General features: G+C 71.1%; 209 protein-coding genes, 6 tRNA genes, 1 other RNA gene and 3 pseudogenes (2 of these 219 cut by a window edge). 86 read left to right on the top strand and 133 right to left on the bottom strand.

Annotation, left to right across the window (positions count from 1 at the left end):
- Positions 1-624, top strand: the 3' portion of a protein-coding gene (locus tag KSO98_RS11280; protein WP_225285669.1) for a sulfate adenylyltransferase subunit 1. The gene continues 657 nt to the left of window position 1, outside the view; the window shows 624 of its 1,281 coding nt (coding positions 658-1,281); its start codon lies off the left edge, out of view; its stop codon occupies positions 622-624.
- A gap of 268 nt (positions 625-892) precedes the next feature.
- On the opposite strand, the gene KSO98_RS11275 is transcribed toward KSO98_RS11280, so the two are convergent.
- Entirely contained in the window at positions 893-1,033 is a 141-nt protein-coding gene (locus KSO98_RS11275) for a hypothetical protein (protein ID WP_225285666.1), read from the bottom strand.
- A gap of 93 nt (positions 1,034-1,126) precedes the next feature.
- Here KSO98_RS11275 and ppnP point away from each other — a divergent pair, with 93 nt between their 5' ends.
- Positions 1,127-1,417 (top strand): pyrimidine/purine nucleoside phosphorylase, encoded by a 291-nt coding sequence (gene ppnP / locus KSO98_RS11270; protein WP_225285664.1) that lies wholly within the window; start codon positions 1,127-1,129, stop codon positions 1,415-1,417.
- A gap of 8 nt (positions 1,418-1,425) precedes the next feature.
- Here ppnP and KSO98_RS11265 read toward each other — a convergent pair whose 3' ends face one another.
- Entirely contained in the window at positions 1,426-2,787 is a 1,362-nt protein-coding gene (locus KSO98_RS11265; protein WP_225285662.1) for a sugar nucleotide-binding protein, read from the bottom strand.
- Between the two features lie 11 nt (positions 2,788-2,798).
- Positions 2,799-3,797: a dTDP-glucose 4,6-dehydratase gene (gene rfbB / locus KSO98_RS11260; RefSeq protein ID WP_225285660.1), complete on the bottom strand. Its 999-nt coding sequence runs from the start codon at positions 3,795-3,797 to the stop codon at positions 2,799-2,801.
- Positions 3,798-3,842: 45 nt separating this feature from the next.
- Here rfbB and rfbA point away from each other — a divergent pair, with 45 nt between their 5' ends.
- Positions 3,843-4,724: a glucose-1-phosphate thymidylyltransferase RfbA gene (gene rfbA, locus KSO98_RS11255; RefSeq protein ID WP_225285659.1), complete on the top strand. Its 882-nt coding sequence runs from the start codon at positions 3,843-3,845 to the stop codon at positions 4,722-4,724.
- A gap of 54 nt (positions 4,725-4,778) precedes the next feature.
- Here rfbA and KSO98_RS11250 read toward each other — a convergent pair whose 3' ends face one another.
- The 3 genes from KSO98_RS11250 to KSO98_RS11240 are packed head-to-tail and all read right to left on the bottom strand — an operon-like array spanning position 4,779 to position 6,442.
- Entirely contained in the window at positions 4,779-5,075 is a 297-nt protein-coding gene (locus KSO98_RS11250; RefSeq protein WP_225285658.1) for a DUF1416 domain-containing protein, read from the bottom strand.
- Complete coding sequence (locus KSO98_RS11245; protein ID WP_225285657.1) at positions 5,075-5,929, bottom strand: sulfurtransferase; 855 nt, start codon at positions 5,927-5,929, stop codon at positions 5,075-5,077. Before KSO98_RS11245 ends, KSO98_RS11250 begins: the two co-directional genes overlap by 1 nt.
- A gap of 39 nt (positions 5,930-5,968) precedes the next feature.
- The gene (locus KSO98_RS11240; RefSeq protein ID WP_225285656.1) at positions 5,969-6,442 is read right to left on the bottom strand and encodes a DUF4395 domain-containing protein; all 474 of its coding nucleotides are present in this window, start codon (positions 6,440-6,442) and stop codon (positions 5,969-5,971) included.
- A gap of 264 nt (positions 6,443-6,706) precedes the next feature.
- Here KSO98_RS11240 and gmd point away from each other — a divergent pair, with 264 nt between their 5' ends.
- Together gmd and KSO98_RS11230 are read left to right on the top strand one after the other, a co-directional pair.
- The gene (gene gmd / locus KSO98_RS11235) at positions 6,707-7,684 is read left to right on the top strand and encodes a GDP-mannose 4,6-dehydratase (RefSeq protein ID WP_225285655.1); all 978 of its coding nucleotides are present in this window, start codon (positions 6,707-6,709) and stop codon (positions 7,682-7,684) included.
- A gap of 4 nt (positions 7,685-7,688) precedes the next feature.
- Complete coding sequence (locus KSO98_RS11230) at positions 7,689-8,618, top strand: GDP-mannose 4,6-dehydratase (RefSeq protein WP_225285654.1); 930 nt, start codon at positions 7,689-7,691, stop codon at positions 8,616-8,618.
- Positions 8,619-8,640: 22 nt separating this feature from the next.
- Here the strand turns inward: KSO98_RS11230 and KSO98_RS11225 are convergent, their stop codons facing one another.
- The 4 genes from KSO98_RS11225 to KSO98_RS11210 all read right to left on the bottom strand — a co-directional run bounded on the left by KSO98_RS11225 (position 8,641) and on the right by KSO98_RS11210 (position 11,686).
- The gene (locus tag KSO98_RS11225) at positions 8,641-9,123 is read right to left on the bottom strand and encodes a thioredoxin family protein (protein ID WP_225285653.1); all 483 of its coding nucleotides are present in this window, start codon (positions 9,121-9,123) and stop codon (positions 8,641-8,643) included.
- 164 nt (positions 9,124-9,287) lie between these two features.
- The gene (locus KSO98_RS11220; protein ID WP_225285652.1) at positions 9,288-10,232 is read right to left on the bottom strand and encodes a hypothetical protein; all 945 of its coding nucleotides are present in this window, start codon (positions 10,230-10,232) and stop codon (positions 9,288-9,290) included.
- A 169-nt stretch (positions 10,233-10,401) separates the two neighbouring features.
- The gene (locus KSO98_RS11215) at positions 10,402-11,283 is read right to left on the bottom strand and encodes a hypothetical protein (protein ID WP_225285651.1); all 882 of its coding nucleotides are present in this window, start codon (positions 11,281-11,283) and stop codon (positions 10,402-10,404) included.
- Between the two features lie 130 nt (positions 11,284-11,413).
- Complete coding sequence (locus KSO98_RS11210) at positions 11,414-11,686, bottom strand: ubiquitin family protein (RefSeq protein WP_225285650.1); 273 nt, start codon at positions 11,684-11,686, stop codon at positions 11,414-11,416.
- Between the two features lie 47 nt (positions 11,687-11,733).
- Here KSO98_RS11210 and KSO98_RS11205 point away from each other — a divergent pair, with 47 nt between their 5' ends.
- From KSO98_RS11205 to KSO98_RS11195, 3 genes are all read left to right on the top strand, one after another.
- The gene (locus KSO98_RS11205) at positions 11,734-12,468 is read left to right on the top strand and encodes a winged helix-turn-helix transcriptional regulator (protein WP_225285648.1); all 735 of its coding nucleotides are present in this window, start codon (positions 11,734-11,736) and stop codon (positions 12,466-12,468) included.
- A 25-nt stretch (positions 12,469-12,493) separates the two neighbouring features.
- Positions 12,494-13,315 (top strand): mycothiol synthase, encoded by an 822-nt coding sequence (gene mshD / locus KSO98_RS11200; RefSeq protein ID WP_225285647.1) that lies wholly within the window; start codon positions 12,494-12,496, stop codon positions 13,313-13,315.
- A gap of 357 nt (positions 13,316-13,672) precedes the next feature.
- On the top strand, positions 13,673-14,404 hold the full coding sequence (locus tag KSO98_RS11195) for a hypothetical protein (protein WP_225285646.1): 732 nt from the start codon (positions 13,673-13,675) through the stop codon (positions 14,402-14,404).
- On the opposite strand, the gene ygfZ is transcribed toward KSO98_RS11195, so the two are convergent.
- Genes ygfZ through KSO98_RS11180 form a run of 3 tightly spaced genes read right to left on the bottom strand, consistent with a single transcriptional unit; the run spans position 14,295 to position 16,175 of the window.
- Entirely contained in the window at positions 14,295-15,239 is a 945-nt protein-coding gene (ygfZ, locus tag KSO98_RS11190; protein ID WP_225285645.1) for a CAF17-like 4Fe-4S cluster assembly/insertion protein YgfZ, read from the bottom strand. The genes KSO98_RS11195 and ygfZ overlap by 110 nt on opposite strands.
- Complete coding sequence (locus tag KSO98_RS11185; RefSeq protein ID WP_225285644.1) at positions 15,229-15,654, bottom strand: Fur family transcriptional regulator; 426 nt, start codon at positions 15,652-15,654, stop codon at positions 15,229-15,231. The genes ygfZ and KSO98_RS11185 overlap by 11 nt, the downstream gene beginning before the upstream one ends.
- 5 nt (positions 15,655-15,659) lie before the next feature.
- Entirely contained in the window at positions 15,660-16,175 is a 516-nt protein-coding gene (locus KSO98_RS11180; protein ID WP_225285643.1) for a heme-binding beta-barrel domain-containing protein, read from the bottom strand.
- Between the two features lie 37 nt (positions 16,176-16,212).
- Between KSO98_RS11180 and KSO98_RS11175 the strand changes: the two genes are divergently transcribed.
- Together KSO98_RS11175 and KSO98_RS11170 are read left to right on the top strand one after the other, a co-directional pair.
- Positions 16,213-16,575, top strand: coding sequence for a DsrE family protein (locus KSO98_RS11175; RefSeq protein ID WP_225285642.1), 363 nt, complete (start codon positions 16,213-16,215; stop codon positions 16,573-16,575).
- A gap of 76 nt (positions 16,576-16,651) precedes the next feature.
- Positions 16,652-19,564 (top strand): hypothetical protein, encoded by a 2,913-nt coding sequence (locus KSO98_RS11170; RefSeq protein WP_225285641.1) that lies wholly within the window; start codon positions 16,652-16,654, stop codon positions 19,562-19,564.
- Position 19,565: 1 nt separating this feature from the next.
- Here KSO98_RS11170 and KSO98_RS11165 read toward each other — a convergent pair whose 3' ends face one another.
- Positions 19,566-20,585 (bottom strand): alpha/beta hydrolase, encoded by a 1,020-nt coding sequence (locus tag KSO98_RS11165; RefSeq protein ID WP_225285640.1) that lies wholly within the window; start codon positions 20,583-20,585, stop codon positions 19,566-19,568.
- 40 nt (positions 20,586-20,625) lie between these two features.
- Between KSO98_RS11165 and KSO98_RS11160 the strand changes: the two genes are divergently transcribed.
- From KSO98_RS11160 to KSO98_RS11150, 3 genes are all read left to right on the top strand, one after another.
- Positions 20,626-22,797, top strand: a complete 2,172-nt coding sequence (locus KSO98_RS11160) for an RNA degradosome polyphosphate kinase (RefSeq protein WP_225285639.1) — start codon at positions 20,626-20,628, stop codon at positions 22,795-22,797.
- 134 nt (positions 22,798-22,931) lie between these two features.
- Complete coding sequence (locus KSO98_RS11155; protein WP_225285638.1) at positions 22,932-23,549, top strand: DUF47 domain-containing protein; 618 nt, start codon at positions 22,932-22,934, stop codon at positions 23,547-23,549.
- The gene (locus KSO98_RS11150) at positions 23,546-24,562 is read left to right on the top strand and encodes an inorganic phosphate transporter (RefSeq protein WP_225285637.1); all 1,017 of its coding nucleotides are present in this window, start codon (positions 23,546-23,548) and stop codon (positions 24,560-24,562) included. Before KSO98_RS11155 ends, KSO98_RS11150 begins: the two co-directional genes overlap by 4 nt.
- A gap of 82 nt (positions 24,563-24,644) precedes the next feature.
- Here the strand turns inward: KSO98_RS11150 and pstB are convergent, their stop codons facing one another.
- The 5 genes from pstB to KSO98_RS11125 all read right to left on the bottom strand — a co-directional run bounded on the left by pstB (position 24,645) and on the right by KSO98_RS11125 (position 29,643).
- Positions 24,645-25,424 carry a phosphate ABC transporter ATP-binding protein PstB gene (pstB, locus tag KSO98_RS11145; RefSeq protein WP_225285636.1) on the bottom strand — a complete coding sequence of 260 codons (780 nt, stop codon included), beginning with the start codon at positions 25,422-25,424 and terminating at the stop codon, positions 24,645-24,647.
- 17 nt (positions 25,425-25,441) lie between these two features.
- Positions 25,442-26,521 carry a phosphate ABC transporter permease PstA gene (gene pstA / locus KSO98_RS11140; protein WP_225285635.1) on the bottom strand — a complete coding sequence of 360 codons (1,080 nt, stop codon included), beginning with the start codon at positions 26,519-26,521 and terminating at the stop codon, positions 25,442-25,444.
- A complete protein-coding gene (pstC, locus tag KSO98_RS11135) occupies positions 26,518-27,477 on the bottom strand; it encodes a phosphate ABC transporter permease subunit PstC (RefSeq protein ID WP_225285634.1) in 960 nt (319 codons plus the stop codon). Before pstC ends, pstA begins: the two co-directional genes overlap by 4 nt.
- On the bottom strand, positions 27,474-28,586 hold the full coding sequence (locus KSO98_RS11130) for a phosphate ABC transporter substrate-binding protein PstS (protein ID WP_225285633.1): 1,113 nt from the start codon (positions 28,584-28,586) through the stop codon (positions 27,474-27,476). The genes pstC and KSO98_RS11130 overlap by 4 nt, the downstream gene beginning before the upstream one ends.
- Positions 28,587-28,752: 166 nt before the next feature.
- Positions 28,753-29,643, bottom strand: a complete 891-nt coding sequence (locus tag KSO98_RS11125) for an NUDIX hydrolase (protein ID WP_225285632.1) — start codon at positions 29,641-29,643, stop codon at positions 28,753-28,755.
- A gap of 151 nt (positions 29,644-29,794) precedes the next feature.
- Between KSO98_RS11125 and KSO98_RS11120 the strand changes: the two genes are divergently transcribed.
- Positions 29,795-30,814, top strand: coding sequence for a hypothetical protein (locus tag KSO98_RS11120; RefSeq protein WP_225285631.1), 1,020 nt, complete (start codon positions 29,795-29,797; stop codon positions 30,812-30,814).
- A 9-nt stretch (positions 30,815-30,823) separates the two neighbouring features.
- Here KSO98_RS11120 and KSO98_RS11115 read toward each other — a convergent pair whose 3' ends face one another.
- Together KSO98_RS11115 and KSO98_RS11110 are read right to left on the bottom strand one after the other, a co-directional pair.
- Positions 30,824-31,009 carry a hypothetical protein gene (locus KSO98_RS11115; protein ID WP_225285630.1) on the bottom strand — a complete coding sequence of 62 codons (186 nt, stop codon included), beginning with the start codon at positions 31,007-31,009 and terminating at the stop codon, positions 30,824-30,826.
- A gap of 184 nt (positions 31,010-31,193) precedes the next feature.
- Positions 31,194-31,397 (bottom strand): cold-shock protein, encoded by a 204-nt coding sequence (locus tag KSO98_RS11110; RefSeq protein ID WP_225285629.1) that lies wholly within the window; start codon positions 31,395-31,397, stop codon positions 31,194-31,196.
- 433 nt (positions 31,398-31,830) lie between these two features.
- Here KSO98_RS11110 and KSO98_RS18910 point away from each other — a divergent pair, with 433 nt between their 5' ends.
- Complete coding sequence (locus tag KSO98_RS18910) at positions 31,831-32,862, top strand: phosphatase PAP2 family protein (RefSeq protein ID WP_225285628.1); 1,032 nt, start codon at positions 31,831-31,833, stop codon at positions 32,860-32,862.
- Positions 32,859-34,616 (top strand): DUF8823 domain-containing protein, encoded by a 1,758-nt coding sequence (locus KSO98_RS11100; protein WP_225285627.1) that lies wholly within the window; start codon positions 32,859-32,861, stop codon positions 34,614-34,616. The genes KSO98_RS18910 and KSO98_RS11100 overlap by 4 nt, the downstream gene beginning before the upstream one ends.
- Before the next feature lie 95 nt (positions 34,617-34,711).
- Here KSO98_RS11100 and pntB read toward each other — a convergent pair whose 3' ends face one another.
- From pntB to KSO98_RS11085, 3 genes are all read right to left on the bottom strand, one after another.
- Complete coding sequence (gene pntB, locus KSO98_RS11095; protein ID WP_225285626.1) at positions 34,712-36,166, bottom strand: Re/Si-specific NAD(P)(+) transhydrogenase subunit beta; 1,455 nt, start codon at positions 36,164-36,166, stop codon at positions 34,712-34,714.
- Between the two features lie 2 nt (positions 36,167-36,168).
- Positions 36,169-37,713, bottom strand: a complete 1,545-nt coding sequence (locus KSO98_RS11090) for a Re/Si-specific NAD(P)(+) transhydrogenase subunit alpha (RefSeq protein WP_225285625.1) — start codon at positions 37,711-37,713, stop codon at positions 36,169-36,171.
- A gap of 479 nt (positions 37,714-38,192) precedes the next feature.
- Positions 38,193-39,053: a hypothetical protein gene (locus KSO98_RS11085; RefSeq protein ID WP_225285624.1), complete on the bottom strand. Its 861-nt coding sequence runs from the start codon at positions 39,051-39,053 to the stop codon at positions 38,193-38,195.
- Between the two features lie 152 nt (positions 39,054-39,205).
- Here KSO98_RS11085 and KSO98_RS11080 point away from each other — a divergent pair, with 152 nt between their 5' ends.
- The gene (locus KSO98_RS11080) at positions 39,206-41,011 is read left to right on the top strand and encodes a multicopper oxidase domain-containing protein (RefSeq protein ID WP_225285622.1); all 1,806 of its coding nucleotides are present in this window, start codon (positions 39,206-39,208) and stop codon (positions 41,009-41,011) included.
- Positions 41,012-41,101: 90 nt separating this feature from the next.
- On the opposite strand, the gene KSO98_RS11075 is transcribed toward KSO98_RS11080, so the two are convergent.
- The gene (locus KSO98_RS11075) at positions 41,102-41,842 is read right to left on the bottom strand and encodes an MBL fold metallo-hydrolase (RefSeq protein ID WP_225285621.1); all 741 of its coding nucleotides are present in this window, start codon (positions 41,840-41,842) and stop codon (positions 41,102-41,104) included.
- A 70-nt stretch (positions 41,843-41,912) separates the two neighbouring features.
- On the opposite strand from KSO98_RS11075, the gene KSO98_RS11070 reads away from it, so the two are divergent.
- The 3 genes from KSO98_RS11070 (at position 41,913) to KSO98_RS11060 (ending at position 43,939) form a co-directional block, all read left to right on the top strand.
- Positions 41,913-42,875 carry a GlxA family transcriptional regulator gene (locus KSO98_RS11070; RefSeq protein WP_225285620.1) on the top strand — a complete coding sequence of 321 codons (963 nt, stop codon included), beginning with the start codon at positions 41,913-41,915 and terminating at the stop codon, positions 42,873-42,875.
- Between the two features lie 191 nt (positions 42,876-43,066).
- Positions 43,067-43,140: transfer RNA gene (locus KSO98_RS11065), tRNA-Lys, on the top strand.
- A gap of 49 nt (positions 43,141-43,189) precedes the next feature.
- Positions 43,190-43,939, top strand: coding sequence for a hypothetical protein (locus KSO98_RS11060; protein ID WP_225285619.1), 750 nt, complete (start codon positions 43,190-43,192; stop codon positions 43,937-43,939).
- Between the two features lie 66 nt (positions 43,940-44,005).
- On the opposite strand, the gene KSO98_RS11055 is transcribed toward KSO98_RS11060, so the two are convergent.
- The gene (locus KSO98_RS11055) at positions 44,006-45,460 is read right to left on the bottom strand and encodes an NAD(P)/FAD-dependent oxidoreductase (RefSeq protein ID WP_225285618.1); all 1,455 of its coding nucleotides are present in this window, start codon (positions 45,458-45,460) and stop codon (positions 44,006-44,008) included.
- A gap of 304 nt (positions 45,461-45,764) precedes the next feature.
- Here KSO98_RS11055 and KSO98_RS11050 point away from each other — a divergent pair, with 304 nt between their 5' ends.
- From KSO98_RS11050 to crcB, 3 genes are read left to right on the top strand one after another with little or no spacing between them, the layout of a single operon-like run.
- Positions 45,765-46,631 (top strand): ATP-binding protein, encoded by an 867-nt coding sequence (locus tag KSO98_RS11050; protein WP_225285617.1) that lies wholly within the window; start codon positions 45,765-45,767, stop codon positions 46,629-46,631.
- A 52-nt stretch (positions 46,632-46,683) separates the two neighbouring features.
- Positions 46,684-47,160: a FluC/FEX family fluoride channel gene (locus KSO98_RS11045; protein ID WP_225285616.1), complete on the top strand. Its 477-nt coding sequence runs from the start codon at positions 46,684-46,686 to the stop codon at positions 47,158-47,160.
- Positions 47,157-47,522 (top strand): fluoride efflux transporter CrcB, encoded by a 366-nt coding sequence (gene crcB / locus KSO98_RS11040; RefSeq protein WP_225285615.1) that lies wholly within the window; start codon positions 47,157-47,159, stop codon positions 47,520-47,522. The genes KSO98_RS11045 and crcB overlap by 4 nt, the downstream gene beginning before the upstream one ends.
- A 58-nt stretch (positions 47,523-47,580) precedes the next feature.
- Here crcB and KSO98_RS11035 read toward each other — a convergent pair whose 3' ends face one another.
- From KSO98_RS11035 to KSO98_RS10965, 15 genes are all read right to left on the bottom strand, one after another.
- The gene (locus KSO98_RS11035) at positions 47,581-47,925 is read right to left on the bottom strand and encodes a metallopeptidase family protein (RefSeq protein WP_225285614.1); all 345 of its coding nucleotides are present in this window, start codon (positions 47,923-47,925) and stop codon (positions 47,581-47,583) included.
- A gap of 140 nt (positions 47,926-48,065) precedes the next feature.
- Positions 48,066-48,139, bottom strand: a tRNA-Asp gene (locus KSO98_RS11030).
- Between the two features lie 107 nt (positions 48,140-48,246).
- Positions 48,247-48,627, bottom strand: a complete 381-nt coding sequence (locus tag KSO98_RS11025) for a TOBE domain-containing protein (protein ID WP_225285612.1) — start codon at positions 48,625-48,627, stop codon at positions 48,247-48,249.
- Between the two features lie 9 nt (positions 48,628-48,636).
- Positions 48,637-49,566, bottom strand: coding sequence for an ABC transporter ATP-binding protein (locus KSO98_RS11020; RefSeq protein ID WP_225285611.1), 930 nt, complete (start codon positions 49,564-49,566; stop codon positions 48,637-48,639).
- A complete protein-coding gene (locus KSO98_RS11015; protein WP_225285610.1) occupies positions 49,563-50,279 on the bottom strand; it encodes an ABC transporter permease in 717 nt (238 codons plus the stop codon). The genes KSO98_RS11020 and KSO98_RS11015 overlap by 4 nt, the downstream gene beginning before the upstream one ends.
- Before the next feature lie 2 nt (positions 50,280-50,281).
- Complete coding sequence (locus KSO98_RS11010; protein ID WP_225285609.1) at positions 50,282-51,610, bottom strand: substrate-binding domain-containing protein; 1,329 nt, start codon at positions 51,608-51,610, stop codon at positions 50,282-50,284.
- A 43-nt stretch (positions 51,611-51,653) separates the two neighbouring features.
- Positions 51,654-53,504, bottom strand: a complete 1,851-nt coding sequence (locus tag KSO98_RS11005; protein WP_225285608.1) for an EAL domain-containing protein — start codon at positions 53,502-53,504, stop codon at positions 51,654-51,656.
- 110 nt (positions 53,505-53,614) lie between these two features.
- Positions 53,615-53,687: transfer RNA gene (locus KSO98_RS11000), tRNA-Glu, on the bottom strand.
- Between the two features lie 54 nt (positions 53,688-53,741).
- Positions 53,742-54,275: a hypothetical protein gene (locus KSO98_RS10995; protein WP_225285607.1), complete on the bottom strand. Its 534-nt coding sequence runs from the start codon at positions 54,273-54,275 to the stop codon at positions 53,742-53,744.
- Positions 54,268-55,038, bottom strand: coding sequence for a DUF1932 domain-containing protein (locus KSO98_RS10990; protein ID WP_225285606.1), 771 nt, complete (start codon positions 55,036-55,038; stop codon positions 54,268-54,270). The genes KSO98_RS10995 and KSO98_RS10990 overlap by 8 nt, the downstream gene beginning before the upstream one ends.
- Before the next feature lie 42 nt (positions 55,039-55,080).
- The gene (locus tag KSO98_RS10985; RefSeq protein ID WP_225285605.1) at positions 55,081-55,839 is read right to left on the bottom strand and encodes an alpha/beta hydrolase family protein; all 759 of its coding nucleotides are present in this window, start codon (positions 55,837-55,839) and stop codon (positions 55,081-55,083) included.
- A 74-nt stretch (positions 55,840-55,913) separates the two neighbouring features.
- Positions 55,914-55,990: transfer RNA gene (locus tag KSO98_RS10980), tRNA-Phe, on the bottom strand.
- Between the two features lie 51 nt (positions 55,991-56,041).
- Positions 56,042-56,701 (bottom strand): class I SAM-dependent methyltransferase, encoded by a 660-nt coding sequence (locus tag KSO98_RS10975; RefSeq protein WP_225285604.1) that lies wholly within the window; start codon positions 56,699-56,701, stop codon positions 56,042-56,044.
- A 4-nt stretch (positions 56,702-56,705) separates the two neighbouring features.
- Positions 56,706-57,587 carry a GNAT family N-acetyltransferase gene (locus tag KSO98_RS10970; RefSeq protein WP_225285602.1) on the bottom strand — a complete coding sequence of 294 codons (882 nt, stop codon included), beginning with the start codon at positions 57,585-57,587 and terminating at the stop codon, positions 56,706-56,708.
- Positions 57,588-57,607: 20 nt separating this feature from the next.
- Positions 57,608-59,752, bottom strand: coding sequence for a hypothetical protein (locus tag KSO98_RS10965; RefSeq protein WP_225285601.1), 2,145 nt, complete (start codon positions 59,750-59,752; stop codon positions 57,608-57,610).
- A 243-nt stretch (positions 59,753-59,995) separates the two neighbouring features.
- On the opposite strand from KSO98_RS10965, the gene KSO98_RS10960 reads away from it, so the two are divergent.
- Positions 59,996-60,787 (top strand): lysophospholipid acyltransferase family protein, encoded by a 792-nt coding sequence (locus KSO98_RS10960; protein WP_225285600.1) that lies wholly within the window; start codon positions 59,996-59,998, stop codon positions 60,785-60,787.
- Positions 60,788-60,802: 15 nt separating this feature from the next.
- On the opposite strand, the gene KSO98_RS10955 is transcribed toward KSO98_RS10960, so the two are convergent.
- Both KSO98_RS10955 and KSO98_RS10950 read right to left on the bottom strand, forming a co-directional pair.
- Positions 60,803-61,042 (bottom strand): hypothetical protein, encoded by a 240-nt coding sequence (locus KSO98_RS10955; RefSeq protein ID WP_225285599.1) that lies wholly within the window; start codon positions 61,040-61,042, stop codon positions 60,803-60,805.
- 74 nt (positions 61,043-61,116) lie between these two features.
- On the bottom strand, positions 61,117-62,214 hold the full coding sequence (locus KSO98_RS10950; RefSeq protein WP_225285598.1) for a S53 family peptidase: 1,098 nt from the start codon (positions 62,212-62,214) through the stop codon (positions 61,117-61,119).
- Between KSO98_RS10950 and KSO98_RS10945 the strand changes: the two genes are divergently transcribed.
- Positions 62,155-63,519: a hypothetical protein gene (locus KSO98_RS10945; RefSeq protein WP_225285597.1), complete on the top strand. Its 1,365-nt coding sequence runs from the start codon at positions 62,155-62,157 to the stop codon at positions 63,517-63,519. The two genes, KSO98_RS10950 and KSO98_RS10945, sit on opposite strands and share 60 nt — an antisense overlap.
- Before the next feature lie 14 nt (positions 63,520-63,533).
- Here KSO98_RS10945 and KSO98_RS10940 read toward each other — a convergent pair whose 3' ends face one another.
- From KSO98_RS10940 to purF, 3 genes are all read right to left on the bottom strand, one after another.
- Positions 63,534-63,713: a DUF3073 domain-containing protein gene (locus KSO98_RS10940; protein ID WP_225285596.1), complete on the bottom strand. Its 180-nt coding sequence runs from the start codon at positions 63,711-63,713 to the stop codon at positions 63,534-63,536.
- Between the two features lie 177 nt (positions 63,714-63,890).
- Positions 63,891-64,952: a phosphoribosylformylglycinamidine cyclo-ligase gene (gene purM / locus KSO98_RS10935; protein WP_225285595.1), complete on the bottom strand. Its 1,062-nt coding sequence runs from the start codon at positions 64,950-64,952 to the stop codon at positions 63,891-63,893.
- A gap of 14 nt (positions 64,953-64,966) precedes the next feature.
- On the bottom strand, positions 64,967-66,457 hold the full coding sequence (purF, locus tag KSO98_RS10930; RefSeq protein ID WP_225285678.1) for an amidophosphoribosyltransferase: 1,491 nt from the start codon (positions 66,455-66,457) through the stop codon (positions 64,967-64,969).
- A gap of 220 nt (positions 66,458-66,677) precedes the next feature.
- Between purF and KSO98_RS10925 the strand changes: the two genes are divergently transcribed.
- From KSO98_RS10925 to KSO98_RS10915, 3 genes are all read left to right on the top strand, one after another.
- Positions 66,678-66,815 carry a hypothetical protein gene (locus KSO98_RS10925; protein ID WP_225285594.1) on the top strand — a complete coding sequence of 46 codons (138 nt, stop codon included), beginning with the start codon at positions 66,678-66,680 and terminating at the stop codon, positions 66,813-66,815.
- Positions 66,812-68,581 carry a sensor histidine kinase gene (locus KSO98_RS10920; protein ID WP_225285593.1) on the top strand — a complete coding sequence of 590 codons (1,770 nt, stop codon included), beginning with the start codon at positions 66,812-66,814 and terminating at the stop codon, positions 68,579-68,581. Before KSO98_RS10925 ends, KSO98_RS10920 begins: the two co-directional genes overlap by 4 nt.
- Before the next feature lie 94 nt (positions 68,582-68,675).
- A complete protein-coding gene (locus KSO98_RS10915; protein WP_225285591.1) occupies positions 68,676-70,016 on the top strand; it encodes a dipeptidase in 1,341 nt (446 codons plus the stop codon).
- 19 nt (positions 70,017-70,035) lie between these two features.
- On the opposite strand, the gene KSO98_RS10910 is transcribed toward KSO98_RS10915, so the two are convergent.
- From KSO98_RS10910 to KSO98_RS10895, 4 genes are all read right to left on the bottom strand, one after another.
- Positions 70,036-70,395, bottom strand: a complete 360-nt coding sequence (locus tag KSO98_RS10910) for a sterol carrier family protein (protein ID WP_225285590.1) — start codon at positions 70,393-70,395, stop codon at positions 70,036-70,038.
- On the bottom strand, positions 70,380-72,191 hold the full coding sequence (locus KSO98_RS10905; RefSeq protein WP_225285589.1) for a glycosyltransferase 61 family protein: 1,812 nt from the start codon (positions 72,189-72,191) through the stop codon (positions 70,380-70,382). Before KSO98_RS10905 ends, KSO98_RS10910 begins: the two co-directional genes overlap by 16 nt.
- 109 nt (positions 72,192-72,300) lie before the next feature.
- On the bottom strand, positions 72,301-74,568 hold the full coding sequence (gene purL, locus KSO98_RS10900; RefSeq protein WP_225285588.1) for a phosphoribosylformylglycinamidine synthase subunit PurL: 2,268 nt from the start codon (positions 74,566-74,568) through the stop codon (positions 72,301-72,303).
- A gap of 75 nt (positions 74,569-74,643) precedes the next feature.
- On the bottom strand, positions 74,644-75,186 hold the full coding sequence (locus tag KSO98_RS10895) for a TetR/AcrR family transcriptional regulator (RefSeq protein WP_225285587.1): 543 nt from the start codon (positions 75,184-75,186) through the stop codon (positions 74,644-74,646).
- Positions 75,187-75,353: 167 nt separating this feature from the next.
- Here KSO98_RS10895 and KSO98_RS10890 point away from each other — a divergent pair.
- A pseudogene (locus tag KSO98_RS10890) lies at positions 75,354-76,580 on the top strand (MFS transporter); the annotation flags it as partial.
- Positions 76,581-76,878: 298 nt separating this feature from the next.
- Positions 76,879-78,306 carry a glycoside hydrolase domain-containing protein gene (locus KSO98_RS10885; RefSeq protein WP_225285586.1) on the top strand — a complete coding sequence of 476 codons (1,428 nt, stop codon included), beginning with the start codon at positions 76,879-76,881 and terminating at the stop codon, positions 78,304-78,306.
- Between the two features lie 63 nt (positions 78,307-78,369).
- Here KSO98_RS10885 and purQ read toward each other — a convergent pair whose 3' ends face one another.
- Entirely contained in the window at positions 78,370-79,038 is a 669-nt protein-coding gene (gene purQ / locus KSO98_RS10880; protein WP_225285585.1) for a phosphoribosylformylglycinamidine synthase subunit PurQ, read from the bottom strand.
- Positions 79,035-79,277 (bottom strand): phosphoribosylformylglycinamidine synthase subunit PurS, encoded by a 243-nt coding sequence (gene purS, locus KSO98_RS10875; protein WP_225285584.1) that lies wholly within the window; start codon positions 79,275-79,277, stop codon positions 79,035-79,037. The genes purQ and purS overlap by 4 nt, the downstream gene beginning before the upstream one ends.
- A gap of 30 nt (positions 79,278-79,307) precedes the next feature.
- On the opposite strand from purS, the gene KSO98_RS10870 reads away from it, so the two are divergent.
- Positions 79,308-79,820, top strand: coding sequence for a YflT domain-containing protein (locus KSO98_RS10870; protein WP_225285583.1), 513 nt, complete (start codon positions 79,308-79,310; stop codon positions 79,818-79,820).
- Between the two features lie 83 nt (positions 79,821-79,903).
- Here KSO98_RS10870 and KSO98_RS10865 read toward each other — a convergent pair whose 3' ends face one another.
- The 5 genes from KSO98_RS10865 to KSO98_RS10845 all read right to left on the bottom strand — a co-directional run bounded on the left by KSO98_RS10865 (position 79,904) and on the right by KSO98_RS10845 (position 86,109).
- On the bottom strand, positions 79,904-81,481 hold the full coding sequence (locus tag KSO98_RS10865) for a long-chain-fatty-acid--CoA ligase (protein ID WP_225285581.1): 1,578 nt from the start codon (positions 81,479-81,481) through the stop codon (positions 79,904-79,906).
- Between the two features lie 34 nt (positions 81,482-81,515).
- Complete coding sequence (locus KSO98_RS10860) at positions 81,516-82,238, bottom strand: TetR/AcrR family transcriptional regulator (RefSeq protein WP_225285579.1); 723 nt, start codon at positions 82,236-82,238, stop codon at positions 81,516-81,518.
- Between the two features lie 11 nt (positions 82,239-82,249).
- A complete protein-coding gene (locus KSO98_RS10855) occupies positions 82,250-83,959 on the bottom strand; it encodes an aldehyde dehydrogenase family protein (protein ID WP_225285578.1) in 1,710 nt (569 codons plus the stop codon).
- Positions 83,960-83,991: 32 nt separating this feature from the next.
- Entirely contained in the window at positions 83,992-85,092 is a 1,101-nt protein-coding gene (locus KSO98_RS10850) for an oxygenase MpaB family protein (RefSeq protein WP_225285577.1), read from the bottom strand.
- A 108-nt stretch (positions 85,093-85,200) separates the two neighbouring features.
- A complete protein-coding gene (locus KSO98_RS10845; protein ID WP_225285576.1) occupies positions 85,201-86,109 on the bottom strand; it encodes a phosphoribosylaminoimidazolesuccinocarboxamide synthase in 909 nt (302 codons plus the stop codon).
- Between the two features lie 86 nt (positions 86,110-86,195).
- Between KSO98_RS10845 and KSO98_RS10840 the strand changes: the two genes are divergently transcribed.
- Positions 86,196-87,167, top strand: coding sequence for a sulfotransferase family protein (locus KSO98_RS10840; protein ID WP_225285575.1), 972 nt, complete (start codon positions 86,196-86,198; stop codon positions 87,165-87,167).
- Between the two features lie 265 nt (positions 87,168-87,432).
- On the opposite strand, the gene KSO98_RS10835 is transcribed toward KSO98_RS10840, so the two are convergent.
- Entirely contained in the window at positions 87,433-88,329 is an 897-nt protein-coding gene (locus tag KSO98_RS10835) for a hypothetical protein (protein ID WP_225285574.1), read from the bottom strand.
- Positions 88,330-88,546: 217 nt separating this feature from the next.
- Between KSO98_RS10835 and KSO98_RS10830 the strand changes: the two genes are divergently transcribed.
- Together KSO98_RS10830 and KSO98_RS10825 are read left to right on the top strand one after the other, a co-directional pair.
- Positions 88,547-89,893 carry a S8 family serine peptidase gene (locus KSO98_RS10830; protein ID WP_225285573.1) on the top strand — a complete coding sequence of 449 codons (1,347 nt, stop codon included), beginning with the start codon at positions 88,547-88,549 and terminating at the stop codon, positions 89,891-89,893.
- Between the two features lie 156 nt (positions 89,894-90,049).
- Positions 90,050-92,680: a putative bifunctional diguanylate cyclase/phosphodiesterase gene (locus KSO98_RS10825; protein ID WP_225285572.1), complete on the top strand. Its 2,631-nt coding sequence runs from the start codon at positions 90,050-90,052 to the stop codon at positions 92,678-92,680.
- A gap of 61 nt (positions 92,681-92,741) precedes the next feature.
- Here KSO98_RS10825 and purB read toward each other — a convergent pair whose 3' ends face one another.
- A complete protein-coding gene (gene purB / locus KSO98_RS10820) occupies positions 92,742-94,160 on the bottom strand; it encodes an adenylosuccinate lyase (protein ID WP_443680792.1) in 1,419 nt (472 codons plus the stop codon).
- An 80-nt stretch (positions 94,161-94,240) separates the two neighbouring features.
- On the opposite strand from purB, the gene KSO98_RS10815 reads away from it, so the two are divergent.
- Positions 94,241-95,278 carry an SDR family oxidoreductase gene (locus tag KSO98_RS10815; RefSeq protein ID WP_225285570.1) on the top strand — a complete coding sequence of 346 codons (1,038 nt, stop codon included), beginning with the start codon at positions 94,241-94,243 and terminating at the stop codon, positions 95,276-95,278.
- Here KSO98_RS10815 and purD read toward each other — a convergent pair.
- From purD to KSO98_RS10795, 4 genes are all read right to left on the bottom strand, one after another.
- Positions 95,250-96,536: a phosphoribosylamine--glycine ligase gene (gene purD / locus KSO98_RS10810; protein WP_225285566.1), complete on the bottom strand. Its 1,287-nt coding sequence runs from the start codon at positions 96,534-96,536 to the stop codon at positions 95,250-95,252. The genes KSO98_RS10815 and purD overlap by 29 nt on opposite strands.
- A gap of 11 nt (positions 96,537-96,547) precedes the next feature.
- On the bottom strand, positions 96,548-98,518 hold the full coding sequence (locus KSO98_RS10805) for a PAS domain S-box protein (protein WP_225285564.1): 1,971 nt from the start codon (positions 98,516-98,518) through the stop codon (positions 96,548-96,550).
- Between the two features lie 98 nt (positions 98,519-98,616).
- Positions 98,617-99,915: an adenylosuccinate synthase gene (locus KSO98_RS10800; RefSeq protein WP_225285563.1), complete on the bottom strand. Its 1,299-nt coding sequence runs from the start codon at positions 99,913-99,915 to the stop codon at positions 98,617-98,619.
- Between the two features lie 274 nt (positions 99,916-100,189).
- Entirely contained in the window at positions 100,190-100,606 is a 417-nt protein-coding gene (locus KSO98_RS10795) for a VOC family protein (protein ID WP_225285560.1), read from the bottom strand.
- 62 nt (positions 100,607-100,668) lie between these two features.
- Between KSO98_RS10795 and KSO98_RS10790 the strand changes: the two genes are divergently transcribed.
- On the top strand, positions 100,669-101,715 hold the full coding sequence (locus KSO98_RS10790; RefSeq protein ID WP_225285558.1) for a helix-turn-helix transcriptional regulator: 1,047 nt from the start codon (positions 100,669-100,671) through the stop codon (positions 101,713-101,715).
- Here the strand turns inward: KSO98_RS10790 and KSO98_RS10785 are convergent.
- The gene (locus KSO98_RS10785) at positions 101,673-101,897 is read right to left on the bottom strand and encodes a helix-turn-helix domain-containing protein (RefSeq protein WP_225285557.1); all 225 of its coding nucleotides are present in this window, start codon (positions 101,895-101,897) and stop codon (positions 101,673-101,675) included. The two genes, KSO98_RS10790 and KSO98_RS10785, sit on opposite strands and share 43 nt — an antisense overlap.
- A gap of 296 nt (positions 101,898-102,193) precedes the next feature.
- Between KSO98_RS10785 and KSO98_RS10780 the strand changes: the two genes are divergently transcribed.
- Genes KSO98_RS10780 through KSO98_RS10770 form a run of 3 tightly spaced genes read left to right on the top strand, consistent with a single transcriptional unit; the run spans position 102,194 to position 104,663 of the window.
- Complete coding sequence (locus KSO98_RS10780) at positions 102,194-103,324, top strand: ABC transporter permease (RefSeq protein ID WP_225285555.1); 1,131 nt, start codon at positions 102,194-102,196, stop codon at positions 103,322-103,324.
- Entirely contained in the window at positions 103,321-104,004 is a 684-nt protein-coding gene (locus KSO98_RS10775; protein ID WP_225285553.1) for an ABC transporter ATP-binding protein, read from the top strand. The genes KSO98_RS10780 and KSO98_RS10775 overlap by 4 nt, the downstream gene beginning before the upstream one ends.
- Positions 104,005-104,042: 38 nt before the next feature.
- Positions 104,043-104,663: a TetR/AcrR family transcriptional regulator gene (locus KSO98_RS10770; RefSeq protein ID WP_225285551.1), complete on the top strand. Its 621-nt coding sequence runs from the start codon at positions 104,043-104,045 to the stop codon at positions 104,661-104,663.
- Positions 104,664-104,696: 33 nt separating this feature from the next.
- On the opposite strand, the gene KSO98_RS10765 is transcribed toward KSO98_RS10770, so the two are convergent.
- Positions 104,697-105,452 carry an SDR family oxidoreductase gene (locus KSO98_RS10765; RefSeq protein WP_225285549.1) on the bottom strand — a complete coding sequence of 252 codons (756 nt, stop codon included), beginning with the start codon at positions 105,450-105,452 and terminating at the stop codon, positions 104,697-104,699.
- A gap of 103 nt (positions 105,453-105,555) precedes the next feature.
- Between KSO98_RS10765 and KSO98_RS10760 the strand changes: the two genes are divergently transcribed.
- The gene (locus KSO98_RS10760) at positions 105,556-106,416 is read left to right on the top strand and encodes a helix-turn-helix transcriptional regulator (RefSeq protein WP_225285547.1); all 861 of its coding nucleotides are present in this window, start codon (positions 105,556-105,558) and stop codon (positions 106,414-106,416) included.
- 34 nt (positions 106,417-106,450) lie between these two features.
- Here the strand turns inward: KSO98_RS10760 and KSO98_RS10755 are convergent, their stop codons facing one another.
- From KSO98_RS10755 to KSO98_RS10745, 3 genes are read right to left on the bottom strand one after another with little or no spacing between them, the layout of a single operon-like run.
- The gene (locus KSO98_RS10755; protein WP_225285546.1) at positions 106,451-107,449 is read right to left on the bottom strand and encodes a helix-turn-helix domain-containing protein; all 999 of its coding nucleotides are present in this window, start codon (positions 107,447-107,449) and stop codon (positions 106,451-106,453) included.
- A 28-nt stretch (positions 107,450-107,477) separates the two neighbouring features.
- Positions 107,478-108,983, bottom strand: a complete 1,506-nt coding sequence (gene lysS, locus KSO98_RS10750) for a lysine--tRNA ligase (protein ID WP_308012757.1) — start codon at positions 108,981-108,983, stop codon at positions 107,478-107,480.
- Positions 108,984-108,993: 10 nt separating this feature from the next.
- Complete coding sequence (locus tag KSO98_RS10745) at positions 108,994-109,422, bottom strand: DUF3151 domain-containing protein (RefSeq protein ID WP_225285545.1); 429 nt, start codon at positions 109,420-109,422, stop codon at positions 108,994-108,996.
- A 37-nt stretch (positions 109,423-109,459) separates the two neighbouring features.
- On the opposite strand from KSO98_RS10745, the gene KSO98_RS10740 reads away from it, so the two are divergent.
- Entirely contained in the window at positions 109,460-110,974 is a 1,515-nt protein-coding gene (locus tag KSO98_RS10740; protein WP_225285544.1) for a DHA2 family efflux MFS transporter permease subunit, read from the top strand.
- A 90-nt stretch (positions 110,975-111,064) separates the two neighbouring features.
- Here KSO98_RS10740 and KSO98_RS10735 read toward each other — a convergent pair whose 3' ends face one another.
- From KSO98_RS10735 to fbaA, 7 genes are all read right to left on the bottom strand, one after another.
- Positions 111,065-112,456 carry a GH1 family beta-glucosidase gene (locus KSO98_RS10735; RefSeq protein ID WP_225285542.1) on the bottom strand — a complete coding sequence of 464 codons (1,392 nt, stop codon included), beginning with the start codon at positions 112,454-112,456 and terminating at the stop codon, positions 111,065-111,067.
- Positions 112,453-114,720, bottom strand: a complete 2,268-nt coding sequence (gene yicI, locus KSO98_RS10730; RefSeq protein WP_225285541.1) for an alpha-xylosidase — start codon at positions 114,718-114,720, stop codon at positions 112,453-112,455. Before yicI ends, KSO98_RS10735 begins: the two co-directional genes overlap by 4 nt.
- Before the next feature lie 28 nt (positions 114,721-114,748).
- Positions 114,749-115,648 (bottom strand): carbohydrate ABC transporter permease, encoded by a 900-nt coding sequence (locus tag KSO98_RS10725; RefSeq protein ID WP_225285539.1) that lies wholly within the window; start codon positions 115,646-115,648, stop codon positions 114,749-114,751.
- Entirely contained in the window at positions 115,645-116,550 is a 906-nt protein-coding gene (locus KSO98_RS10720; protein ID WP_225285537.1) for a carbohydrate ABC transporter permease, read from the bottom strand. Before KSO98_RS10720 ends, KSO98_RS10725 begins: the two co-directional genes overlap by 4 nt.
- 4 nt (positions 116,551-116,554) lie before the next feature.
- Positions 116,555-117,883, bottom strand: a complete 1,329-nt coding sequence (locus KSO98_RS10715) for an ABC transporter substrate-binding protein (protein WP_225285535.1) — start codon at positions 117,881-117,883, stop codon at positions 116,555-116,557.
- 152 nt (positions 117,884-118,035) lie between these two features.
- Positions 118,036-119,193: an ROK family transcriptional regulator gene (locus KSO98_RS10710; protein ID WP_225285534.1), complete on the bottom strand. Its 1,158-nt coding sequence runs from the start codon at positions 119,191-119,193 to the stop codon at positions 118,036-118,038.
- A gap of 101 nt (positions 119,194-119,294) precedes the next feature.
- A complete protein-coding gene (gene fbaA / locus KSO98_RS10705) occupies positions 119,295-120,326 on the bottom strand; it encodes a class II fructose-bisphosphate aldolase (RefSeq protein ID WP_225285532.1) in 1,032 nt (343 codons plus the stop codon).
- 165 nt (positions 120,327-120,491) lie between these two features.
- Here fbaA and KSO98_RS10700 point away from each other — a divergent pair, with 165 nt between their 5' ends.
- A complete protein-coding gene (locus KSO98_RS10700) occupies positions 120,492-121,406 on the top strand; it encodes a diacylglycerol/lipid kinase family protein (RefSeq protein ID WP_225285530.1) in 915 nt (304 codons plus the stop codon).
- 137 nt (positions 121,407-121,543) lie between these two features.
- Here the strand turns inward: KSO98_RS10700 and KSO98_RS10695 are convergent, their stop codons facing one another.
- On the bottom strand, positions 121,544-122,191 hold the full coding sequence (locus KSO98_RS10695) for a TrmH family RNA methyltransferase (RefSeq protein WP_225285676.1): 648 nt from the start codon (positions 122,189-122,191) through the stop codon (positions 121,544-121,546).
- Between the two features lie 136 nt (positions 122,192-122,327).
- On the opposite strand from KSO98_RS10695, the gene KSO98_RS10690 reads away from it, so the two are divergent.
- Positions 122,328-123,035: a DedA family protein gene (locus tag KSO98_RS10690; RefSeq protein WP_225285529.1), complete on the top strand. Its 708-nt coding sequence runs from the start codon at positions 122,328-122,330 to the stop codon at positions 123,033-123,035.
- Between the two features lie 79 nt (positions 123,036-123,114).
- Here KSO98_RS10690 and pyrE read toward each other — a convergent pair whose 3' ends face one another.
- Positions 123,115-123,648 (bottom strand): orotate phosphoribosyltransferase, encoded by a 534-nt coding sequence (gene pyrE, locus KSO98_RS10685; protein ID WP_225285527.1) that lies wholly within the window; start codon positions 123,646-123,648, stop codon positions 123,115-123,117.
- Here pyrE and KSO98_RS10680 point away from each other — a divergent pair.
- Positions 123,595-124,854: a pyridoxal phosphate-dependent aminotransferase gene (locus KSO98_RS10680; protein ID WP_372457778.1), complete on the top strand. Its 1,260-nt coding sequence runs from the start codon at positions 123,595-123,597 to the stop codon at positions 124,852-124,854. The genes pyrE and KSO98_RS10680 overlap by 54 nt on opposite strands.
- On the opposite strand, the gene KSO98_RS10675 is transcribed toward KSO98_RS10680, so the two are convergent.
- The 4 genes from KSO98_RS10675 to KSO98_RS10660 are packed head-to-tail and all read right to left on the bottom strand — an operon-like array spanning position 124,844 to position 128,047.
- Complete coding sequence (locus KSO98_RS10675; protein ID WP_225285679.1) at positions 124,844-125,476, bottom strand: hypothetical protein; 633 nt, start codon at positions 125,474-125,476, stop codon at positions 124,844-124,846. The genes KSO98_RS10680 and KSO98_RS10675 overlap by 11 nt on opposite strands.
- On the bottom strand, positions 125,476-126,507 hold the full coding sequence (locus KSO98_RS10670; protein ID WP_225285525.1) for a hypothetical protein: 1,032 nt from the start codon (positions 126,505-126,507) through the stop codon (positions 125,476-125,478). The genes KSO98_RS10675 and KSO98_RS10670 overlap by 1 nt, the downstream gene beginning before the upstream one ends.
- A 1-nt stretch (position 126,508) precedes the next feature.
- Positions 126,509-127,342 (bottom strand): aldo/keto reductase, encoded by an 834-nt coding sequence (locus tag KSO98_RS10665; RefSeq protein WP_225285523.1) that lies wholly within the window; start codon positions 127,340-127,342, stop codon positions 126,509-126,511.
- A gap of 33 nt (positions 127,343-127,375) precedes the next feature.
- Entirely contained in the window at positions 127,376-128,047 is a 672-nt protein-coding gene (locus tag KSO98_RS10660) for a hypothetical protein (RefSeq protein ID WP_225285522.1), read from the bottom strand.
- A 225-nt stretch (positions 128,048-128,272) separates the two neighbouring features.
- Between KSO98_RS10660 and clpB the strand changes: the two genes are divergently transcribed.
- Positions 128,273-130,879, top strand: a complete 2,607-nt coding sequence (gene clpB, locus KSO98_RS10655) for an ATP-dependent chaperone ClpB (protein ID WP_225285521.1) — start codon at positions 128,273-128,275, stop codon at positions 130,877-130,879.
- 128 nt (positions 130,880-131,007) lie between these two features.
- On the opposite strand, the gene KSO98_RS10650 is transcribed toward clpB, so the two are convergent.
- The 5 genes from KSO98_RS10650 to lepB all read right to left on the bottom strand — a co-directional run bounded on the left by KSO98_RS10650 (position 131,008) and on the right by lepB (position 136,387).
- Positions 131,008-131,910, bottom strand: a complete 903-nt coding sequence (locus tag KSO98_RS10650) for an Abi-alpha family protein (RefSeq protein WP_225285519.1) — start codon at positions 131,908-131,910, stop codon at positions 131,008-131,010.
- The gene (locus tag KSO98_RS10645; protein WP_225285517.1) at positions 131,907-133,262 is read right to left on the bottom strand and encodes a DUF445 domain-containing protein; all 1,356 of its coding nucleotides are present in this window, start codon (positions 133,260-133,262) and stop codon (positions 131,907-131,909) included. The genes KSO98_RS10650 and KSO98_RS10645 overlap by 4 nt, the downstream gene beginning before the upstream one ends.
- 204 nt (positions 133,263-133,466) lie before the next feature.
- Positions 133,467-134,402, bottom strand: a complete 936-nt coding sequence (locus KSO98_RS10640) for an Abi-alpha family protein (protein ID WP_225285516.1) — start codon at positions 134,400-134,402, stop codon at positions 133,467-133,469.
- Positions 134,402-135,682 (bottom strand): DUF445 domain-containing protein, encoded by a 1,281-nt coding sequence (locus KSO98_RS10635; RefSeq protein ID WP_225285515.1) that lies wholly within the window; start codon positions 135,680-135,682, stop codon positions 134,402-134,404. The genes KSO98_RS10640 and KSO98_RS10635 overlap by 1 nt, the downstream gene beginning before the upstream one ends.
- Before the next feature lie 105 nt (positions 135,683-135,787).
- Positions 135,788-136,387, bottom strand: coding sequence for a signal peptidase I (gene lepB / locus KSO98_RS10630; protein WP_225285513.1), 600 nt, complete (start codon positions 136,385-136,387; stop codon positions 135,788-135,790).
- A 224-nt stretch (positions 136,388-136,611) separates the two neighbouring features.
- On the opposite strand from lepB, the gene KSO98_RS10625 reads away from it, so the two are divergent.
- The 9 genes from KSO98_RS10625 (at position 136,612) to KSO98_RS10585 (ending at position 143,284) form a co-directional block, all read left to right on the top strand.
- Positions 136,612-137,262 (top strand): DUF6230 family protein, encoded by a 651-nt coding sequence (locus KSO98_RS10625; protein ID WP_225285512.1) that lies wholly within the window; start codon positions 136,612-136,614, stop codon positions 137,260-137,262.
- An 84-nt stretch (positions 137,263-137,346) separates the two neighbouring features.
- Complete coding sequence (locus tag KSO98_RS10620; protein ID WP_225285510.1) at positions 137,347-137,889, top strand: DUF6114 domain-containing protein; 543 nt, start codon at positions 137,347-137,349, stop codon at positions 137,887-137,889.
- 62 nt (positions 137,890-137,951) lie between these two features.
- Positions 137,952-138,995, top strand: coding sequence for a DUF6230 family protein (locus KSO98_RS10615; protein ID WP_225285509.1), 1,044 nt, complete (start codon positions 137,952-137,954; stop codon positions 138,993-138,995).
- Complete coding sequence (locus KSO98_RS10610) at positions 138,992-139,792, top strand: DUF6230 family protein (RefSeq protein ID WP_225285507.1); 801 nt, start codon at positions 138,992-138,994, stop codon at positions 139,790-139,792. The genes KSO98_RS10615 and KSO98_RS10610 overlap by 4 nt, the downstream gene beginning before the upstream one ends.
- A gap of 14 nt (positions 139,793-139,806) precedes the next feature.
- Positions 139,807-140,289, top strand: coding sequence for a DUF6114 domain-containing protein (locus KSO98_RS10605; RefSeq protein WP_225285505.1), 483 nt, complete (start codon positions 139,807-139,809; stop codon positions 140,287-140,289).
- A 112-nt stretch (positions 140,290-140,401) separates the two neighbouring features.
- Positions 140,402-141,142 carry a DUF6230 family protein gene (locus KSO98_RS18905; protein ID WP_225285503.1) on the top strand — a complete coding sequence of 247 codons (741 nt, stop codon included), beginning with the start codon at positions 140,402-140,404 and terminating at the stop codon, positions 141,140-141,142.
- Positions 141,142-141,552 (top strand): DUF6114 domain-containing protein, encoded by a 411-nt coding sequence (locus tag KSO98_RS10595; protein WP_225285498.1) that lies wholly within the window; start codon positions 141,142-141,144, stop codon positions 141,550-141,552. Before KSO98_RS18905 ends, KSO98_RS10595 begins: the two co-directional genes overlap by 1 nt.
- The gene (locus KSO98_RS10590; protein ID WP_225285496.1) at positions 141,549-142,535 is read left to right on the top strand and encodes a hypothetical protein; all 987 of its coding nucleotides are present in this window, start codon (positions 141,549-141,551) and stop codon (positions 142,533-142,535) included. The genes KSO98_RS10595 and KSO98_RS10590 overlap by 4 nt, the downstream gene beginning before the upstream one ends.
- A 68-nt stretch (positions 142,536-142,603) precedes the next feature.
- Positions 142,604-143,284, top strand: a complete 681-nt coding sequence (locus tag KSO98_RS10585; RefSeq protein ID WP_225285495.1) for a DUF6230 family protein — start codon at positions 142,604-142,606, stop codon at positions 143,282-143,284.
- 39 nt (positions 143,285-143,323) lie between these two features.
- Here the strand turns inward: KSO98_RS10585 and KSO98_RS10580 are convergent, their stop codons facing one another.
- The 6 genes from KSO98_RS10580 to dnaK all read right to left on the bottom strand — a co-directional run bounded on the left by KSO98_RS10580 (position 143,324) and on the right by dnaK (position 148,973).
- Positions 143,324-144,373, bottom strand: coding sequence for a hypothetical protein (locus tag KSO98_RS10580; protein WP_225285494.1), 1,050 nt, complete (start codon positions 144,371-144,373; stop codon positions 143,324-143,326).
- Positions 144,373-144,639: a hypothetical protein gene (locus tag KSO98_RS10575; RefSeq protein ID WP_225285493.1), complete on the bottom strand. Its 267-nt coding sequence runs from the start codon at positions 144,637-144,639 to the stop codon at positions 144,373-144,375. The genes KSO98_RS10580 and KSO98_RS10575 overlap by 1 nt, the downstream gene beginning before the upstream one ends.
- Positions 144,640-144,850: 211 nt before the next feature.
- A complete protein-coding gene (locus tag KSO98_RS10570; RefSeq protein WP_225285492.1) occupies positions 144,851-145,297 on the bottom strand; it encodes a heat shock protein transcriptional repressor HspR in 447 nt (148 codons plus the stop codon).
- 2 nt (positions 145,298-145,299) lie between these two features.
- Positions 145,300-146,514, bottom strand: coding sequence for a DnaJ C-terminal domain-containing protein (locus tag KSO98_RS10565; RefSeq protein WP_225285489.1), 1,215 nt, complete (start codon positions 146,512-146,514; stop codon positions 145,300-145,302).
- A 33-nt stretch (positions 146,515-146,547) separates the two neighbouring features.
- Positions 146,548-147,120, bottom strand: coding sequence for a nucleotide exchange factor GrpE (gene grpE / locus KSO98_RS10560; RefSeq protein WP_225285488.1), 573 nt, complete (start codon positions 147,118-147,120; stop codon positions 146,548-146,550).
- Positions 147,117-148,973, bottom strand: a complete 1,857-nt coding sequence (gene dnaK / locus KSO98_RS10555) for a molecular chaperone DnaK (RefSeq protein WP_225285487.1) — start codon at positions 148,971-148,973, stop codon at positions 147,117-147,119. The genes grpE and dnaK overlap by 4 nt, the downstream gene beginning before the upstream one ends.
- A 171-nt stretch (positions 148,974-149,144) precedes the next feature.
- Here dnaK and KSO98_RS10550 point away from each other — a divergent pair, with 171 nt between their 5' ends.
- Positions 149,145-149,990, top strand: coding sequence for an aldo/keto reductase (locus KSO98_RS10550; protein WP_225285486.1), 846 nt, complete (start codon positions 149,145-149,147; stop codon positions 149,988-149,990).
- A 3-nt stretch (positions 149,991-149,993) separates the two neighbouring features.
- Here KSO98_RS10550 and KSO98_RS10545 read toward each other — a convergent pair whose 3' ends face one another.
- From KSO98_RS10545 to KSO98_RS10530, 4 genes are all read right to left on the bottom strand, one after another.
- A complete protein-coding gene (locus tag KSO98_RS10545) occupies positions 149,994-150,569 on the bottom strand; it encodes a hypothetical protein (RefSeq protein WP_225285484.1) in 576 nt (191 codons plus the stop codon).
- An 85-nt stretch (positions 150,570-150,654) separates the two neighbouring features.
- The gene (locus KSO98_RS10540; protein ID WP_225285483.1) at positions 150,655-151,614 is read right to left on the bottom strand and encodes a ferredoxin family protein; all 960 of its coding nucleotides are present in this window, start codon (positions 151,612-151,614) and stop codon (positions 150,655-150,657) included.
- Entirely contained in the window at positions 151,569-152,465 is an 897-nt protein-coding gene (locus tag KSO98_RS10535; RefSeq protein WP_225285482.1) for a JmjC domain-containing protein, read from the bottom strand. The genes KSO98_RS10540 and KSO98_RS10535 overlap by 46 nt, the downstream gene beginning before the upstream one ends.
- A 236-nt stretch (positions 152,466-152,701) precedes the next feature.
- Positions 152,702-152,965, bottom strand: a complete 264-nt coding sequence (locus KSO98_RS10530; protein ID WP_225285480.1) for a hypothetical protein — start codon at positions 152,963-152,965, stop codon at positions 152,702-152,704.
- A 73-nt stretch (positions 152,966-153,038) separates the two neighbouring features.
- Between KSO98_RS10530 and KSO98_RS10525 the strand changes: the two genes are divergently transcribed.
- The 8 genes from KSO98_RS10525 to KSO98_RS10490 all read left to right on the top strand — a co-directional run bounded on the left by KSO98_RS10525 (position 153,039) and on the right by KSO98_RS10490 (position 162,107).
- Positions 153,039-153,641 (top strand): nitroreductase family protein, encoded by a 603-nt coding sequence (locus tag KSO98_RS10525; RefSeq protein ID WP_225285479.1) that lies wholly within the window; start codon positions 153,039-153,041, stop codon positions 153,639-153,641.
- Positions 153,628-154,959, top strand: a complete 1,332-nt coding sequence (locus KSO98_RS10520) for a M20/M25/M40 family metallo-hydrolase (protein WP_225285478.1) — start codon at positions 153,628-153,630, stop codon at positions 154,957-154,959. The genes KSO98_RS10525 and KSO98_RS10520 overlap by 14 nt, the downstream gene beginning before the upstream one ends.
- A gap of 17 nt (positions 154,960-154,976) precedes the next feature.
- Positions 154,977-156,401, top strand: coding sequence for an MFS transporter (locus tag KSO98_RS10515; protein ID WP_225285476.1), 1,425 nt, complete (start codon positions 154,977-154,979; stop codon positions 156,399-156,401).
- Between the two features lie 110 nt (positions 156,402-156,511).
- Positions 156,512-157,033 carry a DnaJ family domain-containing protein gene (locus KSO98_RS10510; protein WP_225285475.1) on the top strand — a complete coding sequence of 174 codons (522 nt, stop codon included), beginning with the start codon at positions 156,512-156,514 and terminating at the stop codon, positions 157,031-157,033.
- Positions 157,034-157,146: 113 nt separating this feature from the next.
- Positions 157,147-158,232, top strand: coding sequence for an HpcH/HpaI aldolase/citrate lyase family protein (locus tag KSO98_RS10505; RefSeq protein ID WP_225285474.1), 1,086 nt, complete (start codon positions 157,147-157,149; stop codon positions 158,230-158,232).
- On the top strand, positions 158,232-159,095 hold the full coding sequence (locus tag KSO98_RS10500; protein ID WP_225285472.1) for an HpcH/HpaI aldolase/citrate lyase family protein: 864 nt from the start codon (positions 158,232-158,234) through the stop codon (positions 159,093-159,095). Before KSO98_RS10505 ends, KSO98_RS10500 begins: the two co-directional genes overlap by 1 nt.
- 95 nt (positions 159,096-159,190) lie before the next feature.
- Positions 159,191-160,819 (top strand): hypothetical protein, encoded by a 1,629-nt coding sequence (locus KSO98_RS10495; protein ID WP_225285470.1) that lies wholly within the window; start codon positions 159,191-159,193, stop codon positions 160,817-160,819.
- A gap of 70 nt (positions 160,820-160,889) precedes the next feature.
- Complete coding sequence (locus tag KSO98_RS10490) at positions 160,890-162,107, top strand: MFS transporter (protein WP_225285469.1); 1,218 nt, start codon at positions 160,890-160,892, stop codon at positions 162,105-162,107.
- Positions 162,108-162,195: 88 nt separating this feature from the next.
- Here the strand turns inward: KSO98_RS10490 and KSO98_RS10485 are convergent, their stop codons facing one another.
- From KSO98_RS10485 to KSO98_RS10470, 4 genes are read right to left on the bottom strand one after another with little or no spacing between them, the layout of a single operon-like run.
- Complete coding sequence (locus KSO98_RS10485; RefSeq protein WP_225285467.1) at positions 162,196-163,542, bottom strand: NAD-dependent succinate-semialdehyde dehydrogenase; 1,347 nt, start codon at positions 163,540-163,542, stop codon at positions 162,196-162,198.
- Entirely contained in the window at positions 163,539-164,519 is a 981-nt protein-coding gene (gene speB / locus KSO98_RS10480) for an agmatinase (RefSeq protein WP_225285466.1), read from the bottom strand. The genes KSO98_RS10485 and speB overlap by 4 nt, the downstream gene beginning before the upstream one ends.
- An 8-nt stretch (positions 164,520-164,527) precedes the next feature.
- The gene (locus KSO98_RS10475) at positions 164,528-166,075 is read right to left on the bottom strand and encodes a purine-cytosine permease family protein (RefSeq protein WP_225285465.1); all 1,548 of its coding nucleotides are present in this window, start codon (positions 166,073-166,075) and stop codon (positions 164,528-164,530) included.
- A gap of 9 nt (positions 166,076-166,084) precedes the next feature.
- A complete protein-coding gene (locus KSO98_RS10470; RefSeq protein WP_225285464.1) occupies positions 166,085-166,483 on the bottom strand; it encodes a YybH family protein in 399 nt (132 codons plus the stop codon).
- Positions 166,484-166,700: 217 nt separating this feature from the next.
- Between KSO98_RS10470 and KSO98_RS18900 the strand changes: the two genes are divergently transcribed.
- Positions 166,701-167,603 (top strand): Lrp/AsnC family transcriptional regulator, encoded by a 903-nt coding sequence (locus KSO98_RS18900; RefSeq protein ID WP_225285462.1) that lies wholly within the window; start codon positions 166,701-166,703, stop codon positions 167,601-167,603.
- A gap of 148 nt (positions 167,604-167,751) precedes the next feature.
- Positions 167,752-171,711: a (Fe-S)-binding protein gene (locus tag KSO98_RS10460; RefSeq protein ID WP_225285461.1), complete on the top strand. Its 3,960-nt coding sequence runs from the start codon at positions 167,752-167,754 to the stop codon at positions 171,709-171,711.
- A 344-nt stretch (positions 171,712-172,055) separates the two neighbouring features.
- On the opposite strand, the gene KSO98_RS10455 is transcribed toward KSO98_RS10460, so the two are convergent.
- On the bottom strand, positions 172,056-172,592 hold the full coding sequence (locus KSO98_RS10455; RefSeq protein WP_225285459.1) for an XRE family transcriptional regulator: 537 nt from the start codon (positions 172,590-172,592) through the stop codon (positions 172,056-172,058).
- Positions 172,593-172,619: 27 nt separating this feature from the next.
- Here KSO98_RS10455 and KSO98_RS10450 point away from each other — a divergent pair, with 27 nt between their 5' ends.
- Positions 172,620-173,771: a benzoate/H(+) symporter BenE family transporter gene (locus KSO98_RS10450; protein ID WP_263642628.1), complete on the top strand. Its 1,152-nt coding sequence runs from the start codon at positions 172,620-172,622 to the stop codon at positions 173,769-173,771.
- 25 nt (positions 173,772-173,796) lie between these two features.
- Here the strand turns inward: KSO98_RS10450 and ffs are convergent.
- Both ffs and KSO98_RS10440 read right to left on the bottom strand, forming a co-directional pair.
- An RNA gene (gene ffs / locus KSO98_RS10445) (signal recognition particle sRNA small type) lies at positions 173,797-173,886 on the bottom strand.
- A gap of 45 nt (positions 173,887-173,931) precedes the next feature.
- Positions 173,932-174,276, bottom strand: coding sequence for a hypothetical protein (locus tag KSO98_RS10440; protein ID WP_225284412.1), 345 nt, complete (start codon positions 174,274-174,276; stop codon positions 173,932-173,934).
- Between the two features lie 73 nt (positions 174,277-174,349).
- Between KSO98_RS10440 and KSO98_RS10435 the strand changes: the two genes are divergently transcribed.
- Positions 174,350-174,437 (top strand) — tRNA-Ser (locus tag KSO98_RS10435).
- Positions 174,438-174,485: 48 nt separating this feature from the next.
- Here the strand turns inward: KSO98_RS10435 and KSO98_RS10430 are convergent.
- Positions 174,486-175,463 (bottom strand): glutathione S-transferase family protein, encoded by a 978-nt coding sequence (locus KSO98_RS10430; protein WP_225285457.1) that lies wholly within the window; start codon positions 175,461-175,463, stop codon positions 174,486-174,488.
- Positions 175,464-175,561: 98 nt separating this feature from the next.
- On the opposite strand from KSO98_RS10430, the gene KSO98_RS10425 reads away from it, so the two are divergent.
- Genes KSO98_RS10425 through KSO98_RS10410 form a run of 4 tightly spaced genes read left to right on the top strand, consistent with a single transcriptional unit; the run spans position 175,562 to position 179,047 of the window.
- Positions 175,562-177,274, top strand: a complete 1,713-nt coding sequence (locus KSO98_RS10425) for a putative bifunctional diguanylate cyclase/phosphodiesterase (RefSeq protein WP_225285456.1) — start codon at positions 175,562-175,564, stop codon at positions 177,272-177,274.
- Between the two features lie 29 nt (positions 177,275-177,303).
- Positions 177,304-177,690, top strand: coding sequence for a phage holin family protein (locus KSO98_RS10420; RefSeq protein WP_225285455.1), 387 nt, complete (start codon positions 177,304-177,306; stop codon positions 177,688-177,690).
- A complete protein-coding gene (locus KSO98_RS10415) occupies positions 177,690-178,193 on the top strand; it encodes a low molecular weight protein-tyrosine-phosphatase (RefSeq protein WP_225285454.1) in 504 nt (167 codons plus the stop codon). Before KSO98_RS10420 ends, KSO98_RS10415 begins: the two co-directional genes overlap by 1 nt.
- Positions 178,190-179,047 (top strand): fructosamine kinase family protein, encoded by an 858-nt coding sequence (locus KSO98_RS10410; RefSeq protein ID WP_225285453.1) that lies wholly within the window; start codon positions 178,190-178,192, stop codon positions 179,045-179,047. Before KSO98_RS10415 ends, KSO98_RS10410 begins: the two co-directional genes overlap by 4 nt.
- A 13-nt stretch (positions 179,048-179,060) precedes the next feature.
- Here KSO98_RS10410 and KSO98_RS10405 read toward each other — a convergent pair whose 3' ends face one another.
- Positions 179,061-180,611, bottom strand: a complete 1,551-nt coding sequence (locus tag KSO98_RS10405) for an EAL domain-containing protein (protein ID WP_225285451.1) — start codon at positions 180,609-180,611, stop codon at positions 179,061-179,063.
- Positions 180,612-180,727: 116 nt separating this feature from the next.
- Here KSO98_RS10405 and cls point away from each other — a divergent pair, with 116 nt between their 5' ends.
- Positions 180,728-182,185 carry a cardiolipin synthase gene (gene cls, locus KSO98_RS10400; protein WP_225285450.1) on the top strand — a complete coding sequence of 486 codons (1,458 nt, stop codon included), beginning with the start codon at positions 180,728-180,730 and terminating at the stop codon, positions 182,183-182,185.
- A gap of 65 nt (positions 182,186-182,250) precedes the next feature.
- Here the strand turns inward: cls and KSO98_RS10395 are convergent.
- The 13 genes from KSO98_RS10395 to KSO98_RS10335 form a co-directional block, all read right to left on the bottom strand.
- Positions 182,251-182,338 (bottom strand) — tRNA-Ser (locus KSO98_RS10395).
- Between the two features lie 43 nt (positions 182,339-182,381).
- Entirely contained in the window at positions 182,382-183,008 is a 627-nt protein-coding gene (locus tag KSO98_RS10390; RefSeq protein ID WP_225285449.1) for a LutC/YkgG family protein, read from the bottom strand.
- The gene (locus tag KSO98_RS10385; RefSeq protein WP_225285447.1) at positions 183,005-184,468 is read right to left on the bottom strand and encodes a lactate utilization protein B; all 1,464 of its coding nucleotides are present in this window, start codon (positions 184,466-184,468) and stop codon (positions 183,005-183,007) included. Before KSO98_RS10385 ends, KSO98_RS10390 begins: the two co-directional genes overlap by 4 nt.
- Positions 184,465-185,220, bottom strand: coding sequence for a (Fe-S)-binding protein (locus KSO98_RS10380; RefSeq protein ID WP_225285445.1), 756 nt, complete (start codon positions 185,218-185,220; stop codon positions 184,465-184,467). The genes KSO98_RS10385 and KSO98_RS10380 overlap by 4 nt, the downstream gene beginning before the upstream one ends.
- Positions 185,221-185,248: 28 nt before the next feature.
- Positions 185,249-188,344 (bottom strand): glycosyl hydrolase, encoded by a 3,096-nt coding sequence (locus tag KSO98_RS10375; RefSeq protein WP_225285443.1) that lies wholly within the window; start codon positions 188,342-188,344, stop codon positions 185,249-185,251.
- A gap of 41 nt (positions 188,345-188,385) precedes the next feature.
- On the bottom strand, positions 188,386-189,864 hold the full coding sequence (locus KSO98_RS10370; protein WP_225285441.1) for a rhamnulokinase: 1,479 nt from the start codon (positions 189,862-189,864) through the stop codon (positions 188,386-188,388).
- Complete coding sequence (locus tag KSO98_RS10365) at positions 189,861-191,897, bottom strand: bifunctional aldolase/short-chain dehydrogenase (protein ID WP_225285439.1); 2,037 nt, start codon at positions 191,895-191,897, stop codon at positions 189,861-189,863. Before KSO98_RS10365 ends, KSO98_RS10370 begins: the two co-directional genes overlap by 4 nt.
- 5 nt (positions 191,898-191,902) lie before the next feature.
- Positions 191,903-193,075 (bottom strand): L-rhamnose isomerase, encoded by a 1,173-nt coding sequence (gene rhaI, locus KSO98_RS10360; RefSeq protein WP_225285438.1) that lies wholly within the window; start codon positions 193,073-193,075, stop codon positions 191,903-191,905.
- A gap of 1 nt (position 193,076) precedes the next feature.
- A complete protein-coding gene (locus tag KSO98_RS10355; RefSeq protein WP_225285437.1) occupies positions 193,077-193,445 on the bottom strand; it encodes an L-rhamnose mutarotase in 369 nt (122 codons plus the stop codon).
- A 118-nt stretch (positions 193,446-193,563) separates the two neighbouring features.
- Positions 193,564-194,616 (bottom strand): rhamnose ABC transporter substrate-binding protein, encoded by a 1,053-nt coding sequence (gene rhaS / locus KSO98_RS10350; protein WP_225285436.1) that lies wholly within the window; start codon positions 194,614-194,616, stop codon positions 193,564-193,566.
- 4 nt (positions 194,617-194,620) lie between these two features.
- Positions 194,621-195,706, bottom strand: coding sequence for an ABC transporter permease (locus KSO98_RS10345; RefSeq protein ID WP_225285435.1), 1,086 nt, complete (start codon positions 195,704-195,706; stop codon positions 194,621-194,623).
- Positions 195,703-196,734, bottom strand: coding sequence for an ABC transporter permease (locus KSO98_RS10340; protein ID WP_225285433.1), 1,032 nt, complete (start codon positions 196,732-196,734; stop codon positions 195,703-195,705). The genes KSO98_RS10345 and KSO98_RS10340 overlap by 4 nt, the downstream gene beginning before the upstream one ends.
- Positions 196,731-198,281, bottom strand: coding sequence for a sugar ABC transporter ATP-binding protein (locus KSO98_RS10335; RefSeq protein WP_225285432.1), 1,551 nt, complete (start codon positions 198,279-198,281; stop codon positions 196,731-196,733). Before KSO98_RS10335 ends, KSO98_RS10340 begins: the two co-directional genes overlap by 4 nt.
- A 179-nt stretch (positions 198,282-198,460) precedes the next feature.
- Here KSO98_RS10335 and KSO98_RS10330 point away from each other — a divergent pair, with 179 nt between their 5' ends.
- A complete protein-coding gene (locus KSO98_RS10330; RefSeq protein ID WP_225285431.1) occupies positions 198,461-199,507 on the top strand; it encodes a LacI family DNA-binding transcriptional regulator in 1,047 nt (348 codons plus the stop codon).
- A 9-nt stretch (positions 199,508-199,516) separates the two neighbouring features.
- Here the strand turns inward: KSO98_RS10330 and KSO98_RS10325 are convergent, their stop codons facing one another.
- Together KSO98_RS10325 and KSO98_RS10320 are read right to left on the bottom strand one after the other, a co-directional pair.
- Positions 199,517-199,990: a nucleoside deaminase gene (locus KSO98_RS10325; RefSeq protein WP_225285675.1), complete on the bottom strand. Its 474-nt coding sequence runs from the start codon at positions 199,988-199,990 to the stop codon at positions 199,517-199,519.
- Positions 199,991-200,016: 26 nt separating this feature from the next.
- The gene (locus KSO98_RS10320) at positions 200,017-200,502 is read right to left on the bottom strand and encodes a tRNA adenosine deaminase-associated protein (RefSeq protein WP_225285429.1); all 486 of its coding nucleotides are present in this window, start codon (positions 200,500-200,502) and stop codon (positions 200,017-200,019) included.
- A gap of 94 nt (positions 200,503-200,596) precedes the next feature.
- On the opposite strand from KSO98_RS10320, the gene upp reads away from it, so the two are divergent.
- Complete coding sequence (gene upp / locus KSO98_RS10315) at positions 200,597-201,244, top strand: uracil phosphoribosyltransferase (protein ID WP_372457777.1); 648 nt, start codon at positions 200,597-200,599, stop codon at positions 201,242-201,244.
- A gap of 131 nt (positions 201,245-201,375) precedes the next feature.
- Here upp and KSO98_RS10310 read toward each other — a convergent pair whose 3' ends face one another.
- The 5 genes from KSO98_RS10310 to KSO98_RS10290 form a co-directional block, all read right to left on the bottom strand.
- On the bottom strand, positions 201,376-202,392 hold the full coding sequence (locus KSO98_RS10310) for a type IV toxin-antitoxin system AbiEi family antitoxin domain-containing protein (protein WP_225285427.1): 1,017 nt from the start codon (positions 202,390-202,392) through the stop codon (positions 201,376-201,378).
- A 176-nt stretch (positions 202,393-202,568) separates the two neighbouring features.
- Positions 202,569-203,141, bottom strand: a complete 573-nt coding sequence (gene thpR / locus KSO98_RS10305) for an RNA 2',3'-cyclic phosphodiesterase (protein ID WP_225285424.1) — start codon at positions 203,139-203,141, stop codon at positions 202,569-202,571.
- Positions 203,141-203,860, bottom strand: coding sequence for a VIT1/CCC1 transporter family protein (locus tag KSO98_RS10300; RefSeq protein WP_225285419.1), 720 nt, complete (start codon positions 203,858-203,860; stop codon positions 203,141-203,143). The genes thpR and KSO98_RS10300 overlap by 1 nt, the downstream gene beginning before the upstream one ends.
- Before the next feature lie 64 nt (positions 203,861-203,924).
- The gene (locus tag KSO98_RS10295; RefSeq protein WP_225285418.1) at positions 203,925-205,064 is read right to left on the bottom strand and encodes an acyl-CoA dehydrogenase family protein; all 1,140 of its coding nucleotides are present in this window, start codon (positions 205,062-205,064) and stop codon (positions 203,925-203,927) included.
- Between the two features lie 57 nt (positions 205,065-205,121).
- Entirely contained in the window at positions 205,122-205,577 is a 456-nt protein-coding gene (locus tag KSO98_RS10290) for a universal stress protein (protein ID WP_225285416.1), read from the bottom strand.
- A 128-nt stretch (positions 205,578-205,705) separates the two neighbouring features.
- Between KSO98_RS10290 and KSO98_RS19055 the strand changes: the two are divergent.
- The 4 genes and pseudogenes from KSO98_RS19055 to galK form a co-directional block, all read left to right on the top strand.
- Positions 205,706-205,861, top strand: a pseudogene (locus KSO98_RS19055) (lecithin retinol acyltransferase family protein); the annotation flags it as partial.
- Positions 205,862-205,896: 35 nt separating this feature from the next.
- A pseudogene (locus KSO98_RS19050) lies at positions 205,897-206,163 on the top strand (lecithin retinol acyltransferase family protein); the annotation flags it as partial.
- Between the two features lie 49 nt (positions 206,164-206,212).
- Complete coding sequence (galT, locus tag KSO98_RS10280; RefSeq protein ID WP_225285415.1) at positions 206,213-207,313, top strand: galactose-1-phosphate uridylyltransferase; 1,101 nt, start codon at positions 206,213-206,215, stop codon at positions 207,311-207,313.
- Positions 207,310-208,476, top strand: a complete 1,167-nt coding sequence (gene galK, locus KSO98_RS10275) for a galactokinase (RefSeq protein WP_225285414.1) — start codon at positions 207,310-207,312, stop codon at positions 208,474-208,476. Before galT ends, galK begins: the two co-directional genes overlap by 4 nt.
- Positions 208,477-208,653: 177 nt before the next feature.
- Here the strand turns inward: galK and KSO98_RS10270 are convergent, their stop codons facing one another.
- From KSO98_RS10270 to KSO98_RS10250, 5 genes are all read right to left on the bottom strand, one after another.
- A complete protein-coding gene (locus tag KSO98_RS10270; RefSeq protein ID WP_225285412.1) occupies positions 208,654-210,795 on the bottom strand; it encodes a sensor histidine kinase in 2,142 nt (713 codons plus the stop codon).
- A gap of 2 nt (positions 210,796-210,797) precedes the next feature.
- The gene (locus KSO98_RS18895) at positions 210,798-211,445 is read right to left on the bottom strand and encodes a response regulator transcription factor (RefSeq protein WP_225285410.1); all 648 of its coding nucleotides are present in this window, start codon (positions 211,443-211,445) and stop codon (positions 210,798-210,800) included.
- 71 nt (positions 211,446-211,516) lie between these two features.
- A complete protein-coding gene (gene dmpG / locus KSO98_RS10260) occupies positions 211,517-212,530 on the bottom strand; it encodes a 4-hydroxy-2-oxovalerate aldolase (RefSeq protein ID WP_225285409.1) in 1,014 nt (337 codons plus the stop codon).
- Complete coding sequence (locus KSO98_RS10255) at positions 212,530-213,513, bottom strand: acetaldehyde dehydrogenase (acetylating) (protein ID WP_225285407.1); 984 nt, start codon at positions 213,511-213,513, stop codon at positions 212,530-212,532. Before KSO98_RS10255 ends, dmpG begins: the two co-directional genes overlap by 1 nt.
- Before the next feature lie 13 nt (positions 213,514-213,526).
- The gene (locus tag KSO98_RS10250) at positions 213,527-214,321 is read right to left on the bottom strand and encodes a 2-keto-4-pentenoate hydratase (protein ID WP_225285406.1); all 795 of its coding nucleotides are present in this window, start codon (positions 214,319-214,321) and stop codon (positions 213,527-213,529) included.
- 539 nt (positions 214,322-214,860) lie between these two features.
- On the opposite strand from KSO98_RS10250, the gene KSO98_RS10245 reads away from it, so the two are divergent.
- The 6 genes from KSO98_RS10245 to KSO98_RS10220 all read left to right on the top strand — a co-directional run bounded on the left by KSO98_RS10245 (position 214,861) and on the right by KSO98_RS10220 (position 221,100).
- On the top strand, positions 214,861-215,733 hold the full coding sequence (locus KSO98_RS10245; RefSeq protein ID WP_225285402.1) for a VOC family protein: 873 nt from the start codon (positions 214,861-214,863) through the stop codon (positions 215,731-215,733).
- Between the two features lie 25 nt (positions 215,734-215,758).
- Positions 215,759-216,655: an acyl-CoA thioesterase domain-containing protein gene (locus KSO98_RS18890; RefSeq protein WP_225285401.1), complete on the top strand. Its 897-nt coding sequence runs from the start codon at positions 215,759-215,761 to the stop codon at positions 216,653-216,655.
- A gap of 124 nt (positions 216,656-216,779) precedes the next feature.
- Positions 216,780-217,973, top strand: coding sequence for a CaiB/BaiF CoA transferase family protein (locus tag KSO98_RS10235; RefSeq protein ID WP_225285400.1), 1,194 nt, complete (start codon positions 216,780-216,782; stop codon positions 217,971-217,973).
- 8 nt (positions 217,974-217,981) lie between these two features.
- The gene (locus KSO98_RS10230; RefSeq protein WP_225285399.1) at positions 217,982-218,842 is read left to right on the top strand and encodes an HpcH/HpaI aldolase/citrate lyase family protein; all 861 of its coding nucleotides are present in this window, start codon (positions 217,982-217,984) and stop codon (positions 218,840-218,842) included.
- On the top strand, positions 218,839-219,660 hold the full coding sequence (locus KSO98_RS10225; RefSeq protein ID WP_225285398.1) for a cyclase family protein: 822 nt from the start codon (positions 218,839-218,841) through the stop codon (positions 219,658-219,660). Before KSO98_RS10230 ends, KSO98_RS10225 begins: the two co-directional genes overlap by 4 nt.
- 30 nt (positions 219,661-219,690) lie before the next feature.
- Positions 219,691-221,100, top strand: a complete 1,410-nt coding sequence (locus KSO98_RS10220) for an MmgE/PrpD family protein (RefSeq protein WP_225285397.1) — start codon at positions 219,691-219,693, stop codon at positions 221,098-221,100.
- A gap of 74 nt (positions 221,101-221,174) precedes the next feature.
- Here the strand turns inward: KSO98_RS10220 and KSO98_RS10215 are convergent, their stop codons facing one another.
- From KSO98_RS10215 to KSO98_RS10205, 3 genes are read right to left on the bottom strand one after another with little or no spacing between them, the layout of a single operon-like run.
- The gene (locus KSO98_RS10215; protein WP_225285396.1) at positions 221,175-222,359 is read right to left on the bottom strand and encodes an FAD-dependent monooxygenase; all 1,185 of its coding nucleotides are present in this window, start codon (positions 222,357-222,359) and stop codon (positions 221,175-221,177) included.
- A gap of 11 nt (positions 222,360-222,370) precedes the next feature.
- A complete protein-coding gene (locus tag KSO98_RS10210) occupies positions 222,371-223,375 on the bottom strand; it encodes a cupin domain-containing protein (RefSeq protein WP_225285394.1) in 1,005 nt (334 codons plus the stop codon).
- Positions 223,372-224,322, bottom strand: coding sequence for a fumarylacetoacetate hydrolase family protein (locus tag KSO98_RS10205; RefSeq protein WP_225285392.1), 951 nt, complete (start codon positions 224,320-224,322; stop codon positions 223,372-223,374). The genes KSO98_RS10210 and KSO98_RS10205 overlap by 4 nt, the downstream gene beginning before the upstream one ends.
- 172 nt (positions 224,323-224,494) lie before the next feature.
- Here KSO98_RS10205 and KSO98_RS10200 point away from each other — a divergent pair, with 172 nt between their 5' ends.
- Positions 224,495-226,081, top strand: coding sequence for a thiamine pyrophosphate-dependent enzyme (locus tag KSO98_RS10200; RefSeq protein ID WP_225285390.1), 1,587 nt, complete (start codon positions 224,495-224,497; stop codon positions 226,079-226,081).
- Between the two features lies 1 nt (position 226,082).
- Positions 226,083-226,374, top strand: the beginning of a protein-coding gene (locus KSO98_RS10195) for an MmgE/PrpD family protein (protein ID WP_225285388.1). It continues 1,130 nt past the right edge of the window; only the first 292 of its 1,422 coding nucleotides appear in the window; it begins with the start codon at positions 226,083-226,085; the stop codon falls past the right edge of the window.

Here is a 226,374-nt window from a genome sequence, read left to right as displayed (position 1 = left end):
GTCCACGTCGCCTCCGACCGGGACCTGGTCGACGCCCGCTTCCCGGTCCAGTACGTCATCCGGCCCCAGAACGACGCCTACCACGACTACCGCGGCTACGCGGGCCAGATCGCGGGCGGCGTCTTCAAGAAGGGCGACGAGGTCATCGTCCTGCCCTCCGGCATGACCTCGAAGATCTCGAGCATCGACGTGTTCGACAAGGAGATCGACGAGGCGTTCCCGCCGATGTCGGTCACCATCCGGCTCGAGGACGACGTGGACGTCTCGCGCGGCGACATGATCGCCCGCGTGAAGAACGCGCCGACTCCGACCCAGGACATCGACGCGATGGTCTGCTGGATGACCAACGCCCCGCTGCAGCCGCGGCAGAAGCTGGCGATCAAGCACACCACCCGTACGGGGCGTGCGCTGGTCAAGGACATCCAGTACCGCCTGGACGTCAACACGCTGCACCGCGACAACGACACCAAGGAGCTCGGTCTCAACGAGATCGGCCGCGTCCAGCTGCGCACCACGGTGCCGCTGCTCGCCGACCCGTACTCGAAGAACCGCACCACCGGGTCGTTCATCCTGATCGACGAGGCGACCGGTGTCACCGTCGGCGCGGGCATGATCAACGGCTGAGCACGGCGCACGCACCACGCATGGAACCGCCCCGCCTCCCTCAGGGAGGCGGGGCGGTTCTTTCCGGTGCGCCGACCCGCACGTTGCCCGACCCGTCCGAAGGTTCCGGAGGGTGGTCGGGAGACACCATCCCGGCGGTCAGCGGAGCAGACGGATCCAGACGACAGACACGAGGATGACGAAGAGAGCCAGGAGGATCCCGATCGCAAGGAGCGCGCTGCGGCGACCTTGGTCGTCGTCTCGCGGCAGACGCGACCGCACGGTGTCCTCAGGCATCGTCCTCGACCAGCCAGAGGCGCAGCACTGCGGCGATGGCCGCATCGACCTCCGCGTCAGCGAGCACACCGCCCGCCTGTGCCTCCGCAGGAAGCAGCCCCGTGACGTCGACCGGCTCGCTGCTGGTGCCCATGCGGCGAGTGAATCGCGACGTCGCGTGCGCGATGGTCCAGCGGGGCAGGGATACCGAATGTCCGGTAGGCGCTCGTCGCTGTTTAATTCAGCGGTGACCTACGACAACGTCTCCCTCGCCACCACCGCCAACGTCTACTTCGACGGCAAGTGCGTGAGCCACTCGTTCACCCTGGCCGACGGCACGAAGAAGAGCGCGGGCGTGATCTTCCCGGGCACCTACACGTTCACGACCGGTGCGCCCGAGGTCATGGAGATCCAGGCCGGCTCGTGCACCGTCGCCGGCCAGACCTACGCCGCGGGCGCGCAGTTCTCCGTCGCGGGCGACAGCAGCTTCGACATCGAGGTCACCGAGCTCCTCGACTACGTCTGCCACTACGGCTGAGCCGTCGATCAGCGCAGCGGCTGAGCCAGGTACCTGCGCAGCATCTCCCGCTGGTCCTCCGGCTCGAAGCCGGTGGCGCGGAGCTTGGCGAGGGCCAGCGCGGAGTTGCGGGGCCGGGGGCTGATCGGCTTGCCGGCCGCGATCGCGTCGGCGAAGTAGGCCTCGGTCGTCACCGGCGTCACGTCGTCGCGCGAGCGGCCGGAGAGCTCGAAGACCTCGGCGGCGATCTCCTGCCACGACAGCGGCTCGCCGGCGTTCGTGACGTTGTAGGTCCCGTACGGCGCCTGTGACGCCACCAGGTGCTTGATCGCGGCGGCCAGCGTCGAGGTGAACGTCAGCCGGCCGACCTGGTCGGCGACGACGGACGGAGCGACGCCGCGCTCGGCGAGTGCCGCCATCGTGCGGACGAAGTTGGTGCCCTCGCCGATCACCCACGACGTACGGACGACGTAGTGCCGCGGCGCCGTGGCGACCGCGAGGTCGCCGGCGGCCTTGGACTGGCCGTAGACGCCCAGGGGCGCGAACGGCTCGTCCTCAGCGTGCTCGACGGCGGTCCCGTCGAAGACGTAGTCCGAGGAGACGTGCACCAGCGTCAGCCGGTGATCGGTCGCGATCCGCGCCAGGGCCGCCGGCAGGGCGGCGTTGGCCTGCCAGGCCCCGAGCCGGCCCTCGGGGGTCTCAGCAGCGTCCACGGCCGTCCAGGCGGCCGCGTTGAGCACCAGGTCGTAGTCGCGCCACGACACCGAGTCCAGGTCGAGGCGTCCGACCGCCTCGGCGCCCGGGAAGGCAGCGACGAGCGCCCGGCCGAGCTGGCCGTGGGCGCCGATGATCAGCGTCCTGCGCGGCGCCATCGGCGTCACGTCGGCCAGCAGGGGGTTGGCGCGGTCCTTCTCCGAGATCTCCACCTCGTCAGAGGACAGGTCGAGCGGCCATGGGATCGCCGCGGTCGGATCCGACAGCGACACCGCGGGATAGGCGATGCCGGGGCGCCAGTGGTCGTTCACCAGGTACGAGTAGACGGTGTCGTCCTCGAGTGCCTGGTAGGAGTTGCCGACGCCACGCGGCACGAAGACCGCCTTGTCCGGGCCGATCTCCGTCCAGTACGTCGCCCCGAAGGACGGGCCCTCGCGCAGATCCACCCAGGCGGCGAAGACGCGCCCGGTGGCCACCGAGACCAGCTTGTCCCAGGGCTCGGCGTGGATCCCTCGGGTGGCGCCGCGCGAGGCGTTGTAGGACATGTTGTTCTGCACCGGCCCGAAGTCCGGCAGGCCCTGGGCGATGTGCTTCTCGCGTTGCCAGTTCTCCTTGAACCAGCCGCGCGCGTCACCGTGCAGCGGGATGTCGAGGACGACCAGGCCGGGAATCGGCACCTCGGCCACCGTCACTGGCCCTTCGCGAGGTAGGCGGCCTCGACGGCGTCCTTCTTCGGGCGCCACCACGCCTCGTTGGCGCGGTACCAGTCGATGGTCGCGGCCATCCCGGCCTCGAAGTCCTGGAACGACGGCGCCCAGCCGAGCTCGGTGCGCAGCTTGGTGGAGTCGATCGCGTAGCGCAGGTCGTGGCCCGCGCGATCGTTGACGTGGTCGAAGTCGTTCTCGTCGTGACCCATCAGGCGCAGGATGAGCCGGACGGTCTCGAGGTTGTTCCTCTCGCCGTCGGCGCCGATCAGGTACGTCTCGCCGATCGCCCCGCGCTCGAGGATGCGCAGTACCGCCGAGGAGTGGTCCTCGGCGTGGATCCAGTCGCGGACGTTGAGGCCGGCACCGTAGAGGCGCGGACGCACACCGTCGATCAGGTTGGTGATCTGGCGCGGGATGAACTTCTCGATGTGCTGCCAGGGCCCGTAGTTGTTGGAGCAGTTCGAGATCGTCGCCCGCACCCCGAAGGAGCGCACCCAGGCGCGGACCAGGAGGTCGGAGCCGGCCTTGGTCGAGGAGTACGGCGAGGAGGGGTTGTACGCGGTCGCCTCGGTGAACCGCGCCGGGTCGTCCAGCTCGAGGTCGCCGTAGACCTCGTCGGTGGAGATGTGGTGGTAGCGCACGTCGTGGCGCCGGACCGCCTCGAGCAGCGTGAACGTGCCGACCAGGTTGGTCTGCACGAACGGCGACGGGTCCTGCAGCGAGTTGTCGTTGTGCGACTCGGCGGCGAAGTGGACGACGGCGTCGGCCGCCGCGACCAGCGGGTCGACGACCGCGGCGTCGGCGATGTCCCCGACCACCAGGCTCACCCGCTCCGCGGGCAGCGCCGCCAGGGCCTCGCGCGAGGCGGCGTACGTCATCTTGTCCAGCACCGTGATCCGGGCGTCGGTGCGCGCGACGAGATGGTGCACGAAGTTGGAGCCGATGAAGCCGGCGCCACCGGTGACAAGGATGCGGTCCACGCGGAAACCCTATCGATGCACCCGACGTGAGTAGGGTTTCGCGCTGTGAAGGGCATCATCCTCGCCGGTGGCACCGGCTCGCGTCTGCACCCCATCACGCTCGCGGTGAGCAAGCAGCTGATGCCGGTGTACGACAAGCCGATGATCTACTACCCGCTCTCCACGCTGATGCTGGCCGGGATCCGGGACATCCTGGTGATCACGACGCCGCACGACGCCCCCGCCTTCGAGCGTCTGCTCGGCGACGGCAGCCAGCTCGGGGTCAACCTCACCTTCGAGCAGCAGCCCTCGCCCGACGGCCTGGCGCAGGCGTTCACCATCGCCGCCGACTGCGGCTTCCTCGAGGACGACGGCGACGAGCGGGTCGGTCTCGTCCTCGGCGACAACCTCTTCTACGGATACGGCCTGGGCAACCAGCTGCGCCGCTTCGAGCAGCTCGAGGGCGCCGCCATCTTCGGCTACCGGGTGAGCGACCCGAGCTCGTACGGCGTGGTCGAGTTCGACGCCGCCCACAAGGCGATCTCGCTGGAGGAGAAGCCCAGCAGCCCCAAGAGCCCGTACGCGGTGCCGGGCCTGTACTTCTACGACGGGTCCGTGGTCGGCCACGCCCGCACGCTGACGCCGAGCGCGCGCGGCGAGCTGGAGATCACCGATCTCAACCGGATCTACCTCGAGGCCGGCCGCCTGCAGGTCGAGGTCCTCCCCCGGGGCTCGGCCTGGCTCGACACCGGCACCGTGGACGACCTCAACGCGGCCGCCGACTACATCCGGGCGATCGAGACGCGCCAGGGCACCAAGATCGGCGCGCCCGAGGAGGTCGCGTGGCGGATGGGCTGGCTCAGTGACGCCGACCTCGAGCGGCTCGCCCAGCCGCTGCTCAAGAGCGGGTACGGCAGCTACCTGCTCGGCCTGCTCGACGAGCAATGACACAACACAGCGGCCCACCCCGACTGAAGTCGGAGCGGGCCGCTGGCGGGTGGATCAGATGTTGATCGTCAGCTCGGCGACGGAGCCGATCTGGGCGACGACCTCGCGGTCGACCGGGTCGGCCTTCGGGGCCAGGGTGCGCAGGGTCCACGATCCCTCGCCGGCGAAGAACCGGAAGTGACCGGACGCGGAGGTCGGGACCTCGGCGGTGAACTCACCGGACGTGTCGAGCAGGCGGACGTACGCCGAGCCGACCGGCTCGCCGTCGCGCAGGACCTGGCCCTGGATGACGGCCTCCTTCGCGACGTTGACGCCGTCGAGGCTCAGCCCGCCCTGGGTCGCGCCGCACATCAGGCGTCAACCGTTCCGGGCTCGTCGCCGAGGACGACCGGGACGCCGACCAGGCTGCCGTACTCGGTCCAGGAGCCGTCGTAGTTCTTGACGTTCTCCTGGCCCAGGAGCTCGTGCAGGACGAACCAGGTGAGCGAGGAGCGCTCACCGATGCGGCACAGCGCGATGGTGTCCTTGGTCGTGTCGAAGCCGACCTCGTCGTAGAGCGCCTTGAGCTCGGCGTCGGACTTGAAGGTGCCGTCGTCGTTGGCGTTCTTGCTCCACGGGACGTTGACCGAGGTGGGGATGTGACCCGCGCGCTGGGCCTGCTCCTGCGGGAGGTGGGCCGGGGCGAGGAGGCGGCCGGCGAACTCGTCGGGGCTGCGGACGTCGACGAGGTTCTGAGTGCCGATCGCGGCGAGGACGTCGTCGCGGAAGGCACGCAGGGACGTGTCCTGCTCCTGGGCCACGTACGTGGTCGCCGGGCGGGTCGGGAGCTCGCTGGTCAGCTCGCGGGAGTCGAGCTCCCACTTCTTGCGGCCGCCGTCGAGGAGCTTGACGTCCTGGTGGCCGTAGAGCTTGAAGTACCAGTAGGCGTACGCGGCGAACCAGTTGTTGTTGCCGCCGTAGAGGACGACGGTGTCGTCGTTGGCGACACCGCGGCTGCTCAGGAGCGCCTCGAACTGGGCCTTGTTGAGGAAGTCACGACGGACCTGGTCCTGCAGGTCGGTCGTCCAGTCGAGCTTGATCGCGCCCTTGATGTGGCTCTTGTCGTAGGCGGACGTGTCCTCGTCGACCTCGATCAGCACGACCTTGGCGTTGTCGAGGTTCTCCTCCACCCACTGGGCGGAGACGAGCGAGTTCTCGCGGGTCATCTGGTTCTGCCTTTCGGATTATTTGAAACTTGTGTGGTGTCAGGTGGTCTGGGGGGTGACGCGCTTCATCAGCAGGTACATCTCGCAGCCGAGACAGAACCGGAAGATCGCGTTGAGCAGGGCGGCCACGAGGGCGAAGCCGATCGCGATCTGGCCCAGGAGGGTCAGACCGGTCGCGTACCCGATGAGGGCGACGGCGGTGAAGGCGAGGCCGACGGCCTGGGCGAACCGCGGCGGAGCCGGGTCCTCGAGCTCGCTCGGAGCCGCCAGCAGCGGACGCACGAAGCGCTTGAAGAGCGCCGCGTGCACCGTGTGCTGCACGCCGCGGGCGGCGCCGATCGCGAAGAGGACGGCCTGCACGGCGGTCAGCACGCCGGCCACGAACGGCGGCAGCAGCAGGACCGCGATGAGCACGACCGCCGTGATCGCGGCGGTGAACTGCGGGCCGCGCGGGTCGATGCCCTGACGGTGCTGGGCGTCGGTGGCGCTGGCGGGTGCCGTGGTGGCAGACATGAGTGCTCCGGGAACGAGATGCGGGATGACGGTCGACATGGGACGGCCGGCATCGCGCTCACCTGGAGCGGGCAGACGGCGGCCGTCAGCGCATGGACATTCGACACAGCGACGAGCGCACGCGGCAGTGGTCCACTGCGCGGCGCTTGGTCAGCATGGTCGAGATCATGACGGCAACGGTAGGGGGCTTTACGTCGGGAGCGAAACTCGCGTCTCGCATAGTGGGATCGCTGTCCACGCCTTGGGATGTCCTAGGATGCGCGGATGACCAAGCGCGCGCTCATCACCGGCATCACCGGGCAGGACGGCTCCTATCTGGCCGAGCTCCTGCTCGAGAAGGGGTACGAGGTGCATGGCCTGGTCCGGCGCAGCTCCAGCTTCAACCGGGGACGCATCGACCCGATCTATCTGGACCCGGCGAACCAGGGCCGGCTGACGCTGCACTACGGCGACATGACCGACTCGACGTCGCTGATCAACGTGGTGCGCGAGTCCCGGCCCGACGAGGTCTACAACCTCGCGGCCCAGTCGCATGTGGCGGTCAGCTTCGAGATGCCGGAGTACACCGCCTCGGCCGACGCCATGGGCGCGATCCGGTTGCTCGAGGCGCTGCGGCAGAACGCCCCCGAGGCGCGCTTCTATCAGGCGTCGACCTCCGAGATGTTCGGCCTGACCCCGCCGCCGCAGCACGAGGACACGCACTTCCACCCCCGCTCCCCGTACGGCGCCGCGAAGCTGCACGCGCACTGGGCGACGATCAACTACCGGGAGGCGTACGACCTCTACGCCGTCTCGGGGATCCTGTTCAACCACGAGTCCCCGCGGCGCGGGGAGTCGTTCGTGACCCGCAAGATCACCCGCGCGGTCGCCGCGATCACCGCTGGCCGCGCCACGTCGGTGACGCTGGGCAACCTGGACGCCGTCCGGGACTGGGGCTACGCCAAGGAGTACGTCGAGGGCATGTGGCGGATGCTGCAGCAGGACGTCCCCGGCGACTACGTGCTGGCGACCGGCGTCGGGACGACGGTGCGCGACTTCGCCGAGATGGCCTTCTCCCACGTCGGGCTCGACTGGCGCGAGCACGTCGAGACCGACGCCCGCTTCGAGCGGCCCAGCGAGGTCCCCGAGCTGCTCGGCGACGCCAGCCGCGCTGCCGCGGAGCTGGGCTGGAAGGCGACGACCACGGTGCGCCAGCTGGCCGGACTGATGGTCGATACCGACATCGCGCTGCTCCAGGGCTGATCCCGTGACGCTGGCGCTGGTCACCGGCGCGACCGGCCAGGACGGCCTGTACCTGTGCCGCCAGCTGGCGCAGGCGGGCGTGCGGGTGCTCGCCGGGCGGCTGGAGACGTCCTCCCGGGACGGGTACCTCGCGCATCCGCTCATCACCCCGGTGCAGCTGGACATCACCGACACCGCGGGGTTCGCGGCGCTGCTGCGCGCCCACCGCATCGACGAGGTCTACAACCTGGCCGCCCTGTCATCGGTGGCGCACTCGTGGGACGACCCGCAGGGGACGGCCTCGGTGAACGCCGACGCCGTCGGCGGCATGCTGGCCGCCGTCCGGCACGTGCGACCCGCCACGCGCTTCTTCCAGGCCTCCTCCGTGCAGGCCGGGACGTCGAGCCCGTACGCCTCCTCGAAGCTCGCTGCCGAGGGGCTGGTGGACGACGCCCGCGCGGCCGGGTTGTTCGCGGTCTGCGGGCGGCTGGCGAACCATGAGTCGCCGCTGCGCCCGGCGCACTTCGTCTCGCGGCGGATCGCCCGCGCCGCCGCGGGCGGCGAGCTGCTCGACCTGGGTGCCCTGGACGCCGAGCGCGACTGGGGCCACGCCCGTGATCACGTCGCCGCGATGCCGCTGCTGCTGCGCCTGGCCGAGCCGCTGGATGCCGACATCTGCACCGGCGCGACCCGCCCGCTGCGCGATCTCGTGCACGCGGCCTATCGGGCGGCCGGGCTGTCCGTGGCCGACCACGTCGTGGAGAGCGGCGGGACGCCGCGCCCGGAGGACCCGGCCTCGGTCGGCGGCGACCCCGCCGTGCTGACGCGGGCGACCGGCTGGACGCCCCGTACGTCCATCGACGAGCTGATGGCCGAGATGGTCGCCGTCGAGCGCGCCCGGCTGGCGTCGGGCCACGAGGACGTCGAGATCGTCGGCTTCGCGGGATCTCGCTGAGGCTCGGCCTCGACCGGCGGGCTCAGGGCAGGGCGCTGAGGACCTGCTGCTTGCGCGGAGCTCCGGCGGCGCGTGCGATCTCGTGGCCGGTGCCGTCGAGGATCAGCGTGGTGGGCGTGCGAAGGACCCCGAGTCGCCGGACGACCTCGAGGTGGTGCTCCGCGTCGATCTCGACGTGCACGACTCCCGGGACGACCCCGGCGACGTCGCCGAGGATCCGCTTCGTGGCGCGGCACGGGGCGCAGAACGCGCTGGAGAACTGCACCAGGGTGGCGCGCTCCCCCGGCTGAACCTTGGCGACGGCCTCACCCAGCGCGGTCCAAGTCGTCTCCTCCGGAGCCTCCTGGATGGCCTCGAGGCTCGCCTCTCGTCCCTCGTCCACCGGATCCGAGGAGGCTCCCTTGACCTCATGGGTCCCGCGGAAGCGGCCGTCGGTCAGGGCGCGATAGCCGCCGAAGGCCACGGCCACCACGACGGCAGCGAGCACGATCCAGAGTCCGACCACGGTGTTCTCCAACTCGGACGGGAACGTAAAGATTCCCGCCCCGGCCGGTCAGCGCTGGGGCCGGGGGGGGGAGAGCCGTACGACCCGCCCCGCCCGGGGATGGGGGGGAGAAGGGCGGCAGGCGCCCCGCCCCCGCGGCGGGGGGGGGGGGGACGCTCGAGGGATCAGCCGCCGAGGCCCGCGAGGGCGCCGAGCAGGCCGCCCAGGACGGGGACCGAGGACGCGCCCGGGAGAGCGGGGGCACCGCTCGGCATCGGGATCGCCGAGGTCAGCGTGGCGAGACCCAGGGCGCCGAGAACCGGGTCGAGGGTGTTCTCGATGCCGGTCAGCACGCCGGGCAGGGTCGGGACGCCGGCTGCGGTGAGGCCCGCGACGATCGGGTCGACGATGTCATCGACGATGGTCTGGACGGTGACGCCGGTCGGGTTCTTCCCCGCCGCCGCGAGCTCGGCCTGGATCTGCGCCGCGGCGTCGGTGAGGATCTTCTGGAACGCCGCCGGGTCCATCCCCGCGGGAACCGGGATCGTGGACAGCGCGGTCTGCAGCTGGGTGAGCACGTCGATCAGCTGCTGCGGCGCCCCGGCCGCCTTGAAGGCGGCCGCGAGCTGGGCGAGAAGGTCCGCCAGGGGGTTCGTGGTCGTCGAGGTGGTGGTCGTCGAGGTGGCGGTGGCGCTGGCCGTGCTGGTCGGCTTGGCGGTCGCCGACGCGCTGCTGGTGGAGGTCGGCTTCGCCGTCGCGGAACCCGTCGGGACCGGCTTGGCGGTGCCCTGTGGAGTGGTCACGCCCTTCTGGCAGGCGAGGAGCGCCGCGTAGTAGTGGTTGCGGCTCATCTTCGCGAAGCGCAGGTCGACCTTCTTGACGTGCACGGTGTCGCGCTTGGCCCGGACGATCCGCGGCGACGCGCGGTGCGCGACGGCCTTGGCGACGCCCTTGCGGGCGCGCTTGACCTTCTTCTTGGCCTTCGCGACGTGCGCGACGGAGTGGTGGTAAGCGGTGAGCTGCGAGGTGCAGTTGGGCGCCGCCTGGGCGTCGTTGGAGAAGGCAAGGGGGACGAACGCGCCGACAAGAAGGGCGGCGCTCGCAGCAATGGCAGTGGCGGGACGCTTCATGCACAGGTCAACGACTGTGGGGGACGCGCGGCACGGAGGTCTAGACCGGATGTTCCGATCGGCGTCTCCGCAGGTCGTACGGCGTGAATGCACCGCGGGCCGCCCCTCCGAGGAGGGACGGCCCGCGGGTCGTTCAGAGAGCTAGCTGATCAGCGATGTGGCCGCTGGATCACAGGCCGGGGATCGGCAGCGGGAGGCTGCCGGCGCCGGGGAGCGAGCCCAGACCACCGAGGCCGGGGAGGCCCAGGCCGATGAGGATGTTGTCGAGCGTGGTCTGCAGCGAGTGCAGGGCAGCGGTCAGCGGGTCAGCAGCGTCGAACTGCGAGAAGCCGGCGATGAGCGGGTTGAAGATCGCGTCGATCAGGCCGTTGGCCGTGGTCGGCGGGTTGCTCAGGGAGGCCTGCATGGCGGTGACGGCAGCGGTCAGCGCGGCCTGGAAGGCAGCCGGGTCGAACGACGAGGGCAGCTGGCTCAGCAGCGACTGCAGCTTCGACGGGTCGATCGAGGACGAGCCCGAGGAGATGGCAGACGAGATCTGCTTGATGGCGTCGGCCAGCTGAGCCGCACCCGGAGCACCCGACGCGCTGAGCTGCGAGGCGATCGAGTTGAGGGCGTTGGTCAGAGCGGCGGGCGACAGGCCCGAGCCGGTGAGCGTGGTCAGCAGGTCGGTCAGCGGGTTGGCGGTGCCCTGCGGGGTGCCCGTGGTCGGGTTGGTGCAGGTGCGCAGCGCGTTGGCAGCCGCAGCCCGGCGAGCCTTGTCCGCGCGGACGTGGCGCTTGTCCTTCTTGACGACGCGCTTCTTGTGCTTGATGACCGCGACGGACTTGCGGGCCTTCTTGGCCTTGCGGAGCTTCTTCTTGTCCTTCTTCAGCTTGCGCTGGTCCTTGTGAAGCTGGCCGTTGGCGGCGTTGTAGTTCGCCTTCGCCGTGGTGCAGGAGACCGCAGCCTCGGCCGAGCCGGTGGCGACGAAGGGCGCGAGCACGCCGATCGAGAGGGCGGTGCTGAGACCGAGGGCGGCGAAGCGCATCCGCGTGGGAGCAGTGGTGGTCATGGCGGGGACCTTTCGTTGGAGTGGACTCCGGCCGGGGCCGGTTCGTGCGTCTGGTTCCCCAACGAGCCTGTGACTACGACGACACGCCTGGCTACATAAAAAATTGTCGGTCTAGACCACGCAAGGCCGATCAGCCGCCGGCGAACGGCGGCAGGAACTGAACCGTCTCCCCCGGGCTGACCTGCACGTTTGCCGCATCCTCCGATGCCGTCGGACGGTCCTGGACGAGTGTTGAACACACGGCGAGGACGTCGGCCAGCCGCGTACCGGGGTGCTCGTTCACGGCGCGGATCGTGATCTCCCGAAGGGTGGTCGGGCCGTCGACGGCGAAGACGTCCTCCCCCGTACCCGCGGCCGCCTTGGCGCCCGCCCAGTACCGAACTGTGATCGTTCCTGCCGTCATCTCTGAGCCTTTCGCTACGATGTCGCTCTGGCTCCACCTGGAGGAACATGAGCACGCTGCTACTTCTGACCGGCTCCCTGCAGCCCTCGATCGAGGTGCTGCCTGGCCTCGCGCTGCTCGGCCACCAGACGAAGGTCCTGCCTGCCGAGGTTAGCGCTCTCCTCGATGCGCCCGACGCGGATCTCCTGCTCGTCGACGGCCGTCAGGATCTCGCGCACGCCCGCGACCTGTGCCGGCTGCTGCGCGCGACCGGCATGGAGATGCCGATCCTGCTCGTCGTCACCGAGGGCGGCCTCGCCGTCGTCGCCCACGACTGGGGCATGGACGACGTCGTGCTGCACACCTGCGGGCCCGCGGAGCTCGAGGCCCGGATCCGGCTGGCGCTGGGCCGTTTCGGCGCCGCGTCGGCGGCCGCCGACCCCGACGCGCACCTCATCCGCTCCGGGGAGGTCGTCGTCGACGACGCCTCGTACACCGCGAAGGTGGGCGGGCGCATGCTCGATCTGACCTTCAAGGAGTTCGAGCTGCTGAAGTTCCTGGCCCAGCACCCCGGCCGGGTCTTCTCCCGCCAGCAGCTGCTCCAGGAGGTCTGGGGCTACGACTACTTCGGCGGCACCCGTACGGTCGACGTCCACATCCGCCGCCTGCGCGCGAAGCTCGGCCCGGAGAACGAGACCCTCATCGGCACGGTCCGCAACGTCGGCTACCGCTTCGTCGTCCCGGCCGCCCGGACGCAGGAGCAGGTCGAGGACGTCGCCCGGCTGAGCCCTGCCGAGTCCTGATCCGCCGGTCCCCGGAGTCGCGCGCGTGATCGACGTACTGGCCATGGCCCGGCTCGCGGAGGCCGCCGACGGCGTCGCCTCGCTCGATGAGGCGACCCGACTGGCCGTGCGCAACCGCCCGGACACCGTGCAGGTGTGGGGCGATGTGCGGGGCTTCGGGCTGCTCATCGGCGAGGAGCTCTCGCTGCTGGCGATGCCGCACGAGCGCGGGACCGGTCTGGGGCGGCGGCTGCTGCTGCAGGCTCCGGCGGAGGCGCGCCTGGCCTGGTCGCACGGCGACCACCCGGCTGCCCGGGCTCTCGCTGCGTCCCATGGCTGGGGGCGGGCGCGTGAGCTGTGGGTGATGCGGCGGCCGACGTCCGCGCCGCTGCCCGCACGGATCGCGGCGCCGGAGGGGGTCGACGTGCGCGGCTTCAGGCCGGGCGACGAGGGGGAGGTGCTGCGGGTCAACGCGGCCGCCTTCGCGCATCACCCGGAGCAAGGCTCGCTGAGCCTGGAGGGCCTGCAGGAGCGGATGGCCGAGCCGTGGTTCTCCGCCGACGGGCTGATCACGGCATGGGATGCCGACACCGGGCGCCTGCTCGCCTTCCACTGGACCAAGCAGCACGACGCAGCGCACGGCGAGGTCTATGTCGTCGGCGTCGACCCGGCCGCGCAGGGCCGCGGACTCGGCAAGCTGGTCACCCTGGCCGGCCTCGAGCACCTTGGGGCGCTCGGAGTCGATGAGGTCGTGCTCTACGTGGAGGGCGACAACACCCCGGCGCGATCGCTGTACGAGGGGCTCGGCTTCACCCACTCGCCCAGCGACACGCACGTGCAGTACGAGCGCAGCGCACCGGCTCACTGACGCCCAGGACCGGTCGCCGCCAAGGCTGCGGATACGGGGGCGGCGCGTCGTATATAGATGAGCACATCGCGGGCACCGCCGATGGTGCTCGTCTTTATAGGGGCCTATAAAGACGAGCACGTTCTCGCGGGCGGCTTCGACTGTGCTCATCCGTATAGGTGCCTATAAAGACGAGCACAGTCGTGAGAAGGCGCGCGGCAGCACGTGGATCGTGCTCATCCGTATACCCGTCGCCGAGTCGCCTTTACGGGAGAGAACCGGCCCGATCGTCTTCACAGTCGACGCCGAGGCAGCGATCTCCACAAGGCACATGACGCTCACACCGCTGACGCAGAAGGCGACGTAGCGTCCCGTCGCATGAGTCCCTCGCCCGACCCGACCACCCGGGAGTCGCTCGAGTTCCTCCGCGCCGTCTGCCGTCTCCCTCAGCGCCAGGGCGAGGCGGTGCTCGCCGCCGGTCTCGCCGGGCCACCCCGCGCGGACGGCCGGCGGCGTCTCTTCGACGCACGCCGTCTCCTCGAACTCGCCGACGCCACCGAGCTCGGCGACGACGAGGTCTGGGCCGCCTGCCCACGCGGGGTCTTCATCGGCCGCATCGCGAGACATCGCAGCTTCCACATCGACGCGCCACTTCCCGAACAGGTCGCAGCGGTCTGCGGGCCCTGGTACGTTCCGCTGCTCGCCCATCTCTGGATCGCCGCGCAGGGCAGCCCACCGCGCCCGTTCCCGTTCATCGCCACGGTCGGCAATTTCGTGGTGTTCGGCGGCGAGATCACCGGGCAGCACTACCTCGAGGGTCTCCCCCGTACGACCAACATGCACGGGCATCGCACGATCTGGCACCTCACCGAGCCGGGCCCGTGGTACGACGCCCTCGAAGGTCGCCGCCTCACCCTCGGCCCGGGCTACCCCTGGAAGATCTGGGGAGCGCCCGTCTCGGCGCCGTTCGACCGCACCGGTCTCGTCGACGAGGAGGTGCTCAACGCAGTGGCCGCACGTGCAGCCCGACGTCGGGGTCGACCACGACCTCCTGCGCCGCCGGCATCCCGTCGACCGACAGCTGAGCATCCACCGGCACAGAGCGCTTGACGAGACCGAGCGCGATCGGGCCCAGCTCGAAGTGGCGGGCCGAGGTGCCGACGAAGCCGACCTCCTTGCCCGCCTCGGTGAGCAGCGGCGTGCCGGCAGCCGGCAGGCGGTTCTCCGAGCCGTCGAGATGGAGCAGCACGAGCCGACGCGGCGGACGGCCCAGGGTGTGGACGCGCGCGACCGTCTCCTGGCCGCGGTAGCACCCCTTGTCCAGGTGCGTCCCCACCAGGCCGACCTCGTTGGGGATCGTCCGGTGATCGGTGTCGACGAAGAAGCGCGGCTCGCCGCGCTCGATGCGCAGCGCCTCGTACGCCCACAGGCCGCAGGCCGGACCGGCCGCGTCCACGTACGCGCGCAACGACGTGCGTGGGATGAACGACGTCGTGCCCCCGGACGTCGATCCGGCCGACACCGGCCGCCACACGACGGCCAGGTCGGGCTCGGCGCTGATCGTCACGTCGGACCAGAACTTCATCCGCTCCAGGAACGTCACCAGCGCCTCGCCGTGTCCCGGCTCGGTCCACGCGGTGAACGCCTCGCCGTCGTCGACGCCGGAGAAGAAGTGCTCGATGTGGCCCTGCGGCGACAGGATCAGCGCGTCGGTCCACACCCCGGCTGGCAGCGACTCGAGGTGCTGCGAGGTCAGGGAGTGCAGCCAGGTCAGCCGGTCGGGGCCGGCGATCCGGACGACCTCGCGGTGCGACAGGTCGACGAACCCCTCGCCCGAGGCGAGCGTGCGCTGCTCGACGTTGAACGACCCGTAGTGCGCCGCCACACCGGCATCGGCGCCGGACGCCGCCACAGCACCCGGCAGGGACAGAAGCTCACTCACCATCAGAAGACTCACACTCCACGCACGACCCGAACACCACCAGGTGCCCCAGGTCCGCCTCGAAACCCATCTCGGTCCGCAGCCGCTCCTCGAAGGAGGCGGCCACCTCAGGGTCAACAGAGACGACACGCTGACACTTCCTGCACACGATGTGGAAATGCTCGTGGTCGGTCGTCGAGTGATACGTCGCGACCCGATCCGACAGATGCGCGTGCCGCACGAGGCCGAGCTCCTCGAGCACCTCGAGGTTGCGGTAGACGGTCGAGAGGTTGATCGCCGACGCGGACTCGCGTACGACCGCGAGCACCTCCTCAGGGGTCGCGTGACCCAGCCGCTCCACGGCAGCGAGGACGAGCTCGCGCTGCGGGGTCAGCCGATAGCCGCTCCCCCGCAGACGCTCGCGCCAGTCCTCGCCCACCCGGCTCAGCCCTCAACGCGGTTGAGCTGCGCCCAGAGGTGGGGCTGGAGCTCCTGGCCCATCGCCTTCATGTCGTAGGCGTAGAGCAGCTGGCCCTCCACGTTGCCGTACAGGCGATGACCGGCGGTCATGTCCTTGGCGGTCTCGGTGTGGCCGACGCCTCGGGTGGCGAACTCGACCCGGCCGTCGGCGGCCTCGCCGAACCAGACCTCCGCGTACCCGATGTTGTGCGCCAGCGTCATCTCGAGCTTGGCCTTGCCCGGCTCGATCAGCTTCGAGCGGATGAAGCCGGTCTCCATCGCCGCAGGGCGGATCCGCTCCTTGGTCTCCGGGTCGATCACCCAGCTGTGCGCGGAGTAGGCGAAGAACGGGCGGCCGTCCTGCTGGAAGACCAGCTCCTGCTCGTACTCGAACGCGTCGATGGTCGGGTAGTCACCGTGGCCGTTGCCGTGCCAGGTGCCGAGCAGCCAGGCGATCGGGGCGCAGTCGGGATGCAGGTTCTCAGGCAGATGGAAAGGCACGGGCCGCAGTCTAAGCGCGCGCGCATAGGGTGGCCCCATGCGAAGGAAGCTCGTCGTGAAGGTCACCGCCGGGACCGAGGACGCCGAGCGGTGCAACCAGGCGTTCACCGTGGCGGCCGCGGCCGTCGCTGCCGGGGCCGAGGTGAGCCTGTGGCTGACCGGCGAGGCCGCCTGGTTCGGGGTGCCCGGGCGCGCTCAGCAGTTCAGCCTCCCGTTGGCCACGCCGCTGGTCGATCTGCTCGGGCTCGTGCTCGCCGACGGCGCCGTCACGGTGTGCAGCCAGTGCGCCGCCCGCCGCGGTATCACCGAGGCTGACGTCATCCCGGGCATCGTCATCAAGGGTGCGGCGGTCTTCGCCGAGGAGATCCTCACAGAAGGCGTACAGGCGATCGTCTACTGACCGGACGTCGCGAGGCGTGACCAACGGCCGCAGAGTGCGTATGACGTCCGGCGAACGCCGATAGGCTGGTGCGCAAATGGACAACGCGAACTCCTCCGACCGCAAGTGGTTCCGCCGTGCCGGCGGCGACGGCGCACCCGGTACGGCCCCCGGCGCCATCGAGACCGCTGAGCAGCTCGCCGAGCGCGCGGCCGAGTACGCCGCCGCGGCCGAGCGTCACGCCCGCCTGCGCAAGTCGGCCGAGGAGGCCGCCGCCGAGCAGGCCGCCGAGCGGATCGTCGCGGAGGAGGCCGGCGCCGAGCACGCGCGCGCCCGTGCGGAGGCCGACCGGATCGCGGCGGACCACGCGTCGATGGCGAGCGCGGCCCACCAGGCGCGCGTGGCCGCCGAGGAGGCCGCCGTCGAGGCGGAGAGGTCGCGCCGCGCGGCCGAGGAGGCCGGCGAGGCCAACGCCAAGGCGCGCGTCCGGGCCGAGCAGGCCGCGGCCGAGCAGGCCAAGCTCGCCGAGGAGGCACTGCGCCGCCACCGCGACGCGGTGCAGCAGGCCGCCGACATCGCCGACGCCCGGTCCCGGGCCGAGGAGAGCGCCCGGCTGCGCGCCTCGGAGGCCGCGGCCGCGCACGAGGCCCGTCAGATCGCCGAGCAGGCTGCCGCCGAGCATGCCCGGCTCGCCGCCGAGGCCCACGAGGCCCGTACGAGCGCGGAGCAGGCCGCCGAGGCGAAGGCGGCCGAGGCGACCGCTGCGCACGGCGCCCGCGAGTTCTCCGAGCGGGTCTCGGCCTCGATGGCCGACCAGGCACGCCAGGCGCACACCGCACGCCAGGAGGCCGAGCAGGCCGCCACCATCGCCGCCGCTGCTCGACAGGCCGCCGATGCCAAGGCCGCCGAGCACGCCGAGGCCCGCGCCGAGGCCGAGCGCGCGGCCGGCGTCGCTGCGCTGCGCGTCACCGAGACCCATGAGGCCCGCCGACGCGCCGAGGAGGCGGCCCAGGCCAAGGCCGACGAGGCCACGCAGGCCCACGCCGACCGGGTCGCCGCCGAGCAGGCCGCCGTCGAGGCCCACGACGCGCGGGCCGCCGCCGAGCACGCCGCCGCCGAGCACGCCCGGATCGCGGCCGAGGCCCACGACCGGCAGACCGCCGCCGAGGCGACCGCCATCGCCACCCACGAGGCGCGCCAGGCGGCCGACGAGGCTGCCGCCGAGCACGCCCGCAGCGCCGCCGAGGCCCACCAGACCGCCGCCGAGCACGCCCGGCTCGCCGCGGAGGCCCACGACGCCCGTACGGCCGCCGAGCACGCCGCGCAGGCCAAGGCCGACGAGGTCGAGGCCGCGCACGCGGCCCGGCTCACCGTCGAGGAGGAGGGCCGCGCCGCGATCGAGGCGGCCCAGGCCGAGCGGGTCGCGTCGGAGGAGCAGGGTCGCGTCGCCGTCGAGGCCGCGCACGCCGAGCGCGCTGCCGCGGAGGCCGCCGCCGTCGAGGCCCACGAGCACCGCCGGGCCGCCGAGGAGGCGGCCGAGGAGCACGCACGCGCCGCGGCCACGGCCCACGACCTGCGCGCCGCCGCGGAGCACGAGGCGGAGAAGGCGCACACCGCGCGTCGGGCCGCCGATCTGACCGCCCACGAGCACGCCGAGCGCGCCGACGCCGCCCACCTGGCCCGTACGGAGGCAGAGACCGCGGCCGCCGAGGCCGCTCGACTGGCCGCTGATGCGCACACCGCCCGACTGGCCGCAGAGCAGGCCGCCGAGGAGGCACAGGCCCGTCGCACCGAGGCCGAGAACGTCACCCACCAGCAGGCCCTCGTCGCCGGCCAGGCCGCTGCGGCCGAGCTGGCGGCGATCACGCGTGCGGAGTCTGCCGCAGCGGAGGCCCAGGCCGCGCACGACCGCGCCGCCGAGCGGGCCGCCGAGGCGGAGGCCGCCCATGCCAGGGCCGCCGAGCACGCCGGCCTCGCGACCGGAGCCCACGAGGCCCGTACGGCCGCCGAGAGGGCCGCCGAGGCCGCCGCCATCGCCCGTCGCGAGGCCGAGGACGCTGCCGGCGCCGCCCACGCGCACGCCCAGACGTCGGCCAGCGAGCGGGCCGCCGCCGAGGCCCGCACCACCGAGCTGCTCGCCGCGCTGGCAACCGCCGCCGAGGAGTCCCGGGCGCGGGTCGAGGAGGCCAACGCCGCTCGGATCGCCGCCGAGGAGACCGCGGCCGAGTCGGCCCGGCTGCGTGCCGAGGCCGAGTCGAAGGTCGACCAGCTGGTCATCGACCGCCAGGCCATCGAGTCCTCGATCCGCCACCACACCGAGCTGGTCGAGGCCGCCCTGCAGGAGCGACTCGTCGCCGAGCGTCGCGCCGCGGAGCTCGGCCGCGAGCTGGCCGACCTGCGCGACAAGGTCGTGACGACGATCAAGGAGAAGGGGTCCAAGCGGAGCTTGGCCGCGCTCGAGTTGGCGATCGCCGCCGCACCCGCTGTCGGCACCCCGGCGCCCGCGGCCGCCGCGCAGGAGGTCTCCGCGCCCGACCAGCGCGCACAGACCAAGAGCGCGTGGGCACTGGCGGCGGAGCTCGCCCAGACGGGCCAGATCCCCAAGCTCACCCCCGACGTGCTCCGCGCGATGGACGCCGCGGGCGGGAGGCTCCCGGCCGGTGCCGACCCGTCGGCGACCGCCGGCGGGCGTGCCGAGATCCCGGCCGCGACCGACGCCGACCAGGACATCCGCAGCTTCACCCCGGAGTCGAAGCTCGGCCTGCTCACCGCCGGCGAGGTCACGGTCAGCGACCAGGGCGTCCTCGACGTGCGCAAGGGCAGCCGGACGTACCGGTTCGACCTCTACGACACCGCCACCACGGTCACGATGCACGCCAAGCCGAGCAGCCGCCGCTGGAAGGTCGACCTCGAGGCCGGCGGCCAGGCGGTCTCGATCGACGCCAAGATGGTCGACGCCGAGGCGTTCACCCGCGAGCTGACGCGCTGGCGCCCCGAGATCGGCGTCTGAACTACAGACCGGCCTTGAGCGCGTCGGCGATCACGTCGACGGCCGCCTTGGACGTACGGCCGGCGCCGATCACGTTGAAGAACCCGTGGATCTGGTCGGGGAAGCGGCGCAGCTCCACCTTCACGCCGGCGTCCTCGAGCTTGCGGGCGTACGCCTCGCCCTCGTCGCGCAGCGGGTCGAACCCCGCGGTCACGACGTAGGCGGGCGCGACCCCGGCGGGGACCTCCGCGTAGAGCGGTGAGAGCCGCGGGTCGCGCTTGTCGGTGCCCGTGCGGATGTACGAGCTCTCCGCGACGTCCAGGAAGCTCTGGGTCAGGTAGAAGCCCTCGTTGAACATCGTGCGCGACTCCGTGCGCGCGTCCATGTCGACGACGGGGTAGATCAGGAGCTGGAAGGCGCACTTCTCGCGGGCGACCAGCGCGACGCCCGCGGCCAGGTTGCCGCCGGCGGAGTCACCCGCGACGCCGATCCGCGACGTGTCCGCGCCGATCTCCTCGGCGTGCTCGTGCACCCAGTCGAAGGCCGCGACCGCGTCGTCGTAGGCCGCCGGGAACGGCTCCTCGGGCGCGAGCCGGTAGTCGACCGACAGCACCCGTACGCCGGCCCGGTCGGCCACGTAGCGGCACGACGCCTCGTGCGACCGCAGATCGCCGTACACGAACCCGCCGCCGTGGAAGAAGACCAGCAGCGGGCCGATCGCGGCTGCGCCGTTGGGGATGTAGAGCCGGGCCGGGCGACCCGCGACCGTCAGGGAGCGCGCGGAGCCGCGCTTCTGCTGGCCGCCCCCGATGAGCGCCTGGCGCAGCAGCGCCGCGCGGCCCTCGTCGAGCGGTAGGGTCGAGGGGTCGCCGAGGCGCGCGAGCTCATTGAGCCGCAGCATCAGCTGGGTCTCGGTGGCGAGCGTCTGGCCGTCGCGCACGATCGGCCGGCCGGCGAGGCGGCGCTGCCACGAGGGCCGCAGGTTCATCAGCTTCTCGAAGGCGAGCTTCTCGACGCGGAAGCGCAGCGAATCACGGTTCACGGCCCAGAACTTACCCCGTGGTAGGTGCCACACTTGCGCCATGACCATCGAGAGCGCCGACCGGAGCCCCGACACGACCACGCTCGAGGCCATCGCGGACAAGGAGTACGACCTCGACCCGGTCTACGTGCCCGATCACGAGGCGCTCGCCGAGGTCGAGAAGTACGACGACCGGTTCCTCGACCGGGAGGTGTCCTGGCTGAAGTTCAACCAGCGTGTGCTCGAGCTGGCCGAGGACGAGAGCCTGCCGCTGCTGGAGCGGGTCCGCTTCCTGGCGATCTTCACCTCCAACCTGGACGAGTTCTTCATGGTCCGCGTCGCCGGCCTCAAGCGACGGATCGCCGCCGGGCTCGCCGTACGGGCGGCCTCCGGGCTGATGCCGCGTGAGCAGCTCGAGCTGATCTGGCGCACCACCCGCGACCTCTCCGAGCGCCACGCCCGCATCTTCGGCAAGATCCTGATGCCGCAGCTGGCCGCCGAGGGCATCCACCTGGTGCACTGGGACGAGCTGTCCGACGCCGAGGTCAAGCAGTGCAAGAAGATGTTCAAGGAGCGCGTCTTCCCGGTCCTGACTCCCCTGGCGGTCGACCCGGCGCACCCGTTCCCCTACATCTCCGGCCTCAGCCTCAACCTCGCGGTCATGCTCCGCGACCCCCACACCGGCAAGGAGCACTTCGCCCGGGTCAAGGTGCCGCAGATCTTCTCCCGTTTCATCCCGCTGGGCGACAACCGCTTCGTACCGCTCGAGGACGTGATGCGCGAGCGGCTCTCCAAGCTCTTCCCGGGGATGACCATCCTCGAGGTGCACGCCTTCCGCGTGACCCGCAACGAGGACCTGGAGGTCGAGGAGGACGACGCCGAGAACCTTCTCGCCGCCCTGGAGAAGGAGCTGCTGCGCCGCCGCTTCGGCCCGCCGGTCCGGCTCGAGGTCGAGTCCTCGATCTCCACTTCGGTGCTGGAGCTGCTGGTCTCCGAGCTCGGGATCAGCGACCAGGAGGTCTTCCGCCTCCCCGGCCCGTTGGACCTGCGCGGCCTGCACGGCATCGCCGACATCAACCGCGAGGACCTCAAGTACGACGCGTTCGTGCCCTCCACGCACCGCCAGCTCGCGCCGGTCGAGTCCGCGGCACCGGTCGACGTGTTCAAGGCCGCGCGCCGCGGCGACGTCCTGCTGCACCACCCGTACGACAGCTTCTCGACCTCCGTGCAGCGCTTCATCGAGCAGGCCGCCGCCGACCCGCGGGTGCTCGCGATCAAGCAGACCCTCTACCGGACCTCGGGCGACTCCCCGATCATCGATGCGCTGATCGACGCGGCCGAGGCCGGCAAGCAGGTCCTGGTGCTCGTCGAGATCAAGGCCCGCTTCGACGAGCAGGCCAACATCCGCTGGGCGCGCAAGCTCGAGCAGGCCGGCTGCCACGTCGTGTACGGCCTGATCGGCCTCAAGACCCACTGCAAGCTCGCCATGGTGGTGCGCGACGAGGGCGACTACGGCGGCGGCATCCGGCGCTACACCCACATCGGCACGGGCAACTACAACCCGAAGACCTCCCGCATCTACGAGGACCTCGGCCTGATCACGACCAACGAGGCGATCGGCGAGGACGTCGCCCACCTGTTCAACAACCTCTCGGGCTGGGGCACGGCGCCGGAGTACGAGCGGGTGCTGGTCGCGCCGGCGACCGTGCGATCGGGGCTGATCGAGCAGATCCATGCCGAGATCGCGCACCACCGCGCCGGGCGACCGGCCCGTATCCGGCTGAAGGCCAACTCGCTGGTCGACGAGGCCGTCATCGACGCGCTCTACCTGGCCTCGCAGGCCGGTGTGCCGGTGCAGCTGCTCGTCCGCGGGATCTGCTCGCTGCGCCCCGGCGTGCCGGGGCTGTCGGAGACGATCGAGGCCCGCTCGGTGCTCGGCCGGTTCCTGGAGCACTCCCGGGTGTTCTGGTTCGACAACGGCGGCGAGGCGCGGGCCTGGATCGGGTCGGCCGACATGATGCACCGCAACCTCGACCGCCGCGTCGAGGTGCTGGTGGAGATGCCGACGCCGGAGCTCGTCGGCGAGATCGGCTGGATCCTCGACCTGGCGTTCGACCCGACCACCAAGGCATGGAGCCTCGGCGCGGACGGCGAGTGGACGCGCAACGACGGCACGGTGGACCTGCAGGCGGCCCTGATCGCGCGCCAGCGCGCGCGGCGCAAGAAGGGCTGACGAGCGAGCCGCGTGCGGAGCCTGTCCGGTCGACCCGGCCGGTGTCGGAGCGGCTGGTGCCTCGCCGTTCGCGCTGTCGCTCGCTCTCTCCCCTACCATGTTCACCGTTCGTTCACCCCACGCCAGGAGTTGCCGTGCGTTTGCGCATCCGTCCGGTCGAGACCGCGTTCTACGACCTCTTCACGGAATCGGCCCAGCACCTCGTGACCGGGGCCGCACTGCTCGCCGAGATGCTCGCCGACGAGGCTGACCACAGCGCCGTCGCCGCTCGCATGCGCGAGGCCGAGCACGCCGCCGACGAGACCACCCACGCCATCGTGCGCCTGGTGAACTCGACGTTCGTCACCCCGTTCGACCGCGAGGACATCTACGCGCTGGGCTCGGGCCTCGACGACGTGATGGACTCGATGGACGAGGTCGTCGACCAGATCCTCGTGTACGAGGTCAAGGTGCTGCCGCCCGAGCTCAGCGACCAGGTCCAGGTCCTCCAGCGCTGTGCCGAGCTGACCGCCGCCGCGATGCCGAAGCTGCAGACGCTGCGCGATCTCGAGGAGTACTGGATCGAGATCAACCGTCTCGAGAACCAGGGCGACAAGAACCACCGCCGCATCCTCGCCAAGCTCTTCTCCGGAGAGTTCAAGGCGATGGAGGTCCTCAAGCTGAAGGACATCGTCGAGTCCCTCGAAGAGGCGATCGACGGCTTCGAGCGGGTCGCCAACATCGTCGAGCAGATCGCCGTCAAGGAATCGTGACTCTCGGGATCCTGATCGCGGTCATCGTGATCGCGCTCGCCTTCGACTACACCAACGGCTTCCACGACGCCGCCAACGCGATCGCGACCTCGGTCTCGACGCGGGCGCTGACGCCGAAGGTCGCCCTCACCCTCGCCGCGGTGATGAACTTCGTCGGCGCGCTGCTCGGCCAGGAGGTCGCGCACACGGTCGCCGACACGCTCTCGCTCGATGCGGCCGACGCCAAGCATGCGCTGGTGATCGTGCTCTCCGCACTGGTCGGAGCCATCACCTGGAACCTCATCACCTGGTGGTTCGGCCTGCCCTCGTCCTCCTCGCACGCCCTGATCGGCGCGCTGGTCGGCGCGGCCCTCGCCGCCGGCGGCTCGTACGCCTCGGTGCACTGGCAGACGATCGTGGACAAGGTCCTGCTGCCGATGGTGATCTCGCCGGTGGTCGGCTTCGCGGCCGCCTTCTTGGTGATGCTGTCGATCATGTGGATCTTCCGCCGCCGCAACCAGCACAAGGTCTACCGCGGCTTCCGGGCGATGCAGACCGTCTCGGCTGCGGCGCTCGCGCTCGGCCACGGCCTGCAGGACGCGCAGAAGACGATGGGCGTCATCTTCCTGGCGCTCACCGTCGCCTACCCCGCCACCTACCGCGGCGACCACCTGCCGCTGTGGGTCGTCATCGCCGCGGCCTCGGCGATCTCGCTGGGCACCTACTCCGGCGGCTGGCGCGTCATGCGCACCCTGGGCCGCAAGATCATCCAGCTCGACCCGGCCCGCGGCTTCTCCGCGGAGATCGTCGGCGCCTCGGTCCTGTACGGCACCGCGTACCTCTTCCACGCGCCCATCTCGACCACCCACACGATCACCTCGGCGATCATGGGCGCGGGCGCCACGCAGCGCTTCAACGCGGTCCGCTGGGGCGTCGCCGGCAACATCGTCGCCGGCTGGGTGCTGACCTTCCCGGCCGCCGGCCTCGCCGCCGCGCTGGTCTACGAGCTGCTCCGCCTCCCCTTCGGCCTCTGAGGCCCGCACCACCCCGTACGAACGCGACAGCGCCCCGCACGATCTCTCGTGCGGGGCGCTGTCGTTCGTACGGGGTGCCGGCTCAGCCGAAGCGACCGGAGATGTACGCCTCCGTGTCCGGGCTGTCCGGGTTGGTGAACATCTGCTTGGTCGGGTTGAACTCGACCAGGTGGCCGGGCTTGCCGGCGGCCTTGAGGTTGAAGAAGCCCGTGTCGTCGGAGACACGCGCGGCCTGCTGCATGTTGTGGGTGACGATCACGATCGTGTAGCTCGACTTGAGGTCGTGGATCAGGTCCTCGACAGCGGCCGTCGAGATCGGGTCCAGGGCCGAGCAGGGCTCGTCCATCAGCAGCACCTCGGGCTCGACGGCGATCGCGCGGGCGATGCACAGGCGCTGCTGCTGGCCGCCGGACAGGCCCATGCCGGGCTTGCCGAGGCGGTCCTTGACCTCGTTCCAGAGGTTCGCGCCGCGCAGCGACTTCTCCACGACGTCGTCGGCCTCCGACTTCGGCATCCGCTTGTTGTTGAGGCGGTTGCCGGCGAGGACGTTCTCGTAGATCGACATCGTCGGGAACGGGTTCGGCCGCTGGAAGACCATCCCGATCCGGCGACGCACCTCCACCGGGTCGACGATGGGGTCGTAGAGCGACATCCCGTCGACCATCACCTTGCCCTCGACACGGGCGCCGGGGATCACCTCGTGCATCCGGTTGAGGGAGCGCAGGAAGGTCGACTTGCCGCAGCCCGAGGGGCCGATGAACGCGGTGACGGACTTCGCCTTGATCGTCATGCTGACGCCCTCGACGGCCTTGAAGTCGCCGTAGAAGATGTCCAGGTCCTGGACGTCGATGCTCTTTGCCATGGTGTTGCGTACTCCCGTCAGCGCCCGGTCTTGGGGGCGAAGATCTTCCCGATGATGCGGGCGATGAGGTTGAGGATCATGACGATCACGATGAGGACCAGCGCCGCGGCCCACGCCCGGGCGTAGCCCGGCGGGTCGGCGGCATGGGCGCCGAGCGGCACAGCACCCGGTGTCTTGTACTGGTTGAAGATGTAGACCGGCAGGGTCGTCATCCGCCCCGAGAAGAGGTTGCCGTTCATCGAGTCGTTGTAGCCGGCCGTCACCAGCAGCGGTGCGGTCTCGCCGATGACGCGCGAGATGGCCAGCACGACGCCGGTGACGATGCCGCCGATGGCGGTCGGCATGACGACCTTGAGGATGGTGCGCCACTTCGGCACGCCCAGCGCGAACGACGCCTCGCGCAGGTCGCTCGGGACCAGACGCAGCATCTCCTCGGCGGAGCGGACCACGGTCGGGGTCATCAGCAGCGCCAGCGCGATGGCGCCTCCGATGCCGGCTCGGAACGCGGGGCCGAAGAACAGCACCAGCAGGGAGAGCGCGAACAGACCCGCCACGATCGAGGGGATGCCGGTCATGACGTCCACCAAGAAGGTGATCACCTTCGCCAGGCGGCTGCCTCGTCCGTACTCGATCAGGTAGATCGCGGTCATCAGGCCGATCGGGACCGCGATGACCGTCGCCGCGAGGGTGACGATCACGGTGCCCTGGATGGCGTGCAGGATGCCGCCCTCCATCGAGCCGAAGACGCCGCGCATCGAGGTCGTCAGGAAGTGCACGGTGACGTGCGGGGCGCCCTTCTGCACGACGTTCCACAGCAGCCACAGCAGCGGCACGCAGACCACCGCGAACGCGCCCCAGACCAGGTTGGTCATCAACCGGTCGGTCGCGGCGCGACGGCCCTCGAGGACACGCGACCAGGCGGGCAGCGCCACGACGTACAGCAGACCCGAGAGGAGCACGATCGCGACCGGTCCCCAGCCGAGGATCAGGCCGAGCAGGGCGCCGACGGCGAGGGCGGCGACGGCCACCACGAGGGGTGCCCAACGCGGCAGGCGCGGGTGCGCGAGCGTGGAGGGGGCCACAGCGACGGCGTTCATCGAGCGAGCTTCCTCTCACCACGGCCGATCGCCCAGCGGGCGATGAAGTTCACCACGAAGGTGAACGCGAACAGCACCAGACCGGCAGCGATCAGCACGTGCTGCTTGTCGGCCGAGGCCTCGGCGTAGTTGTTGGCGATGTTGGCCGCGATCGTCTGCGGGCTGGTGTCGCCGATGATGTTGAGCATGTACTTGGGCGAGGACGAGTAGACCATCGTCACGGCCATCGTCTCGCCGAGGGCGCGGCCCAGGCCGAGCATGATGCCGGCGATGACGCCGGACTTGGCGTACGGGAGGACGGCCAGCCGGATGACCTCCCAGCGGGTGGCTCCCAGGCCGATGGCGGCCTCCTCGTTGAGCCGTGGCGTCTGGGCGAAGACCTCGCGGCTGATGGCGGTGATGATCGGCAGGATCATCACGCCCAGGACGAGCGCCGCGGTGAGCGCGGTCTGCCCGTTGGGCGAGGCGGGGCCCTTGAAGAGCGGGATCCAGTTGAGGTAGTCGCCGAGCCAGTTGATCACCGGCTTGAGCGCCTGCGACAGGGCCCGGCCGCCCCAGAGGCCGAAGACGACCGACGGGACGGCGGCGAGCAGGTCGATCACGTACGCGACCGGGGTCGCGAGCCTACGCGGGGCGTAGTGGCTGATGAACAGCGCCACCGCGAGCGCGAACGGCACCGCGACGATCAGCGCCAGCAGCGAGATGAAGATCGTGCCGAAGAGCAGCGGACCGACGTACTGCCAGAAGGTCTCGAACCCCTGGCCGTACTCCTTCGGGTCCACGCTGAGGCCCGGGATGCCCTGGATCAGCAGGAAGACGAACACGCCGGCGAGGGCGAGCAGGATCAGCAGACCGGCGCCACGGGCGCTCGCTGCGAAGACCCTGTCGCCCAGCGCCAGGCGCCCCCGCCGCGCCGAGACGGCGGGCGGGGGCGTGAGGGACGAACCTGTGCTCACTTGGCGGCGATCTTGTCCAGGATCGCGGTGGCCTTGTCCGAGGTGTCGCTGCTCAGCGGGGCCGAGCCGGCGGCCGAGGCACCGGCCTGCTGACCCTCCTGCGACACGATGTAGGTCAGGTAGCCCTTGACCATCGCAGCGGTGGAGGCGTCGGCGTAGGTCGGGCAGGCCAGCAGGTACGAGACCAGGACGAGCGGGTAGGCGCCGTCGGCCGTGTCGGTCCGGTTGACGTCGTAGATGAGCTGGCTGTCGGTGGCCGACGCGTCCAGGTCGGAGTTCGCGACGACGGCGGCGGCGCCCTCGGCGGACGGCGCGTTGTAGGACGAGCCGACCTTGATCGAGACGACACCCAGGCCACCGGCCTGCGAGGCGTCGGCGTAGCCGATCGTGCCCTCGCCGCCCTTGATGGAGGTGATGACACCGGAGGTGCCGTTGCCCGACAGACCGTCGGTGGACGGCCAGGTCTGGGCCGGCTCGTCCTTCCAGGCGCCCTCGCCGGCCTTCGACAGGTACTCGGTGAAGTTCTGCGTGGTGCCCGAGTCGTCGGAGCGGTGGACGGTGTGGATGGCCTCGTCCGGCAGCGTGACGCCGTCGTTCTGCGAGGCGATCTGCGGGTCGTTCCACTTCTTGACGGTGCCGTTGAAGATGTCGGCGATCGTCTTGGCGTCGAGCTTGAGCGAGTCGACGCCCTTGAGGTTGAAGACGACGGCGATCGGGGAGATGTAGCTCGGGACCTCGATCGGGTCGCCGCCACAGGTCTTCTGAGCAGCGGTGTACTCGTCCGACGGGTTGGCGATGAAGGCGTCGGAGCCGGCGAAGGAGTACGCGCCCGACTCGAAGCTGGTGCGACCCGTGCCGGAGCCGACCGGGTCGTAGGTGATGGAGACGCCGGAGTTGTCGCCCTGGAAGGCGGCCATCCAGGCCTGCTGGGCGGTGCCCTGGGCGCTGGAGCCGCCGCCGGCGAGCTTGCCGCTCAGCGCGCTCCCGCCGTCGGCAGGAGCGTTGTCGCCGGCGGTGTTGGTGTTGCTGTCACCGCAGGCCGCGAGGGAGGCGGCGAGGGCGAGGGCGGCAGCACCGGGAACGATGGCGCGGCGAAGGGTGGTCTTCACGAGAGTTTCTCCTGTGGTCTACGCAGGTTGACTCGATGAACGTAGGCAGGCCAAGTGACCTGTTTCGGGGCCCTTGGTGAACGGGCCGTGAACGTGACCTGCCGTCTCGGGGACAAGATCGCGTGGAGGAGGCGGATAGTGAGTGAACTAGCACCGGGCGCTCTTGTCAGAGCGATAGGTGGCGCTCTATAGCGACGACCTTCCCCTTGCGGATGTGGGCGACCGCCATCTCGCCCTTCTCCAGCGCCATCTTGCGGATCCCGAGCGCGGCGAAGATCCCGGGCAGCACCGGTCGGTGGCTGCACACCACCAGGGGCCCACGGCCCGGCAGGTCGTGGGCGAGCCCGAGCATCAGGGCGGCGGTCCTCTCGCTCGAGGAGCCCTCCTCGCTGAGCAGCACGGTCGGCTCGATGGTCACGTCCGCGGCCGCCGCGTAGGGCTCGACCGTCTGGCGACAGCGGGTGCTGGTCGAGGTGACGATCCGCTCGACGCCGTACGCGTCCAGGACGGCGGCGAGCCGCTTGGCCTGGCGCTTGCCCTCGGCGAGGAGCGGACGCGCCTCGTCGTCGCCGTGCCAGGTCGCCCGGGCACGCGACTCGGCGTGGCGCAGGATGACCAGCGGATACGTCCTCTTGCGGGTCGCGAGCGCCTCGCGCATCGTGGCGCGGTCGTGCGGATAGGTGAGGATCCGGGTCGCCTCGGCGATCGGCACCCAGGCGACCTGGTCGATCTCCCCGGGGCGCCGATAGCCGCTGACGTCGTCGTCGACGCCGTCGCGCACGCGCGCGGTCCAGTAGTGCACCCGCTTCCAGCCGCGGCCGACCCGGTAGCGCTGGGCTCCGAGCGGTCGCCCGAGCCGCACCCGCAGGCCGGTCTCCTCCTGGATCTCCCGCACCGCGGCGACGGTGGGGTGCTCGCCACGCTCGAGCTTCCCCTTGGGGAAGGACCAGTCGTCGTACTTGGGGCGATGCACCAGCAGCACCTCGCGTGGACCGTCGTCGACGCGGCGGAGGACAACGGCACCAGCGGCCTGGACGTCCCGGGTCGGTGCTGCCATGTGGGTAGGGTATTCGGCTCGGGCGGTCGCCGTCGCGAGCGGTGTCCGGTGGGTGTCCCGAGCGCGGCGGCGCGGGGAGCCGGGTCGGGCCGGATGCCCTAGGTTTCACACTGTGCGGGGCGAACGGGCAGTGGAACGGACACGAGTGCGGTTGATCGCCTCAGCGGTCGCGTTGGCGGTGATCGTCGCGGTCGGCGTGATCGTCGGCGCGCGCGCCTGGCACGGGGCGCACCGCAGCTCGCTGGAGCGCGCGTTGGACCTCGCCCCCAAGGACGCGGCCCGGTACTCGTGGACCGACTGGGCGGCGCTGCGGACGGCCCTCGGGGTGAGCGGCACGGGCACGGAGGCCGATGACGCGCTGCTCGACAAGGGGTACGACGCCGACCTCACCCCCGCCTCCTCGATCACGTCCTCGGTGGACACCCTGCGCGAGGCGTTCGGCTTCTCCCCCGCGACGATGTCCTCGGAGCTGCTGACCCAGTCGACGACCGGCGCCGCGCTCTTCATCACGCTCGACGACTCGGTGTCGTTCGACGCGATCCGGGCGCACCTGAGCGACGCCGGCTTCGCTCCGCCGTCCTCCGATCAGGGCGTGTGGGACGGCGGTGACGTCGCGGGCGTGGGTCCGGTGCCGATCCTCGGCTTCGCCGCCCTCGACGCCTCGGCACATCTCGTCGTCACCAGCGACTCGGCGGGCTTCCTCCGCGACGCGATGGCCCACCGCGGGGACGGCGATGTGCCGGCGCCGATCGCGCAGGTCGCCGCTCAGGTCGGGTCGCCGATCGCGGCCGAGCTGTACGACGGCGACTACACCTGCAGCCATCTGGCGATGGCCAACGCGGATGCGACCGACCAGGCGCAGGGCGAGCAGCTCATCGCCGATGCCGGCAAGGTCAACCCGGTGCTGGCCTTCGCGATGGCCCGGACCGCTCACGCCGTGCGGGTGGCCATGGCGTTCGCGGACCACGACCAGGCGAAGGTGAACGCCGCCACGCGGGCGAGACTGGCGAGCGGCGACGCTCCCGGGCAGGGCGGCACCTTCCCCGATCGGTTCGCTCTCGGCGAGGTCGCCGCGCGCGGAGCGGTGGTGACGATGGACCTCAAGCCCGTGGCGGACTCACCGGTGCTCTCGGACCTGTCGACGGGGCCGCTGCTCTTCGCGACCTGCTAGCCGGGGCGTCTAGTTGCCCGTGCGGGCGGCCGGCGGCACCGGCGGGGGCGGCCCGTCGACACCGAGGATGGTGTCGATCTCGTCCGGGCTGAGGTGCTCCTCGGACTCGCTCGCCGCGATGATGAGATTGGTGGTCAGCTCGACCTCCCCGAGGAGCTCGGCGTCCTCGAGCGAGATATCGAACTGATCGTGCACCTGGTCCTCCTCATCGCCGCCCGACAGCGTCCTTGCCCCCTGCTGTCGCGCGCACCCATACCCCGTCCAGGATAGGCCCAAACCACAAGGAGACCGGCGGGGAACACGGCGCGGTGCGAAATGGCAGCGAAGCCCCGGCCACTGGCCGGGGCTTCGCACGGTTCTGATCAGTCAGCGACTGGAATCAGAGGGGGCGGACGTTCTCCGCCTGCGGGCCCTTCGGGCCCTGGGTGACGTCGAACTCGACCTGCTGGTTCTCGTCGAGCGACTTGTAGCCGTTGGACTGGATGGCCGAGTAGTGCACGAAGACGTCGTCGCCGCCGTCCTGCTGGGCGATGAAGCCGAAGCCCTTCTCGGCGTTGAACCACTTGACGGTGCCCTGAGCCATTGCTCTGTTCTCCTACTGATCGGGGCGAGAGGCTGCCGATTTCGACGGCCCCACAACACGTGCGGTGACACGTCGCTCCGACCTGTGGGCACCTGGAATGACCCCTTGCCACAGAACAGAAACGCCGTTGGCTCACAAACTCCGCGGGCGTCAGACCACTTGGAACTTGCACCTGTTGCAGACAGGACATTACCAATCTGGCGCAGATTGAAAACCCCTGACTTCGGGAATTCTCGGCCGATCGCGGCCGCCTGCGGGTGACACCCGAGAACGACCACGGCCCGCGCAATGGGCGCAACAAACGCGGCGGCATCGGCTACCCGCCAGTACCGGTGGGGGCCGCCCGTGCGCGGCTCCGGTGTCGGCCGGGCCGCCTCTCCTGACCCGCATATCCCCAGGCAACAGCCAGACTGCGGCCCGTACGATTCCCTGCGTGGGTGCCACCAGCGTCGAGTCTCCTCCGCCGATCACCGACGCCGGCAGCGGTCCGCGCCTGGCGCCGGCGCTCGCGCTGATGGTGGGCACCGTCGTCGTCTTCGGACTGATCGCCGTCGCCCGCTCCCACCAGGTCGACGTCCCGTTCCGGGACCCGCACGGCAAGATGTTCGCCCGCAAGCTGCTCGGCGCCGTGTGGATCTTCGTCGTCCTGTCGATCGCCGACGTCGCCATCCGGTGGTGGCGCGCGGGCCGCGGCGCCGCCGCGATGCGCGCGGTCGTACGGACGCGATGGGCCCCCTCGCGTCTGGCCCTCGTCGGTGCGGGTCTGCTCGCCTACCACCTCGTCTACATCTGCTACCGCAACCTCAAGTCGTGGCTGGTCTTCCGCCCGATCCACGACGACCGGATGCTGCAGCTGGACCGCGACCTCTTCTTCGGCCACAGCCCGGCGACCGTGCTGCACCACCTGCTCGGCACCGATCACGCGGCGCACCCGCTGTCGTTCTTCTACGCGATCTTCACCTACGTGTGCACCGCCGCCCTGGTCGGCTGCCTGGCCTTCCTCGACGACATCCGCAAGGCGTACGTCATGGTGATCGCCGGCATGTGGACCTGGATCCTCGGCACGGCGTCCTACTACCTGATCCCGACGATGGGCCCGGTCTTCTCGGTGCCGCAGGAGTTCGCGATGCTCCCGCACACGGCGGTCACCGACATGGTCGCGGGCAACATCGCCGACCGTGCGCAGATGCTCGCCGACCCGCAGGCGCCCGGCTCGTTCGTGGGCGTGGCCGCCTTCGCCAGCCTGCATGTCGGCTTCACCACCACGGTCGTGCTGATGATGGCGTACCTGCGCAAGCGACTGCTGACCTGGCTCGCCGGGCTCTACCTGGTCCCCGTCGTGATCGCGACGGTCTACTTCGGCTGGCACTTCCTGCCCGACCTGGCCGGCGGCGCGCTCCTGGCGGCGATGTCGGTGCTGATCGCGCACGTGTGCGTCTACCGCAGCCTGCGACGGCCCGCGTGATCCAGCGGCTCCTGCACGACGTCCGCCACCGGACGGTCCTCATCACGCTCGTCGTCTCCACCGCGACCCTGCTGGTCTGGCGCTACGCGCTGGCCACGACCGGCGGCGACATCGCCGCCCAGGACGCGTGGTCGGAGTTCGTCCGGCTGCACCCGGGCAGCGCTTACAACTTCAGTTGGTACGGCGGCATGCACCCGGTCTCCTACAGCGTCGTCTCGCCGGCGATCATGGCGCGGCTCGGGGTCCGGACCACGCTGGTGGTCTCGAGCATCGGGCTCGCCACCCTCACCTCGCTGCTCCTCGTGCAGCTGCCGGCGCTCAAGCGGCCGCTGTGGCCGTCGCTGGCCGCGGTGGTCGCGGTGGGCGGCAACGCGATCTCGGGTCGGGTGACCTTCGCGCTCGGCATGATGTTCGCGCTCGCTGCACTCGGCGCGGTCGTCGCCTGGCCCTCCTCGTGGCGCCTGGCCGATCACCGCCGCAGGATCGCGCAGGGCGTCGTCGCGATCCTGATGGCGACCCTCGCCACCTTCGGCAGCCCGGTCGCCGGCTTCTACCTGGGCCTGGTCGCCGCCGCGCTGTGGCTGTGCCGGCGGCGGGCGGCGGCGTACGTGCTCGGCATCCCGCCGGTGCTGGTGGTGATCAACAGCGCGATCTGGTTCCCGTTCGGCGGCGTCCAACCGATGCACTGGTCGTCGGCGATCCTGCCGATCATCCTCGCTGTCGGCGTGTGGCTGGTCTCGCCCGCGGCGTGGCGGGTGGCGCGGCTGACCGCCCTGATCTACATCGTCGCGGTGCTGTTCGCCTGGCTGGTGCCGACGCCGATCGGCACCAACGTCGTACGGCTCGCGCTGATCTTCGCACCGGTGCCGCTGTTGGCGGCACTGGACTCCGGGCCCGACCAGAACCCGAGGCGTCGAGGCCTCCTGGCACGGCTGCCGCGTCGGTTGCTCATCGTGCTCGCGCTCATCACCAGTTTCACCTGGCAGGCGACCGTTGCGGCGGTCGACTACGTGCACGAGCGACCCAACGCCGCGTGGCGCTACGACATCAACGCGCTGCTGCACCAGCTCGCGATCCGCGACACCCATCTCGGCCGGGTGGAGGTGGTCCCGTCGCGCTCGCACCGGGAGTCCTCCGCGCTGGCGCCGTACGTCAACCTCGCGCGCGGCTGGAACCGGCAGGCGGACCTCCAGCGCAACCCCCTCTTCTACGACGCCTCCACGCCCCTGACCCCCGCGGCCTATCGCGCTTGGCTGGACCGCTGGGCGGTGCGGTACGTCGTCCTGCCGCCCGGCGACATCGACGGCGCCGGGCGCGCCGAGGCCGGTCTGGTCCGCGACGGGCTGCCGTTCCTCAAGGAGGTCTGGGCCAACGCCGACTGGCAGCTCTTCGCCGTCAAGCAGCCGACACCGCTGGTCGAGGCCCCGGGCACGATCGCGTCCTTCACCGCCACCCAGGTCGTGGTCACGGTACCGAGCAAGGCGACCGTGCTGCTGCGGGTGCCGTCCTCGCCGTGGCTGGCGATCGTCGACGCGCAGGGTGTCGCACTGCCGGCGCCGACCAGCACCGAGGAGGGACAGCTCCCGGTCAACGTGAACGGCTGCCTCAGCAACAGGCAGGAGCCGTCCGTGAGCGGCCAGCCGACCGACACCTGGACCGTGCTGCACGCGCCGGCCGCCGGCACCTACCGGATCGGGGCGCCGTACACGATCCCGCGTGGCACGCCCTGTCCCGAGGAGCTGGCCAACCCGTAGCGGAGCGCCACGCGGACCTCACGCAGGACCGGGGTGTGCGGTGCGGCCGCGCAGCGCGTCGAAGGTGTACGCGATGATCGTGCGCGTCATCGGCCTCACCTGTTCAAGGCTGCCACGATCTCCTCGACCTTGTCCTTGGCGTCGCCGAACAGCATCTGGGTGTTGTCGCGGAAGAACAGCGGGTTCTGCACGCCGGCGTAGCCCGCGGCCATCGAGCGCTTGAACACGATCACGTCCTTGGCCTCCCAGACCGTGAGCACCGGCATGCCGGCGATCGGGCTGGACGGGTCCTCCGAGGCGGCCGGGTTGACGGTGTCGTTGGCACCGATCACCAGGACCACGTCGGTGGAGGCGAGGTCGTCGTTGATCTCGTCCATCTCCAGGACGATGTCGTACGGCACCTTGGCCTCGGCGAGCAGGACGTTCATGTGGCCGGGCAGGCGCCCGGCGACCGGGTGGACGCCGAAGCGCACCTCGACGCCCTTGGCGCGCAGCTGCTTGGTGAGCTCGGCGACGGCGTGCTGGGCCTGGGCGGTGGCCATGCCGTAGCCGGGCGTGATCACCACGCTGTTGGCGCCGGCGAGGAGCTCGGCGGCGCTGTCGGCCTTGATCTCGTGAATCTCGCCCTGCTCCTCCTCGCCCTTCGCGGCGGGGGCCTCGATGCCGAAGCCACCGGCGATCACCGAGATGAACGAGCGGTTCATCGCCTGGCACATGATGTAGGACAGGTACGCACCGCTCGAGCCGACGAGCGCGCCGGTGACGATCAGCAGGTCGTTGTTGAGCAGGAACCCCGAGGCGGCCGCGGCCCAGCCGGAGTAGCTGTTGAGCATCGAGACCACGACCGGCATGTCGCCGCCGCCGATGCTCATCACCAGGTGCCAGCCGAGGAACAGCGCGACCGCGGTCAGCAGGGCGAGCACAACGGTGCCGCTGACACCGGTCTCGTGCCGGTCGAGCACGATGTAGACACCGGTCAGGGCGGCGAACACGATCAGCGAGCCGATGTTGATCGCGTTCTTGCCGAGCAGCATCAGCGGGGCGGACTTGATCTTCGCGCTCAGCTTGAGGTTCGCGACGATCGAGCCGGTGAACGTGACGGCACCGATGAAGATGCCGATCGCGATCTCAGCGTTGTGGATGTTCCACAGCGACTGGGGGTAGCCCTCGCCGAGGTGGACGACGACGGTCTCCCGGTGGCCGGCCCAGCCGATCAGGACGGCAGCCAGACCGACGAAGCTGTGCAGCATCGCGATCAGCTCGGGCATGCCGGTCATCTCGACGACACGGGCACGCTGCAGGCCGATCAGAGCGCCGACGACGACCCCGCACAGCATCAGGACGATCGCGAGACCGCCACCAGATCCGACGCCGCCGGTGGCGTCGTTGATGACCACGGCACCCGTCGCGAGCAGAGCCAGGGCCATGCCGATGATGCCGTAGGTCAGACCGTTCTTCGCCGACTCATGCTTGGACAAGCCGGCCAGGGCGAGGATGAAGAGGAGGGCGGCGATGATGTAGGCCGCGGTCGCGATCGCGTTGACGGTCATGATCAGTTGCCCTTCGAGAACATCGCCAGCATGCGGCGGGTGACGGCGAAGCCGCCGAAGACGTTGATGGAGGCGAGCAGTACGGCGATCGCAGCCAGGATCTGCATCGTGCGGTCGCCGGTGACGGTCACGAGCTGCAGCAGCGCGCCGACCACGACCACGCCCGAGATGGCATTGGTGACCGACATCAGCGGGGTGTGCAGGGCGTGCGCGACCTTGCCGATCACGTAGTAGCCGATCACGATCGAGAGCATCAGCACGGTGAAGTGCTGGGGCAGCGGCTGCGGCGCCCAGGCGACGATCGCGCCGAACACCAGCATCGCCACCAGGCTCCAGCCGAGCCGGGCCTGCGCCGACATCGGCTCCTTGACCGGCTTCGGCTCCGGCTTCGCCACCGGTGCCGCCGGTGCCGCCGAGACCTGCACGGGCGGCGGCGGCCAGATGACCTGGCGCTCATGGGTGACCGTGAGGCCACGCTGCACGACATCCTCGAAGTCGAGGACGAGGCGGCCGTCCTTGCCCGGCGTGAGCAGCTTGGCGAGGTTGACCAGGTTGGTGCCGTAGAGCTGGCTGGCCTGCGCGGGCAGGCGACCGGCCAGGTCGGTGTAGCCGATGATGGTGACGCCGTGGTCGGTGGTGACGACCTCGCCGGCGACCGAGCCCTCGACGTTCCCGCCCATGGCCGCGGCCATGTCGACGATCACCGAGCCGGGCTTCATCGAGGCCACGTCGGCGGCGGTGAGCAGGCGCGGGGCGGCGCGGCCCGGGATGAGCGCGGTGGTCACGACGATGTCGACGTCAGCGGCCTGGTCGGAGTAGAGCTGCGCGGCCGCGGCGTCGTACGCCTCGCTGGTGGCCTTGGCGTAGCCGTCCGAGGAGACCTGTTGCTCCTCCTGCGGCACGACCACCGGGAGGTACTCGCCACCGAGGGACTTCACCTGGTCGGCCACCTCGGGGCGCGGGTCGGTGGCACGCACGATCGCGCCGAGCGAGGAGGCGGCGCCGATGGCGGCCAGGCCAGCGACGCCGGCCCCCGCGATGAGGACCTTGGCCGGCGGTACCTTGCCCGCGGCGGTGACCTGGCCGGTGAAGAACCGGCCGAAGTGGTGGGCGGCCTCGATCACGGCGCGGTAGCCCGCGATGTTGGCCATCGAGCTGAGGACATCGAGGGACTGCGCGCGGCTGATGCGCGGGACCGCGTCCATCGCCAGCGCGGTCACGCCGCGCGCAGCGAGCGCCTCGAGCAGCTCCGGGCTCTGGGCCGGAGCCATCAGCCCGGTCACGTACGCACCGCTCCTGAGGCGCGCGACCTCGGCGACCGTCGGGCCGTTGACACGGAAGACCACGTCGGCGCCCCACGCGTCCTCGGCCGTGCCGATCCGCGCGCCGGCCTCGACGTACGCCTCGTCGGCGAAGCTCGACAAGGCACCGGCACCCGCCTCGACCACGACGTCGTACCCGAGCTTGAGCAGCTGGGCGACGGTGGTCGGCGTCGCCGCGACCCTCGTCTCGCCGGGACGGGTCTCGCGGGTCACTCCGATCAACATCGAGGCTCCTTCGTGGTTCTCGCGCTCCAGGGCTCTCGTGGATCGAGGTGCTCCCGGGCTTCGTGCTGGGGATCATGCCGGAATCAGGATGCCGAAGGTGTGACCGCCGTCATATGGATCGATCCACTCCTTGCGAAGTGACGCGGGTCATAGCGGGGGCGCGCTGCTCCGCGGCCAGTCAACCGCGAGGGGCCCCGGCCTGGAAGGGCCTGCGCGTCCTGGGACCGGCGGTCCTCCTCGTCTGGGGTCGACTAAGACATCGCGGGCTCGTGAAGGCAGGAGCGGTGATGCTTCCGGTCCGTGAGGCGGGGCAGAGCCCTGCACAATCGCCGAGGTGCGCGAGCTGGCCGCCGATTTCACCCCGCGACGGAACGAGGCGGCGGCCCGGGGCGCACCCGTGGCGAGGGACCGGCGTACCCGAGTCCGGACGCGAGTGAGCGCGGCGGGGCACTACCCCGCCGCGCTCAGCCGCGTCCGAGCTACTTCACGGTGACGATCTTGACCATCCCCATGAGCGCGTGCGGCATGCCCATCTTCTTGTCGGGCATGAAGCACAGGACCGCGTATGCGCCCGGCGCGAGGTGGAACCGCTGGGCCGTCCACTCGCCGGGGCTGACGATCGAGCCGCTGAACCCCTGACGCGTCATGTCGGCGAAGCTCGGCGGCGGCGAGTTCGGCCCCGAGCTCTGCAGGAAGCTCAGCACCTGGTCCCGCGTGGTCCCCGGCTGCACGGCCTCGAAGTCGACGAAGTGCGCGTAGTCCTTGGACCTGTTCTTGAAGACCAGCGTCCCCTTGTGCGGCAGGGTCGACCGGCCGCCCCAACGGGCGCCCGTGACCGCGACGACCTGGGCCTTGCTCGTCGGCGCGGCCGGGCGCACGGCCGGGCCCGTGACATGGACCTTCACGACGTTGGGTGACTTCACCCCGTCCGGCGGCGTACCGAAGACGTAGTAGGTGCCGGCCTTCGGCAGCTCCAGGGTGCCAGACGTAGGGCCGCTGGCGCTCGGGCCGCCGACGAAGTTGATGTCGGCGTACATCTTGCGGATCTTCTTGACGTTGCCCGCGAAGGCACCGGCGACCAGACCCTCGGCACGCTTCAGCGTCAGCCCGTGCTTGAGCGTCACCACCTGAACACCCCAGCCCGGGGCGCCACCGGTCAACGCGAACCGCACCGTGCCGGTGTGCAGCGTCGTGTCGCTGAGCCTCACCTTGCCATGCGAGTTGATGTGGATCTTGAGGATGCTGGAAGCGTCGGCGTGGACCGGTACGGAGACGACGGCGCCGGCGACGGCGGCGACCACCGCGAGACTGAGGGCGCGCGCACGGAGGAATTGATGCATGGTGCGGCCTTTCTAGGCGGGAAGTTCTCTCGACAGTGGCGCGCAGCCGCGCAGCCGCATGCGGACGTGTTCGCCATTCCCGTAAATCGGGTATGACGCGCACGGCCATGTCGCGGAGGGTTGGTGGGGTGGCGAGAACGGGCTCCAGGGTCATGCGCGCAGCCGTCACGCTGGTCATGGCCGTCGGCCTCAGCGTCGTGGTCGGCGGGCCGGTGCCTGCCTCGGCCGACCTCGGGGACACTCCCGTCAACGCCACCATCGTGATCCCGCGCGACGCGATGGATCACGGCTACGCGACCCGGCGAGTGACCGTGTCCCAGGATGGCGTGCTGAGCGCGGTGAACCTCGACAGCATCGACCACACGGTCACCTCCGACGCCACCGACGCGGGCGGTACGCCCCTGTTCTCGGTCCGCGTTCCTCCCGGCTCGACGCTGAGCGTGCCGGTCGCCGGCCTCGCTGCAGGCACCTACTGGTTCCACTGCACCTTCCACCCCAGCATGCGGGGGCAGCTGATCGTCACCGGCTCCCGCGGCGGCACAACGGGCACTCTGCCTTCCTTCGACCAGGCCCTGGTCGTCCCGCGTCAGGTCGCCGGGCGACACGTCCGGCTGGTGCAGCGGCGGGCGGGCGTCCGCGTGATGCCGGCGGGCCCGCTGACCCGGATGTGGACGTACGGCGGCACCTACCCGGGCCCCACGATCCGCCGTCCCACGGGCCACGAGACGGACGTCACCGTCGTCAACCGGCTCCCCCGCTCCGCAGGATCGACCTCGATGCACCTCCACGGCGACCACCACGCGTCGCAGTACGACGGGCAGCCCACCCACTCCCTCGTGCGCCACGGCCGGACCCGCACCTACCGCTACCCGCTCACCGACGACGGCCGGGCCGAGCCGGGCTCCTTCTTCTGGTACCACGACCACCGGATGGACCGCACCTCGCGCAACAACTGGAACGGGCTCCAGGGGATGATGATCGTCGATGACCCGGCCGAGAAGCGGCTGCGGCTGCCGCACGGGCGTCGGGACGTCCCGCTCATGATCAGTGAGCGTTCGCTCGACGCCCAGAACCAGCTCATCCATCCCGCGATGCCGACCATGGTCATGGACCACGGCGCGATGAGCTGGACCGGCCCGCACGCGCCGCCGAACGACGGCATCCCCGGCGAGCGGATCCTGGTCAACGGCCGCTACGCACCACACCTGGACGTCAGCGCGACGCGTTACCGGCTCCGGTTGCTCAACTCGTCGGGGTTCTCGATGTACGACCTCGCGCTCTCCAACGGGCGCCCGCTCGTCCAGATCGGCACCGGCGACGGGCTGCTGCGCCATCCCGTCGTGCGCCCGGACATCCTGCTCGGGCCCTCGCAGCGGGCGCAGGTCATCGTCGACTTCCATGGCCTGGAGGGACAGAACGTCGTCCTCACCTCCATCCCGCGCGCCGACGCGACGAGCGGGACCGGCTCACGGCCCGGAGCCGTGATGGAGTTCCGGGTCCGGCACGCCGCTCCCGACCGGTCCCGCATCCCGACGCAGCTGCCGTCGCCCGCGCTGGCCCCGGCTCCGCGCCACGTCACCCACACCTGGCATCTCGGCCTCGCGCACGGCCCTCACGGCAGGTCGTACTGGTCGATCGACGGCAAGGCGTTCGACCCGCACCGGGCCGATGTGACGGTCCCCCTGGGCAGCGTCCGACGGTGGCGCATTGTCAACGACACCCGGCTGACCCACTTCGTGCACCTGCACGAGGAGCAATGGCGCACGCTACTGCGCGACGGCCGGCGCCCTCCGCCCTGGGAGCGCGGCCTCGAGGACACCTGGCGGCTCGACCCGGGCGAGTCGATCGAGGTGGCGGCACGCTTCAGCGACTACACCGGCCTGTTCATGCTCCATTGCCACATGCTCGACCACGAGGACCACGGCATGATGGCCCAGTTCGACGTCGTACGACGCTGACGGCCGCTGCGGACCGACGTGTCGTGCTGGGCGAGTTCACGTGACCCTCAGGTGGACGCGGGAGAGGTTCCGCCTGAGTGCGGCCGAGCGTCAGAGTGCCGTCGCCACGCCTGGTTCGAGCAGCAGGAGCCGGGCGCCAAGACCTGCATACTCGAACGCCCGCGCCAACGACTCCCTGGTCTCGCTGAAGTGATCCCAACCATCTGCGTGCGCGGGGACGATGACTGCATCGCCGAGCAGGCCGGCTGCCTGGACCGCCGTGCGTCGGTTCAGGGTGATGTCGGTGTCGCCGAAGGCGCCGACATTGCCGGCCCCGGTGAAGAGCACGGCGACGTCGATCGGGAACCGGCTGGCGATCTCGCCGACGATGTCGACCGATGCGTTGTCTCCGGACACGTAGACCGTGGGTTCGCCGGCGGCCTGGAGGACGAATCCCGTGACGACACCGGTCAACGGTTCGCAGCCCTCCGGACCGTGCAAGGCGGGCACGGCCGTCACGGTCACGTCGCCGATGCGGGTCGACGCCCACGGCTCGAGCCCCGTCACGCTCGGAATTCGGTGCGCCGCTCCCGGTTCGGAGAGCACGACGGGCACCTGGGCCAAGAGCGCCCGGCCCGAATGATCCAGATTGTCGGCGTGCTCGTCGTGCGAGAGCAGGACCACGTCGACCCGCCCGACCTCGTCGACAGTGAGGGCGGGGCCGGTGAGCTTGTGCAGGGTCACGCGCCCTTCGTAGTCCCCGGGCGGGTCGAAGGTCGGGTCGGTCAGGAAGGTCGAGCCGGCGTAGCGGATACGGACGGTAGGGCCGCCGACGAGGAGAAGTTCAGTCATGGCAAAAGCGTGCCGTGCGTACGACCCGCCGACCATTGGCCCGAGTGCCACCGTTCCGTAAGATCGGGCCATGCAGCCCAGGCGCTCGGTCGCGGTCCTCGCCTATGACGGCGTGAGCCCGTTCCACCTCTCGGTGCCGCAGATGGTCTTCGGACTCGCCGGCGTGAGCGGCGTGAAGCCCCGCTATGACGTCGTCGTGTGCACTGAGGACCCCGGCGAGCTGACACTTGCCGGCGGGCTCACGCTCCGCGTGCCGATGGGGCTAGAAGCGCTGGCCACAGCGGACGTCATCGTGGCACCGAGCTGGGACCCGGAGGTCGAGCCGTCAACGGCGTTGCTCGGCTCCCTGCGGGCCGCACACGAGCGCGGCGCCCAGCTGATCGGCCTGTGCCTGGGCAGTTGGCTGGTCGCGGCGACCGGTTTGGTCGACGGGCGCACGGTTTCCACGCACTGGGCTTCCGCCGTCGAGCTCGCTGAGCGCTTCCCCGCCGTCCACGTCGCCGCCGATGTGCTGTGGAGCGACCTCGGCGACATCGTGACGTCTGCGGGTGTCGCAGCCGCGCTCGACTGCTGCTTGCACGTCGTCCGCCAGCACCACGGCAGCACATATGCCGCCTTCGTCGCCCGGGCGATGGTGATGGCTCCGCACCGCGTCGGTTCGCAGGCGCAGTACATTCCGGCGCCCGTCACCGACGCGGGCGAGGACACCCTCGCCGTAGCGATGGGCTGGGCGCACGACCGGCTTGACGAGCCGATCGACCTCACCGCCTGGGCCCGTGCGGGCGCGATGTCGCGACGGACCTTCACCCGGCGCTTCAGCGAGCGTATCGGCTTGAGCCCGATGCGCTGGCTGCTCCTGCAGCGGGTCGATCGGGCACGCCGCCTGCTGGAGTCGACGAACCTGCCCATCGACCATGTCGCCGCCCGCAGCGGCTTCGGGTCTCCGGAGGCGCTGCGTTACCACTTCCGTCGCCAGCTCGGCGTCACGCCGACCGAGCACCGGGCCCAGTTCGGCGAGCTCGAGCCGGCCTGATTCTGACCGCTCCGTCTTCGAGGGTGGTGTGAGCCGATCGGGGTCTCGCCGCCGGCCACCCACATCTACTCTCAGTCGCCTCAAGGCCCAGGTCCAGGCTCCTCAGCGTCTTCCGCGCGGACCGTTAGCGACGGCGGCAAACCACACCGGGTGGATTTCCCATGGTTTGCTCGACGTGATTGTCTACCCCCGCCCCGTTAGCTCAGTTGGTTAGAGCAGCGGACTTTTAATCCGCGGGTCGTCGGTTCGAGCCCGACACGGGGTACTTCCGACAACTTCCCTCGTGCCGTTCGTCGCGCATCTACGCTCTGGTCATGAGCGAGACCGACGGCACCGGGCGGGGGGCCGACCTCTTCGAGCAGTGGCTGGCCCACCACGAGGGCCGTCCGGAGGACGTCGAGCCGGAGCCCCAGCAGATGCCCGGATCCGAGGCATCCGCGCACGTCGAGCCGCAGCTGCCCGATCACAACGTCGCCGCAGCGAGCGTCCTGGCCGCGCTCCGGGCCGAGCCGGATCCGGAGCCCGCGGCGGTCGAGGACCCCGCGCCGGTGGCTGCCGAGCCCGCGTCGGCCGATGAGGTGCGGGCAGAGCAGACCCGAGCGCCGTGGCCCTCGAACCCACCGCTGGACCCGGTGCCCTCACTCGCCCAGACGATCTTCTTCAAGCCCCGCGGCGGGACCCAGCGCATCCTCGGCCTGCTGCTGCTCGGCTTCCTCGCGCTGACCGCCGGCGCGGCCTGGTGGGCGTACCAGGACCGCAGCTACACCAGCTACGCGATCGCCGGCATCGTCGCCGTGGTCACCGGCGTCATCTGGGCGACCCGGACCAGTGCCACCCCGGCTCGGCTCACGCTGCACGGCAGCGAGCTGGAGATCGTGCGCAACGGCAGTAAGGCACTCTTCGACCTCGCCCACGTCCAGGTCGAGATGCACGGCACGCCCGGCGGTCGTGGCTGGAAGGTGCTGATCCTGCGGCGCTCGATGAGCCCGTACGTCATCGACTCCTCCATGGTCGACCCACGCGAGTTCACCTACGTGGTGCGGTACTTCCACCCCGAGATCTAGCCCGGAGATCTAGCCCCGAGATGACGAACGCCCCGGCGCGCGGCCGGGGCGTCCGTTGGGAGGGTGTCAGTGAGCGGTGACGCCACGCTCGCCCGCGTCGGTGAGACGGGCCTCCTTGGCGGCCTGCTCCTCGAGCTCGTTGCGGCGCGCCTCGAGCAGACGCTCGGTCTCGCCCGGGTCGGAGACCAGACCGGTCGCTCCGCCGTCGATCTGCTCCAGCGCCTGGCGGGCGAAGATCTGCTGCAGCGTGGTGGTGCGCTCGCTGCGGTCGCGGCCGAGGAACGAGATCGCCCAACGCAGCACCGCGGTGACGCGGTTCTTGAAGCCGGTCAGGTACGCGAGGTGGACGACGAGCCACATCAGCCACGCGATCAGGCCGGTGAACCGGAGCTTGCCGACCGTCGTGACGGCCTTGCCACGGCTGATGGTCGCCATCGAGCCCTTGTCGAAGTACTTGAACTCCTGGGGGCGGGGCTTGCCGGCGAGGTCGGCCTTGATCGACTTCGCGGCGAACTTGCCGCCCTGCATCGCGACCTGCGCGACACCCGGGAGGTTCTTGAGGCTGATCATGTCGCCGAGGACGAAGACCTCGGGGTGGCCCGGGAGCGTCAGGTCGTCGTTGACGGCGATCCGGCCGGCGCGGTCGAGCTCGGCGCCGGTCTGCTCCGCCAGGGTCTTGCCGAGCGGCGAGGCCTGCACGCCGGCGGCCCAGATCTTGGCGACCGAGTCGATGCGGCGGGTGCTGCCGTCCTTGAACTTGACCTCGAGGCCGCGCTCGTCGACGGCGGTCACCATGCCGCCGAGGACGACCTCGACGCCGGCCTTCTCGAGGGCCTTCTTGCTGTACTCGCCGAGCTTCTCGCCGAACGGCGGCAGCACCTGCGGAGCCGCGTCGACCAGGACCACGCGCGCCTGACGGCTGCTGATGTGGCGGAAGTCCTGCTTCAGCGTACGGCGGGCGAGCTCGGCGATCTGGCCGGCCATCTCGACGCCGGTCGGGCCGGCGCCGACGACCACGAAGGTGAGCAGGTCGTCGACATTCTCGCCACGGGCGGCGCCGAGCTCGGCGAGCTCGAAGGAGCCGAAGATCCGACCGCGCAGCTCGAGGGCGTCGTCGATCGACTTCATGCCCGGGGCGAACTCGGCGAACTGGTCGTTGCCGAAGTACGACTGGCCCGCGCCGGCGGCGACGATCAGCGAGTCGTACGGGGTGACCGACACACGGCCCAGCAGCTCGCTGGTGACCGTCTTGTTGGTCAGGTCGATGCCGGTGACCTCACCGAGGAGGACGGTGGCGTTCTTCTGCTTGTGCAGCACGTCGCGGGTGGCCGGCGCGATCTCGCCCTGGGAGAGGATGCCGGTCGCGACCTGGTACAGCAGCGGCTGGAACAGGTGGTGGGTCGTCTTGGCGATCATCGTCACCTCGACGTCGGCGTGACGCAGGGCCTTGGTGCCGAAGAGCCCTCCGAAGCCCGATCCGATGACGACGACCTTGTGCTTACCTGCCTGGCTGGCGGCCATGCCAATCCCTCTCTCAGTGATCCCTTGGATCGTTCAACATCCATTCTCGCGCGTTGATGCCCGCGTTGCCCACTCGGGGTACCCATCTCGATGGTCACACTTACGACCGGAATAAATCATCTGTTTGGCGTGCCTTTCACACGGGTAAGAGATCGCAGGACAGACTGATCGCCGTCTGGCCACCATCCCGTCCCCGCCTCGTCCTCTCTCGGCCGTCACGCAGGAGATCGCAAGCGTGCCCCTCACTCGTCCCGCTCTGACACTGGCCCGCGGCCCCCGCGGTGTTCAGGACGCGCGGCGTTGGGTGATCCAGACGTGCCAGGACATCGGCCGCACCGATCTGATCGAGTGCGCCGAGCTGGGGGTCTCCGAGCTGGTCACCAACGCGGTGCTGCACGGCGCCGACCCGATCCAGGTCCGCGTCCGCGGCACCCGGGAGCATCCGCGCGTCGAAGTCCGAGACGCCTCCGTCGAGGGGCCGATCCTGCCCGGACCCCTGGGCCTCGACCCCGACGACGACCTCCTGCTGACCTTCGGTCGTGGCCTGTCCATCGTGGCCCGCAGCTCGGACGCGTGGGGCGCGGAGATCGAGTCGGACGGCAAGGTCGTCTGGTTCGCTCCGGCGAGCCAGATCTCCGAGGACGAGGGCGTCGAGGGCGTCATCCACGGTCCGGACGCACCGCCGGAGGACGAGCTCGAGGACCCGGTGGACGTACGGATCCTGGGGGTGCCGCTGCGGCACTACGTCGGCTTCCAGACCCACTTCCGCGAGCTGCGCCGCGAGGTCCGGCTGCTGGCGGTGGCGCACGAGGCCGACTACCCGCTCGCCAAGACCCTCTCGGACCTCTTCAGCGTCCTCGAGCGCCAGCTCCGTGATGGCATCGGCCTGAGCGACATGGAGGGCGCGCTCGCCCAGAACGCCGACGTCGCGGACCTGTCCGTGCGGATGCCGCGCGAGGCGGCCACAACGCTGCGCCGCTTCGTCGACCTGCTCGACGTCGCCGACGAGTTCTGCCGTCAGGAGAGGCTGCTGTCGCTGGCACGCTCGGACGATCAGCGCGAGTTCCAGCGCTGGTTCCTCGGGGAGTACGTCCGGCAGGCCGCCGGCGCCGCGCCGACCGCGTGGGTCGAGCCGCAGACGGAGCCGTCGGCGCTGCGCGTCGTGCGGTGAGGCACGGGAGCCACCCTCGCAGCGCGTCGATGTGTCGATAGGGTCTGGCCTCGTGGAGACCGACTCCGATGTCGAGCTTGCCGTACGCCCGGCGCCGCACCCGTGGCTGGTGCTGCGCGAGCACGCGCATCTCGTACCGATGATCTCGCTGGGCGGCGCGCTCGGCGCGCTGGGCCGCTGGGGGCTGGCGCAGGCGATGCCGCACCCCGCCGGCGCGTGGGCGTGGGCGACGCTGTGGACCAACCTCGGCGGGGCCTTCCTGCTCGGGCTGCTGATGTCGTGCGTGCTGACCGTCTGGGCGCACACCCGCTACGTGCGCCCCCTGCTGGGCGTCGGCGTGCTGGGCGGCTTCACCACCTTCTCCACCGCCGAGCTCGACACCCGCGGGCTGGTCGCCGCGGGCCATCCCGGCGAGGCGCTGGCGTACGTCGCGACGAGCGTCGCGCTCGGCCTGGTCGCGATCATGCTGGGCCTCGGCCTGGGCAGCGCCCTCCTGCGGCGCGGCCGGCCGCGCAGGGTGACCCCGTGACGGCCCTGCTGGTCCTGCTCGGCGGCGCGATCGGCGCCCCCACGCGCTACCTCGTCGACGTCGTCGTGCAGTCGCGGCACGACTCGGTGCTGCCGTGGGGCACCATCTCGGTCAACGTGGCCGGCTCGCTCCTGCTGGGCCTGGTCGCCGGGCTGACCTACGTCTCGGACGCGCCGACCTGGGCGCTCACCCTGGTCGGCACCGGCTTCTGCGGCGCGCTGACGACGTTCTCCACGTTCTCGTACGAGACGGTACGGCTGGCCGAGGCCGGGCGCTGGCGCGCGGCGACCGGCAACGTGGTGATCTCGCTGGTCCTCGGCCTGGTCGCGGTCGCCATCGGCTGGGAGCTCGGCACCCTCTGACGGCCCCGGACGTCATCCGCCACGCTCCGCAGGCGGGCTCGGCGCGTCGGACGTCCTGCTAGGCCCAGCCGAGCTCGTGCAGGCGGGCGTCGTCGATGCCGAAGTGGTGCCCGATCTCGTGGATCACCGTCACCCGGATCTCCTTGACCAGCTCCGCCTCGTCCTCGCAGAGCTCCATCAGCGGGCGGCGGAAGACGAAGACCTGGTCGGGCAGATGGCCGGCCGCGTCGAGGCCGAGCGTGCTGCCGTCGTAGAGCCCCAGGAGGTCGTCCGGCTCCCCCGGCGGCGGCTCCTCCTCGACCAGCACCACGAGGTTGTGCACCATCGCGGCCAGCTCGGCAGGGATCAGGTCGAGCGCGTCGTCGACGAGCTCCTCGAACCGCTCGCGACTGACCTCGACCACGTCAGCAACGTAGCCGAGCACCACGAACCCGCCTGGAGGGCTCCCTGCGGTGCCGGTCTTCGCGCTGCGCGCGTGAACGCGTGGAAATGCGAAACGAGGTGCGTGCCGGATCATCCGGCACACACCTCGCTCGAGTTGAGCGACCCCGACGGGACTTGAACCCGCGGCCTCCGCCGTGACAGGGCGGCGCGCTAACCAACTGCGCTACGGGGCCTTGGCGCTCCTCACCGCGAGGCCTTCGCGGCGGGAACGAGTAGAAACTTATACGAGGGCTGGCGACGATGCCTAATCGGGGGCATGTGCATCGCGAAGGAGCCGGGTTCAGCGATCACGCTCGACGATCACGTTGGTCGACTTGACCACCGCCGAGGCGGTGACCCCCGGCTCGAGGCCGAGCTCATCGGCCGCCTCGCGGCTCATCAGCGACACGATCCGGTAGTCGCCGCAGGCGAGCTCGACCTGGGCCATCACGCCGTCGCGGATGACCGAGGTGACCACGCCGGTGAGCCGGTTGCGGGCACTGGACGTCCGCTCCTTGCCCCGATGGGCGGCGAGCAGCTCCGGCAGGCGATCGGCGTCGAGGACGCGCTGGTTGCCGCGCCGCTCGAACGCGATCCGGCCCTCCGTCTCCCAGCGGCGCAGGGTGTCGGGGCTGACGCCGAGGGCCTGGGCGACCTCGCCGATGCGTAGGTACTGCGACATGTCCGGAGGCTACCGTCCCGCGCCCGGAGCCACCGGGAAGCGGACCCCGCCGACGAGCGCCACCCGTACGGCCTCCCCCGGCGCGAGGTCGGCGTCCGGGTGCAGCGCGAAGAGCGTGCCGCGGGGCGTCGCGACCTCGACGCGGGCCCCGTCCTCGAGACGGACCACGCTGCGTACGGCCCCCTCCAGCTCGCCGCCCGGATCGAGGCGCACGTGCGCGGGGCGGGTCAGGACGACGTCGTCGCCGATCCGGACCTCGCCGTCGTAGCCGAGGAAGCGGGCGATCTCGGCGCTCGGAGGCGCCTTCATCAGCGCGTCGGGGGCACCGTCGGCGACGATCCGCCCCGCCATCATCACCAGCACCCGGTCGGCGAGCGCCCACGCGTCGGCGCGGTCGTGCAGCACGACGAGCACCGCGCTGGCGGCCTCGCGCAAGGTGGTGGCGGTGTCGGCGACCAGCTCGCGCGAGGTCTCCGCATCGAGGCCGGCGAACGGCTCGTCGAGCAGCAGCAGGTCCGCACCCACGGCGACACCGCGGGCGAGGTGGACCCGGCGGCGTTCGCCTCCCGAGAGGGCGGCGGCGGGACGGCGGGCGAGATGGTCGGCCCGCAGGGCGAGCAGCGCAGCCTCCGTACGGCCCCTGCGCTGCCGGCGAGGCACGCCGAACCACGCCTGGGCGAGGTCGACGTTGGCCCGCACCGAGCGCGAGGCCAGACCCGGGGTCTGCAGCACCGTGGCGACACGGCCCGCGACCCGGACCCGGCCGGAGGCGGCGGGCAGCATGCCACCGACCGTCTCGAGCAGCGTGCTCTTACCGGCGCCGTTGGGCCCGAGGACGGCGACCACCTCACCGGGCGCGACCGCCAGACTGAGCCGGTCGAGGACGGGCCGCCCGTCGCGGCGCACCTCCAGGTCGACGACCTCCAGCACCGCCCTCACGACGACCGCCCGACCCGGCGCTGGCCGCCGGCGAACTGGAGCACCGTCAGCAGCGCGGTCACGATCAGGACGAGCCCGATCAGGAGGATGCCGATCGCGATGCCGTCGGCGTACCGCCCCGCGCCGACCCGCTCGAGCGCGGCGGTGGCGAGGGTCTGGGTGGAGTACTCGGCGTTGCCGCCGACGATCGCGATCGCACCGACCTCGGAGAGCCCGGAGCCGACGGCGGCGATGATCGCGGCCATCACCCCGACACGGGCCTCGCGCAGCGCGAGCAGCGCGATCCGGTGGCGCCGCGCCCCGAACGCGCGTGCCTGCGCGATCAGGCCCGGAGCGATGTCGCTGACCGCTGAGATCGTGAGCGCGATGATGATCGGCACGGCCAGTGCGGTCTGGGCGATGTAGACGCCGCGGAGCGTGAAGAGCAGGTGGAAGCGGCCGAGCGGCGCCTGCGGGAACATCAGCACGGCCAGCACGATGCCGACGATCACGGGCGGAAGCCCGAGCCCGGCGTTGGCGAGCGTGACCAGCACGCCACGGCCGCGGAACCGGCCCAGCCCGATGCCGAGACCGATGGGGATGCCGACGAGGATCGCGATCCCGGTCGACAGCGCACACACCCGCAGCGTCACGTCGACCAGACCCCACAGATACGGGTCGCGGGTGGCGATCAGGTGCCAGGCCTGCTGGAGCCCCTGCCAGAGGAACGTCATGCTCAACCCTCGGCGCGGGCGCTTGGCGAGGTCGGCGCGCCTGCACACAGCGCGAGGACGGCGGGCTGGAGCAGGTCCCCGAACGCCGGGTGGAGCGTGGCGTCCTCGACCTGGGTGATCGGGCCGGTCGTCAGCGCACAGTCCGATCCGGCGGGCCGCGCGTGGGCGATCGAGAAGCGGCCCTGCGCGTCGGTGAGCGCGCTCGCGACGGGCTTGCCGGCCACCTCGAGGGTGACCTTCTGGCCGGAGAGCGACGGCGTACCGGGCACGACGTTGGCCAGCGTGCCGGCGATGGCGTTCCTCACCGTCGCGTCGAGCCTGATCACCGGGGCGGCATCGGGGCGGAACGGAGCGTCGCCGGTCTCGGCGAGGTAGCTCCCGACGGCCTTCTGGCCGGAGGGGGACGTGATCCAGTCGAGGAACGCGGTCGCCGCGGCACTGTTGACCTTCGATCCGTCCGGGACAGCGTCGGGGTTGATCGCGTACGCGTGGAAGGAGTTGACCAACAGCCCCGAGTCGCCCTCGACGACCGGGCGCACGGTGCTGAGCGCACCGGTCGAGGCGAGGTAGTCGTAGGTGCCACGGTCGGTGAAGACGTAGCAGTCCGGAGCGCCCGAGGCGGGGCTGCAGACGTCGGCGTACTGGACGTTGGCGCCCTGCTTGGCCCCGGTCACCGTGTACCAGGACGGATAGGCCGGCGAGCTGGTGTCGCAGTCGCCGCTCGCGGTCGACGGCATCGCGCCGCCGCCGTTCTCGGTGGAGACCGCGCAGGTGGCGACGCCCGTGGTCGTGGCCCAGATCTTGTGGGAGGTGACGTCGGTGCCGGCGCCGGTCTCGCGCGCGATGAAGTGCGCCTTGCCCGCCGCACCCGCCGCTGCGATCTTCGCGAAGGCCGCGGCCGGATCGGCGGTCGCCGCTCCGCCGCTCATCACCCCGGCGGGGTCGTTCTTCGGCCCGAGGAGGACGAAGTCGCCCCAGAAGATGGCCCGCCCGTACGGCGCCGTGGAGAACCCGTCCGCCACGAACTGGTTCTCCAGGCTCGCCGCGTGCACGATCAGCGCGCTGAACTGCCCGGTCTTGGCGAACGCCATCGCCTGCGCGGTGGCGTTGCCCTGATAGGTCACCGTGTACTGCGGGTAGGCCTTCTCGAAGCCGGGCTTGAGCACGGCTGCGAAGAGGTTCGAGTCGGCGATGTCGCTGGTGCCGACGATCGCGAGCGTGCGGTCGCTCCCGCCGACTCCGAGACCCTGGCCATCAGGCGACCCTCCGCAGCCGGCGCTCAGCGCGGCGACGAGTAGCAGGGGAAGGACGAGGAGACGAGGAGGGCGCACCCTCGATGTATATCAGCGTCGATACCTAGATAGAACCTAGGTATCACAGGTCGAAGCCTCGATTGAGCAGCTCCGCCATCCCGTCGGCCGGAGCGGGCAGGCACATGTAGAAGCCCTGGCCGAAGTCGATGCCGAGGTCACGGACGATCCGCAGCGTCTCCGCGTCCTCGATCCCCTCGGCGGTGGTCTTCAGCTGGTAGGCGCCGGCGACGGCCACGATCGCGCTCACGACCGTCCTGGCAGCGGGCTCGGTGCTCAGCCGCTGGATGAACTTCTTGTCGATCTTGAGGCCGCCGACGGGCAGCTCGTCCAGCAGCGCGAGCGAGGAGTGACCGGTGCCGAAGTCGTCGATGAGGACCCGGTAGCCGGCGTCCTGGAGCAGCTGCAGCCCCTGCCGGCCGACCTCGAGGTTCTCCATCAGGGCGGTCTCGGTGACCTCGAAGATGACCGGCCAGGTGCCGAGCCCGGCGTCCTCGATCCGCTCGATCAGCCGCTCCGCGAAGCCCGGCATGCTCAGCTGGACGCCGGAGAGGTTCACCGAGACCCGGGTGTGTGGTGCGCTCAGGCTCCACTCGCGCGCCTGGTCGATCGCGAGGCCGAGGAGCTGCTCGCCGAGCGGCACGATGAGACCGGTCGCCTCCGCGAGCGGGATGAACTCGGCAGGTGAGATCCGGCGGCCACCCGGCATCTGCCATCGGGCCAGTGCCTCCGCGCGGGTGAAGGCGCCCGTCGCGAGCTCGACGAACGGCTGGTACACGAGGCCGACCTCGTGCTTGTCGATCGCGCGTCGCAGCGCCGCCAGCCGCGCGAGCCGGTCCGCGGACGCGTTGCGCAACTCGCGGTCGTAGTGGCGCACCCGTCCCCGTCCGTCGGCACGACCCGCCTCCGCGGCGAGCAGTGCGCTGCGCACCAGGTCGTACGCGTCGTCCTCGCGGGTGCCGACGGCGACGCCGATCGACGGGAAGAGCGCGAACTCACCGCCGTCGACCGAGAAGGGCTCGCTGAGACCGGCCAGGAGGTTGGCGGCGAGCCGATCACGTACGGGCCCGGTCTCGGCGTCGAGCGCGACCACGACCTTCGCGTTGTCCAGGAGCCCGACGAGGGCGTGCGCCCCGGTCTCCAGGTGGACCCGGTCGGCGACGAGACGGATCAGCGCGCTGCCCACGCCGCTGTCGAGCTCGGCATCGAGCAGGTCGAGGCCGCCGAGGTGGATGACCAGGACCGCACAGGGCTTCGCCCGCCGGGTCATCCGAGCGTTGAGGAGCTGGAGGAAGCGCGCCCGGCCGTGCATGTCGGTGGGGATCGTCGCACCGGAGCGGGCTGCCAGCGCGAGCACCAGCGTGACCAGCCGGCCCGCGTGATGCACCGCCACGATCTCGTCCCGCCTGGGGTGGTGGACCTCGCTCCAGTGGAGGGTCAGCGTGCCCGCGACACTGCCATCGGGCTGCACCAGCGGATGGGCCAGGCTCGCCCGGATGTCGCCCTCCTCCATGCTCGACTTGGAGACCGCAGACAGGGACGGCTCCGTCCGCTTGTCGGCGACGGCCAGGTCGACACCACGGCGGGCGGCCTCGGCCGACAGACCCCGGCCGTGGAGCATGATCAGCTCGTCGGTCCGGGCGATGTAGTCAGGGTCGAAGCCGGGCGCGGCGGCGTGCCGGAGACGGCCCGTGACCTCATCGACCACGACCACGCAGGCCCGGGTGCCGGGGACGATCTCCTGGACGCGCTCGCAGATCGTGACGAGGACATCGCCCACGGGCTCACTGTGCAGCAGCCGGTCGATCACCTCGCGCTGGAAGGCGAGCTCGGCGGCAGGATCCCCGAGCGCCGGCACCTCGTCGGTCTCCACGTCGGGGGCGCGCCGGGCCAGGGGAAGGGAGGCTCCCGTCATCTTGGCCCGCACGTCCGGATATCGGACACCCTGAGGCGAATCTGAGCCCACCCGGCGCCCGAAGGTAAAAACGTCCCGATCCGCGAGGCGGATCGGGACGTTCGCTGTCGTACCCCGTACCGGATTCGAACCGGCGCTACCGCCGTGAAAGGGCGGGGTCCTGGGCCGCTAGACGAACGGGGCGTGAAGCGTCGCTCAGCATAAGGGGTGGGCGCGGGGCGTCCCCAACCCACAGGCTCAGAGGCCGATGTGGATCTGGGTGCCGCTGTCGTCCACGCGGTCGGTGATGCCGCCGAGGGCGCCGGTGACGACTGCGAGGGCCAGGACGCCGCCGATAGCGGGGCGTACGAACGACGCGTCGGCCCCGAGGCTGCGCTGCTCGGCGAAGTAGGGGCTGCGACAGAAGCTCGCGAGAGCCAGCACCGGGATCGTCGAGACGACCAGCTCGAACCAGTCGCCGAGCCGAGGCTCGGCGAGCAGGCTGATGAGCTCAAGCAGCAGCCCCAGGACGAGGATCACCCAGACGAAACCGGTTCGCAGCGGACGCGCTCGAAGCACCCCGGCCGCGAACCAGGCGACGACGGCCGCAGAGAGCACCATCGAGAGGAACGCCCAGGGCGCATCGGCGCCGGTGAGGCCCCGGCGCATCAGCCCGAACAGCTGGGTGCCGAGGAACGCCCATCCGACACCCCACGCGGACGCGGGGAGCTCATCGGTCGGTTCGGCGGGCGTCGTCGGACCCGTCGGGTCGGTCACGGGCATCTCACTCATCGCGGGCCTGCTCCAGGTCGCGCAGCCAGTCACGGCTGGCGGTGCTGACCCGGGAGGGGACGCCGAGCTCGTCGAGCAGCGCGATCGCGGACTCCATCTCCAGGGCGCGGCGGGCGGCATGCGTCCGGCTGCCGTTGAGCAGGACGTCGACCAGTCCGGCGTCGGCCTCCGCGAGCTCGGCACCGATGTCGCCACGGATGGCGTCCTCGATGCCGGCGGCCCGGGCGGCGGCGACGCTCTCGGTGACGGCGGCTGCGAGGCCCTTGAAGAAGACGCTGCGGACCAGCTTGCGCGTGGCCGCCTCGCCGGGCTCGTCGCCGACCACCTCGACCTTCGCGCCGAGCTGGCTCATCAGGTCCGCGAAGAGTGCGGCCCCCGGCCCGGAGACCGCGATCGGCACGTAGAGCCCCTTGCCCGGCACCGTCGACATCAGCACTCCGTCCACGAAGTCGACCCCGACGGGCAGCAGCTCGGCGATCTCGCGCTTGCGGTCGGGGGACGCCGAGTTGAGATCGGCGTAGATGGTGCCCGGTCTGCAGGCCGGTGCGGCCGCACGGGCCACCTCGAGCGCCACCCCGGTGGTGTTGATGCTCAGCACGATGTCGGCACCGGCTACCGTCTCGGCCTCGCCCGCGCAGGTCACCACGCCCGTCGGCGCCGGAGCGACCGGGTCGAAGGCCCGTACGTCCACCCCGGCCGCCACCAGGTCGGCCGCGAACAACGTCCCGGCCTCCCCGAGACCCAGCACCGCGATCGTGGTCATGCGGGCCACGCTCCCCCAGGCCCCGCCACGCGTCAAGGACGACTAGTCGAGGTAGGGATCGGCCCAGGCGCTGACGATCCGCGCGGCCCGCTGCGCCTGGCCCGGCACCATCAGGAGGTGGTCGGAGCCCTCGAGCGAGACGAAGCTGCGCGGGTGCTGGGCGAGCCGGAAGATCCGGCTGGCGTTCTCGATCGGCACGGTGTCGTCGGTCGGCGAGTGCATCACCAGCAGCGGTCGGCCCAGCGTCGGTATCACGTCGTTGAGGTCCGCGGCCCGGACGTCCTCGACGAACGCGCGCTTCAGCGTCAGTGCCTTCGTGCCGCCGACCAGCCACTGCGCCTCGCCGTCAGCGAGGACGCGGTCGACGACGGCGTCGTACTGGTGCTCGGTGCGGCTCGGGTCGGACGGGGCGCCGATGGTCGCGACCGCGGCGACGCTCGCGACCTGCTTCGCCGCCGCGAGGACCGCGCAGCCGCCGAAGGAGTGACCCACCAGCAGCCGCGCGGGCGTGCCGCGCTCGGTCATGAACGCCAGCGCTCGTACGGTGTCGGCGACCTTCACCGTGAACGAGCCGTCGCCCCAGTCGCCCTCGGAATCGCCGAGGCCGAGGTTGTCGAAGCGGAGCATCCCGATGCCCTCGCTGGCGAGCTGGCGGCAGATCCGCGCGGCTGCTGGACAGTCCTTGCCCAAGGTGAAGCCGTGCGAGAAGACGCCCCAGCCGCGCACCTCGCCCTGCGGGAGGTCGATCAGTCCGGACAGCATTGGTCCGGTGGAGCTGGAGAAACTGACGCGCTCGGCCACGGCGGGAATCGTTCCACACCGTGCGGCCGCGGCGACGCAGAAGGCCCCCGAGTGGACTCGGGGGCCTTCTGTGGTGGTGGCCAGAGGCGGGGTCGAACCGCCGACCTATCGATTTTCAGTCGATCGCTCGTACCAACTGAGCTATCTGGCCAAGCCGTGACCGGACATTACCCGATCTGCTCCGGTCCCACCGAATCGCCCTCTACCCCCGCCGTGCGGAGGCGTACGCGAACGCGCCCTCGATGCGGATCTCAGCGTCGAAGCCGCACTCCGCGAGCCACAGCCCCACCTCGTCCGCGGTGGCGGAGCGTCCGACGAGGCCGCCGGCCCGCCCGGCGATCAGGATGGGGCGGTACCGCAGGCCGGCATCCGAGCGCAGCCAGCTCAGCTCGATCCGGTCGCGGGTGACGCGGGCGATCTCGCGGATCGCGGCCCGCGGATCGGGGAAGCAGTGCAGGCCGGTGAGACTGAGGGTGAGGTCGACCGACCGGTCCTCCATCGGCAGGTCGGCGACGTCGGCCTCCACCGGCTCCACCTCGACACCGAGACCCGCGGCCGTACGTCGGGTGCGCGCCAGCATCGCGATCGAGATGTCGGCGGCGACGTAGCGGATCCGGCGCGCGCCGACCAGCCCGCGCAGCGCGACCCCACCCCCGCAGGGCACGTCGAGGACGGTGGACCCGGCGGGCAGGTCGCCGATCGAGGCGATGGCGTCGTACATCCGGTCGAAGTCGGTGCCGAAGCCGACCACCCCGGCCGTACGCGCGATCGGTCGGTGCGCCATCCCGAAGGAGTAGACGCTTGCCCACGGATGATCGAGCCGCCAGGTGTCGCTCACATCGCGGCCGCGCCACTTCACCATGGGCTCAGCGTAGGGCCGCGTCCTCCGCGGCGATGTCCTTGCGCAGGTGGATCTCCTCGACGGTGTCCTGGGTGACACCGAAAAGCTGCTGGGCGCGCCGGTCGAAGCCGTAGACCCGCAGCCGGACACCGCGGGCACCGAGTGGGGCCACATAGGTGTTCAGTGCGCTCAGGAACGACCGGCCGAGACCCCGGCCGCGGTGCTCCGCATCGATCTGCAGGGCATGGGCGTGGATCTCCCTGCCGCCGTCGACCGGGGCGAGGGTCGCCCACAGGCCACCGCCGGGTGCCCCGTCGATGAGGGCGGTGAGCACCAGCTGGTCCGCGGGGAGCGGATCCTCGAGCAGGGGCACGAGCCGAGTCTTTAGCTCCTCGAGGCTCGGGCTGCCGGGCTCGACGACCCCGGCCCGGGTCATGCCGCTGAGCATCAGCTCGCGGAGCTCCCCGACGAACCGCTGTCGCTCGGCGAGGTCCATCGGACGCACCGTCACCCTGCCGTCGTCGTGGAGCTCGGCCCAGCCGTTCGGACCGAACGGACGCTCCGCCCCGAGCATGGTCGCCAGGAATCCGGCGTGGCCGAACGCCGCCGCGAGGGCCGGGGCGACGGCGGTCGTGATCTCGGTCGCGGCCCGTCGGCGGGCATAGTCCTCGAGACCGCGGGCGATCGCCGTCCAGCGGTCGACGGCGTCGTACGGCACGGTGGTCTGCAGGAGGAGGACGGCGCAGCGCCGGCCGGAGGGCTCGGCGGAGTACGCCAGTACCGCCCCGCCGACCTCGACGCCGTCCACCGTGACGGTCACGGCCTCCCGCTCGGCCCCCGCGTCGGGCAGTGGCGTGCCCGCCGATGCGCGGGCGGCACGCCACTGCTCGAGCTGGGACGCGGCCATCGGCCGGACCGTCACCTGACTCACGACACGGTGACCGTGTTCGAGGTCGGGTGAGCGCCCGACAGGACCGTCACCTTGTACGTGGTGCGGTGGGCGCGGTTGCGGTCGCGGACCTTCAGGACCAGGACACCGTTCTCGTCGATGCGCCCCACCGCCGCCTTGCGCCAGTGGCCGTGGACCAGACGACGCAGGATGACCTTGCGGCCGGCGAGGTCCGGCGACACGACGATGCGCAGCCGGTCGGTCCGGTCCTGGCGACCCGAGCCGGTGAGCTGGACGGTGTTCTGCGGGTCGGGGGTCGCGGGGGGCTGGGGGTCGCCGCCCGTGACCGGGGGCTGGGGGTCCCCACCCGTGACCGGCGGCTGGGGGTCGCCACCCGTGACCGGGGGCTGCGGGTCGGTCGGCGGCACCCAGGGTGCCGCGACGAACCGCGCCGTGGCACTCGCGGTCGCGTCGGCGTTGCCGGCGAACGTGCTGTCCTCGGAGTCGGGCGTCATCGCTGTCGTGGCGGTCAGGGTGCCGGTCTCGGCGGCGCTGCCAGCTGCAGCGGCGGAGGGGTCCTGCACGGTGACGGTGAAGGTGCCGTCCTCGCCGGTCGTGGAATGCGCGGTCAGTGTGTGGCCGGCACCGATGCCGGCGTCGCTGGTGCCGTCGGGCGCGTACGAGAGGTCGATCGCGCGCCCCGACAGCGGCTCCTCGCCGATGGCGAGCGTGCCGGTGTAGGTGATGGTTCCACCCGAAGCGGCCGTTCCCGAGGCCGGCGAGAGCGCGAGCGTCGCGTCACCGGCCAGGAAAGTGGCGTCGGTGTTGTCCGTCTCGGTGCTGCCCACCTCGCCGTAGGCGAGCGTGTACGAGCCCGGCGTCGACAGCGCGGCGCTGATCACGATCCTGCCGTCCGCGTCGGTGATGCCGATCGTGGGCGCGGGCGGCGTGGCGCCGGAGCGGTAGATCGCGTAGGGGACGGTCAGTCCTGCACCCACGGCCGCGCCCTCCTGGTCGTACACCTGGAGCGCGAGATCGCCGTCGGTGTACTCGTCGCGGTCGAAGACGGTGCCGTCGGCGAGATACGGCTCCACCGACGTCATGCTGGCGAACGTCGGGGACTCGACGGAGACGGTCCGGTCACCGTCCTCCGGGAAGTACGCGGCATCGTTGTTGGCGTTCGCGTAGTAGCTCGCGCTCGAGTCCGCTGTCTGGGTCAGCGGGACCGTGCCGGCGTCGTCGGTATAGCCGACGAGCGAGTCGTCGGCGGAGCGGCGGACCTGGACGCCGGGGATCGGCAGGCCGCTCGCGTCGACGACCGTCGCGTGTCCGGTGATACCCGCCCCGGCCACGCCGTCGAAGTCGACCGAGATGCCGGTGATCGCCTGCGCCGCTGAGGCCAGCGCCAGCGGCTGGACGTCGTCAGTGCCGCGGAACGCCTTCACCGGCACGACCGCGCCGGGTGCGACGTCGAAGCCGTCGAGGTCCAGGACACCGCTGAAGCTCCCGCCGTACACCGAGGGCATGGGCGGGAAGCCGGGCATGCCGAACGGGCCGCCGGCCTTCAGGGTCACCTGGCTGACAGCGGCGTTGGTCTGGCCGTGGAAGTCACCGTCGGCCGCATCCCACCAGGAGAGGGCGACGTCGCCGCTGGTGGCCGAGGTGGTGCCGGTGACGGTGGCGTACGTCGCGGTCTCTCCCGCGGAGGCGTACGGCTGCGTGAAGTACGGAAGACCGCTGTACTGGTTGGCGAGCTCGACGGCATCGGTCACGTTGTCGATCTGCACGTTCAGGCGCCGGTCCACGACGGTCGTGGTGCCATCGGTGGCGCTGACCTGAAGGTCGTAGACGCCGAGCGGCGCTCCCGACCAATCGGCACTCACGTAGCCATCGGTGGAGGTGCCCAACGGGATGCCGATGGTGGCCCACGCGCTGTCGTCGGCACCGGCCGGGCGGTAGCTGAAGGTCACGGCGGCGTTCGCACTGGCGTGCGCGGTGAGGGTGAACGGGAGGGACGTCGACGTGGTCACCACGTCCTGCCTCGTCGACGCCTTGCCGTTGAGCTGGCTGAGCAGGCTGACGGTCAAGGGGGCGTCGGCGTGAGCCGGGGTGGCGAGACCGGTGACGGCCAGCGCGGCGACGGCGCTGGCGGCCAGGCCGCGCGCGAAGAAGGGACGTGACATGTGGGGCTGCTCCCAGAGTGGATCGGACGGCGGAGCCCCGCACCCGGAGGGGGCCGGCCGAGCGTATTGAGCGCTGGGAAGCGGCACGGGCCGTTTCGGCCGCAGCGATGTGTCCGATCCTGCCGATGACCGGAATCGGACACGGCTACCCGCTGAGCGCGTCCTGGAATTATTCGCCGCGAACAAAACTCACGAGTCACTTACGCTGCGTTTCACTGGCTTTCGCGCCCGGTTGCGGCCACGATGGCGAGCACCATGGTCGACATCGTCTATCCCGCCGTCATCGCCGCCGCACGCGCCTGGTTCAAGCTCGGCGACGTCCAGATCACCATGACCGGTCAGGAGCACATCCCGACCGAGGGCGGTGCCCTGCTCGCGGTCAACCACCTGTCGTTCGTCGACTACATCATGGCCGGCTATCCGGCCGCGGAGCGTGGCCGCCTGACGCGCTTCATGGCCAAGCGGGAGGTCTTCGACCACCCGGTCGGCGGCCCGGTGATGCGCTCGTTCCACCACATCAGCGTGGACCGCGCGTCCGGTGCCGAGGGCATGATGGTCGCCGCACGCAAGCTCAAGGAGGGCGAGGTCGTCGGGATCTTCCCCGAGGCGACGCTCTCGCGCAGCTTCGTGGTCAAGGAGCTCAAGACCGGCGCGGTCCGGATCGCCGCCGACGCCGGCGTCCCGCTGATCCCGGTCGTCCTCTTCGGCACGCAGCGGATCCTCACCAAGGGCCGCAAGCTCGACCTGAGCCGCCACACCCCGGTCGCGATCGAGGTCGGCGAGCCGATGCCCCTGACCGGTGACCCGGTGGCCGACACCGCGGAGCTGAAGCGCCGGATGGACGAGATGCTCGATCGGCTGATCACGAACTACCCGGACAAGGAGCCGGGCGCCTGGTGGCTGCCCAAGGCGTACGGCGGCGGCGCGCCCTCCCTCGAGGAGGCCGACGCGATGTACGTCGAGGAACGTCGACTGCGCGCGGAGAAGAAGGCGAGCAAGCGAGCCGCTGCCGCCAAGAAGGGCAAGAAGAAGTAGCCCGCCGCGGCCGGGTCAGTCCCGGCCGGCGAGGTGCTTCACGGAGCCGAGCTGGTAGAGCCGCTCCGCGTACTGCTGCGCCGTGTCACGCAGCTCCTCCATCGGCACCACCAGCATGTCGTGATCGCCGTCGTGCATCACGGCCACGGCGCCGTGCAGCCAGGCGTCCCACGCAGCCGCGTGGTGGATCGCCACGCGCTCGTCGGTCCAGGCCACGACCTCGGCGTGAGGGTGCGGGTTCTGGATGAGTGTCATACCTCACACATCGGCAGCGCCGTCTCCGCGCGGAGAGAAATTCCGCACGGAGACGGCGCCGGCCTTGGAGCCGGTCAGAAGGCGCCGGCGCCGTTCGGCGTGCCGAGCCCGGTCGGGCCGTCCCAGCGGGCCGTACCGGTGCACCAGACCGCCGGCGAGCAGCTGCCGTTGGAGCCGGTGGTCACGTCGTTGAGCGAGCCCGAGTTCGCCCACGGCAGCGCCGCCGGGTAGGACGGCAGGGTCTTGGTCCCCAGCGCGTACGTCGCCGCGATGATCGGCGACGCCTCCGACGTGCCCCCGACCTGGGCCCACGTCGACTGGGTCGTGTTGGTCGGGTAGTAGACCGCCATCCCACCCGCGCTCGGGTCTGCGGCGGCCGCGACGTCCGCCATCGCGCGCTTGGCGCAGCCGGTCACCGAGGTCTGCCACGACGGCTTCGCGTTGTACGTGGAGCAGCCTGATCCGGCACCGCTCCAGACCGACTCGGCCCAGCCACGGGTCGTGCCCGAGGTGGCCTTGAGGGTGGTGCCACCGACGGCGACCGTGTACGTCGACGAGGCCGGGAACGAACCACCCAGGTAGCCGTTGTCACCCGTCGAGGCGGTCACCGCGATGCCCGGGTGGTTGTAGTAGCTGCCGTAGCTGGAGTCTGCCGCGTCCGCGCTGGAGCCGTAGGAGTTGGAGATCGCCACTACGCCCGCCTGCTTGGCGGCCGTGTTCACCGCGGTGCCGAGGTCGGCGAAGGAGGTGCTGTTGGCCTGCACGACCCAGCCCGAGGCCGTGGTGCACGCCGGGAGACCGAAGTACGACCGGTACGTCGCCAGGTCGCGGGCGAGGTTGCCGTACCCGTACGCGTCCACGATCGCCACGGTCTTGCCGCCCGAGCTCAGCCCGGTCAGCTTGTAGGCCGACTGCAGCTGGGCGGGGGTCAGCGCGCTCGACGAGGGCGTCGTCGAGGCCGGGACGGCACCGTTGGCGTCGACGAGGACCTTGGCGTGACACGCGGCCTCGTCGCTCCGGAACCGCTTTGGGAAGAGCCGTTCGGCGGAAAGTCGGACGTCCAGGTTTCGTTGCGGTACGGCACGTCGCTCGGGATGCGAGAGGATCTCCCGGTGGTCCTGCCCCGCTTCGAGAACGCCGCCCGGATCCGTCCGGTCGCCCTGATCCAGCACGTCCAGGTCCGCGCCGGCGGCGCACGCTCGGCGACGCCGTGCCCGCGCTCGGCGCCCTACGCGAGCGCCGTCGCGACCGGCGTCGGTGACCGGCTCGTCCTGTCCTGGCGCTCCGGCGTCGACGTGCTGGGGGCGGAGTACGCGGACGGCCGCGTGCGGCTGCACGTCACCGCCGGCGGCCGGACCACCACCCACGCCAGCCGCCGCCGACGTCGGCTCCCCCGGCCGGCCGATGCCATCGCGCTGACGCTGACCGGGACCCACCTCACCGTGCTGGCCCGCAGCGTCGACCAGCCGTGGGAGGCGCGCGGACGCGTCGATCTCAGCGAGCTGATCGACACCCGGGACGAGACCTGGCTCGCCGAGCTGTCCGTCGCCCACGAGGGCACCGTCGAGGCGCTCGAGGCCGGCTCGTTCGGCCAGCTCGGACTACGCGACCTGCGGCTCACCACCCACGCCGACGGGACGCCGTACCGGTCCGACGACGGGCGCGCCGTCCTGACGGCGACGAGCGCCGGGCCGGGCTTCTTCGACACCGCGCACACGTCGGTGTGGGCGCTCGACACCGAGGCCCTCGCGCTCGAGCATCTCAGCGACCTCTACTTCCGCCGCGCGCAGCAGGCGGGGGTCTTCGGCGACCACGCCACGCACCTCGTACGGGACGGCGACGGGTGGCTGGTCGCGACGAGCACGTGGGGCGCCTTCGAGGTCACGCCGAGCGATGCTGACCGCGAGCGAGCCGGCGTCAGCGTGACGATCGCCCGTACGGACGCGGACCTGCTCCGCGGGGAGCACGTGCTCGACACCGAGCCGCTCATCCTGCCGACGAGCGGCTTCGCGTCGGTGGGCGTGTGGGACCCACACCTGATCCGGTCCGGGGACGGGTGGCTGGTGGGGTACGTCAGCGCGCGCCGGTTCTTCCGGTTCCACCCGGTCGTCGCGAGCGGGCCGGCCCTGGATCGGCTCGAGGTCCGCGGGGTCGACCCGCAGCGGCGCTCCACCGAGGGCACCACCCTGGCCCGCCTCGGCGGGGACTGGGTGGTGCTCGCCAGCGACGGGCGCGACGGACTCCGGGGTCAGCGCGAGCGCTACCCGGTCTTCGATCTGTCGATGCGGGAGATCGGCGCTCTTGATGCGCCGTACCCGACCAACATCCCGTGGCCCACGCTGGTGCCCGTCACCACCGACCCCGACAGCGAGCTGCTGATGGTCGGCTTCGACGGGAGTCCGTGGGGTGGCAGCCTGCTCGGCTACGGCACCCACGGCGACGTGGTGATCGCGAGGAGCGTCAGCCCCGGCCGGTGACCGGGGCTGAGGCGTCAATCGCGCGAGGGGTAGTCAGACCATTGGTCGGACTCGTCGGTGGCATCGATGTCATCCGACTCGCCTTCGCCACCGTGCAGCTCACGAGCAAGAGCACCGAAGTCGGTGTCGTGAGTGCGGTACTTCAGGTCGCGAGCGACCTTGGTCTGCTTGGCTTTCGCTCGGCCGCGCCCCATAGGGTCCAGCCCCCTCGCACACTTGGCCGGGATCGCTCCCGGACTGCCTCAAAACTTGTCGTGGGCCCAACGCTACCTGTTCGGTGGGCGTGAACGCACACCGGCGGATCGAAAAGATGTTCGCGCCCCGCGAACATTCCTCCGGAAGTCGCGAACGTCACCCTCTCGAGGGCTGGATCACCAGCCCGGGTGCTGGCCGATCAGCTCGACGCGGCCACCGTTGTCGGCGCCGGCGGCGACGACCTCGCCCGCCACCCACGCCTCGATACCGCTCTCGGCCAGGATGGCCAGCGCGGCGTCCACGGCGTCGGGAGCGGTCAGCGCGACCATGCCCACGCCCATGTTCAGGGTGGCCTCGATGTCGGGCTGCGAGACGTCGCCGGTCCTCTTCACCAGGCTGAAGATGGCGCCCGGGGTCCAGGTCGAGCGGTCGACGGTGACAGCCACGGAGGCCGGCAGCACTCGCTCGAGGTTGTTGGCCAGGCCGCCGCCGGTGACGTGCGACATCGCGTGCGTCGCGGTCTCACGGGCCAGGCGCAGGCAGGGCTTGGTGTAGAGCCGCGTCGGCACGAGGAGCTCCTCGCCGAGCGTCTTGCCGAGCTCGTCGATGTGCTGGCCGAGCGGGATCTGCGCGGTGTTCAGCAGCACGTGGCGCACCAGGGAGTAGCCGTTGGAGTGCAGACCCGAGGACGCCATCGCGATCACGACGTCACCGACCTCGACCTTGTCGGGGCCGAGCATGCCGTCCTTCTCGACGACGCCGGTGGTCGCGCCCGCGACGTCGTACTCGCCGGCCTCGAGCAGGCCCGGGTGCTCGGCGATCTCGCCGCCGACCAGCGCGACGCCCGCCTCGGCGCACGCGTTGGCGATGCCGGTGACGATCGCGGTGATGACCTCCGGGACGACCTTGCCGGTGGCGATGTAATCGGTCATGAAGAGCGGCTCGGCGCCGCAGACGACGAGGTCGTCGACGACCATGCCGACCAGGTCGAAGCCGATGGTGTCGTGGACGTCCATCGCCTGGGCGATGGCGACCTTGGTGCCGACGCCGTCGGTGGAGGTGGCCAGGACCGGGTGCTCGTAGTCCTTCAGCGCGCTGGCGTCGAAGAGGCCCGCGAAGCCGCCGAGGCCACCGATCACCTCAGGGCGCTTGGTCTTGGCGACCGCACCCTTGAACATCTCGATGGCGGCGTCCGCGGCGTGGATGTCGACGCCGGCCTGGGCGTACGCGTTCGTCATGAGAAGTCCTTCGATCAGGGATTGTTGAGGACCGGCAGGGCCTTGCCCGCGGTCGGCGACTGGAGGGAGACCTCGAGCAGGTGCTTGCCCAGGAGGCTCTCGTCCGGAAGGGCCACCGGGTACTCGCCGGTGAAGCAGGCGGTGCACAGCTTCTCGGTGGACTGCTCGGTCGAGGCGATCATGCCCTCGAGCGAGATGTAGCCCAGCGAGTCGGCGCCGATCGAGGCGGCGATCTCGTTGACGTCGAGGCCGTTGGCGATCAGCTCGGCGCGGGTGGCGAAGTCGATGCCGTAGAAGCAGGGCCACTTCACCGGGGGCGAGGAGATCCGCACGTGCACCTCGGTGGCGCCGGCCTCGCGCAGCATCCGGATCTGCGCCTTCTGGGTGTTGCCGCGCACGATCGAGTCGTCGATCACCACGACGCGCTTGCCCTTGATCACGTGCTCGAGAGCGTTGAGCTTGAGCCGGATGCCGAGCTGGCGCAGCGTCTGGGACGGCTGGATGAAGGTGCGGCCGACGTACGAGTTCTTGACGAAGCCCTGGCCGTACGGGACGCCCGACTGCTCGGCGAAGCCGGTCGCGGCCGGGATGCCGGACTCCGGCACGCCGATGACGACGTCGGCGTCGACGGGGAACTCGCGGGCGAGCTGACGACCCATCTCGACGCGGGCCTCGTGCACGTTGCGGCCACCGATGTTGGCGTCGGGACGGGCGAGGTAGACGTACTCGAAGACACAGCCCTTGCGCTCGGGCTCGGCGAAGCGGTGCGAGCGCAGGCCGTTCTCGTCGATGACGATCATCTCGCCGGGCTCGACCTCGCGGACGACGCTGGCCCCGACGGTGGCGAGGGCGGCGTCCTCGGAGGCGACCACCCATCCGCTCGCGAGCCGGCCCAGGACGAGCGGGCGGATGCCCTGCGGGTCGCGCGCGGCGTAGAGGGTGTTCTCGTTCATCCACACCAGGCAGAACGCGCCCTTGACCAGAGGCAGCAGCTCCAGCGCACGCTCCTCGACGGTGGTGTCCGGGTGGTGCGCGAGCAGCTCGGAGAGCAGCGAGGTGTCGTTGGTCGACACCGGGTCCGCGGCGCGCACCGGATCGCTGGTGCGCTCGGGAAGGTCCGCGACCATGTCCCGCAGCTCGTGGGTGTTGATCAGGTTGCCGTTGTGGCCGAGCGCGATCGAGCCGTCCGCGGTCGGGCGGAAGGTCGGCTGAGCGTTCTCCCAGGTGGAGGCACCCGTCGTGGAGTAGCGGGCGTGGCCGATGGCGAGGTGGCCCTGGAGCGAGTCGAGCGTCGACTCATCGAAGACCTGGGAGACCAGGCCCATGTCCTTGTAGACCAGGATCTGGCGGCCGTTGGAGACAGCGATGCCTGCCGACTCCTGTCCGCGGTGCTGCAGGGCGTAGAGACCGAAGTACGTCAGCTTGGCGACGTCCTCGCCCGGCGCCCACACGCCGAAGACACCACACTGGTCCTGGGGACCCTGGTCCTGGGGGTCGAGGGCCATCGTGAGACGGCCGTCGCCGGCTCGTCGTCCGGTGTCCACAACTCCGTCAAGGCTCACAAACGGCACGGTGCCAGTCTACGGTCCGCGAAGTCGTACGCCGATTCCCCGAGGTCTCGAGACGGAGCCGCCGACGAGGTCGTAGGCTGCCCCCGTCCGCCTCTTTACCTGGGGCGCTCTCGGGACGCCCTTCCGTAACCCCCTTTGAACCTGAGGCGACCCGATGCCGGCCCCGACCGCCACGAACTCGACCTGGCCGGTCGAGTTCACTCGCGACCAGGTGATGCGGCGCCCGGAGCCCGGTCGCGGCAGCACCCCCCGCGTCCTCCTGCCCGCCGCCGAGCCGCGGTCGTACGCATGAGCGGGTTCCTCGCCGGCCAGCAGCGCCCGGCAAGCGTCACCACCTGGGCCGATCCCGTCATCGCGCCCTCGCTGTGCATGGCCGCGGAGAGCCTCTGCGTCTTCGGCGGGTTCCTGGTCGTGTCCATCGCCGTCGTGCGCGACGACATGGTGCACAACGTCGCGGTCTCCGGTGCGGGCGGGCTGATCGACCCGACCGGGGCGCCGGCCCCGCTGCCGGCCTTCTTGGACGTCTCCTTCCCCGTCAGGCTGGCGGAGCGGCTGCTCGCGAGCGCCGAGCGATGGGGAGCGCTGCACTTCCTCGACCAGGCACGCGGGATCTACCGCAACGAGTGGACGGTCGATCACGACTACCGCGACGCGGAGTGGGACGTCCACAGCGCGCTCGCGGTGCCCGTACGCGACTCGAGCGGCAGCCTCCGGGGCCTCATCCGACTGGACGGTCCGGTCGACGGCCGGGTGCCCGACGAGGATGCTCAGACCCGCCTGAACGAGTACGCCGCACAGGCGGCGCGGGTCCTGCTGACGGCGCTCGAGCGGGAGGACTACGCCGACAAGCTGCGGCTCGCCGAGACCGCCCGCCAGGCGCTGGCCCGCGCGAGCGGCACGGACTCCCCCCGCGAGACCCTCGGCGCGGTCGCCGACGGTCTCGTGGGCGGTCTCGGCCTGCTCGGGCTGCGGGCGACGCTCTTCGACGGCGACGTGCCGAAGGTCTTCGCCTCCTCGGGCACGGTGGTCGACAGCGAGCACCCACGACTGCAGGCGATCCGGGTGCGGGTGGCCAGGTACGCCTGGGAGCACCACACCGTCGCGATCACCACCGCCACCGAGCAGATCGACTTCCCGCTGGTCGCCGGTGACGACGAGTTCCTCCGGGCGCTCTTCGCGGAGTTGGACGCGAGCTCGATCCTCGTCACGCCCCTCGGCTCGGGCACCGAGGTCCTCGGTGCACTCACCCTGTACCGGCGCGCGGACATGCCGGACTGGAGCCCCGCCGAGCGGGCCATCGCCCAGGAGATCGGCCGCGACCTCGGGCGGGTGCTCGGCATCAGCCGCGCCCTCGAGCTCGAGCGGGAGGCCGCCGAGCGCCTGCGGGAGCTCGACGCGTACAAGAGCCAGCTGATCGCGACGGTGGCCCACGAGCTGAAGAACCCGATCGCGGCGATCCGGGTGAACCTCGAGGACGAGATGCTGCGCTCCCCCGAGGCCGCCGCCAACCCGGCCCTGGTCGCGATCGACCGAGGGGCGGCCCGCGCCACCGCCCTCATCGACGAGCTGCTCCAGCTCGCCGCCGCCTCCGACCCGTCCAACTTCCCGCTGGACGAGATCGACCTGGTCGAGCTGGTCCGCGAGGCCGTCGCCCAGGTGCCGTCCTCGGAGCGGGTGCGGCTGGAGGCGCCGAGCGACGGGCTGGTCCTGACCGGCAACCGGCCAGGCCTGCAGACCGTCGTCACGAACCTGGTCACCAATGCGCTCAAGTACAGCGACGAGGACGGGGTCGTCTCGGTGGCCGTACACGCCCGCGCGGACGACGTCGAGCTCACCGTCACCGACCACGGCCTCGGCATCGCGCCCGAGGAGCAGGAGCTGATCTTCCAGGAGTTCTTCCGCTCCTCGAACCCGCAGGCCCGTCGCCGTCCCGGAACGGGGCTCGGCCTGGCGATCGCCGACCGGGTCGTGCAGCGCCATCACGGCCGGATCAGCGTGGAGTCCGAGCTCGGCGAGGGGAGCACCTTCCACGTGGCGCTGCCTCGCACGGCCGGCTGACCCCGGACGTGGTACCTCCGTTGCGGCGGACCGGCACGGAGCGCATGACGTCCTGCCGCGTGGCGTCCGTGGCGCAGGCCGTAATCTGGCCGTCATGAGCGACCTCAAGGCGACCGTCCGCGACCTCATGCCCGCCCTTCTCGAGGACCTCGAGGGGCTGGTCCGGATCCAGTCGGTGAGCGCCGACCCCGCCCGGCACGGCGAGGTCGAGCGCAGCGCGGAGCGCACCCGCGACCTCTTCGCCGCCGAGGGCTTCGCCGCCGAGATCGTGCGCGCGCACGACGGCGCCCCGCCGGCCGTCGTCGGCGAGCTCACGGGCCCCGAGGGCGCGCCGACCGTGCTGCTCTACGCCCACCACGACGTCCAGCCCGAGAACGACCCGGCCGACTGGGACTCCGCACCGTTCGAGCCCACCGTCCGCAACGGCCGCCTGTACGGCCGCGGTGCCGCCGACGACAAGGCCGGCATCGCGATGCACCTCGGCGCGGTCCGCGCGCTCAAGGCCGCGACCGGCTCGGTCCCGGTCACGCTGCGCCTCTTCATCGAGGGCGAGGAGGAGGTCGCCTCCGCGACCCTGCCCGAGCTCCTCGAGAAGCACCAGGACCGGCTCAAGGCCGACGTGATCATCATCGGCGACTCCGGCAACTGGGACATCGGCGTACCCGCCCTGACCACCTCGCTCCGAGGCCTGATCCGCGTCGACGTCGAGGTCCGCACGCTCACCCACGCCGTCCACTCCGGCATGTGGGGCGGCCTGGTCCCCGACGCCCTGATGGCGCTCACCCGCCTGCTCAACACCCTGTGGACCGAGGACGGCTCCTGCGCCGTCGAGGGTCTGGTCAGCGGCCCGGCCGCCGACGTCGACTACCCCGAGGACCGGCTCCGCGCCGAGTCCGGCGCCGCACCCGGCACCCAGTGGATCGGCACCGGCTCGGCCGTCGAGCGGCTCTGGACCAAGCCGGCGGTCACCGTCACCGGCATCGACGCCCCGAAGGTCGAGGGCGCATCCAACACGCTCACCCCGGTCGCCCGCGCCAAGGTCACCATCCGGCTCGCACCGGGCGACAGCGGCGAGAACGCGGTCCGGCGGCTCCAGGAGCACCTGGAGAAGCACGTCCCGTGGGGCGCCCAGCTCAGCACCAGCGTCGTCGACACCGGGGAGCCGACGGTCCTCGAGGCCACCGGCCCGGCGTACGACGCCGCCCGCGCCGCCTTCACCGAGGCCTGGGACGGTGTCGCGCCGATCGACATGGGCGTCGGCGGGTCGATCCCGTTCATCGCGGAGTTCAAGGACGCGTTCCCGGCGGCCAGCGTTCTGGTCACCGGCGTCGAGGACCCGGACACCCGCGCGCACGGGCCCAACGAGGGCCTGCACCTGGCGGAGTTCGAGCGGGTCGTCCTCGGCGAGACGCTGCTGCTCCGCAACCTGGCCTAGCGGTTCGGCCCGGAACCGGTCAGCCGAGCGGGAGGTACTGCGCGAGGTCCGTGCGCTCGCCACTGGCGCGCACGGTCCCCGCGGCGAGCGCCTCGTCCCAGGTCAGCGTGCCGGTGGCGACCGAGATCCACGTGGCCGCGTCGGTCTCGATCACGGCCGGCGGCGTGCCGCGCGTGTGGCGTACGCCCTCGATGCACTGCACGGCCGCGAACGGCGGCACCCGGATCTCGACCGACTTCCCCGGCGCCTTGGCCTCCATCAGCGCGAGGTAGTGCTTGGTGAGGAGCTTGAGATCGGCCTTCGCAACCGTGCCGGCCTCGACGCGCGCACGCGCCGCGGCCACCTCCTCGCGGGCGGCAGGTCTCAGTCGTGCAGCCACGCCACGCACTCGTCGAGCAGAGCCAGGTCGACCTCGAAGTCCGAGGACATCGTGGCGGGGCCCTCGCCGACGGCGCGACCCTGCAGACCGCGGTAGCGCGCGCCGTCCTTGTGGCAGGTGATGTCGTAGAAGTAGTCGTGCGGCATCGACTCGGTCGCCAGGGTCAGCACCTGGACGCCGGCCGGGCTGAAGGCCAGGTTGGTGAAGGCCGCGCCCATGTTGCCGATGACGTGCGTCGCTCCCTTGAACACCGCGATCTGCTCGCGCAGCGACAGGGTCTCCGGGCGCACGAGCTGGTAGCCGAGCGGCGCGAGCCGCTCCATGACGGCGTCCTCGTTGACCAGGCGCCGCCGGTCACCGCCGTTGCGCGAGAGGTAGATCCGCTGCTGCGCACCGGCCTCGACCTTCTCCGCGAGCGCCTCCAGGAAGCGGATCGCGAACGGGGTCTTGGTCACCGGGTGGCGGGTGATGGTGCCCGGCACGACGAGCTGGTCGAAGCGGTGGGCCTCGCCCTGCGAGAGGAACTCGACCTGGTCCTCGCCGATGCCCGCGAGCTCCAGGGAGTCGAGCACCACCCGGCGCATCGGGCTGTCGTCCTCGCGCTGGTTGACGACGAAGGCGCACTCGGCGAGGTCGAACTGGCCGGCGAGCAGCCCGACCTTCGGCAGCGCGTCGACCATCCAGTGGCCGTAGTTGGCGTCCCAGGTCTGCTTGAGCAGCACCCGCGTCCGGCCATCGGCGCGCGGGGGCAGCTCGACCGGCACCCTCTTCCGCTCGAGGACCCACTCGCCGTCGTCGGTGCGGAACAGCCCGGAGGTGCGGCGGATGTTGCGGGCGCAGTTCATCGTCTCGTCGAGGAGCACCCGGTCGGCGGTCGCGGTCGGCGCGGCACCGTAGACCGTGACGTTCTCCAGCAGACCGCTCCACGCCGGCTCGACGACGACCGGCGAGTCCGCGACCAGCTCGTCCAGCAGACCGCTGATGCGAGGGGAGGCCCCCACGACCTCGGCCGGGATCCGGTCGTAGGCGCTGCCGACGTCGGTCGACCAGATCCGACCGGGCTGCTCGCGCACGCTGCCGACGGTGAACCGCGGCTGGGGGTAGCGCTTCTTGTGGACGATCACCGAGTGCCGCAGGAAGACCATCGAGTCGATCGTCTCGCGGCAGTACGCCTCGAAGTCGTCGATGGCCGGGTCGGCGAAGTCACTGCCGGTCAGACCGCTGGCGAGCTCGGCGGCGAAGTCGTACGCCTTGGCGCCGCCGTCGCGACCGTAGACCGGGATGTAGCGACCGAAGCTGGTGTGGATGTCCTCGATGATGAAGGTGCCGCCAGGGGCCAGGTGCGGCCAGAACGCACGGAACGACTGGATCTGGTGGTGCCACTGGTGCGAGCCGTCGTCGATGACGACCAGCGGGCGCTTGCGCGCCAGCGACCGGAGCAGCTCCGGGTCGCCCTGGTCGCCGATCCGGATCCGGATCCGGTCGTTGCGGAAGCGGCGGCAGGACCGGTTGATGTCGACGCCGATGATGCGGGCGCGGGAGAAGAACTCCTCCCACATCTTGAGCGAGGCGCCCTGGTGGACGCCGATCTCGATGAGGAGGAAGTCGCGGTCACGCAGGTGCGACAGGTTGCGCTCGTAGACCCCGAGGTAGTCGTGCATCGTGGAGGCCTTGTCGGTGCCGGTCGAGAGCCCGATCTCGTTGAGCGAGCGACGCGGCGCGGCCGGAGCTGCCGGCTCCTGGGACGAGCGACCGAACAATCCGCGGATCCGGTCTCCGACAACACGGGCACTCATCACGGTGGCTTGGCTCCTTGGATGGGGTCGGGCAACCGCGCCAGAATAGACGCACGCCCGACCCGGCGAGCCGGATCGGGCGTGTTGTCTTGATGAACGATCGGAGCGATCAGGCCATGGCGGCCGGGATGGGCGCCTTCCAGGCGGCGGTCAGCTCCGCGAGCGGGATCGAGATCTCGCCGGCCTCGGTGGACAGCGTGTACGCGTCGCCGCCGGTGGCGCCGAGCTCGTTCAGCGCGATGCCGTACTCGTCGGCGGCGGCGACCAGCGCGGCCTCGTTCTCGCCGGTGACCGTCACGATCACCCGAGCGACCGACTCGGAGAAGAGTCCGACGAACGCGTCGCCCTCGATCTTCACCTCGACGCCGATGCCGGAGACCATGGCGGGCTCGGCGAGGGCGTGCATGAGGCCGCCGTCGGAGAGGTCGTGGGCCGAGGAGATGACGCCGACCAGATCCTTGAGCAGCTTGGCCAGGCTGGCCTCGGCGGCGAGGTCGACCTTCGGCGGCAGACCGCCGAGGTGGCCGTGCACGACGTGCGCCCACTCGGAGCCGGAGAGCTCCTCGCGGGTCTCGCCGAGCAGGAAGATCTTCTCGCCGGCGGCCTGGAACTTCGACGGGGTGCGCTTGGTGACGTCCTCGATGAGGCCGAGCACGGCGACGACCGGGGTCGGGTGGATCGGGGTCTCGCCGGTCTGGTTGTAGAGCGAGACGTTGCCGCCGGTGACCGGGATGCCGAGCTCGAGGCAGGCGTCCTTGAGACCGCGGCAGGCCTCCGCGAACTGCCACATCACGTCCGGGTCCTCCGGCGAGCCGAAGTTGAGGCAGTCGGAGATGGCCAGCGGGGTCGCGCCACCGGTGGCGACGTTGCGGTAGGACTCAGCCAGCGCGAGCTGCGCGCCGGCGTACGGGTCCAGCTTGGCGTAGCGGCCGTTGGCGTCGGTGGAGAGCGAGACGCCGACGTTGCTCGACTCGTCGACGCGGATCATGCCCGAGTCGGACGGCTGCGAGAGCACGGTGTTGCCGCGGACGTAGCGGTCGTACTGGTCGGTGATCCAGGACTTGTCACACAGGTTGTCCGAGGCGACGAGCTGGAGGATCTGGGCGCGGAGCTCCTCGGCGCTCGCGGGGCGCGCGAGCGCCTCGGCGCCGTCGGCCTGCAGCGCGTCCTGCCACGACGGGCGCGCGTACGGGCGCTCGTAGACCGGGCCGTCGTGGGCGACGGTGCGCGGGTCGACGTCGACGATGGTCTCGCCGTTCCACTCGATGACCAGGCGGCCGTTGCCGGTGACGGTGCCGATGGTGGCGGCCTCGACGTCCCACTTCTTGCAGATCGCGTAGAAGGTGGCCTCGTCCTCGGGGGCGATGACAGCCATCATCCGCTCCTGCGACTCGCTCATGAGGATCTCCTCGGGAGCGAGCGTGGAGTCGCGCAGCGGCACCTTGGTCAGCTCGACGTGCATGCCGCCGTCACCGGCCGCGGCCAGCTCGGAGGTCGCGCACGAGATGCCGGCCGCGCCGAAGTCCTGGATGCCGCGGACGATGCCGGAGGCGAACAGCTCGAGCGTGCACTCGATGAGCAGCTTCTCCATGAACGGGTCGCCGACCTGGACCGAGGGGCGCTTGGCCGGGCCGTCCTCGTCGAACTCGACCGAGGCGAGGATGGAGGCGCCGCCGATGCCGTCGCCTCCGGTACGGGCGCCGTACATGATGACGAGGTTGCCGGCGCCGGACGCCTTCGCGAGGTGGAGGTCCTCGTGCTTGAGGACGCCGACCGCGAGCGCGTTGACGAGCGGGTTGCCCAGGTACGAGGCGTCGAAGACGGCCTCGCCGCCGATGTTCGGCAGGCCGAGGCAGTTGCCGTAGTGGCCGACCCCGGAGACGATGCCCGGCAGCACGCGGCGGGTGTCGGGCTCGGTGAGCGGGCCGAAGCGCAGCGGGTCCATCACAGCGACCGGGCGCGCGCCCATCGCGAGGATGTCGCGGACGATGCCGCCGACGCCGGTCGCGGCGCCCTGGTGGGGCTCGACGTACGACGGGTGGTTGTGCGACTCGACCTTGAAGGTGACCGCGAAGCCGTCACCGATGTCGATGACGCCGGCGTTCTCGCCGATGCCTGCGAGCATCTTGCCCGCCGGGGTCTCCTGCGGGATCTCACCGAACTGGCGCAGGTGCACCTTGGAGGACTTGTACGAGCAGTGCTCGCTCCACATCACGGAGTACATGGCGAGCTCGGCACCGGTCGGGCGCCGCCCGAGGATGCGCTTGATCTCGGCGTACTCGTCCTCCTTCAGTCCCAGCTCGGCCCACGGCTGCGAGCGCTCGGGGTCGGCGGAGGCGTTGGTGACGGTGTCAAGGACGGGCTGCGCGGCGGTCACGGGCGCAAATCTATCCGCGACTGCGCCCTGGGACCGACTCGGCGAGACGCGCCGTCCGGTGCGTGGACCCCTCGGTCAGGCGAGCAGGCCGTCGGCGACGACGGCGAGCAGCGGGTCGACCGCCTCTGCGTCGAGGCTCGCGGTGTCGGCGACGGTGGCGACCCCGCCGATCAGGCGGGCCATCTGGACGGGCTCGATGCCGGGCCTGAGGGCGTCGCCGAGGCGCTCGATCACCTTCGCGTTGGCCGCGGAGAGGACCTGGCACTTGGTCCGGATCGGGGAGTCGGGGTCCCCCATCGCCGAGGTGATCTTGGCCGGGGAGCCCTTGTAGCTGCTGACCAGGCCGACGTAGGTGCGGAACCAGTCGAGCAGCACCTCGCGGGAGTCGCCCTCGTGGGCGAGCGCCTTCTCGGTGGCGACATCGACGCCGTCGGCCCACGCCTGCATCACCGCGTCGTGCAGATCGTCGCGGCTCGGGAAGTGCCGGTAGAGCGTGCCGGCGCCGACGCCGGCCTTCTTGGCGATCTCGTCGAGGGGGGCGTCATAGCCCTTCTCACGGAAGACCTGGCGCGCGACCTCGACGATCTTGTCGCGATTGCGCTGCGCATCTGCGCGCATCGGTCCTCATCACCTTTCTGTTCGTGCCTCCGGGAATGGATCGAAGGTGCTGTGACGCTACACCTTGCAAAACGGAGACACTCTCCGTATTGTCTTCAACGTAACCGGAGTAATCCTCCGCTAAGTCTACGTCGGTCTGCAAATGACCAGAACAGGACTGATCACCCATGTCTTCCCAGCTGCTCTCGCGCGACCACACTCGCGCCGCCGGCGTGGCGCCGGAGCCGGTGAACCCGGCCGCCCCGACGCCCCGCAACCGCGCCATCGCGCTCTTCCTCATCCTGCTCGCACAGCTCATGCTCACGCTCGACGCCACCGTGGTGAACGTCGCGCTCCCGGACATCGCCGTCGGGCTCGACTTCACCGCTGCCGGGCTCTCGTGGGTGCTCAGTGGCTACACGCTGGCCTTCGGTGGCCTGCTGCTCCTCGGCGGCCGCCTCGGTGACGTCTACGGCCGCCGCATCTTCTTCATGGTGGGCCTGGGCGTCTTCGTGGCCAGCTCGCTGGCCGGTGGCCTGGCGGTCTCGCCGGCGATGCTGATCGCCGCCCGCGCCCTCCAGGGCGTCGGCGCCGCGCTCGCGGCCCCGAGCGTGCTCGCCCTGATCACCACGACCGCGCCCGATGAGGCCGCCCGCAACCGCGGGCTCGCGGCCTTCACCGCGGTCTCCTCGGGTGGCGCCGCGATCGGGCTCATCCTCGGGGGCGTCCTCACCGACCTGCTCGACTGGCGCTGGACGATGTTCATCAACGTGCCGATCGGCATCGCGGTGATCGCGCTCGTCCCGCGCTTCGTCGGTGAGACCGCTCGCCGCCACGGCCGCTTCGACGTCGTCGGTGCGATCGCCGCCACCGGCGTCGCGGTCTCGATCGTGTGGACGCTGCTCAAGGCGCCCGACTTCGGCTGGGGCTCGATCCAGACGGTCTCGGGCTTCCTCGTGGCCGCCGCCCTGCTCGCCCTGCTGGCCTGGGCCGAGACGCACCACAGCCACCCGCTGCTGCGCCCCGCCCTGCTCCAGGACCGGCACCGCGTCGCCGCGCTCGTCACGATGGCCGCGCTCTACGGCGGCATGCTCGCGACGTTCTTCCTGCTGGTGCAGTTCCTCGAGGACGACCTCGGCTTCAGCCCCCTGATCGCGGGCCTGGCGTTCCTGCCGATGCCGCTGTCGGTCTTCACCATGTCGCGGGTGACCCCGCGTCTCGTACGCCGCTTCGGCCCCGCCCCGCTCGTTATCGCGGGCTCGGTCGGCGTCACCGCGGCGATGACCTGGCTCTCGCAGCTGTCCGGGGCCGACGGGTACCCGTGGGCGATGCCGGCGATGTTCGTGATGGGTCTCTCGATGGGCACCGCCTTCATGCCGATCTCGGTGATCGTGCTCGGCGGCGTCGAGCCGGAGCACGCCGGCTCGGCCTCGGGCCTGCTGCAGACCATGCAGCAGCTCGGCGGCTCGGTCGGGCTCGCGGTGGTGGCCTCGGTCTATGCGGCCCACCAGGTCACGGGCGACTTCCTGCACGGGGCGCACTACGGCTTCATCGCCGCAGCGGTCCTGGCGGGCATGGCTCTCATGCCGGCGCTCACCCAGGTGATCCGGCGCCGTCCGCCGCAGGGTGTGCTCGCGCTCGTCTGTATATCTCCACACTCAATCCCGTCGTTCTGTTACCGATGTGACTGTTGTGACTTACAGTGCTGTGGCCATGTCTGTCCTGCCCCGCGCCTCCCGCGCCCTCGCCGTCGCACTGCTCGCCTCGCTGCTGGCAGCGCCCTCGGCCGTCGCCCGGACGAGCACCTCGCCCAGCCCGTCACCGACCGCGTCGGCGACGCCGACGCCCGGGCCGGTCATCGTGAACCCGGCCAATCCGGCGACGCCGGGCAACCTCACCGGCTACGGCTTCGACCAGTGCAACGCGCCCAGCCAGAGCGCGATGGACGCCTGGATGGCCGCGTCGCCGTTCCTCGCCGCCGGCATCTACATCTCCGGCAACTCGCGGGCCTGCAAGGTGCAGACCAACCTCACCCCGACCTGGGTCGCCAACCAGCTCGCCCGGGGCTGGCACCTGCTGCCGATCACACTCGGGCCGCAGGCCAGCTGCAGCACCCGCTTCCCGCGCTACGGACCGAAGATCGACCCGGTCATCGACGCCACCAGGACGTCGACCGGCGCGTACGCCAACGCGACCGCGCAGGGCAAGCTCGAGGCCGACCGGGCCCTGGCAGCCGCGGCGGGTCTCGGCATCGTCCCGGGCAGCACGCTCTTCTACGACCTCGAGGCGTACGACGTCAGCAAGAAGGCGTGCAAGGAGTCCGGGCTCGCCTTCCTCTCGGCATGGACCGTCGAGATCAAGGCCCACCGCTACCTCTCCGGCGTCTACTCCAGTGCCGGGTCCGGCCTCAAGGTCCTCGACCAGGCCCGTGCCGCGGGCGCCGCGTACGCCTATCCCGACCAGATCTGGATCGCGGACTGGAACGGCCGCGCCGACACCGGTTCGACCTACCTCTCGCCGTCCGGCTGGGCCATCCACCAGCGGGTGCACCAGTACCAGGGCGGCCACAACGAGAAGTGGGCCGGCGTCACGATCAACATCGACCGCAACTTCCTCGACGTCGGGCGGGGCAGCATCGCCTCAGCCGAGACGCACTGCGGCGGCGTGCCGGTCGACTTCGCGAGCTACCCCAAGCTCACCCCGCCGGCCACCGGCGCGAAGGTCGACGTCACCCTGCGTCCGTACGTGAAGGCGCTCAAGTGCGTGATGAGCGAGCGCGGCGGCTACACCGGGCGGATCAACGCCAAGCTGGGCAAGGGCGCGGTCGCGGCGATCACCGCCTGGCGCGGCGCCCACGGCGCCAGCACGACCTCCGCGGTGTGGACCAAGAAGCTGTGGCTCACCCTCTTCGCCAGTGGCGCGCGCCAGACGATCAAGTACGGGTCGACCGGCCCGTCGGTCCGCGACCTGCAGCGCGCGCTGCTCACCACCGCTCAGACGCCCCGGCCGCTGGCGATCACCGGCGTCCTGGACAGCAGCACCCAGGCAGCCCTGGTCGCCTACCAGAAGGCGCACGGGCTCAGCTATCGCGGCGTCGCGGGCACCAGCACCTGGAACGCGCTCGGCTCCGGGGTTCGCTGAGCACTGCAAGCAGAAGAGCCCGCCGCGTCATCGACGCGGCGGGCTCGTGCTGTCAGCGCTGGGTCAGGCGAAGGCCTGCTCGACGAGCGAGCTGAAGAAGCCGAGCCCGTCGGTGCCGGAGCCGGTGAGCTCCTCGACGCCGTGCTCCGGGTGGGGCATGAGGCCGACGACGTTGCCGCGCTCGTTGCAGATGCCGGCGATGTCGTTGATCGAGCCGTTCGGGTTGACCTCGAGGTAGCGGGCGACGACGCGGCCCTCACCCTCGAGACGCGCGATCGTCTCGGCGTCGGCGACGTACTGGCCCTCGCCGTTCTTCAGCGGGACGACGATCTCCTGGCCCTGCGCGTACGCCGAGGTCCACGGCGTCGAGGCGTTCTCGATGCGCAGCTTCTGGTCGCGGCAGACGAACTTGAGGTGGTCGTTGCGCAGCAGGCCGCCGGGCAGCAGGTGCGACTCGACGAGGATCTGGAAGCCGTTGCAGATGCCGAGGACGGGCATGCCCTTCTGGGCCGCCTCGATGACCTCGGCCATGACCGGCGAGAAGCGGGAGATGGCACCGCAGCGCAGGTAGTCGCCGTACGAGAATCCGCCGGGCAGGACGACCGCGTCGACGCCCTTCAGGTCGTGGTCGCCGTGCCAGAGCGGGATGGCGTCGTTGCCGCCGAGGCGGACGGCGCGAGCGGCGTCGACGTCGTCGAGGGTGCCGGGGAAGGTGACGACCCCGACCTTCACTGCTCGACCCGCACGACGTAGTTCTCGATGACCGTGTTGGCCAGGAAGGTGTCGGCGATCTTCTCGATCTCGGCGAGCAGCTCGTCGGTCACCTCGGCGACCTCGAGCTCGAAGCGCTTGCCCTGACGGACATCGCTGATCCCGGTCAGACCGAGACGCGGGAGCGCGCCCAGGACGGCCTTCCCCTGCGGGTCCAGGATCTCAGGCTTGGGCATGACGTCGACGACGACTCGAGGCATGGCGGGATCCTATCGGGCACACTGGCAGGCATGAGCAATCCTGCCGCCCAGTCCGCGCTCGCCAAGGCGGCCTTCCGCCTGCAGTTCCCGCAGTCGCTGGCCGTCTACGACGACTACGCGACCGCCCAGAAGACCGTCGACTTCCTCTCCGACGAGGGCTTCCCCGTCCAGAACTGCATGATCGTCGGTACGGACCTCAAGCAGATGGAGCGCATCACCGGACGGCTCACCACCGGCCGGGTCGCCCTCAACGGCGCGCTCTCCGGCATCTGGCTCGGCCTCTTCGTCGGCCTGATCTTCTCGTTCTTCGGCAACCCCGACCACGTGCTCGCCGAGATCATCTCCACGATGATCCTCGGTCTGGTCTTCGGCGTGATCTGGTCGCTGCTGGGCTTCGCGATGCAGCGCGGCCAGCGCGACTTCTCCTCGGTCTCCCAGGTGATCGCCACCAAGTACGAGGTGCTCGTCGAGCACAAGGTCGCCGCCAACGCCCGCGAGATCCTCGCCAAGCTCCCCGGCGCGCTGCCCAACCCCTTCGCCTGAGGTCGAGAGGTCACTTTCGGAGGGTCGAGTGTCCAGTCACGTGGACACTCGACCCGCGAGAAGTGACCTCTCGACCGGCGTGGTCAGCTGAGCTCGCGCTTGAGGATCTTGCCGGTCGCCGTCATCGGCAGTGACGGCACGATCGCGACCTGGCGCGGGTACTTGTAGTTCGCCATGTTGTCCTTCGACCAGGCGATGATGTCGTCCTCGGTGGCGGTGGCGCCGGGCTTGAGGATGACGTACGCCTTGATCTCCTCGCCGTGGACCTCGTTCGGGACGCCGATGACCGCGGCCAGCGAGATCGCCGGGTGGGTCAGCAGCACCTCCTCGATCTCGCGCGGATAGACGTTGTAGCCGCCGCGGATGATCATGTCCTTGGTCCGGTCGACGATGTAGTACCAGCCGTCGGCGTCACGGCGGGCGAGGTCGCCCGTACGGAACCAGCCGTCCGCGCTGATGACGGCCGCGGTCGCCTCGGGGCGGTTGAAGTAGCCCTTCATCACGTTGTGGCCGCGGATCGCGATCTCGCCGACCGCGTCCTCGTCCCACGCGATCGGCTCCCAGCTGTCGGGGGTGATCAGCTCGAGCTCGACACCCTTGACGGGCTTGCCGATCGATCCCGGGCGGGCCGGCTCGCCCCACACGGAGAACGCGGCGACCGGGGAGGTCTCGGACAGGCCGTAGCCCTCGAGGATGGTGACGCCGAAGCGGGCCTCGAACTCCTTGTGGATCTCGACGGGCAGGGCCGAGCCGCCGGAGACCGCAGCACGCAGGTTCCTCTTGAGCTCGGCGACGTCGACCGTGTCGTCGAGCGCGCCGAGCAGCCCCCAGTACATGGTCGGGACCCCGCCGAAGAACGTGACCTTCTCGCGGAGCATCAGCTGCAGCGCGGTCGCGGCGTCGAAGCGCGGCAGCATCACCATCGTGCCGCCGTAGGCCAGGATGCCGTTCTGCATCACGGTGAGGCCGAAGACGTGGAAGAGCGGCAGCACCACCAGCGCGGTGTCGGGCCGCTCGGCGCTGGCGGCGAAGGACGTCTCGCCGAGGAGCGCGTTGTCGCGCAGGTTGCGGTGACGCAGCTCCGCGCCCTTGGGCTGGCCGGTCGTGCCGGAGGTGTAGAGGACGACCGCGGTGTCCTCCTCGTCGGTCTCGACCGTCTCGAACGCCGGCGCCTGCTGGCCGATCGCACCGAAGAGCGTCTCGGCCCCCTCGATCGGGGAGGCGGCCATCGGGTCGGCGGTGATGACGAAGAAGTGCTCGCAACCCGCGGCCTCCTGGAAGCCGGCGTAGCCCTCGGCGCCGGTCGGGAGGTCGGCGGTGCCCTCGAAGCAGAAGTAGGCCTTCGCCTCGGAGTCGCCCAGGTGGTAGGCGACCTCACGGCCCTTGAGGAGCACGTTGAGCGGAACGACGGTGGCGCCGGCCTTGAGGATGCCGAAGAAGATGATCGTGAAGTACGGGGTGTTCGGGCTGGTCAGCGCGACCTTGTCGCCGGGCTTGATGCCGCGGGCGACCAGGGTGTTGGCGACCTGGTTGGCCAGGGCGTTGACGGTGCCGTAGGTGAGCCGGGTGTCGCCGATGACGATCGCATCGCGCTCGGGGTGGGCGGCAGCGCCGCTCTCCAGCAGGGCAGACAGGTTGTACGACGCCACGGTCGCCTCCATCAGTCGTTCGAACAGGTGCGGTTCTGGATGAAACCTACTGGCCGGTCACATCGGCCAGGAACGTGTCCATCAAATCCATCGCTGCCTCCGCGAGCGGTAGCTCGGGGTCCAGCCGCAGGCCGAGTCGCCGGGCCTGGAGCACGATCTGTGCGGTGATCCAGGTGGCGAGCAGCTCACCGAGATGGGCGGCGCCGACCTCGCGGTACTCGCCCTCGCGCCAGCCGGTGACCGCGACCCGGACCTGGCCGATGATCCCCACCGAGAGGAGCCGGATCTCCTCGTTCTGCAGGGAGGTGAGCCGCACGCCGCCGATCTCCGCGACCTGCTCCACCAGTCCGCTGAGGAACAGCGCGTACGACCCGATCGCCCTCGACAGCTCGCTCGGCTCGCCGTCCCCGACCTCGCGCTCGATCAGCGCGTGCAGCCCAGGATGGCCGTCGACCCACTCGATCGTCGTGCCGACGATCTGAACCGCGATGTCGTGCAGGCTCGAGCTCAGCTCGACCGGCTCGCCGATCAGCGCGAACGCCTGCTCCAGGACGTCCGCCTGGACGGCCCGCAACAGGCCGACCTGGCCGCCGAAGTGCCGTTGCACGACCGTACGGACCAGGCCGGCACGTGCGGCCACGTCCTGCAGGCGCAGCTCGGCGCCCTGGGGCGCCTCCTCGACGACGGCGATCGCCGCGTCGAGGATCAGGCGTCGGCGCTCCTCCCGGTGGCCGTTCCACCGGGAGTGGCGCCCGTCGCGCTGTGGCATCACGACCAGCGTCAGCCGCGCATCGCGGGCGGGACGACCTTGAGGACGCCCAGCCAGGTGCGTTTTCCGGCGAGCGCGGCCAGTGCCTTGCCCACGGTCGCGGACGTCTTCGCCGTCACGAACCACGGCGGCCGCGGCGCGAGCGTGAGCTCGCCGCTGAGCACCGAGGCCGGGAACATGTGAAACGGGCCGCTCACGACGGTCTTCTCCACGTGGTCCATCAGATGCGTGTTGTGCACGACGCCGATGCCCGAGCCGACCGCGTCGAGCGTATGTCCCGGATACGCGCCCCAGGTCGCCCCGCCGAGCAGGAAGGCCACGCCGCTCCAGACGTTGATGCCGACCGCGCCGTACTTGAGCTCGGCGACGAGCTCGTCGAAGCGCTCACCCATCGCCTTGATGTCCTTCGGGTGGACGATGACCGAGCCGCCCAGGGTCCCGTCGAGACGGTCGTTGGCGAAGTCGACAGCGTTCGCGAGGAAGTCAGCGCCCGTGCCGGGGAGCTCGGTGATGCCGAGGACGGCCGCGAAGTACTCGCCGTCGTAGAGCTCGCTGGGCGACTCGTCCTTCATGGCGACCAGGACCGCGCTGCCGACCTGCTCGGCGTCGGCACCGTAGGTGGCCTTCGCCCGGTCGATGCTGGCCTGGCCGTTGGGGTACCACGGCGAGCGCGGAGTGATCTCCTCGAGCACGCCCCGGATCTCGGCGAGGAAGGCGTCCTTCTGGTCCCAGTCGGCCGACAGGATCAGCGCCTGGCCGCCGATGCAGTTGTGGCCGGCGTTGTGTAGACGCTGGGTGACGACATGCTCGGCCTGGAAGCGCAGGTCGCCCTTCGACCACGTCCCGGGGACCACGATGATCGGCGAGACCCCACCGAGCTCGGAGGTCATCTCCTTGCTGAGCTTGGGCGTGCCGGCGGCCTTGTTCCTGGCGCCCTCATCGCCCGGGCCCCACACGATCGCGTCGTGCGTACGACCGGAGCCGGTGATGTGGACATGGCTGATGCCCGGGTGGTCCGCGAGGTAGCCGCCGACCTCGGCGCCGCCGTTGACGATGCGCAGCAGGCCCGCCTCGATGAGCGGCGCGAGCGCCATCTCGTACACCGGAAGGAGGTGCTGGAAGGTCGGGTTGAGCTTGAGGATGCTGACCCGGTTGTACGCGACGAGCTCGTAGGCGATGTCGAGCGGCCCGATCGCCGAGATGTTGCCGGCACCGAGGACCAGGCCCACGCCGCCGTTCTCCCCGACGCGCTTCGCGCCGAGGCCGGCGTCGGCCTTGGCCTGCTCGGCGGTGACACCCGGCTGGAGCCAGACCTCGCCGACGAACCCGTTGAAGAGCAGGTTGTCCTTGAGATCGCCCGGCAGGATCCGGACACTCACGCGGCCACCGGGCGCGGTGCCGAGCTTGCGGCCCTCGATCGCCGACCGGCCGTGGGCGAGCAGGTGCAGGGTGTCGGCGTACTCGCCCAGCATCGGCGCGACCGCGGCGGGACCGCTCATCCACTCCTCACCCTCGAGGCTGCCCGAGGGCACCTGCTTGGCCGACGTCGCGGCGCCGGCCCAGATGCCGGCCGTCGCGGCCACGCTCTTCTGGGTCGCGCGCAGGATCTGGGCGCGCTCGTGCAGGTCCATGCCCGCCCAGGTCTTCGCCCCGGCGGCGAGCTCGGCCACCATCTCGTCGAGCTCGGCGTGGGTCGGCGTGCGCATGTCTTGCTGGGTCATCTGTGTGCTCCTCAGGTCTCGGGTGGCCGGGCTCAGTTGGCGAGTGCGCCGCCGCGCTCGCCGGCGGTGTCGAAGGCGAGGATCTGGTCGTGGTGGTTCTGCTCGTACGCCTTGATCTTGCCCGCCTCGCGAAGCTCGAGCTGCTCGGCGTAGATCTCGGCCGGCGTCCGGTAGCCGAACTCCTGGCGGGCCTCGTCGACCTCCCAGACCTTGTCACTGAGCGGCGCGATCCGGTGGAAGTACGGCGCGATCACGGGGTAGGAGCGCGGCGTCATCGCCTTCATGATGCGCAGCACCAGCGGCGTCATCCGCCACAGCGCGGTCAGGACCGGCCTGAGGGTCGCGATGACGACCGCGTCGGTGGCCGCGCTCTGCGGCACCCCGCCCATCTCCCGCATCCAGTGCGGCATCGTCGCGATGATCGCCTTGCGGATGTACATGTTGAACGGGATCCGGATGTACGACGGCACCCAGTCCGGCAGCGAGGAGCGGTGCATGTTCGTCAGGAAGTCGAACATGTCGATGCTGATCTCGGAGGCGATCATCCGCGGGCGGAAGGACTCGAAGTAGGCGGTGACGTCCTCGCGGGTGCGCGGCATCGCGTCGGTGCCGATCGTCTGGAAGCGCGCCGCGGTCACGCACTCCTGCCAATAGCTCGCCTCGTCCTCAGCGGAGAGCTTGCCGGGGCCGAACATCTCGTAGCACTTGAGGATCGAGTGCCAGGCGGTCAGGTGGATCCACGTCTGGGAGTCGGGGTCGTTGGCCGCGAACTCGCGGCCGGTGACCGGGTCGGTGCCGACGGAGCGGGAGTGGATCCTCATCAGGATGTCGGACGACCTGAGCACCGACTGCGCGTCGCCGTAGAGGATCGTCGCGAAGTACTGCATCGTCCGGTCGTAGCGCAGCGGGGTGCGCTGCTTGACCTGGCCGGTTGCGGCGACGGCGGCCGCGAGGTCGGGGTCGAGGTGCTCGATGGTCACCGCACGGGCGAAGCCGATCAGCGCCGAGGAGGGGTGGGACCAGACATGGCGCGCCACCGAGTCGGGAGCGAAGAAGCCGTGGTCACGCATCGGCGCCACGGCCTCGCGGTCATCGACAGCACCGGCGCCGTACGGCTGATGGGACTCGGACATGGGGCCTCCTGCGGTGCGCGGATGTTACCGGTGCTCTGCGCACCGGTAACAAGAGTAAGCGCTACACCGCGACCCGTATACCCCTAGCTGGAGCGACGGCCCGGCCCGTCAGAACCGCTCGCCGGTCAGGCGCTCGTACGCCTCGATGTAGCGCGCGCGGGTGCGCTCGATGATCTCCTCCGGCAGGGCCGGCGGGCGCTGGCCGCTCTTCTTGTCCCAGCCGGACTCCGGCGAGAGCAGCCAGTTGCGGACGATCTGCTTGTCGTACGAGGGCTGGGCCTGGCCCGGCTTCCAGTCCGCGAGCGACCAGAAGCGGCTCGAGTCGGGGGTGAGGACCTCGTCGGCGAGCACGATCGTGCGCGTGCTGTCCGCGGCGATCCGCGCGCCGAACTCGAACTTGGTGTCGGCGAGCATCAGCCCGACACCGCGTGCGATCTCGTCGGCGCGGGTGTAGATGTCGAGCGTCAGCGCCCGCAGGGCGTCGGCATCCGCAGCGCCGACGACGCCGACCACCTGGTCGTACGAGACGTTCTCGTCGTGATCACCGACGGCGGCCTTGGCCGCCGGGGTGAAGATGGCCTCCGGCAGGCGGTCGCCGTCGACGAGGCCGCCGGGGAGCTCGATGCCGCAGACCTGGCCGGTGGCGTTGTAGTCGAGGAGACCCGATCCGGTGAGGTAGCCGCGGGCGACGCACTCGACCGGGAACATCGCGAGCTTCTCGCAGATCACCGCGCGGCCGGCGACGGCGGCCGGCACATCGGTCGAGATGACGTGGTTCGGGACCACGTCGGCGAGCTGGGCGAACCACCACGACGACATCCGGGTGAGGATCTCGCCCTTGTCCGGGATGGTGGAGTCGAGCACGTAGTCGAAGGCGCTGATGCGATCGCTGGCGACCATGAGCAGTCGGCCGGCGTGCGCGCCCTCCGTGATCTCGTAGAGATCCCGGACCTTGCCGCTGTGGAGATGCGTGGTGCCCTCGATCGCAGGGGCGGGGGGAATGTTCAGCTCAGCCACGGGCACAGCCTAGGAGATCGGCACTGGCCAGCCGTCTTTCCCAGTTAGTAGACTGATTCACACTACTTAACCTCGGGGGCCCTCCCATGACTGTCAGCTCACGCGCACCTCGCCCGGACTTCCTCATCGTCGGCGCGCCCAAGGCCGGCACCACCGCGCTGCACAGCGCCATCGCCCGCCATCCCGACGTCTTCATGACCTCCCCCAAGGAGGCCAAGTACTTTCTGTGCGACGACGCGCCGCCGCCGCACTGGCGCGGTCCCGGCGACAAGCACTCCCAGCAGGAGTGGATCTGGCGACGCAGCGAGTACGAGGCGCTCTTCGCCCCCGCGCCCGCGCACGCGCTGCGCGGCGAGTCGACGCCGTTCTACCTGTGGAGCCGCGGGGCGCACCGCCGGATCGCCTCGATGCTGCCCGAGGTGAAGCTCATCGCCGTGGTGCGCGATCCGATCGATCGGGCCTACTCCAACTGGATGCACCTGTGGTCCGACGGCCTCGAGCCGGTCGCCGACTTCACCACCGCCTTCGGGATGGAGCGCGCCCGGATCGAGGGCGGCTACGCGCCGTTCTGGCACTACCGGGACCTCGGCCTGTACGGCGAGCAGCTCCAGCACCTGTACGAGTACGTGGATCCCGAGCGGGTGCTGGTGATGCGCTACCGCGAGCTGATCGACGACCCCGCCGCGGCAGTCGATCGGGCCTGCTGCTTCCTCGGCCTCCCGCCCGGCCACGTGGGGGAGATCCCGGTCGACAACGGTCGGCTCTACGCCGAGCCGGGCTGGCGTACGCGCACGGTCGGGCCCGTGGTCCGCGGCGGTGCGTGGCTCGCCCAGTTCGCCCCTCCGCAGGTGTGGCGGCGCGCGGCCCCGGCGCTCATCCGTCAGCTGCGCGGCAGCGGGGCGGCGCACCGTCCCCTGCTCGCCCCCGAGCAGCGCGCCGCCCTGATCGACGTCTTCGCCGAGGACATCGCGCTGCTCACCGAGGTGACCGGCCAGGACTTCGCCCAATGGCTGTCACCGGAGAGCCGGGGCTCCTTCCGCCAGCGCGCGACGGCCTGACCCCCGCCGACTCGGCCCTCACGCACCGCTGACTCGGCCCCCGCGCACCGCCGAGTCGGCCCTTACGCACCACCGACTCGGCCCCCGCGCACCGCCGACTCGGCCCCCGCGCACCGCCGACTCGGCCGCGCGCACCAGCATGCCGGAGGGCCAAGTCGGCCGTGTCCGAGGGCCAAGTCAGGCGTGCCGGAGGGCCAAGTCGGCCGCGCCGGAGGGTCGGGTCGGGCGTGCGGGAGGGCCAAGTCGGGCGTGCGGGAGGGCCGGGTCAGCGGAGGACGGTGATGAGGTCGTGGGCGCCGTCGGGGCGCGCGGCCTCGACGTAGTAGCGGATCCGGCCGCCGGGGAGAGGGACCGCTGCGGCGTATCGGAAGGCGCCGTCGGAGTGGGGCGAGGTGATCGTCGCGACGCCGACGTCGGGGACCAGGCGGTTGCCGTCCCACTGGGCCAGGCCGGTGGTCTCGTACCAGTTGGAGGCCGCATCGGCGCGGCCGTCGTAGAGGAACAGGCCGTTGCCGATCGGGGTCGTGACCCGAGCGCCGCGCTCGTCCCACTCCCCCGGACGCCCGGACAGCACGACGCCGTGGTCGGTCCAGTCGAGGCCGTCGGGCGAGGTCAGGCGACGCGAGGTCATCCGGTCCTCATGCCCCGGCTCGGTGAGCGGGTGGCAGCACAGCCACATCTCCCAGGCACCGGACTCGGCGACGGTGATGACCGGATCCTTCACCGCCGTCTCGTCGTCGCCGGGCAGCACGACCTGGCGACGCCCGCTCGGCAGCTCCTCGGGCGTCGCCGCCGTGAGGCTGTCGACCCACCAGTGCTTGGAGTCCCAGGTCGCGCAGGAGAGGTAGAGCCGCCACCCGCCTCCCTGCGCCGCCGGGATCGGGAGCAGGACGGGTCGCTCGAGCGACTCGCAGTCGAAGGTGTCGCGGCTGACCTCGGCGACCGTCTCGAACTGCACCCCGTCGCTCGAGCGCGCGATGTCGACGGTGACACCACGGCCCTCGGCGAGCGGGCGCCGATTGCGCCAGGTCAGCCAGAAGACGCCGTCGACCAGGACGGCGCTGGCCGCGCCGGCCCAGTTGCCCGGGCCGACGCCGGGCGCGGGCACCACGACCTCGGCGCCGTCGTACGAGGGCAGCGTGGACAAGGTGGTCGTCGACATGCCCACTACCTTAGTCGATTCCGAAACTCGACATTCGGCGTGGCCGTCGCCACACGTGGTCCATAGTCGGGACCTACCGCCCGGTTCTTGGGACCTCCCTGGGCCGGTCCAGACCTCTAAAATCTACTAGCGCGGCCGATAAGTGCAGCGACGACGCGCACCCCTTCCCCGCAACCGTGTAGATGCCCCCGGCACCTGGACGCATAGAGAGGCTGTCATGCCCCCTCGTACTCTTCGGCCCCGACTCGCCGTCCCCCTCCTCGCCGCCGCAACGCTCGCCCTCGGCGCCACCGCGCCTACGGCCTCCGCGGCACCGGTCACCGCATCCATCTCCCCCGCCCAGGCCGCCTGGGGCGCCAACAGCCACGAGGCGTCGGCGGTCTATCCGCAGGTCGACGGCGCGCCGAGCGCCTGGCGAGCCGGCATCAACGGCCGCGGCGTGAGCGTCGCCGTCGTCGACACCGGTATCGACGACTCCGGCGACCTGGCCGGCAAGGTCATCGACGGCTTCGACTTCTCCGGCGAGGGCGACTACACCAAGGACTCCTACGGCCACGGCACCTTCGTCGCCGGGACGATCGCTGGCTCCGGCGCAGCATCGGGCGGAGCGATCAAGGGCGTCGCGCCCGGCGCGAACCTGGTCTCGCTCAAGGTCGCCGGCGCCGACGGCAAGACCGACCCGGTCCGGGTGATCTTCGCGATCGAGTGGGCGATCGCCCACGCGAAGGCCGACAACATCCGCGTCCTCAACCTCTCCCTCGGCGGCGAGTCGACCCAGAAGTGGGCGAAGGACGCGCTCGACGGCGCGGTCCAGGACGCGTGGCGCGCAGGGCTCGTCGTCGTCGTCGCCGCGGGCAACAACGGCACCGCCGGCATCCCGCATCCGGCTGACGACCCGTTCGTCGTCACCGTTGGTGCGGCCGACGACGCGACCACGGTCACTCGCGACGACGACACCGTCGCCTCCTTCTCCTCGACCGGTCCGACCGCGGACGGCATCGCCAAGCCGGATCTGGTCGCCCCTGGTGCGCACCTGGTGTCCACGCGCTCGCCCGGTTCCACCGTCGACGTCGCGCACCCGCAGTCGCGAGTGCTGGACGGCTACTTCCGCGGCTCCGGGACGTCGTTCGCGGCGCCCCAGGTCGCCGGTGCGGCGGCGCTGGTGCTCCAGCAGCGCCCGAACCTGAGCAACAACCACGTCAAGAGCATGCTCACCCGGACCGCGGCGCCCATCGCCGGCGTCAACCCCACCGTCCAGGGCGCCGGCGAGCTCGACATCGCCGCACTGCTCGCTGCCAACCCCCGCAAGCCGGCCAACACGGGGGTCAAGATCTCCGCAGCGTCCATCGCGATGGTGCGCTCGCCTGGCGCCCTGCTGCGGACCCTGTTGCAGTACACGTACTCGTGGGACACGTACTCCTGGGACACGTACTCCTGGGACACGTACTCCTGGGACACGTACTCCTGGGACACGTACTCCTGGGACACGTACTCCTGGGACACGTACTCCTGGGACACGTACTCCTGGGACACCTACTCCTGGGACAGCGACAGCTGGAACTGATCCATCCGTGAGGCGGCTCGTACGGCCACTGCGCCCTGCGAGCCGCCCGCAAAGAGAGATGCCCCCGTATTGAGCACCGTTGAAGGCAGCGATCCTGCCGTGGGCCAGGCGCCCTCCTACGCAGGCAGAGCCCTGACGCCGGCCGGCGTCAGGGCTGTGTGCCTCGCGGTTGCTCTCGCGGCCGTCGCGGTCGGTGTCGCGGTGGGCGCCGCCCAGGACGGCCGTGCGATCGCGCATCCGTTCACGTTGCTCTGCATCACCGTTCTGCTGTCATACACCCACGTGCGAGCGACACGGGTCGTCTACAAGGGCCAGGTCGTCGCCACCCAGCTCGACGAGGCGCTGTTCGTGCCGATGGTCCTGCTGCTGGGTCCGATCGAGGTCACCCTCGCCGTCGCCGTGGCCTCGCTGGTGGGCAACCTCGCTGCGCGACGGACGCCGACGAAGCTCCTGTTCAACGTGGGCCAGAACGTGCTCTCCTTCCTCATCGGGTACGGCATCGCTCGGCTGGGCGGAGCCGAGGTCGGCGCCCCCATCACAGCCGTGGCGCTGACGGCCGCGACGATCGGAGGGCTGGCAGTCGCGGCGTCCTCCAACATCGCGGTGGCCCTGATCGTCCGGCTGGCCACCGGCCGCCCGATCGCCAGCGGGCTCCGACGCCAGGTCACTGCCCGCGGCGCCCACTCGTTCGGAGGGCTCTTCCTCGGAGTCCTGGCCGGCGTCGCGGTCCGGGCGCACCCCGTGACCGCGATCCCGGCCGTCGGAGTCGGCCTGATGGCCGAGCGGGCGTACGTCATGGTCACCATCCAGCGGCACGCCCGGCTGGCCGCTGAGGCGCTCCAGGACCTGGTGGTGGCGATCCGGAACTCGACCGATGCCGACGACATCCGCGTCCAGGTGCTGGCCGCCGCGCCACGCATCGTCCCGGCCCAGGCGGTGCGACTCGTGGAGGCGGGTGAGCCGGAGGCTCCCCACGCGCTGCGTGCCGCGATCAGCGACCACGTCGAGCTCGAGGTGAGCGAGCGGATCGGCGGCGACCATTGGCACGAGGAGGAGCGCTCCGCGCTCGACACCCTCGCCACCGTGGCCTCGGCCGCGCTGCGCAACGCCCAGCTCCTCACGCATCTGTCCGCCATCACCGACAGCCAGCGCGAGAGTGTGCTGACGATCGACGCCGCCGGCGTGATCACCTTCGCCAACCCGGCGGCCCGACGGCTGATCCGGTGCGCCGAGCCGCTGGGCCGGCCTGCGGCCGACGTCTTCACCATGACCCGCGACGAGGGGGCGGTCGACCTGTCCGCCCTGGTCGGCGCGGACGGCGGCCTGGTCGACAACGACGCGACCCTCGTCGCCGGGCGGGGCGAGCGGGTGCCGGTCGCGTTCACCGCGACGCCCCTGACCACCGCGCAGACCGGTGCGGTGCTGGTCATCCACGAGATCACCGAGCGCAAGGCGTTCGAGGAGAAGCTCACCTACCTCGCCTTCCACGACCCGCTCACCCACCTGCCCAACCGGCGGCTCTTCGAGGACCGGCTCGACCACGCCCTCGCGCGCGCCGAGCGGCTCCCGACGCGGCACGCGCTGCTGATGATCGACCTGGACCGCTTCAAGCTGGTCAACGACTCGTACGGCCACCCGGTCGGCGACTCGCTGCTGATCAAAGTCGCGGCCCAGCTGCGCCGCACCCTGCGTCGCGAGGACACCTGCGCGCGGATCGGTGGCGACGAGTTCGCGATCCTGCTCGAGGACATCACCGACGTCGCCTACGCCGTCGACGTCGCCCAGCGGATCCTCGCGACCCTGGCCGAGGGCAGCACCGTGGACGGGCACGAGGTCTTCGTCAGCGCCTCGATCGGCATCGCCACCACCGACCAGGCATCGACCCGCGACGCGCTGATCGCAGCGGCCGACACCGCCGCCTACCTCGCCAAGGAGGGCGGCAAAGGACAGCACCAGGTCTTCACCCCCGAGACCGCGGCGAACCCCCGCGCGCGCCTCGAGCTCGAGCGCGCCCTGCGCCGTGCCCTGGAGAACGGCGAGCTCGAGGTCTACTACCAGCCGCTGGTCGACACCGTCACTCGCGAGGCGATCGGCGCCGAGGCCCTCGTGCGGTGGAACTCACCCGACGGGCTGGTCGAACCGGCCCGCTTCATCCCGCTCGCCGAGGAGACCGGCCTGATCGTGCCCCTCGGCGCCTGGGTGCTCGAGGAGGCCTGCCGGCAGGCGCACGAGTGGACGCTCGCCCGGCCCGAGCTGCCGCCGATCGAGATCGGCGTCAACCTCTCGGCCCACCAGCTCTCCCGGGCCACCTTCGTCGAGGAGGTCGACGCGGTGCTGCGCCGGACCGGCCTGCGCCCGGAGCAGCTGTGCCTGGAGATCACCGAGACCGTGATCATGCGCGACACCAAGGCCTCGATCGCCACCCTCCAGCGGCTCAAGGAGCTCGGCGTCCAGCTCGCGATCGACGACTTCGGGACCGGCTACTCCTCGCTCTCCTACCTGAAGCAGTTCCCGGTCGACGTGGTGAAGATCGACCGCGCCTTCCTCGCCGGCCTGGGCGAGAGCGCGGTCGACACCGAGATCGTGACCGCTGTCATCCGGCTCACCGCCGCCTGCGGCATGACCGCGGTGGCCGAGGGCGTCGAGACCGAGGAGAACCGTCTTCTCCTGGAGGAGATGGGCTGCCCGATGATCCAGGGCTACCTGATCAGCCGCCCGGTCCGGGCCTCGGCGTTCGCCGCCTTCTGGTACGACAACACGTCCCCGCTGGTCCCGGTCCAGCGCTGACGCACGAAGGGCGCGGCTCCGGGATCGGAGCCGCGCCCTCGGCGCTGTCAGACGTGGTGCGTCAGAGGATCTCGCCGGGGACGTACGCGGCGGCCTCGGGGTGCGCGGCCGCGACGGCCTCGATGCGCCGTACGACGGTCTGCACCTGCGCGACGGCGGCGCCGGTGAACTCGATCGGATCGGCGACCAGCGACGCGAGCTGCTCGGAGGTCAGACCCAGTCGCGGGTCGGCGGCAAGCTTGGCGAAGACGTCGTTCTCGGCCTGGCCCTTGCGCATCGAGAGCGCGGTGCCGACGGCGGCCTCCTTGATCGCCTCGTGCGCGGCCTCGCGGCCGACGCCGTTGCGGACCGCGGCCATCAGCACCTTGGTGGTGGAGAGGAACGGCAGGTAGCGGTCGAGCTCACGCTGGATGACCGCCGGGAAGGCACCGAACTCGTCGAGCACGGTGAGGAAGGTCTGGAAGAGCCCGTCCGCGGCGAAGAACGCGTCCGGCAGCGCGACGCGGCGCACGACCGAGTCGGAGACGTCGCCCTCGTTCCACTGGTCGCCGGCGAGCTCGCCGATCATCGACAGGTGTCCGCGCAGGATCACCGAGAGGCCGTTGACCCGCTCGGCGGAGCGGGAGTTCATCTTGTGCGGCATCGCCGAGGAGCCGACCTGGCCCTCCTTGAAGCCCTCGGTGACCAGCTCGTTGCCCGCCATGAGGCGGATCGTGGTCGCCAGGTTGGAGGGGCCCGAGACGAGCTGCACCAGCGCGGAGACGGTGTCGAAGTCGAGCGAGCGCGGGTAGACCTGGCCGACCGAGGTGAAGACGTGGTCGAAGCCGAGGTGGGCCGCGACCGCGGCCTCGAGCCGCTCGAGCTTGGCGGCGTCGCCGTCGAGCAGGTCGAGCATGTCCTGGGCGGTGCCCATCGGGCCCTTGATGCCGCGCAGCGGATAACGGGAGATGAGGTTCTCCACGCGGTCGAGCGCGACCAGCATCTCGTCGGCGACGGTGGCGAACCGCTTGCCGAGGGTGGTCGCCTGGGCGGCGACGTTGTGCGAGCGACCGGCCATCACGGTGGTCTCGTGCTCGGCGGCGAGGCGGCCGAGGCGCGCGAGAGCGGCTACGGCGCGATCGCGGATGATCCTGAGCGAGCTGAGGACCTGCAGCTGCTCGACGTTCTCGGTGAGGTCGCGCGAGGTCATGCCCTTGTGGATGTGCTCGTGACCCGCGAGGTCGGAGAACTCCTCGATCCGCGCCTTCACGTCGTGGCGGGTGATCCGCTCGCGCGCGGCGATCGAGCCGAGGTCGACCTGGTCGATGACCTTCTCGTACGCCTCGATGACGCCGTCGGGGACCTCGATGCCGAGGTCCTTCTGCGCCTTGAGCACGGCGATCCAGAGCTGCCGCTCGAGCACGATCTTGTGCTCGGGGCTCCAGATCCGGGCCAGGTCTTCGGCGGCGTAGCGGGTGGCAAGCACGTTCGGGACGGTCACGGTGAGCGATTCTCCCATGCGGCGGGGCGTGGCCAGGAATGACGGGGATTGGCGGGACCGCGCCGCGGTCACCGTACGGGATGACGACGCGACGCGTGGTGGTCGTGACCGGTGCCTCCGCCGGGATCGGGCGTGCCTGCGTACGCGCCTTCGCGCAGCGTGGTGACGACGTGGCGCTGCTCGCGCGGGGCCGGGCGGGGCTGCACGCGGCGGCCGAGGAGGTACGCGCCTGCGGCGCCCGGGCGCTGCCGCTCATCGTCGATGTCAGCGACGACGGTCTGGTCGAGGCGGCCGCCCAGCGGATCGAGTCGGAGCTCGGGCCGATCGACGTGTGGGTCAACGACGCCTTCGCCACGGTGTTCGCGCCGTTCGAGGAGATCACGCCCGAGGAGTACGAGCGGGCGACGAAGGTGACCTACCTCGGCTACGTCAACGGCACCCGCGCCGCGCTGCGCCGGATGCGGCCGCGCGACCGCGGCGTGATCATCCAGGTTGGCTCGGCGCTGGCCTATCGCGGCATCCCGCTGCAGTCGGCCTACTGCGGTGCCAAACACGCGGTGCAGGGGTTCCACGACGCGCTGCGCGCCGAGCTGCTGCATCAGGGCAGCGGGGTGAGGGTGACGATGGTCCAGATGCCGGCGATGAACACCCCACAGTTCCGCTGGGGGCTCTCACGACTGCCGAGGCAGGCCCAGCCCGTCCCGCCGATCTACCAGCCCGAGGTGGCCGCGCGCGCGGTCGTGTACGCCGCAGGCCATCCCGATCGCCGCGAGTGGTGGGTCGGGGCGTCGACGGCGCTGACCATCGCGGCCAACGCCGTCGTTCCGGGGCTGCTCGACCGCTATCTGGGCCGCACCGGCGTGACGTCGCAGCAGACCGGCGAGCCGCGACCCGACGGCCAGCCGAGCAACCTCTGGGAGCCGGTCGACGCTGACGAGGACCGCGGCGCGCACGGCGTCTTCGACTCGCGCGCGCACCCGCGATCGCCCCAGCTGTGGGCGACCCAGCACCGCGGCGCGCTGGCGACGGCGGCCACCCTGGTGGGTGGCGCTGTCGTCGGGCTGGCCGCTGCGCGGCCAGCTCCCGCGCTCAGTCGAGGACGGCGGCGCCCTCGATGACGCCGAGCGGCTCGGCGGCGATGTCGGAGCGGCGCTGCTGGCCGTCGAACGAGATCAGGTCCGCGGCGGCGTACGCGCGGGCGCGGGCGTCCTCGATGTCGTAGCCCTTGGCGCGCACGGCGAGCACGCGGCCGCCGGCGGTGACGAGGTGCTTGTGGTCGGGGTCGCTCTCCTCGGGCGCGGCGACGATGGCCGTGCCGGCGTGGATGACGTCGACGTCGTTGACGCCGTTGGCCGCACCGGTGCCGCGGATGACGTCGCCCTTCGACGAGGTCTCCGGGTAGCCGGCCGAGGCGAGCACGACGGTGACAGAGGCGCCGTCGGCGAAGACCGGAGCCGGCAGGGAGGCCAGCTCACCGCGCGCGGCGGCGAGCAGCAGCTCGGAGAGCGAGGAGTCGAGCAGCGCGAGCACGGGCTGGATGTCAGGGTCGCCGAAACGGCAGTTGAACTCGATGACCCGAGGACCCGCCTCGGTCAGTGCGAGGCCGACGTAGAGGCAGCCGACGAACGGGGTGCCGCGGCGCGCCATCTCGTCGAGGGTCGGCTGGACGACGTCGCGCATGACGGTCTCGCGCAGGTCGGCCGGTGCCCACGGCAACGGGCTGTACGAGCCCATGCCGCCGGTGTTGGGGCCCTGCCCGCCGTCGAAGATCCGCTTGAAGTCCTGGGCCGGCTGCAGCGGCTGGGCGGTGATGCCATCGCAGACCGCGAAGAGGGAGACCTCGGGGCCCTTGAGGAACTCCTCGATGACGACCCGGTCGCAGGCCTCGGCGTGGGCGAGCGCCTCGGCGCGGTCGTTGGTCACGACCACGCCCTTGCCGGCAGCGAGCGCGTCGTCCTTGACCACGTACGGCGCACCGAACTCGTCGAGGGCGGCGGCGGCCTCCTCGGGCGTCGTGCAGACGCGCGAGCCCGCGGTCGGGACGCCCGCGGCGGCCATCACGGCCTTGGAGAACGCCTTGGAGCCCTCGAGCTGGGCGGCGGCCTTGGACGGGCCGAAGACCGGGATGCCTGCGGCGCGTACGTCATCCGCGACGCCCGCGACGAGCGGCGCCTCGGGACCGACGATGACCAGGTCGGCGCCGATCCCGGTCGCCAGCGCGGCGATCGCGGTGCCGTCGTCGATGTCGACGTCGTGCAGCGAGGCGATCGCGCCGATGCCCGGGTTGCCCGGAGCGGCGTGCACCTCGCTGTCCTTCGCGAGTGCCAGAGCGAGTGCATGCTCGCGGCCGCCGGTGCCGATGACGAGGGTCTTCACGGGGCGGAAGACTATCGGGCTGCTGCGCTATATCCCATTGCGCTCGGTCGCACCGTCCCGGCAGGCTCGCTCGGCACGGTGAGGGTGAACCTGCTCGGCTGCGCCCCGTCGCGGGGGCGGTAGACGGCGTCGCCGCCGTGACCGCGTGCAATCTCCCGGACGAGGTAGAGACCCAGGCCCGTGCCGCCGGTCGTGCCACCGACCGCGAAGCGGTCGAACAGCTCCGGCGCCAGGTCCTCCGGCACCCCGGGGCCCTCGTCGGACACGGTGATCTCGATGCCGTCCCCGGTCGCACGCCCCGTGATGGAGATCGGCGCGCGGCCGTGCCGGATCGCGTTGTCGAGGAGGTTGTCCAGGGCCTGCGCGAGCCGGCCCCCGTCGGCGCGGATCATCACGTCGGACTCGACCGAGACCTCGATGACGGCGCCGTTGTTCGCGGCCCGGGTGCGCTCGACCGCGGTGGTGACGAGGTCCTCCAGGGACACGTCGCCGGGGCGGAGCACCAGGGCGTCGTCCTGCAGCCGGGAGGCGGCGGCGAGGTCCGAGACTAGCCGCTGGAGCCGGTGGGCGCTGGTGTCGATCGCGGAGAGCAGCTGCGAGCGCTCGCTGTCGCCGAGCCGCTCCCACTGCTCCTGCAGCAGCGAGGACGAGCCCTCGATCACCGCGGCCGGGGAGCGCAGCTCGTGGGCGGTCACGGCGAGCAGGTGGGTCTGCTGCGCCACCGCCGCCTGCCGCTCCTCGGCGAAGCGGCGGGCCTCGGTCTGATCGCGGGTGACCTTGGCGAAGCCGATGTGGCGCCCCTCCTCGTCGTGCATGGCGGTGATGACCACGCCGGCCCAGAAGCGGGTGCCGTCGCGGCGTACGCGCCACCCCTCCTCGGAGAAGGCGCCGTCGCGCAGCGCGAGCTCCAGGTTGTGCTCGGGGTGCCCGACCTCCTGCTCCTCCTCGGGGTAGAAGACCCGGAAGTTCTGGCCGATGATCTCGTCGGCGCTGTAGCCCTTGATCCGCTGCGCGCCGGCGTTCCAGCTGGCGACGTTGCCGTCGGGGTCGAGCATGTAGATCGCGTAGTCGCGCACCGCGGTGACCAGCATCCGGAAGCGCTCCTCGCTGCGGCGCAGCTCGTCCTCGGCGTAGCGCTGGGCACTGATGTCCTGGACCTGGGCGAAGACGTAGAGCGGCTGGTCCTTGGAGTCGCGCACCGGCGCGAGGGTGACTCGGGCCGTACGCTCCTCCTCCCCCGGCAGGCGATGCTCGAGGACGACCATCGAGGTGTCTGTGCTGCTGATCGCCTCCAGGCCCGCGTCGAGGGCCTCGCCCTCGCCTCCGGTGAGGCGGCCGTAGTCGACGCCCACCAGGTCGGCGGCCTCGCTGCCCATCAGGCGGGCCAGTGCGGTGTTCGCGCGCACGATGGAGCCGTTGAGTGTCAGAGTGGCCATGCCGATCGCGGCCCGCTCGAAGACCTCGCGGAAGCGCTCGAGGTGCTCGTCGAGGACGGCCTGGTCCTCGGCCACCTCCTCCTCGGCAGGACGCTCGGGTGCCGCTGCGTCGCTCCCGCCGACGACCCGCAGCCGCCCACGGGCGGTCGCTGGCTGCGGACGCTCCGACGTCGGCGGCAGACCGAGGACGCCGAGCAGCCGGTCGGGCAGCTTGTCCATCCGGATCGACTTCTCGATGAAGTCGGACGCGCCGAGCTCGCGGGCGGCCGTCGCGAGGCCGTGCTCCTCGAACCCGGTGAACATCACGACCCGGGTGTCCGGCGACAGGGTCAGGATCGCGGGCAGGGCCTCGAGGCCGTCCATCGTGGGCATCGAGGTGTCGAGCAGGAGCAGGTCGGGCTCGTGGCGGTACGCGAGACCGATGGCCTCGGCACCGTCGCCGCCCTCGCCCACGACCTCGAAGCGTCCGCTGAGCTCCAGGCGGGTGCGGACGAGCGTGCGCACCTCACTGGAGTCGTCGACCAGGACGACCTTCGCCAACTCCATTCGCGCTCCCTCATTTTTACGATGCGGCGTTGTACCCCGCCCGGATTCGTTTCATGCACGGATCCGGACGGGTGACCAGACGATCAGTGCCAACGCGGTCAGGCGAGCGGGTGGATCACGATCGACTCGTGCCGGCCCGGACCGACCCCGATGACCGACATCCGCGCGCCTGAGATCTCCTCGATCCGCTTCACATACGCCTGCGCGTTGGCGGGCAGATCCGCCAGCGTACGGCAACCGGAGATGTCCTCGGTCCAACCGGGGAGGTATTCGTAGATCGGCTTCGCGTGGTGGAAGTCGGTCTGGTTGACCGGCATCTCGTCGAAGCGGACGCCGTCGACGTCGTAGGCCACGCAGACCGGGATCGACTCGATGCCGGTGAGGACGTCGAGCTTGGTCAGCACGAAGTCGGTGACACCGTTGACGCGGGCGGCATAGCGCGAGATGACCGCGTCGTACCAGCCGCAGCGGCGCGGGCGGCCGGTCGTGGTGCCGAACTCGCCGCCGGTGTTGCGCAGGAAGTCGCCCATCTCGTCGAAGAGCTCGGTGGGGTACGGGCCCTCGCCGACACGGGTCGTGTACGCCTTCGCGATCGCCACGATCCGGGTGAGGCGCGTCGGCGGGATGCCGGAGCCGGTGCAGGCGCCGCCGGCGGTCGCCGAGGAGGAGGTGACGAACGGGTAGTTGCCGTGGTCGACGTCGAGCTGGGTGGCCTGGCCGGCCTCGAGCAGGACCGTCTTGCCCTCGTCGAGCGCGTCGTTGAGCAGCAGCATCGTGTCGGCGACCATCGGCTTGAGCCGATCGGCGTGGGCCAGCAGCTCCTCGACGACGGCGTCCACGGAGGCGGCGCGGCGGTTGTAGACCTTGGTGAGCACGTGGTTCTTCAGCTCGAGCGCGCCCTCGACCTTCTGGCGCAGGATCTTCTCGTCGAAGAGGTCCTGGATCCGGATGCCGATGCGGTTCATCTTGTCGGCGTACGTCGGGCCGATGCCGCGACCGGTGGTGCCGATCTTCCGCGAGCCGAGGAATCGCTCGGTGACCTTGTCGAGCTCGCGGTTGTAGCTGGCGATGACGTGGGCGCTGGCCGAGACCTTGAGCAGCGAGGTGTCGACGCCGCGAGCGTTGAGGTCGTCGATCTCGTGGAACAGCACGTCGAGGTCGATGACGACGCCGTTGCCGATGACCGGCGTGACTCCGGGGGTCAGGATGCCGCTGGGCAGCAGGTGCAGCGCGTACTTCTCGCTGGTGCCGTCGGGCTGCGGGATGACGACGGTGTGGCCGGCGTTGTTGCCGCCGTTGAACTTCACCACGTAGTCGACGTCGCTGCCGAGCAGGTCGGTCGCCTTGCCCTTGCCTTCGTCGCCCCACTGGGCACCGATGATCGCGATCGCGGGCATGTCTTGCTCCTTCACGTCGGACGGAGTCCCTCCGCCCGAAAGACGGCTGCTCAACGCACCTGGATTGGGTCCGAAATGCATCGAGCCCCGCGCAAGACGCAGGGTCAGGCCGGGGCTCTTGCAGCCGTACGTTACCAACCGGTGGCGGATCAGAGCCAGCCGCGCACTCTCCCGGCCCCGCCGGCGTACCGCTCCACCAGCTGGCGCCCTCCGCGACGACCGAGCTCTGATGAGTGCCGAGGCGAGCGCCGAGGAGCTGGCCGAGGCTGATCCCCTAGGACGTGCGCGTCGCCGCGAACGTGGTCCTCGCGCTGTCGCTGACCGGGGCGAAGAGGTTGACCAGGCTGCCGTCGGGATCCCGCAGCAGCAGGGAGCGGTTGCCCCACGGCATCGTCGTGGGTGGCGCGACGACGTCGAGCGTCTCGCCGGCGGCGCGCAGACGCTCGTACGACGCGTCGACGTCCTGGACACGGAACTCGATGATCGCGCTGCGGTTGGCGGCGGCCTCGGCGCTTCCCGCCGCGAACAGGGCCACGGTGCGGACGCTGCCGATCGCGAGCGTGCCCGCGGAGGTGTGGATCTCGGCGAAGTCCGGCGTGTGGCGAACAGCGTCGACGCCTGTGACGCGCTCGTAGAAGGCGACCAACCGGTCGAGGTCGGCGGTGATGAGTCGGATCGAGACAAGGTTCATGTAAGCGACGCTAGAGGGCTTACCGGACAGGATCCGTCCGGTATCTCTGCGAGGATTCCCTCATGAGCGGACCGACGAGCCGGGTGCTGGCTCTTCTGGAGCTCCTCCAGGCCGGCGGCACCCACACCGCCTCCGCGGTGGCCCGTCGCCTCGAGGTCGACGAGCGGACCGTGCGCCGATACGTCGAGCAGCTCGTCGAGCTGGAGGTCCCGGTCTGGTCGACCCGCGGTCGTCACGGCGGCTACCGGCTGGCGCCGGGCTACCGGATGCCACCGCTGATGCTGACCGACGACGAGTCGGTCGCCGTGCTGCTCGGGCTGCTCGCCGCCTCAGGCACGGCCCTCGGCGCGGCGAGCGAGCAGGCGACCTCCAGCGCGATCGCCAAGGTCCGACGCGTCCTGCCCAGACCGCTCGCCGCCCGCGTCGACGCCCTGCTCGAGACGGTGGAGCTGACCGTGGCCGGGAGCGACCACGCGCCCCAGCCGGAGCTGCTGCTGGCGATCGCCGGCGCGGCCCGCGCCCAGCAACCGGTGGCGCTCTCGTACGTCGACCGGCACGGCGCCGAGAGCCGGCGCACCATCGAGCCGTACGGCATCGTCGCGCACTCCGGGCGCTGGTACGTCCTCGCCGCCGATGCAGCGAGCGGTGAGGAGCGCTCCTTCCGTCTCGACCGCATCACCCGGGCGACGGCGCAGGCGAGCACCTTCACCCGCCCCGACGACCTCGATCTGCAGCAGCGCTTCCTCAGGTCGCTCGCGACCGCGCCCTACCGTCACGACATCACCGTCATCGTCGACGGCACCCTCGCGGACGTACGTGCCCGGCTGCCCGCATCGGTCGCGCTCCTGGAACAGCTCGAGCCACCCGGGCGGGGCGTACGGGTCCGGATCCGGGCGGAGCGGCTCGACTGGGTCCCCGGGCTGCTCGTCGGCCTCGACCGGCCGTTCCGCGTCGAGGGTCCCGAAGAGCTGCGCGCGCTGCTCCGCAGGGTGGCCACGCGCCTCGGCACCGCTGCGCGCGACGCCCCCGATGACGTCGACGAGCGCACCGTGGTGCCGCGGGACAGTCAGCCAGGACCCTCGGCCCGAGAGCCGAAGGCGGCACGGTAGGCCGTCGGGGTCACCCCGAGGGCGCGGACGAAGTGGCGGCGCAACGTCGCCGCACTGCCCAGGCCGCAGCGCGCCGCGATGCGATCGATGCCGGCGTCGGTGGTCTCCAGCATCTCCTGGGCACGCAGGACCCGCTGCCGGTGCAGCCACTCGAGCGGCCCGGCCTGGAGCTCGGTCTGCATCCGGCGCGCGAGCTGACGCGGGCTGAGCCCGGCCCGTGCGGCGAGGTCGGCGACCGTGACCGGTCACCGCGCCGATCGTCGTCGAGGGCGCCCTCCGCCTCGCCGACGGGCGCGTGCGTGGTTCGGGCGCGCTCGCGCCCGGCCAGGCGTTCGACGCCGCCGAACTCCTGGCGACCCTCGGCGCGACCGGGGCGCTCGCGGACCCCGCGCGCTGACCCGATGTTTGGGTTCCCGACACCGTGTCGCTAACCTTGCCGACATGGTGTCTGCAAACTACTCCTCGAGAGGTGATGTCGATGTTCCTCGCGTTGCGTGAGCTCAGCTTCGCCCGGTCGCGCTTCGTCCTGATGGGGGCCGTCGTCGCACTGATCGCCGTCCTCATGGTGCTGCTGAGCGGTCTGTCCGCCGGCTTGGTCAACGACGGCGTCTCCGGCCTCAAGCGGCTGCCGGTCACGAGCCTCGCCTTCCAGCACGATGTCAGCAAGGACGCCGCGTTCACCCGCAGCGTCGTCGAGGACACCGCCGTCGCGACCTGGGCCGGACAGCCCCACGTCGCCGCCGCGGCGCCGCTCGGCGTCTCGCTGGCCAACGCCCGCACCTCCCGCGGCCTGGAGATCGACTTCGCGATCTTCGGCGTGGAGCCTTCCTCGTTCCTCAATCCGCGTGCCGCGGAGGGACACGGCGTCACCGGGCCCGCTCAGATCGCGATCAGCCCGACTGCTGTGGACGCGGGCGTACGGATCGGCGACACGGTCACGCTCGAGCCGAGCGGCACCACCCTGAAGGTCGTGGGCGCGCTCGCTGATCAGAACACCTTCGGTCACGTCGACATCGGCTACGTGGACCTGCGTACCTGGCAGGAGATCCACGCCGGTGTGCGCCCGGGTGACCCGGTGCCCGACCGGGTCTACCACGAGATCACCGCTGTCGGCGTGCGTGCTGCGGACGGCGCCTCGGTCGACCTGACCGCCGGCGACCACGCCGCCGGGACCACGTCGATGACTTTGCACGCATCGTTCGGCGCCTCACCCGGCTACGCGGCCGAGACGGCGACGCTCCAGCTCATCCAAGCCTTCCTCTACGCGATCTCCGCCCTCGTCGTCGGCGCCTTCTTCACCGTGCTCACCATCCAGCGGCGCACCGAGATCGCGGTCCTGCGCGCGATGGGCGCCAGCACGGCCTATCTCCTGCGCGACAGTCTGCTGCAGTCACTGTTCCTGCTGACCGCGTCGTCGGCCACCGGTGTCGCGCTCGGCGTCGCCGCCGGTGCGGCCCTCGAGTCGACCCCGATGCCGTTCGCCCTCGAGACCACTCCGATCGTCGGCGCGACCCTGCTGTTGATCGTCCTCGGCGTCGCCGGCGCTTCCGTGGCCGTCGTGCGCATCACCCGTGTCGATCCACTCACCGCCCTGGGAGGCAGCCGATGACCACCGTCCTCTCACTCAGCGAGGTCACCGTCGAGCACCGCGACGGCGAGGAGACGCTCACCGCGCTCGATGACGTCAGCCTGGACGTCGCCGCCGGCGAGATCGTCGCCATCGTCGGCGCGTCGGGCTCCGGCAAGTCGACCCTGCTGGCCGTGGCCGGCGCTCTCACCACGCCGACCTCGGGCACGGTCCACATCGGCGACATCGACCTGAGCGCCTGCACGCCGCGGCAGCGCACCGCGATACGGTGCGAGCGAGTCGGGTTCGTCTTCCAGAGTGACAACCTGATTCCGGCGCTCACCGCGCTCGACCAGCTCCGACTGCCGCTCACCTTCGGCCGTGCCACGCATCCCGACGGCCCGCGCGACCCTGCCGAGATGCTCGCCTCCGTCGGCATGGAGCACAAGGCGGGACGGCGCCCGCACCAGCTCTCCGGTGGGGAGCGGCAGCGCATCGGCATCGCCCGGGCGCTGATGACCCGGCCGCGGGTACTCCTCGTCGATGAGCCCACCGCCGCCCTCGACCGGGAGCGCAGCCAGGAGGTCGTCGCCCTCCTCGCCCGCGAGGCGCAGGCGCACGGCGTCGCGGCGGTGATGGTCACCCACGACCACGACGTGCTGCATCATTGCGACCGGGTGCTCACGATGATCGACGGCCGGCTGGCACCAACGTCGGCCTGAGCGCGCGGCGCCCGAGCAGGACGTCGAAGGAGGAGCTCGTGCCACGCATCGCCGCGCCGACCGTCGCCGAGCACCACGCGAACCAGCGGCGTGCGGTGCTCGATGCGGCGCGCGACCTGCTCGGCGAGACCGCCCAGCTCCCGTCGATGGCGGCAATCGGGAAGCGGGCCGGGCTCGCGCGGACCAGCGTCTACCAGTACTTCGGCTCCGCCGAGGAGCTGCTCGCCGCGGTCGTTGCCGACGTCTTCCCCGACTGGGCCGCACGGGTGCTCGACCGGGTCGAGGCGGCCGACTCCCCCGCCGCTCGGGTCTGGGCGTACGTCGAGGCCAACGTCGACCTCTTCACCAGCTCCGAGCAGCAGGTCGCGCGCGCCCTGACCATGCTCGTCGCTCCGGACGTGCTGCGCCGTCCGATGGAGGCCTTCCACGCCCGGATCCGCGGGCCGCTGCGCGATGCTCTGGCGGATTTCGGAGATCCCGACCCTGACACCGTGGCCACCCTCGTCGACACCCTCATCGTCACAGCCGCGCGGCATGCGGTCGACAGCGACACCGCCACGGACGACGCTGACGGAGCAGCAACGCGCCGGGTCGCGCTCGACGGCCTGCGGCGCCTGATCGGACCGTACTTGGAGCGCGGCCCGGCCAACGCCGGCTGACCGGCCCGGACCCTCGCAGGGAGACCTCGGCGCTCAGCGCCCGGGGAGCATCGACAGAGCCTGGGAGCGCTTCGCGACCAGCTCGTCGTACGTCCCGTCGCGCTCGGCCCAGCGATGCATCCGTACGCCCTCCACCAGGATCTCGCGCGGCGCCGGCTCCGCGGCGAGCAGCTCGGTCACCTCGTCGAGGTAGTCGTCGAGGTCGAGGGCGGCCGGGTTCATCTCCTTCTGCTGTGGCGTCGTCGCGACGGCCGGGGGCACCAGCTCAATCACGCCGACACCGGTGCCGTCGAGCTGGGCGCGCAGCGCCTCGGAGTATGCGTGGACCGCCGCCTTCGAGGCGGCGTACGTCGCCATCGGCGGGAACGGCAGGAAGCCGATGCCCGAGCTGACGGTCATGAAGGTGCCCGCGCCGCGCCCGATCAGGTGCGGGGTGAACGCGTCGATCGTCCTGATGGTGCCGAGCACGTTGACGGCGATGGTGGTCTCGGCGGTCTCGAAGTGGGCCGGATCGCGCAGGTCCTCGACCAGGAGGACCCCGGCCATGGTCACCACCAGGTCGAGATCGGGGAAGCGCTCCAGCACCTCGTCACGGGCGCGGGCGACGGACTCGGCATCGGTGACGTCGATGGCGACGCTGTGCACCTTCTCGGGCGGGTCGGCGACGGGTTCCGTACGACGCCCGCCGATGATCACGGTGCTGCCGGCCCGCGCGAAGCGCTGCGCGAGACCGAGCCCGATCCCCGAGGTTCCGCCGACGATGAGGACAGTGTGGTTGCTCAGTTCCATGCTTCCACCGTGCGTCGGGGGAACGACGGACCGGGAGGGCCCCCGTCTTCCGGGGAGTCGCAGGGCCTCCCTCGCGGGTCCCTTCGCGACTAGCGTGCGAAGCGTGAGCACCGACCCCCATCCGCTCGGCACCTACCTGCGGGCCCGGCGTGCCCTGGTCACACCGGAGCAGGCCGGGCTGCCCGACTCGGGGCAGCGCCGGGTGAGTGGCCTGCGCCGCGAGGAGGTCGCGCTGCTCGCCGGCATCAGCGCCGACTACTACCTCCGCCTCGAGCGTGGGCGCGACACGAACCCGTCACCGCAGGTCCTCGAGTCACTCGCCCGGGTGCTCCGGCTCGACGAGGTCGAACGCGACTACCTGCTCAGCCTCGGGCAGCCGCAGCGACGCGCCCGACCGCGCCGGCGCGTCGACCGGGTGCCCCCGCGACTGCACCATCTGCTCGCCACGCTCGACCTGCCGGCCTTCGTCGAGGGCCCGACGTACGACGTCCTCGCGTCCAACCCGCTCGCCATGGCGCTCAATCCCCGGTTGCGCCCCGGAGAGAACCGGCTGCGCTCGCTGCTGCTCGACCCGGAGGAGCGGGAGCTGCACGAGGACTGGGAGCAGGCCACCGCTCACATGACCGGCGCGTTCCGCGGCTCGATCGACACGATCACCGACGACGCCCGGGTCATCGAGCTGGTCGGCGAGCTGTCGCTGGCGAGTGCCCGGTTCCGTGAGCTGTGGGCGCGCCACGACGTACGCCGCCTCGACGGCGGCACCGCACGGCTCCGTCATCCCGTCGTCGGGCCGCTGGAGCTGCACCGCGACAAGCTCCCGGTCGAGGGCGTGCTGCTCGTCGTCTACTACCCCGAGCCCGGCACCGACAGCGCGGAGCGCCTGGCCGCGCTCGGCTCGCTGAGCGCCCCGTCGCCGAGCAGCTCGAGCGCGCGAGCGGAGTCGCTGCCGGGCTCGGCCGAGTAGAGGAGGAGTATCTGGTCGCCGTCACCGGCTCCGTTCAGAGCCACCCGCGCTTCGCGGCCTCGACGCCGGCCTGGAAGCGGGAGTCGGCGCCGAGCTCCTCGAGCAGCTCGGCGACACGCCGACGCACCGTCCGCAGGCTGAGGCCCAGGCGTCGCGCGATCTGCTCGTCCTGGGCGCCGTGGGCGAGCTGCTGCAGGAGCTGGCGCCGCTCCTCGGTCCCCTTGGCGCCGCGCGCGTACTCCTCGACCGGGGACGCCCGCGACCACAGCTGGTCGAAGAGCATCGCGAAGCCCTGGACCAGGCCCTGCTGGCGCACGAGGATCCGGGGCGTGGTCTGGATGTTGCCGAGCGGCTCGGGGACCAGTGCGTGGGAGCTCCCGATGACGAGCAGCCGGGTGGGCACCTCCGGCAGCAGCCGGATCTCCTCACCGATCCCCCCGCGGGCCTGGATCACCGCGGGCGCGTCGGTGAGGGCCCGTACGGGATAGATGCCGCGGACGCTGCGCCCGCGGGAGATCTCCGCGGCGAGCAGGTCCTTCAGGTCCTCCTCCCAGGGCTGGGTCCACTGGTCGGGACGCAGCCAGCGGATGCTCCCCGAGGTGCGCTGGATCAGCCCCGCCATCGTCTCCCCGACCGAGCCGGAGTGGGTGACCTCGCCGTCGATCGGCTCGGTGTAGTCGGCCCCGCGCGGTCGCTGCGCCTGCTCGCCGTCGGCGACCAGGTGCGGCACCGCGCGGCTGACGCTGAGCAGCTGCTCATAGGCGCTGCGCGCCCGGTCGGCGGCCCGCTCGATGACGAGGGACAGCGCCTGCGGCGGCGCGAGCACGTCGAGGCGCTCGTCGTCGATGACCAGGGCGCCGGACGCGATCAGGTCGGCCGCGAGGACGTCGAACTCGGCGCGTCCGACGTCCAGCTGCCGGGCCACGTCGGCCACCGGCGAGCCGGAGAGCGGCAGGATGCGCAGGTAGAAGCGCGCGACCTCCGGCGCGAGGCCGAGGGCCGCGACGAGCTTGTCCGTGCCCAGGGCCTCCATAGCGGCGACCCTACCGACGGGTCGGCGCCTACGCCTCGGGCTTGAGCAGCGGGAAGAGGATCGTCTCGCGGATCCCGGCACCGGTGAAGAGCATGATCATCCGGTCCAGCCCGAGACCGAAGCCGCCCATCGGCGGGGCGCCGTACTCGAGCGCACGCAGGAAGTCCTCGTCCAGCTGCATCGCCTCGGGGTCGCCGCCGGCGGCCTTGAGCGACTGGGCGGTGAGCACGTCGCGCTGGATGACCGGGTCGATCAGCTCGGTGAACGCGGTGCCCCGCTCGACGCCGCCGATGATGAGGTCCCAGGCGAGCACCTTGCGCGGGTCCTCGGAGTTGAGCCGGGCGAGCGGCTGCGCCTCGGCCGGGAAGTCGCACAGGAACGTCGGCTGCATCAGGCCGGGCTCGACGAGCTCGCCGCACAGCTCCATGACGACCTTGCCGGCCGACCACGACGCGTCGATCTCGACCTCGTGCTTGGCGGCGATCGCGGCGAGCTCCTCGAGCGAGGTGTCCGGGGTGATCTCGACACCGACGGCGGCGGAGACGCCCTCGTAGACCGGCAGCCAGCGCCACTCGGCATCGAGGTCGATGGTGCCGTGATCGGTCTCGACCTGCCGGGAGCCGACGGCGTCGGCTGCGGCGAGGTACATCTCGCGCATCAGGGCGGCCATCGTGAACTGGTCGCCGTACGCCTCGTACCCCTCGACCATCGTGAACTCGGGGCTGTGGGTGGAGTCGATGCCCTCGTTGCGGAAGATCCGGCCGATCTCGAAGACCTTCTCGACGCCGCCGACGACCGACTTCTTGAGGTTGAGCTCCAGCGCGATGCGGAGCGTCATCTCCTGGTCGAAGGCATTCAGGTGGGTCTTGAACGGGCGCGCGTGGGCCCCACCATGGATGAGCTGCAGGATCGGCGTCTCGAGCTCGAGGAAGCCGTTGTCCTCCAGCGTGCGCCGCACCGAGCGGGTGATCAGGGAGCGGGTCCGGACCATGTCGCGCGCCTCCTGGCGCACGATGAGGTCGGCGTACCGCTGGCGGACGCGGGTCTCCTCCGAGAGCTCCTTGTGGAAGACCGGCAGCGGGCGCAGTGCCTTGGCCGCGATCTGCCACTCGGTGGCCATGATGGAGAGCTCGCCGCGGCGCGAGCAGATGACGCGCCCGGTGACCGAGACGTGGTCACCGAGGTCGATGGTGGCCTTCCAGTCGGCGAGCGACTCCTCGCCGACCTCGGCGAGCGACAGCATCACCTGCAGGCGCACCCCGGCGCCCTCCTGGAGGGTGGCGAAGCAGAGCTTGCCGGTGTTGCGCACGAAGATGACGCGGCCCGTGACCGAGACGACGTCCTGCGTCTCCTCGCCGGCCTCGAGGTGGGCGTACGCATCGCGCACGGCCCCGAGCGTGTGGGTGCGCGCGACGTTCGACGGATAGGCCTCGCGGCCGTCGGCGAGCAGGCGCGCCCGCTTGTCGAAGCGGACCTGCATCTGCTCGTTCAGGTCCTGCTCGGGCGCGGCTGCGGTCGTCTGCTCCTCGGTCACGGGCGCGATGTTAGTCGTGCATGAGCGCTTCGTACGCCTCGGCGCTGCTCTCGCGCAGGAACGTGCTGCACCGCTCGTACTCGTCCATCTCCCCGATGGTGCGCGCGGCAGTGGCCAGCAGGGCCAGGCAGCTGAGGAAGCCGCGGTTGGGCTCGTGCGACCACGGCACCGGGCCGTTGCCCTTCCAGCCGTTGCGGCGCAGGGCGTCCAGGCTGCGGTGATAGCCGACGCGGGCGTACGCGTAGATGGTGACCGGGTCGGCGTGGTGCTCGGTGGCGAGGGCGCCGAGAGTCGCCCACGCGATCGGCGACGCGGGGTGGCGTGCGACCACGTCGGCGATCTTGCTCGGGTCCCGCAACGAGGCGAGCTCGGCGGCGGCCGGGTCCTCCGGAAGAAGGGTGGGCGGCGGGCCGGCCATCAGATCCTGGTTGAAAGTCATGGGAATATTGTCAGCCCTCGGGTGTTGACTGTGGTTCGTGACCCAGACCGCAGCCCCCCAGACCCCCGCGGACGTGAGGCCCTGGCCGGCGCTCTTCGCGCTCGTCATCGGCTTCTTCATGATCCTGGTCGACCTGACCATCGTGACGGTGGCGACGCCGACACTGATCGACAAACTCGACGCCAGCGTCAACCAGGTCGTCTGGGTGTCGAGCGCGTACATGCTCGCGTACGCGGTGCCGGTGCTCATCACCGGTCGACTCGGTGACCGGTTCGGCTCGAAGTACCTCTACCTCACCGGCCTGACGGTCTTCACCCTCGCGTCCCTGTGGTGTGGCCTGACCGGCACGATCGAGATGCTGATCATCGCCCGGATCGTGCAGGGTCTCGGCGCCTCGATGATGACGCCGCAGACGATGGCGATCATCACCCGGATCTTCCCGCAGGCCGACCGCGGCAAGGCGATGGCCGTCTGGGGCGCCACCGCCGGTGTCGCGATGGTCGTGGGCCCGATCGCCGGTGGCGTGCTCACCGACGGCCTGGGCTGGGAGTGGATCTTCTTCGTCAACGTCCCGGTCGGCGTGGTCGCCTTCGTGATGGCCGTGCTGCTGGTGCCGGCGCTGCCGACCCACGAGCACAAGTTCGACTGGCTCGGCGTCGCCCTCTCGGGCGTCGGCCTCTTCCTGCTCGCCTTCGGCATCCAGGAGGGCCACGAGCACCACTGGGAGCCCTGGATCCTCACGATGATCATCGGCGGCGTCGTGATGCTGACGGCCTTCGTCTACTGGCAGGCCAAGAACAAGAACGAGCCGCTGGTGCCGCTCGGCCTGTTCAAGGACCGCAACTTCTCGGTCTCCAACGCCGCCATCACCGCGATGGGCGCGGTCGGCGCCTCGATGGGCTACCCGCTGATGCTGTGGGCCCAGGCGGTCCGCGGCTACAGCCCGACCCGCGCCGCGCTGCTGATGGTGCCGATGGCCGTCATGTCGATCCTGCTGGCCAAGCAGGTCGGTGGCCTCACGGACCGGCTGCACCCGCGCCAGATCATGGGCTTCGGCTTCGCCGCGAGCTTCGTCGGCATGCTGACCCTCGCACTCCAGCTCAAGCCGGATGCGAACATCTGGCTGCTGTGCGTCTCGATGGTGGTCATCGGCATCGGCAACGCGTTCATCTGGGCCCCGACCGCCGCGACCGCGACCCGCAACCTTCCGATGCATCTGGCCGGCGCCGGCTCGGGTGTCTACAACGCCACCCGCCAGGTCGGCTCCGTGATGGGCTCGGCCGCCATCGCCGTGATCATGGACGCCCGCATCTCGCACCACTTCGCCGAGCTCGGCAGCAACGTGCAGGTGCACGGTGAGGCCGGCGCGCAGCAGATCAAGGACCCGCACGTCGCCGACCTGTTCTCGCAGGCGATGTCGGATGCGGTCTGGCTGCCGGTCCTGCTCTTCGTGATCGGCTTCGTCGCGGTGATGTTCTACGAGCGCCCGCAGCACACCGGCTTCGCCGCTGCCCCCGGGGCCGTCCCGGCCGAGGCCCACTCCCTCGACTGATCCCGTCGCAACGACGTCGTACGCCCCGAGCACAGTGCTGTGCTCGGGGCGTGCGACGTGACGGGCGCGGCCTGACTCCGCGGCCCCGCACTACCCGGCCGTGAGCGCCCGGCGGGCAGTGAGCTCGGCGACCCAGCGGCCGCTGTCCTTCAGCGTCCGCTCCTGGGTCTCGAAGTCGACGTGGATGAGGCCGAACCGCTTGGCATAGCCCCGGGCCCACTCGTAGTTGTCCATCAGCGACCACGCGAAGTACCCCGTCAGCGGGATGCCGTCGGCCTGCGCCCGCAGCGCCTCGGAGAGGTGGCTGCGCAGATAGTCGAGGCGGGCGGTGTCGTGCACGCGCCGCGCGCCGTCCTCGACGACCACCTCGTCCGCGAACGCCGCACCGTTCTCGGTGATCATCAGGTCGACGTCGGGGTAGCGCTCGTGCGCCCAGGCGAGCAGGTCGTAGATCCCCCACGGGGCGAGATGCCAGCCCATCTCGGTGTGCGGGCCGGGCTGCGGGACCTCCCGTACGAACCGCGCGCCGGGGAAGACCGTGCCGACGGTGTCACGCTCGGGACCGCGCGCGACGATCCCAGTCGTGTAGTAGTTGATCCCGAGCACGTCGATCGGCTGGTGGATCCGCTCCAGGTCGCCGGGCCGCACGAAGGACCAGTCGGTGATGTGGGCGGTGTCCTTGACCAGGTCCTCGGGCAGCACGCCGCGCAGCTGCGGCTCGGTGAAGGCCCGGTTCTGCAGGGCCTCGATCTGCCGGACGGCGTCGAGGTCCTCGGGGCTCGAGGCATCCTCGGGGTAGAGCGCGGCGAGGTTGTTCGTGACCGAGTACGAGACGTCGGGCCGGGTGACGACCGAGCGCAGGGCGGCGATGCCGTGGCCGTGCGCGAGGTTGAGGTGGTGCACCGCCTGCAGCGATGCCTCCTCGCTGACGATGCCCGGGGCGTGCCGGCCCTCGGCGTAGCCGACGTAGGCGGAGCAGAAGGGCTCGTTGAGCGTGGTCCACATCTTCACCCGGTCACCGAGCCGGCGCCCGACCGCCTCGGCGTACGGACCGAACGCCGCGCTCGTCTCACGGCTGCGCCAGCCGCCGCGGTCCTCGAGGGCCTGCGGCAGGTCCCAGTGGTAGAGGGTCGCGACCGGCTCGACACCTCGGGCGAGCAGCCCGTCGACGAGGCGCTCGTAGAAGTCGAGCCCCTTCGGGTTGATCTCCCCCGTGCCGGCTGGGATGATCCGCGGCCACGCGATGGAGAAGCGGTACGCGTCCAGGCCGAGACCCGCGACGAGGTCCAGGTCGGCGTCGAGCCGGTGGTAGTGGTCAGCCGCGACGTCGCCGGTCTCGCCGTTGGCCGTCTTTCCCGGCATGTGGCTGAAGGTGTCCCAGATGCTGGGGCCGCGGCCGTCCTCGGTCACCGCGCCCTCGATCTGATAGGCCGCGGTGGCGGCGCCGAAGAGGAAGCCGTCGGGCAGGGAGGGCTCACTCACCGGCTCGCCTCCGACCCGAGGTCGCGCAGCGTCCAGCCGGTCTCATCGGTGGTGACGCTCGCGCCGCCGTCGGCACCGATCGTGATCGCGTACGTAGCCGTCTCGCCGCTCGGCGTGGTGACCTCCACCAGCCTCTCCTCCCCTACCGCGAGACCCGGGAAGACCCGCAGCTCCAGGCCGTCGCGATAGTCGTAGTCGGGGCGGTCGGTCCGGGCGCCTACCGGGATCACCGCACCGGCGCGGACGTAGAGCGGCAAGGTGTCGAAGCCGTGCTGCTCGCGGCGCCAGCCACCGCCGGTGACGGTCTCGCCCGTCCACCAGTCGGTCCAGGTGCCGGCCGGGAGGTAGACCTCGACCTCGCCGGTGGCGCTGAACACCGGCGCGACCAGCAGGTCCGGGCCGAGCATGTACTGCCGGTCGAGGTAGGCGGCCCCCGGGTCGCCCGGGAACGCGACGACCATCGGCCGCATCAGTGGCAGCCCGCGCTCGGTGGCCTCCCGGCCGGCGGCATAGAGGTAGGGCATCAACGAGAGCTTGAGCTCGGTGAAGCGGCGGGTGACCGCGACCGCGCTCTGCGGCCCCTCGTCGACGGCGCCGGTGACCGGGTCGGTGTCGAAGGTCCACGGCACCCGGTAGCTGTCGCTGCCGTGGAAGCGGGAGTGGCTCGACAGCAGGCCGAAGGCGGTCCAGCGCTTGAAGACGCCCGCGTCCGGGGTGCCCTCGAAGCCGCCGATGTCGTGGCTCCAGAACCCGAAGCCGCTCAGCGCCAGCGAGAGCCCGCCGCGCAGGGTCTCGGCCATCGACTCGTACGTGGAGGTCGAGTCGCCGCCCCAGTGCACCGGCAGCCGCTGCCCGCCGACGGTCGCCGACCGGGCGAACAGCACCGCCTCGCCGTCGCCGCGCTCGGTCACGAGCACGTCGTGGACGGCCTGGTTGTAGAGCTGGGTGTACCAGTTGTGCATCTCGACGGGGTCCGAGCCGTCGTGCCAGACCACGTCGGTGGGGATCCGCTCGCCGAAGTCGGTCTTGAAGGCGTCCACGCCTTGCCCGATCAGGCGGCGCAGCTTGTCCTGGTACCAGGCGGTCGCCCCGGGGTGGGTGAAGTCGACCAGGCCCATTCCGGCCTGCCACTTGTCCCACTGCCACACCGTGCCGTCGGCGCGCTTGACCAGGAATCCCTGGGCGGCGGCCTCGTCGAAGAGCGGCGAGCGTTGTGCGATGTACGGGTTGATCCAGACGCAGACGTGCACGTCCTGCTCCTCGTGCAGCCGCTTGAGCATGCCCTCGGGGTCCGGGAAGACGCGGGGGTCCCACTCGAAGTCGCACCAGTTGAACTCGCGCATCCAGAAGCAGTCGAAGTGGAAGACCGACAGCGGCAGGCTCCGCTCGGCCATCGCCTCGATGAAGCCGGTGACGGTGCCCTCGTCGTACTGGGTGGTGAAGGACGTCGAGAGCCACAGCCCGTAGCTCCACGCCGGCACCGCGGCGGGCCGCCCGACCAGCCGGGTGTAGCGGTCGAGGACCTCGGCGGGCGTCGGCCCGAGGATGACGTAGTACTCGAGGCTCTCGCCGGGCACGGAGAACTGCACCCGCTCGACGGCCTCGCTGCCGACCTCGTACGAGACCGCGCCGGTGTGGTTGACCAGGACGCCGTAGCCACGGTTGGTCAGGTAGAACGGGACGTTCTTGTAGGCCTGCTCGCTCGAGGTGCCGCCGTCGGCGTTCCAGATGTCGACCGTCTGGCCGTTCTTCACCAGCGGGCCGAAGCGCTCGCCGAGGCCGTAGACCAGCTCGCCGACACCGAGCGCGAGCTGCTCGTGCACGAAGACTCCCTCAGGGGTGGTCGCGTGACCGACCGACTTGTGGCCGCTGGCCGTGAGGACCTTCCCGTCGGCCTCGAAGCGCAGTCCGTACGGGGCGCCGGGTGTCACCACGGCACTGAGCCCACCGCTGCGCAGCACGCCCGTGCCGTCGGCCTCGACCTCGACCTCGCCGGCACCGGAGGTTGCACCGACGAGGTCGAAGCCGAGCGGCCGGCGAGCACCGCGGAAGTGCTCGATCCGGACCCCGATCACGCCTGGGAGGGGGGAGGTCAGCGTGACCGTGAAGGTGGCTCGGTTGAGGGTGTCGCCGCGGCCGGCGATCACCCGGGTCGGCGCGGTGACGACGAGCGCGCCGTCGCCCGCCTCGATGTCGTACGCCTCCTGGGCGTACAGGACGGTGGTGTCGGGCCGGAGCTGCCAGAACCCGTCGGTGAACTTCACTGGAGTGCCTTTCGGAAGGGCAGGAGCGTCACTTGACCGCGCCGGCGGTGACGCCGCGGGTCAGGGTGCGCTGGAAGATGAGGAAGAAGATGAGCGTCGGCAGCAGGCCCAGCAGCGCGGAGGCGCTCGTGGTGGTGATGTCCGACATGTGCTCCCCCTGCAGGCTGCTGACCGCGAGCGGGATGGTCTGGTTGTCGTTGCTGACCAGGAAGGTGACCGGGATGAGGAACTCGTTCCAGGTCCAGATGAAGAAGAAGATCAGGAGCACGGCCAGGGTCTGCTTGGAGACCGGCACGACGACCTGCCACAGCGTCCGCCAGCGGCCGGCGCCGTCCATCGCGGCCGCCTCGAGGAGCTCGCGCGGGAACGTGCTGTAGACGCTGGAGAGCAGGTAGGTGCCGAAGGCGCTCTGGATGACGGTGAAGATGATGATCACCGCCCACTTGCTGTCGTACAGGCCGAGCGACTTGAACTCGTTGTACAGCGGGTAGAGCAGCGCCTCCTGCGGCAGCATGTTCGCCAGCAGGAAGACCACCAGCAGAGGCAGGCGCCCCTTCACCCGGCCGATGCCGAGGCCGTACGCGTTGAACAGCGAGATCAGCACGCCGAAGACGGCGACCATGCCGGAGATGAAGATCGAGTTCCACAGCTTGAGCGGGAAGTCGACGCCGTTCCAGAAGCGCTTGATGCCGCCGAAGTAGAGGTGGGACGGCAGGTGGAGCGGACCGCCGTTGTTGTAGTCCTCAGGCGACTTGAACGAGTTCAGCACGATCAGGATCAGCGGGAAGATCACGGCCAGGGCGCCGATGACGGCGACCACCAGCAGGATCCAGTCGAGCGCGGTGCGCCGTGGCCGTACGGTCGGGGCCTTCACCGGCGCGGCCTTCTTCTCCCCCGCCGGTGCGGGTGCCTTCAAGAGGGCGCTCATCGGGCCTCCTCCGCTCGCTCGGCGCGACGCTGGGCCACCAGGAAGAGAGTGGCGACGATCAGGATCACGATGGTCAGCGCGGTGGCGACGGTGGCGCCGTAGCCGACCTGCTGGGACTGGAAGAACTCGCTGTACGAGTAGTAGCTGGGCACGATCGTCGAGGTGCCGGGGCCACCGCGGGTGAGTGCGTAGACCGGGGCGAAGACCTTCAGGGCGGCGATGGTGCAGGTCAGCGTGACCACGAAGATCTCGGGACGGATGACCGCGATCGTGATCGCCCGGAAGCGGTGCCACCAGTTGGCGCCGTCGAGCTCGGCGGCCTCGTACAGCTCGGGGTCGACCCGCTGGAGCGCCGCCATGAAGACGACGACCGGGTAGCCGAGCTGGACCCAGATCAGGACCGCCATGATGGTCGGGAGCGCCCAGGTGGGGTCGCCGAGCCAGTTCTGCCGGGCCCCGTCGAGGCCGATCAGGCCGAGGAGCTGGTTGGCGGCGCCGTCGTCGGGCCGCGCGATCCAGCCGATCACGATCGAGGCGACCACGATCGGGATGATCTGCGGGATGTAGTAGGTGGCGCGCAGGAAGCTGGCCACCCGGCCGCCGAACCTCTTGCCGACCAGGTCGAAGAGGACCGCGGCGATCAGCAGGCCCAGGAGGGTCGGGATGATCACCATCGCGATGATCATCGCGATGCTGTTCTCGAACGACTTCCAGAACTTGTCGTCGTGCAGCAGCTTGTCCCAGTTGTCGAGGCCGATCCACTGCGGCGGCCGGATGCCGCGGTAGTCGGTGAAGCTGTAGTAGACGTTCTGTGCGAGCGGGATCAGGATCACCGCCGTGACCAGGACGAGTCCTGGAAGGAGGTAGAGCCAATACCCGGCTTCACGGCGGTGCCCGATCATCAGCTCACGCCCCGCCGGTGATGGTGTCGACGCCGTCCTGGTACTCCTGGCCGAGCTCCTTGTCGACGTCGGCCGGCGACTTGCTGCCGTTCAGCAGCTCCTGCAGGCCGGCGTTGAGCTGGTCGTAGAACGTCGGGGTCGGCCAGTCGGGGTAGAACGCGAGACCGTCCTGGCCGGTCAGCTTGTTGAAGTTGGCGATCAGCTCCTTGCTCTTCGCGTCGGTGATCGCGGCCGGGTCCGCCGTGACGGGTACGCCGCCGTGGTTGCCCATGAGGTTCTGGATCTCGGGGCTCATCGTGATGTCGATGAACTTGTAGGCGAGGTCCTTGTTCTCGGCCTTGGTCGGGACGACCCACAGGTTGCCCGAGGAGCCCGGCGACATCGTGGCACCCGGGAAGAGGCCGGTGGTCCAGTTGAACTTCGCCTCGTCGACGAACCGGCCGTACCACCAGCTGCCGGAGAAGAACATCGGCGCCTTGCCGTTGATGAAGCTGACGCCGGCGTCCTCGGCCTTCTGGCCGGTGGCGTCCTTGGAGATGTAGCCCTTGTCCTCCCAGTCCTTGATCGTCTGGGTGGCGTAGGAGATCTCCGGGCCGGAGAAGTCGGTCTTCGTCTTGTAGGTCTGGTAGCCGTCGACCCAGGAGCGGTCGGCCTTGGAGAGCGCCAGCTGGTACCAGAGCTGGCCCAGCGGATACTCGGCCGCGGACTCGGCGAGCGGCGTGATGCCCTTGGCCTTGAACGCGGCCATCGCCTGCTCGAGCTCGTCGGCCGTCGTCGGGATCTTGATGTTGTTCTTCTTGAACAGATCGGCGTTGTAGTAGAACTCCACGTACTCGCCGTAGTTCGGCACGCCGTACCAGCTGCCCGAGCCCATCACGCCCTTGTCGTCGTACCGGGCGGTGGTCTGCAGGCTGGTGGAGAGCTTCTTGTCCCACCCGAAGGTGGTGGCGGCCTCGTCGAGGTTGGTGAGCAGGCCCTGGCTGGCGAGCAGGCCGGCGGTGGCGTTGCCCTTGTTGTACTCCAGGATGTCGGGCGCCTCGTCGGAGTTGAGGACCTGGCTGGCGGTGGTGCGGATCTGCTCGAAGGCCTTGTTCTCGAACGCGACCTTGGCGCCGGTCTCCTCCTCGAACTTCTTGATCGCGGCCTTCCAGGCCACGCCCATGGCGGACGTGTCGTCTTCGTAGTCCCACAGGGTCAGGGTGCGGCCCTTGCCGTCCACCGTCGTGCTGACCTTGTCGTGGGCACTGCTGCCGCTGCTCGAGCCACCGCAGGCCGACAGCACCAGTGCGGTGGCTGCGGCGATGGCTCCGAGCGCAAGACCCTTGCTGCGCATGGTGAATCCTCCTCGACGATCCGGAGCGGGGTACTCGGGACGCCGCTTCCTTTTGTTCTGGACCCGAACATATGTCGGGAATCGAGGTGACGCAAGACACAACGACGACAAATCTCAGCCGATCGGCTGAGATTTGGTCGTGGCGGGAGGAGTCAGCGCGCCAGCAGGCCGGCGGGGTCGGCGAGCAGCTCGCTCCACACCAGCTCCGCGGCGCCGATCATGAGCTGCTCGTCGCCGAGCGCCGCCGACCGGATCTCGACAGCCTCCCGCGAGGAGGCGACGCCTTCGGCGATCAGGTCGAGCTCGCTGGCCTCATGCAGGGCTGCGAGGTGGCCCGAGAGCACGATCGCCTGCGGGTTGAAGACGTTGAGGGCGTTGCGTACGGCGACCGCGAGCCGGGCCGATCGATCTGCCACCAACGCGACGACCTCCGGGTCCCCGCTCGCCTTGAGGCGCTCCCCGAGCCGGCCGGCATCGGCCGAGCCGAGCCCGACCGCGGCCAGCAGCGTCGCCTGATCCACCTCGGCCTCCAGGCAGCCCCGCCCGCCGCAGTGGCAGGGCGTCCCGCCCGGGGTGACGACGGTGTGGCCGAACTCCCCGGCGTAGCCGGCGCTGCCGGTGAGCAGATGGCCCCCGACCACCGCGCCACCGCCGACACCACTCGCGCCGCCGATGAGATAGACCAGGTCAGCGACGCCCTTGCCGGCGCCGAGCCGGCTCTCGGCCCGCATCGCCAGGGTGGCCGCGTTGGCCGCCCAGGCCGGCAGCCCGGTCGCATGGGTGATCAGGTCCGTCAGCGGGACCTCGCTCCAGCCCAGGTGCGTGGCCTGGCGTACGACGCCGTCGCTGATCCGCACCTGACCGGGGACGGCCAGGCCGACGCCGAGCACGCGATAGCGGGGAGGATCGTCGCTGAGCATGCCGCGGATGGTGGCGGCCGCCAGCGAGACGACCGTGGTCACGTCGGTGTCGGGCACCTCGATGCGGGCGTGCTTGATCACGCGACCGCCGAGGCCCACGAGCCCGACGTGGACGGCGTCGACCTCGGGGTTGACGGTCACCGCGACGACGTCGGGGTTGACGCTCACCACGCCGCTCGGACGGCCGGCGCCGCCGGTCAGCTCCGGCATGCTCTCGGCGACCAGGCCGAGCTCCTCGAGCTCGGTGACGACCCCGGCCATCGTCGAGCGGCTCGAGCCGACGAGGCGGGTCAGATCGGCACGCGAGTGCGGGCCGTCCTCGTGCAGGAGCTCGAGGACGCGCGACAGGTTGGCACGTCGCAGCTGCTCCGTCGTCCCGCCCCTGACCATGCGCCTGACCCTAGCATCGGGCGTCCCGTTTGTTCGTTAGAACAACAAACGGGCGGCGAACGCCCGGTCCGGCCCGGTCGGACCCGTCATCCGGCGGTGTCTCAGCCGATCGAGCGGCCCGCGGAGCTGAGCGCCTGGCAGGCCTCGACCACGCGGGCGCTCATCCCCGCCTCGGCGAGCTTGCCCCAGTTGCGCGGGTCGTAGCACTTCTTGTCGCCGACCTCGCCGTCGACCTTGAGGACGCCCTCGTAGTGGTGGAGCATGTGGTCGGCCACGGGGCGGGTGTACGCGTACTGGGTGTCGGTGTCGACGTTCATCTTCACCACGCCGTACGACACGGCCGCGCAGATCTCCTCGGTCGAGGAGCCCGAGCCGCCGTGGAAGACCAGGTTGAGCGGCTTGTCGCCGAGCGCGTCGCCGAACTTGGCGACGATCGCGGCCTGGGCCTCCTTGAGGATCTCCGGGCGCAGCTTGACGTTGCCCGGCTTGTACACGCCGTGCACGTTGCCGAAGGTCAGCGCGGTGAGGTACTCGCCCTGCTCGCCGAGACCGAGGGCCTCGACGGTCGCGATCGCGTCCTCGGGGGTGGAGTAGAGCTTCTCGTCGATGGCGCCGTGGACGCCGTCCTCCTCGCCGCCCACCACGCCGACCTCGATCTCGAGGATGACCTTCGCGGCCTTGGCCTTGGCGAGGAGCTCCTCGGCGATCTTGAGGTTCTGGTCCAGCGGCACGGCCGAGCCGTCCCACATGTGGCTCTGGAACAGCGGGGCCTCGCCGCGGGCGACGCGCTCGGCCGAGGCCTCGAGCAGCGGGCGGACGAAGCCGTCGAGCTTGTCCTCGGGGCAGTGGTCGGTGTGCAGCGCGATGTTCACGTCGTACTGCTTGGCGACCTCGGTGGCGTACGCGGCGAAGGCGAGCGAGCCGCTGACCATGTTCTTCACGGTCGGGCCCGACAGGTACTCGGCGCCGCCGGTCGAGACCTGGATGATGCCGTCGGAGCCGGCCTCCGCGAAGCCGGCCAGCGCAGCGTTGAGCGTCTGCGACGACGAGACGTTGATCGCGGGATACGCGAAGCCGTGCGACTTCGCGGTCGCGATCATCTCGGCGTACTTCTCGGGGCTGGCGATCGGCATGTCGGAGGACTCCTCAGCGGGGCAGAACAGGCTTGACTTCACCTCAATCTAGGGCCGGATCCGGGCCCCGTCAGCGCCTCGATCCGTTGGCACGATCCAACTGCGCGCTTGGCACGATCCAAGAGGTGTGAAGTCCACCACGGGCACTTATGGCTACCGTGCAGCATGACTTCCTACCTCGTCCTCGCCTCCCCGGCGGCCGGGAACACCGACGACACCACGATCGAGGAGGCACTCACGGTGCTGCGCGCCGCGGGCCCGGTCGAGGTGGTCACCACCAGCAGCCCCGAGGAGCTCGACAGGGCGCTGGACCAACGCGCGGAGCGCACCCTGGTGATCGCCGGCGGCGACGGCAGCCTGCACGCCGTACTCGACCGGCTGCACCATCGCGGAGAGCTGGACCGCGGCCCGATGGGCCTGCTGCCGCTGGGCACCGGCAACGACTTCGCCCGCGGACTGGGGCTGCCGGTCGGACCGCGCGGGCCGGCCGATGCCGCCGAGATCATCGTCACCGGCCGCCCGCACGGCCTGGACCTGCTCCTCGACGAGGAGGAGGGCACCGTGGTGGTCAACAACGTGCACGCGGGCGCCGGAGCCGACGCGGCGCACGCCGGCGAGAGCTGGAAGGAGCGCTGGGGCCGGATCGGGTACGCCATCGGCGCGTTCCGCGCGATCTTCTCCCCCGAGGACGTCCGGGTGAGCGTGCATGTCGACGGCGAGCTGATCAGCACCGACGCGCGGCCCGTGCTGCAGGTCGCGGTCGGCAACGGCTCGTACGTCGGTGGCGGAGCGCCACTGACCCCCGATGCCCGGCCCGACGACGGCGACCTCGACGTCCTGATCGCGGCCACCCGCTCCCTCGGCTCGCGGCTCACGTACGCCGCCGGGGTGGTGATCGGCCGCCACCCGCAGCGCGGCGATGTCACGTACCGGCGCGGGCAGCGGGTCGAGGTCAGCGGTGAGGACTTCTGGTGCAGCGCCGACGGTGAGCTGACCGGGCCGCACCGTCGCCGGGCCTGGCGGATCCTGCCGGCCGCCTACTCACTCCTCCTCCCCGACGAGGGCTCGGCCGGAGCCTGAGCGCCGCGTGAGCGTGGCGACCGCGGCGGCGACCAGCAGGACGGCGCCCGCCAGCGCGGCGGCGTGGAGGCCGTGGACGTCGGCCGCGCAAGCCGTCGCGGTGACGGCCTCGTCGAGGCCCGCCGGGAGGTGGCGGGCTAGCCCCGCCAGGCCTCGTCGGCACCGAGGTCGGCGTGCTGCACGACCCAGGAGTGCATCGCGATCGCGGCCGCGGACGAGGCGTTGATCGAGCGGGTGGAGCCGAACTGCGCGATCGAGAACGTCCCGTCGCACACCTCGCGGGCCTGCTCGGAGAGGCCGGGGCCCTCCTGGCCGAAGAGGAAGCAGACGTCCCTCGGCAACGCCATCGTCTCGAGGTGCAGCGAGCCGGGCAGGTTGTCGATGCCCAGCAGTCGTACGCCCCGCTCGTGCAGGTAGGCCGCGAGTGCAGGAACGTCCTCGTGGTGACGGATGTGCTGGTAGCGGTCGGTCACCATCGCCCCGCGACGGTTCCAGCGCCGGTTGCCGACGATGTGCACCTCGGCGGCGAGGAAGGCGTTCGCGGAGCGCACGATCGTGCCGATGTTGAAGTCGTGCTGCCAGTTCTCGATGGCGACATGGAACGAGTGCCGCCGGGTGTCGAGGTCGGCCCTGATCGCCTCCAGCGACCAGTAGCGGTAGCGATCGACGACGTTGCGCCGGTCCCCGTGCTCGAGCAGCTCGGGGTCGTACCGGGGCTCCCGGGGCCAGTCCGCGCGCCCACCGGGCCAGGGCCCCACGCCCACCTCGGGCGCCCCGTGCGGCATCGGGTCGTAGGGCGACCGGGCGAGGGAGTCGCCGTCGCCGGAGGCGACAGGGGTCGCGGCCCCCGCGGGAGGCTCTTCGTCCATCAGATGCACCGTCGCCATCTCATTGTCAGGTATCGCCGTCTAGTGTTCGGGTGTGCACGATCTTCTCGTCCAGGCGATCAGCCTTCATGATTTCACGCAGTGGCTGAGCCCGGACTTCCTGCTCCACAAGTTCGGTGCGGCCCTGTTCTGGGTCGGCATCGTCGTCCTCTTCATCGAGTGCGGGCTGCTCTTCCCGTTCCTGCCGGGCGACACGCTGCTCTTCGCGATGGGGCTCTTCATCGCCGAGGGCAAGGTGAGCATCCTGCCCGGCGGTCACATGGGCGACCTGATCTTCGTGCTGGTGGTCTACACCGCGGCGGCGTTCGCGGGCAACGTGACCGGCTACTTCATCGGCGAGAAGGTCGGGCCGAGGATCTACGAGCGCGACGGGAAGATCATCAAGCGCGAGTACCTCGACCAGACCTCGGCCTTCTTCGACAAGCATGGCCACTCGGCGCTGGTCGTCGGCCGATTCGTCCCGTTCGTCCGTACGTACATCACCCTGGTCGCCGGCGTGACCCGGATGGAGAAGCGCGCCTTCTTCGTCTGGAGCGCGATCGGCGCCGTGGGGTGGGTCTGCCTCCTCACCCTGATCGGCTACATCCTGGGCAAGAGCTTCCCGGGGCTGGGCAAGTACATCGACCTGGTCACCTACGGCCTGCTCGCGGTCACCGTCATCGTCCTCGGCGTCGAGTGGCTGCGCAAGCGCAGCGAGGCGAACAAGCACGCCCAGGCCCAGGAGCCTGCCACTCGCGACTGATCAGGTGTTCGTCTCTCCGGTAGGTGACGCGGTGCCACAGCGGCCTGTGCCGCGCTGCGGCACCGCGTGACCACCAGGCTCAGCCCTGCTGGACCGCGTCGAGCTCGGCGCGGGTGAGGACCGAACGGATCGCGAGGCCGACGTCCCGGAGGGACTCACCCGCGACCGGCGAGCGGTCGATCGCGCAGATCACCGTGTCGACGATCGCGCCGGCCGGACGCAGCGCGTTGACCGCGTCGCGGACCGCGCCGCCCGACGTGATGACGTCCTCGATGAGCGTGACCCGCTTGCCGTCGAAGGCGGGACCCTCGGCGAGCTTGGCCGTGCCGTACTCCTTGGCCTTCTTGCGGATGAAGATCACCGGGATGCCGGTCTTGGCCGAGACCATCGTGGCGATCGGGATGCCGCCCATCTCCAGGCCGCCGAGGAGCTCGGTGCCCTCCGGGAGCATCTCCACCATCTGCGCGGCGACGCGCTCGAGCAGGGCCGGCTGCGCCTCGAAGAGGTACTTGTCGAAGTACGTGTCGCTCACCTGGCCCGAGCGCAGGGTGAAGGTGCCGTGCAGGCGGCAGGTGGCGTCGATGTCAGCGGCGAGAGTGGCGTCCGTGGTCACGGGGCTACCTTAGGGCTCGTGACGGTGGCGAGACTGCGTGGCATTCCCCCGACGATCTTCACCGAGATGTCCGCGCTGGCGCTCGCGACCGGTGCGGTGAACCTCGGGCAGGGCTTCCCGGATGTGGACGGGCCCGCATCGGTGCTGGAGGCGGCCGCGACGGCGATGCGCACCGGCGCCAACCAGTACGCCCCCGGGCCGGGCGCCCCCGCCCTGCGCGAGGCGGTATCGCGTCACCAGGAGCGGCACTACGGGCTCTCGTGGGACCCGGTGTCGGAGATCGCGGTGACGACCGGCGCGACCGAGGCGATCGCCGGCGCCCTGTTGGGCCTGGTCGAGCCGGGCGACGAGGTGGTGCTCCTCGAGCCGTACTACGACTCCTACCTCGCGATGATCCGGATGGCCGGCGGCGTACGGCGTCCGGTGACGCTGCGGGCGCCGGACTTCCGGCTCGACATCGAGGCGCTGCGGGCGGCGGTCTCGGACCGGACGCGGATGATCCTGCTCAACACCCCGCACAACCCGACCGGCACGGTCCTGACCGCCGGGGAGCTGCAGGCGGTCGCGGAGGTGGCGATCGAGCACGACCTGATCGTGGTGACCGATGAGGTGTACGAGCACCTCACCTTCGGCGGCGTCGACGCCCAGGGAAACAGGCACGTCCCGATCGCCACCCTGCCCGGGATGCGCGAGCGGACCCTGACGCTCTCCAGCCTGGGCAAGTCGTACTCGCTCACCGGCTGGAAGGTGGGCTGGGCCGTCGGCCCCGCGCACCTCGTCGGCGCGGTCCTCGCGGCCAAGCAGTGGCTGACCTTCACCTCCGGGGCGCCGCTGCAGGTCGCAGCGGCGTACGCGCTCGATGCCGAGCCCGCGTGGCCGGGCATGCTGCGCGACTCGCTGCAGGAGCGGCGCGACCTGCTCTGCGACGGGTTGCGCGGGATCGGTCTGCCGACCACGACGCCCCAGGGCACCTACTTCGCCACCTCCGACATCAGCGGCCTGGGCTGGGCCGACGGCAACGCCTTCTGCCGGGCGCTGCCCGAGCGCGCGGGCGTGGTGGCGATCCCGGTGCAGGGCTTCTACGACCCCGACCGGGTGCTCGCGCAGAACCCGGGGCGTCACCTGGTGCGCTGGGCCTTCTGCAAGCGCCCCGACGTGCTCGCCGACGCAGTGGAGCGGCTCGCCCGCGCGGACCTCAGCGCCTGACGCGACCCGCGTACCAGGGACCGGCCGACGGGAGCAGCAGGAGGACCGCGCAGAGCGCGGGCACCAGCCCGAGCACCAGCACGACGACGCCGCCGGCCACCTCCCCGGCGGAGGTCGCGGGCTGCAGGCCGTCGATGAGCAGGTCGACACCGACCAGCAACACGAGGGCGGCGTAGAGGAACGACAACACGACGAGCGTGACCCGCGGTCCCTGCCGCCGGGCGAGCGCCAGCGCGGCCAGCACGATGGCGGCCACGGTCGCGACGAGCGCGACGCCGATCGCGATCAGGCTGAACACCGCCTCGCTCAGACTGATCGCGTCGTCGGGATCCGGGCCCGGATCGACGCGCACGGCGATCACCCCGATGATCCCGACGACGAGGACCAGGAGCGTGAGGCCGCTCAGGACGAAGGTCAGCACCGCGGCGCTCGTCACCGCGCCCGGCCGACGCTCGCCCGCGTGCGACGGCGGCTGCGTCGAGGGCTGCATCGACGGCTGGGGCGGCGGGTAGAGACCGGGCGGCGGAGGCGGTGGCCCCTGCCACGGGGCATACGGGGGCTGCGGCGGGAACGGCGGTCGGACCCCGTACGGGTTGTCGTAGGAGCCGTACTGGTCCGACATCAGGTGCCGCGTCCTGCGAACCAGTCCTTGGACGCGCCCCGGTGCAGCAGCACGATCACCGCGATCGCGCCCGCCAGCGTGATGAGCGAGATCCCCGAGGTGACGGCGGCGACGCTGAGCGCGATGCACAGCCCCGACATCACGGTCAGCACGACCCGGGCCGCGGGCGAGCGGCGGAGCACGAGGACGGCCGCGACGATCGCGACCGCGGCGGCGATCGCGACGAGGGCGCCGAGGAACGCGAAGCCGACGGCGAGCTCGTGGTCGGTGAACTGGCTGGTGTCGTAGCCGCGCCGGTCCAGCTCGTCCATCATGTCCGGGGCCATCGAGCCACCGACGACGGCGAGCACCACGCCGAGTGCCGCGGTGATCCCCGCGAGGACGAACGTGATGACAGCGGCCGCGGTGACGGCGCCGGGGCGCCGCAGGGTCGCGCTCGGTGCGACGTAGGCCGGGTAGGGCGACGGGTGCTGCGGGGGCGGATACGCGTACGGGCTGGGCGCGATCGGCGGGGCGTACGGCGGCGCCTGGTGCTGCTCATGCTGGGCCGGGGAGGCCGGCGGCGGAGGCCCGGCGATCACGGCCGGAGCCCTGCCCCGCTTGTCGGGGTCGAACCAGGCGCTCGCCGTCGGCAGCCACAGGATGACGACCGCGATCGCGACGACGACGGCGAAGAGCGGCTCGATGGCGAGCCCGGCGATCACCATCGGCAGCGCGACCACGGGCAGCACGACCCGGGCCGTGCGCGAGCGCTGCAGCGTCTGCCAGCCGAGGATCGCCGCAGCCGCAGCGCAGGCCCCGGTGATCATGCCGACGACCTTGAGGATGCGCAGCCAGCCCTCGACGGTGATCCCGAGTCCGCTGGGCTGGTCGTTGATCAGCTGCTCGACGGCGTTGCGGGTGTCGAGGCTGTGCAGCGTGTTGATCTGGTCGAAGGCGGCGATCAGCAGCACCAGCGAGCCGCCGATCACCGCCAGGCCGGCGAAGGTGACCTGCTGCGGACGGACGGGGCCCTTGTCCTGCTCGGACAACTCAGAGCTCCTCGTGCGTGTCGGGGTCGCCGTCGAAGAGACGGCCGTCGGGTCGGCCGAGGGCTGAGATCGCCGCGACCTCGTCGGCGGTCAGGGTGAAGTCGAAGATCGAGAGGTTCTCGACCTGGCGCGAGGGCGTCGCGGACTTCGGGATCGGGATCGAGCCGATCTCGACGTGCCAGCGCAGGATGACCTGGCCCGGCGTGACGCCGAGGCGCTGCGACGCCGCCACGACCGGCGGAGCGTCGTACTGGCCCTGTCGCTTGCCCATCGGGCTCCACGCCTCGGTCCGGATGCCGAGCTCCTCGTGCACGGCGCGCATCGCGGCCTGCGGGAAGAGCGGGTGCAGCTCGATCTGGTTGACGACCGGCGCGACGCCGGTCTCGGCGATGATCCGGCGCAGATGCGCCTCGGTGAAGTTGGAGACGCCGATCGATCGCACCAGGCCCTGGCGCTGGAGCTCGATGAGGGCCTGCCAGGCCTCGACGTAGAGGTCGCGGCTCGGGTTGGGCCAGTGGATGAGGTGCAGGTCGAGGTGGTCCAGGCCGAGGCGGCGCAGCGAGTCCTTGGTGGAGGCGATCGCGTCGTCGTACGCGTGGTGGCGCCCAGGGATCTTGCTGCAGATCTGCACCTGGTCGCGCGGGAGGCCGCTGGCCCGCAGCGCCTCGCCCACCTCGGTCTCGTTCTCGTAGTTGACCGCGGTGTCGAGCAGTCGGTAGCCGGATCCGAGGGCACTGGTGATCGCCTCGACGCCCTCGGAGCCCTTCAGCGGGTAGGTGCCGAAGCCGATCGCAGGAAGGGTGGTGCCGTCACTGAGGGAGTAGGTCGGGGTCACGCTCACATCGTAGAAGGGCGACCCCGACCGGGGTCAGTTGCCGCCGAGGAGGCCGCCGACGGTGCCGAGCACGCCGCCGACGACCTGGCCCACGCCGCCGACGGTCGTGGTGAGCACATCGGTCTGCTGCGTCGTGCTCGTCGTGGGGGTGCTGCTCGGCGTGGCCGAGGCCGGGTCGCTCGCCGTCGCGGCCGGCGTGGCGTCGGTGGTCGTCGACGTCTTGGTCGCGGGCGCCGGGGTGGCGGCCGAGTGCTTCGGGCCGGCCTGCTGCGTCGCGGAGGCCGTCTCGACGGCCGCACCGCTGGCGCGGTGCTTGCCGCCCGCCGACGTGCTCGCGACGACAGGGGCGACCGGTCGCGTCTCGGCGGTGAGCGCGCGGTGCTTGCCGGCGGGCCGGTCCACGTCGCGGGAGATGACGTACGCGGCGCGATCCAGGTGGGTGCTGCTGGCGGGCAGGTAGTCCTCGTCCGGGACCGTGGCCGGGACGCGGGAGGAGGCCGTCTCGTGACTCGCGTCGGCGACGGCGGTGGTGCCGCCGCCGAGCATCGGGCTCAGCGCGACCCCGGCCGAGGACGCGGCCACGAGGAGGCCGACCGGCAGGAGCTGGCGGACCCGGGCCGCGGCGGGCGCGAGCGGTACCGCAGGCGGCACGGTGCGGTCGATGTGGCGACCACCGGGGGGCAGGTCACGGGTCAGGAACGGCATGGGGAGACTCCTTGCGCCGAGAGGGGAATCATCGGAGTAGTCATTGATGACTACTGACAGGTAGCCCGACTAGAGCAGATACCGGCGGAGGTATCAAGTCCAAAGTTGAGTGGAACAGACTCAACTTGTGGTGCGTTGGACAGGGAGAGCGGAAGAATCACCCTCCCCACCCCGGGGAATCGCTGCTCCACGGATCCACTCACAGCAGGAGAGCAAGAGAAGAAGATGAGCCAGTTCGGGATCGACAAGTTCACCACCAAGAGCCGCGAGGCGCTCGAGGCCGCCCAGCTGTCGGCGACGACGGCCGGCAACTCCACCATCGAGCCCATCCACCTTCTCGTCGCGCTCCTCCTGCAAGAGGACGGCAGCGCGGCCAACCTCGTCGCCAAGGCCGGCGCCGATGCGCCCGCCCTGGTGCGCACCGCCGCCGCCCAGCGCGACGCGCTGCCCAAGGTCAGCGGCGAGACCGTCGGCCAGCCGAGCTTCGGTGCCGCCGTCTCGCGCGTCCTCGCCGGCGCGCTCGAGCTCGCCCAGTCGATGAAGGACGAGTACGTCGCGACCGAGCACCTGCTCATCTCGCTCGCCACGGTCGAGTCGAGCGCCAAGCGCCTCCTCACCGAGGCCGGTCTGTCCGCCGACGGCCTGCGCGAGTCCCTCGGCGCCATCCGCGGCTCGCGCCGGGTGACGTCGCAGGACGCGGAGTCGACGTACGAGGCGCTGGAGAAGTACTCCGTCGACCTGACCCAGGCCGCCGAGGAGGGTCGTCTCGACCCGGTCATCGGCCGCGACCAGGAGATCCGTCGCGTCATCCAGGTCCTGTCGCGCCGGACGAAGAACAACCCGGTCCTCATCGGCGAGCCCGGCGTCGGCAAGACCGCCGTCGTCGAGGGGCTGGCGCAGCGCGTCGTCGCCGGTGACGTACCGGACTCCCTCAAGGGTCGTCGGGTCCTCTCCCTCGACCTCGCGGCGATGGTTGCGGGCGCCAAGTTCCGCGGCGAGTTCGAGGAGCGGCTCAAGGCCGTGCTGGAGGAGATCAAGCAGGCCGAGGGCCAGATCATCACCTTCATCGACGAGCTGCACACCGTCGTCGGCGCGGGCGCCGGCGGCGACTCGCAGATGGACGCCGGCAACATGCTCAAGCCGATGCTGGCGCGCGGCGAGCTGCACATGATCGGCGCGACGACGCTCGACGAGTACCGCGAGTCCATCGAGAAGGACCCGGCCCTCGAGCGCCGCTTCCAGCAGGTCTACGTCGGCGAGCCGTCGGTCGAGGACACCATCCAGATCCTGCGCGGGATCCAGGAGAAGTACGAGGCGCACCACGGCGTACGGATCACCGACGCCGCCCTGGTCGCCGCCGCGACCCTCTCGGACCGCTACATCTCCGGGCGCCAGCTGCCCGACAAGGCGATCGACCTGATCGACGAGGCCGCCTCCCGCCTCCGGATGGAGATCGAGTCCTCCCCCGAGGAGATCGACCAGCTCCGTCGCCAGGTGGACCGGCTCAAGATGGAGGAGTTCGCGCTCGCCAAGGAGTCCGACGACGCCTCGGTCGAGCGGCTCTCGGTGCTGCGCGCCGACCTCGCCGACAAGGAGGAGGAGCTGCGTAGCCTGGAGGCCCGCTGGGAGCGCGAGAAGGCCTCCCTCGAGGGCGAGGGCGACCTGCGGCGCCAGCTCGACCAGCTCCGGATGGAGGCCGAGCGCCTCCAGCGCGAGGGCGACCTGGGCGGCGCCTCGGAGATCCTCTACGGCCGCATCCCGGTCCTCGAGCAGCAGATCGAGCAGGCCTCCCGCGCCGCCGACGAGCGCGCGCTGCCGGGTGGCGACGCGCAGCCGCCCCTGGTCGGCGAGGAGGTCGGCCCCGAGCAGATCGCGGAGGTCGTGGAGGCCTGGACCGGCATCCCGACCGGCCGGATGCTCCAGGGCGAGACGGCCAAGCTGCTCGAGATGGAGGCCGAGATCGGCAAGCGCCTCATCGGGCAGACCGAGGCCGTCGGCGCGGTCGCCGACGCCGTCCGCCGCTCCCGTGCGGGCATCGCCGACCCCAACCGGCCCACCGGCTCGTTCCTCTTCCTGGGCCCCACCGGCACCGGGAAGACCGAGCTGGCCAAGTCGCTGGCCGACTTCCTCTTCGACGACGAGCGGGCGATCATCCGGATCGACATGTCGGAGTACTCCGAGAAGCACAGCGTGTCGCGGCTCGTCGGTGCCCCTCCGGGCTACGTCGGGTACGACGAGGGCGGCCAGCTGACCGAGGCGGTCCGCCGTCGTCCGTACAGCGTGGTCCTGCTGGACGAGGTCGAGAAGGCGCACCCCGAGGTCTTCGACATCCTGCTGCAGGTGCTCGACGACGGCCGGCTCACCGACGGCCAGGGCCGGACCGTGGACTTCCGCAACACGATCCTGATCCTGACCTCCAACCTGGGCTCGCAGTTCCTGACCGATCCGCTCCTCGACCCGGAGAAGCAGCGCGAGTCCGTGCTCGCGGTGGTCCGGGCGACCTTCAAGCCCGAGTTCCTCAACCGGCTCGACGAGATCGTCACCTTCGAGGCGCTCACCAAGGAGCAGCTGACCCACATCGTGGAGCTCCAGCTCGCGTCGCTGGAGAAGCGGCTCGCGGTCCGGCGGATCACCATCGAGGTCACCGACGCCGCGAAGCAGTGGCTGGCCGAGACCGGCTACGACCCGGCGTACGGCGCGCGTCCGCTGCGCCGTCTGGTGCAGTCCGCGATCGGCGACAGCCTCGCCAAGCTGCTCATCGGCGGCCAAGTGGCCGATGGCGGCCACGTGACGGTCGATGTCGGCGAGGACGGCCTGACGCTGGCCGTCTGACGCCGGCGAGTCTGTCGCAAAAGGTCACCGTGACCGTTCAGCCCGAGAGTGACCGTTCGTAACGGTCACTCTCGGCGCCAAGGGTCACGGTGACCTTTTCGCGCGAGCTCGGCTCGCGACCGCGCTGCTCAGCCCTTCGGCGGCGACGAGGTGTCGGCGGCGAGTGGAGCGGCATGCTCCGGGAAGTCGCCGTGGGGGTCGTCGACCAGACACGAGCGGCAGAAGCCGACGCCGAACGGCGTGAGCTGCACCGACCGGCGGACGACCTTGGTCGCGCGCGCCGCGTGCAGCGCCGCGAGCACGTCGGGCTGGGCCTCGACGACCTGGTACTCGAGGGGATCCTTCAGCTGCTCGCGGGAGAACCAGATCAGCCCGAGCCGGAAGAGGTTGTTGAGGTAGGCGGGCACCTGGTCCACGTGCCGCAGCCCGGCGCGGGCGCCGATCATGTTGAGCTGCGCGGCGATCAGGTGTGAGCCGGTCAGCAGCGACGCCCCGCCGGTGCGGACGTCGACGGACGGCTGCGGGCCGTCCTCGACGAGCAGCACCAGGATGCGCGCCTCATCGGGCGCGAGCTCGCTGAGGATGTGCGCGTACGCGGGGTGCGCGGAGTCGTCGTCCCGTACGTCGCGCGAGCGCGCGAGCAGCGCCTCGCCCTGCTCGCGCAGGGACTGTTGCGCCGGGAGCGCTCCCCTGACCGGCCGGCCCGCAGGCGCCTGCCCGCCGTTCCCGTTGCGGCCGCTGCCCGGCGAGAGCGCCTGCCCGACCTGGACGACGGCCTCCCCCAGCGTCATGCCGGAGCCGAGGCCCTTGGCCACGTCGGCGACGATGCCGGACGCGGCCGCGACGCCCGAGGCGACGTCGACCGCGGCCCGCGGGTTGGTGACGACGCCGGCGACGCGCCGGCCCGTCCGTACGCCCGCGACGACGCCCCACTGGGCGGTCCGCAGCCAGGAGGTCGCCGCCAGCCGGGCGACCCCGGGGAGCGCCGAGACCGCGCCGGTGCGGCGCACCTCGGGCAGGTGGTCACTCATCGTCCGCCTCCTCCGACGCCGAAGATCGAGAGGTGGATGAAGCCACCCACCACGCCCATGATCGCTCCGTGGGCGTAGAGCATCCACTCGTCCTCCTTGATCGCCGAGCGCATCATCTCGACGAAGTCGCGGGGCGCGAGCTCCTTGGTCCGCTGCGCGATCAGCGTGCGGATCTTGCCGGACTGCTGGCGGCTGAACGCCTCGTCGCGGAACGGCATGAGGGTCCGGTCGACCGCCTCGAGGGCGAAGCCCGACTTGATGGCGTCGTACGAGCGCGCGCCGAGCGCGACCCGGGCCGCACCGCGTCCGAGGCCGGCGGCGCGGTCGATGGCGGGGCCGAGCGCGGCGATCAGCATCGCGCGGGTCCGGTCGCCGCGCGGGCCGTCGACCAGGAAGTCCCCGATCCGCTCGAGGGTGATGACGTCGTCGGCGATGATCCTGGCGTACACCTCGGCGGCCTCGTTCTGCCGCCGCAGGAAGAGGCCGTGGAAGCGGATCCCGAAGTAGCGGGTGGGCTCGACGGGCTCGAAGATCAGCCACATGCCGAGCAGGTTGGTGGCCCAGCCGACCCCGATGCCGAGCACCGGCAGCAGCCACCACTGGTGGAACCAGTGGTCCAGGAAGGCGACCGGGATGCCGAACAGGAAGCCGAAGACGAACCCGATGTTGACCATCGTGTTCAGCTCCTTCTGGCCGATGTCCTTGAAGACCTTGACCACGAGCTCGGGGTTGGCGCGGAAGTGCTCGATCACCATGATCTTGGGGTCGAGCAGCTGATCGATGTGCTCGCCGATCTCCTGGGTGATCGTGTGGACGACGGCGGGCAGCTGGGCCTGGACCCGCGCGACCACCGCGCGCTTGGCGGGCTCGGGCAGGTCGCGCCAGGTGGACGGCGAGGCCTGCCGCATCACGTCGTCGACCAGTGCCGGGATCTCGGGGGCGAACATCGTGACGATGTGCTCGCCGATCTTCTCCGGCTCGAGCTGCTGGTAGAACTCCGCGGGCGTGCCGAGCTTCGCGATCGCCTTGTCGACGGCGATCGACCCCATCTTGGCCGCGCGCGCGGGCACGATGCCCTGCCACCCGAGGCCGCCCTGGAGGAACCCGGGCACCTCCTGGATCTTGCGCGGGAGTACGCGTGCGAGCTCGGCCATCCCCTTGATCCGGGCACCGTGGAAGTGGATCGGGTAGAAGAGCATGATCAGTCCGGACCAGTTGATCAGCCAGCCCACCACACCGGTGAAGAGCGGGATCGATGCGAAGGCGATCCAGTCCCGGGCCGAGTCGAGGTTGCTCAACGTCCAGTCGACGTCGCCCAGATAGTGCTCGATCTGCTCGAACGTCGCGCCCACCGCCTTCATCCCAGGCGGAGATGCCTCGCGCACCTCCGCCCCGCGGATAACGTAGCGAAGACGCCGGGGTTACTCGTCGGTCACGTCAAGATCGCGGACAGGTCCGGTGCCCTCATTCCGAGATCTCTGCGGCCGCCCAGCGCGACGCGCTGGCTCACTCGTTCGCGGCCAGAGCCTGAGCTCGTTCCTCGCTCGCCCTGTCGCTCACTCGATCGCCTCCGGCGGCGCCTCGTGCTGCGGCAACGCGGCGAGCTCCTCGGCCTCCGCGAAGCAGACCCGGGCGAAGTCCTGACCGAACGGCGTCAGGTGGATCGAGCGCCGGATCACCTTGGCCGTACGGACCGCGTGGACCGCGTCCAGCACGTCCGGCTGGGCCTCGATGACCTGGTAGCGCAGGAGGTCGCCGATCGGCTCGGGCGACTGCCACACCAGGCCCAGGCGGGTGAGGTTGTTGAGGTACTGCGGCACCGACTCGGGGTAGCGCACGCTGGAGCGCGGGCCGATCATCGTGAGCCCGCGGGCCAGGGTCCGCTCGGACTTGAGCCGGCCGGCGGCGCCGCCGAGGCGGACGTCGACCGCGGGCTGCGGACCGTCCTTGAGCAGCAGGACCAGGATGCGCGCCTCGTCCGGCGCGAGGTCGCGCAGGATGCCGGCGTACGCGGGGTGGCGCTGCTCGTCGGCCCAGACGTCGCGGCTGCGGCGCAGCAGCGCCTCGCCCTCGCGACGCAGCTCGGCCAGCGCGGCGACGCCGGGCCGGGCCTCCTCGTGCTCGAGCAGCGCACGGGCACGCTCCAGGGCGGGCAGTCCCCAGCGTTCGACCGCCTCGGAGATCGGGCCGCCCTTGGCGATGGTCTTCGCGAACTCGGTGAGTTGCCCGGCGACCATGCTGAGCTCGTCGCTGAGCACGGCGGCCTCACGCGGGTCGACCGCGGCCTTCGCCAGCCGGGCGGTGGTGCGGACGTACGCGACGGCCGACCAGCCCGCGGCGTGGGCGACCACGCCGCCGCCGATCCGGAGCACGCCGGGCAGGGCGCGCATGCTGCCGCGCAGCGGTGCTCGCGCGGCCGGGACCGCGGCAGCCGAAGGCACGACCACCGGTGCCGGTACGGGTGCGGGGACACGCTCAGGAGCCATCGTCATCAGCCCACTCCGAAGATCGCCAGATGGATGAAGCCGCCCGCCAGGCCCATGATCGCCCCGTGGGCGTAGAGCAGCCACTCGTCCTCCTTGATCGCGGCACGCATCATCTCGACGAAGACCGGCGCGGGGAGCGCGCGACAGCGCTCGGCGATGAGCGCACGGATCTTGACGGACTGGCGCTCGCTGAAGGCGGCGTCACGCAGGGGCGTCAGCGTGTAGTCGACGGCCTGCTGCGCCACCGAGGTCTTGATGGAGTCGAACTTGCGCGGTCCCACGGCGATCCGGACCGCGCCGGCGGCGGGGCCGCGACCGACCGCGGCGTCGATGGCGGGCATCAGGGCTGCGGCGAGCATCTGGCGGCTGCGGTCGCCGGACGGACCGTTGAGCAGGTGGTCGCCTATCCGCTCGAGGGTGATCACGTCCATGGCGATGTGCTTGCCGTACACGTCGCTGGCCTCCCACTGGCGGCGGGCGAACAGCGCCTGCAGCCTGAACGGGCCGATCTTGATCTCGTTGGCCGGCTCGAAGATCAGCCACATGCCGAGCAGGTTGGTGGTCCAGCCGACGGCGATGCCCAGGACGGGCAGCAGCCAGGCCTGGTGGAACGCCTGGTCGATCAAGGCGACCGGGATGCCGAGCAGGAAGCCGAAGACGAAGCCGAAGATGACCATCATCCGCAGCTCGCGCCGGCCGAAGTCCTTGAAGATCCGCACGACGATCGAGGGGTTCTTCTCGAAGTTGTCGATGACCATGATCTTCGGGTCGACCAGCTGGTCGATGTGATTGCCGATCTCGGCGGTCACGTTGCGCACGATGCTCGGCAGCTGGCGCTGGACGCGCTCGATCACCGTCGCCCGCACGGGCCGGGGCAGGTCACGCCAGAAGCGCGGGTGCTCGCGCCACATGATCTCGTCGACCAGCAGGGGCACCTCGGGGGCGAAGACCGAGACGATGTGCTCGGCGATCACGTCCGGCTCGAGGTGCTGGTAGAAGTCGCTGGCGGTCGCCATCTTCGACAGCGCCTTGTCGACCGCGATGCTGCCCATCTTGGCGGCGCGCGCCGGCACGATGCCCTGCCAGCCCAGGCTTCCGCGCAGGATCCCCGGGACCTCCTGCAGCTTGCGCGGCAGACTGCCGGCGACGTCCTTGAGCCCCGGGATCTTGAATCCGTGGAAGTGGATCGGCGCGAACAGCATCATCAGACCGGTCCAGTTGATCAGCCAGCCGATGACGGCTGTGAAGATCGGGACCGACCAGAAATGGACCCAGTTGATGTCCAAGGCGTAGCTCCTCCCCGTGCGGCCGGCGAATGATCACGGCCACGTCCCTGCTCCCGAGCCGGGACACTACTGGCCAGTAGTGCAATCGGCCATAGCTTTCGGGGACTAAGGGGTCATCGGGACGAGCTTGACCGTGTTCGCGATGCTCCCGAAGCGGCTCCGGGGCAGGATCCGGAAGCTGAGCTTGGCCTTGATGGAGTCCTCCGGGATCGGCCCGAAGACGCGGGAGTCGGTGGAGCCGCCCCAGTTGTCGCCCATCACGAAGTAGTCGTCCGCGGACAGGGTCCGCCACCGCTCCTTGTCACCGCCGGTCAGTCCCTTGGTGCAGCAGCTCGCGGTGTCGGCGCCGATCCGGGTCGGCCAGGCCGGATTGTCGACGCGGAACGTCCCCTTCTCACCAGCGGGGCGCAGGTAGACGACGGGATGCTCGCCGCCCGCGATCGCGATGCGATCACCCGGCAGGGCGATGACCCGCTTGACGATCGCCAGGCCGCCGGCGCTGCCGGGGTACGCCGGCTCGATCGCCTCGACCAGGTCGAAGCGATGGATGTCATGTCGCTGAAGGAGGTTGACCTCCAGGCGATCCCCGTTGTGCAGCGTCGGCTCCATGCTGTGACCACTGACCTGTACCGAGAACGTCAGCCCCACGACCACGGTGAGCATGGCGAGCAGGAAGACCGCCACCGCCGCGACGCCAAGCACCATCCGAACGACGCCCCGCGCGTCGCGAGCGTAAAACTTCACGCTTCCCCCAGCCCTCTCCCTGCGCGATGCCGGTCGGCAGCGTACGCGTCGGGGAGAACTTACTTGACAGTAGCTTGTGAAGTCCGCCACGCTGCCCATGCTCGGGATACCCGGGACACGCAGTCCTGGGGAGTAAAGGGAGAGCTGCTCGTTGAGGGACGAGCCGCGCGAAAAGGGGAGGGCTTATGTCCAAGTTAAAGGGAGAGGGCCGCACACGTCTGGGCCGCTTCGCGATGGTCGCCGTGCCGTCCGCCGTCGTCTCGGCCGGTCTCGGCGTGGCGATCGTGCAGGGCATGATCAGCGCGACGCTGGCCTCGGCCGACGCGTTCACGCTGCAGTCGAACCAGATCAGCAGTGACTCGCTGAAGGTCGCCGCGGGCGGCGCCTCGGTCGGCTCCACGACGCCGGCCAACAAGGAGGCCATCTACGCCGAGACCGGTCCGGCCACGGTCGCCGACGGCGTGCACATCACTGCGCTGACGCCGTCGCTGCCGATTCTGGGCAAGGTCGCCCAGATCAAGATCGACTCCAGCGACCACACCGTCAGCCTCCCGGGCGTCGTCCTGAACGCCAAGGACCTCACCGTGAGCGACGCGGATGCCGCCGTCGACGGCTCCAACGCGAGCAACTCGGCCGCCTCGCTGACGAACGTCAAGCTCGGCATCACCGAGCAGCAGGCGGGCGTCACGGCCGCGAACGACCCGGCGTACAACGCCGACGCCTTCGCGCTCCAGTCCGGCCAGGCGACGCTCAACAACGTCAACGCCGACGCCTACGCGATCACGCTCAGCGGCCTGGCGCTCGACGACCTGTCGCTCGGCATCTCGCTCCAGTGAGCATGGGCGCTCTCTGAGCGCCACCGGGTGGCGCCCGAGTCCGCTCGGGCGCCACCACAGCCATCGTGTGTCTGGGAGGGCATGATGACCACGTCCAACATCGAGCCGAGCGACGCCACGCGCGTCCCGCGCACCCCGACGAGCGGCCGCGGCGATGCGCTCGGCCTGCCGCGCCGGCTCCGTCTAGGCTTCCGGCACCTGCGCCGTACTCGTCCTTTCTGGGGCGCCCTGGTGCTGCTCCTCGGGTCCTACCTGATCGCCTTCCCGCTGATGGGCAGCGGTTTCGCGTTCATCACCACGATCGGCGCCCGGGCGCTCACGCCGCTGCTGATCTCGGGCGGCATCGCCGCCGCGGCCCTCGTCGCGCTCTTCGCGCCGAGCCAGCGTCATTTCCCCGCGCTCGTCGCCGCGATGCTCTCGATCGCATCGCTGCCGCTGGCCAACCTCGGGGGCTGGATCGTCGGCATGGTCTGCGGCATCCTCGGCGCGTCGATGGTGTTCGGGTGGACGCCGTACTCCGACAAGCAGCTCGCCCGGTTCGCCGAGCGTGAGGCCACGCGGTCCGCACGCCGCGAGCTCGCCCGCGCCGCCAAGGCGCGGGGCAAGCACAGCGGCATCGCCGCCTGAATCCTCCGAGCATCACCCCGACGCCGCTTGGGAGGGCGGCGTCACGTACGAGGGAGCGCACCATGAAGCACAGCCGCCACCGCGACGGGGCTCGCGCGTCGAGCGCGCCCACGGGCACGGTCCGTTCGCTCGCCCATCGCAACGCCGCCGCGGCGCGCACCACGGCCCGCCGGCTGTGGGACCAGGTCGGCGAGCGTTCGCGTCGGATGCACGACGAGGCGGCCGGCTCGAACCACGGCAGCCGCCGACGTGGCGTCTTCGCGGCAGGCGTCGGCTTCGCCGCACTCTTCACGATGTGGCAGCTCGTCGCCGCCAACGTGCTCGCGGTGAACTTCACGACCTCGGACAACCAGTTCGGCCTCTACTCGAACTACCTCGACGCGCGCTACGCCGCGGGCTTCCTGTCCACGACGACCCGCAAGAACGCATCGAGCGACTCGTGCACCCAGAACGCCTCCGGCGACTCGGCGAACTCCGTGACCGGTGGAACCGCCACGAACGCCCAGTGCGCGGTGGCCGAGCTGGGCATCAACACCGCCCAGCTCGCCGGCCTGTGCGCGATCGCCCACGAGAAGCTTCCGGTGATCGGCAACGTCTCCTTGATGATCCGCTCCGGGATCAACAACTACGGGGGGAACGGGAGCAGCGGCGGCCAGACGATCCCGGACAGCTACAGCGGCATGACGACCGCCAGCGCGGGCACGTCGGTGACCCTCGCGAGCGGCAACACCCTGTCCGTCAGCGGCACCGGCCAGTTGCCCGGCACGACGCCCGGCCTGATCAACGCCAATCAGCTCTTCCTCAACTCCAACGCGTTGAGCGGCTACGGCAACCTGATCAGCGGCCTCAACCTCGGCCAGAACGCCGCCGACGTCGCCTCGTACGCCGGCCTGACCGGAGGAACGCCGGGCTCACCGGGCACCGGCTCGTGGCCCGCCGGACAGACCGCGCCCACGGCCGGCAACTTCGGTCTCTACGCCAATCAGCTGAACGTCGCCGGCCTGTCCGGCTCCACGTACGGCCTGGACCTCGCCGGGAACATCAACCTGCCGGCGCTGAGCATTCAAGTCGTCACCGGCCTGAAGGGTCAGGCGGACTGCTCATGACGCCGCTCGGGTGGATCCGCGCGCTGCGCGACCGTCGCCGTTACACCGGTCCGACGGTCGACGGCGTGCGGCCCGTGCGTGCGGCCGCCATGACCGGCATCGGGCTGGGAGCGCTCGCGGCGATGTACGGCCTGGTCGACGCGAGCGTGCTCGCGGTCAACTTCACCACCACCGACCAGACCTTCCAGATCTACTCCAACTACATCCAGGGCGTCTCCGCGGGCGGCTACATCGCCCAGAACACCTCCGCCACGGTCGTCGGGCAGACCGGCGTCGCCGAGATCGGCATCAAGACGGCGAAGCTCGACGGCCTGTGCGCGATCGCGCACGAGACGCTGCCGGCGGTCGGCAAGGTCTCGCTGATCATCAAGGCGGGGGCGTCGGTCTCGGCGTCGTTCTCCACCTCGAGCGGCACGTTCGTGGACGGGACCGGCGCGCTCGTGCCGCTGGCCTCCGACGGCACGCTGACGTCGGACGCGAGCACCATCGATGCCAGCGACCTCTTCCTCAACACCAACAACCTCACCGGGTACGGCAACAAGATCTCCGGTCTCAACCTCGGTCAGAACGCCCCGGACACGGCGACGGCGCTGTCCTCCGGCGCCTGGCCACAGAGCGGCGCCAACGCGCCGAAGGCAGGCAACTTCGGTCTCATGGCACAACACCTGAACATCGGCTACCTCAACGGATCGTCGTACGGCATCAACCTGGCCGGATCGATCAACCTGCCCGGGCTGAGGATCCTCGTCGTCCCGGGCGATGCCACCCAGTCCTCCTGCCCGACATCGGCATCATGAGCGAGGCGAGTCACATGACGGACGACCTCACGACGGTGGAGGAGCGCCCAGGGAGCCGGGCCCTGCGGCGGGTCGAGCAGCCCCGCCGCGGCCGGGCCCTCGGCCTCCTCGCCGTGGTGCGTCAGTGGTTCCGCGCGTTTCGCCGCACCCGGCCCTTCTGGGGCGGCCTGTGGACCATGGTCGCGGGTGCCGAGATCATCAAGGCGATGTCGTTCGACATCGGCCTCGCCCTGACCGGAGGCTGGTCCTACTCGGCCGGCTACGTGATGGGCGGCGGTCTCATCCTCTTCGGCCTGGTCGCCTGGTTCGCTCCGCACTACCGGGGTCTGGCCGGGATCCTCGCGTTCCTGGTCGCGCTCGGCGCCTTCCCCGCCGCCAACCTCGGCGGCTACCTCTTCGGCAGCGTCGTGGGCGTCGTCGGCGCCTCGATGATCTGGTCGTGGGGACCGAAGAAGCCGAGCAGGCGTCACCTGGCGAAGACGACGTCGACGGATTGAGTCATCGATGCAGCACGGACGAGAAGGCCTCACATTCGCTGACCGCTGTCGCCGAGCCCGCGCACGGCTCCTCGCCGACGCCGCCAGGCGCCGCGGCACGCGGATCCGGGCCGTGCCGATCGCGCTCGGGGGAACGGCCATGGTCGGCGCGATGTACGGCCTGGTCTCCGCCAACCTGCTGGCCGTCAACTTCACCACCATGGACAGCACGGCCGCGATCTACACGAACTACCTCGAGGCCCAGCAGGCCGCAGGGTTCATGGCACCGGGCACCTCGACGGCCGGTGGACAGGTGGCCGCCGAGCTCGGCATCAAGACCCTCAACCTGGTCGGCCTCTGCGTGATCAAGCAGCAGTCCACGCCGTTCGCGATGTCGATGGTGCTCACCGCCGGCATGCCCGTCCCCGACCCGACGGGGGGCAACGCCTTCGACACGAGCACGCCTCCCCCGAGCCCGTACGGGTCGAGCGCGGCCGCGGGCACGGTCAGCGCCAAGATCAACGCGGCCGGGCAGGTGCTCAACCCGACCACCGACCCGGACATCGTGCACGGCGACTACGGCTACCTGAACTCCCAGCTGCTGACGGCCTACGGGTTCCAGGTGGCCGGCCTCGACCTCGGCATCACGGCCGATCAGGTCAACGGACCCAGCTATGCCGGAATCGGCAACTGGCCCACCGGCGGCGGCGGTCGCACGCCCACCGCCGGCGACTTCGGCATCTACGCCGGACAGCTCAACCTCTCCGGCACGGCCGCGAACACCTACGGCCTCAATCTCCAAGGATCCATCTCGTTGCCGAACCTTCGCATCCGGGTGCGCCCCGGAGCCCTGACCCAAGCGGACTGCAGCTGATGGCGACGAAGGCACGACGCGAGGCACGGATCCTCTTCGCCGCGTTCCGTCGGAGCCGTCCCTTCTGGGGCGGACTCTGGACCATCGTCGCCGGAGCATGGATCGTCAAGGTGATGAGCTTCCCCCTCGGGATCGCTCTCAACGGCGGGTGGAGCTACTCCGCCGGCTACGTCGTGGGCGGCAGCCTCATCGTCTTCGGCGTCGTCGCCTGGCTCGCGCCCAACTACCGGATGCTGGCCGGCGTGGTGGCCTTCCTGCTCGCCATCGCGGCCTTCCCCGTCGCTGACCTCGGCGGCTACCTCGTCGGCAGCCTCCTGGGCATTGTCGGCTCCTCGATGATCATCGCGTGGGGCGACAAGCCCGCGCGGCTCGAGCGCGGACGGCGACGCAAGAGGACGAGGGCGGCATGAGCGGCCCGCTGCGCATCGTCCAGTCCGATGGCGCCCAACGCTGGATCGTCGCGCTCACGGTCTGCGTCCTCGTGACGGCGATCGCCCTGTGGCCGCACCCCGGACAGGAGGGCGATGCCGCCCACGCCGCGCTCGCGACCTGCCCGAGGACGCCGACCTCGTACAGCGGCCTCGTGAACGGCAACACCCTCTCGCTCGGCAACGGCACGACGGTCACCCCCTGCATCCCCGACGCTCCGATCCACATGCGGCTCGGCTACAGCGACGGCGGCACGGGCGGAAGCGTCGCGGGTCTCACCACGCAGTTCACGACCGATGGGATCACCTTCCCCGACGGGAGGTACACCTTCTCCAACAGCGGGTGCTCGATCGGCGTCACCTCGGACACCACCCTCGCGAAGCCGACGATCCTGGAGTTCGCCGACGGCACCCAGTCGGCCGGGCCGAGCAATGCCAGCTACTACGGCAACACCGGGTTCTTCTCCTGCGGGACCGCCAGCAACCAGTACAGCCACCTCGGCTGGCCGAGCGGGCGTACCCAGGACAGCAACGCGATGCTCGTCCACATGCGGCTGAAGAACCTCAAGATCTCGAAGAACGCCTACATGACCGTCACACCCCAAGCGGACCCCGCATCGCCCACGGCCGCCGGGACCGGTCAGTACTCGCTGACCTTCACGCCCGCGGATCAGAGCACCGCCGGCTGGAACATCGGCGACTCCTGCGTCTACACGGATCTGTGGCTGCGGGCTGACACCCACATCAAGGTGAACGTCTTCAGCATCAACACGAGCGTCGGCCAGCTGGCCGGTGACAACAGCCTCTGGGGCTCGATCCTCTCCTCGATCGCGACGATGAGCGGTGTGCCCGGTCTGGAGCTCGACGGCTGGGTCTACTACATGAACACCAACAAGGGCAGCGACTGCACGGGCACGCCGACCACGCTCAACCTGCCCAGCACGAACATCGGTGTGACGCCATGACAGCGACCACGCCCCCTCGGCGCACGGGCACACGCTGGCGGACATCCCTCACCCTGCAGGCGATCGGCGTGGCCGCGCTGGTCGGCCTCGGCTCACAGATGTGGGCCGGCCGCGTGATGGGCCTGGGCGGCCTGGGCCTCGTGGTCCAGGACCAGAAGGCGCAGTTCAACACCGCACGGCTCCACACGACCAACGTCGGCTTCGGCATCGTCCCGATCACCTCGCGCAGCACGTCGGGCGACTCGACGAAGTACGCGCTGCGGATGGGCTTCGCCAATGGCGCGCTCGACGGCTTCTGCCTGTCCCAGTCGAAGGACTTCGGAGGGGTCCTGGGCACCTGGACCATCCGGCTGACGTCGCGCGACACCGTCACGAACTCCTACGACGTGGCCGGACAGAACGTCCAGTTCGACGTCACGTCGGCATCCTCGGCCGGCACCCCCAACACGTCGGGCAACGGCATCACCCTCGCGGGGAATGTCGCGCTCGGGGTCGCCCCGCAGACGATCACCACCTGGCAGAGCGGCGGCGTCGACGTGACCAATCCGCTGGACGCGCCGGAGGACTACACCGCCATCGACGGCCGGCTCTTCGGAATCGACTCGGACGTCGGCGACCTCTACAACGTCAAGGGCGACATCTACGACGCCATCATCCAGGGGCCGATCAACATCAAGGGCCTGAAGATCGAGGTCCTACACGACACGGCCGCGAACGTCGGCTGCAAGAACATCCCGATCGTCTACTGACGGCCCGCCCGGGCGGCCACGGTCCCGTCGCCCGGCGGGTCAGACGGCGGCCGCACCGAGGTCGCGCAGCATGCCCTTGACCAGGCGGCGCGAGCTGCCGAGGTTCTCGATCAGCCAGGCGACGCTCTCCGGGTCCTGCAGCGCCTCGCTCTTGCTGAGCGCATCGATGTGGTCGTCGTCGAGCGAGACCACCAGCAGGACCAGCCAACGACCGAGGTCGAGCTTGCGGGCCACGGCGAGCACCTCGGCCATGACGGCGGGGTCGATCGTGGCCGGGACGTTGGCGAGCAGGGGTAGCAGCTCGGCCGGCTGCAGGGCCAGCGCCGGGAGGATGGCGTCCCAGGTGCGGTTGCGAGCGACCGTGTCGATGACGATGTTGCGCACGCCCTCCGTCTGGTGCGCGGCCTGTCCGATGATCCGAGCGGCCTGCCGTACGGGGAGCGACTCCACCAGCATGACCGCCTCGTCGAGGTGGGCATTGATGGCCGCGGCCTGGACGATGTCGAAGAGCCGGTCGTCGGCGAGCAGGTCGACGACGCGCTCGAGGTCCTTCGGGTCGTCGACGTACAGCGCGATCTGGAGGATCTCGGAGCCACCGATCAGCCCGACCAGCTCTTCGAGCGCGGTCAGCGTGATGACCGGGACGAGGCGGCCGGCCGTGACGTACTGCCGGCGGCGCAGCAGCAGCCGGCCGACCTCGACGATCAGCTCGTCGGAGAGCTGCGCGGCGATCGGGCCGATCCGGCGCGGGTCGAGCGAGGGCGCCATGTCGGCGATGAACTCGGGGTCGAGGTGGCGGGCGATCTTGACGGCGTCCTCGACGGCCATCGCGCCGGCGACGCGGGCGGCGACCTGGGGGCCCATCGACTTCTGCACGATGGCGGCGAGCACGCCCGGCGGTACGAGCTTGGCGATCGCCGCGATGCGGTCGAACCGCGACTCGTGCCGGCGGTAGGAGGCCAGCTCGACCTCATGACGCAGGGAGCGGATCGTGACGGCCGGGACGTCGGCGAGGAAGGCGAAGTGAGCAGGGTCGACGGTGAGCACCTGGGCGAGCTTGGCGACCTCGAGACGCGATCCCTTGTGCATCAGGCGCTCTCACCGAGGATCGCGCGGGCGGGTCCGCGGACCGGCCATGGCAGCGCCTCGAGCGCGTTCGCGATGCCGGACTCGATGTTCTTCGCCTCGACCGCGAGGGCGAGCCCGATCGCGGCGTCGAGCTGCCAGAGCTGGCCGGCGTCGAGCTCGCCGAGGCCGTCGAACGCGTCGGGCTCGGTGCCGAGGCGATCCGCGATCGACGCGATGACCTCGGCGTTCTGGCTCGGGAGTGCGCCGGTTCCGCTGGCCGGACCCATGCCGCCGCCTACATCCATGCCGTATCTCCCCAGGTTCGACTAGCGCAGTGACACTGATCGGCCGGGACCCGAGCGACCTTAAGCAGCCCGGATCCGCTGCCACGGACCCGATGGGCTACTCGTCAGTAGTGTGCGGGGCGTCACAGCCCAGGGCATACGGCCCGGACGGGCCATTTGAGCCGGGACCCGAGCCGGACACCGGGACCCAGGGTCAGCGCCCGCGCCGCCACACCACGACCGACTGCCCGGGCTCGGGCGGCCGGATCGCCGGCACGCGGGACGCGGCGGCCGCACCGGCACGACGCGCGGCCAGAGCGTCGCGGAGCAGCTCGCGGGTCGTGGCCAGCTCGGCGAGGAGCTCCTCGTTGCGGGCGCTGAGCGCGTCCACCTGGTGCTCGAGCTCGAGGATGCGACGGACGCCCTCGATGCCGATGCCGGAGGAGGTCAGGTCGGCGATGGTGCGCAACAGCTCCAGGTCGCGGTGGGAGTAGCGGCGCCCGCCGCCTCCGGTGCGCCCCGGCGTGATCAGCCCCATCCGCTCGTACGTGCGCAACGTCTGCGGGTGCAGCCCGGTCAGCTCGGCGGCGACCGAGATGACGTAGACCGCCTGCCCGGGATCGGGCGCTCGCTGGCCGGCCTCGCCGGGACGGGCAGGCACGGCTACGCCTGCGACGGGTCGTCGAAGAGCTTGCTGCGCAACGGCTTGTGCGCGGTCGCGTCGCGGTAGGCCTCGACCGCCGCGCGGGCGGTCGCGTCAAGCACCGCGGGCACCTGCACCTCGACGGTCGCGAGCAGGTCGCCCACCGTGCCGTCCGCCTTGCGCGCGCCCTTGCCGCGGACCCGGAACGTGCGGCCGTTGGGCGTACCGGACGGGATCTTGAGCGTGACCGGGGCACCGGTCAGGGTCGGGATCTTGATCTCCGCGCCGAGCGCCGCCTCGTCGAAGGAGATCGGTACGTCGATGGTGAGGTTGTCGCCCTTGCGGCCGAAGACCCGGTGGCCGGTGACGCGGACGGTGACGTACAGGTCGCCCGCCGGGCCGCCGTTCTCTCCGGCGCCGCCCTTGCCGCGCAGCCGGATCCGCTGGCCGTCCTTCACCCCAGCGGGGATGCGGGCCTGGATCGTGCGCGCCGAGGTGCCGCGGCCGCTGCCCATGCAGGTCGGGCACGGCTCGTCGTAGATCAGCTGCCGCCCACCGCAGCGCGGGCAGGTCTCGTTGAGCGAGAAGGCGCCGCCCACGCCGTTGACGATGTATCCGGCGCCGTCGCACTCGGGGCAGACCTTCGGCTTGGTGCCGGGCTTGCCGCCGGTGCCGGAGCAGTCGGGGCACGGCGCGTCCGAGGTCAGGCGCAGCGAGATCGTGACGCCCTCGAGCGACTCGTTGAAGCCGATCGTCGCGGTCGACTCGACGTCCTGACCCTTGGTGGCTCGGGCGCGCGTGCGGCGGGTGCCGAAGCCACCGCCGGTGGTCGCGCCGCCGCCGAAGAGGTCGCCGAACATGTCGCCGAACCCACCGCCGCCGCTCTGGCCCCGATCGCCGAAGAGGTCCTCGAAGCTGTAGCCGCGACCGGCGCCGCTCCCCGCCGGGAAGCCGCCGCCCTGACCGCCGCCGAAGCCGAAGCCGCCGCCGTAGAGCGAGCGCATCTCGTCGTACTTCTTGCGCTTGGCCTCATCACCGACGACGTCGTACGCCTCCGCGACCCGCTTGAACCGCTCGTGCTTCGCGGCGTCGTCGGGGTTGGAGTCGGGGTGGTTCTCCCGGGCCAGCTTGCGGTAGGCCTTCTTGATCTCGTCGGCGCTCGCGTCCTTGCTGACACCGAGCTCCTTGTAGAAGTCCTTCGTGGCCCAGTCGGACCGGACAGACTCGTCCGCCACCCCTCCTCCTTCCCTTCCTGCTTCGTTGCTTCGTTACTCGGGATCGACGACCAGGACCTGAGCGGCCCGGACCACCCGATCACCGATCCGGTAGCCGGCCTTGGCCAGCACCTTGACGGTGGTCACCTCGACCGAGGCGTCCGCGCCGAGGTGCGAGAGCGCCTCGTGCAGCTGCGGGTCGAACGCCTCGCCAGGCTCACCGAACTTGCTCAGCCCCTGGGCCGTGACGACCCGCTCGAGCTGGTCGGCGACCTGCTTCAGGTCCTCCGACAGATCGCCGTGCTCGCGGGCCCGGTCGATCGTGTCGAGCACCTCGACGATCGGCGCGAGCACCTTGTACGTGGCGTTCTCGGCCACCAGCTCGCGGTCGCGGTCGACGCGCTTGCGGTAGTTGACGTACTCGGCCTGGAGCCGCTGCAGGTCACCGGTCAGCTCGTCGATCTTGGCGGTCAGGGTGTCACCCTCCGGCGCACCACCGGCCGCGTCATCGACGGCGCCCGCGGCCGGGGCCGCGTCGCCGAGCGACTCCTCGACCTCGTCCCCGCCGACGGAGCCCGTGTCGGGCTCCGCCGGCTGGACCGCGTCCTGGCCGTTGCCCTCGGTCACTTGGACTCGTCGCCCGGCTCGTCCACGATCTCGGCGTCGACGACGTCGTCGTCGGCCTCGCTCGTGGCACCGCCGGCGCCGGCCTCGCCACCCGCAGCGGCCTGCTCGGCCTCCGCGGCGGCGTACATCGCGGCGCCCATCTTCTGGCTCGACTCACCGAGCTTGCTGATGGCGGCCTGGATGGCGTCCTTGTCGGCCTCGGTGTCCTCGAGGATCGCCTTGAGGGCGTCGACGTCGGCGGTGACCTCGGTCTTGACCTCGTCCGGGATCTTGTCGCCGTTGTCGGCGAGGAACTTCTCGGTCGAGTAGACCAGCGAGTCGCCCTGGTTGCGGACCTCGACGGCCTCGCGACGCTTGGCGTCCTCCTCGGCGTACTGCTCGGCCTCGCGGACCATCCGGTCGATCTCGTCCTTGCCGAGAGCCGAGCCACCGGAGATCGTCATCGACTGCTCGCGGCCGGACGCCTGGTCCTTGGCGGAGACGTGCACGATGCCGTTGGCGTCGATGTCGAAGGTGACCTCGATCTTCGGGATGCCACGCGGCGCCGGCGGCAGACCGGTGAGCTCGAAGTTGCCGAGCGCCTGGTTCTGCGCCCAGATCGCGCGCTCGCCCTGGGCGACCTTGATCTCGACCGACGGCTGGTTGTCGTCAGCGGTCGTGAAGATCTCGGAGCGCTTGGTCGGGATCGTCGTGTTGCGCTCGATCAGGGTGGTGAAGACACCGCCCTTGGTCTCGATGCCCAGCGAGAGCGGCGTGACGTCGAGGAGCAGGACGTCCTTGACCTCGCCCTTGAGGACACCGGCCTGGAGCGCGGCACCGACGGCCACGACCTCGTCGGGGTTGACGCCCTTGTTGGGCTCCTTGCCGCCGAGCAGCTCCTTGACGACGTCGGTCACGGCCGGCATGCGGGTCGAGCCGCCGACGAGGACCACGTGGTCGATCTCCGACAGGGCGATGCCCGCGTCCTTGAGGACGTTCTGGAACGGCACCTTGGTGCGCTCGAGCAGGTCGGCGGTGATCTTCTGGAACTCCGCGCGGGTCAGCGTCTCCTCGAAGTGCAGCGGGCCCGACTCGCCGTGCGTGATGTACGGCAGGTGGATCGTGGTGTTCTGGCTGGAGGACAGCTCGATCTTCGCCTTCTCCGCGGCCTCCTGGAGGCGCTGGGTGGCGATCTTGTCGGCGCTCAGGTCGACGCCGTTGGCGTTCTTGAACTTGCTGACCATCCACTCCACGACGCGGTTGTCCCAGTCGTCGCCACCGAGGTGGTTGTCACCGGAGGTCGCCTTGACCTCGACGACGCCCTCGCCGATCTCGAGCAGGGAGACGTCGAACGTGCCGCCACCGAGGTCGAAGACCAGGATCGTCTGGTCGTCGCCCTTGTCGAGGCCGTACGCGAGCGCGGCGGCGGTGGGCTCGTTGACGATGCGCGCGACGTTGAGGCCCGCGATCTCGCCGGCCTCCTTGGTCGCCTGGCGCTGCGCGTCGTTGAAGTACGCGGGCACGGTGATGACGGCGTCGGTCACCGGCTCACCGAGGTAGGCCTCGGCGTCGCGCTTCAGCTTCTGCAGCACGAAGGCGCTGATCTGCTGGGGGGTGAACTTCTTGTCGTCGATCTCGACCGACCAGTCCGTGCCCATGTGGCGCTTGACGGAGCGGATCGTACGGTCGACGTTGGTGACCGCCTGACGCTTGGCGACCTCGCCGACGAGGACCTCGCCGGACTTGGCGAAGGCGACGACGGACGGGGTCGTACGGGCGCCCTCCGCGTTCGCGATGACGGTGGGCTCGCCGCCCTCCAGGACCGACACCACGCTGTTGGTGGTGCCGAGGTCGATGCCGACCGCACGTGCCATGGGTGTTACCTCCGAAGAAAGTGGTTGCTCTGCAGCCATCCTGCGCCGCAGATCCGAGTGTTGCAAATAAGTTGAGCCAACTCAACTCAACTTTGCTCATATGTCCCAACTGAGGTCGATGCGAATCCATTCCCGAGGGAATACCTCCCCCCATGCCCGGTTGGGACAGACATGAGCGTTCCTTCGCTGACCCTCAACGACCAGACGACCATCCCCCAGTTCGGCCTCGGCGTGTGGCAGGTGCCCGCCGACGACACCCACCGCGTGGTGAGTGAGGCGTTCGAGCTGGGCTACCGCCACATCGACACCGCGCAGATGTACGGCAACGAGGCGGGTGTCGGCTCGGCCCTCGCCGCCTCCGGCCTCGCCCGCGACCAGGTCTACGTGACCACGAAGCTCAACAACGGGTTCCACGAGCCGGCCCGCGCCAAGCAGTCGCTCGAGCAGTCCCTGGAGAAGCTCCAGCTCGACCAGGTCGACCTCTTCCTCATCCACTGGCCGCTGCCGAGCAGGTACGACGGCAACTTCACCCGTACGTGGGAGACGCTGGTCGAGCTGCGCGATGCGGGCCTCACCCGCTCCGTCGGCGTCTCGAACTTCCAGGCCGCCCACCTCGACACGATCGTCGCCGCCACCGGCGTCGTCCCGGCCGTCAACCAGATCGAGGTGCACCCGTACTTCGACAACGCCGCGCGCGAGGCGACCCTGCGCCACGGCGCGCTGGTCGAGGGCTGGTCCCCTCTCGGTCAGGGCGGTGGCGAGCTCGACGACCCGGTGATCACCGGGCTGGCCGAGCGCTACGGCAAGTCGCCTGCGCAGATCATCCTGCGTTGGCACCTCGACCGCGGGGACATCGTCTTCCCGAAGTCGACCCGCCGCGAGCGGCTCGCCGAGAACATCGACGTCTTCGACTTCGCGCTCACCACCGAGGAGATCGCCGCGGTGGCGGCGCTCGACAAGGGCGAGGCCGGTCGTACGGGTCCGAACCCGGACACGTTCGACTGGATCCCCGCGTAAGGCCTATCCGACGGTGACGGACACGACGTTGGAGGTGATCCCCGACGTCGTGTCCCTCATCCGGAACTTCTGCACACCGAGCTGCCCGGTCTGCACGTAGGTCTCGAACTGACCGCCGGAGACGGCGGCGTCGACCGACAGGAAGTCCTGCCACGTGCCGCCGAGCTTGCGCTGCACCTGCAGGATCGCGCCCTCGCCGCCGGGGTAGACGCCGCTGAGGTCGATCTGCTGCATCGGTGCCACCGAGGTCTCGCCGGCCGACAGGGTGATCTGCTTGGCCTTGGCGCTCGGGCTCTGGCTCGGCGACGCGGTCGCGGTCTCCGGCTCCTCGGTCGGCTCGGCGGTCTCCGTGGACGGCACCAGGGTGACCAGCGGCGAGTCGGGCGTGGGGGTCGACGAGGGCGTCGGCAGGTAGAGCGTCTGGCCGGCCGAGGAGGACCCGCCGTCATCACCGACGCCGAAGACGTGGGTGCCGACGATCGCCACGGCGCCGAGCACCAGTCCGACCGCGAACGTCACCGCGACCAGAGCGATCAGGCCGGCGAGGATCGGGTGCTTCTCATCCTGGGGCAGCTGCACAGGCTTCCTTCCACCGTTCGCTCGAGCGCTTCGCCGCCCATCTTCGCAGGCCCGCCCAACGAGCGGCGAACCCGCTGAGCGCCGATCACGTCACGTCGTCGATCCCCAGGATCTCGTGGTGCAGCGCGACCTGGTCGCGCGCGGCGCGACACGTCAGCGTGACCGGCGGCGTGTGGGTGCTGCGCACCCGGATCAGGTACGCGTGTCCTTCGTGGGCGAACGACGCCTCGGTGAGCAGCCCGCCGTCACCCGGCGCGCCGCTCTGCGAGCGCGAGACGAGGCGAAGCCCATCGGGTGTGGACAGCTCGAGACGGCGGCGCAGCGCGATCTCGGCGGCCTGGACCGGCATCGGGTAGCAGGTGCGTCCCCGCAGGTGGTCCAGCTCGACCTCCCCCGCCAGCCGCGCCCGCGCGATCGCGACGGCCGACTCGGGCGTGAGGCGGCCGTAGTAGAGGCCGTCCGGCGCGACCAGCATGTTGGCCGCGAACCGGTCGCCGCCCAGGTGCGAGACCTCCCAGGTGTGGTCGGGAAGCGCCTGCGCGAGCGCGGCGGCCACCGGCCGGCCCTGCTCGGCGCAGCAGGCATCGTGTCGCCCGTGGGTGCACACCGCGAAGAGCGGCTCGTCGTGCGCCGCCAGTCCGAGCGAACGACCCGCGCGCAGTGCCGGGAGGTCGAGGTCCAGCACCGCTCGCGGGTCGTCGAGGATCGCGGTCTCGGTCCAGGAGTAGGGCGCCCGCGCGTGGACCGCGAAGAGCCGCCGCGGCGCGTCGGCGGTCGCGGTGCGCGCGGGCCGGCGGATCAGGAGCATGCGTACGCCGGCTGCGTGCGCATGCGCGCGCAGCCCCTCGGCGAGCCCGTCGGGGAACCGTGCGTCGCGCAGCGCGTCGACGCCCCACGGCCCGGGGTGCTCCAGCAGCAGGAACGCCGGAACCGTGGAGGCGCTGCCGGCGACTCCCTCGCTCCGGGCGGCGCTGGCGACCGAGCAGCGGAAGTCGTCGCTCAGCGTGCCACCTCGAGCAGTCCCTCGCGCACCAGCCGGCGGCACAGCACCAGCCGGCTCTGCTCGTCCAGCTCGAGCTCGGCGGGGGTGAAGCTCGCCGCGGCCCGGATGTGCTGCAGCACCGGCTGGAGACGCGCCGGCAGGGTCAGCACCCGATCACCCAACAGCATGTCGACCCGGCCCTCCGGCACAGCCGACTCGGCCCTCCGGCGCAGCACACAGGGTCGCCCTGCGCGCCGGCGCAGCACGGTGTCGTCGCCGATCTCGGTGACCGCGTCGAGCAGACCGCCGGAGACCCGTACGGGGCGCGTGGTCAGGAACCGCCGCACCTCCGCCTCCGCGGCCTCGTCCGCGTCCACCCCGGAGATCGCGTCGGCGAGCTCGCGCAACCGATCGGCGAGCCCGTCCTGGAGCGCGCCGGGGTCGTCGAGGTAGCCGGCGGGGAGATGGTCGTCGGGCGGCAGCAGGCCCTCGACCGTGCGACGCAGCAGGCCGCGCCAGGTGAGCTGGTTGATCCCGATGGTGACGTGCAGCGAGACCGCCTGCTGAGCGCGGGCGGCGTGCGGCGTGCCGGTCGGGAGGTAGAGCGAGAGGCCGGGCTCCATCGTGATCGCCTCGACCGTGCGGCCGGTGTCGCGGGCGGCGATGACCTCCCAGTCCTTGGCGCCGGCGGTCTGGAACACGAAGACGTCGTGACTGTCGCTGTGCACCGCGAAGCCCTGCGACCCGGCCGGTGTGAGGTAGGCGTTGGCCTGGCAGGGATGGCCCAGCTCGAGCTCGAGCTCGGCGACGAGATCGGCCAGCGGCTGGTGGTAGCGGTGCAGCCCCTGGAAGACGATGGTGGCGCCGTCGCGGAAGAGCGCGAGCGCCTTGTCAGGGTCGATCAGGCCGCTCATCGCCTGCCCGGCGATGGTGGCGTGCCGGGTGAACCGCTTCTCCGGCAGGACCGCGCCGTCCTGCGCGATGCGCAGCGCAGGCGTGCGCAGCGCCGAGCCCGTCAGCAGCCGGTCGGCGTCCTCCAGGGAGAACAGGCCGGTCAGGCGATGGGGCTCGGTGCGGTGGAGGTGGGTGTGGGACGCCCAGATCTTCTCGGTGAAGAGCCGGGCGTCCCCACTCAGCAGGTCAAGGGCGCTCAGGACACGCCGTCCGTGCCGTCGGTGCCATCGCCGTCGGTGCCGTCCGTACCGTCGCTGTCCGAGCCGTCCGTGCCATCGCCGTCGGTGCCGTCCGTACCGTCGCTGTCCGAGCCGTCCGTACCGTCGCCGTCGGCGCCGTCGGTGCCGTCGGTGCCGTCACCGTCGACACCCGGCTCGGGCATCTGCGGCGCGTCGGCGGGACCCGAGTAGGTCGTGGTCATGTCCTGGTCGGTGAGCGACTCGTTGCCGAGATCCGTCATGGGGGCCTCCAAAGCAGTGGATGTTCGGGCAGAACCGACGGTACCCACCGGGGCATACGGCATGCTGCGACGCATGGAGTTCCAAGACGTCGTACGAACGCGCCGGATGGTGCGTCGCTACCGCCCCGATCCGGTCGCCACCGAGCAGGTCGACCGCGTGCTGCGCAACGCCGTTCGGGCGCCCAACGCCGGGTTCTCCCAGGGGTGGTCCTTCCTCGTCCTGGACACCCCCGAGGACGTCGCCCGGTACTGGGACCTCTTCGTCGGCGACGAGGAATGGGAGGCCGACGGGTGGCTGCGCGGGATGCGCACCGCCCCCGTGCTGATCCTCCCGTGCTCGTCGAAGGCCGCCTACCTGCGCCGCTACGCCGAGGGCGACAAGGGCTGGACCGACGAGGACGAGGCCCGCTGGCCGATGCCCTACTGGCACATGGACACCGCGATGGCGGTGATGCTGATGCTGCAGACCGTGGTCGATGAGGGGTTGGGCGCCTGCTACTTCGGCATCCCGCCGCGGCACGAGAGCGAGGTGCGGGCCGCCTTCGGCATCCCGGAGGAGTGGGACCCGATCGGCGTGGTCTCGATCGGACACCCGGACACCGGCGGCTCCCAGGGATCCCCCTCGCGCCGCACGCGCAAGCCGATGGAGGAGGTGGTCCACCGTGGCCGCTGGTGAGGCCGACCGCGCCCTCGACCCCGCGATCGCGCGGCTGCAGGCGCTGATCCGGATCCCGACCGTGGCGACCGGCACCGAGGAGGCGGCCGCACACTTCGAGGACCTGCTCGCGACCCTGGCGCGCACGTACCCGCTCCTGCACGCCCTCGACGTGACCCGCATCGCCGCCCACGGGCTGCTGATCCGCTGGCCGGGCCGCTCGAGCGAGCGGCCGGTGGTCCTGATGGCCCACCTCGACGTGGTGCCGGCGGTCGGCGAGTGGCGCCATCCGCCGTTCTCCGCCGAGATCGCCGACGGGGCGATCTGGGGCCGGGGCACGCTCGACGACAAGGCCAGCGCCGCCGCGATCTGCGAGGCGGCCGAGGCGCTGCTCGTCGAGGGGTTCGCGCCCGAGCAGGACATCTGGATCAGCCTCGGCTGCGACGAGGAGGTAGGCGGTGTCGCCGCCCGCGCCGCGGTCGCCGAGCTCCAGCGACGCGGCGTGCAGCCCTGGTTCGTGATCGACGAGGGCGGCGCCATCGCCGAGGAGGCGTTCCCGGGCGTGGCGCCCCCGCTGGCGGTGATCGGCGTCGCCGAGAAGGGCACCACCACTCTCGAGCTGTCGGTCACCGGCGACGGGGGCCACGCGTCCGTCCCGGTGCGCAACGGCCCCACCGTCCGGCTGGCGAAGGCACTGACCCGGATCGACTCGCTCTCCATGCCGGGCCACCTGCCCGAGCCCACCCTCGAGCTCTTCCGCCGGATCGCCCCGCACGTGCCGGCGGCGCTGCGCCCGGCGCTCGGCAACATCGGCCGGGTGTCTCCCGTCGCGGTCCGGCTGATGCCGCTCGCCGGGCCGGAGGCGTCGTCGATGACCCGCACGACGCTCGCGATCACCACGCTGGAGGCCAGCCCCGCGATCAACGTCATCGCCACCTCCGCCAAGGCCGGGATCAACGCCCGCGTGATGGTCGGCGACACGGTCGCCGACGTGGTCGCCGCGGTGCGCTCCGCGATGCGCGACGACGCGGTCGAGATCACGGTGGTCGAGGCCGGCGAGCCGACCCCGATCAGCCCGATGGACGACGCCTTCGGGCTGCTCGAGGCGTGCGTCGGCGAGATCTTCCCCGAGGCGGTCGCCACCCCGTACGTGATGATGGCGGCGACCGACTCGCGGTTCTTCACCGCGATCTGCGAGCGGGTCTACCGCTTCACGCCCTTCCGGATGTCGAAGGCCCAGCGGGCCGCCATCCACGCCGCCGACGAGCATCTCCGGATCGAGGACTACCGGCGCGGCATCGACTGGTACCGGCTGCTGATGGAGAGGCTGCCCGGATGACCGGCACCGTTCCAGGGATGCGCACAGCACCCACCGTCAAGCAGACCGTCTGGTCGGTCGTCGGCCTGTTGCTCCTCCTCGAGGTCGCCAGCGGCGTGCTGCAGGGCTACTACACGCCCATCTACACCGACATCGCGCGCCACCTCGACATCAAGGACGCCGACGTCAACTGGTTCGAGGCGGCGCAGCTGATCGTCTCGGCGATCGCGGTGCCGCCGCTGGCCCGCCTGGGCGACCAGATCGGGCACAAGAAGATCCTGGTGATCGCCACGCTCATCACCGCGGCCGGCACCTGGGCGACCGCCTTCGCGCCGTCGTTCGGCGTCTTCCTCGCGGCGTGGGCCATCACCGGGGTGTACGTCGTCTGGCTGCCGCTCGAGGTCGCGATCGTCCACCTGCGGGCTCACGGCGACGAGGGCCTGACCCGGCGCGGCGCTGCGCTCCTGGTCGCCACCTTGGAGGTCTCGGTGATCATCGGCGCCGGCGTCTCCGGCGCCGTGGTCGGGCCGTTGCCGATGGTGGCCGTGCTCGCCGTGCCTGCGGTGGTGATCACCGCGGTGCTGCTCGCGATCTGGCGCTGGCTGCCGCCGACCTCGCAGCCCACCGGTGGCCGCTTCGACTGGACCGGGCTGACGCTGCTGACCGCGATGGTCGGCCTCGTGATGGCCGGCCTGGTGGTCGTCCGCGTCTCCGGCCCGGGCTCCGTGCTCGCCTGGGGCCTGATCGTCCTCGGCGTCGCGATGGCCGTCCCCTTCGCCCGGGCGCAGCTGCGTGCCGCGGCGCCGCTGGTCGACATCCGCCTGCTCGGCACCCGGGCCCAGCTGCCGATCCAGCTCACCGCGGCTCTGTCGGGCATGTCGGTCCTCGGCGCGCAGATCCCCCTGTCGACCTTCGCCCGTACCGACCCGGCGGTCGCGGGCTACGGGCTGGGCACGGGGGCCGGCTTCGTCTCGGTGCTGATCGTCGTCTACGTGTTCTCGATGGTCGTCGGAGCGCTCCTCTACCCGCGCCTCACCCGCGCCACGTCGGTGCGACCCGCGATGGCGATCGCCGCGGTGCTCGTCGCCCTCGGCTACGCGATGTGGCTGCCCTGGCATGCCACCACCGCCCAGGCACTGACCAACATGCTCGTCGCCGGTCTCGGCTCGGGCGCCCTGGTCGCGGCCATCCCGGCAGCGGCCGCGGCGGCCGCCCCCGCCTCGAAGGCCGGCATGGCGACCGGGCTGACCAACGCGATCAAGACCCTCGGCGGCGCGGTCGCCTCGGCCATCTTCGCGATCGCGCTCTCGGCCACCGGCTCCATCGCCGACCCGACCAAGGGCCACGCGCCCCTCTCCGGCTACCTCACCGTCTGGGCGGTCTGCTCGGCCGCCGCGCTGGTGGCCGCCGCCCTGCTCCTCCTGGTCCGCCCCACCGCTGGCCCGGCCCTCGCGCACCGCTGACCCGGCCCTCGCGCACCGCTGACTCGGCCCTCGCGCACCGCTGACCCGGCCCTCGCACACGGTCGACTCGGCCGTCCCGCACGTCTGGAACACGCTCGTACGCTGAAAGCATGGGCGAGGAGGAGTTCGACGAGATCCATGTCGAGCCGCTCAGCGACGACGAGTCCAAGGCGGCGGCCGCGTCGCGGATCCAGCAACAGCAGACGTGGGTCGACGTGCAGCTGCGCGCGGCGATGGAGCGCGGCGACTTCGACGACCTCCCTGGTGCAGGTAAGCCGATCGAGGGGCTCGGCGAGGAGCACGACCCGGACTGGTGGCTCAAGCAGCTCGTCGAGCGGGAGCAGCTGGTCGTCCTGCCGCCCAGCGTCCAGCTCCGCAAGGACGACGCCGAGCTCGACGGCCTGCTCGACAAGCAGAACCGCGAGTCGGCGGTCCGCGAGATGGTCGAGCAGTTCAACGCCCGCGTCCTCTGGGCGCGCTACCAGACGCCGGTCGGCCCGCCGTTCATCACACAGCCGCGCGACGTCGACGAGACCGTCGAGCGGTGGCGCGCCCGTCGTACGGAGCGCCTGGCGGCGATCCCGCCACCGCCACCCTCGACCCGCAAGCGGCGCTGGTGGCGACGCCGGTGACGGGTCCCGACGGCGACCCGGACCGCCGCGCCCCTCGGCAGCGACAGACCCACCCCTCGGCGTGTGACATTTCCCTTACCCGCGGGTAACCAGGTCTCGCTAGGCTCGGCCGCATGAGCCACAAGTCAGCCAAGGACTTCTTCGCGCCGCTGGCCGTCGGCGCGCCCGCACCGCTGCGCGAGATCCCGGCCCGCCCGAGCCGCGCGATCCACTTCTTCGATCCCGGCAACGAGAAGATGGCCGCGAAGGTGCCCGACATGGTCGGCACGGTCGACGTGCTGCTGGGCAACCTCGAGGACGCCGTCAAGGCCGAGAACAAGGAGAAGGCCCGCGAGGGTCTGGTGCAGATCGGCCAGAGCGTCGACTTCGGTCCGACGCAGTTCTGGACCCGGATCAACTCGCTCGACAGCCCCTGGGTGCTCGACGACCTGACCACCCTGGTGCCGGCCATCGGCGACAAGCTCGACGTCATCATGGTGCCGAAGGTGCAGGGCGCCGAGGACATCCACTACATCGACCGGCTGCTCGCCCAGCTCGAGGCGAAGGCCGGCATCAGCAAGCCGCTGCAGGTGCACGCGATCCTCGAGACCGCGCGTGGCGTGGCCAACATCGAGGAGATCTGCGCGGCCTCCCCCCGCATGCAGGGTCTCTCCCTCGGTCCGGCCGACCTCGCGGCCGACCGCCGGATGAAGACGACCCGCGTCGGCGGCGGCCACCCCGGCTACCTGGTGCGCCAGGACCCGGAGCGCGGCGAGGACGGCGTCCCGCTGTACGACGGCCCGCGGACGACCTACCAGCAGGACCTGTGGCACTACACGATCGCGCGGATGGTCGACGCCTGCGCGACGCACGGGATCTTCCCGTACTACGGCCCCTTCGGGGACATCAAGGATACGGTCGCCTGCGAGGACCAGTTCCGCAACGCGTTCCTGCTCGGCTGCGTCGGCGCCTGGTCGCTGCACCCGGCCCAGATCAAGATCGCCAACAAGGTCTTCTCCCCCAGCGTCGAGGACGTCAAGCACGCCCGCCGCGTCATCGCCGCGATGGGCGACGGCACCGGCGCGGTCATGCTCGACGGCAAGATGGAGGACGACGCCTCGGTGAAGCAGTGCAAGGTGATGGTCTCGCTGGCCGAGGAGCTGGCGGCGATCGATCCCGAGCTCAAGAAGCAGTACGACGCGATCGAGCTGGAGGCCTGATGAGCACCGACACGTTCCGGGCCCGCCGCTCGGTCCTCTACATGCCCAGCTCCAACGAGCGCGCGCTGGAGAAGGCCAAGACCCTCCCGGTCGACGCCCTCATCCTCGACCTCGAGGACGCCGTCGCCCCCGACGCCAAGCCGCAGGCGCGCATCAACGCGGCCGACGCGGTCACGAGCGGCGAGTACGGCACCAAGGAGCTCACCATCCGGATCAACGGTGCCGACACCGAGTGGCACCTCGACGACCTCGCCGCCGCGGCCGAGGCCGGCCCGGACGCGATCGTCGTCCCGAAGGTGAACTCCGCCGACGCGGTCCGCGAGCTCATCGCCGCCTTCGAGAAGGCGGGCGTCCCGGAGAAGACGAAGCTCTGGGCGATGATCGAGTCGCCGTACGCGATCCTGCACGCCGAGGAGATCCTCGGCGCCTCGGAGCGGCTGACCGTCGCCGTGCTCGGCACCAACGACCTGGTCAAGGAGCTCTTCGTCGACCACGTCCCCGGCCGCACGAACCTGGTCACGAGCCTCCAGCTCGCGGTCCTCGCCGCCCGCGCCACCGGCACCTCGATCCTCGACGGCGTCTACAACGACGTGAAGAACATCGAGGGTTACCTCGCCGAGGTCGCGCAGGGTGTCGCGTACGGCTTCGACGGCAAGACCCTGATCCACCCCGGCCAGGTCGAGGGCGCCAACGAGGGCTTCGCACCGGGCGCCGAGGCGATCGAGAACGCTCGCGGCCTGATCGCCGCCTTCGAGGCGAGCACCGGCGGCGTGGTCACCTACAACGGCAAGATGGTGGAGAACCTCCACGTCGAGTCCGCGCGCCGCACCCTGTCGATCGCCGAGGCGATCGCCGCGCTGTAAGCGTCGAGAGGTCACCCTCTGCGGGCGCGTCCCCACCCGTCTGGACACGCGCGCCGTAGACGGTGACCTCTCACCACTCCGGTCGTTGACGCTGTGTGTCTGAGCCGACCGGAGGCAAGCCCCACCCGTACGCGGAGATCATCGACCTCTTCCGCGACACCGGCGCGCCCGCTCCAGCGCCCGCCCCAGCACCGATGCCCGCGGTCGTCGCGCCGACGCCGCCACGGGCGCCGGCGCACGGGCCGACCTCGCAGCCGAGCCGCCCGCGTCGCGCGCTGATGTTGCTGCCGGTCGCGCTGCTCGCCGTGGCCGGCGGCGCGGCGGCCGTCGTCATGCACCAGCACGACACCGCCTCGAGGGAGGCTGCCACGCCGCCTGTCACCTCACCGACGGCCGCCTCCGCTGCGCCGGTCGCGGCGCCCCCGGCACCGCAGTCCGCGACGGCGGCCGGCACGGAGTACAGTCGCGCGCTCGACCGCCTCAGCGCCGCGCGGGAGCCCGGCGACCTGGCGACCGCGAGCCGGCGGGTCCGCGCACAGACCACGGACCTCCGCGCCGCGACGGGACGGCTCGCCCGTGCCGAGGCCGCCCACCTCGACGCCCTGGTCGCGCTCGGCACGCTGGACGCCAGCACCCCGCCCGACCTCACCTCGTACGCCCGGCTCACCGCCGCCGCGCAGCACGCCTCCGATGCCGTCACGGCAGCGGCCGGCAGCCGCGAGGACGTACCCGACCCGTCGGTGGCGACCGGCAACGTCGTCGCCCTCACCGGCCGCGCTGTCATCGGCGGTGTCGGCACCCAGGTCCACCGCCTCGCGGACGCCACCGCCGCGGCCCACCTGACCGCGCAGCTGCGCGTCGCCGCGGCCCAGGCCGACGCGCTCGTGGACACGGCGACCAGCGCCGCGAGCACGGTCACCGACCCGCACGCCGCCACCGAAGCCACCGCGTACGCCACGGCGCTGCGCGCACTGGCCGCGCTGGGGGCGATCGACGCCGACCACCTGACGGCGTGGGCGGACCTCCAGGGGCCCCTCCTGCAGAGCCTCTCCGCTGCGGGAGTGCCCGAGGCCGGCGATGACGTGCACGCGATCAGTGCGATGGTCGGCGCTGCCCAGAAGAAGATGGACGCGTGGGCCGCGAAGAGCGGAGGGAGCGTCCCTGTCGGCTCGGCGTCCCCGACCTCCGCCCAGACCCAGCGAGCGGTGAAGGCCGCCGAGGCCGCGGCGAAGGCGGCCGCGAGCTATGCGACCCGCGCCGACGCACTGGTGGACCGGTACGCCGAGGCGATCGCCACCCTGCCGGCGGTCTCCCCCGGACAACAGCCGTCGTACGAGCTGGCGCAGCGGTTCAACCGGACCAGCCGACTCCTCGAGAGCCTGACCTCGAGCGTCGCGTCCCTCCACGCCCCGGCAGGCATGGCCGGGGCCCAGGCGACCCTCGCCGATCTGGTCGCCCGCGGCCGGACGGCGGCGACCACCGGACAGGATCTGGCCATCAGCGCCACGGAGTGCAATCCGGCCAGGCGCGTCTGTGTGCTCGGCTCGATGTCCCAGTGGCCGGCGTACAAGCGGGCCGTCGGCGCGCTCGGCAGCCCCGCCGCCGTGCGCGGCACGATCGCCGCGGGCGTGCGTACGGCCCAGGCGGCCGTCGCCGCGGCGGGCGACGGGGCCGGACGCGGGTCGGCCGTGACCAGCGAGGTGCCGCCGAAGCCGATCGTCTGACCGGTCACATCTGTCCCATATATCGAGAATCGCGTCTCATCAATCGGGACTTCAGGCGTTAACTGGGTGCATGAGCACGCCGGACGGGTCCGCGACGGTCAGCATCACCTCGATCAGCGAGGCGCGCCGCTGGGGCATGCTCGCCGCCAGCACCTTCGCCCAGGCCGCCGCGGTGGTGGCCAACAACGGCGTCGCATACCTCGTGCCCGCCCTGCACCGTCACGACCACTACTCGCTGGCGGCCGCCGGCGCGATCGTCGCCGCACCCTCCTTCGGCGTGATGGCCGCCCTGGTGGCGTGGGGCTGGCTCGCCGACCATCGCGGCGAGCGCGTCGTCCTGCTCGCCGGGCTGGCCGCGACCGCAGCGTTCTCCGCGGCCGCCACCCAGACCCATGCCACCGGGGTCCTGTGGCTGATGCTCTTCCTGGCCGGGGCCGGCTCGGCCGCGGCCAACTCGGCGTCGGGCCGGGTCGTGGTCGGCTGGTTCCCGCCGCAGCGGCGCGGACTGGCGATGGGGATCCGGCAGATGGGCCAGCCGATGGGCATGGCCATCGCCGCTGTCGCAATCGCTCTGGTGGCGGCGCGCCACGGTGTCCACGCCGCCCTGTGGGTGCCGGCGATCGCGACGCTCGTCGCCGCCGCCATCGTCGCCGTGGTCGTGATCGACCCGCCGCGCCCGCCGAAGAAGACCGGCACCGCGGCAGCCGCCGAGAACCCCTACCGCCAGGACCGCTACCTCGCGCGCATCCACGGCGTCTCCGTGCTGCTGGTCGTGCCGCAGTTCGTGGTCGGCACCTTCATGCTGCTGTGGCTGACCGACTCCCAGGGCTGGTCGACGGGCGCCGCGGGCGCGCTCGTCGCGGTCGCCAACATCCTCGGGGCCTTCGGCCGGATCGCGGCCGGCCATCTCTCCGACCTGGTCCGCAGCCGGATGCGGCCGCTGCAGTGGGTCGCGATCGCCGCGTGCGCCGCGATGATCCTGCTGGGCATCGCCGCCGGGCTCGAGCTCTTCGTCGCCGTGCCCCTGATCGTGCTGGCCTCGGTCCTCTCGGTCGCCGACAACGGATTGGCCTTCACCGCGGTCGCCGAGCGCGCCGGGGCGTACTGGTCGGGCCGGGCGCTCGGCGTGCAGAACACCGCCCAGTTCCTCACCGCCGCCCTGGTCGGACCGATCGGCGGATGGGCGATCACGCATCTGGGGTACGCCTGGACGTACGCGCTGACCGGACTGCTTCCGCTGCTCGCGATCGGGCTGGTCCCGGTGCACGGCGAGCGCCGGCACGACTGACGTCCCCGGCACCCCGTACGAACGACGATCGGCCGGCTCGCCGTGTGGGGGCGAGTCGGCCGATCGGCTCGGGACGCTCAGAGGCCGGTCACGTGAGGGAGCGGATCAGCTTCTTGTTGACGAACTCGTCGATGCCGAAGCGACCGAGCTCGCGACCGAAGCCGGAGCGCTTGATCCCGCCGAACGGGAGCTCGACGGAGTCCAGCTGGACGCCGTTGACGAAGACCATGCCGGCCTCGATCCGGTCCGCCACCCGAGCCGCCTGCGCGGGGTCGGTGGTGAAGACGTACGAGCCCAGGCCGTACGGGGTGTCGTTGGCGATCGTCACCGCCTCCTCCTCCGAGGACGCCCGGAACACCATCGCGATCGGCCCGAAGAACTCCTGGCGATAGGCGTCGTTCTCGACGGTGACACCGGTCAGGACGCCGGTCGGGAAGAACGCGCCGTCGCGCACGCCGGCTGATTCGAGATGGGCGCCCTGAGCGACCGCCTCGTCGACCTGCTCCTGGAGCCGGTCGGCCGCCGCGGCCGAGGAGAGCGGCGTGATGCCAGCAGCGCTCGCCGTGATGGCCGCGGTGAACCGCTCCACGAAGGCCTCGTAGAGGTCCGACGCCACCACGAACCGCTTGGCGGCGTTGCAGGTCTGACCGGTGTTGTCGAGGCGGGCTGCGACCGCGGAGGCCACGGTGGCGTCCAGGTCGTCGGTGGAGAGCAGGATGAACGGGTCCGAGCCGCCGAGCTCGAGCACGACCTTCTTGAGGTTGCGCCCGGCGATCTCCGCGACGGCGGCGCCGGCACGCTCGGATCCGGTGAGGGAGACACCGGTGATCCGGGCGTCCGCGATCATCGTCGCCACCTGGTCGTTGGTCGCGTAGACGTTGACGTACGCGCCCGCCGGCAGCCCGGCGTCGTCGAAGATCCGCTGCATCGCGGCCGCCGACTCCGGACACTGCGGGGCGTGCTTGAGAACGATCGTGTTCCCGACGCACAGGTTGGGACCGGCGAAGCGGGCGACCTGGTAGGCGGGGAAGTTCCACGGCATGATCCCGAGCAGTGCTCCGTACGGAGAGCGGCGCACCAGCGCCGAGCCCTCACCCCCGAGCAGCTCGATCGGCTCGTCCGCGAGCAGCGCGTCCGCGTTGTCGGCGTAGAAGGCATAGATCGCGGCCGAGAACTCCACCTCGCCGATCGCGTCGGCGAGCGGCTTGCCCATCTCACGCACGATGAGCGCGGCGAGCTCCTCCTTGCGCTCCTCATGCAGCTCGCCCACCCGTCGCACCAGGGCGGCCCGCTCGGCGACGGTGGTGCTGCGCCCCCAGCCCCGGGCCGCCGCCGAGGACGCGGCGAGCGCGGCCTCGACCTCGGCGTCGCCGGCGGTCGGGTACTCGCGCACCACCTCGCCCGTGGCGGGGTCGGTGACGGCATAGAGGCTCATGCCACGCCGCCCTGGCCGGCCTCGTGCCGCTTGGCGAGCAGCGACACCAGGTCGTAGGCGACGTGCGAGGCCGCGATGCCGGTGATCTCCGCGTGGTCGTACGGCGGTGAGACCTCGACGACGTCGGCGCCGATGAGGTTGAGCCCGTCGAGCCCGCGCAGGATCTCCAGCAGCTCACGCGAGGTGATGCCGCCCGCCTCGGGGGTGCCGGTGCCGGGGGCGTGCGCCGGGTCGAGGACGTCGATGTCGATCGAGATGTAGAGCGGGCGGTCCCCGATGCGCTGGCGGACCCGGTCGATCACCTCGACGACGCCCTGGTGGTAGACGTCGGCGGCGGTCACGATGCCGAAGCCGAAACGGCGGTCGTCCTCGAGGTCCTTCTTGCCGTACAGCGGCCCGCGGGTGCCGAGGTGGGAGATCGCCTCGGTGTCGAGGAGGCCCTCCTCCACCGCGCGGCGGAACGGCGTGCCGTGGGTGTAGTCCGCACCGAAGTAGGTGTCCCACGTGTCGAGGTGGGCGTCGAAGTGCAGCAGCGCGATCTCGCCGTGCCGTGCCTTCGCCGCCCGCAGCAGGGGCAGCGTGATGGTGTGGTCGCCGCCGACCGTCAGCAGGCGGGTCCCGTCGGCGGTGAGATCGAGCGCGGACGCCTCGATGGTCTCGAGGGCCTCGTTGATGTCGAACGGGTTGACGGCGATGTCACCCGCATCGGCGACCTGGGCCACCTCGAACGGCGAGACGTCGAGCCCGGGGTGGTACGGCCGCAGCAGGCGGGAGGACTCGCGGACGTGGGCCGGCGCGAAGCGGGCGCCGGGCCGGTACGAGACGCCGGCGTCGAACGGCACGCCCGCCACCACGATGTCGGCCCGGTCGACCTCGTCGAGGCGCGGCAGCCGCGCGAAGGTGGCCGGGCCCGCGAAGCGCGGGATCCGAGAGCTGTCGGTGGGTCCGAGCGGGCCCCGAGAGGTGGGTTCAGCCATGGGTCGATTCAGCCTTCCGAGACGATCTGGTTGCCGGACGCGGGTCCGGCTGGGACGAACCGGGGGCCCGCGGGACCGAAGGCGTCCCGCGGCTCCGGGAAGACACGGAGCAGCACCGGGTAGAGCACCGCGGCCAGGCCGATGCCGATCGGGATGCTCAGGTCGATGCCGTTGCTCAGCGCGAGCGGACCGACGAACTGGCCGGGCAGGTTGACGAAGCAGATCGCCAGGGCCGCCGGGACGAGCCAGCCGAGCAGGCCGCGCCAGTTCCAGCCGTGCGCGAACCAGTAGCGCCCGCCACGCTGGCGCCGGTTGAAGACCTGCAGCGAGTCCGAGTCGTACCAGCCGCGACGCACGACCCAGCCGATCATCATGACGACCATCCACGGCGCGGTGCAGCTGATGATGAGGACCGAGAACGTCGAGATGCTCTGCACGACGTTGAACGCGAAGCGACCGATGAAGATGAAGGCGATCGCGATGACGCCGATGAACAGCGTCGCCTGCACCCGGTTGAACCTCGGGAACACGCTGGAGAAGTCCAGGCCCGTGCCGTACAGCGCCGTCGTGCCGGTCGACATGCCGCCGATGAGCGCGATCAGGCAGACCGGCAGGAAGTACCAGCCCGGCGAGACCGCGAGGAGGCCGCCGACGTAGTCGCCGCTGCTGATGAAGTCGGGGGCCTTGAGCGCGATGACCGTGGCCGTGACCAGGCCGAAGAAGAACGGCACCAGGGTGGCGATCTGCGCGAGGAAGGCCGCCGCCATGAGGCGGCGCTTCGGGGTGTCCTGCGGGATGTAGCGCGACCAGTCGCCGAGGAAGGCGCCGAAGGAGACGGGGTTCGACATCACGATCAGCGCGGCACCGAAGAAGGACGGCCAGTACATCGCCTTGGTGGCTGCGTCGGCGCCGTCGCCGTAGACGCCGCCGTACGAGGAGTCGAACGGACCGAAGAAGGCGAAGGCGCCGAGCACGAACAGCAGGGTGGCGGCGATGACGGCGACCTTGTTGACGAGGAGCATGAAGCGGAAGCCGTAGATGCACACGGTCAGCACGAGCACCGCGAAGATGCCGTACGCGACCGCGAGGGTGCCGTCGTTGCTCGGCAGGTGGACAGCGCGGTGCGCGGCACCGACGAGCGCGTCGCCCGAGGACCAGACGGAGATCGAGAAGAACGCGAAGGCGGTCAGCAACGAGAGGAACGAGCCGACGACCCGGCCGTGCACCCCGAGGTGTGCCGAGGAGGAGACGGCGTTGTTGGTGCCGTTGCGCGGACCGAAGATCGACATCGGCGCCAGCACGAGGGCCCCGACGACGACGCCGAGGACGGTCGCTGCGGCACCCTGCCAGAAGCTCAGGCCGAAGATGATCGGGAAGCTGCCGAGGACGACGGTGGCGAAGGTGTTCGCGCCGCCGAAGATGAGGCGGAAGAGGTCGAGCGGCCCGGCCGTACGCTCCGCGTCGGGGATCGGCTCGACGCCGTGCGCCTCGACCTCGGTCGCCTTGGGCGCGACGACGGTGCCGAGACTCGGGGCGCTCTCGTTGATGGTTGACATCGGGATCCTTCAGTCGGCGGCCGGAGCCGGGGAGAGGTGCTCGTGGACGGCGATCAGGCCGTCCCCGTCGCGGACGAAGATGATCGACTCGCGCTCGAGCGTCGTCGTGCGCTCGCCACCGACCGACGTGACCGTACGGACGCTGTGGCTGAGGATCGCGGCGTCACCGTGGATCTGCACCAGCCGCTCGGTGCTCTCGCACTCCTCGACCCGCCAGCCGTCGGCCATCCACCCGGCCCACAGCGCCTCGTAGGCGGCACGGTCGTCCAGACGGTGCGCCTCGGGGTGGAAGACGAAGCTCGCCGAGGGGGCGAAGCAGGAGAAGTAGGCCTCGGTGTCGGTGGCGGCGAAGGCGGCGACGAGGCGGTCCGCGGCCTCGAGCACCTCGTCGATGGTCAGTTCCGGCATCGCCCACTCCTTCGTGCGTTCTCAGTGACCGGGAGAATCTAAGAAATCGTCCGACGTCTGGCAAGCAGTTCCTGACGAACCGTGCACCGTCCAATCATGATCTGCCATTGTGCGAGCAGATCGGGCGTAGGATCCACACTCATGGTCGCTATCGTGGTCACGGAGTGACCGGCGACACAGCGCAAAATTCATCCGACAAAATTCTGGCGAGGACGACGTGGACGAGACCGATCAGGCGATCATCCGGCTGCTGCAGACCGACGGCCGGCTCGGCCACCGCGAGGTCGCGGAGGCGATCGGCCTGTCGCGGTCTGCCGCCGCGGGGCGCATCAACCGCCTCATCGAGACCGGTCAGGTCGTGGTGCACGGCGTGGTCCACCCCTCCGTACTCGGGCGTGCCTCGCTGGCCCACGTGGGGCTCGTCGTCCGCGGACCGGCGGAGCCGGTGGCCCGCTTGGTCGCCGAGCGCGAGGACTGCCCGTTCGTGTCGCTCACCTCAGGCCCGCACAGCATCGTGGCCGAGCTGCGCACCTCCTCCGCCGAGGAGCTCGACCGGGCACTCACGGCGCTGCGCTCGGTCCCCGGGGTGCAGGGCGTCGACACGCTCTCCTACATCGAGGTGATGCGCGACGTCATCGGCCCGGTCGGCGACACCGACCACCAGATCGACGAGATCGACGCCGCGCTGCTGCGCGTGCTCCAGACCGACGGACGCGCGTCGTACGTCGAGCTCGCGGACCACGTGCAGCTCACGCCCGCCGGCGTGCGGAAGCGGGTGATCCGGCTGATGGACTCCGGCGTGGTCCGGATCGGCGCGCTGGTGCGCCAGCCCGGCCGCGACGGCCAGGCAGCCATGGGCATCGGGCTGCGGGTGAGCGGCGACCCGCAGGACCTCCTCGACCGGCTGCACGAGCTCCCCCAGGCGAGCTTCCTGGCCCGCACCCTCGGGCGCTACGACCTCATCCTCACCCTGCGCTCGTACGACCTCGGCGAGCTGCTCGCCGGTCTGGAGCAGGTGCGCGGCCTGCCGGGAGTCAATCAGGCCGACAGTTGGATGCACTTGCAGGTGGTCAAGGAGACGTACGCCTTCGAGGGACTCGCACCGCCCCAGCACGGGTGAGGCCGACCTCACCAGACACATTGAAGTTACCGACAAGTAGAGTTGGCTCACAGTGGGGCGTCCCGCGCTTCACACCCCGGTGGGCCTCCCCTAGGCTCACCTCGCCCCGCAGAACCGCAGGACAGTAGAGCCAAGGAGGCCTGCCGGCATGTTGCAGACCATCGCCATCGTCGTCTCGTTCGCGTTGAGCGCCGTCGCGATCACGCTGACGGTCATCGCCGTACGACGGATGCTCGGCGTGCTCCGCGTCGGACAGCCCGCGCTCGGCCGTACCGACAACCCCGGTCGCCGCCTCGGGGCCATGCTCAAGGAGACGGTCCTCCACACCCGCATGCTCCAGTGGACGTGGATCGGCATCCTGCACTGGTTCGCCTTCGCGGCGTTCATCATGCTGTCGACCGCGGTGGGCTCGGCCTACTTCCAGCTGTTCGACCCGCTGTGGACCATCCCGATCATCGGCCGGTGGTTCGGCTACGAGTGGGTCGCCGAGGGCCTCGGCCTGCTCGGCACGCTCGGCATCGTCCCGCTGTTCGTCTACCGCCTCACGCACATGCCCAAGGACCAGGGCCGCAAGACCCGATTCTTCGGCTCGACCATGTGGCAGGCGTTCTTCGTCGAGGCGATGGTGCTGCTCGAGTCCTGCGCGATCCTCTTCATCCGCGGCGCCGAGAAGAACCTCGCGCTGGCGCACGGCGGCGAGCACGCCGAGCACGCGACCGGCTTCCACTTCCCGATCTCGCAGCTCTTCAGCCACCTCTACCCGGCGGGGCACGAGGACAACATCGGCACGCTGGAGAACATCGTCTTCGGCATCGCCGCGTTCAAGATCATCTCCGCGATGATCTGGCTGATCGTGATCTCGACCAACCTGACCATGGGCGTGGCGTGGCACCGCTTCACCGCCTGGTTCAACATCTTCTACAAGCGTGAGTCGACCGGCCGCGACACCGACGGCAAGACCCTCGCGCTCGGCGCGATGAAGCCGCTGACGTCCGGCGGCAAGGTCATCACACTCGACGACATCGACGACCTCGACGAGGACGCGAAGCTCGGCGCCGGCACCATCGAGGACTTCTCCTGGAAGGGCATCCTCGACTTCACCACCTGCACCGAGTGCGGCCGCTGCCAGTCGCAGTGCCCGGCCTGGAACACCGAGAAGCCGCTCTCCCCGAAGGCCCTCGTCATGGGCCTGCGCGAGCACGCGTACGCCTCCGCCCCGTACCTCGAGGGCAGCGCCGAGCGCCGCGAGCTGCCACTGGTCGGCAAGACCACCGCCGACCAGTCGGTCGGCGAGGGCGACCAGGTGCTCGACTGGTTCTACAACCCGAGCCCCTCGGACGGCCCCTCGTTCGTCATCGACGAGGACGTGCTCTGGTCCTGCACCTCGTGCGGCGCCTGCGTCCAGCAGTGCCCCGTCGACATCGAGCACGTCGACCACATCATGGACATGCGGCGCTACCAGGTGCTCGTCGAGTCCAACTTCCCCTCCGAGCTCAACGGCCTGTTCAAGGGCCTGGAGAACAAGGGCAACCCCTGGAACATGTCGCCGAACGCGCGCATGGACTGGGCCAAGGGCCTCGAGTTCGACGTCCCGGTCGTGGGCGAGGATCTCGATTCGCTCGAGTCCGTCGACTGGCTCTTCTGGGTCGGCTGCGCCGGCGCGTACGAGGACCGCGCGAAGAAGACCACCCGCGCCGTCGCCGAGCTGCTCAACATGGCCGGCGTGACCTTCGGCGTCCTCGGCAACGGCGAGACGTGTACGGGTGACCCGGCCCGCCGCGCCGGCAACGAGTTCGTCTTCCAGGGCCTGGCTCAGCAGAACGTCGAGACGTTCAAGGAGTTCAAGGTCAAGAAGGCCGTCACCACCTGTGCGCACTGCTTCAACACGCTGAAGAACGAGTACAAGCAGTTCGGCGTCGAGCTCGAGGTCGTCCACCACACGCAGCTGCTCAACCGCCTGGTGCGCGAGGGCAAGCTGACCCCGGTCGCGCAGGGCGCGGGCGCGCACAAGCGCTCCATCACCTACCACGACCCGTGCTACCTGGGTCGCCACAACGGCGTCTACACGCCGCCGCGCGAGCTCCTCGAGATCCTGCCCGGCGCCGAGTACGTCGAGATGCCGCGCAACTCCGAGAAGTCCTTCTGCTGTGGCGCCGGCGGCGCCCGCATGTGGATGGAGGAGAAGATCGGCTCGCGGATCAACCGCAACCGTACGGACGAGGCCGTCGGCACCGGCGCCGACCAGATCGCCGTCGGCTGCCCGTTCTGCCGCGTGATGATCTCGGACGGCCTGACCGCCTCGCAGGCGGACGGCACGGCGCGCGAGTCGGTCGAGGTCCTCGACGTGGCTCAGATGCTGCTCGCGTCGGTCAAGGGCGAGCAGGCCACCAAGCTGCTCCCGGGCCAGTCGACCGAGGAGCCTGCCGCTGCGGCGGCCAAGGCTGCCGACGTCGCCACCAAGGCCGAGCCGTCCCCCGGTGACGTCACGGTCACCGAGAACACGATCACCGAGACCGCTGACGCGGGCCCGGCGGCCAAGGCCTCGGGTGGCTCGTCGCTCTTCGACACGCCTGCCCAGGAGCCCGCGGCCCCGGCCGCACCGGCCTCGCCCGCCTCGGGTGGCTCGCTCTTCGACGACTCGTCGTCGCTGTTCGACACCCCGGCGGCTTCCGCCCCGCAGGAGAAGGCTCCCCAGGAGGAGGCAGCCACGCCTGCCGCAGGAGCCGACCTGGGCGCCGGCGGCTCGCTCTTCGACGTGCCGGCCACCGAGACCCCGGCACCCGCCACGGCGGAGCCGAAGGCCGAGGCCCCGAAGGCGGAGGCTGCTCCAGCGGCCGAGGCTGCTGCCCCGGCGGTCGACCTGAACGCCGGCGGCTCGCTCTTCGACGTGCCGGCCACCGAGACCCCCGCACCCGCCACGACGGAGCCGAAGGCCGAGGCCCCGAAGGCGGAGGCCGCTCCAGCGGCCGAGGCTGCTGCCCCGGCGGTCGACCTGAACGCCGGCGGCTCGCTCTTCGACGTGCCGGCCACCGAGACCCCCGCACCCGCCACGACGGAGCCGAAGGCCGAGGCCCCGAAGGCGGAGGCCGCTCCAGCGGCCGAGGCTGCTGCCCCGGCGGTCGACCTGAACGCCGGCGGCTCGCTCTTCGACGTGCCGGCCACCGAGACCCCCGCACCCGCCACGACGGAGCCGAAGGCCGAGGCCCCGAAGGCGGAGGCCGCTCCAGCGGCCGAGGCTGCTGCCCCGGCGATCGACCTGAACGCCGGCGGCTCGCTCTTCGACGTCCCGGCCCAGGCTCCGGCTGCGGCCGCGTCGTCTGCCGCCACCTCCGCTCCGGCCGTGGCCGCTCCGGAGGTCGAGTCCGCCGAGGCTGCTCCGGCCGCCGAGATCCCGGCCACGACGGCGCCGGTCTCGACGGGCTCGTCGTCGGTCCCGCACACGGACGTCGACATCGAGGCTGCCGGCTCGCTCTTCGACATCGCCGCCCCGACCGGCTCGGTCGCCGCTGCTCCGGCCCCGGCCGCTGCCGCGCCGGCGGCTCCGGTCGAGGAGGCGGCGCCCGCTGCCGAAGCCGCCCCGGCCGAGGCGCCGGTCGCGGAGGAGACGCCTGCCGAGGCGGCTCCGGAGCCCGAGCCGGTCGAGACCCAGGCTGCCCCGGCGCCTGCCGCCCCGACCGCTCCGGTCGCTCCGGCCGCCAGCAGCTCGGGCACCGCATCGGCTCCGCGCACGGACGTCGACATCGAGGCGGCTGCCTCGCTCTTCGACATCGAGGCCCCGTCGGGCGCCGTCGCGGCCGCTCCGGCCGCTGCCCCCGCCCCGGCTGCGCCGACTCCGGTTGCCGAGACTCCGGCCGAGCCGGACGCCGAGCCTGACGCCGAGGAGGCCGCTCCGGCTGCCGCTGAGGCCGTGTCGGTCGAGGAGGCTGCTCCCGCTGTCGAGGAGACCCCGGTCCGCGTCGAGGAGGCCCCGGCAGCGCCCGAGGCCGCCGAGACCGAGCCGGAGCCCGCTCCGGCTCCCGCCGCCCCGGCTCCGACCAGCTCGGGCGAGGCTCACACCCCGCGTACCGATGTGGACATCCACGGCGCCGGGTCGCTGTTCGACCTGTAAAGCAGCTCGACGAGTGGGCCCCGGCAGCTGTCGCTGCCGGGGCCCACTCGATTTCGCGGGATACAGGTGAGAAGGTCGGCCCGGCCGGCAGCAGACGACAACTCTTCTCACCAGTTCCTCGACGTCGCGGAGACCGGCGCGCCCCAGCTTCGACCAGCCCAGAGGCGTCACGACGCGGCGGCCGGTCGTGATCCGCCACGGGAGGCCGCGCGGGCGGGAGGCCTCCAGCTCAGGGCCGAGTCACCGAGGCGCGACGGCCGAGTCGCCGGTGCCCGAGGGCCGAGTCGACCGTGCGCGAGGGCCGAGTCGACCGTGCGCGAGGGCCGAGTCGGCTGCCCCTGCAGCTACTCGGAGCCTGCGCCAGGCGAGCGGATCGTCAGCACCGCCTCGACCGGGGCGTCGTCGAGCGCCTCGTAGCCGTGCTCGACGTCGCTGACCCAGGCAGCCGTCTCCCCCACGCCCACCGTCTGCTCGCGGCCGAGCGCGCCGACGCGGGCACGGCCATGGGTGATCAGGAGGTGCTCGGTGACGCCGGGACCGTGCGCACCGGAGCGATGGGCGGCAGCCGGCTCCAGGCTCAGCAGGTAGACCTCGACCGTGGTGCCGTCGTCGTGCCGGCGGGCGTCGAGCAGCCGCGCCGCGATGCCTGGCGAGGCGACGAAGGACCCGGGTGCGACCAGGAAGGTCGCGAGCGGGGCGTCGAGCGCATCGGCGAGGGCGTAGAGCGTGGAGAGGGTCGGGTTGCGGGTGCCGTTCTCGAGCTCGGAGAGCGATCCCTTCCCGACACCCGCGCGGGCCGCGAGGGCGCTCAGGGACAGGCCGGCCTGCTGCCGCGCGAGCCGTACGCGCGCGCCGATCGCCGCCGCCAGCTCCGCCTCCATGGGCGCGAGCCTAGTATGGTTCTGTTTATGGAACGATGGCATGTCGCCTCCTCAGGAGCGGTGGTCGCGCTCGTCGGCTTCGCGAGTTCGGCGATGGTGGTGATCGCCGGGCTGCGCGCGGTCGGTGCGAGCCCGGCCCAGGCCGCCTCCGGCCTGGCGGCCCTCTGCGTCGTCCAGGGCGTCGCGACCATCGCCCTGAGCCACCGTCACCGGATCCCCGTCCTCATCGTCTGGTCGACGCCCGGCGCGGCGCTGCTCGCCGGCACCGGCCACGTCGACGGTGGCTGGGCCGCGGCGGTCGGCGCGTTCGTCGTGGTCGGGCTCCTCATCATCCTGACCGGCCTCTGGCCGCGGCTGGGCCGCCTCATCGCCGCGATCCCGACCCCGATCGCTCAGGCCATGCTCGCCGGCGTCCTCCTCGAGATCGTGCTGACGCCCGTCCACGGCGTCATCGACCACCCGGCGCTCATGCTGCCTCCGGTCCTCGTCTGGCTGGCCCTGATCCGGCTCGCGCCGCGCTTCGCGGTCCCGGCTGCCTTCGCGGCCGCGATGATCACGATCGGTCTCTGGCTCAGCCGACACGGTGGTCTCCACGGCGACCTGCTGCCGCGAGTGGACCTCACCACGCCCGCCTTCTCGATGAGCGCGCTGCTCACCATCGCACTGCCGCTCTGGCTGGTCACGATGGCCTCCCAGAACGTCCCGGGCGTCGCCGTCCTCGCATCCTTCGGGTACGAGGCGCCCTGGCGGCCCAGCATGCTCGCCACGGGCGTCGGCACGGTGGCGGGCGCCTTCGCAGGTGGTCACGCGGTCAACCTGGCCGCGCTGACCGCGGCCCTCGCCGCGGCGCCGGAGGCGCACCCCGATCCGCGTCAGCGCTACCGGGTCGCCGCGGCCGCCGGCTGGTTCTTCCTCCCGATCGCCCTGGCCTCGGCCGCCATCACCGCCGTGGTCGCGATCGCGCCGGAGGGCGTGGCGGTGGGCGTCGCCGGACTCGCGCTGATCAGCGTGCTCGCCGCGTCACTCACCGCCGCGATGGAGGCGCCCGACGGGCGGATCGCCGCCGCCGTGACCTTCATCGTCGCCGCCAGCGGCATCGAGGCTGCCGGCATCGGCGCCGCGTTCTGGGCGCTCCTGGCCGGCCTCGCCGTCCACCTGACGCTCACCGTCCGGCGCTAGCCGGCATCACGGCCTCCGGAGACGCAAAGGCCCCCCACGTACCCGATAGAGCTCTCCTACCCTTGCTGCCTTCCGGCCCTGGGGGATTCGGCGAGATACCGCCACGTGGGGGGTTGCGAGGAAGTCTAGGCGAGGCCCTACCGCGGCCCCAAGCCGGGGCTCAGCGCAGGACGAGGAAGAGGCCGACGGCGGTCGGCAGCAGACCGATCAGGAGCCAGCCGTTGCGCGGGTCGTGCTTGTGGATCCCCTGACCGAGGATCACGGCGCCGACGCCGAACAGGCCGGCGATGATGCTCAGCCCGATCTGGCCGCTGCGCTGGTCGGTCATGGTCGCGGCGATCACGATGCCCACGCACAGGTGGGCGATCGTGAAGACGGCCAGCACCGAGAGCACCCAGCGCTGGACGTGGGTCAGCGACTTGTCGTTGACCGGGCGGACCGGGTTGTTCGGGTCCATCAGGTGGCGCGGCCGCTTCTTGGCCGGCTCGGCAGGCAGGGTCTCCACATCCCTGTTGTACGCCACCGTGACCGGGGCCCTGAATTCGGCGACACAGGTGTGGGCCGGTAAGGTTCGCGGCGGACCCGTCGCCTAGTGGCCTATGGCGCACGGCTGGAATCCGTGTTGGGTGCAAGCCCTCGGGGGTTCGAATCCCCCCGGGTCCGCCAGCCAGAAGAGCCCCTCGCAAGAGGGGCTCTTCTGCGTTCGAGGACCGCTCAGGCCCGCTCGCTCGGGACGTCCCAGCCGGAGAGGTCCGGGCCCTTCGGGACGATGCCGGACGGGTTGATGTCGACGTGCACCCGGTAGTAGTGCGCCTTGATCTGGTCGAAGTCGGTGTTGTCGCGGAACGCCGGGAACGACTGGTAGAGGTCGCGCGCGTAGCCCCACAGGTTCGGCATCTCGCTGAGCTTGTTGCGGTTGCACTTGAAGTGGCCGTGGTAGACCGCGTCGAAGCGCGCCAGGGTCGTCCAGAGCCGGACATCCGCCTCGGTGAGCGTCTCCCCCATCAGGAAGCGCCGATCGGCGAGGCGCTCCTCGAGCCAGTCCAGCGCGGTGAAGAGCCGGTCGTACGCGGCGTCGTACGCCTCCTGCGAGCCGGCGAAGCCGCAGCGGTAGACCCCGTTGTTGACCTCGGTGTAGATCCGCTGCATCACCTGCTCCATCTCGTCGCGGACATCGGCCGGCCACAGGTCCGGCGCGTCCGCGCGGTGGTGCTCGCGCCACTCGAAGAAGAGGTCGTGGGTGATCCACGGGAAGTCGTTGGTGACGACGGCGCCCTGCGTCGGGCCGCCAGCCGTGTCGACGATCGCCGGCACCGTGACGCCGCGCGGGTAGTCCGGGAAGCGCGCGTCGTAGGCGTCGCGCAGGAAGTGGATGCCGAGGACCGGGTCCACGCCGCCCTCGTCGAGGTCGAACGTCCACGAGCGGGCGTCGTGGGTCGGTCCGGGCAGTCCGACGGAGATCACGTCCTCCAGCCCCAGCAGCTGGCGCACGATCAGCGTGCGCGTCGCCCACGGACACGCCTTCGCGGCGATGAGCCGGTAGCGGCCCGGCTCGACCGGCCACATCACGCCCTCGGTCGGCCCCTGCTCCGGGACCCGCGCATCGCGCGTGATCCGGTCATCGATGTACCGGGTGTCGCGGGTGAACTCGCGACCCTGCTCGACGTAGGACGGCACCTGATCCTGACTCATCGACTCTCCCACCCAACCTGTCTAGACCTCATTCAACCTTCAACCATCTTCTCCCCAACAATCCCACGGCCGCCAAGTTCTCTCCCTACGATCCTCAGGTGGACCTGATCGCGGCATTCGATGCCTCGCCGGACTGCGTCCTCATCATCGACGACCGCGGCGTCATCCGGGCCGTCAACCGGGCCGCGGCGACGAGCTTCGGGTACGCCACCGACGAGCTGCTCGGGCAGAAGGTCGATGTGCTGATGCCTCCGCACGACCGCGACCACCACGACGAGTACCTACGGGCGTACGCGACCACCGGCCGGCCCGCCATCATCGGTATCGGGCGCGACGTCTACGGCCGGCGCCGCGACGGCTCCACCTTCCCCCTGCGCCTGAGCATCGGCGAGTTCCGGCACGAGGGGCGTCCCCACTACATCGGCATCGGCCAGGACGTCACCGAGCAGCGCGAGCGCCAGCGGGAGGTCCGCCGACTGGCGACGTACGACGACCTCACCGGCGCGCTCAATCGCGCCACCGCGGTGAGCCGGCTCCGTGCGCGGCTCGCGGACGCGACCGAGCAGGACGCGATCGCGGTCCTCTTCATCGACCTCAACAACTTCAAGCAGGTCAACGACCGCTTCGGCCACGCCGTCGGCGACGAGGTGCTGCGAGTGATGGCCGAGCGCTTCGGCGCCCACATCCGCGGCCACGACCTGCTCGCGCGGGTCGGGGGCGACGAGTTCCTCGCCGTCGTGGAGACGCACGGCAGCCCGGCCCTCGCTCAGCGGGTCGCCGAGCGGCTCAGCCAGGCCGCCCAGGAGCCGGTCGCCCTCGGGCGCCAGCTGATCACGCTGGGCGCCAACATCGGCATCAGCCACTTCCCCGGCGACGGCATCGATGCCGACGAGCTCGTCGGCAACGCCGACATCGCGATGTACGAGGCCAAGCGGGCCGGCGAGGAGGCCCCCCGGCGCTTCACCGGCGATCTGCGCGACGAGCGGGCCCGGGAGTTCGACCTGCGCGATCGGCTCACCGAGGCCTTCGACCGGCACGAGCTGGTGCTGCACTACCAGCCGCAGGTCGAGCTGGCGACCGGCCGCGTCGTCGGACTGGAGGCGCTGGTGCGCTGGCAGGACCCTGTGCACGGCCTGCTCCAGCCCGCCGCCTTCCTGACCACCCTCGAGGCGGCGGGGCTGCTCCCCCGCCTCGCGCCGTACGTCCTGGACCAGGCCTGCCGCGACAACGCGCTCCTCATCGCCGCCGGCGAGCTCGACGTGCCGGTCGCGGTCAACGTGACCTCGGGCTGCTTCGCCAGCCGCCACTTCCTGTCCCAGGTCGAGCAGGCGCTGGCCGACCACGGACTCGCCGCCGACCGGCTCGGGATCGAGCTGGCCGAGACCGGGCCCACCGCCTCGCTCGCGCTCGCCCAGAGCCACGCGGAAGCCCTGCACCGGCTCGGCGCCACGATCGCGATGGACGACTTCGGCACCGGCTTCTCCTCGATCGCGCGACTGCGCGAGCACCACTTCTCCACCCTCAAGATCGACCGCACCTTCATCGGCCGCCTCCCCGGCACCGACCTGGACGCCGCGCTGGTCGCCGGGATGCTCGGGATCGGCCGCGGCCTGGGCATGAGCATGGTGGCCGAGGGCGTCGAGACGGAGGCCCAGCGCGACTTCCTCCTGGCCCAGGGCTGCCGCCTCGGGCAGGGCTGGCTCTACGGCCGGGCGATGCCGCTGGCGGACCTGCGCACCTGGCTCTCGCAGGCCCGTACGGGCGTCGTCCCGGCCGCCCGACGCGCCGAAGGCGTCCGTACGAGGGTGTGAGGCTTGCCCCGACGTGCCACGATCAGGCTGTGAGGTTCTTGTCGTGGCTGGCCGTCAACGCGGTGGCGCTCGCCGTCGTGCTCTGGCTGATCCCCGGGATCCATCTCGACGGGCCGAGCAGCGGCTCCGAGGAGCTCAAGCACAAGATCCTGCCGCTGCTGGTGGTCGCCCTCATCCTCGGCGCCGTCTCCGCGGTGATCAAGCCGGTCCTGACCCTGATCAGCCTGCCGCTGATCATCCTGACGCTGGGGCTCTTCCTGCTGGTCATCAACGCCGCGATGCTCGGCCTGACCTCGTGGCTGCTCGGTCCCACCCGGATCGGGTTCCACGTCGACAGCTTCGGCTCCGCGGTGCTGGGCGGGCTGGTCTTCGCCATCGCCGGCTTCTTCGCCCGCAGGCTCCTGGCGGACGACTGATGCTTCCCGCCGCGCGCGTCGAAGGCCGGTACGCCATCGCGGCGGTCTGCCTCGGCAACATCTGCCGCAGCCCGATCGCCGAGGTCGTCCTGCGCGCCCGGCTCGACGAGGCGGGTCTGGACGGGGTCGAGGTGATCAGCGCCGGCACCGGCGGCTGGCACGCGGGCGATCCGATGGACCGACGCTCGGCGGCGATCCTGCGCGAGCACGACTACGACCCCACCCACCACCGGGCGCAGCAGTGGGACCCCACCTGGCACGAGCGCTACGACCTCGTGCTGGCGATGGATGAGCAGAACCTCGCCGACCTCGGCGGCCCGAGCGAGCGCGTGATGCTCTGGCGCGACCTGGATCCGGAGGGACGCGGCGAGGTGCCCGACCCGTACTACGGGGGCGCGGGCGGCTTCGCCCGGGTGCTCGCCATGATCGAGCGCACAGCCGAGGTCATCGTCGCCCAGCTCACGTCCCGGGCGCGGGCCCCGCAGGCGGTGCGACTGTCGTGACCCGCCTGCCGTCCATCGCCCACCGCGCCGAGCAGCTGCTCGGCCGTGCGGTGGTGAGCACGGCACCGGTCGCGGGAGGCGACGTCGCCACCGCGACCAAGCTGCGCCTCGCCGACGGCACCCAGGCGCTGATGAAGACGCTGCCGCACTGCCCGGCGACCTTCTTCCCCTGCGAGGCCCGCGCGCTGGCGTGGCTGGCCGAGGCCGACGGCGTACGGATCCCCGAGGTGCTCGCGGTCGACGCCGACTGCATCGTGCTGCGCTGGATCGACCCGGGACGGCCGACGGCGGAGGGGGCGGCCGAGCTGGGCCGGGAGCTGGCGAGGACGCATCGCGCCGGCGCGGAGGTGTTCGGGCACGCCGAGGACGGCTTCGTCGCCCGGCTGCCGCTGCCGAACGCTCCCGCGCCGACCTGGGCGGAGTTCTTCATGACCCGCCGCGTGCTGCCGTATCTCAAGCTCGCCCACGACCGCGGCACCATCGACGACACCCACGCCGCCACCATCGAGCGGGCCGCGGCCCGGGTCGCGGAGCTGGTGCCCGAGGAGCCGCCGGCGCGGCTGCACGGTGACCTGTGGACCGGCAACGTGCTGTGGTCCCACGACGCGCACGCCTGGCTGATCGACCCGGCTGCGTACGGCGGCCATCGGGAGATGGACCTGGCGATGCTCTCGCTCTTCGGGCTGCCGCACCTCGAGCGGGTCCAGGAGGCCTACGACGAGGCCTTCCCGCTGGCCCCCGACTGGCAGGACCGGGTGGGGCTGCATCAGCTCTTCCCGCTGCTGGTGCACGCCTGCCTGTTCGGCGGGGGCTACGGCGTGCGTGCGGCGCGCACCGCCGCCCGCTACCTCTGAGCCGGTGCGCGGGTCAGGCCACGAGGTTGGGGACGCGCAGCCAGTCGACGAGCTCGTCGGGGGTGAGCGGAGCGGCGTACAGGTAGCCCTGACCGGCGACGCAGCCGAGCTCGCGGAGCCGGTCGCGCTGGGCGGTGGTCTCGATGCCGACGGCGCCGACGGCGAGACCGAGTGACGTCCCCGCGCGGATGATCGCGGACAGCGTGGCCTCGTCGGCGTCCTCGGCGAGCAGGGAGCGGTCGATCTTGATCCCGGTCACCGGCAGCTCGGTGAGCTGCCCGAACGACGCGCCGCCGTGGCCGAAGTGGTCGAGGGTGCACAGCACCCCCAGCTCGCGGCACGCGGCCACCGTGGCCCGCCCACGCTCGGCGCTGAAGCGGCCGTCGTAGACGATCTCGACGGCGATCCGCTCCGGGCTCAGGCGGTGGGAGGCCAGCAGCTCGCGCAGGCCGACACGACGGCCGTCGGCGATGTTCTGCGGTGCGACGTTGAGGAAGATGCGCGGCACCTCGACCCCGGCTGCGTCCCACTCGGCGAGCTGGGCGAAGGCCTTCTCGAAGATCAACCGGTCGAGCTGCCAGCTCATCCCGATCTCGGCGGCCACCCGGACGAAGCGGTCCGGTGCGATCGCACCGAGCACCGGGTCCTGCCACCGGGCGAGCACCTCGACGCCCAGCAGCGACCCGTCCACGAGGTCCACCTGCGGCTGGTAGACGAGGTCGATGGTGCGGGCGTCGATGGCCGTGCGCAGCGCGCGCCCGACGACCAGACGCTCACGGGCCTCGCCGGGAAGGCCGTCGTGGAAGACCATGGGGGCCTCGCTGCCCTGCCGCTTGCCCTGGGCCGCCACGGTGGACGCCTCCCGGACCAGGGTGGTCACCTCGACGGTCTGGCCGTCGGCGATCGCGACACCCGCGACCAGCCGGACCGGCTGACGGGGGTCACGCAGAGCGATGCTGGGCGTGCGGGCGATGAGCGCCGCGTCGTGCAGCAGCGTCGCCAGCCCGATCAGCGTCGGCTCCTCCAGGCCGGGCATGAGCAGCAGCAGTCGCGGTCCGTCGAGGCGCCGCACCACTGCTCCGTACGTCGATCCGGTCGCCACCACGCGCGCGGCGGCCTCGGCGACGAGACGGTCGGCGATCTCCGGCGCGATCGCGGAGGCGGTCACGTGGTCGGCGACCTCGACGACGACGACCGAGCCCGGGAGCTCGCCGGTCGCCGCGACGTAGCGGTCATCGCGCTCGGCGTCGTAGCGCAGCAGGCCGGTGACCTCGTCGCGCTGGCGGCCGCCCGCCTCGGTGTGCTCGTCGCGCTCGGTCGTACGGACCGGCGCGCTGAGGCTCGCGGAGTCGGCGCCGGCCCGGCGCTCGGACCGCTGCGTGGCCGGGAGGACCAGCAGGGCCGCGATGCACAACCAGCCCGCCAGCAGCGCGACGACCAGCGCCGGCACCGGGACGGAGTAGCCACCGACGAGGCTCCCGAGCAGGAAGCCGGCGGTGACCGAGGCCACGGAGGCGGTGCACATCACGGCGAGGCGCTGGGCCTGGCTCGCGCGTGGCTGCATGGAGGCTCCTCGGGGCTGCTGCGTAGGGGTGCTTCTTCCTTCGGCCGGAAGCCCCGACACCTGCGGGATCGGCGATAGGACGCGCGTCCAAAGATGAGGACTGGCATGCTCGCCACGTGACGACCCTCTGGGAGTGGCTGCTGATCAGCGTCGAGGTGGGTCTGCGCCTGATCGCGCTCGGCGTCATCCCCGGCAACCGCAAGCCCTCGACCGGGATGGCGTGGCTGCTGCTGATCCTGGTCGAGCCGATCATCGGCTTCGCGATCTTCCTGCTCGTCGGGCGGATCGCACTCTCGCGGGGGCGGATGGAGCGCAAGGGCGCGGCGGTGGAGGTGATGCGGGCCCGTGCCGCGCAGCAGGTCAACGTCATCGAGCCGCCGCTGACCGCCCCGGTCGAGCGGGTCACCGAGCTCAACCGGCGCTTGGGCGCGCTGCCGATCGTGGACGGCAACACCGTCGCGATGCGTGAGGGGTACGCGGAGGTGATCCGGGAGATCGCCGACGAGGTGGACCGCGCCACGTCCTACGTCCACGTGGAGTTCTACATCGTCGCCTGGGACGAGGTGAGCGCGCCGCTCCTCGAGGCGATGGAGCGCGCCGCCGCGCGCGGGGTCGCCGTGCGCCTGCTCCTCGACCACGTCGGCTCGTTCCGGGTACGCGGCTACCGGTCGATGGTGCGCCGGCTTCAAGTGAGTGGCATCGCGTGGCAGCCGATGCTGCCGCTGCAACTGCTGCGGGGACGCTTCCAGCGGCCCGATCTGCGCAACCACCGCAAGATCGCGATCGTCGACGGCCGGGTCGGCTGGACCGGCTCCCTCAACCTGATCGAGCCGGGCTACCACCGCGCCTCGAGCCGCCGACTGGGTCGGTCGTGGGTCGAGCTGATGGTGCGCGTCGAGGGCCCGGTCGTGTCCAGCCTCAACGCGGTCTTCGCCTCGGACTGGTACGCCGAGACCGCTGAGGACGTCGACCACGGCCTCGCGCCGTCGACCGCTGGCGAGCAGGTCGTCCGGGAGCCGGGTGAGATCGCCTGCCAGGTCGTGCCCTCGGGGCCGGGGCTGGCGGTGGAGAACAACCTGCGGATGTTCACCTCGCTGCTCTACCTGGCCACGGAGCGCATCTCGATCACCTCGCCCTACTTCGTGCCCGACGAGTCACTGCTGTACGCCGTGACCACCGCGGCCCAGCGCGGGATCCCGGTGGAGCTGTTCGTCAGCGAGGATGCGGACCAGTTCATGGTCGGTCGCGCGCAGGCGTCGTACTATCGCGCACTTCTCGAGGCCGGCGTACGGATCTACCGCTATCCCTCGCCGGACATCCTGCACTCGAAGCACTTCACGATCGACGCGGACATCGCGGTGATCGGCTCGTCCAACATGGACATGCGTTCCTTCGCGCTCAACTACGAGGTCTCGCTGATGATCCCGGACGAGGGCGTGGTGGCGGCGATGCGCGAGGTCGAGGACCACTACCGCGCGATCTCACGCGAGCTGACCCTGGCGGAGTGGCTGCGCCGCTCGCCCGGTGCCCGCTACGTCGACAACGTCATGCGGCTCACGGCCGCCCTGCAGTAGGGCGCCGAGCACGCCCCGGAACGCACCGAAGCCCGGTCCTTGTTCAGGACCGGGCTTCGGTTGACTGGCGGTGGCGGAGGGATTTGAACCCTCGGTAGGTCTCCCTACACAGCATTTCGAGTGCTGCACCATCGGCCGCTCGGACACGCCACCGCGGAGAACGTTAGCGGAGACGCTGTCCCGGGAAGAAATCGGCTCACCCCTGGGGCGACTCCACGATCACGACCACGAGGTTGCGCGGTCCGTGGACGCCCTCGACCCGGCTGAGCTCGATGTCGCTGGTGGCCGAGGGCCCGCTGATCCAGGTCAGGGGACGACCGGCGAGGACGGCCGCTCGCAACAGCGCCGTCGCATCGGGGACGTCGAGGACGATCTGGTCGGCGCGCACGATGCAGACATGGGTGTCCGGCACCAGCGTGATCGCGCGGCGCCCCTGGTCGGGAGCATGGTCGAGCACGATCGTGCCGGTCTCGGCGATGCCGACGGCCGACGCGGTGATCACCGCGTCGACCTGGTCGAGCTGGGCTGCGCTCAGCTCACCGTCGTCGACCACGAACCCGGTGCCGCTCAGTCCGAGGGTGCCGGCCAGACCCGGCGGGATCACGGCCGACGCCCCGGCGGGGAGCGCGTCCCGCAGCGCAGCGGGCAACCCGCCCGCGGTCGTACGGACCACGACGGCGCGATAGTCCGCGACCCGCTCCTCGAACAGGCCGACGACGTCGGCGACAGGGCTTCGCCGGGGCGCCGCCGGGGCCGCCGGCACCTCGGTGACGTCGGCCAGCGCCGCTCGGACACGTCCGAGGATCTCGTCGCGCGCGCTCATCGGCCGCTCTCCTTCGTGCTCTCGTCGCGACCACCGTCGGTCCGCTTCCACCATGCCCGGAACGACTCGGCCGGCGCCGGCGGCAGGTCGCGCGCCGAGGTCCACGCGGCGGCTCCGAGCCTGCGGGCCACACCCAGCCCGACCTTGGTGAACCGCTCCCCGAAGCCGAGCCTGCGGGCATCGGAGAGCGCCACCGCGGCGCCCTTGAAGGCGAGCTGCTCGACCTTCGGCACCCGGCTGTCGCGATGGGCGTCGACGACCTTCGCGCGCTGGTCGACCAGCACCGAGGGGATGTCGATCCGGACCGGGCAGGCCTCGAAGCAGGCGCCGCAGAGCGAGGAGGCGTACGGCAGGGAGTCGGTCTGCTCGTCCACGCCGAAGCCCTTGAGCAGGGGGTTGAGGATCGCGCCGATGGGACCGGGGTAGACCGACCCGTACGCGTGCCCGCCGGTGCGCTCGTAGACCGGGCAGACGTTGAGGCAGGCCGAGCAGCGGATGCAGCGCAGCGCCTGGCGCCCGACCTGGTCGGCCAGGGCCCGCGTGCGGCCGTTGTCCAGCAGGACGACGTGGACCTCCTGCGGCCCGTCGCCGGGCGTCACGCCCGACCAGGTGGAGGTGTACGGGTTCATCCGCTCGCCGGTCGACGAGCGCGGCAGCAGCCGGAGCAGCGGGTCCAGGTCGTCCCAGGTCGAGACGACCTTCTCGATCCCGACGACCGAGATCAGCACCTCGGGCAGCGTCAGGCACATCCGCCCGTTGCCCTCCGACTCGACCACCACCAGCGTCCCGGTCTCGGCGACGGCGAAGTTGGCGCCGGAGACGCCGACGCGCGCCCGCAGGAACTTCTCCCGCAGGTGCTCGCGGGCGGCGGCGGCCAACACCGCCGGCTCGTCGGTGAGGTCCTCGGGCGCGGGGCGTCCGACCGTCTTCATCGCGCGCAGGAAGATCTCGCGCACCTCGGCGCGGTTGCGGTGGATCGCCGGCACGAGGATGTGGGAGGGCAGGTCGTCGCCGAGCTGCACGATCAGCTCCGCGAGGTCGGTCTCCCAGGCGGCGATGCCGGCCGCGGCGAGCGCCTCGTTGAGCCCGATCTCCTGGGTGACCATCGACTTGACCTTGACCACCTCGTCGACCTGGTGGCTCGTGGCCACCGTCGCGACGATCCGGCAGGCCTCCTCGGCGTCACGCGCCCAGTGCACGATCGCCCCGTTGGCCGTGAGGGTCTCCTCCAGCCGGAGCAGCTGGGTCTCCAAGGACAGCAGCGCGGCCTCCTTCACCCCGGCTCCGGCCAGCCGCAGGTCCTCCCACGACGAGACCTCGTTGACCTCGTCGACGAGACGCGCCCGCTTGCCGCGGATCGTGCTGGTGGCGTGCGCCAGGTTGTGCCGCAGCTGCGTGTCCTCGAGAGCCGCGCGGGCGGCGACCGGGAACTTCGGCATCCCGACGAAGGTCCCGCTCATCGCCTCTCTCCCCACGGCTCGGACCCGGTGGAGGCCAGGATCTCGGCCAGGTGGACGGCTCGCACCCCGGCGCGCTGGCGGGTCATCAGTCCTCCGATGTGGGTCAGGCAGGAGTTGTCCCCGGCGGTGAGCACCTCGGCGCCCGTACCGCAGACGCTGCGCACCTTGTCGGTGCCCATCGCGATCGAGGTGTCGGCGTTCTTCACCGCGAAGGTGCCGCCGAAGCCGCAGCACTGGTCGGCGCCGGGCAGCTCGAGCAGCGTCAGGCCGCGCACCGCGCGCAGCAGCTGGAGCGGACGCTCCCCGACGCCGAGCATCCGCAGCGAGTGGCACGTCGGGTGGTAGGTGACCGTGTGGGGGTAGTACGCGCCGACGTCGGTCACGCCGAGCACGTCGACGAGGAACTCGGAGAGCTCGTACACCCGCGGCGAGACCTCCTCGACCGCGCTCTGCAGCGCTGCGTCACCGGAGCGCTTCGCGACCAGGGAGTGCTGGTGGCGTGCGGAGCCCGCGCAGGATCCCGACGGCGTGACGATCGCGTCGTAGCCGGCGAACGCGTCGACGAACGTACGGACCACCGGGACCGCCTCGTCGAGGTAGCCGGTGTTCACCATCGGCTGGGCGCAGCAGGTCTGCGCGGCCGGGAACTCCACGTCGACCCCGAGGCGGCGCAGCAGCGCAACGACCGCCCGGCCCGTCTCGGGATAGAGGGCGTCGTTGATGCAGGTGACCATGAGAGCGACCTTCACCATGTCTCCTTCCGTACTCGAGTCTCGCGCATCACGACGGGATGACCCGCTCCGCGTACGGCACCACTCGCACCGGGCCGACCAGGCCGTAGGCCTGGCGGCTCGCGACCCCGTACACCGCAGGGGTCACCACCCGCAGCCGGTTGAGCAGCGTGGAGGCCACCTCGACCTCGATCACGTTGGTGCCGGGCAGCAGGCTGTGCCCCAGGTCGACGACCGGGTCCAGCGGGTCACACGCGGCGAGCTGCTGGCCGTTGACCCGCACCACGAAGGTGTCGTTGACCTCGCCCAGCTCCAGGGTGGCGCCGTCGTCGCTCGTCCAGTCGGTGCCGAGGTCGATCGTGGTGCGGTAGCGCCCGATACCCGAGACGTCCTCCAGCCCCGCCACCTTCGACCAGGACTGCACGGACGCGAGATCGGTCGCGTGGACCTCCTTGACGGTCGCCAGGTCGGTCGGGTCGGCCGCGTTCGCCGGCTTCCAGTCCTCGAGCTCGAGGGACCAGTTCGTCGGCACGATCGGCGTGCGGACCCGGGCGACCCGCACCCGCGCCGTGCTGCCGTTGGCACGGGTGACGTCGAAGGTGCCGGCACTCGTCGTGCGCAGCACCGCGTTGGCCCCACGCGGCAGCACCGACTGCCCTGCCGTCCCGACCGGCAGCACCGAGCGGGCGACGCCGGCGCCGGGCGCGGCCAGCGCGACGATCGTCGACTGCCCGGGCACCAGGTCGACGGGGACGCGGATGCGCTTGCCCGAGCGCTCGTACGCCGCGATCCGGGTCACCTCGCCCGTCCAGGCGTCGAGGAGCCACGGGACGGCGTCGTCGTCGGTCGCCGTGAGCCAGACGTCCTGCGCGACCCCCACGAGCTTGCGGTTCTCGGCGTGCCGGGCGTTGGCGAGGTAGTAGAGGTCGACGTCGCCGATGACACGGTGGGAGTGCATCACCGTCGAGTCGGGGTGCTCGACGTCGCGCACCACGCCGAGGGCGGTCAGCGCGTCGCCGACCGAGGCCTCCGGCACGGTGCGGGTGGTGGGCAGGGCGCCGATCCTCGTCACGAGGTCGCGGATCTCGGCGACACCCGCGGCGTCGGTGCGGCCCACCGGCGTCACCGCCGACCAGTCGCCGATGAGCACGATCGGCAGCCCCGCCCTCCCGAGCGCGAGCACCTTCTTGGCGCCCTCGATGTCGAGCGTGACGGCGTTGCCACGCAGCGAGTCGGGTCCGATCACGAGGGCCTTGTACGCCGGCCCGTCCGGCGCGAGCCGCCCGCCTCGGACCGTCGCGGCGTCGAACTCCAGCAGCGAGGCGCTCATGAAGGAGTGCGACCAGCCGTAGCGGGTGCCGTTGTTGGTGATCCACTGCGGGCCGATGCCGGTGCCGGCCCAGCCCTTGTCGCGCCAGAACGCGACGTCGTAGCGCGGCACGCCGGTCCGCAGGACCAGCTGGGTGCGGGCGATGTAGGCCGCGATGCCGGGCATGTGCTGCCACTGCGGCATCCGCGGTCCCCACGCCTCGCCGTACCCGATCGCGTTGCTGTAGTAGGGCGAGAAGGCGGCGAACCCGGGCCAGGTGACCCCCGGCGCGGACGCATAGGCGAAGCCGTGGATCATCAGGTTGTTCACGCCCGCAGCGAAGATGCTGTTGATGGTGAACAGCGCCTGGTTCTGCGCGGCGGGGCTCAGGCTGTTCGCGCCCCACGTGGTGTTGTACGCCGCGCCGGCGTAGCAGATGGCCTCGCACGACAGCAGCGTGCGACCGGCCATGTCCCGGCCCGCGGCCATGATCCGGTAGTCGTCGAGGTTCTTGAACCCCAAGGACTCGGTCTCCGGGACGTCGACGATCCCGGAGTGCTGCATGGTGTCGGTCTGCAGGCCGTACGGCTGGATCCGGATGCCCATGTCGAGGGTGCGCGCGAAGGCCTGGAGCGGACGCAGGTGGTGGTCGAGGTAGAGGTCGGAGAGGACCTGGTTGAAGTCGTCGCGGATCGCGTTCGTCGAGAGGTCGTCGGCCTTGGCGGGGTCGGTGCCCGCGAGGGCGTAGAGGTACTTGCCCTTGAGCTCGAGCACGAACGGAAGGAACCGGCGCAGGTCGTAGCCGCGGCTGGCCTGGAACTGCTGCAGGTAGTCGGCGGTCCACAGCGTCGCGTTGGTCTCGATCTCGAGGGAGTCCTCGAACAGATAGCCACCGGCGGCACGCAGCAGGCTGCGCATCTCGCTGTCCAGCACCCGCGCGTTCCACAGGTCGATGACCGCCTGGACGCCCGAGGCGCCGAAGTGGTCGACGACGTAGGCCACCGGGGTGGTGTGGGGCCCGGCCTCGGGCTGCTGGGCCGAGCCGCGCCGCCAGGTCGCGAAGAGCAGCCACGTGCTGTTCGAGGCGTCGGCGGGTGCAGTCCAGGTCAGCCTGCCGTCCACCACCTCGCCGGCGAGGTCCACGTACGAGGCGGGGTCGAGCAGCGTGCTGGTGACGTTGCCCTTGCTGTCCTTCACGTAGCCGGTCACCCGGTGGGCCTGGACCGTGACCAGCTCGGCGCGGGTCGCGCCCGCGGCCGGGGCCGTCACCGGAGCGGGGACCACGTCGGCGTAGGTCGACCCGGCGGGCACGGTGGCGACGCCGTGGATGAGCTCGGTCGAGGCCGCGTCGTCGTTCGGCGTGATCGTGGGGACGGCCGCGGGCCACGACGGCCCGACGGTGATGTCGATCCGCACCTCACGCTCCGCGGCCCGCGCCAGCGCCGCCTTCACCCCCGCGACCCAGGGAGCGGTCCCCCACCCGTACCGGGCCACGTCGACGTCGATCTGGCGGGCGCGGAGGCTGTGCGTGACATCAGCCACCTCGAGCGCGCCGAAGCCGGCGTCGGCGACCGCGTCCACCTCGCGTGCGATCTCCGCGGGGTCGACGAGACCCTCCGGCCACCACCACCGGAAGCCGGCGGCGCTCTGCGTGGTCGGGCGCCGGAAGGCCTTGACCAGGTCGTCCGGAAGACCGGCCGATCCGGGGGCTGCGGCCGCGGGCGAGGCGCCCACCGTGCCGAGGGCCCCGACGACGGCAGCGGTGCCGAGGGTGGCGGCGGCCGCGCCGAAGAGGGCGCGGCGGCTCAAACGCGCTTCGCGGGGTGTGTCCCACATGGTGGTTCCTTCCGAGGCAGGGTCGAGGAGGTGGACGAGAGCTAGGAGAGACGTGCCTCGGCACCGTCCCAGTCCGCGCCGCTGCACGGCTCGTAGCGGACCAGGTCGTGGGTGCGGCGCACGAGAGCGCGCATGGCGGCCAGGCCGGGAAGGTCGGCGCCCAGCGAGCGGGCCTGGACCAGCGCGTTGCCGAGGGCGGCCGCCTCGGACGGGCCGGCCAGCACCGGCAGCCCACACGCGTCGGCGGTGAGCTGACAGAGCAGCTCGTTGTGGGAGCCACCGCCGACCACGTGGACGAGGTCGATCTCGTGGCCCGCCAGGGCGACCGCGCGGCGCACGTTGCGCCGGTAGGCGAGCGCGAGGCTGTCGAGGATCGTACGGACGACCTGGGCCGGGGTCTCCGGAGCAGGCTCGCCCGCCGCGACGGCGAGGGTCCGCAGACGCGCCGGCATCGGGGCGGAGGAGCTCGCCGGGGCGAGCAGGGACGGGTCGTCGATGTCGACGACGGTCCGCAGGGGTGTCTCCGCGGCGGCCGCGGCGAGCAGCGTCCGCAGGTCGGCCGGCTCCCCGTCGGTGGCCCAGACCCGCACCGACTCCGACAGGACCCAGAGCCCCATCACGTTCTTGAGGAAGCGGATGGTGCCGTCGACGCCGCCCTCGTTCGTGAAGCCCGCCAGGCGCGCGGCCTCGGACAGCACCGGTGTCTCGAGTTCGAGGCCGACCAGCGACCAGGTGCCGGAGGAGATGTACGCGAACCGTTCGCTCTCGGCCGGGACCGCGACGACCGCGGAGGCGGTGTCGTGCGACCCGACCGCGATGACCGGCACGCCCGCGGTGCCCAGAGCGTCGGCCACCGCCGGCAGGACCTGGCCGATGACCGAGCCGGGATCGCGCAGCGGCGGCAGGATGCCCGCCGGGATCCCGAGCAGGCCGGCCAGGTCAGGCGCCCACGCTCGGGCGCGGGCGTCGTAGAGCCCGGTGGTGGAGGCATTCGTCCGCTCGGCGCCGCGCTCCCCGGTGAGCCAGTACGCCAGCAGGTCGGGGAGCAGCAGCATCGTCTCGGCTGACTCGAGCGCGCTCGTCCCCCGCGCCGCGAACAGCTGGAAGACGGTGTTGAAGGGCAGCTCCTGCAGGCCGCCGACGGCGTACATCGCGGCCGGGTCGACGAGCGCGGCGACCCGCGCCGGGACGCCCGTGGTGCGGGCGTCCCGGTGCGAGTACGGGCTGCCGAGCAGCTCGCCGTCACGATCGAGCAGGCCGTAGTCGACGGCCCACGAGTCGATGCCGATCCCGTCGAGCGGACCCGTACGGGCGATCTCACGGAGGCCGGCGAGGATCTCGCGGTGCAGGCCGACGACGTCCCAGACGAGCGCCCCGCGGATCGGCACGCCGCCGTTGGGGAAGCGGCGCACCTCCTGCAGCTCGAGCTGGTCCGGGCCGACGACCGCGGCCATGACCCGGCCGCTGGTGGCGCCGAGGTCGACCGCCGCGACCCGGACCGAAGGTGCGGATGAGCTCATCGCAGGAAGGCCGCCGCCACGCCAGCGTCGACGGGGATGTGCAGGCCGGTGGTGTGGCTGAGCTCGGCCGAGCAGAGCACGAAGACGGCGTTGGCGATGTTCTCCGGCAGCACCTCGCGCTTGAGGATGGTGCGCTGCGCGTAGAACTTGCCGAGGTCCTTCTCCTCCACGCCGTAGACGGCGGCGCGGTTGGCGCCCCAGCCCGAGGCGAAGATGCCCGAGCCCGCGACGACGCCGTCGGGGTTCACGCCGTTGACCTTGATGCCGTGCTCACCGAGCTCGGCCGCCAGCAGACGCACCTGGTGGGCCTGGTCGGCCTTGGCGGCACCGTAGGCGACGTTGTTCGGCCCGGCGAAGATCGAGTTCTTCGAGGAGATGTAGACGATGTCGCCGCCCATCTCCTGCTCGATCATGACCTTCGCGGTGGCCTGGGCGACCAGGAACGAGCCCTTGGCCATGACATCGTGCTGGAGGTCCCAGTCCTTCTCCGTGGTCTCCAGCAACGAGCGCGAGAGGGACAGGCCGGCGTTGTTGACGATGAGGTCGAGGCCGCCGAAGGCGAGGACGGCGGCGTCCACCGCCGCGCGGACGGCCTCGGCGTCGGACACGTCCACCTGGACGCCGACCGCGACGTCGGCGGAGCCGATCTCGGCGGCAGCGGCCTGGGCCTTCTCCAAGGAGAGGTCGGCGATGACGACGCAGGCACCCTCGGCGGCGAGCTTCTCGGCGGTGGCCTTGCCGATGCCGGAGGCGGCACCGGTGACGAGCGCGACGCGGGTGGCCAGCGGCTTCGGCTTCGGCATCCGCTGGAGCTTGGCCTCCTCCAGTGCCCAGTACTCGATGCGGAACTTCTCCGCCTCGTCGATGGGGGCGTAGGTGGAGAGGCCCTCGGCACCGCGCATCACGTTGATCGCGTTGACGTAGAACTCGCCGGCGACGCGGGCGGTCTGCTTGTCCTTGCCGAAGCTGAACATCCCGACGCCGGGCACCAGCACGATCAGCGGGTCCTTGCCGCGGATCGCGGGGCTGTCGGGGGTCGCGTTGCGGTCGTAGTAGCCCTGGTAGTCCTCACGGTAGGCCACCGCGAGCTCCTTGAGCCGGGCGATCGAGTCCTCGACCGACGCGGAGGCGGGCAGGTCGAGGACGAGCGGCTTGACCTTCGTACGCAGGAAGTGGTCGGGGCAGCTGGTGCCGAGCGCGGCCAGCCGCGGATGCTCGGCCGAGCCGAGGAAGTCGAGCACGACGTCGGCGTCGGTGAAGTGGCCGACCATCGGGCGGTCGGCCGAGGCGATGCCGCGGATGGTCGGGGCCAGCGCGGCGGCCTTGGCGCGACGCTCGGACTCGGGCAGGGCGCCGTAGCCCTGGAGAGCCGGGCCGAAGGGCTCAGCCTTGGAGTGCTCGGCGATGTAGGCGGCGGCGGTGTCGATGATCCACAGCGAGTTCTGCTCGGCCTCGTCGCTGGTCTCGCCCCAGGCGGTGATGCCGTGGCCACCCAGGATGCAGCCGATCGCCTGCGGGTTCTTCGCCTTGATCTCGGCGATGTCGAGACCGAGCTGGAAGCCGGGACGACGCCACGGGACCCAGACGACCTTGTCACCGAAGATCGTGGCGGTGAGCGCCTCGCCGTCGGCGGCCGTCGCGATCGCGATGCCCGAGTCGGGGTGGAGGTGGTCGACGTGCGCGGCGTCGACCAGGCCGTGCATCGCGGTGTCGATCGACGGGGCGGCACCGCCCTTGCCGTGCAGGCAGTAGTCGAAGGCCGCCACCATCTCGTCCTCGCGCTCGATGCCCGGGTAGACGTCGACGAGGGCGCGCATCCGGTCCAGCCGCAGGACGGCCAGGCCCGACTCCTTCAAGGTCCCGAGGTCGCCGCCGGAGCCCTTGACCCAGACCAGCTCCACCGGTTGGCCGGTGACCGGGTCGGTCTCGGTGCCCTTGGCCGAGGTGTTGCCCCCTGCGTAGTTGGTGTTCTTCGGGTCGGCGCCCAGTCGGTTGGAGCGAGCGATCAGCTCGGCAGCCGCATTCGTGGTCATGTTGGTCAGTTCCATCCTGCCTGCGTACCGCCGACGCGGTCCGCCTCGATCTGTTCCTGGTAGCCGCTGGCGAGGTAGGCCCGCATCGGGTCGGCGGGCAGTCCTCGCTCCTCACGCCAGGCGGCGAGCAGCGGGCGGACGTCGGTGTAGAACGCGTCCATGAAGATCTCGTTGGCCGCGAGGACGTCGCCGTCCTCCTGGGCCGCGGTCAGGGCGTCACGGTCGAGCAGCAGTGCCCGGGCCGTCATCTCCTGCACGTTGAGGACCGACCGGATCTGGCCGGGGATCTTCTTCTCGATGTTGTGGCACTGGTCGAGCATGAAGGCCACGTCGCTGGCCGGATCGAACGCGCCGCCGCGGGCGCACTCGACCAGGATGCGGAAGAGCTGGAAGGGGTCGGCCGAGCCCACGATCAGGTCGTCGTCGGCGTAGAAGCGGCTGTTGAAGTCGAACGAGCCGAGCTTCCCGAGGCGGAGCAGCTGGGCCACGATGAACTCGATGTTGGTGCCCGGCGCGTGGTGGCCGGTGTCGAGGCAGACCATGGCCCTGTCGCCGAGCGCGGCGACCTGGACGTACGAGGTGCCCCAGTCCGGGACGTCGGTGTGGTAGAACGCCGGCTCGAAGAACTTGTACTCCAGCACCAGGCGCTGGTCGGCGCCGATACGGTCGTAGATCGTCTGCAGGCTCTCGGCCAGGCGGTCCTGACGACCGCGCATGTCGCCCTGGCCCGGGTAGTTGGTGCCCTCAGCGAGCCAGATCTTCAGGTCGCGCGAGCCGGTCGCGTCCATGACGTCCACGCACTCCAAGTGGTGGTCGATCGCCTTGCGGCGCACCTTCGCATCGGTGTGCGTCAGGGCGCCGAGCTTGTAGTCGTCGTCCTGGAACGTGTTGGAGTTGATCGTGCCGAGCGCGATGCCGAGGTCCTCGGCGTAGGCACGCAGGGCGGCGTAGTCGTCGACCTTGTCCCACGGGATGTGGAGCGCGACGCTCGGCGCCAGGCCGGTGAAGCGGTGCACGGTCGCCGCGTCGGCGATCTTCTCCTGCACCGTGCGCGGGGTGCCCGCACTGCCGAAGACCTTGAAGCGCGTCCCCGAGTTCCCGTACGCCCACGACGGGACCTCGATGGCCTGCGCCGCCAGGACGGGGGCGATCTTGTCGAACTGTGCTCGCTGGTTCATCTCACTTCGCTTCTGTCGTGTTCTGCGTCTGCTGTGCGGCGCCGAGCTGGTCCTCCAGGTGGAAGATCTCCTCGAGCTGCAGGAAGCCGACGTCCGGGGTGACGCCTTCGAGGTCCTCGAAGAGGTCCGCCATCTCTGCCTGCCATCGGTCGTTGACCTCGCGCCGGGCCATGCCGGCCCGGGCCTCCTCGAGTGAGGGCGTCTCGAGGTAGCCGATCAGCAGCCCGTCGGGCCGCAGGAAGAGCGAGTAGTTGTGCCAGCCGGTCTCGTGGAGGGCCTGGAGCATCTCCGGCCACACGGCGGCGTGGCGCCGCTCGTACTCCTCGATCCGGTCGGGCTTCACCTGGAGCTGGAAGCAGACCCGCTGCATGTCGCGTCCTTCTCTGTGCAGGGTCGGGGTGTGATCGGGTGCGCCCCGACCGGGGTTCGGGGCGCCTGCCGGGACCGGGTCGCGGCCCCGGCAGGCGTGGCTTCTGAGGAGGGCTGACTCAGAAGTTGAACTTGTCGATGTTGTCCTTGGTGAACACGGTCGGGTCGCCCAGCAGGACGACGCCGTCGGCGCCGACGGTGAAGTCGCCGAGCTTGCCCGCGGTGAACTTGTCGCCCTCGTCGCCCTTGATGTCACCGTCGACGAGCGCCTTCGCGGCGTAGGCGGCCAGGTAGCCCAGGTCGCTCGGGTTCCACAGAGCGAACGAGGTGACGGTGCCGTCCTTGACGTACTTGCGCATCTGGTTGGGCGTGCCGAGACCGGTGAGCGCGACCTTGCCCTTGGAGGACGAGGTGTCGAGGTAGCGGGCGGCGGCGGCGATGCCGACGGTGGTCGGCGAGATGATGCCCTTCAGGTTCGGGTGGTCCGAGAGCAGGGCGGCGGTCTTGTCGAACGAGGTCTGGTCGTCGTCGTTGCCGTAGACGGTGTCGACGAGCTTGATGTTCGGGTGGTCGGCCGCCAGGTCCTTCTTCATCAGCTCGATCCACGCGTTCTGGTTGGTCGCGTTGGCCGCGGCCGAGAGGATCGCGATCTCTCCGGAGTCGCCGATCTGCTGGGCGATCTGGTCGACCTCGGTCTTGGCGATGCCCTCCGGCGTGGCCTGGTTGATGTACAGGTCGCGGCAGTCGGCGCTGGTGTCGGAGTCGAAGGTGACGACCTTCGTGCCGGCCGACATGGCCTGCTTGATCGCAGAGCACGGCGCCTTCGGGTCGTCGGCCGAGATGACCAGGGCCTTGACCCCCTGCTGGGCCGCGGTGTTGATGAACGAGACCTGGCCGTCGGGGGTCGCGGTGTCCGGGCCGACCTCCTGGTAGACGCCCTTGAACTCGTCGACGGCCACCTTGCCGCCGTCCTTGTCCGAGGCGTCGAAGTACGGGTTGCCCAGGTTCTTCGGGATGAAGGTGATCGTGGTGCCCGAGCCGGAGCCGCCGTTGCTACCGCTGTCGGCGCTGTTACTGCTGCTGTTGTTGCTGCTGCCGCAAGCGGCCAGGCTCAGCGTGGCAACCAGTGCCACGGCCGTACCGGCGGTGAGCCGACGGGTGCTGAACTTCATTGTTCTACCTCTCTGGGTGGGATGTGGCGACCGCTTGCCGTCGCCGGAGGGTTCCGAGACCTGCCCGCCGGGCCCTCTGCTTCGAGAGCCAGGCGAGGATGCTGGTGGACATCACCGAGAGCACCAGGAGCGCTCCGATGACGATGTTGATGACGTTGACCGTCTCGTTCTGCAGTCGCATCGCGCTCTGGATCACGCCGATGAGCAGGACGCCGGCGATGACGCCGTGCAGTGCGCCGCGACCGCCGAAGATGGAGACGCCGCCCAGGAGCACCGCCGCGATGACCTTCAGCTCGTCGCCGGTCGCGTTGTCGCCGCGGGCGTTGCCGCTGCGCAGGGTGATGTAGATGCCGGCGAAGGCCGAGATCGCGGCCGTCAGGATGAACAGGATGAACTTCGTCCGGGCGACGTTGACGCCGCTGAAGTGCGCCGCCTCGTCGTTGAGCCCGATCTCGAAGACCCCGCGGCCGAACGTGGAGAAGTGCAGCAGCCAGACGAAGACCGCGATGAGGACGAGGATCGGGAGGACGATGACCGGGAAACGCGTCGAGCCGATGTGCTGTGTGGACAGGTCGGTCCACTTCAACGGGAAGTCCGTCTTGGCGGTGGTGCCGAGCAGGCCGACGGCCAGGCCGCGGTAGGCGGCCATGGTGCCGATCGTGACGGCCAGGGACGGCAGTCCCACGTAGGCGATCAGGAAGCCGTTGAGCGCGCCGGCGACCACGCCGACCAGGATCGCGATGAGCCCGGCGAGTGGGATCGACAGTCCGGCGTCCTGATGCAGGAGGCCGACGGTCACGCTGGACAGGCCCACCACACTGGCGACCGAGAGATCGATCTCGCCGGTGATGATGACCAGGGCCATCGGCAGCGCGATCAGCATGATCTCGGCGTTGTCGAGACTGAGGAAGTAGATCGTCAGCGGGCTCTTGAAGTTGGCCACGTTGGCGCTGGCCCAGCCGAAGACCAGCACCAGGAGCGCGATGATCGCGACCTCGCGGGTGAGCAGGGTCCGACGCCACCACGAGTGGCTGTACGCGCGATAGGTACGGGCCGCCGGTGGGGCGCCGGTGACGGTCGCGGAGGTCATGCGTTGTCCCTCGCTTCGATGAGCTTGCGGTCGCGACGGATGGAGAGCACCCGGTCGAGCACGATGGAGCCGATGATGAGGACGCCGACCACGAACTGCTGCCAGAAGTCCTGGACACCCAGCACCGGCAGTGCGCGGTTGATCGTCACGAGCAGGCAGGCGCCGATCGCGGCGCCCCAGACGGTGCCGCTGCCGCCGAAGATGGCCACGCCGCCGATCACCGCGGCCCCGACCGCCTGGAGCTCGAGGTTGAGTCCGGCGTTGGAGCTGACGGTGCCGTAGCGGGCCGCGGTCATCACGCCGGCCAGGCCCGCCATCGAGCCCGACAGGAGGAAGGCGCCCAGGATGCGGCGCGTGACCTTGAGGCCGTACAGCTCGGCCGCCTCGGGGTCGGAGCCGATGGCGTACAGCTCGCGTCCGCCACGGGCGGTGTAGAGGTAGTAGCCGACGAGTGCGAGCACGACCACCGCGACGATGAAGAGCACCGGGATGCTCAGGAACTGCTGGGTGCCGAGGTTGAGGAAGCTGTCGGGCATGTCGGAGGCGTTGACCCGGTTGCTGCCCGCCCACGACAGGAAGATCCCGCGGAAGATGTACATCGTGCCCAGCGTGATGACCAGCGCGGGGACCCGGCCCCACGCCACCAGCACGCCGTTCACCAGCCCCAGCACGGCCCCGAAGGCCAGCCCGATGAGGAAGACCAGGAAGACCGGTGTGCCGGGGTGGGCGATGAAGATCCGCCCGGTGAGGTACGCGGTCAGGCCGAGCACCGAGCCGACCGACAGGTCGACGTTGCGGGTGATGACCACTGCCGCCTGGCCGACGGCCAGGATGAGCAGGATCGACGGTGTCAGGAGCAGGTCTCGCCAGCCGTTGTCGCCGAAGAGGAAGTGGCTGTTCTTGATCGTGGTAGCCGCGATGACCAGCAGCAGCACGATGGCGACGGCGATCTCACGTGAGCGCAGTGCGCCGCCCAGCAGGCGGCGGGCCGGCGACACCTCGCTCGGGCTCAGGGTCAGGGTGCTCATGCGGAGACCTCCACCGTCGTCGCGGGCGGGATGTCGTTGGGGCGGGCCGCCCGGGTTGCTGCGTGCATGACCTTCTCGGGGGTGGCGTCCTCGCGGGCGATCTCGGCGGTGATCTCGCCCTCGCACACGACCAGGACGCGGTCGGCCATCCCGAGCACCTCGGGAAGCTCGGAGGAGATCATCAGGATCGCCATGCCCTGGCCGGCCAGGTCGGACAGTAGGCGGTGCACCTCGGACTTGGTGCCGACGTCGATGCCACGCGTGGGCTCGTCGATGATGAGCAGCTTCGGCTCGGTCGCCAGCCACTTGGCGATGACGACCTTCTGCTGGTTGCCGCCCGACATCGTCGCGGCGGCCATGTCGAGGGCGGAGGTCTTGACCTCCAGGCGAGCGGCCCACGGGCCGCTGGCCCGGTTCTCCGCGGCAGAGGTCAGCACCCCGCTCGTGGCCAGACCGTTGCGGATCACGGCGGCGACGTTGCGCGCCACCGAGGACTCCACCACGAGTCCCTGCTTGCGCCGGTCCTCGGGGATGAACGCCACGCCGGCCCGGATCGCGGCCCGGACGTCGCGCCGCGGGACCTCCTTGCCCAGCATCCGCACCGATCCGGAGTCGTAGGCGTCGACGCCGAAGATCGCACGGGCGATCTCGGATCGACCGGCACCGACCAGACCGGCCAGACCGACGATCTCGCCGGCGCGGACGGTGAGGCTCACGTCGTGGAAGATGCCCGTGGAGCTCAGGTTCTCGACCTCGAGCACCGGCTCGCCGATGGGGGCGGGAGTCTTCGGGAAGAGCTCGGCGACCTCGCGGCCGACCATCCGGGCGACGATCTGGTCGACCGACGTGTCCGCGATCGGGTCCGTGGAGATGTACTCCCCGTCGCGCATGACCGTGACCGTGTCGCACAGGTCGAAGACCTCGTCGAACCGGTGGGAGATGAAGACCAGTCCGCGGCCCTCGTCGCGCAGGCTGCGCGCCACGGCGAAGAGCCGCTCGACCTCGACGCCCGAGAGCGCGGCGGTCGGCTCATCCATGATCAGCAGGCTCGCGTCGAGCGAGATCGCCTTGGCGATCTCGATGATCTGCTGGTCGGCGATGGACAGACCACGAGCCGGGCGGCGCGGGTCGATCTGAACCCCGAGCCGGCGGAACAGGGACTCGGCCTCGGCATACATCGCGGCCCGGTCGATCCGACGGCCCCGACCGAGCGGCTGGCGCCCCATGAAGATGTTCTCGGTGACCGAGAGGTCCGGGAAGAGCGTCGGCTCCTGGTAGATCACCGCGATGCCGGCGGCCTTGGAGGCCGCGGTCGAGTGGAAGTCCACGTCATCGCCGAGGAAGCGGAAGTCGCCCGCATCCCGCCGATAGACACCAGCGACGATCTTGATCAGGGTCGACTTGCCCGCGCCGTTCTCGCCTACCAGCGCATGGATGGACCCGCGCCGGACGGTGAGACTGCTCGAGCGGAGCGCCACGACGGTCCCGAAGGACTTCGCGACTTCCCGCAGCTCGAGCACCACGGGGCCCGTTGCCGATTCCGGCATGCCCGCTCCTTTGAAACGTTTTAATCGAACGAGTTGGAGACTAGGTGACGCCAGTCACAGCCGTCAAGGGCCTACCCGGATTGCCCGCTCAATCCGTGATCAATCCGTGATCCAAGCGTTGACATACGACCTTTGAAAACGATTGAATCCTTTAAACAAGCGCACCAGAGGGGAACCGCGTGAGCACACAGGCGTCTGCGTCGATGAAGGACGTCGCCGCGGCCGCAGGCGTCTCCCTCGGCACCGTCTCGAACGTGCTGAACCGGCCCGATCGGGTGACCGCGTCGACGCGCGAGAAGGTCGAGCGGGCGATGGCCGACCTCGGGTTCATCCGCAACGAGTCGGCGCGCTCCCTGCGCTCGGGCCGCACGCGTGCGCTGGCCTACGTCATGCTCGACGCCGGCAACCCGTTCTTCACCGACGTCGCCCAGGGGATCGAGCACGCCGCCGAGTCGGCCGACCTCTCGCTCTTCCTGTGCAACAGCGACAGTCGCGAGGCGCGCGAGGCGACCCATCTCGGTCACCTCGAGCAGCAGCGGGTGCAGGGCATCCTCATCACGCCGGTCGATCCCGATACCCCGTTGCTCGACGCGATCGCCCAGCGTGGCACGCCCCTGGTCGTCGTCGACCGGATCCGCAAGGGCGACCAGTTCTGCTCCGTCGCGGTCGACGACGTGCTCGGCGGCCGCATCGCCGTGGAGCACCTCATCGACCGGGGCCACCGTCGCGTCGCCTTCGTCGGCGGGTCGCTGGGCGTCGGTCAGGTGGCCGATCGCTACGAGGGCGCCCGGCTGGCGTGGGCCGCCGCCGGCCTCCCGTCCGACGACCTCACCCTCGTCGCCGCAGACTCCCTCACCGTCGCCTCCGGGCGCTCAGCGGGCGAGCGCCTGGCCGGCATCCCGTCGAACCGGCGCCCGACGGCCGCCGTCTGTGCCAACGACCTGATCGCCCTCGGGCTCCTCCAGCAGGCCACCGCGACCGGTCTGCGCGTCCCGGACGACCTGGCGATCGTCGGCTACGACGACATCGAGTTCGCGGCCGCGGCCGCGGTGCCGCTGACCTCCGTACGGCAACCCCGTCAGGAGCTCGGCCGGGCCGCCGCCGATCTGGTCCTCGACGAGGCGACGAATCCCGAGCATCGCCACCAGCAGGTCGTCTTCACCCCCGAGCTCGTCGCCCGAGCCTCGACCCTCGGGACGCACCCGCGGGTCAGCCTCGCCGACTGAGGCTCTGCGTCAGGCGTCTCGCGCGGCCGCGGGTCCCGACCCGGAGGAGGCCACTCGCTGTCCCTGGAAGAAATCGGCCAGCAGCCCGGCACACTCGGCCTCGGCGACACCGGCGAGGACCTCGGGGCGGTGGTTGAGCCTGCGGTCACGGACGACGTCCCACAGGGAGCCCACCGCGCCGGCCTTCTCGTCGTACGCGCCGAAGACGAGGGTCTTGATCCGGGCCAGCACGATCGCGCCGGCGCACATCGTGCAGGGCTCGAGCGTGACCACGAGCGAGCATCCGTCGAGCCGCCACTCCCCGCGGGCCCGGGCCGCCTCGCGCAGGGCGACCACCTCGGCGTGGCCGGTCGGGTCGGCGTCGGCCTCGCGGACGTTGCGCCCGCGGCCGATCACCTCGCCCTCGGGCGAGAGGACGACGGCGCCGATCGGCACGTCGCCGGTCGCGAGTGCCGCTCGCGCCTCATCCAGGGCGGTCGCCATCGGCGCCGCCCATCGGTCCGTCGTCATCACGCGGAGGCGAGCCCGATCGTGTCGTCGAAGAGCTGGCCGAAGCCGAGCTTGCGAGCGATCTCGGAGACCATCTCGTCGGGATAGAGGTCGACGTCGTCGAGCAGGATGCCCATGTCCATCGCGCTCATCCCCATGTCGGCCAGGATGCCGAGGTCGCCGGCGGGCTCGGGCGCGTCCTCGTCCTCGGGCATGGGCAGGCCGAGGTGGTCGAGGGCGTCGCCGGCCAGTTCCCACTCGTCGGCGGCGGTGATGTCGGAGAGCAGGATGCTGGTGGCCGCGCCCGCGACCCGCACGACGACGAAGAAGTCCTCATCGATCGCGATCAGGCCGAGCGCACCCCCGTCGCCGGGGAAGCGGCGCAACGCGTGGACCAGCGTGTCGACGTCGACGAGGACGTCGTGCGCCAGCTCCTGCGCCGTCCACTCGCCGTCTTCGCGATAGACCGCAAGCGCGAAGTCGACACCATCCACCTGCTCGGGCATGTCATCCAGAGTGACAGAGCATGGGCGTGCGGCCAACCCCTATTGGGGACCCATGTCCAACCCCTTCCGCCGTCGCTTCCCGTAGGGTGCCGCCATGGCCCTGCAGACCCTTGTCGTCGACCACCCGCTCGTCGCTCACAAGCTCACCCATCTGCGCGACGAGCGCACCGATTCGCCGACCTTCCGCTCGCTCGCCGACGAGCTGGTCACGCTGCTGGCGTACGAGGCCACCCGCGAGGTCCGGGTCTGCCCGGTCACCATCACCACCCCGGTCGCCGAGACGCAGGGCGTCGAGCTGGCGAGCCCGCGTCCGCTGGTCGTGCCGATCCTGCGCGCCGGCCTCGGCATGCTCGAGGGCATGATGCGCCTGGTCCCGACCGCCGAGGTCGGCTTCCTGGGCATGGTGCGCAATGAGGAGACGCTCCAGGCGACCACGTACGCCGAGCGCCTGCCCGCGGACCTGTCCGGGCGCCAGTGCTACGTCGTCGACCCGATGCTCGCCACCGGCGGCACCCTGGCCGCGGCGATCGACTTCCTGGTCTCGCGCGGCGCCGACCACATCACCTGCGTGTGCCTGCTCGTCGCCCCCGAGGGCGTGGCCCGGCTCGAGGAGCTGACCGCGCACATCGACGTGCCGATCAAGGTCGTGACCGCCGCCATGGACGAGCGCCTCAACGAGCACGGCTACATCGTGCCCGGGCTCGGCGACGCCGGCGACCGGCTCTACGGCGTCGCGGGCTGACCCTACGCCTTCGGTGGCCTCGGCGTCCCGCCGCGAAACTGGGCCCATGTAACGCGGTGTTACAGCTTGTTCTGCGGTGCTGCAACACCGCGGAAGATGGTGTAACACCGCGTTACAAGCAGACAGTGGCCTCACGCGGCTCGGCGGCGAGCACCCACGATCCGGTACGGAGCCAGGTCGCTGATGTCCGTGCCGAACCGGCGACAGGTATCGCGGTACTCCCGATCCAGCCGCGCACGGGCCCGCTCCCGCGCCGTGCCCCAGTAGTCGGACCACACGATCCGCGACGTGCCGAGCTTGAAGCCGGTGATGAAGTCCTGCCGACGCTTCTCATCCCACAGCACCTCCTCCGGCGGCTTCGTCGCGACTCCGCCGGCGGTCGGCGGCCGGTACTTGATCGCGCCATCGGGCTCGAAGACGTGGCGGTCGAGACGCAGGTCGCACCACACCTCACGACTCCCGTCCGTCAGGCCGAACTGCGTCTCCGGCCTCCCCCGGCCGAGCTCGATCACCAGCATCCGGGCCATCGTCTCGTGCACCGACTCCGCACCGGCGTCGGCGAGCTCGAGCTCGGCACGCGCCGTACGGATCCGGGGCCAACACGGCATGGTCTCGAGAACGGCCTCGAGCTGGGCGAGTGACACGCCCATCCGCAGAGCGGAGTCGAAGGCCACCACGCCGTAGGGGTGGCCGTGTACCCGCGCGATGTCCGCCGCCGTACGCGCGATCCCGAGGCACCGCACCCCGTCCACCTCGACGACGTCGCCGGGCGCGTACGGCGCGACGTGGTGCTTGACCCCGAACTCGTGGCGCGAACCGTGGACGGTCGACCGAGTGACATGCGTGAGGCACGGGGACGGCAGGAGGAGGCCCATGCCGAGGACCAGTCCGGCCGACTCATGGCTGCGCACGTGGTCGCGGCCGATGCGCAGACACGCGGCGTCATCGAGCAGCCGCTGTTTGGCACCCCGCTCGACGGCGTCGGCGACGGTGGACTGGAGGGCATAGACACCGCGCCGTACGGAGACCCAGTGCCCGGTTCGCACGGCGCGGTCGATCTCCACCTCGGTCATCCCTGCGGCGAGCGCCTGATCGCGCCTGACCAGGCCGCGCTGGGCATGAAGATGACCGAGGACGATGGCGTTCATGTCACGGACGATCCCGGCGCGCGATAGATCGGGCAACGGTGCCGGGCGCGCCTGTGGATGGAGCGAGCCCGCGAGGGGGTTGTGGATCGAATCCGGCCGCCTTCGGACCCTTGTAACGCGGTGTTACAGGTTGTTCTGCGGTGCTGCAGCACCGCAGAACCTGGTGTAACACCGCGTTACAGCCCAGCCAGCGGCAGGTCGGCGAGCACGTCGTAGCGAGGCCTGCCGCGCGGCCCCTCGCCGAGGTGTGACTCGACCAGGGAGATCGACGCGGCCGTCCAGGACGGGCCGCGGTAGGTGTCGAGCAGCCGCACCCACGCGCTCACCTCCGCCGGCACCCCGAGCCGTGCCACCGTGACGTGGGGGCGGAACCGGGCGCCGCCGACCTCGATGCCGCTCTTCGCCGCCGCGGCACGGGCACCGGTGGCGAGCCGGCCGAGCTCGACAGCGCCCTCGCCGGTGGCGCAGTCCAGACCGGCCCAGATCACCTTCGCCCGGCCGACGTTCGGGAAGGCCCCGCCGCCGGCGATGGCCAGCTCGAAGGCGGCGCGGCGGGCTGCGCCGCGCGCCAGCCGCTCGAGCAGCTCGTCGAGCCGCCACTCCTGGACGTCACCGAGGAAGGCGAGGGTCAGGTGCAGCTGCTCCGGGAGGGCCCACCGGAAGGGGGCCGCCGAGCGGCGTACCTCCAAGAAGGCATCGAGGTCCTCCTCCGCCGCGGGCGGCGGGATCAGGGCGACGAACAGCCGCATCAGCCGATCTGGGTGCCGAGCAGGCGACCGATCAGGAGCGTGACCACCATGGCGAAGACGCCGCCGCCGACGTTGCGCAGCACGGCGGGCATCGGACGGGCGCTGCTGAAGCGCGCCGAGGAGTAGCCAGTGATCGCCAGTGCGATCGCCACGACCAGCGCGGTGACGTAGTAGCGAGCCGGGGTCGGCAGCAGGATCGTCAGCATCGGCAGCACGCCGCCGACGGTGAAGGCGATCATCGAGGCAAAGGCGGCGTTCCACGGGTTCGTGACGTCGTCGAGGTCCAGACCGAACTCGAACTCGGCGTGGGCGCGGAGCACGTCCTTCTTCGAGAGCTCCTCGGCGGCGCTGCGCGCGACGTCGTACGAGAGGCCCTTGCCCTGGAGGATCTCGGTCAGGTGGTCGAGCTCCTCGTCGGGCATGGCCGCGAGGTCCTGCTTCTCGGCCTCGATGATGGCCAGCTCGGCGTCGCGCTGGGTGGACACCGAGACGTACTCGCCCGCCCCCATTGACAGGGCGCCGGCGACGAGCGCGGCGATGCCGGCGATGAGGATGTTCGTGCGGTCGGTCGTCGCGCCGGCGACACCCATGACCAGGCCGGCGACCGAGACGATGCCGTCGTTGGCGCCCAGGACACCCGCGCGCAACCAGTTGAGTCGGTTGCTCAGCCCCTCGACGTCACCGTGGGCGTGCTCGTGGATATCGGTCACCTCAGACATACGGCCCATCGTCCCGCTTCGGGACGATGGGCCGCAAACCAGGCAAGCCTGTGCTGAGTCGCGATCAGAGGCCCAGATCCCGGCCGATGATCTCCTTCATGATCTCGTTGGACCCGGCCCAGATCTTGGTGACGCGGGCGTCGCGCCAGGCGCGGGCCACGCGGTACTCGTTCATGAAGCCGTAGCCACCGTGCAGCTGGACGCAGTGGTCGAGCACCTCGGACTGCGTCTGCGAGGACCAGTACTTCGCCTTGGACGCCTCGACGGCGGACAGGTCGCCGGTGGCGTGGGCCGCGACGCACTTGTCGACGTAGGCCTCGGCGACCTCGATCTTGGTGAAGAGCTCGGCGAGCAGGAACTTGTTGTGCTGGAAGTTCCCGATCGACTGGCCGAACGCCTGGCGGTCCTTCGCGTACTGCAGCGTCTCGGCGAGGATCTGCTTGGCGTGCGCGACGTTGGCCACCGAGCAGGAGAGCCGCTCCTGGGCGAGCTTCTGCATCATGTGGATGAAGCCCATGTTGAGCTGGCCGATGATCTCGGCGTCGGTGACGCGGACGTTCTCGAAGAACATCTCCGCGGTGTCCGACTCCTCCATGCCCACCTTGTCGAGCTTGCGGCCGCGGCTGAAGCCCTCCTTGGTGGTCTCCACCGCGAAGAGGGTGATGCCCTTGGCGCCCTTCTCCGGGTCCGTACGCGCCGCGACGATGACCAGGTCGCAGGAGTAGCCGTTGGTGATGAAGGTCTTCGAGCCGTTGATGACCCACTCGTCGCCGTCGCGCACGGCGGTCGTCTTGAGCGCGGCGAGGTCGGAGCCACCGCCCGGCTCCGTCATGCCGATCGCGAGCAGGATCTCGCCGGAGGCGACGCCGGGCAGCCAGCGCTCCTTCTGCTCCGGGGTGCCGAGCTCGTTGATGTAGGGCGCCGTGATATCGACGTGGATGCCCACGCAGGTCGGGTAGGCGGCTCCGACCTTGGCCAGCTCCTCGTTGAGGACGGCGTTGAAGCGGAAGTCGCCCGCCCCGCCGTACTCCTCGTCGAGCGCGAGCCCGAGGAAGCCGTTCTCGCCGGCCTTCAGCCAGAACTCACGCGGCAGCGCCTTGGCCTCGATGTACTCATCGGTGTGCGGAAGGACGTCCCGCTCGATCCAGGTGCGGACCGCGGAGCGGAAGTCGTCGTGGTCCTCGGTGTAGATCTCACGCTTCATGGCGCACATCGTACGCCGTAAGTTACTGGCGCGTACGGGGGCCCGGGCAGGCTTTGGTCACACTCCGGGGCGGCGCGTGGTGTGCGCGACGTACAGGTCGCACCTGGCGCGCTTGGCGACCTCCTTGGCCACGCTGCCCAGGATCCGGGAGGCACCCTGCACGTTCTTGTTGCCGACCACGATCAGCTCGGCGTCGAACTGGTCGGCGGCCAGGAGCAGCGCGGCGGCGGGCCGCCCACTCGTGGCGTGCGCGCTGACGTTGAGACGCGGGTAGAAGGCGCGGATCCGGGCGATCGCGCCGTCGGCCGCGCGGGTGGCGCCGGACAGGGCGGACGCGTCGCGCGCGCTGGACCCGAAGGCCCACTCGCCGTACTCCTCCTCGCGCTCCTCGCCGCGGCCGTAGGCGCAGATCACGCGAAGCTCCGAGCCGAGCGCGGACGCCAGCCGCGCGGCCGCGAGTGCGGCCTGGGCCGACGGCTCGGAGCCGTCGACGCCGACGATGATGACGCCCATCGTGCTTCCCCCATAGGAACGAACTGTCTCCCCAAGGTAAGTCGTGGGAGCGCGACCACCGAATCGCTTAACCGCTGTCCAGAGAATGGCGGACCCGGTCGTCAGGTCGGCGGCACGGCGGCCGATGGATGGTCACCGGCACGGATGCCGGAGGCGGACGCACAGGGAGGTGCACCGTGGCTGTCGGCGACCACATCTACGTCCCGCGAGGGCTGTACACCCATCACGGCATCGATGCCGGGGACGGCACCGCGATCCACTTCGCGGGCGAGCCCGGCCGGCGGATGCACGACGCCCTGGTGGTGCGCGCTCGCCGCTCGAGCTGTTCCTGCGTGGCGGCACCCTGCACGTACGGCGCCATCCGTCGGCCTCCGTCGCGGAGCCCGAGATCGTGCTGGCGCGTGCCGAGTCGCACCTCGGCGAGGGCGGGTACCGCCTCTTCCGCAACAACTGCGAGCACTTCGCCACCTGGTGCGTCACCGGCCGCCACACCTCGACGCAGGTGCGCATCGACGTCGCCTCGACCGCTCTCGCCGCCGCTGGACTGCTGGTCGGCACCACGCTGTGGGCGCGCCAGCGCGCCTGAGCCCACCCCCGTTGCGGGAACCGGAGCGTGTTAGCGCTAACATTGTCTCGTGACCCCGATCACAAAGCGCTCCTACCGCCTCGCCGACGGCCGCGAGCTGCACTACTTCGACGACGCTGGCTCGACGCTCCCGCCCGAGCGCGCTCCGGACCTGCGCGAGCTCGAGCCGCGCCCGCCGGCCGCCGACATGCGCCTCGACGTGCTGACCGGCGACTGGGTCTCGGTCGCCACCGCGCGCCAGACCCGCGTGGTGATGCCGGCCCTCGACCCGCTGGCGCCGCAGGAGCCGGGCAACCCGAGCGAGGTGCCGTCCGACTACGACGTCGTCGTCTTCGAGAACCGCTCCCCCAGCTTCGCCGCCGTGCCGGGCGCGGACGTCGTCGACAGTCGCACGATCGGCCTGGGTGCGACCGCGCCGGCGGTCGGGCGCTGCGAGGTGGTCTGCTTCAGCCCCGAGCGCGAGGGGTCGTTCGGCAGCCTCACCCGCTCCCGTGCCCGTACGGTGATCGAGGCGTGGGCCGATCGGACCGCGGCCCTGTCCGCTCTGCCGGGCGTCGCGCAGGTTTTCCCGTTCGAGAACCGCGGCGCCGAGATCGGCGTGACCCTCCAGCACCCGCACGGGCAGATCTACGCCTACCCGTACGTCACCCCCAGGACGCAGCGGCTGGTCGAGACGATCGAGCGCTACGACGGCGACCTGGCCGCGGACGTGCTCGCCTTCGAGCAGGCCGGCCCGCGGGTGGTGCTCGCCGGTGAGCACTGGACCGCGTACGTCCCGTTCGCGGCGCGCTGGCCGATCGAGGTGCACCTGATGCCGCACCGGCACGTGCCGGACTTCGCCGCGACGTCGACCGAGCAGCGCGACGAGCTGTCGCACCTCTACCTGCGGCTGCTGCGCGGGGTGGACGCGCTCTACGACACCCCGACCCCGTACATCGCCGCCTGGCACCAGGCGCCCGTCGGCAGCCACCGCGACCAGGTCCGCCTGACCCTGCAGCTCACGTCTCCCCGACGCGGCGAGGACAAGCTGAAGTATCTCGCCGGGAGCGAGGCCGCCATGGGAGCGTGGGTCGCGGACATCGCGCCGGAGAGCCAGGCGGTACGACTGCGTGCGGCGATCGCACGCGCTGACGAGGAGAGCCCCGCATGAGCATCGAGCGTGTCCTGGAGGGCTTCGCCACCGCCTTCGGCCGGCCGGCCGACGGCGTCTGGTCGGCGCCCGGGCGGGTCAACCTGATCGGCGAGCACACCGACTACAACGAGGGCTTCGTCCTGCCCTTCGCGATCGACCACCGCACCTGGGTCGCGGTCGGGCTGCGCCCGGACCGGACGATCCGGGTGGCGTCGGCCTCGGTCGACGAGGTCGGCACCTCGACGCTCGACGAGGTCGGCCCCGGCGCGGTCGCCGGCTGGTCGGCCTACCCCTTCGGCACGGTCTGGGGCCTGGGCCAGGTGATGAGCGCAGGCGGCGCCTCCCTGGACGCCGCGCGCGGCTTCGACGCGTACTTCGTCTCCGACGTACCGACCGGCGCGGGCCTCTCGTCCTCGGCGGCGCTGGAGTGCTCGCTGGCGGTCGCGCTCAACGACGAGTGGGCGCTCGCGCTGAGCGGCCCGGACCTCGTCCGGGCGACGCACCTGGCCGAGAACGACGTGGTCGGCGCCCCGACCGGGATCCTGGACCAGTCCGCCTCGCTGCTCTCCGAGGAGGACGCGGCGCTCTTCCTCGACTGCCGCACCGGTGAGAGCCGGACGGTCTCCCTCGGGCTGGTCGAGGCCGGCCTCACGATCCTGGTGATCGACACCCGAGTCACGCACGCGCACGCCGACGGCGGCTACGCCTCGCGCCGCGCCGGGTGCGAGCGGGCCGCGGCGGCGCTGGGCGTAAAGGCGCTGCGCGACGTCGCCGTCGCCGACCTCGAGGCCGCGCGCGGGCGGATGGACGAGGAGGCGTATCTCCGGATGCGGCACATCGTCACCGAGAACCAGCGCGTCCTCGACACGGTCGCGGTGCTCGATGCGACCGGCGCCGCGGGCATCGGCGATCTCATGGTCGCCTCGCACGTCTCGCAGCGCGACGACTTCGAGGTCAGCGTCCCCGAGCTCGACGTCGCGGTCGACACCTCCGTCGCCGCGGGAGCCCTGGGCGCCCGCCTCACCGGCGGCGGCTTCGGCGGCTCCGCGATCGCGTTGGTGCCCGACGACCTGGTCGGCGAGGTCACCGCCCAGGTGACCGCGGCCTTCGCCGAGCATGGCTTCAAGGAGCCGAAGATCTTCGCGGTCACCCCGAGCGCCGGCGCGCGGAGGGATCGCTAGAACGCACCAACGCCGGGTCGGTGACACCCCACACGCGTCACCGGCCCAGCGTTGCAGTCATTCCTACCGAACGGCGACGGCGGGCGTAACCACGGAAAAGGGGGGTGACCCTCGCATCGGGCGGCCGCCTGCCACGGCCGGGTCGCGGGGGCGACAGCATCCACCGCGCGAGCCGGATCAGAGCTCGTAGACCAGCGCGAGGTCCGGGGTCACCGCCGTCGCGATCGGCTCACGGCCGCTCGGCAGGATCCGTCCGGTGAAGCGTCCCTCGGCCGTGGCGAGCGCCTCGGCCATCCAGTGCCGCAGGCCGTCGAGGATCACCTCCGGGAGCTCCCGGTCGGGCCCGTCATCGAGGAGGACCACATCGACGCCGCGCAACCGGGCCTCGCGGGCGGCTGCCACCAGCGGCGGGGCGGCGAGCCGGCCGCCGCGGAAGTCGTCGCGCAGGTGCCCCTCGAGGGCTCGGCACTCCCGCGCCAGCTCCGGCGGGATCTCGGTGGCGGAGGCGAGGGTGGTCAGGGTCGGAGCGACCAGCCGGGTGACGGCGCGGACGTTCGCGGCGAGCGTCTCCTGACGGGCACGCTCGGCCGCGCGGTGGTCGAGGTCGACGAGCTCCTCCGCGCCGAGGCGCGCCGTCCGGGCCTGCAGCACCCGCCACGCGGAGACGCAGACCAGCGTCCACACCACCGCGAGCACCGGGGTGATGAACGTGGCGTTGTTGGGCAGCACCGTGGCACCGCGGGCGAGCAGCCCCATGGTGCCCAGTCCGACCCCACCCGCCACGGCGAGCACCGCCGACGCCGGGCGCGCCCGGATCGCGAGGACGCTGGCGAGGATGCCCATCCCGATCAGGTACCAGCCGGCCGCCTCGCCGTTGTGCGGGGCCGGCGCCCACCCGAGGGAGCCCACCAGCCAGCAACAGCCGACAGCGACCGCCGTGCGGACGGGGGTAGGTCGGCCGAGGTGTCGCCAGTCCAGGACGAGCATGCCGCCGGCGATGCCCAGATAGGCGACCGCGACGACGTCGGGACGGGCGCCGTTGGCGAGGGCGAGCACGCCGAGGACGGCCTGGCCGAGGAGGAAGAAGGCGATGCCGATCCGGATGTCGCGCAGCATCCGCCCGCCGACGCCGGCCACCGGCTGGGCGCGCGGCGTCCGGTCGGGGGACGCGAGCCAGGCGAGCGTCACCACGGTGCCCCGCCCCCGCTGCGACACGACGCGAGCGCTTGCCCCCGGCAGCGCGTTGACCCGGCCGAGGATGCTCACCGCGATGCCCATCCGCTGGTGGGACACCGACGGCGGGTGGAAGCCCGGACCGTTGTCGATCACCTGGATGCGAAGGCCGTCCGCCGTGGTCGCGACCTTGAGGTCGACCTGGGCGCTCGGCGCGTGCTTGGCGGTGTTCGCCAACGCCTGCGCGACGGCGTCGATCAACGCGGAGGCGACGTACGCCGGCAGGGCCGGGGCGCCCTCCAGGTCGCGATGGACGAACACGGCGGGCGCGGTCGTGCGGATGGTCCGGTCGAGCTGCTCCAGGAAGACCGCCTCCGTGACCGTACGGTCGGGGCTCTCCGGCGACTGCGCCCGTCCGATCAGATCCAGCGCGCGGGTCGCCTGGGGGCCGGCCGCCTCGGGGAGCCGTTGGCTGCCGAGCAGCAGCGCGGTGAAGACCTCGTCGTGGACCAGCGCCTCCATCTGCTCACGGGCGGCACGGCCGGCGGAGGCCGCCGCGGACGCGGCCACCGCTTCGGCGGCGCGTCGCGCCGCCTCGTCGTGGCGCCGAGCCGCTGCGATGAACTCGGCGAACGTCGCGGTCATGAGGCCGAAGAAGATCAGGTGGGCGTCATCGATGAAGCCGGGGATCGTGAGCCCCCGGTCGAGGGCACGCAGCGCCTCGATGCCGCAGAGGACGGTCACGGTGGTGACCGCTGCGCCGAGGACACCCGAGCCGGTGGCGGCGAAGGCCGCCGCGACCGCGATCGACTGGACCAGCAGCCACGGCGGCTCGATGGCCGGCCAGACGCCGAGCGCCGTGCCGATGACGATCGCGAGGATGCTGAAGACGAACCACAGCGCCGCGACGACGTTGAAGTGCCGCAGCAGCGCGCTGCTGCGTGAGGGCACCACCAGCAGGCCGAGGAGCCCGAGCGCCCACGGCGCGACGACGAGCACCGCGATCGTCGCGGGCGCGGCCGCGAGTGCGGCCCGCTCGACGGAAGCGGCATAGACGAGGCAGATCCCGGCGCTGAGCGCCTGGATCGCGGTCAGGGCCCGCAGGACACGCAGCACCGAGCCACCGACGGAGGAGGCGTCCGGCATCCTCAGCGCTGCTGCTGCGGGATCGGGAGGAAGCCGTCCTCGACGCCGCGCTGGTAGAGCTCGACCTTGGTGTTGGCCGGGCGGCTGAGCTGGCCGTACGCGTGCCGGATGCGGCGGATGTGGTCGTCCACGGTGTGCTCGCTGATGAAGAGCTGCCTCGCGACGGCCTTCGCGCCCAGGCCGGAGGCGTACAGCGCCAGCACCTCGCGCTCGCGCGCGGTCAGGGTGGCCGCCTCGAGGTCGGGGTCGGAGTCGAGGGCGGCCGCCCACTCGGTGGTCGCGGTCGGCTCACCCGCCGCCGCCCTCACGATCGCGGCGACGATCTCCTCGGCCGGGGCCGACTTGCGCAGGATGCCCTGGACCGGCGCGTGCGAGACCTGCCGGATCAGGTACGGGTTCTCCCCCGAGGTCAGCACCAGCACCTGGGCGCCCCAGGCGTGCAGCCGCTCGGCGTTGTCGGCCGGGTCGGTGCCGTCGCGCAGGTTGAGGTCGAGGACGACCAGGTCCACCGGCCCGGGCTCGCGGTCGAGGAGCTCGGCGACCGAGCGAGCGTGTGCGACGAACCGCAGGTCGTCGCGCCCGGCGATCATGCCAGCGACCGCGAGCGCGACCACCTCGTGATCGTCGACGACTGCTACTCCCGGGCGCACGTCCTGAGGCTAACGGCGTCGGCGCGCGTTGGACATGGGGCCGGGACCGGCCCAGACCGATCGGTCCATTCTCAGTCCCTCGCCGCCGCGAGGGTGAGCGCGATGTCGATGATCATGTCCTCCTGGCCACCGACCAGACGACGCTTGCCGCACTCCATCAAGATGTCGCGCACGTCGACGCCGTAGCGAGCGGCGGCGTTCTCGGCGTGCCGCAGGAAGGACGAGTAGACGCCGGCGTAGCCGAGGGTCAGCGTCTCGCGGTCGACGCGGACCGGGCGATCCTGGAGCGGGCGGACGATGTCGTCGGCGGCGTCCTGCAGCTTGAACAGGTCGCAGCCGTGCTTGAAGTCGACCAGGTCGGCGACCGCGATGAAGGCCTCGATCGGACAGTTGCCCGCACCGGCGCCGTGGCCTGCGAGCGAGGCGTCGACGCGGTAGACGCCGTTCTCGACCGCGACGACGGAGTTGGCGACCGAGAGCGACAGGTTCTCATGGGCGTGGATGCCGATCTCGGTCTCGTCCTTCAGGACCGAGCGGTACGCCTGGACGCGGGCGGCGACGTCGTTCATCGTGAGCCGGCCGCCGGAGTCCGTGACGTAGACACAGTGCGCGCCGTAGGACTCCATCAGCCTGGCCTGCTGGGCGAGCAGCTCGGGCTCGGCCATGTGCGACAGCATCAGAAAGCCGGAGACGTCCATGCCCATCTCGCGGGCGGCCTGGATGTGCTGGGCCGAGACGTCGGCCTCGGTGCAGTGGGTCGCGACCCGGACGCTGCGCACGCCGATGTCGTAGGCTCGCTTGAGCTCGTGGATGGTGCCCACGCCGGGCAGGAGCAGCGTGGTGAGTCGGGCCTTGGTCATGACCGAGGCGGCCGCCTCGATCCACTCCCAGTCGGTGTTGGAGCCCGGGCCGTAGTTGACCGAGCCACCGGCGAGGCCGTCGCCGTGGGCGACCTCGATGGCGTCGACGCCGGCGTCCTCGAGCGCGACGACGATGCGCTTCACGTCATGGGGGCTGATCCGGTGACGGACGGCGTGCATGCCGTCACGCAGCGTGACGTCCTGGACGAAGATCGGGGTGCTCATCAGTTCATGCCCTTCGTGCGCGGGTTGCCGTTGGCGGCGATCTTCTCGGCCATCTGCACGGCGGCCGAGGTCATGATGTCGAGGTTGCCGGCGTACGCGGGCAGGTACATGCCCGCGCCCTCGACCTTGAGGAAGACCGAGACCTGGTGGGTGGGTCGAAGGGCCTCGCCCGAGGCGCTCGTGGCGAGCAGGGTCTCGACGGGCTGGCCGGCTGGGATCTCGGCGATCTGGACGTCCTGGACCATCTGGTAGCCGGGCACGTACGCGGAGACGTCGCCGACCATCTTCGTGATCGAGTCGACGATCTGCTGCTTGACCGTGTCCTGGTCGCTCTGGGGGAGGGACACCAGCGCGAAGACGGTGTCGCGCATCATCAGCGGCGGCTCGGCCGGGTTGAGGATGATGATCGCCTTGCCACGCGCGGCGCCGCCTACCTTGACGATCGCCTCCGAGGTGGTCTCGGTGAACTCGTCGATGTTGGCGCGGGTGCCGGGGCCGGCGGACTTCGAGGCGATGGAGGCGACGATCTCGCCGTACGCGACCGGGACGACACGGCTGATCGCGGCGATGATCGGGATGGTGGCCTGGCCACCGCACGTCACCATGTTCACATTGGGAGCGTCGAGGTGCTCCTCGAGGTTGACCGCGGGGATGGTGTACGGGCCGATCGCGGCCGGGGTGAGGTCGACCATCCGGATGCCGAGCGGTCGCAGCCTGGCGTCGTTGTGGGCGTGCGCGCCGGCCGAGGTGGCGTCGAAGACGATGCCGATCTCGTCGATCTGGGGCGACCTCAGCAGGCCGTCGACGCCGTCGGAGGTGGTCTCGAAGCCGAAGCGGTCGGCGCGGGCGAGCCCGTCGGAGGCGGGGTCGATGCCGACCATGACGCCCATCTCGAGGTGCTGCGCGTTGCGCATGATCTTGATCATCAGGTCGGTGCCGATGTTGCCCGAGCCGATGATCGCGACTTTGGTCGTGGCGTTCATCTGGTGGTGCTCCTTACGCGGAGAAGGTGACGGAGACCGAGCCGAGCCCGGTGACGGTGGAGGTGACCGTGTCGCCGGGGGCGACCGGCCGCATCGGGCCCATCGCGCCCGACAGGACGACCTGGCCGGCGCGCAGCGGGTCGCCGAGCTCGCGAGCCTGGCGGGCGAGCCACACGACGGCGTTGACCGGGTCGCCGAGGCTGGCCGCGCCGGTGCCGGTCGAGACCTCCTCGCCGTTGATCGCCATCGACATGCTCACGTTCTTGGGCTCGAACTCGTCGAGCGTGCGGCGCTCGGTGCCCAGCACGTACGCACCGGCCGAGGCGTTGTCGGCGACGGTGTCGCCGAAGCTGATGTCCCACCCGGCGATCCGGCTGCCGCAGATCTCGAGGGCCGCGACGCCGTAGTCGATCGCGGCGCGGACCTGCGCGTCGTCGAGGTCGCCGTCGGCGAGGTCCTCCTTGAGCACGAAGGCGATCTCGGCCTCGGCCCGCGGCTGGAGGACCGCGGCGTACGGGATGGTCCCGCCGTCGGGGTGGGCCATGTCGTCGAAGAGGATGCCGAAGTCGGGCTGGTCGACGCCCATCTGCTGCTGCACGGCCGCCGAGGTGAGGCCGATCTTGCGGCCCACCACGACGGCGCCGGCAGCGAGGCGGGCCTCGGCGAGGCGCGTCTGGACGGCGTACGCGGCGGTGATGTCGTCGGCGCCGATCAGGTCACGCACCGGCGTGGTGGGCTCCCCGGCCTCGTCGGCGGCCTGGAGTCGCGCCGCTGCCTCGGCGATGCGGTCGACGGAAGTTTCGGTCATGCGTGCACTCTTCACGGAACGAGGGCGGTTTCCCAGCAGCCCGTTCCATTCACCGGTACGCGGCGCGGGAGACCCGGATGACTCAGGGACGGGCGTGGGTATGGGCGATGTAGACGTCGCACGACGCGTGGCGGGCGATCTCAGCCGCGATCGATCCGAGGATCCGCGCGCCACGGCCTGTGCGGCGACCGTACGGGCGGACTCGACGCTCGAGAACACCAGATCCCGGTCGTCCTCGATCCGCTCGACCTCGACCTTGCCGTACGCACACAGCACGCGCAGCTCGGAGCCCAGCGCGGACGCCAGCCGGGCCGCGGTCAGGGCGGCCTCGGCCGCCGGCTCGCTTCCGTCCACGCCGACAACGATGCCGCCCATGGTCCAGCTCCCGTAGGTGAGGTCGATCAGAGATTCCCCGGAGGCTAGCCACCACCCGATCCGGCGAGGCACGCTTTTCCACTGCGTGGCAGAAGCGCGCCACGGCCCCGTCCGCCGCGTCATGCTGCAAGCGCGAACCCGTCCCTTTCTCGATCGGAGAATCCATGACCGCGACCGTCCGCAGCCTGGGTTACGTCGTCTTCGGCGCCAATGACCTCGAGGAGTGGCGCACCTTCGCCCCGAGGGTGCTCGGCATGGAGCTGGTGGAGCACACAGCCACCTCGCTGCGCTTCCGGATGGATGAGTTCGGCTACCGCTTCCAGGTCGAGGAGGGCGGCCCCGAGGGCGTCCACACCCTCGGATGGGGCGTGCAGAACGGCGCGGCTCTCGACGAGGTCGTCGCGCGCGTCGAGGCGGCCGGCTACCCGGTTACTCGCCACGGCCTCGGGTCGGAGCACGCGAAGGCGCGCGGGGTGAAGGACGTCGCCTCGTTCTGCGACCCCGACGGCATCACGATCGAGCTGTTCCACACCTTCGAGGAGGCGTTGACGCCGTTCGTCTCGCCTACCGGCACCACGTTCGTCGCCAACCGTGCCCTCGGTCTGGGCCACGTCTTCCAGATGGTGGGCGACGTGGAGAAGTACCACGCGCTCTACCGCGACGTGCTCGGCTTCATGCTCTCCGACTACATCGGGCCGGCGACCTTCTACCACTGCAACCAGCGCCACCACTCGATGGCCTTCATCCCCACCCCGCCGGCCCGTCCGCACCTGCAGGGCGTCGGCCACATCATGATGGAGACCACCGACATCGACGCCGTCGGTCGCGCCATCGACGCGATGAACGCGCACGGCGCCGAGGAGAAGGCGACGCTGGGCAAGCACACCAACGACAAGATGATCTCGTTCTACGTGGAGACCCCCTCCAAGACGCAGATCGAGTACGGCACCGGTGGCGTCCTTATCGAGGACGACGCGACCTGGGTGCCCACGTCGTACCCCTCCGCGCACTATTGGGGCCACGAGCGCGAGCTGTGAGATCGAGCGGTCTAACCTCACCGCCGTGAGCGATCTCCATCCCGCAGCCCTGCGCGCGGTCGCCCGTACCCGCGGCGAGGGCCTCCACCTGTGGGGTCGGATGCTCGGACTCGCGTCGGTCCCGGACGACGTGCCGCGGGCCGACGACGAGTACCTGTTGCAGGCGGCGGGCGCCGACATCACCTCGCTCGCCACCCTCACCGATGTCGGAGCGGGTTACACGATCCGCGGCCATCTCGGCGACCAGGTCCGGCTGGCGACGACCTCGCTGAGTCTCCAGCCGATCGGTCCGGCGGCGGCTGCGGCGAGCGGCCCGGTCACCTGTCGCAGTCGGCTGATCTGGCTGGCCCCGGACCTGAGCCGGGCGCTGGTTCGCGGATACGTCACCGATCCGGGCGGCGCGCCGATCGCCACCGCGACCGTCTGGATGGTGGTGCTCTCGAGCGAGCCCGCCGCGAGCCTCGTACCGATGCCCTGGGAGGGCCCGGGCGCCGGGCCCGCCCTGACGGAGTCCGATCTCACCCCGGACGAGTGGACGTTCGCCGTCTCCGCCTCCGCCGCCATCGCCCGTTCGGCGGCCTCGCGGCGCCCGGTGCCCGAGGAGCTGCTCGACGTGACCTGGACGCTCGGGAGCGACACCCGGCTCATCGGCACCGTGCCGCACGGACCGCACCTGGGCAACCGGGTCGGCAACGTGCAGGGCGGCGCGCTCTTCGGCCTCGCCGCGACCGCGGCCACGCGTCTGGTCGGCGGACAACAGCTCGCCGACGGCTCGGTGCAGTACCTGCGTCCGGGGACCGGCGGCGATCTGCAGGTCACCGCGACCATGGTCCGGCGTGGACGTACGGTCTCCGCCGTCGACGCCACGGTGACCTGTGACCGTCGTGAGCTGATCGGCGCCCGCTTCTCGTTGATGGCCTGATCCGCTTCTCTCACCACGTGATTCCACGGGTGTCGGCGCCCCGCCGCGGTTCCTACCGTCGGTGTCATCCCTAGCGTCGGCCGGCCCCTCGGCCGGGCGCCGAGCCGGAGTACGAGGAGAAGCCATGACCGGACCCGAGGCACTGAGCGACCTGAAGGTCCTGGACATCGCCACCCTCTTCGCGGGGCCAACCTCTGCGACGCTGTTGGCCGACTTCGGCGCCGACGTGATCAAGATCGAGCACCCGACCCGGCCCGACCCGGCCCGTACGCACGGGCAGTCGAAGAACGGCGTCGGGCTGTGGTGGAAGATCCTCGGCCGCAACAAGCGCGCGATCACGCTCAACCTCTCCTCGCCCGAGGGCCAGGAGGTCTTCCTCGAGCTGGTGAAGACGGCCGACGTCGTCATCGAGAACTTCCGGCCCGGCACCCTCGAGCGCTGGGGCATCGGTCCCGAGCGGCTGCTCGAGATCAACCCGCGCCTGATCGTCACCCGGGTCACCGGATTCGGCCAGTACGGCCCGCGGGCCAAGGAGCCGGCGTTCGGCACCATCGCGGAGGCGATGAGCGGCTTCGCCCACTCCACCGGCCAGCCCGACGGGCCGCCGACCCTGCCGCCGCTGGCGCTGGCCGACAACATCAGCGGCCTGGCCGCCTCGATCGCCACGCTGACCGCGGTGCACCACCGCGAGCGCACCGGCAAGGGCCAGATCATCGACCTGGCGATCATCGAGCCGATCATGCACATGCTCGGCGCCCAGGTGACCATCTACGACCAGCTCGGCATCATCACCCAGCGCAAGGGCAACCGCTCCGAGAACAACGCCCCGCGCAACACCTACAAGACCGCCGACGGCGACTGGGTCGCCATCTCGTCCAGCGCCGACTCGATCGCCGACCGGGTGATGCGGATGGTCGGTCGCGCCGACATCGCCGAGCAGCCGTGGTTCGGCTCCGGCTTCGAGCGCGCCCGGCACGCCGATGAGATCGACGACGCGGTCGGCTCGTGGATCGCCGAGCGCCCGACCGACGAGGTGATGGCCGAGTTCAGCAAGGCCGAGGCGGCGATCGGCCTGGTGTACGACGCCTCGCGCGTGATCGAGGACGAGCAGTACAACGCCATCGGCGCGATCGCCACCGTCGAGGACGAGGACCTCGGCCCGGTCCGGATGCCCAACCTGCTCTTCCGGATGTCGGAGACGCCCGGCGCGATCCGGCACACGGGCCGCGGCCACGGTGCGGACACCGACGCGGTGCTGAGCGAGCTCGGGCTCGGTGCGGAGCGGATCGCCGAGCTGCGCGCCGCGGGCGCGATCTGAGCCGCCCGATGCCGACCACCTGGCTCTACGTCCCGGCCCCCAAGGTCGAGACGCTCCTCCCCAAGGCCGTCCGCGGCGCGGACGCCGTGATCATCGACCTCGAGGACGCCACCCATCCCTCGCAGCGCGAGGTCGCGCGCGAGCTGGTCGCGGGACTCGCGAAGGCCGGGTCGCAGCCGGTGCCGATCGCCGTGCGGGTCAACCACGTCTCGTCCTCCGACTTCGTGCTCGACGTCGCCGCGGTCGGGCCGCTGCTGCGGGCCGGGATCATCCAGGAGATCCACCTGCCGAAGGTCGAGTCGGGCGCCGATGTCGCGGAGGCGCGTCTGCTCACCACGGCGTACGCCGGCGACCGTCCGCACCTGGGCTGCCTGATCGAGTCCGCCCGCGGTGTCCGGTACGCCCACGAGATCGCCGAGGCACCGGGCGTCTGCGGGATCTCCTTGGGCGAGGCCGATCTGCGCGCCGACCTCGGCCTGCCGCGCGCGGTCGACGGCAGTGCCGACGACGCCGGGCTGTTACTCGCCCGGCTCACCACGGTCCAGGCCTCGCGTGCCGCCGGCCTGCCCGCGCCGCGCGGCTCGGCCTTCGCGAACGTGAAGGACCTGGACGGTCTGCGGGCGTCATGCACCGAGCTGCGCCGGCTCGGCTTCGTCGGCCGCTCGGTGATCCACCCCGGCCAGATCCCGGTCGTGCGCGAGGTCTTCGCGCCGACGTCGGGCGAGCTCGCCTGGGCGCGCTCCATCGCCGACCGGGCGGCTGGCATGGAGGTCGAGGGCACCGCCTCGGTCGCCCTGCCCGACGGCTCGTTCATCGACCCGGCGATCATGCGCCAGGCCAGCGACCTGATCGCGCGGGCGTCGGCATGAGCGCCACCGAGAATCCCGGCACGAACACCGGGACCCTTGCCGACGGCACCGCCGTCTCGGTGATCGACCTGGCCCAGCCGCTGCACCCGAACATCCCGGTCTCCCCCAGCCACCCCGGCTACAAGCACGCCCTGCTGCGGCGCCACGGCGATGCCGTCCGGGTCGACGGGACCTCCGGCGCCAACGACATGCTCGTGCTGGGCACACACACCGCTACCCACATGGACGCGCTCGCGCACATCAGCCACGAGGGGATGCTGCACGGCGGCGTCAGCGCGGCCGAGGCGCAGGTCGGCGGCCGCTACCTCCAGCACGGCATCCACACCGTGCCGCCCGTGGTGGCGCCCGGCCTGCTGCTGGACGTGCCGGCCGCGCTCGGTGTCGAGCGTCTCGACGCCGGCTACGCCGTCACGCCGGAGGACCTCGCGCGGGCGCTCGGGGACCGGGTGGTGCCGCAGGGCGCGGCGCTGCTCGTCCGTACCGGTTGGGGACGGCTCTGGGACGCTCCACACGACTTCCTGTCGCACGACGCCGGCGTGCCCGGCCCGGACGAGGCCGCCGCCGCATGGCTTGCAGCGCACCGACCGGTCGTCGTCGGCTCCGACACCACCGCCTTCGAGCACATCCCCGCCAGCGAGGGACACGCCCGCCTGCCCGGCCACCGGATCCTGCTCGTCGAGTCCGGCATCCCGATCTTGGAGATGCTCGCGCTGGAGGGACTCGCCCCGGTGGCGCCGGACGTCTTCACCTTCATCGCGGCACCACTGCGACTGGTCGGCGCGACGGGCTCACCGCTGCGCCCGCTCGCCCTGATCTGATCCTGTGACGAACCCCTTGGAGGAGCACCCGTGGCCGCTGGCGCCGACACCCCGATGATAGGCACCGCGGTCGCGCGGCTCGCCGAGTTCGCGACCTCCGTCGCCGCGGCCCCGCCCCCGGCGGTGCTGCACGACTCGACCCTGCGTCTGCTCGACGTCGTCGGGATCTCGGTCGCCGCCCTCGGTACCGGCCCGGCGGAGGTCGCACGATCGCTCGTCACGCGGTGGGGCGGGGCGCCTCTCGCCGGCGCGATCGGCCTCGCGGAGCGGCTGCCCGCGCCGTCGGCCGCGCTGGTCAACGGGACGCTGGCGCACGCGCTCGACTTCGACGACACCCACGTACCGTCGATCCTGCATCCCTCCGCCTCGATCGTGCCCGCGGCGCTGGCCGCAGCCGAGGAAGCGGGGGCCTCGGGGACGACCCTGCTGACGGCGATCGCGGTCGGCAATGAGATCGCGATCCGGCTCGGCAACGCCGGCTTCGATCCGGCGATCAACAACTCGGTCTTCTTCGAGCGCGGTCTGCACGCCACCTCGATCTGCGGCGCGATCGGCGCGGCCGCAGCCGCCGCGGTGGCGTACGGCCTCTCCACCGAGCGGACGGCGCACGCGATGGCGATCGCCTGCTCGATGGGCGCGGGCCTACTCGAGGCCAATCGGGCCGGCGGCTCGGTCAAGCGGATGCACTGCGGCTGGGCCGCGCACTCGGGCATCGTCGCCGCGCAGTCCGCGGCCGCCGGGCTGACCGGCCCGCCGACCGTGCTCGAGGGCAGGTTCGGGTTCTTCCAGGCCTACTGCGGCGACACCTACGACGAGGCCGCGCTGCTGGGCGAGCTCGGCGAGCGATGGGAGATCGACGCGTGCTTCGTGAAGCCCTACCCCACCAACGTCTTCACCCACACCGGCATCGACGCCGCCCTCGCGCTGCGGGCGAAGGGGCTGCGTGCTGAGGACGTGGCGTCGGTGACCATCGGCGCCGCCGCCGCGACGCTGCGGACGATCGCCAACCCGCGCGAGGCGAAGATCCGCCCGGAGTCGGGCTATCACGCGCAGTTCAGCGGGCCGTTCACGTTCGCGTTGGCGCTGCGCGGCGGCTCGGGGCTCGGGGTCTACCTCGACGACTTCACCGATGCCGCGGTGGCCGACCCGATCAACCTCGAGCTGGCCGCGAAGGTGACCCACGAGTCGGACCCGCGCTGCGAGGCGATCTTCCCGATGCACTTCCCCTCGATCGTCACCGTCGTGACGACTGATGGACACACCCTGGTCGAGGAGGTGCTCGCCAACCGCGGCACCGCCGCCCGGCCGCTGACGGCCGACGAGGTGCGGATCAAGTACGACCTCAACGCGCGCCCGCTGGGTGCCGACGCGGACGTGCTGGCCGACCGGATCCTCTCGGTCGCGCAGCGCGGGCACGTACGGGGTCTGCTCAGCCTCTGAGGCGGCTTCGCCAACATGTCACCGTGACTCTCTCGGGGTGTCACGGTGACAGTGACGACCTGGCGGGGCAGCGATCAGATCGGCGCGTTGACCGCGTCGTACGCGTAGAGCCAGTCGTAGCGCTCGGCGATCGGCGCCTCGGAGTACTCCCGAGCCATGTACGCGTCCGCGCCCTCGGCGGTCGCGAGCTCCTGGGAGTGGAAGCGGCCGGTGTTGGCGGTGGCGCCGCGGACCATGGTGGTGGTCCGCTCGAGGCGGGCCGCCTCGTACCGCTTGAGCGCCTCGGCCGGGTCGGCGAACGCCGTCAGGCAGCGGGCCAGCACGACGCCGTCCTCGATCGAGTGGACCGCGCCCTGGGCCAGGAACGGCAGGGTCGCGTGGGCCGCGTCGCCGAGCAGCGAGATCCGGCCCGACGTCCACCGCTCGATCGGCTCCCAGCGCACCAGTGCCCACTTGGACAGCGACGGGGAGAGCCGGATGAGGGTCTGGACGTCCTCGTGCCAGCCGGCGAAGTCGGCGGTGCACTCCTCGTGCGTGCCGGGCTCGCTGCCGCCCTCGGCGGTCCAGGTCTTGCCCTCGATGGTGGCGACGAAGTTCATGATCTTCCCGCCGTGCAGCGGGTACGACACGGCGTGACCGCCCGGGCCGATCCAGGTCGAGCCGACCCACTGCTGCATGTGCTCGGGCAGGTCGTCCCAGTTCACCAGGCCGCGCCACGCGACCATGCCGGAGAACTCGGGCGAGTGCGAGCCCCACAGAGCCGTACGGACCGCGGAGCGCCAGCCGTCGGCGCCGATGACGACGTCACCGGTCACCGTCGAGCCGTCGGCGAGCAGCACGGAGGCCGAGGTCGCGTCCTGCTCGATGCCGACCACGCGCGCCGACAGCGAGATCGCATCCGGGGCGAGCGCGCGTACGCCGTTCTCGAGAGCGGCCAGCAGGTCGGGGCGGTAGACGGTGAGGTACGGGTAGCCGTACTTCTCCACCGCGACCGGCCCGAGGTCGAAGAGCGGCCACGCCTTGCCCGAGTTCCACAGCCGGAACTCCTTGCGCTCCACCGTGACCGAGCTGCGCTGGAGCTCCTCGAAGACCCCGAGGTGGTCGAGCGCGCGCGAGCCGTTGGGGCTGATCTGGATACCGCCCCCGACCTCGGTGAGCGCTTTGGCCTGCTCCAGCACCTGCACCTGGTGGCCGGCGCGCAGCAGGGCGAGCGCCGCACTCATCCCGCCGATGCCGCCACCTGCGATGACAATCTTCATGACACTTCTCCTCAGAGCTTCTCGGTGCGCAGCAGTCCGAGCGCGCCGTACACGGGCTCGTCACTGGCACGGACCAGGTAGGCGTCCTCGCGGACGGTGAAGGAGTACGGGCGCCAGGCCGGGACGGCGATGATGTCGCCGCGCTCCCAGCGCAGCACCTCGCCGTCGACCAGGGCCTCGCCACTGCCCTCGATGACGGTGTAGAGCGAGTTGGCGGTGGTCCGCATCGTCGGCGACGCGAAGCCGGCCGAGGACTGCTGGACGTGCAGCGCGATCGTCGGCATCGCCGGGCCGCCATCGGTGGTCAGCTCGATCTCCTGCTCCGCCATCCCGTGCTCGGGCGCCTCGGTCTGGGCCTCGAGACGGGCCAGAGAGTCGGTCCAGCGGTACGCGATCGGCGACGCGTCGAGGTCACGTGGGTCCGGCTGGAGCCCGTCGTGCCCGACCACGTCCTCGTACTTCTCGAAGAACATCGGCTCGAGCAGGTGGATCAGCGGGACGTCGAGGATGTCGACCCAGTAGCAGTCGTCGGCGTCCGCGGCGGCGGAGTGCTCGTGCCAGGTCCACGACGGTGTCAGCAGCACGTCGCCGGGACGCATCTCGACCCGGTCGCCCTCGACCACGGTGCACGTGCCGCTGCCCTCGAGGATGATCCGGAGCGCGGCCGGGGTGTGGTGGTGGGCGAGCGCGTTCTCGCCGGGCTTGATCATCTGGTACGCCGCTACCATGGTGCGCACCGTCGGATACACGTTGCCCTCGGCGGGGTTGGTCAGCGTGACGTTTCGGCGGTCGGCCTGGGTGTGATCGACGAGCCGGCCGGCCACATCGAGGACGCCCTTGATCTCGGCGTAGTGCCACACGTGGGGCAGCAGCGTCTTGCGCGGCTCGGGCCACAGAGCCGGACCGGCAGGACGGTGCCACCCGCCCTCCATGGAGAGCTCTTCGAAGACGCCGTAGAGCTGATCGAGGCTGGTGACCTGCGACAGGTCGGGAAGGTTCGGGGACGTGGCGCTCACTTCGCACCCTCCTCGATCGCGACCTGCTGGTCGGCAGGGACGAGCTCCTGCTTGGCGATGTCCGTCGTGTACGGGGTCGCGAAGACCTCCGTCTGGCCGGAGGCGCCCTGCACGACGGAGACCGACATCTCGCCGACGCGCTCGATCGTGATCCGGATGGTGTCGCCGTCGACGACCGGGCCGACACCTGCGGGGGTGCCCGTCGCGATGATGTCGCCGGGCTCGAGGGTCATCACGGCAGCGGCCATCTGGACCATGCCGGGGATGTCGAGCACGAGGTTGCCGGTGTTGGTGTGCTGGCGCAGCTCCTCGGTGCCGTCGGCGTGCCGGACCCAGAGCGCCATGTCGAGCTGGGTCGGGTCGCCGACCTCGTCGGCGGTGGTGATCCAGGGGCCGACCGGGCAGAACGTGTCGAACGCCTTGCGGAAGACGCGCTCCTCCCGGCCGCGGACGACCATGTCGAGGAGGCAGGCGTAGCCGAACACGTACTCCTCCCACTCCTCACGCGTGATGTTGTGGCAGCGCTTGCCGATCACGATGGCCAGCTCGGACTCGTGGTGGACCTCGCGGCCGGGGACGACCGGCAGCTCGACCGGCTCACCGGCGCCGGAGAGCGACGAGGACGGCTTGAGGAAGAACCCCTGGATGTCAGCGCGGTAGCCGGCCTGCATCTCGCGGCCGTGGTCGTGGTAGTTGACCGGGTACGCGATCACCTTGCTCGCCCACGGGACCGGCGTGCGCAGCGTGACCTCGCCCAGGCGGTGGCGGGGGGCGCTGTGCAGGGCGTCCTCGATGGCGTCCCGGTGGGACGCGAAGTCGCGGATCAGCCGGTTCGGGCCGACGACCGGCCACTCGTCGGTGTCGATGCCGACGACATCAGTGACGTCGACGACCTCGTCGCCGATGACGACGCCGATGCGGCCCTCGTCGAAACGGGCGATCTTCATGGGGCTCCTCCGGACAGACGGTTTCCGATGCTGACGACGCTAGGAAGCGCAGGAGTACGCCGGAAGCGATCTTCCGATGGGTGCGACGAGCAGACCGGCGGCGGCCGGAGGCGGGTGAACATCGGATCGTCGGCCCGAGCTGCGGGCCCCATGACTTGCTGCGAGGAGTCCCATGAGCACCGTGCGCGACGCCGTCTTCGAGGAGCTGCGGAACCTCGGCGTGACGCGGATGTTCGCCAACCCGGGTTCGACCGAGGTGGCCTTCCTGACCGACCTCACGCCGGAGATGGAGTTCGTGCTCGCGCTCCACGAGGGCGCCGTCATCGGGATGGCGACCGGCGAGGCGATCGCCACCGGCCGGCCCGCGCTCGCGCTGCTCCACACCACCGCCGGGTACGGCAACGCCGTCGGCGCGATCGCCACCGCCCGCGCCAATCGCGCGCCGATGGTGATCCTGGTCGGCCAGCAGGATCGTCGCCACCTCGCCTCCGAGCCGTTCCTCGCCGGCAGGCTGCACGGCCTGGCCGGGGACTACCCCGTCTCGGTACGCGAGCCCGCCCGCGCCCAGGACCTGCCGGCCGTCATCGCCCGCGCCTTCCACGACGCCCTCATCCACCGCGGCCCCGCCGTGGTGATCGTGCCGATGGGCGACTGGGACGAGACCGCCGACGAGACCATCGAGCTGGCCGCCCCGGCCGAGCTGCTGATCAGCGGCGGCGCCGACGCGGCCGTGGTCGCCCGCCTCACCGCCCTCCTCGACGGGGCCGAGAGGCCCGCCCTGGTCCTCGGCTCGAGCACCGACCAGCCGGAGACCTGGGCCGCGGTCGCGGCGCTCGCTGCCCGCCTCGGCTGCGACGTCTGGGCGGAGGCGCACGCAGCCCGCGCCAGCATCGACCAGACCTCGCGCCCGTGGGCCGGCCATCTTCCCGCGGAGCGCGGCGCGCTGCGCAAGGCACTCTCGCCGTACGACACCGTCCTCGTGATCGGCGCCCCCGCCTTCCGCCAGTACCTCTGGTCGCCCGGACGCTTCGCCGAGCCCGGGACCACGGTCGCCGTCCTCACCGACGACCCCGACGAGGCGGCCTATTCCGCCGCCGCCCTGGCCGTCGTCGGCCCGGTCCGGGCGACCGTCACCGCGCTCGCCGAGACCACCGCCGCCCGTACGGACAGCGCAACCGGCGCGATCACCCGTCCCGCAGCTCCCGCGCCGCTCGCCGACGACCAGCAGCTCACGCCCGCACATGTCTTCAGCGAGCTGTACGCCCGCCTGCCGGAGGTCTCCACGCTGATCGAGGAGAGCCCGTCGACCCGCCGGCTGCTGATGGACACCGTCCCGGCCCGCCGGCCGCTCGGCTTCCTCACCCCAGCGCAGGGCGGGCTCGGCTTCGCGCTGGCCGCCGCGACCGGGCTCAAGATGGGTGCCCCCGAGCGACCGGTCGTCGCAGTCGTCGGCGACGGCGCCTCGCTCTACAACATCCAGACCGTGTGGAGCGCCGCGCACTACGGCGTCGGCGCGCTCTACGTGATCATGTCCAACGGCGGCTACGCGGTGATGGACCGGCTGGCCGTCAACGCCGGCGGCGAGGCGCCCTGGCCGGGCTTCGGCGAGATCAGCGTCTCCACGATCGCGGCCGGCTTCGGCTGCCCGAGCCGCCGCGTCACGACGTACGACGAGCTCGTCGCGGTCCTCGATGAGGTCGTGCCCACCCTGGCCGATCGGCGCGAGCCGCTCCTCCTCGACGTGGCGGTGGCGTCCTGACATGACGCCGACCGTCCCGACCGCCCATCGCCCCGACCCCGCCGTCGACGCCGCCCCTGCCGTCGACGGCGCCGGCGAGGCGTTGGTCGCGCTCGCCCTCGGGCACACCCTTCCGAGGGCGGGCGCTGCGGTGGTCGACACCCTCGTCGACACGATCGCGGTGACGATCGCGGGCCAGCGCACCGAGACCGTGCGAACGCTGCGCCGCTGGCAGGAAGCCTCACTCGGCGACACCCCGGTCTGGGGCACCGGCGAGCGGCTCGCGCCGAGCAGGGCCGCGCTGCGCAACGGCA

The organism is Nocardioides nematodiphilus, assembly GCF_020216525.1.
Classification (GTDB): domain Bacteria; phylum Actinomycetota; class Actinomycetes; order Propionibacteriales; family Nocardioidaceae; genus Nocardioides; species Nocardioides nematodiphilus.
The sequence above is the reverse complement of the archived record's forward strand: the minus strand, read 5'-3'. Positions and strand labels throughout refer to the sequence as shown.

Excerpts from the sequence above, each read along its gene's own strand:
- KSO98_RS11220 (WP_225285652.1), bottom strand. The coding sequence starts at position 10,232 with ATGAAGCGTCCCGCCACTGCCATTGCTGCGAGCGCCGCCCTTCTTGTC.
- KSO98_RS10865 (WP_225285581.1), bottom strand. The coding sequence starts at position 81,481 with ATGGAGGCGACCGTGGCGTCGTACAACCTGTCTGCCCTGCTGGAGAGC.
- KSO98_RS10475 (WP_225285465.1), bottom strand. The coding sequence starts at position 166,075 with ATGTCAACCATCAACGAGAGCGCCCCGAGTCTCGGCACCGTCGTCGCG.
- KSO98_RS11125 (WP_225285632.1), bottom strand. The coding sequence starts at position 29,643 with ATGGCAGCACCGACCCGGGACGTCCAGGCCGCTGGTGCCGTTGTCCTC.
- KSO98_RS10970 (WP_225285602.1), bottom strand. The coding sequence starts at position 57,587 with ATGGCCGCGTCCCAGCTCGAGCAGTGGCGTGCCGCCCGCGCATCGGCG.
- KSO98_RS10790 (WP_225285558.1), top strand. The coding sequence starts at position 100,669 with ATGAGCGGACCGACGAGCCGGGTGCTGGCTCTTCTGGAGCTCCTCCAG.
- pstA (WP_225285635.1), bottom strand. The coding sequence starts at position 26,521 with ATGAACGCCGTCGCTGTGGCCCCCTCCACGCTCGCGCACCCGCGCCTG.
- KSO98_RS11195 (WP_225285646.1), top strand. The coding sequence starts at position 13,673 with ATGAGTCCCTCGCCCGACCCGACCACCCGGGAGTCGCTCGAGTTCCTC.
- KSO98_RS10550 (WP_225285486.1), top strand. The coding sequence starts at position 149,145 with ATGAGCGTTCCTTCGCTGACCCTCAACGACCAGACGACCATCCCCCAG.
- upp (WP_372457777.1), top strand. The coding sequence starts at position 200,597 with ATGGCCCTGCAGACCCTTGTCGTCGACCACCCGCTCGTCGCTCACAAG.
- KSO98_RS10785 (WP_225285557.1), bottom strand. The coding sequence starts at position 101,897 with ATGCAGACCGAGCTCCAGGCCGGGCCGCTCGAGTGGCTGCACCGGCAG.
- KSO98_RS10960 (WP_225285600.1), top strand. The coding sequence starts at position 59,996 with ATGGCGAGCACCATGGTCGACATCGTCTATCCCGCCGTCATCGCCGCC.
- speB (WP_225285466.1), bottom strand. The coding sequence starts at position 164,519 with ATGGCTGAACCCACCTCTCGGGGCCCGCTCGGACCCACCGACAGCTCT.
- KSO98_RS10990 (WP_225285606.1), bottom strand. The coding sequence starts at position 55,038 with ATGACCACGATCGCGGTGCTGGGTCTCGGGGAGGCCGGGACGTTGTTC.
- KSO98_RS11240 (WP_225285656.1), bottom strand. The coding sequence starts at position 6,442 with ATGTCTGCCACCACGGCACCCGCCAGCGCCACCGACGCCCAGCACCGT.
- gmd (WP_225285655.1), top strand. The coding sequence starts at position 6,707 with ATGACCAAGCGCGCGCTCATCACCGGCATCACCGGGCAGGACGGCTCC.
- KSO98_RS10805 (WP_225285564.1), bottom strand. The coding sequence starts at position 98,518 with ATGGAGTTGGCGAAGGTCGTCCTGGTCGACGACTCCAGTGAGGTGCGC.
- KSO98_RS10745 (WP_225285545.1), bottom strand. The coding sequence starts at position 109,422 with ATGACTTTCAACCAGGATCTGATGGCCGGCCCGCCGCCCACCCTTCTT.
- KSO98_RS10290 (WP_225285416.1), bottom strand. The coding sequence starts at position 205,577 with ATGGGCGTCATCATCGTCGGCGTCGACGGCTCCGAGCCGTCGGCCCAG.
- KSO98_RS11175 (WP_225285642.1), top strand. The coding sequence starts at position 16,213 with ATGCGAAGGAAGCTCGTCGTGAAGGTCACCGCCGGGACCGAGGACGCC.
- KSO98_RS10370 (WP_225285441.1), bottom strand. The coding sequence starts at position 189,864 with ATGAGCTCATCCGCACCTTCGGTCCGGGTCGCGGCGGTCGACCTCGGC.
- KSO98_RS10510 (WP_225285475.1), top strand. The coding sequence starts at position 156,512 with ATGGGCGAGGAGGAGTTCGACGAGATCCATGTCGAGCCGCTCAGCGAC.
- KSO98_RS10675 (WP_225285679.1), bottom strand. The coding sequence starts at position 125,476 with ATGTCGGACCAGTACGGCTCCTACGACAACCCGTACGGGGTCCGACCG.
- KSO98_RS11210 (WP_225285650.1), bottom strand. The coding sequence starts at position 11,686 with ATGACGGCAGGAACGATCACAGTTCGGTACTGGGCGGGCGCCAAGGCG.
- KSO98_RS10725 (WP_225285539.1), bottom strand. The coding sequence starts at position 115,648 with ATGAGCGCCCTCTTGAAGGCACCCGCACCGGCGGGGGAGAAGAAGGCC.
- KSO98_RS10485 (WP_225285467.1), bottom strand. The coding sequence starts at position 163,542 with ATGAGCCTCTATGCCGTCACCGACCCCGCCACGGGCGAGGTGGTGCGC.
- KSO98_RS10515 (WP_225285476.1), top strand. The coding sequence starts at position 154,977 with ATGCGCACAGCACCCACCGTCAAGCAGACCGTCTGGTCGGTCGTCGGC.
- galK (WP_225285414.1), top strand. The coding sequence starts at position 207,310 with ATGAGCATCGAGCGTGTCCTGGAGGGCTTCGCCACCGCCTTCGGCCGG.
- KSO98_RS10325 (WP_225285675.1), bottom strand. The coding sequence starts at position 199,990 with ATGGCGACCGCCCTGGATGAGGCGCGAGCGGCACTCGCGACCGGCGAC.
- dmpG (WP_225285409.1), bottom strand. The coding sequence starts at position 212,530 with ATGAGCACCCCGATCTTCGTCCAGGACGTCACGCTGCGTGACGGCATG.
- KSO98_RS10850 (WP_225285577.1), bottom strand. The coding sequence starts at position 85,092 with ATGTCCGAGTCCCATCAGCCGTACGGCGCCGGTGCTGTCGATGACCGC.
- lepB (WP_225285513.1), bottom strand. The coding sequence starts at position 136,387 with ATGGTGCTTGGCGTCGCGGCGGTGGCGGTCTTCCTGCTCGCCATGCTC.
- KSO98_RS11090 (WP_225285625.1), bottom strand. The coding sequence starts at position 37,713 with ATGTTGATCGGAGTGACCCGCGAGACCCGTCCCGGCGAGACGAGGGTC.
- KSO98_RS10335 (WP_225285432.1), bottom strand. The coding sequence starts at position 198,281 with ATGCCGGAATCGGCAACGGGCCCCGTGGTGCTCGAGCTGCGGGAAGTC.
- KSO98_RS10620 (WP_225285510.1), top strand. The coding sequence starts at position 137,347 with ATGACCACGTCCAACATCGAGCCGAGCGACGCCACGCGCGTCCCGCGC.
- KSO98_RS11080 (WP_225285622.1), top strand. The coding sequence starts at position 39,206 with ATGCGCGCAGCCGTCACGCTGGTCATGGCCGTCGGCCTCAGCGTCGTG.
- KSO98_RS11075 (WP_225285621.1), bottom strand. The coding sequence starts at position 41,842 with ATGACTGAACTTCTCCTCGTCGGCGGCCCTACCGTCCGTATCCGCTAC.
- KSO98_RS10270 (WP_225285412.1), bottom strand. The coding sequence starts at position 210,795 with ATGCCGGACGCCTCCTCCGTCGGTGGCTCGGTGCTGCGTGTCCTGCGG.
- KSO98_RS11070 (WP_225285620.1), top strand. The coding sequence starts at position 41,913 with ATGCAGCCCAGGCGCTCGGTCGCGGTCCTCGCCTATGACGGCGTGAGC.
- KSO98_RS10775 (WP_225285553.1), top strand. The coding sequence starts at position 103,321 with ATGACCACCGTCCTCTCACTCAGCGAGGTCACCGTCGAGCACCGCGAC.
- KSO98_RS10295 (WP_225285418.1), bottom strand. The coding sequence starts at position 205,064 with ATGAAGCGTGAGATCTACACCGAGGACCACGACGACTTCCGCTCCGCG.
- KSO98_RS11250 (WP_225285658.1), bottom strand. The coding sequence starts at position 5,075 with ATGTGCGGCGCGACCCAGGGCGGGCTGAGCCTCGACGGCGTCAACGTC.
- KSO98_RS10530 (WP_225285480.1), bottom strand. The coding sequence starts at position 152,965 with ATGACGGATCTCGGCAACGAGTCGCTCACCGACCAGGACATGACCACG.
- KSO98_RS11215 (WP_225285651.1), bottom strand. The coding sequence starts at position 11,283 with ATGACCACCACTGCTCCCACGCGGATGCGCTTCGCCGCCCTCGGTCTC.
- KSO98_RS10230 (WP_225285399.1), top strand. The coding sequence starts at position 217,982 with ATGCCGACCACCTGGCTCTACGTCCCGGCCCCCAAGGTCGAGACGCTC.
- KSO98_RS10525 (WP_225285479.1), top strand. The coding sequence starts at position 153,039 with ATGGAGTTCCAAGACGTCGTACGAACGCGCCGGATGGTGCGTCGCTAC.
- KSO98_RS11160 (WP_225285639.1), top strand. The coding sequence starts at position 20,626 with ATGACCATCGAGAGCGCCGACCGGAGCCCCGACACGACCACGCTCGAG.
- KSO98_RS10660 (WP_225285522.1), bottom strand. The coding sequence starts at position 128,047 with ATGCCGTTCCTGACCCGTGACCTGCCCCCCGGTGGTCGCCACATCGAC.
- KSO98_RS10925 (WP_225285594.1), top strand. The coding sequence starts at position 66,678 with ATGCCGGCCCCGACCGCCACGAACTCGACCTGGCCGGTCGAGTTCACT.
- KSO98_RS10375 (WP_225285443.1), bottom strand. The coding sequence starts at position 188,344 with ATGTGGGACACACCCCGCGAAGCGCGTTTGAGCCGCCGCGCCCTCTTC.
- KSO98_RS11055 (WP_225285618.1), bottom strand. The coding sequence starts at position 45,460 with ATGGCCGCCAGCCAGGCAGGTAAGCACAAGGTCGTCGTCATCGGATCG.
- thpR (WP_225285424.1), bottom strand. The coding sequence starts at position 203,141 with ATGCGGCTGTTCGTCGCCCTGATCCCGCCGCCCGCGGCGGAGGAGGAC.
- purS (WP_225285584.1), bottom strand. The coding sequence starts at position 79,277 with ATGCCTCGAGTCGTCGTCGACGTCATGCCCAAGCCTGAGATCCTGGAC.
- KSO98_RS11245 (WP_225285657.1), bottom strand. The coding sequence starts at position 5,929 with ATGACCCGCGAGAACTCGCTCGTCTCCGCCCAGTGGGTGGAGGAGAAC.
- fbaA (WP_225285532.1), bottom strand. The coding sequence starts at position 120,326 with ATGCCGATCGCCAGCCCCGAGAAGTACGCCGAGATGATCGCGACCGCG.
- KSO98_RS10615 (WP_225285509.1), top strand. The coding sequence starts at position 137,952 with ATGAAGCACAGCCGCCACCGCGACGGGGCTCGCGCGTCGAGCGCGCCC.
- pntB (WP_225285626.1), bottom strand. The coding sequence starts at position 36,166 with ATGACCGTCAACGCGATCGCGACCGCGGCCTACATCATCGCCGCCCTC.
- KSO98_RS10365 (WP_225285439.1), bottom strand. The coding sequence starts at position 191,897 with ATGACCACGAATGCGGCTGCCGAGCTGATCGCTCGCTCCAACCGACTG.
- KSO98_RS10320 (WP_225285429.1), bottom strand. The coding sequence starts at position 200,502 with ATGCCCGAGCAGGTGGATGGTGTCGACTTCGCGCTTGCGGTCTATCGC.
- rhaS (WP_225285436.1), bottom strand. The coding sequence starts at position 194,616 with ATGAAGTTCAGCACCCGTCGGCTCACCGCCGGTACGGCCGTGGCACTG.
- KSO98_RS10225 (WP_225285398.1), top strand. The coding sequence starts at position 218,839 with ATGAGCGCCACCGAGAATCCCGGCACGAACACCGGGACCCTTGCCGAC.
- KSO98_RS10415 (WP_225285454.1), top strand. The coding sequence starts at position 177,690 with ATGCTTCCCGCCGCGCGCGTCGAAGGCCGGTACGCCATCGCGGCGGTC.
- KSO98_RS10975 (WP_225285604.1), bottom strand. The coding sequence starts at position 56,701 with ATGGTGAAGTGGCGCGGCCGCGATGTGAGCGACACCTGGCGGCTCGAT.
- KSO98_RS11275 (WP_225285666.1), bottom strand. The coding sequence starts at position 1,033 with ATGGGCACCAGCAGCGAGCCGGTCGACGTCACGGGGCTGCTTCCTGCG.
- clpB (WP_225285521.1), top strand. The coding sequence starts at position 128,273 with ATGAGCCAGTTCGGGATCGACAAGTTCACCACCAAGAGCCGCGAGGCG.
- KSO98_RS10605 (WP_225285505.1), top strand. The coding sequence starts at position 139,807 with ATGACGGACGACCTCACGACGGTGGAGGAGCGCCCAGGGAGCCGGGCC.
- KSO98_RS10830 (WP_225285573.1), top strand. The coding sequence starts at position 88,547 with ATGCCCCCTCGTACTCTTCGGCCCCGACTCGCCGTCCCCCTCCTCGCC.
- KSO98_RS10215 (WP_225285396.1), bottom strand. The coding sequence starts at position 222,359 with ATGAAGATTGTCATCGCAGGTGGCGGCATCGGCGGGATGAGTGCGGCG.
- KSO98_RS10355 (WP_225285437.1), bottom strand. The coding sequence starts at position 193,445 with ATGCAGCGGGTCTGCTTCCAGCTCCAGGTGAAGCCCGACCGGATCGAG.
- rhaI (WP_225285438.1), bottom strand. The coding sequence starts at position 193,075 with ATGAACCAGCGAGCACAGTTCGACAAGATCGCCCCCGTCCTGGCGGCG.
- KSO98_RS11005 (WP_225285608.1), bottom strand. The coding sequence starts at position 53,504 with ATGACGGGAGCCTCCCTTCCCCTGGCCCGGCGCGCCCCCGACGTGGAG.
- KSO98_RS10385 (WP_225285447.1), bottom strand. The coding sequence starts at position 184,468 with ATGAGCGGGACCTTCGTCGGGATGCCGAAGTTCCCGGTCGCCGCCCGC.
- KSO98_RS10610 (WP_225285507.1), top strand. The coding sequence starts at position 138,992 with ATGACGCCGCTCGGGTGGATCCGCGCGCTGCGCGACCGTCGCCGTTAC.
- KSO98_RS10405 (WP_225285451.1), bottom strand. The coding sequence starts at position 180,611 with ATGCAGCCACGCGCGAGCCAGGCCCAGCGCCTCGCCGTGATGTGCACC.
- pstB (WP_225285636.1), bottom strand. The coding sequence starts at position 25,424 with ATGGCAAAGAGCATCGACGTCCAGGACCTGGACATCTTCTACGGCGAC.
- KSO98_RS10505 (WP_225285474.1), top strand. The coding sequence starts at position 157,147 with ATGAGCCACAAGTCAGCCAAGGACTTCTTCGCGCCGCTGGCCGTCGGC.
- KSO98_RS10895 (WP_225285587.1), bottom strand. The coding sequence starts at position 75,186 with ATGCGCGCAGATGCGCAGCGCAATCGCGACAAGATCGTCGAGGTCGCG.
- KSO98_RS11205 (WP_225285648.1), top strand. The coding sequence starts at position 11,734 with ATGAGCACGCTGCTACTTCTGACCGGCTCCCTGCAGCCCTCGATCGAG.
- KSO98_RS10905 (WP_225285589.1), bottom strand. The coding sequence starts at position 72,191 with ATGAGTGCCCGTGTTGTCGGAGACCGGATCCGCGGATTGTTCGGTCGC.
- KSO98_RS10455 (WP_225285459.1), bottom strand. The coding sequence starts at position 172,592 with ATGGAGGCGGAGCTGGCGGCGGCGATCGGCGCGCGCGTACGGCTCGCG.
- KSO98_RS10955 (WP_225285599.1), bottom strand. The coding sequence starts at position 61,042 with ATGACACTCATCCAGAACCCGCACCCTCACGCCGAGGTCGTGGCCTGG.
- KSO98_RS10710 (WP_225285534.1), bottom strand. The coding sequence starts at position 119,193 with ATGGTCAGGGGCGGGACGACGGAGCAGCTGCGACGTGCCAACCTGTCG.
- ygfZ (WP_225285645.1), bottom strand. The coding sequence starts at position 15,239 with ATGGTGAGTGAGCTTCTGTCCCTGCCGGGTGCTGTGGCGGCGTCCGGC.
- KSO98_RS10915 (WP_225285591.1), top strand. The coding sequence starts at position 68,676 with ATGAGCGACCTCAAGGCGACCGTCCGCGACCTCATGCCCGCCCTTCTC.
- KSO98_RS11170 (WP_225285641.1), top strand. The coding sequence starts at position 16,652 with ATGGACAACGCGAACTCCTCCGACCGCAAGTGGTTCCGCCGTGCCGGC.
- KSO98_RS10390 (WP_225285449.1), bottom strand. The coding sequence starts at position 183,008 with ATGAGCGCGCGCGACGAGATCCTCGGACGTGTCCGAGCGGCGCTGGCC.
- KSO98_RS10995 (WP_225285607.1), bottom strand. The coding sequence starts at position 54,275 with ATGAGTGAGATGCCCGTGACCGACCCGACGGGTCCGACGACGCCCGCC.
- KSO98_RS10640 (WP_225285516.1), bottom strand. The coding sequence starts at position 134,402 with ATGACGATGGCTCCTGAGCGTGTCCCCGCACCCGTACCGGCACCGGTG.
- KSO98_RS10715 (WP_225285535.1), bottom strand. The coding sequence starts at position 117,883 with ATGCGCAGCAAGGGTCTTGCGCTCGGAGCCATCGCCGCAGCCACCGCA.
- KSO98_RS10205 (WP_225285392.1), bottom strand. The coding sequence starts at position 224,322 with ATGAAGATCGCCCGTTTCGACGAGGGCCGCATCGGCGTCGTCATCGGC.
- KSO98_RS10840 (WP_225285575.1), top strand. The coding sequence starts at position 86,196 with ATGACTGTCAGCTCACGCGCACCTCGCCCGGACTTCCTCATCGTCGGC.
- purM (WP_225285595.1), bottom strand. The coding sequence starts at position 64,952 with ATGACGAACGCGTACGCCCAGGCCGGCGTCGACATCCACGCCGCGGAC.
- KSO98_RS10815 (WP_225285570.1), top strand. The coding sequence starts at position 94,241 with ATGACGACGCGACGCGTGGTGGTCGTGACCGGTGCCTCCGCCGGGATC.
- dnaK (WP_225285487.1), bottom strand. The coding sequence starts at position 148,973 with ATGGCACGTGCGGTCGGCATCGACCTCGGCACCACCAACAGCGTGGTG.
- KSO98_RS10720 (WP_225285537.1), bottom strand. The coding sequence starts at position 116,550 with ATGATCGGGCACCGCCGTGAAGCCGGGTATTGGCTCTACCTCCTTCCA.
- KSO98_RS10855 (WP_225285578.1), bottom strand. The coding sequence starts at position 83,959 with ATGACCCAGCAAGACATGCGCACGCCGACCCACGCCGAGCTCGACGAG.
- KSO98_RS11085 (WP_225285624.1), bottom strand. The coding sequence starts at position 39,053 with ATGCATCAATTCCTCCGTGCGCGCGCCCTCAGTCTCGCGGTGGTCGCC.
- KSO98_RS10250 (WP_225285406.1), bottom strand. The coding sequence starts at position 214,321 with ATGACCGAAACTTCCGTCGACCGCATCGCCGAGGCAGCGGCGCGACTC.
- KSO98_RS10575 (WP_225285493.1), bottom strand. The coding sequence starts at position 144,639 with ATGGGTCCGGCCAGCGGAACCGGCGCACTCCCGAGCCAGAACGCCGAG.
- KSO98_RS11110 (WP_225285629.1), bottom strand. The coding sequence starts at position 31,397 with ATGGCTCAGGGCACCGTCAAGTGGTTCAACGCCGAGAAGGGCTTCGGC.
- KSO98_RS10490 (WP_225285469.1), top strand. The coding sequence starts at position 160,890 with ATGAGCACGCCGGACGGGTCCGCGACGGTCAGCATCACCTCGATCAGC.
- KSO98_RS10870 (WP_225285583.1), top strand. The coding sequence starts at position 79,308 with ATGAGCAATCCTGCCGCCCAGTCCGCGCTCGCCAAGGCGGCCTTCCGC.
- KSO98_RS10590 (WP_225285496.1), top strand. The coding sequence starts at position 141,549 with ATGAGCGGCCCGCTGCGCATCGTCCAGTCCGATGGCGCCCAACGCTGG.
- purF (WP_225285678.1), bottom strand. The coding sequence starts at position 66,457 with ATGGCCCTCGACCCCCAGGACCAGGGTCCCCAGGACCAGTGTGGTGTC.
- KSO98_RS10460 (WP_225285461.1), top strand. The coding sequence starts at position 167,752 with ATGTTGCAGACCATCGCCATCGTCGTCTCGTTCGCGTTGAGCGCCGTC.
- KSO98_RS10800 (WP_225285563.1), bottom strand. The coding sequence starts at position 99,915 with ATGCCCGCGATCGCGATCATCGGTGCCCAGTGGGGCGACGAAGGCAAG.
- KSO98_RS10940 (WP_225285596.1), bottom strand. The coding sequence starts at position 63,713 with ATGGGGCGCGGCCGAGCGAAAGCCAAGCAGACCAAGGTCGCTCGCGAC.
- KSO98_RS10380 (WP_225285445.1), bottom strand. The coding sequence starts at position 185,220 with ATGGTGAAGGTCGCTCTCATGGTCACCTGCATCAACGACGCCCTCTAT.
- KSO98_RS10345 (WP_225285435.1), bottom strand. The coding sequence starts at position 195,706 with ATGACCTCCGCGACCGTCACCGGCGCCCCACCGGCGGCCCGTACCTAT.
- KSO98_RS10860 (WP_225285579.1), bottom strand. The coding sequence starts at position 82,238 with ATGCCACAGCGCGACGGGCGCCACTCCCGGTGGAACGGCCACCGGGAG.
- KSO98_RS10625 (WP_225285512.1), top strand. The coding sequence starts at position 136,612 with ATGTCCAAGTTAAAGGGAGAGGGCCGCACACGTCTGGGCCGCTTCGCG.
- KSO98_RS10470 (WP_225285464.1), bottom strand. The coding sequence starts at position 166,483 with ATGCCGGAACTGACCATCGACGAGGTGCTCGAGGCCGCGGACCGCCTC.
- KSO98_RS10755 (WP_225285546.1), bottom strand. The coding sequence starts at position 107,449 with ATGGAGGCCCTGGGCACGGACAAGCTCGTCGCGGCCCTCGGCCTCGCG.
- KSO98_RS10700 (WP_225285530.1), top strand. The coding sequence starts at position 120,492 with ATGACTTCCTACCTCGTCCTCGCCTCCCCGGCGGCCGGGAACACCGAC.
- KSO98_RS10795 (WP_225285560.1), bottom strand. The coding sequence starts at position 100,606 with ATGAACCTTGTCTCGATCCGACTCATCACCGCCGACCTCGACCGGTTG.
- KSO98_RS10340 (WP_225285433.1), bottom strand. The coding sequence starts at position 196,734 with ATGAGCACCCTGACCCTGAGCCCGAGCGAGGTGTCGCCGGCCCGCCGC.
- KSO98_RS10580 (WP_225285494.1), bottom strand. The coding sequence starts at position 144,373 with ATGCACAAGGGATCGCGTCTCGAGGTCGCCAAGCTCGCCCAGGTGCTC.
- KSO98_RS10835 (WP_225285574.1), bottom strand. The coding sequence starts at position 88,329 with ATGTCGACGACCACCTTGTCCACGCTGCCCTCGTACGACGGCGCCGAG.
- KSO98_RS10765 (WP_225285549.1), bottom strand. The coding sequence starts at position 105,452 with ATGGAACTGAGCAACCACACTGTCCTCATCGTCGGCGGAACCTCGGGG.
- KSO98_RS10695 (WP_225285676.1), bottom strand. The coding sequence starts at position 122,191 with ATGCCGCACGGGGCGCCCGAGGTGGGCGTGGGGCCCTGGCCCGGTGGG.
- KSO98_RS10255 (WP_225285407.1), bottom strand. The coding sequence starts at position 213,513 with ATGAACGCCACGACCAAAGTCGCGATCATCGGCTCGGGCAACATCGGC.
- KSO98_RS10450 (WP_263642628.1), top strand. The coding sequence starts at position 172,620 with ATGGAACGATGGCATGTCGCCTCCTCAGGAGCGGTGGTCGCGCTCGTC.
- KSO98_RS10300 (WP_225285419.1), bottom strand. The coding sequence starts at position 203,860 with ATGTCTGAGGTGACCGATATCCACGAGCACGCCCACGGTGACGTCGAG.
- KSO98_RS10235 (WP_225285400.1), top strand. The coding sequence starts at position 216,780 with ATGACCGGACCCGAGGCACTGAGCGACCTGAAGGTCCTGGACATCGCC.
- KSO98_RS10885 (WP_225285586.1), top strand. The coding sequence starts at position 76,879 with ATGTCTGTCCTGCCCCGCGCCTCCCGCGCCCTCGCCGTCGCACTGCTC.
- KSO98_RS11015 (WP_225285610.1), bottom strand. The coding sequence starts at position 50,279 with ATGACGTTCCTCTGGCAGGGGCTCCAGCAGGCCTGGCACCTGATCGCC.
- KSO98_RS11025 (WP_225285612.1), bottom strand. The coding sequence starts at position 48,627 with ATGTCGCAGTACCTACGCATCGGCGAGGTCGCCCAGGCCCTCGGCGTC.
- KSO98_RS10780 (WP_225285555.1), top strand. The coding sequence starts at position 102,194 with ATGTTCCTCGCGTTGCGTGAGCTCAGCTTCGCCCGGTCGCGCTTCGTC.
- KSO98_RS10650 (WP_225285519.1), bottom strand. The coding sequence starts at position 131,910 with ATGAGTGACCACCTGCCCGAGGTGCGCCGCACCGGCGCGGTCTCGGCG.
- KSO98_RS10535 (WP_225285482.1), bottom strand. The coding sequence starts at position 152,465 with ATGAGCGGCCTGATCGACCCTGACAAGGCGCTCGCGCTCTTCCGCGAC.
- KSO98_RS10310 (WP_225285427.1), bottom strand. The coding sequence starts at position 202,392 with ATGAACGCCATCGTCCTCGGTCATCTTCATGCCCAGCGCGGCCTGGTC.
- KSO98_RS10595 (WP_225285498.1), top strand. The coding sequence starts at position 141,142 with ATGGCGACGAAGGCACGACGCGAGGCACGGATCCTCTTCGCCGCGTTC.
- KSO98_RS10920 (WP_225285593.1), top strand. The coding sequence starts at position 66,812 with ATGAGCGGGTTCCTCGCCGGCCAGCAGCGCCCGGCAAGCGTCACCACC.
- KSO98_RS10200 (WP_225285390.1), top strand. The coding sequence starts at position 224,495 with ATGAGCACCGTGCGCGACGCCGTCTTCGAGGAGCTGCGGAACCTCGGC.
- KSO98_RS10965 (WP_225285601.1), bottom strand. The coding sequence starts at position 59,752 with ATGTCACGTCCCTTCTTCGCGCGCGGCCTGGCCGCCAGCGCCGTCGCC.
- KSO98_RS10430 (WP_225285457.1), bottom strand. The coding sequence starts at position 175,463 with ATGAGTCAGGATCAGGTGCCGTCCTACGTCGAGCAGGGTCGCGAGTTC.
- KSO98_RS11060 (WP_225285619.1), top strand. The coding sequence starts at position 43,190 with ATGAGCGAGACCGACGGCACCGGGCGGGGGGCCGACCTCTTCGAGCAG.
- KSO98_RS10500 (WP_225285472.1), top strand. The coding sequence starts at position 158,232 with ATGAGCACCGACACGTTCCGGGCCCGCCGCTCGGTCCTCTACATGCCC.
- KSO98_RS10245 (WP_225285402.1), top strand. The coding sequence starts at position 214,861 with ATGACCGCGACCGTCCGCAGCCTGGGTTACGTCGTCTTCGGCGCCAAT.